This window comes from Pedobacter sp. GSP4, assembly GCF_051857575.1.
Taxonomy (GTDB): domain Bacteria; phylum Bacteroidota; class Bacteroidia; order Sphingobacteriales; family Sphingobacteriaceae; genus Pedobacter.
This window is the reverse complement of the sequence record NZ_JBPZIR010000004.1, coordinates 461,374-692,059: the sequence shown is the minus strand read 5'-3', so window position 1 is coordinate 692,059 and position 230,686 is coordinate 461,374. Positions and strand designations below refer to the sequence as shown.

Here is a 230,686-nt window from a genome sequence, read left to right as displayed (position 1 = left end):
ATTTATCTAAAATATCTAAATATTCTTCTTCTGTTAAGAAGTCCATATAGTTGATACCTTCCTCAGCCATTAAGCCTGATTGGATAACTACGTAGCGCTCGTAATAGATAATTAAATCTAATTTTTTAGTAGGTAAACCTAATAAATAACCGATTTTGTTTGGTAAAGAACGGAAATACCAGATGTGCGCAACAGGAACCACCAAAGCGATGTGTCCCATACGCTCACGACGTACTTTCTTTTCAGTTACTTCAACACCACAACGGTCGCAAACAATACCCTTATAACGGATACGTTTGTATTTACCGCAATGACATTCGTAATCTTTTACCGGACCAAAAATACGCTCACAGAACAAACCATCACGCTCAGGTTTGTAAGTACGGTAGTTAATGGTTTCTGGTTTCAACACCTCACCGCTTGAACGTTCCAAAATAATTTCCGGAGACGATAAGCTAATCGTGATTGATGTGAAATTGCTTTTTAATTTATTATCCTTTTTGTAAGACATATCTCTTGTATAAGGTTAAAGGCGGAGGGTGGAAAGGTGGAAGGTTTGGGCGCTTAAACCCTCAACCTTCTACCTTTTTTACCTTCTACCTTAGTTAATCTAACGTAATATCTAAACCTAAACCGCGTAACTCATGTACCAATACGTTAAACGATTCTGGTACACCCGGAGTTGGTAGGTTTTCACCTTTAACAATGGCTTCGTAAGTTTTGGCCCTTCCGATCACATCATCCGACTTAACGGTTAAGATCTCCTGAAGGATATTAGCTGCACCGAATGCCTCTAATGCCCAAACCTCCATCTCACCAAAACGCTGACCACCAAACTGGGCTTTACCACCTAATGGTTGCTGTGTAATTAGTGAGTATGGTCCGATTGAACGGGCGTGCATCTTATCATCAACCATGTGACCTAGTTTCAGCATGTAGATAATACCTACTGTGGTAGTCTGATCGAAACGCTCACCTGTTAAACCATTGTATAAGTAGGTTTTTCCTGAAGCAGGAACTCCTGCTTTAGCGATCCACTCTTCAACCTCATCATGCGTAGCACCATCAAAAATCGGAGTTGCAAATTTAACACCCAATTCTTTACCGGCCCATGCCAATACGGTTTCGTAAATCTGACCAAGGTTCATACGAGAAGGTACACCCAGTGGGTTCAACACGATATCAACCGGGCTACCATCAGCTAAGAACGGCATATCTTCATCACGTACAATACGTGCAACAATACCTTTGTTACCGTGGCGACCCGCCATTTTATCACCTACTTTTAATTTACGTTTTTTAGCAACATAAACTTTTGCCATCTGTACAATTCCCGATGGAAGCTCATCACCTACACTGATCGCAAATTTATCGCGTTTGTAAGCTCCAAGTTCTTCGTTAACACGGATACCGTAGTTGTGAAGCAACATTTTAATCATCTCGTTCTTATCATCATCAGTAGTCCATTTGTTAGGGCTAATGTGATTATAATCAAGTTCTGCTAAAATTTTCTGAGTAAATTTAGCGCCTTTAGCTACCAATAGTTCTTTGTAGATGTTAAATACACCTTGCGATGTTTTGCCATTTACAATGGTGAACAATTTGTCTACTAATTCTGCTTTTAATTTCTCAGTGATACTGTTATATCCTTTGTCTAATTTCTCAATTGCCGATTTCTCTTCAGCTTTTGTAGTTTTCTTAGCACGGCTGAATAATTTGGTATCAATTACCACACCTTGGATTGAAGGAGGAGTTTTTAAAGAGGCATCTTTAACATCACCTGCCTTATCACCGAAGATAGCACGCAGTAATTTCTCTTCAGGCGAAGGATCAGATTCACCTTTAGGGGTAATCTTACCAATTAAAATATCGCCTTCTTTAACTTCAGCACCGATACGGATAATACCATTTTCGTCAAGGTCTTTTGTAGCCTCTTCAGAAACGTTAGGGATATCTGGTGTTAATTCCTCTTCTCCACGTTTAGTATCACGTACCTCTAATTCAAACTCTTCAATATGCAATGAAGTGAAAACGTCATCACGAACAATACGTTCGTTGATTACAATCGCATCCTCAAAGTTGAAACCTTGCCAAGGCATGAATGCCACTTTAAGGTTTCTACCCAATGCCAATTCACCGTCTTCAGTTGCATAACCTTCGCAAAGTACTTGTCCTTTAGTAACTTTTTGACCTTTCTTAACAATCGGTTTTAAGTTGATACAAGTATTCTGGTTGGTTTTTTTGAACTTAATTAAACGGTAAGTTTTGCTATCACCTTCAAATGAAACTAAACGATCATCTTCGTTACGCTCATATTTAATGGTGATTTCGTTTGCATCTACATATTCTACAACACCGTTACCTTCTGCATTGATCAACGTTCTTGAATCGCGGGCTACGCGACCTTCCAAACCTGTACCAACGATTGGTGCTTCAGGACGTAACAATGGTACGGCCTGACGTTGCATGTTCGATCCCATCAAAGCCCTGTTCGCATCATCATGTTCTAAGAACGGAATTAACGAAGCAGCAATTGAAGTAATCTGGTTAGGGGCAACGTCCATCAAGTCTAATTTCTCAGGCTCAATAATCGGGAAGTCACCTTCATAACGTGCTTTAACACGTGGCGTTGTAAATACACCTTTATCATCGTACTCTGCATTGGCCTGAGCGATGGTTTTTCCATCTTCATCCTCAGCAGATAAATAGATAACATCTGAATCTACCACTACCTTACCATCTTCAACACGTTTGTATGGTGTTTCGATGAAACCTAAATTGTTGATTTTTGCGTGCACACAAAGTGACGAAATCAAACCAATGTTCGGTCCCTCAGGAGTTTCAATTGTACATAAACGACCGTAGTGGGTATAGTGAACGTCACGTACCTCGAAACCAGCTCTCTCACGTGATAAACCACCTGGACCTAAAGCTGATAAACGGCGTTTGTGTGTAATCTCTGCTAATGGATTGGTTTGATCCATGAACTGAGACAACTGGTTTGTACCAAAGAACGAGTTGATTACTGATGATAACGTACGGGCGTTAATCAGATCAGTTGGTGTAAACACCTCATTATCGCGGATGTTCATACGCTCACGGATTGTTCTGGCCATACGGGCTAAACCAACACCGAACTGTGCATATAACTGCTCACCTACCGTACGTACACGACGGTTTGATAAGTGGTCAATATCATCCACCTCTTCTTTAGAGTTGATCAATTTGATCAGGTATTTAACAATCGCAATAATATCTGCTTTTGTTAATACTTTTACATCATCAGGGGTATTCATTTTCAACTTACGGTTGATGCGGTAACGACCTACATCTCCTAAATCGTAACGTTTATCCGAGAAGAATAAACGGTCAATGATACCACGGGCAGTTTCCTCATCAGGTGGTTCTGCGTTACGCAAAGCACGGTAGATGTTTTCAACAGCTTCTTTTTCTGAGTTTGATGTATCTTTTTGTAATGTATTATATATAATGGTATAATCGGCCTGGCTAGCACCATCTTCCTTAGAAAGGATAATGGTTTTAACACCTGCTTCGATAACCATATCGATGTGTTCGTCTTCTAAAACGGTTTCTCTTTCAAGAATCACTTCATTACGGTCGATAGAAACTACCTCACCAGTATCTTCATCAACAAAATCTTCAACCCATTTCTTCAATACCCTTGCTGCCAGCTTACGACCGATGTATTTCTTCAAACCTGATTTACTAACTTTTACTTCGTCAGCAAGATCAAAAAGTTCCAAGATATCTTTATCAGAATCGTAACCGATAGCACGTAATAAAGTGGTAACCGGGAATTTTTTCTTACGATCGATATAAGCATACATTACGTTATTAACGTCTGTAGCGAACTCGATCCATGAACCTTTGAAAGGAATAACACGTGCAGAGTACAATTTGGTTCCGTTAGTGTGACGGCTTTGGCCGAAGAACACCCCTGGAGAACGGTGTAATTGCGAAACGATAACACGTTCTGCACCGTTGATAACAAATGTACCTTTTGGTGTCATATACGGGATAGTACCTAAGTACACATCCTGGATAATGGTTTCAAAATCTTCATGTTCTACGTCATTACAAGAAAGCTTCAGCTTTGCTTTTAATGGAACATTGTAGGTTAATCCACGCTCAATACACTCGTGTATATCGTAACGTGGCGGATCAACAAAATAATCAAGAAACTCTAATACGAAGATATTTCTTGAATCTGTTATTGGAAAGTTTTCAGCAAACACTTTGAACAAACCCTCGCTAGAGCGATCGTCTGATGTGGTATCTATCTGGAAAAATTCTCTGAATGATTGCAATTGCACATCCAGAAAATCCGGATAGTCTATAATGTGCTTACTAGTTGCAAAATTTACTCTTTGTTCGACTGTCTTTGCCAATGGACTAAAAGATTTTAGTTTAAGAATAAACTATTTGTTTGGTTTGGATTTCAAACACACTCATTAACCAAACAAAATGAGGTGTTTATAAACAGGTAAAGACACCGACATTTTCAGTCGGTGTCTAATACATTTTTAGCTTAGCTAAGTTAAGTGATTACTTAATCTCAACTACTGCTCCAGCTTCTTCTAATTGTTTTTTAAGAGCTTCTGCTTCGTCTTTAGCAACACCAGCTTTTAATTCTTTTGGTGCTCCGTCTACTAAGTCTTTAGCTTCTTTCAAACCTAAACCAGTTAAGTCTTTAACAAGTTTTACAACTGCTAATTTCTGACCACCAGCTTCTTTTAAGATTACATCAAAAGATGTTTTTTCTGCAGCAGCAGCAGGTGCATCACCACCAGCAGCAGGACCAGCAACTACAGCAGCAGCTGCAGGCTCAATACCATACTCATCTTTTAAGATTTGAGCTAATTCATTAACTTCTTTTACTGTTAAGTTTACTAATTGCTCAGCAAACGCTTTTAAATCTGCCATTTTATTAAGATTTTAAAAATTTACGTGTAATAATTTTGTTTAATTTGCGAACTTAAGGTGTTCGTTAACCTTCTCTTTCTTGTAGAGTTTTAACAATTCCTGCAATTTTGCTACCGCCTGATTGAAGTGCAGATAGAACATTTTTAGCTGGTGACTGTAATAATCCAACGATATCTCCGATAAGCTCTTCTCTTGATTTCAAGCTTACTAAGTTATTCAATTGGTCATCGCCAACGTATACTGATGAATCTATAAATGCTGCTTTAAGCACTGGTTTATCAGAGGTTTTTCTCAAAGCTTTAATCAACTTAGCCGGAGCGTTTGCTGTTTTTGAGAATAATAATGATGATGAACCTTTAAGTGCTTCGTATATCTCAGAAGCATCGCCTTCTAAACCTTCAATCGCTTTGCGGATTAAAGAGTTTTTAGCAACCTTCATTACGATATCGCCTTCAAAACATTTGCGACGGATGTTATTAATCTGCTCAACAGAAAGGCTAGATGTATCAGCAATATAAAAATTGCCATACTCTTGCATTTGTCCTTGTAGTTCTAAAACTACTTCGTTTTTTTCTTCTCTGTTCATGATTAAATCCCCGCTACTGATTTGGTTTCAATTGCAATCCCAGGACTCATTGTAGAAGACACGTGAATGCTTTTAAAATAAGTTCCTTTAGCAGCAGATGGTTTTAATTTTGAAATAACCTGAATAATTTCAAGTGCATTCTCATAAATTTTATCTGCCGGGAATGATACTTTTCCTATCGAGGCGTGTATGATACCCGTTTTGTCTACTTTAAAATCAATCTTACCTGCTTTAACCTCAGTTACAGCTTTACCAACTTCGTTAGTTACTGTACCTGATTTTGGGTTAGGCATTAAGTTCCTTGGACCTAAAACACGGCCTAATTTACCTACCTTAGCCATACAAGCTGGTGTAGTGATAATAATGTCTACATCGGTCCAACCACCTTCAATTTTAGCTACATACTCGTCTAAACCTACGAAGTCTGCGCCAGCTGCTTTTGCTTCTTCTTCCTTATCAGGAGTTACTAAAGCTAAAACACGTACAGTCTTACCTGTTCCGTGTGGTAAAGTAGCAATACCACGTACCATTTGATTGGCTTTACGCGGATCTACACCTAAAGATACATCAATATCAACTGAAGCATCGAATTTAGTAGTAGTGATTTCTTTTACCAAAGCAGCAGCATCCTTCAAAGTATAAGCTTTGCCAGCTTCTATTTTAGCATGTGCCTTTTTTTGATTTTTAGTTAATTTCGCCACTGTTGTAAACTGTTTTTTAATTAATTGTTCCAGGGTGCGTCACCAGAAACGGTGATTCCCATACTGCGTGCTGTTCCAGCAACCATACTCATTGCTGATTCGATTGTAAATGCATTTAAATCAGGCATTTTATCCTCAGCAATAACTTTAATCTGGTCCCAGGTCACCGACCCAACTTTCTTACGGTTAGGCTCAGCAGAACCACTCTGTAATTTAGTAGCATCTTTTAACTGGATAGCTACCGGAGGGGTTTTGATGATGAAATCGAATGACTTATCAGCATAAACAGTAATTACAACTGGCAATACTTTACCTGCTTTATCTTGGGTACGAGCGTTGTACTGTTTGCAAAACTCCATAATGTTCACCCCTTTAGCACCTAATGCAGGTCCTACTGGTGGCGATGGATTTGCCGCTCCGCCTTTGATCTGTAATTTGATCATTGCACTGACTTCTTTTGCCATTTTGTGTTTTTTGTTTATTTAAAACTCAATGTTAAATATTGGAAGCATGTAACATTTAAATTCCTTAGGGCTCCTATAAAGCTTAAAGGACTGCAAAGATATGGATTAACTTGCAGTAAAACAATAGTAGCGAGAAAAATTAATTATTAATTCTTGGAGATCCTGTTAAACCGTGTGTTTTTTAAAAGAAGTATTCAAAACCTAATGATATTTAACGCCTAAAAAAGGAAAGTTATTGCCTCTTCCTTATTTATAAAGACACAAAAAAGCCCCGAATTAATCGAGGCTTATAAATATTTTAAATTTCTTATTCTTTTTCTACCTGCATGTAGTTAAGTTCAAGCGGAGTTTTACGGCCGAAAATCTTAACCATAACTTTCAGTTTTTTCTTCTCTTCGTTTACCTCTTCGATAATACCTGAGAAACCATTGAAAGGACCATCCATAACCTTGATGTTTTCACCTACATAGTAAGGCACATTCATGGTTTCGCCCTGCTCACTCATTTCATCAACCACACCTAAAATACGGTTAACTTCTGCCTGGCGCATCGGGATTGGATTACCGGCTTTATCGCCTAAGAAACCAATAACGCTATTAATGCCTTTAATGATATGCTCTAACTCACCATCTAATGTAGCTTCGATTAAAACATAACCAGGATAAAAGTTACGCTCTTTGGCAATTTTTTTACCATCTTTCATTTGGTAGTATTTTTCCATCGGTATTAAAACCTGGGGAACCAAATGAGAGAAACCTAAACGGCTGATCTCAGCATCAATGTACTGTTTTACTTTCTTTTCTTTTCCGCTAACAGCCCTTACAACGTACCACTTTAGATCGCTCATTAGTAAATATTAATTAGAAAGTGATTTATAAAAAGTATCTAACACAAATGTAGATCCTTTATCCATTGCAAAAATTACCAATGCAATAATCAAAGAAGCTACCAATACAAGAATTGCAGAACTTTGCAGTTCGCCCCAAGTAGGCCATGTAACCTTCTGGGTCATTTCATCGTACGATTCTTTTATAAACTCAACTACTTTAGCCATATTTATTATAATGATTAAATGATTGAGTTAGTGAGTGAGAGAATATTAACATATTCAATCATTGAAACATTCACTAATTCAATCATTATATTTTGCACGGGAACAAGGATTCGAACCCTGATCAAAGGTTTTGGAGACCTCTATTCTACCGTTGAACTATTCCCGTGTATTTAAAAAAGAGCTAGCCTAAACCAGCTCTTTTTATATTATTGTAGCTTAAAATTAAGCTAAGATTTCAGTTACCTGACCAGCACCTACTGTTCTACCACCTTCACGGATAGCGAAACGTAGACCTTTTTCCATTGCAATCGCGTTAATTAATTTAACTGTGATTGTAACGTTATCACCTGGCATTACCATTTCAGTCCCTTCAGCTAGTGAGATCTCACCAGTTACGTCTGTGGTACGGAAATAGAATTGAGGACGATATTTGTTGAAGAATGGAGTGTGACGACCACCTTCTGCTTTTGATAATACATAGATCTCAGCTTTGAAATCAGTGTGAGGAGTTACTGAACCTGGTTTACAGATTACCATACCACGACGGATATCAGTTTTCTCAATACCACGTAACAATAAACCTACGTTATCACCAGCCTCACCGTAATCTAAGATTTTACGGAACATCTCAACACCAGTTACTGTAGATTTTAAGTTCTCAGCACCCATACCTAAGATCTCAACTGGATCTCCAGAGTTGATTACACCACGCTCAATACGACCAGTAGCAACAGTACCACGGCCAGTGATTGAGAATACGTCTTCAACAGGCATTAAGAAAGGAAGATCAGTTAAACGTGGAGGAATTGGAATGTAGCTATCTACAGCATCCATTAATTCCATGATTTTACCAACCCATTTAGCATCACCGTTTAATCCACCTAATGCAGAACCTTGGATTACAGGAATATCATCACCTGGGAATTCATAGAATGATAATAATTCACGAACTTCCATTTCTACTAATTCTAATAATTCAGGATCATCAACCATATCCACTTTGTTCATGAATACAACTAATGAAGGTACACCAACCTGACGAGCCAATAAGATGTGCTCGCGAGTTTGTGGCATTGGACCATCAGTAGCAGCAACAACGATAATTGCACCGTCCATTTGAGCAGCACCAGTAACCATGTTTTTCACGTAATCCGCGTGACCTGGACAGTCAACGTGTGCATAGTGACGGTTAGCTGTTGAATACTCAACGTGAGCTGTATTGATTGTAATACCTCTTTCTTTTTCCTCTGGAGCAGAGTCAATTGAATCGAATGAACGTGCCTCAGTTAAACCAGCATCAGCCAAAACTTTTGTAATAGCTGCTGTTAAAGTTGTTTTACCGTGATCGACGTGACCGATTGTACCGATGTTTAAGTGCGGTTTACTGCGGTCAAATTTTTCTTTTGCCATTTTATTTATAACTAATTAGTAGGTTAACTTTTTTATTATTTTTATTTATTGTTTTTTCAACACAAAAAACCTTGTCTACTCTGTTTATTAAACAGATTTAACAAAGCTTTATTATACCTGAGCCAAAGATGGGACTTGAACCCACGACCTCTTCCTTACCAAGGAAGTGCTCTACCGCTGAGCTACTTCGGCTTTTTATTAAAGCTCACAAGTTCAATTGTTCATTAGCACATTTCCTTATGAACCAATTTACTAATAAACTTTTAAGAGCGGAAGACGAGGTTCGAACTCGCGACCTATAGCTTGGAAGGCTATCGCTCTACCAACTGAGCTACTTCCGCTTTTTTAAAATTAGTGATTGATTGAATGAAAGAATGAGAGATTTATGCTATCATTAAAACATTTGGTCATTCATTTAAAGTGTGGGGAGAGAAGGATTCGAACCTTCGAAGTCTTACGACAACAGAGTTACAGTCTGTCCCATTTGGCCGCTCTGGTATCTCCCCAACTTTATCTTAAAATGCTAACACTTTAAAATAAAAAGAGCCTCCTATCGGAATCGAACCAATGACCTACTGATTACAAGTCAGTTGCTCTACCAGCTGAGCTAAGGAGGCTTTAAATTTTCTGCAATGATACGAAAAATCTTCATTTTTCATACTATTAACGTGTTTTTTTAAAACTTTTATCTTTTCACAGAACTAATCCTTTCTTCTCGGCGTAACGCCCTTTCCGAAAGGGAATGCAAATATACACACTTATATTTCAGTTCAAAATAAATTTGAAAAAAAATAGCAAAGTTATTTGGCTAACGGGGCCGATATTATCGAAGGAGCTTAATAATCAATCGCTTAAATTTGAATATTTTTTTCACTTTTTTCGGCGTTCTTTTAGAAAAAGTATCATTAAGAATCCCTACCCCAACCTGATCTATAAAATAAGCACCTAACAAACTTCCATAAAAATCAAAAATTGATCTGTTTCCATCTCTTTTTTTTAGGCGTTCACCATAAATATTTTTTTTTGTCCTTAAAAAAGCGCTGTTTTTATGTCAAAGAACATCAGTTTGGAGCTTAATTTATTGGTAAGATTATATTTTGACAAGAAATAGAGCAGGCCTAAAAGTAAAAGAGCGGTACAATTTAAATTGCATCGCTCTTTTATAGCTATAAATATATGCGTATCCTAATAATCCGCAGCTTCGCTTTCGCTTAAAATAGCCTTATGCTCACTTAATTTAGCACGTGTTTTATCCTTATGTTTAGTAATCTGCTTTCTTAACGATTCGATGGCCAGGTCGGTGGCCTCTTCAAATGATTTACATTGTTCTTTAGCGAATAGGGTTCCACCCGGAACAATCAGTTTTATTTCACTGATCTTATTGGCCTCATCCTCTACGTTCTCTAATTTTAAATACACTTCGCCGCTAATGATCTGGTCAAAAAACTGATCGAGCTTGTTTGCTTTCTTCTGTATAAAGTCTAACAACTTACTATCTGCACTGAAGTGGATTGATTGAACTCCGATTTTCATTTTTCCTCCTTTTTTTATGCCTTTGGATGGGCTTGTTTATAAATTGTTTTTAATCTTTCGATTGAGTTGTGCGTATAAACCTGGGTGGCAGCTAAACTGGCGTGGCCCAAAAGTTCTTTAATCGCATTTAAATCTGCTCCTGCATTTAACAGGCTGGTTGCATAACTGTGCCGAAGCACGTGGGGACTTTTCTTGTCATGGGTTGATATATGGTTTAGGTATGAGGTAACTATACGGTATATCAGTTTTGGATATGCTGCTGTACCTGTATTGGTAACGATTAAGTTAAGCAAATTGTTATTAAAGTTTTGCAACTTTTTTAGCTCAATGTAGTTATTTACCTGATTGATAAGCTGTTTATTTATTGGAATAATCCGTTCTTTATTTCTTTTACCCAGCACCTTTATTGTTGCCGAATATCCATCCACATCAGTATCTTTTAACTGCAACAGTTCGGTTAAACGCATTCCTGTTCCAAAAAGCAGTTCTATTACCAAATGATCGCGCATGGAGGCAAAGCTGGCATCAAAATACTGTTCCGAATCGAGCAGGTGATCCATTTTTTGCGCATCAACAAACACAGGAAGTCTTTTGGGTATTTTCGGTGCCTTGATTAAAACAGTAGGGTTTTGTTCGGCCTTACCTTCCCGCAGCAAAAACTTATAGAAACTCCTTAAAGCCGAAATTTTTCGGTTAATGGTATTTTCAGCGGTTTCCTTTTCCATCAGCTCAACCATATAGCTGCGCAGATGTGTGTGTTTAACGCCCAGAAAATCTAAATCGAATGCAGTATGGATATATTCTTCAAACTGATCCAGATCGGTTTGATAAGAAGTAATGGTATGCTGAGAATAGCGCTTCTCGTGAGTTAAATAAGTAATAAAGCTTTTTAGCAACATTCAATATCTTTTTGCGTGGCATTGATATGAAGTTACAAATAGTTTTGGTATAAAGAAATCATTAATTAATTGTTTATTGTAAAGTTTTCGATTCCTCTTAAAGCAAGAAAGTCCTCCCGAAATTAAATCAGGAGGACTTTAACGTATTTATATCTTATAACAACTATGCAGTTGTATCTTGATTCATGTTCTGAATGTAAACAGCATGCTTAATTTCAGTACGACGAGCAACGGATTTTTTCTCGTATGCTTGGCGACTACGTAGTTCTCTCAATACACCAGTTTTTTCAAACTTTTTCTTGAAACGTTTAAGGGCTTTATCTAATGATTCGCCGTCTTTAATGTTGATAATGATCATAACGCTGAAATACCTCCTCTCGTGGTTTTTAAAATTTCCCGTTCTATCGGGGCTGCAAATGTAAGCAAAATATTGAAAATGAGAAAGATTTTTAAAAGAAATTTTATTTGTTCCTTTACTTAAATTACAGGGTTCTTTGTTTAATTTAGATAAACTATTTACAACTATGACAACAGGCAAAAAAGTAACCTCAATTATTGCAGTTATTATTGTACTAATCCTTATGGCCATCTGTTATTACCGGTATTTCTTTGTTTTTGGCGAAGGCGTTAAAGCAGGCGAATTAAATTATGTGGTAAAAAAAGGCTACATATTTAAAACCTATGAAGGGAAACTGATTCAGAGCGGCATAAAATCGCGGCAGGCTGGCACTTTACAGAATAATGAGTTCGAATTTTCTATTGCGAGTAAAGAAATTGCCGAGAAAATGATGGCCAACAGCGGAAAATTTTATGAGCTACATTATAAGGAATACAAAAATACATTACCATGGCGCGGATTTAGCGTGTATGTGGTAGATAGTATTTTAACTTCGAAAGATATCCCTCAATAGAATGAATGAGTGATTTAATTTTGAATGAGTGAATATTTGGCCCATGCTCTCTAACTCTATCATTCAAAATTTAATCATTCTTCTTCGGTACCTTTGCTCCTGCTTTCCGGGCTTCTGATAATCCGATTGCTATTGCCTGCTTTTTAGAAGTTACTTTTTTGCCCGATCCGCTCTTAAGCTTACCTTCTTTCATTTCGTGAATGGTTTTTTCTACTTTTTCACCAGCTTTTTCTGAATACTTTGCCATTTTTTGTCCGTTAATTAAAGGTTCATTAGTTCATTAGTCATTCGTGCATTGGTAACTGTCAATTGCCAACTGCAAACTGTTTATCAATCATTCTTTCACTGGTAACTGCTAATTGCCAACCCTTTACCTTTTACCTTTTACCTTTTACCTTTTACCTTTTACCTTTTACTAAAAACATCAGATCTGGATCAGTGGTTTTCAAATTTTTAAAATAAAAAAATCCGGAGGTGGTTAAACCGTCCGGATTACTCATAATATATTTGGTTTTTAATAAGGCTAAAGGTGAAAGGTTTAGGGTATAAGGTTCAATGCATATAGCCTTAAACCTTATACCTTCAAGCCCTCTACCTTGATAATATTTCTCTGGCAATTACAATCTTCTGTATTTCGGAAGTACCCTCGCCTATTGTACATAATTTACTATCGCGATAAAATTTCTCTACCGGAAAATCTTTGGTATATCCATAGCCGCCAAAAATCTGAACGGCATCGGTAGCTACCCTCACCGAAACTTCTGAAGCAAAATATTTTGCCATGGCCGATTCTTTTGTCATAGGTAAATGCCTGTTCTTTAAATCTGCCGCCTGGCGGATCAATAATTCTGCTGCTTCAATCTCGGTAGCCATATCTGCAAGCTTAAAGCTAATGGCCTGGAAGCTCGAAATCGGCTGACCAAATTGCTGTCTTTGTTTTGAATACGCCACGGCTGCATCAAATGCACCTTTTGCAATTCCTAAAGCTAATGCTGCAATAGAGATACGTCCACCATCTAAAACTTTCATGGCCTGTTTAAAGCCTTCTCCAACATTGCCAAGCAGGTTTGCTTTTGGTACACGGCAATTGTCAAAAATCATTTCGGTGGTTTCTGATGCGCGCATCCCTAATTTATTCTCTTTTTTTCCCGCTGAAAAACCGGGTGTACCCCGTTCAACAACAATGGCCGATATCCCCTTGGCACTTCCCTGCTCACCTGTTCTTACCATTACTACGGCAATATCGCCGCTCTTGCCATGAGTAATCCAGTTTTTCGAACCATTTATAATATAATCATCGCCATCTTCAACGGCGGTAGTCATCATCCTTAAAGCATCAGATCCTGTATTGGCTTCGGTTAGTCCCCAAGCACCGATCCATTCGGCTGTTGCCAGTTTGGGCAGCCACTTTAGTTTTTGCTCTTCGGTTGCAAAGGCTAAAATATGGCCAGTACATAATGAATTGTGCGCGGCCAACGATAAACCAATTGAACCGCAAACGCGCGACACTTCTACAATTACATCAACATACTCTTGATAACCTAGGCCAGAGCCTCCATACGCTTCCGGGACCAATACCCCCATTAAGCCCAATTCTCCAAGTTGTTTAAACAGTTCTATTGGGAAATGCTGTGCCTCATCCCATTCCATAATGTTTGGACGAATGTTTTTCTCAGCAAAATCGCGGACCATGGCCTTAACACTTTGCTGAGTTTCTGTTTCTGAAAAATCGAAGCTTACGCTCATTAAATTTATATTTTATAGTTAGTTAAGGCAATTATAAACAATTATTTGATAGTTAGTTACCATCTAATATTTGCGCAATTGCAGAATGAAATGGTATTCGGTTCAATAAGTTTATGCGTTAATTTTAAAGCATGAAAATGACCGGAAAAGATTTTTTTATTTTTTTTATAAAAATCAACCGAGAATTAGGATGATGAAGGGTTTAGATTAAAATCGGCCAACAGATAGACAATACCCACGAAACGTAACACAAATTACCAATGGTTATTTGCTACCTAGGAGTCGTCCCTAGCGGGACGATCTAGCTTAGCAGCAACTAAAAAGAAATATAAGGCGCTATCTTATCGATAACCTGCTGGTTCAGAATAACAACCTTTTTCAAATCGGCTAGGTCTGCAAAATTACCGTGCTGTTTCCGGTACTGGAGAATGGCATTGATCTGTTTGTATGATAAATATGGATTTGCTTTTAAATCGTTAAAATTAGCTGTGTTCACGTTTACGGTTTTTAATGTTACCGCTCCAACAGCAATCTGGCTTTCTATTTCTGAATACTTGGCAGAATCTAAGCCATAAACTTCCAAAAGCTGTTCTTTCTTATAAAAACCGCCCAAGCGTTCGCGGTATTTAATAATCCGTTTAGCAAAAGTGCCACCAATGCCTTTTATTTCATCCAACTGTGCCGAATCGGCGGTATTAATATCAACCATTACCGTTTTCGCGGTATAAGCCTTTTTTTCGAAAACTTTAAAATTCTTTGCGATATCGGCAGGCTGTTCGTTGATATTAACATAGGGCAATATCTTTTTGTACACTGTAGGAGAAATGGTATACATTTTCTGCAGGTCTTCCGGTTTACGGAACCTGCCCCCTTTGCCGGTATAATTTACAATTGCTGCAGCTTGTTTTGGCGATAGGCCAAGCTGTTGCCAACCTGTAGCATCTAAAGTATTGGGATCAAATTTAAAAAGTTTGACCGTTTTTTCGGTAGCTGCATTTTCAATCCGGTCGCGGCTATAGTCGGCATATTCCTGGTCGGCCACTTCCAGTTTCTGTATCTGCGCTAAAAGATTAGGATCATCTTTTTCTAGAGGTTTATAGTAACCATATATAATAGGTATAGCCTTTATTACGATAATGATTAAAATTAGAAAAAGCAGCCCATTAAATTCACCTTTGCTGAAACCAAAATGTTTATTGAGCCAAATTCTCATTGATGTGATATGACATGTGTATTATAAATATAAATCTTATTTTTGGGATTGCAAAACAGAACAGGTTTTGCAGATCAACACCCTAAGAATTTTATATGAAAATCATAACTACATCTGAGTTTGCGAAGGCGACAAAGATTGATAAACTAGGTGTACCCGGTTTGGCAGGTTTGATGATGGAAATCATGAAGCTTAACGACATTAATGACGTATTTGCTCAAAATCAACACTTTAAAGGTTTAGAATTTGTAGACAAGATATTGGAAACCATTGGTGTTTCTATCGAATTTGATGAAGATGACCTGAACAGCATCCCTAAAACAGGACCTTTTATTGCCATTGCAAACCACCCTTACGGCGGTGTAGAAGGCCTGGCCCTAGTAAAACTTTTATGCACCGTTAGGCCCGATGCCAAGGTGATGGTAAACTTCATCCTGAAAAAAATACCCAACCTTGACGAATTTTTTGTTGCGGTTAATCCATTCGAAAATGTACAGCACTCTTCGAGCATCAGCGGATTAAAAACAACATTCGATCTGCTAAGGAACGGAACACCCATCGGTATTTTCCCGGCAGGAGAAGTTTCTACCTTTAAACTCGATGCACAACAGGTAACCGACAGGATGTGGCACCCGGTTGTTGGAAAACTGATTGCAAAGGCAAAAGTTCCGGTGGTTCCTATTTACTTCCACGGCAACAATGGCGTTTTCTTTAACATATTAAGCTTTATACACCCTACCCTGCGTACTGCTAAATTGCCATCTGAGTTTTTAAACAAACATGGCCGTACCATTAAGGTTAGGATTGGCAAACCGATTGCGGTTTCGGAAATCTCGCACATGAACAGCAGCAATAAGCTGATGGACTTTTTAAGGGCCCGTACTTATGCACTTGGTGTTGGACTGGATACCGAGAAAAAACTTTTTAACCCTTTAAATTTATTCAAGATTAAAAAGAAACCGGTTGAAGTGATTGAAGAAACTTCGAGGGTTTTGATTAAGAGCGAGGTAGAAAACCTTGAGGATTTTAAGGTTTGGACCGAAAAAAACTACGAGGTTTATATTGTACCCACGTTAAAAATCCCGAATATTTTAAGGGAAATTGGCCGCTTGCGCGAAATCACTTTCCGTGAAGTTGGCGAAGGGACCAACAAAAAAATCGACCTTGATAATTACGATATTTATTACAACCATTTGTTTATATGGGATAAAGACCTGGAAAACATTGTAGGGGCTTACCGCATTGGTAAAGGCGACGAGATTTTGGAAAGCATGGGCCGCAGGGGTTTCTACTTATCTGAGCTATTTAAAATGAAGGATCAGTTTTACCCGATGTTGAGACAGGGCATTGAACTGGGCCGATCATGGATCAGAAAGGAATACCAGGGCAAGCCGCTTCCGTTGTTTTTGTTATGGAAGGGAATATTAAAGTACCTGATCGATAACCCGCAATACCGCTACATGTTTGGTCCGGTAAGCATCAGCAACAACTTTTCTAAATTTAGTAAAGCGTTGATTGTTGATTATATCACCAAAAACCATTTCGACTATGAGATGGCCAAATATGTAAAACCGAGAAATAAATTTAAAGCAGATCTTTTGCCAATTGCCACAGATACCCTGGTTGATAGCAGTGAATCTTTTAAGGATCTGGACAGCATTATTGGCGATATTGAAAACTCGCACATCAAAATACCTGTGCTGTTAAGACAGTACATGAACCTTAATGCCAAAATTATTTCCTTTAATATCGATCCGAAGTTTTCTGATTGTTTGGACGGTTTCTTGGTGGTAGATACCCACAACATTCCACCAGAAATGTTGGAAAAACTTGGCAAAAACCTATAATTTGATTAAATAAAAAAACCCAGACATCCATCTGGGTTTTTTATTATCAACTAACCTAAACTTTATAAATACTAACCAAATATTTATGCCACAAAAGTAAAGGCAGCTTGTTAAATTGATATTAATGAAATGTTATTTATAGAATTTTTAAAACAGGTTATTTTTATCTGCTTAAGTCTCAGGCAAAAATAATTTCAAAACTTTTTTACCACTGTAAAAATTCAAACAGGTTAAATTTGATTAAACACAATTAAAATACTTAACATAAAGAAATTGTTGCTTTTATGTTAATTATGTGTAAATTCAATGTAACCAAATAGGTGCGGTTTGAAACGGAGGATTTATACATATTTATTGCGGGCATTTTTGTGCTGCTGCCTAATGATGAATTTCATTACGGCAAAGGGACAGAACTATTCTTTCGATTTTTACAATGGCACCTTCAATTTCAGCATCGATTCTTCGCTCATATTTAAGCCCGCCAAAACCGCAACGGCTACCGAAACACTTAAATTTTCGAATTTTGTTACGGCAGGCAATTACACCCAGCTTATTGCTTCGCTACAAGCATATCAGGAAAAATATGGCTTAAACGATTGGATCTATTATCAACTGATCCGTAAAACAGCAGAACAGATCAGTCCGAAAGCAGACAATTACTTCCGTTATACCTTATATAAATGGTTTCTGCTGAGCAAATGCGGTTACGATGCCAGGGTTGCTGTTGGCAACAACCAGATTATTCTCTACGTGAGAAATGATGAAGACATTAGCGATATCCCCTTCTTCATGATTGACAATAAAAAGTATATGTGCTTGAACTATCACGATTATGGAAAGTTGTTTAAACAGGCCGATGCTTATAAACCTGTTAAAATCTCTGTCACTGAAGCGAAAAATTCATTTTCGTATAAGGTTACGCGCATGCCCGATTTTAAGCCAGAAAACTATGAAGAGAAAGATCTGGCATTTAGTTATCGCCAAAAAACCTATCATTTTAAATTAAAGGTAAATGAAGATGTACAGACCATCTTTAAAAATTATCCGGTTGTAGATTTTGAAACCTATTTTAATATTCCGCTGAGTAAAGAAACCTACAGTTCTCTGATCCCTGCATTAAAAGAAAATTTAAAAGGCATGGACCAGAAAAAAGGTGTTGATTATTTAATGCGTTTTACGCGCTATGCCTTTTTATATGAAGATGACAGCGAGAACTTTGGCAAAGAAAAACGCAATTCGCCCGAGCAAACACTATTAAACAAATACAGCGACTGCGATGACCGCGCGGCACTGTTCTTCTATCTGGTAAAAGAAATTTACAATCTGCCCATGGTAGCCCTGTTATACCCCGAACATTTAACCATGGCGGTTCAGTTTGATAAACCTGTTGGAGATTTTATTACCTATAACGGCAAAAAATATTCTTTTTGCGAGCCTACTCCACAAAAACAGAATTTAAAAATAGGACAGCTTTCTACCAACCTCAAAAACATTAAATATGAGGTGGTTTATGCTTACGAGCCCCTAAAAAAGTAGTTCCAGTACATTAAATTCAAATTAATTTAATGTTAACAAAATATTATCTTATCAATAAGAGGCAGAATAATGGGCGATTAAGCGTATTTTTAATTTCTAAATTTAGCGTCGAACCTTAAAAACCCATCGTATGTCGGCTATTATATATACTGTTTTAAAAGAGTTCTTTGTTGAAATCCACGGTCATCCGGTTAAAGCGCGGATTATGTCGCCTATAAACGATGAAAATACCTTTACCTTTCAGGTGAGTTCGTATTTCAAAAACAGCAGCGAAAAGGATGCCAATATACCAGCATCTACATTTACCTCTTACGCCAATGCCGAAAGGCACTTACTGGGCTATCTGGAAGCTTTTCAAAATACGCTTGATTTAGGTGGCGATGTGGCCCAAGGTGTTAATTTTTAAACATTCTCTTTATCATCTTTTTCTGGAGGCAATTCTGATTCTATCGTATCCTCCTCAAATTTCTTTTTGTCCTTTTGATTTTTCCAGATCAGGAAAACAATCAGGATTAGTGCAAGCAAGATAACACCGGCTAATATTGGATAGTTCATATTCCTTTATTTTTACGTGTACAATCAATCCTTACCCTAATTTACAGATAAATATTTTATATGTTAACTCGCGCTTAATCAGTTAACAAAATAATAATATGGATTTAACTTTACTATAATATATCTTTGAGGATATCCATTATATTTCGATGAAAAAAAGCAAATCAAAATCAAGAAACCATTCAACAGGCAAGAAAGTAAGAAAAGAACTAGAATCTAAATTAGCAGCTGCATTCGGCGGTGTTGTTGCAGAATTTGGCAAAGCGAAAAAAGCGGATAAAGTGATCGGGAAATTTGCTAAACAACTGGCCAAAAAAGTAACTATTGCTGCAAAAGACGATTCCATTGAGCCATTTATCAAAACGGAAGAAACAGCTCCGGCTGCTCCTAAAGAAAAAACCGTTAAACCTGTAGTAACGAAAAAAGCAAAAGCACCTGTAAAGGAAGAGCTTGAATCAAAATAAAAAGAAAAGGCCCTGCTGGTTATCCAACAGGGCTTTTTTAATGTATTTTTAAAAAGTTAGAAGCTATACCTTAATCCTAACTGCATCTGGTAGCGCGATGCAAAGAAATCTTTTGAATAAGAGGTTACATCTTTCTGTGCAAAGGTATAAACCGGATAGGTTGTTGGCGTTCCGGCTGTACCTACCTTAATACCCACACTGGCCATAGAGTTATAGGTATTTGGCGAGAAGTACTGGATACCCCAATCTTTATTCACCAAATTGGTTAAGTTAATGATATCGTAAGTTAAGGTTAGTACGTGCGGGTGTTTACCTTTTGCCACCTGGATATCCTGTGCAAAACGAAAATCGGCCTGAACATTCCAAGGGGTACGGGCGCCATTACGCTCGGTAAAGTTTCCACGGCGGGTACTTAAATATTTATCTCCATTGATATAAGCGTCGAATGCTGCTGCCTGAGCAATTCCATCGGCTGTATTGGCAAAGAATTTGGTTGTTTCGCCAGCTGCTGGTATGTACAATAAACTTACGGTTTGTCCTGTTCCGTTAATCCTGGTGTTAACTAAGCCAAGCGAATATGGAGAGCCTGATTGTCCGCTGAAGAATAAAGAGAAGTTAGAAACATACTTGCCATTTTTTGCCCAATCCAATCGGTAGTTAATGGTAGAAATAATCCTGTTGCGGATATCGAAGTTCGAATAGGCTAAACCTGGGTTGTTCGGGCTTAAAGCCTGGTTTAACTGCCAGTTCGATTCCATAGAGTTACGGATACCGTTTGCAATATCTTTCGATCTGCCATACGTGTACGCCACCATCATATCCAGTCCGATAGGCAGCGATTTGCTCACCTGCGCCGTTAAGCTGTATTTATATCCTTTATCAGTATTCGATAATAGATAGGCATTGGTATACAATGGATTAATTTTGGTACCTGAATAAATTGGCTGTTGTTTCTGCGTATCGTAGACCATGTATTTAGGGTTATCTACGTAGTTGATCTGCTGAAACTGCACGTCTTTGATTACCTGGCTAAAAATACCTTCGACCGTAAATTTCCACTGATCGTCTGTTTTATAATCGAACGCTAAATTACTTCTCCAAGCTTTAGGCATTTTAAAGTTGTTATCAACTAAATCTACCTGTGTTGCACCACTTGCATCTTTAACATTTACACCTTGTTTGGTTACATAACCTGCTTCGCCATTACCTGTTAAGGCATCCCTGATCGGATCTGAACCTGGTGCAGGCGTTACAATTTTGGTTGGATCGGAATTGGCATACACATACGATTTATCGAAAGCACCGTAGTTCACACCGTTGTTGTAGTAGGCATAACCAATCCATGCGAAAGGAATGCGGCTGGTAAACAAACCTGTTCCACCGCGTACAATTAGGTGCTGATTACCCAATGCATCAAAATTGAAACCTAAGCGTGGTGAGATCTGAATTTTGTTTAAAAATTTACCGGTTATGGCCGAAGGCTGTGTGTAGGTATAAGTGGTACCGTAGTTTACATCAACCGGAGAGTTTGTGGTTTTGCTGCTCAATGTTGGCATATCAGGCAGATTGGCCATATCAAAACGTAATCCCGGGGTTAATTTCAAACGGTCGCCCAACCTAATTTCATCCTGACCATAAACACTGTACATATTTACGTTAAACTGTGCGGTTGGGTTTGCAATAATATTATCGCGGCTGTTATCGTCGTAATTGTAACTGGTACGTACCCTATTTGGCTGGTTGTTTAAGAAATCGGCTATGCTGCTGTAAGCTACACGGCCGTTCCATGAGTTTACAAAACCATAGTTGATGTTGTAAAATTCGTTGTGTGTACCAAAGGTAAAGGTGTGGATACCCTTACTGTAGGTATAGTTATCGGTAAACTCAAAGGTATTCTGCTTCATATTGAAAATACTGGCTTCACGGTCAGTACCCAAAAATAAGGTGCCACCATTAGAAGCAATCTCGATCTGCGGTAAAGCCGGATTAGAAAGCGGATCGCGGAAATCGTGAACCGTAGAATAGCCGATAATCAGGTTATTTGTGGCTGAATTACCAAAACGTGTTTTTAAATCGGCCACGGTTGAGGTTTGATTGTTGTTCTGCCTAAAATCGATACCACCGAAGCGGAAGTTAGATTGGTCTCTTTCCAAGTTTGTTGCTTTAGAAAAGATGGTATTGTTCCTGATGGTGAGCTGGTTGTTTTCGTTAATGTTCCAATCTAAACGGTTAAAGAATTTGTTAGATTGAGAATAGATGTTGTAATTGCCAAATGCACCTGCATCAACACCATAGGCTGTTTTCATACGGTCGCTGATCTGCTGAGCTTCTGTAGCGGTAAGGAGTTTCATATCCGATGAGCCTGCACCCAAAATTACCGGGTCCTGGCGGCGGGTAATCTCCTCATTGGTAAAGAAAAACAGTTTATCTTTTATAATTGGAAAGCCTACGCGGAAACCAGTCTGATAATCGTGGAAAGCAGATGGCTCTTTGGAATTATCGCCGATTTTATTTCTGCCGATCAATGATGCATTACGGCCATACCCGTAAACCGATCCGGTTACATCGTTTGTACCGCCACGTGTTACCGCGTTGATACTTCCGCCCAAAAAGTTACCCACTTTAACATCGTAAGGCGACAATAGCACGGTTACATCCTGAATGGCATCTAACGATACCGGATTGGTACGTGTACTGCTGCCCGGCATGCCCGAACTACCGCTTTGGCCACCTAGCGATGGACTGAAACCAATGGCATCGTTGTTTATGGCACCATCGATGGTTACGTTGTTGTACCTAAAATTGGTACCGCCAAAGGTATTGTCTTTACTGCCCTGAGGGGTAACTCGGGTAACATCCTGCAAACTGCGGTTCATGGTAGGCAGGGTTTTAATCTGCGCTTCGCCAATACTGGTACCAGCACCTGCTTTTGTTGGCCCTCTTTGTCCACGAACACTTACCTCAGCAAGCTGGCTGCCCTGTTCCTGGATGTCGATATCCAATTTTTGATCGTTACCTAAGGTTAGGTAGATATTTTCTTTAACTACCGGACTGTAACCCACATAGGTTACGGTAATTTTGTAAGGTCCGCCCGGGTTTAAATTCCCAATGCGGTAAAAACCTGTTTCGTTTGATGAACCTTTAGAGATTGTACCTGTAGGAATATGCACCACTGCAATAGTGGCTCCCGGAATAATTCCTTTGTCATCCTTTATTTTTCCATTTATACTGGCTGTTGTTACCTGTGCATTTGCAGCAGTAACTAACAAAAATAGAATACTAAATAAGGTTAGTATGCGTAATTTCATTTTCTGTTGTTTTTATTTGGTACAAAACAACAGCAACAACATTAACTTAATGTTAACCAAAAATTAAATCATCCTAATTTGTTAACGTTAAATAAACTATATGGAAATGTTGAGCAAATACTGTTTTAACACCCTTTGCGGATGGCCTGGAACATGGCTTAATGGAGTTATAAAGCTACTTTTGAAAGATGAAGATTTGGTGAAGATTGTTTCATAAAGATGGATACCCGCATTTTTGCCCCTTATTAATGTTAAGATGGGAACAAACCTGTACGAAAAGGCATTTGTTTCAAATAAAAAAATAAGTACATTAGCTTTGTTAACAGATTAAATTAACCGTTAACGCAAACCATATAATCCGCCCGGATAAACTTTGGTTATCCTTAAGGGCAATAAAACTCATCCCATTTATTTTATTGGTAATACACGGTTTGATTGGGTAAATCAAGGTTGTGGCCCTTTGCTGTGCTACCGCCCTTATTCTACCGGCATTTTCAGATGGTGTACAGATTGAAATTATTTTTTTACTTAAATAACCTATATCTATGAGTTTAAACAACAAAATCTCAACAGAAATTACTGCCGAGCAAATGGCAAAAGTTATCGCACAATTACAGGAAGCAAAAGCAACGCTTAAAGAAGTACTGATTTTTAACCTTACGGCAAATGAGCGCCAAAACATGTTAAAAATGGGCGATAAAACGTTGGCCTTTGTAGGCAGAACCATCTCGCACGCCAAACAGTCGCCAGATCTGGTCCCTTCTTTTTTAGATGTGACCGAAGCACAGAAAGATTACAAACTTGCAGCTGATCTTTATGAGGTTTACCTCGAAACGAGTAAATTATTGCGATCGGTAGAAGACAGCATGATGGTAGCTGGCGGCGAAGCCTACGAGGCGGCTCTTGTTTTTTATAATGCCGTAAAGGGTGCTCACCGATCGAATATTGCAGGCACGCAAGACATTTACGAAGACTTGAAGCAGCAATTCCCCAGAAACAGAAGGAATACCGAAACAAAAATTTAAGAAAAATGATATTGGCTGTGAATTTTCTTTTACAGCCAATACTTTTTTTTTTGCAGGAGTTAATTCAAAAGCCTTAAAAAAGATATTAATTAAGCAAAAGCCTGTAACAATAAGCTCGGAGTGCATATTAATTAAACAAAAACCTATAATTATAGGTTCCGAGCATATATCGATTAAGCAAAAACCTATAATTATAGGCTCCGAGCATATATCGATTAAGCAAAAACCTATAATTATAGCCTCCGAGCATATATTGATTAAGCAAAAACCTATAATTATAGGCTCCGAGCATATATCGATTAAACAAAAACCTATAATTATAGGCTCCGAGCATATATCGATTAAGCAAAAACCTATAATTATAGCCTCCGAGCATATATTGATTAAGCAAAAACCTATAATTATAGGCTCCGAGCATATATTGATTAAGCAAAAACCTATAATTATAGCCTCCGAGCATATATTGATTAAGCAAAAACCTATAATTATAGGCTCCGAGCATATATCGATTAAGCAAAAACAGATAATTATCAGTTCTTCCGCCATGGTTCGTGTCTCCACGAACCATTTTATCTTAATCAAATTTTTTTTTTGGAGTGGCCGGCGAGCAGCTTATAGAGAGCCGGATTTAAATTATCGTTTCGTGGAGACACGAACCAGGGCGTATAGGAAATAAAAAAGACCGGATAAAATCCAGCCTTTTTTAGATTCTTTTTAAAATCTTAATGCCTTATTAAGTACGGTATAATTTATACCAGCACCTTAATACTAATAAAAAGTAACGGTTTGTCTGCCCCACTCGCCTGTACATTCTAAGCCCACTAACCTACATTCTAAATAATAAGTACCTGCGGTACCGTGGCTCCATTCCTGCTGAGGCGAATTACTGAAACTGCTTACCGGCAATACCACATTTAAGCTTTGATCCAACATTCTCCATTCGTAATAACCACTATCATACATGGCGCCAGCAGTGCTAATTACGGTACTGTTGGTTGAAATGGATGACGGGCCATTGATTACGGTTTTAAAAGTACTTACAAATGGTGTTGTTACCGGAGGATATAAGTTCTGGGCAGCAATTACATCATAAGCGGAGAAGCTCGACCAAGTTTTAGCAGTGCCTAAACGCCCTGAATTCATTACTGAACTAGGATCATCCCATGCATTGCCATTAGATGGTGTACCTGCTATAGGGTTGGCACCATCACCTACACCTTCTGCTGCCCAATCTGTATGCCTAAAACCAAGGCAATGGCCTATTTCATGCACTAGCATATAAACATCTTGCTCATGGCTTCTAGGTATGCCATTATCATATCCATTAGTTGTATTATTGGTAAATGGGTTTACATACACAATGGCTCCAGCGCTACCTGATCCAGTTGGAGGTTGACCTAATCCGAAACCGCCAGTACCTAAATTAGCTTTTTTTATGGTAATGGTTGGGGTAACCGAATTCGAATAAGGCGGGTAAAACTGACTGTATGAATGGATCAGATTAATACGGCAGTTGCTTATCGCATTCCAGGCCGCTACAGCTTCCCTAATTGCATAATGCCACCTGGTATCGTAATCTTCAGTGGCAATAATGATATTGGTTAAATTTCCAAGCACTACATTGTCTGTATTTACCTGTGCTATCTTACCACCACCGTTTAACAGTTTATGTTGCGCTTTAGGTGTCGATAAAGATTCTTTTGTAATAAGGATATCACCCTCTACAATGTAGGATTCGCCAAATACCCTAATACTATCGGTACGGAAACCCATTTCTTTAATTTTAGCAATAGTTGTGGCATCAATTTCCACCTTGGCCTGAGGCGCAGCAACCGGTGTTTCTGATTTTTTACAGGATGAGATGGCTAAGGTTAGCAATAGCCCGAAGCACATTATCCTTGAGAATGCGCTTAAAATAGATGTTTTTTTCATAGAGTATTTTTGATTATACTACAAGATAAGACTCTCATTATTAAGCTATCAATAATAAAACATTAAGCTTTATAGTTTAAAAACTACAAAATTGAAACGCACATAACAGTCATAAAAATCATTAATAAACTACATAGCAAAAAGCATTAGTAGACAAAGGCAATAGAGCCGATTTATTTTGCTTAGCAATCTGATATTGATTGATAACTAAAAAGGGATCTACCTATTGGTAGATCCCTTTTTAGTAACATTATCACTCTAAAACTTAGATAATTTCTTTATTAAATTGATAATAACAGTTAGCAAGTTAAATTCATAACTGTACATTAATCCCAATATGTATACAATTCATAATATACTAGGTAATAATTTACAAACAATTGTAATTGCATCTTAGCTTTCACAAGGACAGTTTTAAGTAAATTCTATTGTTGGCTTGAGCGTTTTTATAATTGTAATAGGTTGAGAACCATTACCAGGAGTGATTAAAATTGTGTAACGAATGCGAACGCCATCCAAATCTGTAGCATTATAGTATGCCGATCCAATACTGTAATCTTGTCGGTGTTGAACCTTAAATAAAATACTCTTAGCAGTCGCAACATTTGAGCTACTTCCATAAGCATAAATTTCATCTCCAATGATTTCTTTCCCATAACTTTCTGGCATTGGATAATTAGGATCATTTCTATCCAAATACTTTTCTATTGTTGTTTTTTCAGAAGGACGACCATAATTTGCATATTTCTGCCTATAAGGAACAAGCACATCAATTTTGGTAACTTTAATTGTTGTACCATCATTTGTAACCTCCGGATTTGTTAGTAGTGAAATATCATTAAGAAGGCCATGATGATAAGCGAAACTATAATCATCTATATACCTTACCTCTGTACCAGGAGTTTCGTAAATTAATAATTTTTGATTCGCTACAAACAGAATTGGAGCTACTGAAAAATCAAAAACACCTAAAATTTTGTTATAACTTGGAATATATCCAACTGAATTAGCATTGGCTGATCCTGGCATGGCTAAAGTAGTACTTAGGATACCGCTATTATCTGCTATCGAGCCAGTTAAATTAGTTTCTACTTTTAATTTTAAATCAACAACCTGAGGACTGGTAGCAGCTCCTCCTAGTATGGCACTAAAGAAACCTTTAACCGCCCCACTTAGTCCACCTTTTATACCATCTTCAATAGATTTTGTAACATCTGTTCCAAAGACTTTTGATTTTGGCAGATTTAACGCTTTTATCCCCTGAAAACCAGCAACATGAATAGCTGTATTACCTAAATTCCCCAATAAACTACCAAGATTAAAGCCTCCAGTACCTGCAGTGCCAACAGTACCTGTTAAAGTCCCACTTGATGTACCGTTTAGTATAACTTGCGACAAATTCGTTGAAGATACATTCCAAACAAAGTTTAGATTTTGATGATTGCTGTTTGCAATATAGCTATCATAAGCTAGCTCATATTGACATGCATACCATGCACCAGTTGATAATATTTGATAATTTTGAATTTTTGTTATGGATGTTTGAACATTTTCTGGATCAATAATTTCTTTAGAAAAATTCATTATCGAAGACGGATATCCGCCAGATATCCCCAATCCATCACTAAAATATGAAGACGCGTATGGGTTACCTGGAGGCAGGTATAGATAAAATCTTATTATCCCCCTATATTTGTTGTATAGAGCAAAGAAATACGGAGATGTTAATTGCGTAGGACTAAAAGTATTGTAGATCAGATTCCAACCATCAGCCTTTTTGAAATCAAAGGCAATTTCATGTGGGAATAGTTGATTGCTCCCAGATGCCCATGGTACTAAAATAGGCGTTGAACCTGCTGGTGTAGGCATATAATCAGCGGTTTCCCAATCGAAGACATGGGTGGGAATACTTGCAAGTTTATTGCTAATTTTCAATTTTTTAGGATCAGGTACCGGAGCTGTATCTTTTCTACAGCCGCAGAATAACATACCAATTAAAGCAGCAACCATTACGGCTTTAAGAGATGTTAAATAGATGTTTTTCATAACTAAAAATACAGTTGTAAAATTAACAAATAGTTAACTACTTATTAAATTCTCAATTATGAATTATTATAGCTACATATATAATTAAAATAATTAGTCAAAAAAAAGGGTATCCATCATCATGATGAATACCCTTTTTAATATCCTGTTTTACAGGAAAAGCGTAATGCTTATAGGTTAGCTAATAAATCTACACCATCAACAGTAGCCCATTTGCCTTTTGTTAAAGCAGCACCTGTAGCAGTTGTTGAAGTTGTCCAGTTAGTACCAAAGCTCGCAGCAGATACAGTAAATCCTGTTGCACCAGTAATAAACAAAGTTGGCGTATTGGTAACTTTAACGTTGGTTAATTTAATTTTTCCAGTTAATACCTGATCGTTATAAGTAACTAAATCACGGATCTGAACAGCACCACCAGCAAAAGCAGTAGGCGTAGTTTGGCTACCATATCCATCAATTACGATGTTGCTGTAATCACCGTTACCCTGTGCTTTAAATTGGAAAGCATCTAATTGGATTTCACTTTGCGCTTCAGTTGTTGTACCTGCAGCTCTTTTTAAAGTAATGTTGGTTACTTTTGGCCAGAATGCATTGTTTACACCTTTTGATTCTACTTCCATACCATAGTTACCCACACCAGTTTGGTAAGCATACCAGTTGGTATTGTCTTGACCTCTCCAGCCATCTTGCCAATCGAAAGAATCATCAGCATTACCATAAGAGATTAAGTTTTTAGCACTTACAGTACCACCATAAAATTCGAAACCATCATCATTTCCTTTGTAAGAAACCAGGTTTTCTAAAACTGTTCCGCTACCTACTGAGTAGAAAGAGAAACCATTTTGCTCTTTAGAGTTGGTCGTAATTACGCGACCTGCATATTCTACCCTAACATATTTTAATGAACCACCATTGTGAGCAGCATTAGTACCACCATATGGCAATAATAAGCCATCTTCAGAGTTTGAAGTTTGCGTACCAGTAGCAGTTGATGAGTTTACAATTGGCGCATCGCCATACATGATGATACCGTTCCAAGAACCACCTACTTTTGATTTTTCGGTTAATACGATTGGGTTATCGGCAGTACCGTTAGCAATTAATTTACCACCGTTTAATACCACTAAACCATCATCACCATCAGCCTTATCAGCAGTAAAAGTAGAACCAGCTTCGATAGTTAAGGTAACACCTGATTGAATTTTAACAATACCTTTTAACGTATAATTACCAAAAGCCAATGTTCTGTTAGCTGTAATATCGCCTGTGATTTCGCCTACTACAGGAACTTTTGTAGGGATTTCCTCATCCTCATCTTTTGAACAGCCAGTAAAAATTGTAGCTGACACAGCAATTGCATAAAGTAATTTTTTCATTTTGAATTCTTTTTAATTTTCCTTTTGAATTGTAAATTTAGTTTTCCTATGTTTTGAATACATTAACCCAGGTTTAACATTACATCAACCAAAGATTAAGAAATTGTAACCTATACTAGAATGTGTAACCAAGGCCAAGTGATACACCAACACCTCTTTTGTAATCTTTAACCGTTAGGTCGTTTTCGTATATCTTTACTAAGCTCTTATCGCCCAGATCAATTCTGTAAGTTGGGTTTAAGATATTTTCTACACCAAACTTCAAATCCCATTTGCTAGAGATCTTGTTGTTCCAGATCAGATCCAGTTTTCCAAAAGGTTTTTCGTAGTAGTTATCTAAACCATTTGTACCTACCGCGTAAATACGTTCGCCATAAATATTGTAAGCTAAAGTGATGGTACTTTTCCAGTTTTTGCTGAAGTTGGTTTCGTGTTTAATATCAGCATTGATCAACCATGGCGATGCACCCTGTAACCTGCGGGTATTATCGTTACCGATGGCTGCAGTTTCTGCACTGTTTTTTACTTTATCGATGGTTGTTTTTGTATACATTAATGAGGTGTTGAAACCAACCGAGAAATTAGAAAGCGATTCGCTGAACCTTGAAAGCTGCAATAAGAACTCTAATTCAGCACCAAATAAAATTGCTTTTTTAGAGTTATCGTAAGTTATGGCCAAGCCCCCGCTTCCCGCTGTTGGCGTAAATAAACGCTCGATAGGGCTTTTCAAATATTTTGCAAAACCGGTAATGGCCAACATTTCCGTATTAGAAGGGAAAAACTCATATTTCAGATCTGCATTGTAGTTTTGGCTGTTAATCACATTTTCATTACCATTCTCAATAGTTCCATCAGGGTTTACAAACTCTAAAGGGAAAGCTTCCATAATAACCGGTTTGGTTAAGGTTTTTGAAAGCGATAACCTTAAGTTGGTTTTATCAGATACTGCATATTTAAAGTTTACAGCCGGTAAAACATCGGTTCTGTTTTTGGTCACCTTTACAAAAGGATCATCAATAGTTCCCGGATTTCTGAATCTGGTTATCCTTTCCGATTGCTCTACCCTTACGCCACCGTTGATGTTGATTTTATCACCGATAACAAGAGATAAATCGGCATAACCTGCGTTAACACTTTCCTGCATACGGGCCAGGTAAGTTGCACCTGTACCTTCGTTATAGGTAAAACCACCATTGGCAATCTGGCCGGCTAAGGTAGCATCGGGCTGATTGGTATTAAAAGTAGCACTATTAGAAGCCAGGTTCTGCGAAACTAAAAACCTGAAATTAGATTCGATCTTATTGAAAGAGCCGTTATAACCTACCGTAAGTTTATGAGCTTTTGCCAGATCTGCGTTTCCAAACTTCCAGTTGTATTCTAACAAACCAGATCCGAAGAAATCGCCGTTAAAATCCATATACTGTCTGGTGATACTGTTACCCGTATAACTGATTGATGTGGTATTGTTATCAAGCATTGCACCTTTAAACGATTTTCTGTCAGGAAGTTCGTAGCCTGTTTTCGAATAAGATGCTCCTGCCCTTACGCTATGCCTGTCATCTTCGGTTATTTTGTAATTTGCAAATACCTGTCCGGTAAAGAAATCGGTTTTTTGCAATTGGTTTAAGCGGATAAATGAGTTATTGGCAGTAGCCTGGCTATTGGTATAACCCAACTGATCTTGGATCATCGTCTCGGTACCTTTTAAATAAAAAGCATTTAAATTCAAGTTTAACCTGTTACTACCGTAATTTACCGCTCCCAATAAAGATGAGTTGGTAGAAAACCTATATTTAGTGGTATATAAGTTGTTATCGTAAATACCTTGTACTGTATTAAAGAAACGGTCTACACCTTCTCTGATCTGAAAATTATTATCTGTGTTTACAGAAACCAGGTACTGGAAATAGCGGTTGTTTTCGAACCTGATCTTCCTTGTATGTAGTATACCAATATTTGTATTTAAAGGAGCATTTCCTTCTTCAACATCGAATCCCGATCCAAACTTCGAATTGGCTTCGCTTCCAGTCATCGTATAAGCTGATGGTTTCGTTCCGAAAACCTTTGGCAGGTCGCGGCCGTTTCCGGTAAAACCAAAATAATCACCTATAGAAGTCTCACCTTCAGGCCTTAAGAATTTCTTAAAACTGCTGTTAGAAAGAAAGCTGGTTCCTATATTAATTTTAGTTACTGCTTTTTCGCCTTTTGCGGTTACGATATTAAATGTTCCGCCCGCAAAATCGCCATATAAACCTGCGTTAAAAGTTTTGTAGGTTTCTAAAACACTTACAATATCCGTTGGAAAAAGATCTAAAGGGATAATTTTTTTGAAAGGATTGTTAGAAGGAACGGCCAAACCGTTAATCAATAAGTTGTTGTACCTATCTTCTAATCCCCTAACAAATAATCCACGGCCATCAACTTTGGTAATACCGGTTATCTTCGTTAAACCTTCTTCAACATCACTAACACCTTTTCTGGATAATTCCTGTATACCTATACCCTGTTTAATTTCTACTGCATTTTTTTGAAGCGAAAGTAAAGCCGTTTCAGTTTCTCTGCTGGCTTGGCCTTTAACCTGCACATCGGCCAATTTCTGAGAATTTGACTCATCAAGCGCCAGGTTTAAGGTTGTTGTAGCACCACCGCTTACTTCAACAGCTGGCACTTCTTTAGTAGCATAACCCACGTATGAAGCTTCTACAATAAATTTACCATCCTGTAAGGCAGCAATAGTATATTTACCATCGGCACCTGTTGATGTTCCTTTAGTTGTACCTTTAATTTTAACGGTTACACCGATTAAGGTTTCGCCCGTTTTTTTATCGGTAACTGTTCCGGAAATTTTTCCTGTTTGTGCATACGCAAGTATGCTGATCGTTAAAGCGAACGCCGTTAGCGCTGCTCTTTTAAAAGAGTTTAGTAAGTCCAATTTGCCTTTATTTGATAAGGGCAAAAGTATTACCACAGTGTTAACTTCAAGTTAGGTGTTAATTAACTTTCCTTTACCTTAAGGTTAATTCAAAGTTAACAGTTTTTTGATCAGTACCGGATACCCGTTTTCTTGCAGATGAAGTGCAATAACCATATCGGACCGATTAACAGGAATTTAACATCATCCAAAAATGAAGGCTTTTTTCCTTCAATTTTATGCCCGATAAACTGGCCGATCCAGGCCGCAACAAAAATAGCAGCATAAATGCCATAGGCGGTTCCGCTTCCTAAACCAACAGCCTGTTCAATTTTAACGATGAAATAGCTCATTAAGCCAACAACCCATATCATTAAAAAGAACAATACCGGCGATAGGGTAAAATAATAGTACAAGCTAAAGGCCAAAAGGAAAGAGGCCCAGTTAAAGAAACCATTGTAACTGCCTAAAAAACCAATGTGCGGAAAAGGGATCTGCCAAACCAGTCCCAATAAACTAAAAACAATTAAGGGCACACAAATCCAATGTACCAGTTTGTTGGTAGGGTTTTGATGGCTTTCGGCATATTTATCAAAAAGTATATCGACTGCACGTTTGGGTTCGGTGGTTATAGTCTGCTTGCTCATTATGTAAAAATAAAAAAAAGCGACGGAATATCCATCGCTTTAAATATTGTTTCGCCTGTTTCGATTCGTGAGGAAACGAACCGGGTGCCATTAGCCCGTCATGCTGAATTCATTTCAGCGTCCAATCTGCCCAGAAGACCCTAAAATAAATCCGATAGCTATCGGATCAGGGAGACGTATGACTATTTATTTAGCAAACGCTACAGAACGCGTTTCTCTGATTACGGTAACTTTAATCTGACCAGGGTAAGTCATTTCGGTTTGGATACGTGTAGAAATATCTGCTGCCAGCAATTCTGCCTGTGCATCGGTAATTCTTTCACTTTCTACAATTACACGCAACTCTCTACCTGCCTGTATGGCGAAAGTTTTTTCTACACCAGGGTAAGACAAAGCTAATTCTTCTAAATCTTTTAAACGTTTGATGTAACTTTCTACCACTTCTCTACGTGCACCGGGGCGCGCGCCAGAAATGGCATCGCAGGCCTGGATAATCGGAGAAATCATTGAAGTCATTTCAATTTCATCGTGGTGGGCACCAATTGCATTACAGATTTCTGGATGCTCTTTATATTTTTCGGCCAGTTGCATACCCAAAATTGCGTGCGGTAATTCTGGGTTATCATCAGGCACTTTACCAATATCGTGCAGTAAACCTGCGCGTTTGGCCATCTTAGCGTTTAAGCCCAGTTCTGCAGCCATCGTAGCACAGAAATTAGCTACCTCACGCGAGTGGTGCAACAAATTCTGACCGTAAGAAGAACGGTAACGCATACGTCCAACCATTCTGATCAATTCAGGGTGCAGACCATGGATACCCAAATCGATTACCGTACGTTCGCCAATCTCTACAATCTCATCTTCAATCTGTTTTTTTGTTTTGGCTACAATTTCTTCAATACGAGCCGGGTGGATACGGCCATCGGTTACCAAACGGTGTAAGGCTAAACGGGCTATTTCTCTTCTTACCGGATCGAAGCCAGAAAGGATAATGGCTTCAGGGGTATCATCAACAATAATCTCAATTCCGGTAGCGGCTTCTAAAGCACGGATATTTCTACCTTCCCTACCAATAACGCGGCCTTTAATTTCATCACTTTCGATGTGGAAAATAGATACCGAATTTTCAATTGCTGCTTCGGTGGCGGTACGCTGAATGGTTTGGATTACCACCTTTTTCGCTTCCTTACTTGCTGTTAGTTTCGCTTCATCAACAATATCTTTAACCTGCATCATGGCCTGTGTACGGGCTTCCTGTTTTAGGTTTTCTACCAATTGTTCTTTGGCTTCTTCTGCCGAAAGGCCTGCAATGGTTTCGAGCTGTTTAAGGTGCTGATTTTTTAAAACCTCAACTTCATCCTGTTTTTTAACGGCCAGTTCGGTCTGTTTTTCGAGATTGATTTTTTGTTTATCAAGCTCTTGTTCTTTTTTATTAAAATTCTCCATGCGCTGGTTCACCGATTGCTCTTTCTGCTTAATGGTGTTTTCGCGCTGGTTAATGGTGTTGTTCTTTGCATTTACTTCTTGCTCATGCTCAGCTTTAAGTTGCAAAAACTTCTCTTTTGCTTCTAAAAGTTTGTTCTTTTTTAAAATCTCTGCATTGTTTTCTGCATCCTTTAAAATCTTTTTCACCTTGTTCTGTGCAGCAACTTCCTGCTGCTTCAGTAAATTACGCAGCAGGAATCTTCCCACTACTACTCCGATAGCCAAACCTGCTATAACGGCAAATACATATCCTAATATTTCAACTATTTCCATCTTGTTTTTTATGTAAAAAAAAACCGCAACTAATTTTTAAAGTCTCATACATTTTAAACCTCAACTAAGCATAATTAGGGTTTAAGCCATTTTCAGGTGCCATAGCAAATGAAATACGCCCTCTTAACCCTATAGATATTGAAGTGTTAAGTTTTATAAAATTTGAAACTCAAAAACTAGCCGCGGCTATGTTTTTATGCTAATGTATATAACGTTGCGTCATCCTGTGCCGATAGCTATCGGAGTTATTTCAGGATCTCTTTTTAAAGATGCTGAAACAAGTTCAGTATGACGAAATGTTTAAAGAACGAACCTTATTTTGAAAAGAAACCGTTGAGTAAAACATCCAATTCTTCAACTTTATCGGCAACGGCAGTATCCTGGTTTTGTACTTTGTTTTCCGTTCTCAATACAGCTGTTGCATAATGCAGTACAGCCATAGAAAGAAGATCCTGCTTATCTCTAACCGCATAATTATCCTGATAATCTTTTATGCGCTCATTGATCATTTTTGCCGCCCGTCTCACAATTTCTTCCTCTTCCATATTTACCTTTAATGGATAAATACGGTCGGAAATGGTTATTTTAATCGAGATTTCTCCCATTTGTTTAGCTTAGTTTCTGATTTTTTTGCACCATTATTTTTTTAACAATGCAATACTTTTATCAATCTCCCGCACAAAATCGTTAATTTTTTGCTTAATATCAAGCGACTTTTCGCTTGTTCCCTCTATACTTTTGGCCAATTTTGTAACCCTTAATTTTTCTTCAAGTTCTACATTTTTGCCTTTCGCCGTATCGAACGCAACTTTTAACGATTGATTTTCAAGCTTTAATAAATCATTTTCTTCCTGTAGCGCATTACATAACTCGATTAACCGGGCTGTTTTTTGTAATACTTTATCTAATTGATCTGCAACAGAAGTCATGAATTTATTTCTAAAAATACGAATTTATATTTTATTTCCTAATTTCTGCGCCAGCTTGTGCCGTTAAATTTGCAATCAGTTTCTGCATCGTATTTTCAATCTGCTTATCGGTTAAGGTTTGTTCCTCATCCTGCAAAATGAAATTCAGGGCATAAGATTTTTTCCCTTCTGGCAATTTATCCCCAACGTACACATCAAATACGCCTACTTCTTTGATCAGCTTTTTATCGGTTTTGAATGCAATTCCCTTTAAAGTATCGAAAGTAACGGCCTGATCGATCAGCAATGAAAGATCGCGGCGTACCTGAGGATATTTCGAAACCTCTCTGTTTACGATTTTGTTTTTCCTTACAATATCCAACAAAGTGGCCCAGTCAAAATCAGCGTAAAAAACTTCGGCGTTCACATCGGCAACTTTACGGTCGGCTTTCGAAACTGCACCGAAACTTACCAGGGTTTTATCTCCACGGAAATATTTAATCCCGTAAGCGAAATTCTCGTCGTTCAGGGTATCGGTTTGGTAACCTGAAATACCCAATCGGTTGATAATGGCATCAACTGCCGATTTTAGGTTATAAAAACCAACAGATTTAGCATTCTGGTTCCACTGTTCGCTCTGCTTAGCACCCGAAATCAACAATAACAGCCTTGGGCGTTCTACGTATTTCTCGTTAATTAAATGATAGGTTTTACCGAATTCGTAAAACTTAACATCTGCATTTTTACGGTTCTGGTTATAGGCCACACTTTCTAAAGCAGGCATCAATAAATTTTGGCGCATTACATTTAAATCGCTGCTCAGCGGATTCAAAATAAACACAGCCTCATCTAGGTTTTTCGAATAGGCTGATTTGGTTAACGAATTGCACATAATCTCTGCGTAACCATTGGCCGTAAGCATATCGGCAATTACATTGTGCGTATTTTCTTTCTCGGGCTTAATGCTGTACGATAAAGATGCATTTACCTTTGAAGGGATTTCAATGTTATTATATCCATAAATGCGGAGTACCTCTTCGGTAATATCGCACTCGCGGGTTACATCTACCTTAAACGATGGCACTCTTAAAGCCAGGGTATCATCGGATGTACTGGTAGCAGCAATACCCAATGCCGTAATAATGTGTTTAATTTCTGCAGCCGGAATGTTAGCACCGATCAGCTTATTGATATTGGCATAACTCACTTCAAACTCAAATGGCCTGATGTGGTTTGGATAAATATCAGAAACTGACGAAGAAATTTCGCCACCTGCCAGTTCTTTAATTAATAAAGCCGCATATTTTAAAGCAGTAACTGTAATTTCAGGATCGGTACCACGTTCGAAACGGAAAGAGGCATCTGTTTTTAAGCCATGTCTTTTGGCTGTTTTACGCACCGAAACTGAATTAAAATAAGCACTTTCCAAAAAGATGTTTTTGGTTGCGCTATCAACACCTGAAGATTTGCCACCGAAAACCCCGGCAATACACATTGGCACCTCGGCATTGCAGATCATCAAATCATCTGCACTTAATTTGCGTTCTACGTCGTCAAGGGTAACAAATGGCGTTCCTTCTGCCACTTTTTTAACAAGTACTTTTCCGCCGGCAATTTTATCGGCATCGAAAGCATGTAATGGCTGACCAAAACCATGGAGCACATAGTTTGTGATATCTACCACATTATTGATCGGACGTAAACCGATCACTTTTAATTTATCTTTTAACCACTCAGGAGATTCGGTTACGGTTACGCCAGAAATGGTAACACTGCTATAACGTGGGCAGGCCGCTAAATCTTCAACCTCTACCGGTATCACCAGGTTTTCGTTGTCGGTTTTGAAAGCAGAAAGATCCGGCATTTCGTATTCGCTTCTGAAATAAGCAGCCAAATCCCTTGCCACGCCCAAATGCGAAGCCGCATCGGCACGGTTGGGTGTTAAGCCAATTTCGAACACGAAATCATCGTCCATTTTAAAATGGTCTTTTGCACGGATACCCACTTCGGTATCTGCGGCAAGGATCATAATTCCATCGTGCGATTTGCCCAAGCCAATTTCATCTTCAGCGCAGATCATCCCCTGCGAAAGTTCGCCCCTTATTTTCGATTCTTTAATTTTAAAAGGTTCGCCCTCTAATGGATAAACCGTTGTACCAACCGTGGCTACGACAACTTTTTGCCCTGCACCAACATTGGGTGCCCCACAAACAATCTGAAGGTTTTCGCTGCCGCCAACATTAACGGTGGTAATCCGTAAACGGTCGGCATTTGGGTGCTGAACACAGGTTAATACTTCGCCAATAACCAAACCTTCCAAACCGCCAACAACAGGCTGCACTTTATCTACACTCTCTACTTCCAAACCAATATTGGTTAAGATTAAAGAAAGCTCTTGAGGGGTTTTATCAATTTGTACGAATTGTTTTAACCAGTTATATGATATTTTCATTTATTGAGATTTGAGATTCTAGATATGAGATTTGAGACTTCAAAAGCAACAAAACCATTTAAAGAATTATAAAACGCAAAGATATTATTTAAAGGCCAAAGGAGAAAGCCAAACGCGTAATCTTGACACAATAAAAATGACTAATGTCCAATATTCAGATTGGAAAGAATTACCGCGCATGCGCCTGCGCCGATTACCACCATGATAACGGATGCGATAACCAATTTGAGCCCGGGTTTAACCGGCTGGTTTCTTGCTGCTTTTACGATGACCTGAATGATACCAATCGCAAACAGCAGCGCGGCAGCTATCCAATATAGAATAAAAATTTCCATAAACTTAAACTATCATTAACCATTGACCAACAGCACCGCACAGGCCCCAAAACCGATTACCACCATAATTACCGAAATAATAATCAATTTAAGCCCAGGTTTTACAGGCTCGTTCCTTGATGATTTAACAATAACCTGAATAATCCCCACAATAAAAAGCACAACTACGGCAAGGCAGTAAATAACCAATAAGATGAATAAACCTCCCATATTAGTTCATATTTAATTTTTCCCTGATCTGATCTATTTTATTGTCACGATAAAAAATATTCATCGTTTCAAAAGGAACCATTTTGTATTTATCGCTTACAATGTGTACACAGGATTTTTTTACTGCACGCACATCAAAATCAAGCGGATCCATGAAATTCATGATGATGATCCGGAATAGATTATCATAACTTAAATTATCCGATTTTACCCTCGGCAGGCAGCACATCAGTTCGCCAAAGGTATCTTCGGCGCAATCTACCGAAACCCCTGTACTGAACAGGTTGAGCATGTGTTCTTTCAGTTTTTCATCGTGTTCGAACACAATGGTATTTTTAGAATTGTTCAGTAAATCTTCCGGATTGATGAGATGGGTCATGGGGATCACCTCATCTCCGATTTTTAGCGCATAGGCCATACACAGTGCATCGGGATTGCAGGGTACAGGGATTAAATCCTGTGGTGTAAAAATGGGATATTGCTCATAAATTTTCCTGCGCACTTCGGTTAGCGTAATCCTTCCCTGCTGATCGTTGTAATCATCATTTCTACCAGCCACCTGTGTAGGCTGGAAAGTAACCCCACGCACACATTTCTGCTTTAGTGCGTAATCCAAAATATCGCCAATTTCATGATCGTTTAAACCGTTCTGCAAGGTAACTACCAAAGTGGTAGATACATTAAACTGGTTAAGATGATCAATAGCCTTTCTTCTTACTTCGGTAAGATCTTCTCCTCTTAGCTTGGTTAATACCTCGGGACTAAAACTATCAAACTGCAAATAGATTTCAAAATCGGGCATATAGCTTGCCAGTTTCTCTACAAAGCCGATATCTTTTGCAATCCTTATCCCATTGGTATTTACCATTAAATGTTTAATGGGCTTTGTTTTGGCAAGATCCAATATCTTGAAAAAATCGGGATGTACCGTTGGTTCGCCGCCTGAAAGCTGAACCACATCGGGCTCGCCCTCGTTTGCCACCACAACATCCATCATCCGTTCTATCTCTGCCAAGGTGCGATGCCTCCCATAGTTTGGCGACGACATGGCATAACAGGTAGGACAAGCGAGGTTGCAACGGTCGGTAACTTCAATAACGGTTAAGCACGAGTGCTGTTCGTGATCGGTGCATAGGCCACAATCGTACGGGCAGCCGTAATGCACTTTTGTATTGAACTTAAGTGGCATTTCCGACTGCTTGTTATAATGCCTGATCTGCTTGTAATATTCCACATCATCAGCAATCATTATTTTACTATCGCCGTGGGTCCTGCAGTTTTTCAGCATAAATACCTTGGCATCCTGAAATACAATTTTAGCATCGCAAAGCTGTAAGCATTCCGGACAAAGGCTTTTCGTATAATCGTAGTATATATAATCTCTGGTATTGGCCATAATATTTACTGTTTATGTAAAACCCGCTTCGAAATCCGGATGATGAATGTATAATAATAAATAAAAATAAACAATGCAGACCAATGAATACTGCTTAAGTTCAAAAATAAAGCTTGATAGGGCTTAATGAACTCGATTAAAAAGCGGAACAGGAAATATAATACCATAAACAGCTTGAAGCGATCGCCATTGATCAGCTCTTTATGCTTTAGGCCATTGAAAACAAAAATCAAAAATATGAGGTAAAGTATTTCATAAAGCATAATCGGATGCCTAGGTATGCCATCGCCCAGATCCATACCTGTAAAAAGATGGGTAGGAATGCCATAGGTTGGCTCATCAATCCCCATAGAAAAGCAGCCTATACGGCCAATGATCAGGGCAACTAAAATGGGAAGAACGTAAATATCGCCCGAGGCAATATGCACACCTATTATTTTCTTCATCAACTCAACCCCGAACAAACCTCCCAACAGGCCACCAACAATGGTTTTACTCTGATACAGGAAAGAGAAAGTTAGGTGACCAATGATTTCTGGTGTTTCCAATACGGCCACCACCCGCGATCCGATCAAAGCGCCCAGCATGGCCCCCAACATAATCCATAACCTGCCATCGTCAGAAATTGGATCTGCAATATCTTTTTTAAGGTAATAATACACCCTTACACCGATAATAAAGGCGAGTGTTTCGAAAATATAGTGGTAATGGTACTGGTTACCAAAAAGTTCGAACTGAAAAGGAAAGGGCGATGGCGTTTTTAGCTGCATGTACTAAAACCAAAGCCTGCAAAATACCGGAAGGTGGTCGGAATAGTATCTTTTATCTTTGCTATCGGTTAAAACTGCAAATTTCTGCACTTTAAAACCTTTGTTTACAAAAATGTAATCAATCCGGTCTTTTAAATCACTGTCGAAATGGAAACCGTTAAAGGTACCCACCGGACCATAAGGCGGCTCTGCAGAAACTTCTTTCGCATCGGTAAGGAAAGATTTTATTGTTGCTATTGCTTCAGTTTCTGGTGTCACGTTTAAATCGCCAGTAAAAACAACAGGTAAAGTTGGGGCAATTTGTTGTATTTTTTGTTTCAACAATTTAGCCGATTCAATTCTGGCTTTAACACCAATGTGATCGTAATGGGTATTAAAAACCAGAAATTCCTTTTTATTCTGCTTATCATACAGTCTCACCCAGCTGCACACGCGGTTAAGCGCTGCGTCCCAACCTTTTGATGGTACATCAGGCGTTTCCGACAGCCAAAAAGTACCACCGTCTTTTTTCGTGAACCTATTTTTATCAAAGTAAACAGCCGAAAACTCTCCTTTTCTTTTACCATCATCGCGCCCTACACCAACCACATCAAAGTCCGATCCTTCCAGTAAGGCATCAAATTGTTCGGGCAAGGCTTCTTGTACACATAGAATATCTGCATCATGGAATTTAACCAATGCCTTTACATTTTCTTTACGGTTGGGCCAGGCATTCACCCCATCAGAGGCAACATTTAGCCTGATATTATAGGTAATAATATTAACAGGAACACCTTTTTTCTGGGCAAACGCAGAAAAGGCAAACATCAAAACAATAGGGATGATTAGTTTTTTCATAAGTAATGCAATTTTACGGATTTTTGCCGTACCAAGTCTTTATAAATTTAGCCGCGATGATAACAATTTACCGTTAATTCTATTTAAAGCATTCAATATTTTTCAAATTAAATCTTCATCCTTATAGCTGTAATACCGGTTATTTGCAAAAATGAGATGATCAACCACATAAAGGCCCAATAAATTACCTGATGCAACAAGGTCCTGCGTGAGTTTATCGTCGCTATCACTGGGCCTTAAATTCCCGGAAGGATGGTTGTGTGCAAGCACAATATTTGCGGCATTGTTCTCCAGCGCAATTTTAAAGATAATCTTCGGATCGGCCACTGTTCCGGCCTGCCCGCCCCTACTGATCAGAAATTTGCCAATGATATGGTTAGACCGGTTTAACAACAAAATCCAGAATTCTTCGTAATGCAGGTTGGCAAAGGTTTGGTTCAGGTATTTATACACATCATTTGAGGTGGTAATCTGGGTAATTACTTCTTCTACAGTTTCTTTACGCCTCAGGCCCAGCTCCAAGGCTGCAATAACCGTTAGGGCCTTGGCTTCGCCTATCCCCTTAAATTTAGCCAGATCCTGAATGGAAGCACTGCCCAGTTTCATTAAATTATTTCCGTAAAAGGCCAAAATCCTTTTGCTGAGGTCGACAGCTGTTTCACTTTTATTGCCCGAACCTATTAAAATTGCAATCAGTTCGGCATCGGTTAAATGCCGCCGGCCATGCAGCAAAAGCTTTTCTCTTGGGCGGTCTTCTTCTGCCCATAATTTTATCCGTAGTTTGTGTTTAAAGTTTTCCATTTTTTTGGCAAAAAAAAAGGCATCCCCACTTTTGGTTGGGATGCCTTCCACTAATATCGTAAAATATTTGAAGAAATTAAGCTTTAAATTATTTCTCTGCCGCTTTTGAAAAAATTTCCTGAAGTTTTTTATTTAAATCATCTCCCCTTAAACCACGGGCCAAAACTTTGCCCTCCCTATCAATTAAAATATTATCGGGAATAGACCGGATATTAAACATTTTTGCCACCTCGTTATTCCATCCATTTAAATCTGAAACCTGTAACCAGGGCAATTTATCATCTTTTATTGCTTTTAACCACCGCTCTTTTTTATCATCCAGCGATACTCCAAAAACTTCAAATCCTTTATCCCGATATTGCTGATATGCTTTCACAACAATGGGATTTTCCTGCCTACAGGGAATACACCACGATGCCCAAAAATCTACCATAACATATTTACCGCGTAACGATTGGATCGAAATCAATTTACCATTTACGTCTTTTTGGGCAAAATCAGCAATCTTTTCACCTATGGTTATGGGCATTTTGGTAATCGTAGCGCCAAGAATACTCAGCCCTGACTGGGATTGTTTTATTTCAGGACTTAATTGCTGATAAATTTCTCTTAATTTTTCAGGATTAAAGATTCTTATATTCCTTTCCAAAATAACTGTTGAGGCTATAGTATTGGGTTCTGAGTATAAAAAATTCAAAACTATTTTTCGAATTGCTATATTTTTCAACTCAGCATCCTGAACGTCTTTAATGCTTGCAGTTATCATCTTCGACACAGAATCTATCAACTGATCGGTTTTACTCTGTTTATCTGGTTTTGCATTGACCTGCAGACTTTTTCGCTCTCCCCGGCTTGTAAACACAGCTGTAGTTAGCGTATCTATTTCAAGATAAATATTTCCTCCTTCAATATAAAAAGGCGTAAGGCCCTGCTGCAATTTACTCTCTATATTAATAAAACTATTTTCGGGAAGGCCAACCTTACCTTTAAAAACAAATCTGCCATCCTTTGAATAAACAGAATCCACTTCTATCCCATGGCGCAAATAAACTTTGCCTTGATACTTCGATTTAAAAAAGCCACTTACGGTGTAAGGCTTTTGCGCAACGGCCACTATCGTGAATAAAGAAAATAATGAGATTAGAAAGGAGCGTTTCATCTTCGAAAATTTAGGGCATAAAAAAACGGTATCGAATTGCTTCAATACCGTCCCTAATATCGTAAAAATTAGCTTATTTTAAACCGTTAACGAATTTCGTTAATTTTGATTTATTGTTAGCCGCTTTGTTTTTGTGGATAATGTTCTTTTTAGCTAAACGATCTAACATAGAGATTACTTTAGGCAATAAATCAGATGCAGATTTTTTATCTTCTGCAGCACGTAATCTTTTAATAAAGGTACGTGTAGTTTTTGCCTGATATCTGTTACGTAAACGTTTTGTTGCGTTTGCTCTAATTCTTTTTAATGAAGATTTATGATTTGCCATTTCTATTTAGCCTTTTATTTTTCTTAATCGTTTCCTATAATTCGGGTTGCAAATATAGGATTAATGTTTTTAAATTACAAAAGACTTTTAATTTTTTTATTCATTAAATTTTAACCCGTTTTGCAAAGCACAAATGTAAGGCAAAATTATTCATTAATAATACTTTAAGGAGTAAGAATAAAATTTAACTTCGATTGAGAAAACAGGCTTAAAAATACTATTTTTGGGCAAAACGATTTTTGAGTGAAAAAACGAATAGCCATCTTTGCTTCAGGTTCTGGCTCTAATGCCCAAAAACTGATGGAGCATTTCAAACGGAGCAACGATATAGAAATTTCTTTGGTATTAACCAATAATGCCGATGCCTATGTGTTACAGAGGGCTGATAATTTTGAAATCCCCACCCATATTTTTGACAGGAATGAGTTTTACCACACCGATGAGGTAATAGATCTTTTAAAAAACCTGGAGATAGATTTTGTGGTGCTGGCCGGTTTCTTATGGCTGATCCCCAAAAACCTGATACACGCCTACCCTGGCAGAATTGTGAACATCCACCCGGCTATTTTGCCTAAGTTTGGGGGCAAGGGCATGTATGGCGACCATGTGCATAATGCTGTAATCGCTGCCGGCGAAGCAGAGGGCGGAATAACCATCCATTACGTTAACGAAAATTACGATGAGGGCGAGTACATTTACCAGGCCAGGTATAAAATCGATAAAAACGACAACCTGGAAATGGTTAAATTTAAAGGCCAGCAACTGGAGCACCAGCACTACCCCCGGATTGTAGAAACCATTGTAAAAAAAATCAGTAAATAGCGCAATTAAATATATGGCATAGCTATTTTAAACCAGCTTTATATCCCTGATTTCAATTCAAAAAAACAGCTTATTATATATAGTAGAATAAAATTTAATATTGATGGGTAATTCTCATTAAAAAACAATCCTGTTTTACTACCTTTGCGGCTCAAAATTTACAGTAAAATGAGTCAGCCAATTAAGATTAAAAACGCTTTAATTTCAGTATATTATAAAGATGGTTTAGAACCATTGGTAAAATTGTTAGCCGCACAGGGAGTTCAGTTATTCTCTACCGGCGGAACAGAACAATTTATCAAAGATTTAAATCTTCCGGTTACAGCGGTTGAGGATTTAACAGGTTATCCATCTATCTTAGGCGGACGTGTAAAAACCCTGCACCCGAAAGTTTTTGGCGGCATTTTAAACCGTAGGGCATTAGCTGGCGACCAAGAGCAGATTGCAGAATACGAAATTCCAGAAATCGACCTGGTAATTGTTGATTTATATCCTTTTGAAGAAACCGTAAAAGCAGGTGGCACACCTGAAGAAATTATCGAAAAAATCGATATCGGTGGTATTTCACTTATCCGCGCAGCGGCAAAAAACTTTAACGATGTAGTTATCATTGCATCTAAAAACGACTACCCTACCTTACAGGCACAATTAGAGGAACAAAATGGTGAAACCACTTTAGCACAGCGCAAAGCATTTGCTAAAAAAGCTTTCCATACTTCTTCTCACTACGATACAGCTATTTTCAATTACTTCAATCAAGAAGAACCGCTTGATGTATTTAAACAGAGCGTAACCGAAGCTAAAACTTTGCGTTATGGCGAAAACCCACATCAAGGTGCTGTATTTTACGGCAATTTAGATGCGATGTTTACCAAACTGAACGGCAAAGAACTTTCTTATAACAACCTGGTTGATGTGGATGCAGCAGTTGCGCTGATTGATGAATTTGAGGAGCCAACTTTTGCCATTTTGAAACACACCAATGCTTGTGGTATTGCTTCGCGTGCAACGGTTAAACAAGCTTGGATTGATGCTCTGGCATGCGATCCGGTTTCGGCTTTTGGTGGTGTTTTAATTACCAATGTTGAGGTTGATTTAGCAACAGCAGAAGAAATTAACAACCTATTTTTCGAAGTGTTAATTGCACCTTCTTACCAGCCAGAGGCTATTGAGCTGTTCAGCAAAAAGAAAAACCGCGTTATTTTACAGCGCAATGAAGTAGAACTGAGCAAAAAACAGTTTAAAACTTTATTGAACGGTGTAATCGAGCAGGATAAGGATTTAATTATCGAAGGTCCTGAGCAAATGACAGCTGTTACCGAAAAAGCACCAACTGCACAAGAGTTAAAAGATTTATACTTCGCCAACAAAATTGTAAAACACACCAAATCGAACACGATTGTTCTGGTTAAGGATGATGTTTTAATTGCAAGTGGTGTAGGCCAGACCTCGCGTGTTGATGCTTTAAGACAGGCTATTGAAAAAGCGGCTTCTTTCGGTTTCAGTGTTAAAGGTGCTGCAATGGCTTCTGATGCCTTCTTCCCTTTCCCTGACTGTGTAGAAATTGCTGCTGATGCAGGCATTACTGCAGTTTTACAACCAGGTGGATCGATCAAAGACGCAGATTCTGTAGCTAAAGCCAACGAAAAAGGTATTGCAATGGTAACTACCGGCGTAAGACACTTTAAACACTAGTTAAGGTGGAAGGTTGAGGGCTTAAAGGCGGAAGGTTTTAGCTGCCTACTAACCTATACGCTCATAGAGAGGTGGAAGGTTGAGGGCTTAAAGGCGGAAGGTTTTAGCTGCCTCCTAACCTATACGCTGATAGCAAAGTGGAAGGTTTAAGGCTTAAAGGCGGAAGGTTTTAGCTGCCTACAGCGTTACAAAACCAGACTTGAAACTTTGAGGGGTTTCCCCCTTTGGAGGGGGCAGGGGGAGGAAATTTGAAAAACCGAACCCATGTGTAATAAACCCGATACCAGTGGATCCGATTTTTCATCGAATAGAACGGATAGCGGGACTGCTTTAAGCCAAGAATTACGGGTTTTTATTTTCTCGTCATTTTAATTGCCTTAAAAACAATTTAATAAAGAAAGAAAATAAAACTTAAAACAATAAAAAGACTATTTTTACATTAGGAATAGTATAGATTTGATAAAATAAAGAAAACATACCTTATACATGGGATTATTTAACTGGTTTACGCAAGAAGTTGCCATTGATTTGGGCACTGCGAATACCCTTATTATACATAACGACAAAGTAGTTGTAGATGAACCATCTATCGTAGCTTTTGATCGTACTACAAACAAAGTTATTGCCATTGGCCGCCAGGCCATGCAGATGGAGGGTAAAACCCACGATAATATTAAAACTGTCCGCCCATTAAAAGATGGTGTAATTGCCGATTTCAACGCTGCTGAAGCCATGATTAAAGGCATGATCCGCATGTTAAACGGCGGTAAAGGCTGGATGTTCCCTTCTTTACGTATGGTAATCTGTATTCCATCGGGTATTACCGAGGTAGAAAAACGTGCCGTACGCGACTCTGCCGAAATTGCAGGTGCAAAAGAAGTATACCTGATACACGAACCAATGGCTGCTGCTGTGGGTATTGGTATTGATGTGGAAGAACCGATGGGTAATATGATTATCGATATCGGTGGTGGTACTACCGAAATTGCCGTTATCGCTTTATCGGGTATTGTTTGCGATCAATCTATCCGTGTTGCCGGAGATAACTTCGACTCTGATATTGTAAACTACATCCGCCGTCAGCATAACATCATGATCGGTGACCGTACAGCTGAAAAAATTAAAATTGAAGTGGGTGCAGCTTTACCTGAATTACAGGATGCGCCTGCTGATTTTGCTGTTCAGGGCCGTGATTTAATGACCGGTGTACCGAAACAGATTACAGTTTCTTATACTGAAATTGCACACTGCTTGGATAAATCGATCTCTAAAATTGAAGAAGCGATTTTAAAGGCTTTAGAGATCACTCCTCCAGAACTTTCGGCAGATATTTACCAAACCGGTATTTATTTAACCGGTGGTGGCGCCTTGCTAAGAGGTTTAGATAAGCGCGTTGCAGCTAAAACCAAATTACCTGTTCACGTTGCTGAAGATCCACTTCGTGCGGTAGTTCGTGGAACCGGTATTGCGCTAAAAAATATTGGTGGCTATAAATTCTTAATGCAATAACATTTAGTTTGGAGTTTGGGGTTGTGAGTCTGGAGTTTCCACTCATATACCAAACTTTTAACTTTAAACTCCAAACTTTTAACTCCAAACTCAAATGCGTAACCTTTGGATTTTCATCAGCAGATACAACGCATTTTTTTTATTTATCATCTTTTTTACGGTTGGTATTTACCTAACGGTGAAAAACAACGCCTACCAGCGCAGCGTAACCTTAAACTCTACCAATGAAGTTGTAGGTACGGCCTACGAAAGGCTTAATGTTTTTAAAAGATACCTGAATTTGGGCATGGTAAACGATAGCCTCGCGGCAGAAAATGCGAAGTTAAAAACCCAACTGCTTGGATTAACCACCATTGATACGGCCAAAGAGGTGAAGGTAATTGATACGGTTACCAATCAGCAATATTCCTATCTGGCAGCCAAAGTGGTTAAAAACTCCATTACCTTACGCAATAACGTAATGACGATTAATAAAGGTACTGTTGACGGCATAAAAAGCGGAATGGCTGTTATCGCCCCTCAAAAGGGAGTGGTAGGCTTTATACGTGATGTTTCTGCGCATCTGGCTACTATCCAATCGCTATTGCATAAAGACACCAGGATTAGTGTTACCTTAAAAAAGAATAACGCTTTAGGATCTTTGGTTTGGGGAGATGGAAATTTCGACATCAGAAAAGCTTTTGTGAAGGAAGTTCCCAACCACATTAAAATGAACGTGGGCGATACTGTTGTTACTTCGGGTTTTGGTTCATTCCCGGCAGGTATTTTGGTAGGCCGGATTACAAAGCCCAATGTGGCCACCAATGATAATTTCTTATCAGGAGAGTTGAATTTATTTACAGATTTTAGCACATTGCAATATGTATATGTGGTTAAAGATAAAAAAGCTGAAGAGCAGAAAGCTTTAGAAAGCATCGTTAAGCCGAATGAATAGTAGAATCATAATTGTTAATGTGATCAGGTGGTTTTTACTGCTTTTTGTGCAGATATTCCTGCTCAAGAACATGGGCTTCTACGACCTTTCTACTCCATTTATCTACGTACTGTTTTTGTTGCTGCTGCCTTTTGGCATGCCCAATATCCTGTTGTACCTTTTGGCTTTTGGAACTGGCCTAACACTCGATGCTTTTTACGATACCATGGGCGTGCATGCTACCGCATGTGTGGTGCTCGCCTTTGTTAGGATATCGTTTATTTCTATAAGTTTAAACCGCGACGCAATTGACGACCCAGAACCATCGTTAAGTTATATGGGTTTCCAATGGTTTTCTCTTTATGCTTTTCTTTGCGTTGCTGCACACCATTTGGTGCTGTTCTTTCTAGAAACATTTAGGTTAACCGAAATTGGCTATACCCTAATGAGATGCGGCCTAAGCTGTATCTTTACACTGCTTATTATTTTATTGGTAGAGTTTATATTCTATAGAAGAACGCCACGCTAATGGATCAATTATTTAACAGGAAATATATCGTTCAAGGGTTGTTTATTGCAATTGCGCTGATTTTATTGGCCAAATTGTTCTACATCCAGATTATTAGTGATAAGGCGTTTATTTCTGCAGAAAGTAATGTATTAAAGAAAAAATACAAATACCCTGCACGTGGTGCCATATTAGACCGAAACATGAAGGTTATTGTGCAGAACGAACCTGTTTACGATCTGATGGTAATTCCGAACGAGGTAAAAGAATTTGATACGGTTGCACTTGCTTCTGCACTCGAAATTTCGGTGGCAGATGCCCGTAAATTTATGCGCAAGGCAAAGGCAAAATCCAATTACCAGGCCACTCCTTTTGTAAAACAGATTTCGGTTCAAAGTTATGCGCGTTTACAGGAAATTATGTACCGTTTTCCAGGCTTTTCTACACAAGACCGCACCATAAGACATTATCCAGATAGTGTTGGCGGGCAGCTTTTTGGCTATGTAAAAGAGGTAGATAGTGCCGATATTGCCAAATCGGAAGGCTTTTATAAACCAAGTGATTATAAAGGCAAAAGCGGACTGGAAAGATCGTACGAAGAGGTTTTAAGGGGCGAAAAAGGTGTTGTAAATACCATTTATGATGTGCACAATACACCTCAGGGAAGTTATGCCGATGGAAAGTACGATATCAATGCGGTTTCTGGCGAACGCCTGATTTCGGGTATCGATATCAGGATACAGAAACTGGGCGAACAGCTTATGGCCAATAAGGTTGGTGCCATAGTGGCCATTGAGCCTTCAACAGGCGAAGTGCTTGCCTTTGTGAGCAGCCCGGGTTACGACCCAAATTTACTGGTTGGCAGAAGTCAGGGAAATAATTACATGAGCATCATCAGTAATCCCTATAAACCCTCAATTGTACGCCCTATTCAAGGTAAATACCCTCCAGGTTCTTCATTTAAACCTATTGATGCGCTACTTGGTTTGCAAGAAGGCGTAATAGACGAAAATACAACCTTTAATTGCCCTGGCTACTATATGGCCGGAAACCATAAGGTAAAGTGCGAACACGTTGATGGCAATATCAGTATGCGCCGCGGAATTGCTAGGTCGTGTAACACCTATTTTTGTCATGTATTTCAAAAACTGATTACTAAAAACGGCATGAAAAATCAACGCGAGACTTATCAGGACTGGCGTGATAAAATTGCCAAATTTGGTTTCGGGCAAACACTTGGCATCGATTTACCTTTTGAAAAAAAAGGGTATTTTTATAACTCCGATCATTACGATAAAATTTATGGTAAACGATGGGGGTATACTACTGTTATTTCTCAGGCCATTGGCCAGGGAGAAATAACTGCAACGCCTCTGCAGATTGCCAATGCCATGGCCATTATTGCCAACAGAGGTTATTACATTAAGCCCCATCTGATTAGGGCAATGGGCGATAAAATTAAAAAGGAGTACGTAAATAAAAATTATGTAGGTATTGATGCCAAGTATTTCCAACCCGTTATTGATGGCATGCAAGATTGCGTAAACAGCGGTTGGGGAACGGCAACACTCTCGCGTATTCCTGATATTTTAATGTGTGGCAAAACCGGAACGGTGCAAAATCCACATGGAAAAAACCACTCGGTTTTTATCGGTTTTGCCCCGCGCGATAATCCGAAAATTGCAATTGCTGTGATTGTAGAAAACGCCGGTTATGGAAGTACCTATGCCGCTCCTATTGCCAGTTACATGGTAGAAAAATATATTAAAGGAAATGTTTCGGGTGCAAGGGCCGCACAGGTTGAGTGGATGAAAAACCAAAATCTGTTGCCTTTATTAATCGATAAATCGAAGAAAATAAAGCTGAGCAAAACAGATAGCTTAAACCTTAAAAAAGCCGACTCTGTTAAAAAAGTTAGCGATAGCTTAAGGATAAAGGCCGCGAGTACAAAAAGACAGCAATCAGTAAAACGAATAGAAAAGCAAAACCCAATTACCGGTAAAAGATAATGCAGCAACAACAGGGAAACCGCTTCTTTTTTAATGTAGATTGGATCACCGTGCTAATCTATATCGCTTTATGCGCAGTTGGTTTTACCAATATCTTTGCATCGGTACCACCAGAAAAATCGGCTGCATTCGATTTCGGCGCCCTTTACGGCAAACAGCTGATCTATATTGTGACAGGTTTAGTACTCGGTCTTTCCATCCTGTTATTTGATGGACGGCTATTTAACGTATTTGCCCCATTTATTTACGGCATAACACTCTTATTGCTGGTAATTGTATTATTTGTAGGGCGAAACGTTGGTGGTAACCAGGCCTGGATCCCAATTGGTTCTTTTAGGCTGCAGCCATCAGAGTTTGCCAAATTTGGTACGGCATTGCTTTTGGCCAGGTACGTAAGCACCTTCAACCCTAAGTTTAGGGATATTAAATCGATTGTAATAGCGGGTTTAATTGTACTGGCACCCCTGTTACTGATTATGCTACAGCCCGATACGGGTTCTGCACTTGTTTTCCTGGCTTTTATGTTCCCTTTATACCGTGAAGGTTTATCGGGCTATTTCCTATTGATTTTTTTGGGCATGATTGTACTGTTTGTAGCCGATTTCTTAGTGCCAACCTATGTACTGATCTTGATTCTGACCACAATTGGAGGCCTGTTTATTTATAACAACAGAAGAAAACAGAAAATTATTATTTCTACAGTTTTGGTTACCCTTGTAGCCATTGCCTATTTATTTGTGGTTAAAATTGCCTACGAAAAAGTTCTGGCGCCACACCAACGCAGCCGTATTGAATTGATGCTGGGTTTAAAAACCGATAATAAAGGCGCTGGTTATAATGTAATTCAATCGCAGATTGCCATTGGCTCCGGTCAGGCAACTGGGCGTGGCTTTTTGCAGGGTACACAAACCAAATATGGCTATGTACCCGAGCAGAGTACTGATTTTATTTTCTCTACCATTGGCGAAGAATGGGGATTTTTAGGCTGCTCGGTGGTAATTGGCCTTTACATATTCTTATTACTCAGATTGATTAACCTGGCAGAGCGGCAAAGATCTACCTTTTCGAGGGTGTATGGTTATAGTGTGGCCTGCATTCTTTTTTTCCACGTATTTATCAATATCGGTATGACGATCGGTATTATCCCGGTTATCGGGATTCCACTGCCTTTGATCAGCTATGGAGGCTCATCGTTATGGAGCTTTACCATTCTCCTTTTTATCTTTTTGAAACTGGATTCGAATAGAATGGGTTTTATTTAGTCTTTAGTCAGTAGTCGTAGCATTTGACATAAGACAATGTAACGCTATTAAACTGGGCATTACAAATGCCAGCCTCGTACATCCTCGTTACAAACGAAGACGATGTCGCATGAAGGATTCTGGAAATCGTAATGACTACATGAAGATTCCCGCATGCGCGAGAATGACGCTTGATTTGAAACCTTCAGAACACTACAGACAGATTGTAACGTCAACGCTTTGCGCTATCCGCCTATCGCTACGCCCTTACTTGCTAAATCTCCTGTTCAACAGTTCATAAAACTGATCAACTGTGGCCTGTTTGTTCGCCCAGTTATTCTTGGCGGCATAATTGTTCTGTAGAAAAGCATCTGCTGCCTCAAAGCTGTTCATCTTGTTTACAATATCAATAGCTTCGGAATAGGCCAGGTTATAACCGTTAAAGAGATCTTTGATAAACAGTAATTTTTCATTTAAACTAATGCCCTGTTTTAAATCGGCAATGGGCGCTTTAACCGCTTCTTCGAGTTTACCATTAGTTTTGGCCAATAAATCATTTAAACTTGGTGCCGGCTTAGTAACCGATGGTTGCGGCGTTGGTTTTACCGGAACGGCTTCGGGCCTAAACAAAGGGCGTTCTTGCTCAACTGGTGGCGAGATAATAGGCTCATCAAATTTTACATCTTTAAGTGCTTCAATTGGCTGAGTTGGAGCTGGGATCGGCTCAACTGGTGTTACAACAGCAACAGGCTCTTCCTTAACTGGTTGCTGGGCTTCCTCTTCTTCTTTCGAAATCAAGAATGGTTCAGGACCAATTTCATCATCTTCTGCCTGTAGCGCTTCATCCTGTATAGGTAATGCGCTCTCCTTTTCGTGTATTTTTTTCTTTTGTGCTAAAATCTCTGCTTCTTCTTTGCTTAAAGGGCGGTCGAAAATTTCATCAACTGATCCGATAGCTACCGGATTTGCTTCGTAATCGAACTGGTCATTTCCATCATGGTTACCCAGTACAAATTCAAAACTGTGGTCATCCTGATCAGGCTTAAAAAAGTCTTTGTTCAATAACGATTCGGCCTTTTCTTCTTCAATGGCCTCATCATCCAAAACCTCTTGTTCGGGCTTAACATCTACGCGTTCTTCCTCCTCTTCTGCTGTAGCCACCTCTTCCAGCTCCTGTGGGTCGAAACAATCATCATCCTCCACGTAATTTTTGGTTACTTCTGGCAAAATAATGGTATTCTGTTCTTCCAAAAGCACATGGTTACCTGCTTCTGGCGCCTTGTCTTCAACAAGATCATTTAATCTTTTAATGATGTTCACATGATCGGAAAGAAAGTGTGCGTTTGCCAGAAAAAGCTCGAGCTCCAGATCGTTAAACTGCTGGGGGTTTTTAGCCAGAAACTGGTATTGCTCATTTAATTCTGTTAAAATGCTGCCTATCTTTTTGAAAATATCTTGCTGGTTCATCATAAAATTAAAACGAATTTTTGGTCGATTTATGTTGGTAACTATGTGTTCAAAAATAACACATAATTCTCATATTTGTTCGGTTTAAAAATTATAGAACGAACATAGGGGAATAAAAAATCGGGCATGTTATTTAGTGAACAAAATTTTAGAAGAAGAGGCGAATTTTCGGGAAGTATAGAAGTAGTATGTGGTTCTATGTTTTCTGGTAAAACCGAAGAGCTGATCCGCAGGTTAAAAAGAGCTCAGATTGCTAAATTAAATGTCGAAATTTTTAAACCCCGTAACGATACCCGTTACCACGAAACTGCAGTGGTATCGCACGATCTAAATTCGATCAACTCTACCCCTGTTGATAGCGCATCGGCAATTTTACTGCTTGGCACCAACACCCAGGTTGTGGGTATAGATGAAGCTCAGTTTTTTGATGATGAGCTGCCCGATGTTTGCAATAAACTGGCCCTTAAAGGTATACGCGTTATTGTTGCAGGCTTGGATATGGATTTTACGGGCAAACCTTTTGGTCCTATGCCTGCTTTAATGGCCATTGCCGAACACGTTACCAAAGTAAATGCCGTTTGTGTTTGTTGTGGCAACCCCGCCTTGTACAGCTACCGCACAGCCGCAGATGAAGCTACCGTTTTATTGGGCGAAAAAGAAAGTTACGAACCCAGGTGCAGGGCCTGTTATAATTTGGGGAAAGGGTAAGGTAGTTAATTGATCATTGGTTCATTGGTCATTGGTTATTGGTTCATTTGTTATTGGGTTACCAATACCGCTAAATACATATCATGGAAACAAAAAACATCTCGATACTGGGTTGTGGTTGGTTTGGATTGGCTTTAGCCAAAAAATTAATCAGTCTAAATTATACAGTTAAAGGCTCTACAACCACTCCAGAGAAATTAACAGCGCTCCGGGCAGAAAATATAGATTCCTACCTGGTTAATTTTACCGCTGATGCTATTTCGGCAGATGCTGCTTTTTTTGAAGCTGATGCATTGTTTATCTGCATCCCTCCCAAAAGGAATTCAACAGAACTTCAGGATTATCCACAAAAGATAAAATCGATTCTACAGGCCGCAAAAGATAAATCAAAACAGGTGGTACTCATTAGCTCAACAAGTGTATATGCTGATGAAAACGAAATTGTTAATGAGGAAACGCCAACCAATCCCGATACCGGTTCGGGGAAAGTAGTAGCCGCAGCGGAAGAAATTTTACATCAGGAAATCCAAAATGCTACTGTTATCAGGTTTGCAGGACTGATTGGCCCTGAACGCAACCCCGGAAGGTTTTTCGCCGGAAAGACCAATGTTCCAAATGGCTTGGCTTCTGTAAATTTAATACACCAGGTGGATGCGGTAGGTGTTGCCCTTAAGGTATTAGAAAAACAGGCCTTTGGCCGGATATATCATGCCTGTGCCCCAAGCCACCCTCCCAAAATGGATTTTTATGTTGCCGCAGCAAAATCTGCTGGATTGGCTGAACCTCAGTTTATAGCTGAAAAAAAGAACTGGAAAATTGTAGAAAGCATAAATGTTGCGAAGTATTTAGCTTATGATTTTGAGGTAGAGATTTAAATAGGAGGAGCTTATATATGTGGTTCGTGGGGACACGAACCATGGCTATGGAAAGAACTGGAAAATTGTAGAAAGTATAAATGTTCCGAAGTATTTAGCTTATGATTTTGAAGTAGGCATTTAAATACGATGAACTTATATATGTGGTTCGTGGGGACACGAACCATGGCTGCGGAAAAAAGAACTGGAAAATTATAGAGAGTATTAATGTTCCGAAGTATTTGGATTATGTGTTTGAAGTAGAGATTTAAACTACAATGGGCTTATATACATGGTCGGCTCTATTTTCGAGAAAGATGCTGAAATAAATCCGATAGCTATCGGATCAGTATGACGATGATTGTACAATGGGGATTTTTTAAAGAAATGACGGGTAGTATAATTAACTCAACAATCCTAATAGCTCTTTCTTGGTTAGGTTCTTAAACAGGTTGCCATCTGTTTGTACCAAATTCTTAACGAGGTCTTTTTTAACCGCCTGAAGTTTCATAATCTTCTCTTCAATGGTACCGGGACAGATCAACCGTACGGCCATTACGTTTTTATGCTGCCCTATCCGGTATGCCCTATCTATCGCCTGGTTTTCTACAGCAGGGTTCCACCATGGATCGACCAGGTAAACATAATCGGCTTCGGTTAAATTTAAACCAACCCCACCGGCCTTTAAACTGATCAGAAAAACCGGAATATCTGCATTTTGCTGAAAAGAGCCAACTACTTCTTCCCGCTTTCGGGTTTTACCGGTCAAATATTCGTACTTAATGCCCCGGTTCTCCAGCTGCTTTTTAATCAGATCGAGCATGGTTACAAACTGGGAGAAAACCAGAATTTTGTGGTTACCGGCTTTACTTTCGATCTGCTCCATCAAAACATCAATTTTTGAAGAAGCCTGCAGGTAAGATTTGCCGTCGGCAAGCAGTGCAGCAGAATTACAGATCTGCCTCAACGTAGTAATGCTCTTTAATACATGCATGGCACTTTTGGGCAGTTCGTCTTCCTGTTTACCTAGAATAAAATCCTGGATTTCTTTTTTATTTGCTTCGTAAACTTCGCGCTGTTCTTCGCCCATTTCGCAATACAGCACAATTTCAGTTTTATCTGGCAGTTCTTTGGCCACCTGTTCTTTGGTACGGCGGAGTATAAACGGCCTTATTTTTCTTTGAAGCTCTTCTGATCTTTTGCTATCCTTAAACTGATCAATCGGTGTGGAATATAAATCAGCAAACTGCTGTTTACTGCCAAACAGTCCGGGGCAGGCAAAAGACAGCTGTCCGTAAAGGTCGAACGTGTTGTTTTCAACCGGGGTACCGGTAATGGCTACCTTATTTCTGGATTGCAGCATTCGAACGGCTTTATAACGCTGCGATTCGGGATTTTTGATCAGCTGCGATTCATCCAAAAAGATGTAATTGAAACGGTAATCTTTTAAGAAGCGGATATCGGAAAGCAAAGTTCCGTAGGAAGTTAAAATAATTTCATAATCACCGAACTTCTCGGTTGTTTTTGTCCGCTCGCCGGCGTAAATTGTTTTCACTTTTATCGAGGGGGCAAATTTATCTACCTCGGCTTTCCAGTTAAATATTAAGGATGCGGGCACCACAACCAGATTGGTATTGTGCTTTACCTTTTCGCGCTGCGATAAAATAAAGGCAATAATCTGTATGGTTTTGCCCAAACCCATGTCATCTGCCAAACAGGCCCCAAAATTAAAATCATCCAAAAAGTTGAGCCAGTTTAACCCGTCTTTTTGGTAATGCCTTAAGCTTGTTTTTAAACCTTTTGGTATTTCAACTTCTTCTATCGCGCCGTTCCCTTCAAATTTTTGGCGGTAAAGTCTCAGTTCATTTTTAACATCGCCATCCAAGAGTGCATCCTCGTAAAGTTCGTTTATGGAAGCAAATTTAATCTTTGGCGTAAGTATGGCTTCGTCGGTTACTTCTCCGGCATTAAAATAGGCAGTAAATTTTTCTATCCACTCCTGCGGTAAAATACCCTGGGTGCCATCATCAAGGGTTACAAATTTACTTTTGTTCCTGATGGATTTATGCAGCAGCTTTAAACCCACCTCTTGCTTACCAAATTTCACCTTTACCTTGGTTTCGAACCAATCGGTTCCACTTAAAACCTCTATATTGATTTTAGCCTGATACTCGCTGAGCTTATTGTTTTTGAGCTGGTTGAAACCATAAATATGGATGCCTTTGTTGCGCCAGGTTTCGAAAGCCTCCAAAAACCAGGCTTCTTCTAAAAAGCGTTTGCGGTGCAGGTAAAAGGAATCGTAGCTATTTTGTTCGAATAGAAAATCGTTTTCCATCTGCTCGTAAAAGTATGGGTGCGATCTGATCACATTCGAAATAAACTGAAGCTCGGCCTTTTCATCGCGCTGCAAAGTAAACCGGTTACCCAGCTTATCCTGCGCCTGTATCTGTTTTTTGGATAAAACCGGAATTTCCAGGTTTCCATAACGCATAACCGGGGTAATCAGGATAAAATCTTCAGATTCGGACAGATAAATGAGCTGTTCGTTTTCCAGGTCAAAACCTTTTTCTTCAATCTGGCTTTTGCTTGCAGGTTTTAAATAGGAATAATCTACATGGATACTACCTTCCAGTTGGATTAGAATTGCCTTTTGAAACTCAGGATATTTTGTTTTATGCAGGATTAAACGGTTACTCTGTTTCATAAAAAAACCAATAACCCTTAAAAAATCAAGCCTGCCGATTAAATACAACTGGTTTTTGAGCTTTACAAAATATTGATGCACCAATTGGAGGTTATCCATTTCGTACGATTTTCCCTCAATAACCAAACGGCCTGTAATTTCATAATATTCATCGCGCTGGTTAACGGAGAGCCGCAAATCTACATGCAGCAGGTGAACATCAACAGCTGTAATAGAGGCAGCTTGGATTGCGGAAGATTGTTTGGTATCCTGCAGGTAAAAAGGAAACTGCTGTGGATTTTTAACAATGGCTTTTAAAGCTTCTATCTCTTCCTCGCTCTGCCCCGGATCGTAATTTTGCTGAAATGCGGCAATGCCACTAAAAAACTTTAACAGATCGCTGTTATCGGTTCTAAAAAGCAGTTCTTTTGGGTTAACCTCTTTTAAGGGATTTTTAACCTTACCGTTTTTGGCTACTGAGGCTTCGAATAAACTGACCGTTAAGTTATTGTAATAGCGGTGCTGGCCCAGTACCACAATCATTTTGTCGGGCGCGCTTTTAGCTGTTCTTTTGATTTTGGATTTTGGGCTGGGCAATAAAATTTCTTCCAGGTTTTGCTGGGCCTCTTTGCTAAAAGGCTGCAGCGAATCCATTTTCGGTTTAATGCTTACCTCGTTATTTTCGTAATGGAGGTTAAATAAAAGATCGGGGTTTTCTTCTTTTTCCAGGCCATAATCCCGGGCAATTTTAATAATATTTTCTCTGCGCAGATTAATATCAAAAAAAATAAGCAGTGCTTTGCGCTGTAGGATATTGTACAAAACCTGCGCCTGGTGTTCGCAAAGTTTATTTTTTGGTGTGGTACAACGGCAAGAAAGCTTAACGGAATGCTCGCTCTGCTGCACCTGAACAATCGGGAAAGGCCCATCGGCTGTGTAATGGCTAAAAGCCGCAAAATCGATCTCAATCTGTTCGGGAAAAAGCTGAAAGAAACCTTTAGTACCGGTATCAACAGGGCCGCTTAAATGCTTGAGAATGGTGATGAGGCTAAGATCTTTCAGATTAAAATCACGTAAGATATAATCGTAAGGATTTGTTTCTGAAATTTGATTACTTAATGCCTGTTCGCTCATTTAAACCCCGATAGCTTGAGCAATAAAAGTAACAATTATTCAGTTTTAGCCATGATTAGTTCCGCAGATTTTTACAAACAAAATTTATAATATTAAATTAACATTATTATAACACCCTGAAAGATAATTTAACGAAGTTTAATTTTGAATAATCTATTTTTAAATTAAGTTTGTTCAGATTTTACTAAAATTAACCTCAACAAATTATATATGAAAAACATTACCGACAGGCACGAGTTCATTTTAAAGAAATTAAAGGAAGATGGAAAGGTTAGCATTATTGAACTAACCGATTTAATGGAGGTATCTGGCGTTACCATACGCAAAGATTTAAAGCTTTTGGAAGATAAAAGCCTGCTGTTCAGAACACGTGGCGGCGGCTCTATACATAATCCTTATGCAAACGAAAGAACGATAAATGAAAAGGCGTTTATCAATTCGGACGAAAAACAGAAAATTGCAAAAGCAGCACTTTCGCTGATCGAAAAAAGCGATTCGATTAGCATAGGCTCTGGAACTACTGTATTTGAACTGGCCAAATGCCTATATCCAAATAAACATTTAACCGTTATTACGCCAGCTTTAAAGGTTGGACTGGAATTGAGTACACGTCCAAATGTAGAGGTACTACAACTTGGCGGATTGATCCGCTCCAACTCTTCTTCTGTAGCCGGATCGTATGCAGAAAGGGTTTTGGGCGAAATTTCGTGCGGGGTTTTATTTTTGGGTGTAGATGGTATTGATCTCGACTTTGGTTTCTCTATTACCAACCTGGCAGAAGCTACTTTAAACCAAAAAATGATTGAAACTGCCCAAACTGTCGTAATTATGGCCGATAGTACCAAATTTGATAAGCGCGGACTTGGAAAAATATGTGGTTTTGAACAGGTTCAATATGTAATTACGGATGATGGGGTTTCGGATGTAATTGTAAACCAGATTGAAGAAAAAGGGGTTAAAGTTATTATTGCTTCTTAAGGGATATAACAAGTGTAATAATTAATATAACCACAGATACACACAGATGGTTAATGCGTTAAATGTTACCGAAGCGTAGTTGAAGGGCCAGCTAAACGGTTAAAATCTGCGCGAATCTGCACTTTTTATCCATTTAGATCTGCGGGAAGTTTATAATTATATTTCCCGCAGAAGGTGCAGAAAAGGAACACAGATGTACGCTGATGTATGCAAGCGTAACCTATCAACCGAAATAATCAAATTAGCCACGGAAACACGGAAAACACGGAGAGTATATACCGATAAACACCGTTGATACTATTCCGAACACCGCTGCCCTCGTTCAGAACCCCGTTGATGCCGTTCCGAACACCGCTGTCCCAGTTCCGAACACCGTTGATGCCGTTCCGAACCCCGCTGTCCTCGTTCTGAACCCCGTTGATGCCATTCCGAACACCGCTGTCCTTGTTCTGAACCCCGTCGACCTCGCCATTTCGAGCGGACCCAATAGCGCTATCGGGTGTAATGCAGTCGAGAACCACGAAAGTACTCAGCGAAGCTAAATCTGCCTTTATAGATTTCTCCATTTCGCTGCCGGTGAAAAACCAGCTAGCTCCATCCGATAGCTATCGGATCGAAATGACGATTCTTCTACTGAGTACCCGAACGATTAAAATCTGCGCGAATCTGCGCTTTTATCCATTTAAATCTGCGGGAAATAATTAGTTTCCCCGCAGATGGCGCAGAAAAGGAACACAGATGTACGCTGATGTATGCAAGCGTAACCTATCAACCGAAATAATAAAATTAGCCACGGAAACACGGAAAACACGGAGAATTTACAGAAAATGCACAAGCGGGACGCGTGCGCCAGCAATTGTAGATACTTACACCGGCGTTTGAGGATTAGTCAATAAAACCAATATCGGCGCTTACAAAGTAGTGGTCGCTTGGATAAACGCCATTTACCTCATCGTAAACAATTGCTGCATTTTGCACTTCTATTTTGCCCCGGGTAAAAATAAAATCTATTTTACCTGTTTGTTTTTCTTTGGTTTTAAGGTACGCTGGTCCTAAAAAGTTATGAAAGGTTGCTCCGGGCTCGTTAGGTCCGTGGGCGGTTAAATAACTTTCTTTCCAGCCACCTTCGGTAATAATGTTAAAAACCGGATTTTTCATATCCACATTAAAATCGCCAATCAGCAACTGAGGAAAATCGGCTATATACTGGGCACTTTCTTTCACAATCATTTGTCCCTGTTTATTCCGGGCTTCTTGATCTTTATGATCCAAATGGGTGGCCAGCACCCTAAATTCTTTGCCCGAATCTTTATCCAATAAGCGTACCCAGTTAACGTGTCTTGCCCTTGCTGTGTTCCAAGCTAAACTTCCTCCAATTTCTGGTGTTTCCGATAGCCAATAACAGCCAGCCGATACCATTGCGTAGCGCTTTTTGGAGAAAATAACCAGATTTTTAGCGATCCCGTTATAGGTTTCTTTGTTTACATCCATTTCAGGTCCATCAAAGCCGAATGAAAAGTAATTGGGCATTGCTTTCTGGATGTCTTCTGCCTGGATTCTCAGCACTTCCTGCAAACCGATAATATCGGGTTTCTGTGCCTTAATGGTCTGGATGCAGATTTCTTTTCTGGCTTTCCAACCTCTGCCAAGGGCATCATCTTCGGGCAGCGCCACCCTGATATTACAGCCCAATATGCGGTGGCTGCTCTTTTTTACATATGCCTTATCCATTAGCGCATTGGCCGATACAGGCAACACGCTAGCGCTCGCAGCAATGCCTAAACCTTTTATAAAATTTCTTCTCGAAAATGTTGTCATCAGATTAAGATTGAGCCAATTCCATTGGATTTAAAAATGCACCTTTTTCACTCAGCTCTTTGCGCAGGATATTAACATCTAACTGAGATGGCAACACGCCTAAACGGACCGATAATTTAGCGGCCCTGCCAGCTGCTTCGCCCATAGCCATACAGGGTGCCATTACACGGATAGCCGACATGGCCTCGTGCGTGGTGGATATACACCGGCCGGCCACAATTAGGTTTTCTATTTTTTCGGGGATTAGCGAACGGTATGGAATATCGTAACAATCGCCGCACCACTCTAAAGTACAGCCACCACCCTGCGGATGATGTAGGTCTAAAGGATAACTGGCCACAGCAATGGCATCCTCAAACCTACCACAGTTTAGAATATCAGCAGCAGTCATTACATATTTACCTACAATTCTACGCGTTTCCCTGATGCCGATAAAAGGAGCCATTTTTGTAAAATATGCTTTTTCAAAACCCGGCACATAATTGATCAGGTATTTCTGGATATCTTCAATCTGTTTTCTTCCTTCGGCCTCACCATAAGAAAGGCTTGCCGGATCTGTTCCATCTACACCGTTAACGCGGGTCATGTTTACCCAAACTTCGCCCTCGCGCAGCCCTGTAATTACAATGGTACGTTCGGTTGGTAAATGCAGGCCATCTTCTTGTGCCTTTTGAATCAAAGAACGCAAGCCAACTACAATAAACTGGTTATTCTGTCCGAAATACTCGTTTGGAATAAAATCAGTAAGGTAAGTACGCGGTTCTTCGGCAATACTTAAGCGCAGCTTTTCGGTATCAACATTTGCCAGGCAGAACATCAGCGTTGGTGGCTGCACACCGCCATTGTCGTTGCCCTGTTCGCAGGCTACGCCAGCTTTAAAGGCCACATCGGCATCGCCGGTACAATCGATTATTGTTTTGGCCAGAATTACTTCCCTACCCGATTTACTCTCGATGATGATCCCTTTAAGTTCGTTCTCTTCTTTGATTACGCCTACGCAAAATGCATATAGCAAAACATCAACTCCGCTCTCCAAAAGCATTTCGAGGCCCACGTTTTTAACTGCTTCGGGCTCTACCAGGGTTAAGCTCATGTGCAAAGGACATGGACGGTGCTCGCTTGCTGCGTTTTTTTCTTTTAAGCGGTCGATAAACCGTTGCGGCAAACCATTGATAATCTGGTTTCCCTTTTGGCCCAAAAAGCCTAAAATAGGCAGGCCAATAGTCATATTTCCGCCAACAAAACTTCTATTTTCAATCAGCATTACCTTTAAACCATCGTCGGCAGCGGCCTGGGCTGCAATTAAACCCGAGGGACCTCCACCAACCACTAAAACATCTACACTGGTTCTTACAGGAAGCTCTTTTGCAGGCTCGGTTACGGTTAAAACTTTGTTTTCCATTTTAAAAATATAATCTATTTAAGAATTGGTTCGGTTAATATCAATTTTGGTTTTTCAGGTTTGATCATTGTCCATAAAATGACAACTCCGATAGGGTGCAGGAAAGCCATGACGAAAAAAATCTGTTCGGCCCCTATTTTCCCCATTAACTGCCCTACGAAATAATTAAAAAGTACGGCCCCACAAGCACCAAAGCCTCCTGCTATACCCAAAACACTTGCAACATTCTTAGTGGGAAAGGCTTCAGCAACAACTACGCTAATGGTGAAAAGCCAGCTTAAACAGGCTACGGCTACGGTACTGAAAATTAAAAGTGTGGCAAATGGACTGGGCAAATAAGGTGTAAGGATGCAAAATGGGGTTAAAATGGCCACACAGCTCAACATAATTTTACGGGCCTTTAAAGGCTTATTGCCTTTACGCACCATATAATCAGACCAGGCCGAGGTACCAATTGCACCCAAATCTGCAACCAGGAAGGGTATCCAGCCGTATAAGCCCATTTCTTTTAGGCTGAGTCCTGATTGTTCCTGAAGATAGCCAGGCAACCAGAACAGGCAGAAATACCATACGGGATCGGTTACGAAGCGGATAAGCAATACGCCCCACAAGCTTTTGGTTTTCCATAACTGAGGCCATTTAAAGCCTTCATCTTCAACAAGTGAGGCACTTCCGGTAGCTTCGGCCAGTACGTTGGCGGGCGGGTCTTTATAAATCAGTATCCATAACAAAGCAATGATAAGGCCTACCACACCAGCAATAACAAAAACAATATGCCAGTTGTAGGTAATGGCCAGCCAGGCTACCAGCGGTGGGGCAATAATGGCACCGATAGAACTGCCCGCAACACAAAGGCTGTTGGCGGTAGCCCTAAACTTGCCCGGAAACCAAATGGTAACCACACGCAACTGCGCCGGAAAATTTGTCGGCTCTGCCATGCCCAAAAGCCCCCTAAAAAAAGTAAACTGCCCAACCGTACGCGAAATACCTCCACCTATACAGGCTACTGACCAACCGATAATACCAAAAAACATGGTTAATTTTGCCCCAAAACGGTCAACCAGCCAACCGGTAACAGGATACATGAGTGCGTAGCAGATGGTAAAAATGTTTAGGATAAGTGCATAACCATCATCAGCCAGTTGAAATTCTTTTTTAATTACCGGTTTCAGTATAGATACAATCTGCCTATCGAAATAATTAAACACAATGGCCAAGAAAATCACAAAAATGATAAACCAGCGCCTGCGCTCGGGTTTGATAGAAATTGCCATAATTATACGGTTTACCGGTTTTTGAAACTATTTAGCCTTTGCCAAGTTTACCTTACCGATAAACTTGCTTTTAGGGTTGTTTTTAGGGATTAGCGAAGGAATGGCCTCTGCCACTTCAATGGGCAGATCGGATTCTAAAATATCGGCACCCTGCTCAAATGTTTCCCTGTAATTTTTCGCCCTTTCTGATACAGTGGTCAGCTTATCGTAAGTTGGCGCAGCAGAAATCATACACATTACGCCCCTGGCATGCAGCATATCAAAAAGTTCTTTGTTTTCGGGTTTATTGGTAGGGCCGATATAGGCGATCATACTTTTCCAGGGAATGCCTGCAGCTTCATATTCCAACAGTGCCTTTTTGGTTTTTACAAAAGCAGAAAACATGCGCTCGGGATTTTTATCGTAATAAAATTTTGCATGCTGTGCATCGTGCACGGTAATCATAATAACCTTGTTCGGGTTTTCCCTTAAAATACGTTCCTGCAATTCCAATGGAACATCTTTGCGGTCGAGATTGACAACTGTTTTTCCGGCACTCCAATCGATTACCGATTTCAACGTTGGGATTTTATAGTCTGTTACATTTCCTTCAGGATCTTTCAGCCTAAATTGCTGCAATTCTTCAAAGGTATAATCGGCTACTTTTCCGGTACCGTTTGTGGTGCGTTCCAAAGTGGCATCGTGCATTAAAACCACCACACTATCTTTGGTTAAGCGCGGGTCGATTTCGAAGAAAGCAGGCGTATATTTTAAGGTATTTTCGAAAGTTGCTACACAGTTTTCGGGGTATCCCTTTACTGTTCCACCCCTGTGTCCGCTAATAATGGGTGTATTTTTCCCTGTGTATTTAAAAAATTCGCGCAGCTCGCCAACGTTTTTAATTTTCAGGGCATTTAGCTCCTGGCTATAGCCGTTGGTGTGCAACAAACCAACAAACAGGCTTAGTAAGGCTGCATTTTTTAGCATCGTTTTCATCTGGCCAATTATATTTTACTGTTTAAAAGTTTAAGTGTCATGGTGCCCACCTCATCAAATTCGATTAAGGTAATGGCTGAGTTTTCTTGAACCAGTTGCCGGTAATTTTTAAGCGGCATGCCCAATTTATGCGCCATAAACAACCTGTTAATCCCGTTGTGCCCAACCACCATAATGGTTTTCCCATTATATTTACTGATCAGGTCATCATAAAAGCTATTCAGCCGGGCTATAATCTCTGTGCCCGATTCTCCCGTTCCGCCAGCTTTAAAATTTTCTGGTGCATTTGTCCAGTTATCCCAAAGCGGGGCATCTTCGGCAATAAATTCTTCTTTGGTTTTGCCTTCCCACTTACCAAAATCAATTTCTATCAGGCGCTCGTCTGTTATTACCTTTCTTTCGCCCGAAGCAATCTCAGCAGTTCTTTTTGCCCTGAACAGGGGCGATGAAAACACTTCGTCTATTTTGGTATCGCGCAGCTGTTCGAAAACGAATTTTGCCTGCCGCAATCCCTTGGTGGTGAGTTCAGCGTCGGTTCTTCCGCAGTAACGGTTACCATCGGCGTTATAGGTGGTTTCGCCGTGGCGTAATAAGTATACTTTAAGCATAAATTTCTTCTCTGTTTAAAAAGCCTTTTTCAATGAGCGTTTCTAAAAACACCTTATAATAAATATCGTATGTATCGGCCAGTTTGTTATCGGGCAAAACCTGTTTTTCTACAATAGTTAGTGCCTGAACCGCTTCAATCAGGTTTTTGAAATATATGGATGATGAAGCCAAAATAGCGGCCCCAACTGCTCCTGATACATATTTCATTTTGATGATGGGGCAGCGGAGTACATTGGCCCTTATTTTTAACCAAACATTGCTCTTACTTCCGCCCCCTGCAGTGTATACCGCATTTATACGTTCGCCAGCCAAGTGGCCAATGAGCTCAAAAGCATAGCGTTCCAAATAAGCTACGCCTTCCATATTGGCCGTAAACTTTTCTGCATGCGAAGCATTTTCGGCATCAAAACCATAAGCATTTGGTGCCATGATCGGAAAACGTTCGCCTTTTTGTTTTAAGGGATAGGCCATTTTACCGGTTGGGATCAAATTTTCAGCGGCTTGGTTAAGCTCCTCTAGGCCGGTGCTAAAATCGGCTGAAACCCAATCGGCACCGGTATTGCTGGCACCGCCCGGCATCCAGTAACCCAAGGGGTGCCTGTGACTGTATATCCGGCCTTCAGGATCCAGGACTTCGTTTTTGGTTACCCCTTTAATGACCAAAGTTGTTCCAATGGTGGTATTCCAATCGCCAGGCTGCACCGCCCCCGAAGCAATTTGCGAGGCACAGCCATCGGTAATCCCTGCGGTAACGGCGATGGTGTTAATTCCCCATTCAGCAGCCAGGGTTTGCGTTAAATTTCCGATAACAGTTCCCGAAGGGACAACCTTGGGCAAGCATTTTTCATCAATACCCAACTCGGTTGAAATGTAACCGGGCCAAAAATACCCGCTTACATCATAACCTGATTTAAAGGCATTGGTATAATCGGTTACGCCCCAAACACCGCTCAACTTTCCGGTTATGAAATCGGCTGCATGGATCCATTTATTTATTTTTTTGGCTTTTTGAGGGTAAGTTTGCGCAAACCAAAGCATTTTAGCCAGTCCGCTGGACGAGTTGAAAGCCGTAAAGCCCCTATTGTGAAATTTTAACGCTGCTGCCGTACAGGTTTCGCCCTGCGCTGCCGAACGTTTATCGCTGTACATGATGGCCGGGTGCAAGGGGTTATTGTGCGCATCCAAAGGGATAACCGTACCCGATGTTGAGGTAACCGAAACGGCCAGCACCTTCGTTTTATCAATAGTTGTTTGAGCGAAGAGTTTTTGCAGGGATTTATGGCAGGAAAGCCACCAACCTTCGGGCGATTGTTCTGTTCGGGAAAGGTTGTTCAGCGGGAAAACCTCTTCTACTTCATCTACCACTTCCCCCCTATTATCCAACAGCAATACGCGTGCGCCCTGGGTACCGATATCTATCCCTAAAAAATAAGCTTCCATTAACTGTTTAATAAGGCCCTAAATGAAGAACGGGTTTTCTTCCATTCCTTATAGTTGTTTTCATCCTGCTGCGATTTTTGGGGGATGACTGTTTCCAGAACCTGCAATTCAGGCTGCTTGATACCCAAGGCATCGTTGCAGATTAAAACACCTCCAATTACCGACGATTGACGGTAGCTATCGCAGATGACCACCTTTTTATCTAATAAATTGGCGATAAACTGTCTCAGTATTTTGCTTTGCACGCCTCCGCCGCAGGCCCAGATATAATCCTGTCCGTGGCTAGAAACCTGGCATAAGGTATTGTAGTTTTCTTTTATACTGCAGGCAATATCCCAAAGGGTTGCCCATACAAAACTGCCACGGCTAAGCTGATGCGAAACTGGTGCATCGAACAAAAAACCGCCGCGTGTGAGGGGTGTTTTTTCATCGGCCAGCAATGAGCCAAGCGAGGCTACACATTGGTTACCGGCCAAATTATTTACTTCCTCCTCAATTACTTCGTAACCCTCATTGGGGTAAAAAATTTCTTTTAGCCTTTGGTAATTCAAACCTGTTACACCTGCATTGGCCTCGAGCATAAAACTATCTTGATCGATGTGCCTGCCTGTCCAGCTGCGCTGTTGTGCATCAAGCTCGTAACTTTTGGTTATCTTGATGATGGGCGTGGTTGTGCCCGATACAATTACCACATCATCGGCCGCTGGCTGCGTGCTCCTAACGGCAAGCTGGGTATCGGCACCGCCTACAATTACAACCGCATTTGGCGATATATTAAAAAGCGCGGCAACATCGGCCTTAATTTTGCCTAAAACGGTACCCGAACTGGTTAAATCTGGTAACCTGTTTATTGATAAACTGAAGATGCTGCATAAAGCTGCTGACCATTTTTTTTGGGCTACATCATACAACAAAGTTTCTGAAGCCTGAGAATGTTCGTAATGCAGCACGCCCGAAAACATATATTCTACCCAATCGCTAATACTCATAAAAGTGGCAAAATCAGCCCAGATGGCTGCACGTTTGTTTCGGATACCAACAACTTTTAGTGCCGAGAACAAGGATGTTGGATATCTACCGGTTAAGCGGTAAACCTCGTTCTTATCTTCAATTAAATCTTCCCATTCGCGCCCGCGGTGATCTATATTGGGCAGACCGATAAGCGAATGGCCTGTTTTACCGATAAGCACAATCCCTTCGCGCTGACTGGTTGCAGTTACAGCTACCACCTCGTATTGATGCGTATCGGTTAACACTACTTTGGCCAGCCGCTGCACCTGCTGCCAAAGTGCCTCAGGTTCGAAAAACAAGGCTTCGGGATAAAGTTCATCGCGGTGGTACTGTATATTTTCGCGTGCAATGTTTATAATTTGGCCATCGGGTTTGGCCAGGGCAACGCGTACATTGCCCGTGCCGATATCAACTACCAAATAAGCTTGTTCTGCTATTGCCATTTAAATCTGATTGTTTAATTTTTGATAAGACACTTTACTCTCCTTTAGCCAGCTTAACAGTTTGGCATTTAATATTTTTACATGGTGATCTTCTACTTCGTGCGTAGCCCCAGCAGTATGCGGGGTGGCTAAAACATTTGGCGAATGGATCAGCATATAATCCTTTTCATCTGGTGGTTCGTGATCAAAAACATCTAATACGGCTCCTCTAATCTTATTATTTTGAATGGCATCCAACAGTGCGTCGCGGTTTACCACGCTGGCCCTGGCTGTGTTTACAAAAATAGCATCAGCTTTCATTCTGGATATTAAGTTAGTGTTAATCATGCCAACGGTATGGCTATTTACAGGTAAATGTATTGATACAATATCACTGCTTTCGAAAATATCCTCGATGGTGGTTTTCCGGTAAATGGGATCGGATGTTTCTACAAAGGGATCGTAAAACTGGATATTGCAGGGAAAATAGCGCAGCATTTCGGCAATACGCTTCCCAACGGCACCAAAACCCACCATCCCCACGGTTTTTCCGGCAAGTTCATTGCCTTTAAACTGTAGGTAAGAAGTATGGGCACCGGCTTCCCAATTTTCGCCGGTAAGCCATTCCCAGCTTGGAATGGTCATGCGTAAAATATTGATTACGTTGGCTACAAACATTTCTGCTACGGCCTGTGCATTTCGGGCCGGGGTATGAAAAACAGGTATATTGTGTTTTTCTGCCGTTTCTACCGCAACGTTTGATGGCGTACCCCGGCAAACCCCAATAAATTTTAAATCAGGATGTGTATCAATTACTTTTTCAGTAACATGGTCGTGCTCTGTTATCAGGGCATCGGCATTGTGTTCATCCAGCAAGGCGATAAGCTCATCTTCATTAAACGATCGGCCCTGATCTTTCCAGGTTTTATAAATAACCTCCCCAAAATTTTCCTCCAGTACAGTTCTTCCCTGTTCATTATACGGAGCGGTAACTAAAATCCTCATCTATAATTTATTTATGTTATCTAATCAACCTGCAGGTGTGGCCTGCATTTCTAATTCGTTAATATGTGCTGTTTTTGCGTTATCGGGCAAAGTGATAAACCTGGTTAATATGGCACTTGCAAAGTATAGTCCGGCCAAAATCCACACTACCCCTTCGTTACCCAAGCTGCCGATAAAGATGCCCACTATAGCTGGCCCAACAAATACGGCAAGTCCGGCGCCCAGGTTTAAAATGGCCATTGCTGCTCCTTTGTCTTTATTTACCAATGAAGGTACAAGTGCCGAAAGCGGAACGTAACCCGCCAGCAGTGCACCCCAAAGCACTCCACAGCACATTACGCCCCAAAAATTTCCATCGAATATTACTGGCGAATAAAAAAACAGCAGGGTGGTAATTCCGCAGCCAAAACCGCCAAACCACATGATGGTATTCCGCCAGCCGAAGCCATCGCCCACAAAACCGAATAGGAGGTTAAAGGCAATATTGGCGGTAAAAATGGTTCCCCAGATCTGCAGCCACTCGGTGGTATTAAAACCATGTGCAGCCATATAAGTGGGTATAAACACCGGAAAGGCAAATTGAGCGGTGGTATTGATAACTCTAACAATGCCACCCAAGAGCACTTTTGGCTCTTCTTTGATAATGGTTAATCCTTTAGCCAGTTCAGTAGATCTGCTGGTGCTGCCTTTTAAAGTGCTGGTTTTAAATTTATCCTTATTTAGCACCAGAGCGAAAAAAGCACCGATCAATACCCAGAAAATAGAGCTCCACAAGGTGTTGAGGTAGCCCAAGTTTTGAATGGCCCAGCTAGAGTAGTATGCACCAAAAACATTTAAACCACCTGTAAAAACAAACCAGAACCAACCCACCGCTGTACCAAGTTTTTTTTGCGGACTTCTGTAGGTAATCCACACCAAGAAAGAATAAGCAAATAATGGATAACCAAAACCGCGTAGCGCATAGGTTACAAGCATAATGGGATAATTTAAACCGGGCATGCCATAACCTACAAAACCGTCGGTACCCAAAATGTAAAGCACTACACCCATAAACATAGTTTTTTTTGGTCCAAACCCTTCAGCCAGCACACCCGAGAACCATGATGATATCGCAATGGTTATCCCATAGGCCGTAAATAATGATGCCGACTGTTGTATACTCATTCCTCTGTTTATTAAATAAGGGCTTAACCAGCCGCCTTCTAACCCATCGCCCATCATAAATATTAAAATACCCAAATAGCCCCAGGCTAGGTTTTTTGGCAATCCACCCCGATCAAAGATGGAGGTGTTTAAGTTCTTCTCTGTGCTCATAATTGGTTTAGCGTTATCCAATACCCAGTTGGTTAATGCCGGGCTTGAAAAATTTGGTTAGGTTTAAAATCTTATTATCAAATTAAGCAAATTAAACTTTATAAAACAAAATTAAAGTAAAAAAGAAATGTAATGAAAGATAAATTTTAAAGTGAGGCTTTTGAATGATATATTTTTATTTATTATCGGCTGATGTATTCATTTTTAGGGTATCTAAAAAGATTTTCACAGGCTGATTTCAACTTTTAATTATAGATAATGGTCATTTTTAGTCTCTTTTCCCTAGTTCGATCGTCATGCTGAACTTGTTTCAGCATCTTTCATGTTAGACAGACCCTGAAATAAATCCGATAGTTATCGGATCAGGACGAAAGTGAATAAAAAATATCTACAGAAAAGCATAAATATATGTTACTAATCGAACTCAGGTTAGTAAATCTTTATAAACACCTCAGGAAAAGCATCAATTTTGAATACAAACTAAGATACCTGGGGTGATAAAAAAAGAATGGCTTAAGCCCAATGCATTAAGATTTTCGCCTGCGCGGAAATGACGGCAAGGGGTTAAAATTTATCACTCATGGGAATAGAACGATGGGATACTCCCTTCTTTTCGCATTTAAGGATGCGCTGTAAACGGCTAAAGCGATTTGCGCAGTTTAAGGTAAAAAGGGATTTCGATCTTTTCGGTTCTGCCGCTCAGAATAAATTCGGCTGCCTGGATGCCCAGCTCGCTAAAATCGGTAGAAATGGTGGTAATACCGTCTAAAATAATCCGTTTTAACGGAGTTTCGTTGTAAGAGATTACACCAACATCTTTCCCAATTTTAAGTTTCTGTGCAATTAAACGTTCAATCAGCATAACCAGGTCATCTTCCATCAGGTTGATGTACACTTCACCGGGATTGATTTCCTCGTCTTTGATGTTGTGGATCACCTTATGGTCAAAGGCATACTGCTGGCAGAACCTGTAAAAACCTGTTAATATTTCGTGCGGAAAGTAACTGTTTTTAGGAAAAATGATTTTTAAGGTCCGGTAGTGGGAAAGCCTGTCTAAGGCCTGCTCCAATGCGGCATAAATATCCTGTGCAAAATTTTCGTAAGCTGCTGCATAATTACCGGTTACCCCTGGCAAAAGTTTATCCAAAATCACCAATTTCTCTTTCGGGATGGTATTGATAATTTCGTGGGCGTTTTCGCCACCCTCTAAAAAATGGGGAATGATTACAAAGTGCGAATAATCATCGCGTTTGCTCACAATCATTTTTTTAAACAGGGCAAAATCGTTGTTGTAGATATAAAAATCGATTGCTGCACGCTCGCCAATGGCTTTGGTAAAGGAATCGTAAATGATTTTTTTATGTGTACTCAGCTTGTTAAAAAGCAAACAGATTTTAAGCTTTCGGGAAAAATCGGTATTGATGATGAAATAGCCCTTGCCCGGCACTGAATCTACAACACCAAGCTTCCGCAGGTTGCGGTAGCCTTTCTCGGCGGTATCGCGCGACATTTCCAAACTGAAACTCAGCTCGTTGATAGATGGCAGCAAACTGTTTTTAAGCAGTTTACCGCTTTCAATCGCCGCCAAAATTGCATTGGTTAACTGCTTGTATTTTGGCGTTGAAGAATATTCATCAACATTAATATAAGGTATTAAATCTTCTGGTTTCAAAATGGCTAGGGTCTAGGATTTCGAATATAAGGAAATTCCTAAAAATCTAAGGTACGTTGTATGGCTGAATAATATTTTAACTGGATCATATCTGTTGGTGCAGGGTTTTCATTCCAGGCATCGTTAATGGCCAAAGCGGTGCCAATAGCCGTAGCCTGCGAAACAGAAGAGGCATACACTTCTATATCCGGAATGGAGGTTGCCAGCAAATGCATGTAAATGGCATTTTTGCCGAAGCCGCCATCTACGAAAATCCTTTTAACGCCTGAGTTTAAAATCAGTTTCAGCGAATAAAGCTGCTGTTTGATCAGATCAAAAATAAGCTGATGATAGGCTTCTTCTGCAGTTTGAAAAATATTGAGGTCGCGCTCAGGGAAAGCAGAACTTGCCGAAAACCCAACCTGTTCGTCTTTATTTTCGGGGATTTTATTGGCCAGTTTTAAAATCATCGAAGGATTAAACTTTAAATGCTTAAAGAGGTAAGCGGCACGGTCAAAATGTTCGGCAATACGTTTTAGCTGCACCTCGTGCTCATAGCCTGCAAAAATACGCGAAGCCTTAACCGCCTTGCCCTTAAAGTGCATGTAGCAAAGGCAATCCTGCTTCAGTTCTTCGGCAGTTAAAGGTTCTTGATTGAAAGGGTTTAAACTGATACACCAGGTACCGGTAGAAATGAGTACAAATGGGGTATTAAAATTGGCCAGATAAGGTATCAATGCGGCCGAGCTATCGTGCAGCCCAACACCAACATTTAGGCTGTTGCCTTCAAAATCAGTTTTCAAGCTCGAATCGGCTGGGGTAAACACACCAAACTTCTCTTCAATTTTTTCGCTCGAAACCCAATTGTGGTACTGGCTTTTGTTGAAATCCCAAAGCTGGGTGTGGCAGCCAATGCTGGTAATATCGGCAACTGCTTTTCCGGTAATTAAATAACTTAAATACTGCGGCAGGTGCAAGGCCCATTTCACTTTACCGAATATTTCGGGTTTTTCGTGTTTAAGGCGGTATAGCTGCATGCCCGAGTTTAAGCTGCCCAAAATTGGTGAGGCCGTTTCTAACGAAATCTTTTCCTCACCACCGTATTTGGAATAAAATTCTTTTTTCAGCGCTTCAGGATATTCTTTTAAGTAATTATAGAGTGGTGTTAAAGGCTCTCCCTTTTCATCCAGGTACACAAAACTGGCACCATAGGTAGAAAAATTAATGGCTTTAACATCAAACTCTTTTAACTGCAAAACCTGATGCAGGGAATCGTATACGGATGAGCGGAGGCTTTCCAGGTTTTCGCAGGGTTCGCCATCCTCATCCACTGTTTCTACAAAACGTGCCGACCGTTCGTAAACAATCTGGTAGTTTTCATCAATCAGAAACAGTTTTTTATTCGTTTTCCCAACATCAAATATGGCAATAACAGGTTTAGGCATTTCTATTTCTCTATTTATAAACCTGTAGCTACAGTTTTTCCACGGTGATTAACTAAACTATTTCTTACGGCTAAATCGCGGTACAGGCCAATAGGCGATAATGCAGCACCAGCCCTTAACCTTGCTTCGGCCACTAAAGCCCTTAAATCGCTACGGAAAGTATTTTGCAGAATTTCCTGTGCTTTGGCCACATCGTTATTGTTCTGAGCATCATTCAGTGCTTTTCTATCTACCAATAAAGCTTGGGCGTAAGCAATCATAATGGCTTCTACCGATTGCAATAAATCCTCTAAAGGATCTTTTACATTGTGAGAGGCATCAATCATCCAGCCCAGATCTTTAGCATGGTTCATGCCTTTGGCATCCATACCTTCTACCAGTTCGTTAAAAATTAAAAAGAGCTGGTAAGGCTTAATGCTTCCTGCGGTTAAATCATCATCACCATATTTAGAATCGTTGAAGTGGAAACCGCCCAACTTCCCTTCCATTAACAATAAAGCAACAATCTGCTCGATATTGGCATTAGGCAAATGGTGACCTAAATCTACCAAGGTATAGGCTTTTTTGCCCAACTTGCTGGCGTAAAGCAACGATTGGCCCCAATCGCCCACGGTTGTTGAATAGAAATTAGGCTCGAAAGCTTTATACTCTACAAACATTTTCCAATCATCGGGCAGTGCCGAATAAATTTCTTCTAAACTCTCTAAAGTATTTTCGAAAGCTTTACGGAAATTAAGCTGACCAGGGAAACAAGATCCATCGGCAAGCCAAACGGTTAAAGCATCTGATCCGAGTGCAACACCGTGTTTAATTACTTCGATATTGTGCTCAATAGCCTGTTTACGAATGGCTTTATTTACATTTTGAAGTGAACCGAACTTATAGCTATGTGCAGAGCCGGCCTGATCTTGAAAAGTATTCGAGTTCATGGCATCGAACTTTAAGCCATAACCAGCGGCCAAAGTTTTTAATGCTTCTGCATTTTGAGGGATATCCCAAGGAATATGGAGCGAAATTGCCCCGCTTGCTCCGTTAAGGGCATGCAGCAAACCAACATCTTCAATTTTTTCTTCGATGGTGCGTGGTTCGCCTCCGGTAATGGCAAAACGGCCAAAACGTGTTCCTCCGGTACCTAAAGCCCAGCTTGGAATGGCAATCTGAAAATCGACCAGTTTCTGGATTACGTTTTCCAGATCAACGTGTGCCCAATCTTCTTTTAAGAAAGCTAGTTTACGCTGGTGTGAAGTTATTAAGGAGTCGATATGTTTTTCTATTTGGTTCTGCTCAATATTCATGAGGGTATTTGGTTTTGTTAGGTTAATTATTGTGGCGATACAATCGCCATTTTAGTCTACTCCGCTACAAATTGTGACGATTAAAGCGGATACAATCGCCTTTCTCGCTCATCCTCGTTATAAACGAGGACGATAAAAATTAAAGTCATTTTCGGTCTATGCCAGGCACAGACCGATGAAACAACTTACTAAAACTGAATTTAAAGAATCGTTGTGGTTTGCATCTCCAACACACCACTATTAATATTTTTGGTTGGTGAGGACACCAACCAATAGATCAAAAACTATCGCCGTGGTTTGTGTCCCCACACACCACTTGTTTTACCCACAGATGCACACAGATAAACACAGATTTGTATTCCTAAATCCTGCTGCATTTATTTCTATTCCATGGTTTGTGTCTTTACAGACCATTTATATTTTTTTTCGGTTACTGAGAACACCAGTTTCAAATTTCACCTGTGTTCAACCTTTTTACTTGTGGTTACCTTTTACTATCGTACAAATGCCATGGCTACACCGCCATCAACATTTAAAACATTGCCTGTCGATTTTTGCAGCAAGCCACCTACAAAGGCGAAGCAGGCATTTGCAATATCATCTGGCAATATAATCTGGTTAAGCAGGGTACGTTTGGCATAATAAGCCGGTAGCTCTGCAACAGTAATTCCGTATGCTTTCGCGCGGCCTTCAGCCCAGCCACCTGCCCAGATATTGCTATCGCTGATTACGGCATCTGGATTAACCACATTTACACGGATATTATCGGCACCAAGTTCGGCAGCGTTTAACCTGCTCAAATGTAACTGAGCTGCTTTAGCACTACCGTAGCCGGCATTGTTAGGTCCGCTAACCAAGGCATTCTTACTTACAATATTAATGATATCGCCACCAATATTTTGCTTTTGCATCGTATTTGTTGCAGCTTGGGTAATAAAGAACTGGCCTTTTACCAAAACATCGTACAATAAATCCCAATCCTTTTCGGTATGGTCTGCAATGGTTTTCGAAATCGATAATCCGGCATTGTTTACAATAATATCTACCCCACCAAAGGCCAATGCAGCCGAATCGAAGGCATTTTTAATATCTTCTTCGCTGGTTACATTTAAAATCGCTGTACTGTATGAATCTTTGCCAAACTGGCCTTCAAACTCTTTTCCAGCTTCTGCCAAACGTTCAGCATTCATATCGTTTAAAATCACTACACCACCTTCGGCCACAAACTTTTTGGCAATTGCTTTACCAATTCCACCGGCGCTACCGGTAATCAGGGCAATTTTACCTGTTAAAGGTTTTGGCTTAGGCATGCGCTGTAACTTTGCTTCTTCCAACAACCAATATTCGATGTTAAATGCTTCTTGATGCGGTAATGAAGTATATTCAGAAACTGCTTCAGCACCTTTCATTACGTTAATGGCGTTGATATAAAACTCTGCGGCCACCCTTGCGGTCTGTTTATCTTTTGAGAAAGTGAACATTCCGATACCCGGGTATAAAATTACCACCGGGTTGGTATCGCGGATGGCCGGGCTGTTCGGGTGTTTGCAGGCTTCGTAATAAGCGGTATACATTGCCCTGTAAGCTTCGAAAGCAGGTTCGAGGGATTCTTTTAATGCTTTTACATCCGATAAATCGGCATCGCTGTTCAAATCTAAAACCAGCGGACTGATCTTTGTTCTTAAAAAGTGATCAGGGCAGCTTGTTCCCATTGGTGCAAGGCGGGCCAGATCATTCGAGTTAATGAATTCGAGTACACGAGCATCATCAGTAAAATGACCAATCATGTGCTGTTTTGAAGAACATAAACCTCTTAAAACAGGTGCAAGCGCGGCTGCTTGTTTTTTACGTAGGTCTGCCGCAGCACTTTCTATTTTCTGTCCGCCGAAAACCGGGCCTTTTTTACCATAGTTTTGGTTAAGGTAATCAGAACAAATTTCGATCACCTCTAAGGTATTCAGGTAACTTTCGTAAGCGGTATCGCCCCAGGTAAATAACCCGTGCGAACCCAACATGATACCACGGATGCCCGGATTTTCATCTAAACACTGTTTTAACTGAAGGCCAAGTTCGAAACCTGGTTTTTTCCATTCAACCCAGCCAATGGTGCCGTTAAATAACTCTTGGGTAATGCGCTTACCATCTTTTGCCGCAGCAATAGCAATGGCTGCATCGGGATGTAAGTGGTCGATGTGTTTAAATGGCAGGAAACCATGCAAAGGTGTATCAATTGATGGTGCTTTAGAGCTTAAATCGAAAATGCAGTGGTTAAACAGTTCCACCATCTCATCTTCATGCGCTACGCCACGGTAAATATTTTTCAGGCTACGCAAGCGGTCAACATAAAGGGCGGCCAAACCGCTTTTCTTTAAGGTACCTAAATCGCCACCTGAACCTTTTACCCACATTACCTCGGTTTCTAAACCTGTTAGTGGATCTTTTTCCAATACTTTGCAAGAGGTATTACCACCTCCATAATTGGTTAAGCGTAAATCTGCACCCAATAAATTAGAGCGATAAATTAACAGGGCAACTTCATCTCCAGCCAGTTTTGCGGCTTCCTCTTCATCCCACAGATAGCTTACATGCTTATAACTTTTCGTATCGATTGACATTATAATATTCTATTTAAATTTTTTATTTGATTAACCTTTTATTGAATTACCATAGCCCACAATGAGTACCGAAATAATGATGGTTAAAATGCCCATCAAAACGGTAACGAGTGTTTTTTTGGATACACCTTTCCATTCTTTTAAAACCAAGCCCCAAACATTTGCAATTAAAATGATAAAGGCCATGTGCAATATCCACGAACTGGCGCCATTGCCCATTTTGCTTTCGCCCATGCCATAGAAGAAGAACTGTAAGAACCAGGTGGTACCTGCAAGTGCCGAAAAAATATAATTTTTTAACAGTGGTGTTTTGGCGTTGGTATAATCGCCGAATGTTTTGTTGCGGGCGTTAAGCACCATACACCAGATAAAATTGGTGGTTAGGCCGCCCCAAAGCACAATTACATAGGTAACGTTGTTCTGATACAAGAAATTTCCGGTTTCGGCAGGGTTTGCGGCCTTCCAGATGGCGTTGGCCGCATCGGCCATTGGTTTTCCGGCTTCGATACCGAAGTTGAAACAGGCACTCAGTACACCCGAAACTATACCTACAAATAAACCAAGGCCAAATTTGTATTCTGTTTTAACCTCCATACCATGTGGATCGGTTATCCCAGATTTCATTTCCTTCTCTTTCATCATACCTGCCTTGCCGCAGATAATGATACCGAGTACACACACTAAAAGCCCCAATAGCACCATACGGCCCCAATCGGTATGCAAAAACATGGTAAAAGTATCTTTACCTGCTTGTGGAAAGAAATCGAAATAGATAGATGGCAGAATAGAACCCAAAACCATACAGAGCCCCAGAATAATACTGCTGCCCAGCGATACGCCCAGATAACGGACACCCAAACCATAAGTTAAACCGCCAATGCCCCACAGCACACCAAAGAAATAGGTGAGCCATAAAATACTGCCATTGGTGCCGGTAATGATATCGGTGAAATTCGGAATGGTTAAAAATGCAGCTAGCGGTGGTACAATAAGCCACGAGAATATGCCCCCAACAATCCAATAACTCTCCCAGGCCCAGCCTTTAACTTTTTTGTACGGAATATAAAAACTTCCGGAGGCAAAGCCACCGAAGAAATGAAAAATAACGCCTAGAATTGCCTGCATGTGAATTAATAATATTTGGTTGTGCTAAAAATATAAATCGTAATGTGCTTAACTGTTATGCACTGTTATGTTTACTGATGGGATGCTAAAATTTTTACCGGCCCAAATAGTCCCGAAGGCATTAAGGGATCGGTTTTTTTGAATAGGATATTGGTATTGGTCAAGCGTTTTTCTGGAGGAAGTGCTGCATCACCGATCAGGCGGTTTGGCCACTGGTTAATGATTTCAATTTCGAGCTTATTATCAGCCTGCTTTAGACATCCAGAAATATTTAGCCGCCAAGGGCTTGTCCACACTGTTCCCAAATCTTTGCCATTCAGTTTTACGCCCGCAATATCTTTAACTGCACCTAAATCCAAATAAAAAACTTCATTAGCCAAAGGTTTATCCAAGCTGAAAGTTTTACGGTAAATGGCCTTTCCCGAGTAGTATTTAACCCCCTCATCGGTATGTGTACTCCAATCGGTAAGCTCATCAAAAACAATATTTTCTGGCCCTCCCCATTTAGGATCGAAACTTACCTTCCAGGCACCGCTCAACAAATGTTTTTCGGACAATGCCCGGAAAGGATTGTTTTTTGTAAAGGTAATGCCCGGAACAGTTTTTGGGAAAACGACAAAGTACGATTGAAAAGCGGCAAGCTCGAAATTTACGACTAGCCTATTGCCTAAAATTTTATAGGGAATATTGCGGATAATTTCTCCGGTTACGGCATTCCAAAGCTGTGGCTGCTTGTTCGGCACCCGAAAGGTACAATTGGATTTTACGGTTTTGTTTAGGCGGTTGGTAATGAAATAAATATCTTCGTGATCAGTTCTCCGGTGAATAAAATCAATAAAATTACCTTCACCATCAAATTCAAAATCAGGTTTGATACCGTCTGTCAAAAGTACCTGTCTGATACTTTCGCCCTGGTAAACCCTTCCTTTTCCGTAGTTATTACGTTTAATTGTTTTACCGTTAATTTTACCCCAAACCATGTCGGCCAGTTTTTTCACTTTCACATCGCAGGTGGGATAATTGCTAAGGCCCGGTGCTTTTACCGGCCGGCTGCCCATAACAGTTGCACCTGCCTTAACCAACTGTGCTATCTTTTCCATTACCTTTTCGGGCATCCGCTGTTCATCGGGCAGCACCAAAATGCGGTACCGCATGCCATCTGGCAGTACTATAAAGTTATTTTTAACCGATAGCCTGTTTAAAAGCACTTCTTCGTTGCAAACATCATAATCGTACCCTCTGCCTAAACCAGGTGGAACATGTTTGGGCAATACAATATTCGGGGCAGCATCTCCATTGTAAAAAAGCACATCAGCCACAAATTTGCCTTGCCTTAACAGATGCTGGCACCTTGATACATAGGTAAGAAAAGCGCCCGATTTTTCCCACCAGGTAACATTGGGATTAAAGTGGGTTCCTGCTCCATATTCGTATCCCGGTAAACCATCTTCAGGTCTCGATGCGGTGGTGGTATGGATAACAATCCGGTTTATACCCTCGCAAAAAGCCCTGTCCAAAGCTTGTTTCAAATGACCGGGAGCATCTTTCCAATTCCTGAAAGAGGTAAAGGCCTCGGCCGATGCGGTAGCTTTACCGTAAATATGTGAGGCAGAAGCAACCATTTTGGTTACCTTATTCTGCCCATATTCCAGTCTGGAAACGCTATAGGGTTTATCATCGTCTAAATTTCCGGGTTCATCATGTTTGGGGCCGAGCCAAAACTCGCCCATGGGGTTATCGCTTTTGCCCAGGTTTTTCAGTGCATCCATACACATGGTGCCCGAGCGGCTTGGCCCTGCCGATTCGTTCTGCACCTGTAAACCATTTTCATGGCAGAGTTCGGCAAAGCGGCGGTAATGCCCATTAGCCATACAATCGGCAATGGTTTTTCGGTAATCATGTAAAAACCGGTCTGAAATTTCGGCACTTTCTATAATGTAACCAGCCAGAACAGGCAGGTATGGCGCGGGATCGTAACCACAAAAGGCTTTAAATTTTTCCAATATCTTGGGTGTCCAGTTTGGAAAACCATCTTCAAAACTGTCGTCGCAAAAATATTTTAACGCATTTGAATCTGCCTTGGCCGTTTCTTCGAGCAGTACCTTACCTAAACGGTCAAACTGGATTTCTACACCACGGCTGTCAAACCAATCGATAGATAAACCATCTGCTTCGGGCTGGGCAATCATCAGTTTAGATCCCGTCATCCGGTGGCCGGTACGCACAATTGTCCAGTTGCCTTCGGGTACATCCCAATCCAGTGAACCATCTGCACCGACCAAATGGGTCAAGTTTACCACTGCAGAAACCGGAACCGGCTTATCAGTAGCTTCATTTTGCCATGGGTACAGTGTTGGCCCCATTACATCGTTGGCCTTGGCAAAATTGCTAGCATCTTTACGGTTTGTTTTGGCAGGGAAAACAGCTTTTCTTGTGCCAGATATTTTCGATTGATCGCCATTTGGGTTTAGCATGGCAACGATGGAAGTATCGCGGTAATCGAGCTCATTTAAAGGCAGATCTATATATTCTTTATATCCCGGTGGATTAAAAACATGGTCGTAACCATCCCTGGCTCCCGGAAGTGGGAGTTTTGCCGAAAATTTTTGTGGCCCTTTAACATTTAACGTGGCCTGGAGGAACCATCGTCCTGCATTTTCAGGTTTAATCCATGGGCCGCCCATACACCAGCCCGAGCTTAAGTTTACCCCAACCTCAATACCCAGGCGGTCGGCCTCTTTCATTGCATGCCTAAACAGGGCTTTCCAGCCTGCCGATAAAAATTTTTCGCCCTGTGGATAGGGAACCCCAGCAAGGCCGCCTGCCGAATTAACCAAAAGCACATTGCCAATGCCTTTTGATTTAAATTCTTCCAGATCGCGGGTAATTCCGCTTTTATTTACCAAACCGTTAAACCACCACCAGTATCCACCTGCCCTGGTACTTTCGGGAGGCGAAAGAAATGCATCCTGCAATAATTTTAATGTTGCCGCCGGATCGGTTGAGGGATGATTGACCAACTGTGCCATACCATCGGAATTGAGTATAGCCAGGCCTGCAGTGGTTAACGAACCAATCTGAATAAATTTGCGTCTGTTAATGCCTTCCATATATTGGGGTAAACGTAGGGTTCATTGAATTCTTTAAGAGAAAGAGGTTATTATCAGTCTATCTCACACCATCTGGTGAGTATAAAGTTAAATTGAGCCAGCCCACTAACTGTCCTGTACTGTTATGGTTTTTAAATAAAATTAAATTATTTTTAAGTTATTTTAACCTATAAAAAAATACTATTAAACCACAAAAATCAGTTCAGGAATAAAAATTAACATACTTTAATGGCGTCTATATTCAAAAGCGCCGCAAGCTTGGATAATTTATTGGCAATATGGCCTACACCTACCGCACAGTGGTGGGCAGGTCCGTAGCTGTTCCAACTTTCCATAAATTTTACCGCTCCTACCGGAAAACGGTAACGGCTGTTTGTATTGCCGATTTCGAGTACAGGTCCTGCAACAGATTCGCCCTCGGCAATTAAAAGAAATATTTTACCCTTACTTTCTACCACCGAAAGCATTGTAACGGGACCGTATTTGACAGACATTTCTACTGATAAGCCACTTCCAACCTTACCATGGTAAACCTGCAAAGGCTTCACTTTAATTTTGCCTTCTGCAATTGCCAGATGTCCGGGGCCATCGTGCCCCATTAATACCACATCATCTTCAAAATCCATGGCATAGTATTCGGTAAAAGAGCCACCGGCACCAAAACTGTCGATAATTTTCATGGCCTGGGCATTTTTCACTTCATATTCGCCGGCAACAGGTATCCCTTTTGCGGTTAAAATAGAGTTTCCCAATATAATTGAACTCATGGTATCGCCATTTGAATTAGTGCTTCCCTTGTGGTAATAGGCCATGGCGCCCAGATTATAGCGGTTAACCAGCTTATCTAAGGCTACAGCAGTTTTGGCCGCCCTGTTCAGTTCAAATTCCCCGCAGGCCACATCAATCTCAAAAGTACTTTCAAATTCGCTACGTTTTGTGTCCAGTTCATCATTAGTCACTTCCTGTTTTAAAGCAGTTAGTTCATCTGGTTCAATAATCTCGATGTGGTTGCCAAAAACAGCACATTGGAGGGTCAGGTCGGAATATATATCCAGCATACCACTGTAATAACCGCCCATTAAGCCTAATGTATTGTGGCTTAAAATATGTGCAACTTTTGCGGCCTCAACCCACTCTGCAATTTCTTTCCAGGTTTGGTTATCGTTCAGTACTCCCGTTACCTGATGAAACTGGATATCTGCTCTTTTAAAAACATTGGCAATTTCTGGTACAGGGCAGGCCGAGCAGAAGGCCAGCCAATCGCCTGTCATTTGTGTTCTATCCTCTAAGCTATTAAACTGCTTATAATCAATAGCTTTTTCGGGAGCCAGGTTTAAAATAATTACCGGAACTTTTGCCCGCCGCACTACAGGTAAAACCGTTGCCGAAAGCGCATAGGTAGTTACATAAAGAAATATAATGTCTACGTCGCCTTTTCTAAAATCGTGCCCTGCCGTAAAGGCCTTCTCAGCATTGTCTATCAGGCCTAAGTTTAACACCTCTGCACCAAAAGTGCTTATATGGGTTTCTACCTGCAATAAATAACCAGTTAAGCGCTGTTCAAGTCCTTCGAACTGTGGCCAGTAAGTATCTAAACCAATACCGAACAAGCCTATTTTTAAGTTATGTTTAGCCATTATTTTGCAGTTTGTAAAATTCGTTTCTATATTTTGATGGGGAGAGTTGCATTTTGCTTTTAAAAAGCCTGCTGAAATAATGCTCTGATTCGAAACCATTCTGGTAAGCCACTTCGGCTACACTTAAATCGGTCTCGGTTAACATTCTGCAGGCTTTTTGCAGTTTAAGGGCTAATTGGTACTGCCCTGGCGATTGACCTGTAATTTCTTTAAAAGCTTTTCTGAACCAGGCATAACTTACATTGTGCTTCGCGGCCAAAAGTTCAGGAGAAATGGCACTATTTAAATTTTCGTGGATACTGTATTTAATGTTATTGATTACCTGAAGTTTGCGGCTGTTCGATTGCGCTTTCAGCAGAACTGAGGCATATACCAGTCCGAGAAGCTGAATAGTTAAGCATGCGCCCAATTGGTTACTGCCTAAGCCACCGAATTTAATGGTATCGATCAACTGGATAAAAATGTTGATAAATTCGGCATTAAAACCCATGTGGATTAATGGCCGTTCGGGGTTAAAACAATCCTGTTTCATTAAATGATTGGCATAACTACCTTTAAAACCGACCCAATATTCGGTCCAGCCTGTTTTAATATTGGGTTTAAACCGATGCCAAACGCCTGGATAGAGAAAAAACAATGTACCGGGCTGCACTTCTACCGTTCCTATTTTTTCGGCCTCGAAAACACCTGAACCTGAAGCAATGTAAACCAACTGATATTCGGACAACTGCCTGCCTTTGGTCCATTCAAAATAATAACCATTTGGATGCGCGGCGTCGGGATAGGGCTTTCCACCAGGATGAACATCGTGGCCAACATTTAAAACATTTATGCCCCAATCTGGCTGTACCGGCTCTGTTTCATCTTCTGTTTTTAGGTATTTCCTGAAGGCATCCATCATTTGGTTAGTTAAGTAATGATAATCCAAATTAAGAAATGCCAGACACAGTTCGACACAAAATGCCAAAAAATAGCAAAAAGTGCATTCAATATCACAAAACGTATAATGCTATTAAAGTGAGCTACTTAAATAATGCAGCAATTTTAAATTGGATATCTTGTACCAAATCAGACGATTTAAGGATTTTATAATGTCCTACACCTTCAAATGACTTTGCATTTACCGCAGGGTTTTTATCCAGAAATTCTCTTAAATACGGATATGGGGAAATGTGATCCTCGGGATCGAAGGCCAGAAAATGGTTAAGTTCGGTGCTTAACTGGTAAAGGTTAACAAGATTAAAATAACTGGCCTGAACCGGAAACTCTTTTGCAAAATTATCGAAAAAGATATCCTGATCTTTAGCGCTGATATTTACCGAATCTAAACTTTGCTCAAAGTTCTCCTTCAAACGGATGAGTGGCGCAATGCTGATGAGCAGCTGAGGGGATAATCCCAGTTCCTGTAACGCAATTACATTGGCCATGCCACCCAATGAGTGACCGATCAGCACATCAGGTGCCGAATAGTTGAGCGCAATGGCTTTTACCGAATCGGCATAGAGCATCAGGTTGGAAAACTCTGAAACGGAGCTGCCGTTCCCTGGTGCATCAAAAGCGATAATTTCGAGATCTTCAATTTGCTGCAGTGCTACAATCAGTTCATAAAAATCTAAGGCTTTCGAAGCCCAGCCGTGGGTGAGCAGCACCTTATGCTTACCACTGCCCCAACTAAAGCAATTGATATTTAGCTCGCCTTTGGTAAAATAAGTATCAAAAACCTTAACACTGAACTGTGTCGCTGCTGCTATAAGCTGCTCTTGATATAAGCGCAAAGGCATTTTCGGCGAGTAAAAAATAAACTCGCGCATTAAAGCAGCATCAGGGTTGTTCTGCTGCTGCTTCAAATCACCAATAAGTTGCTTTAGCCTCTTCAACGGTTAATAAATTAAATGTGATTTTAAATCGGCGGGAGAATAATTGATCGATTTTAAGGTTTTATCGTCAGATTTTCTGAAAACCAAAAACAGTCCGTCTATTTCTTTGTAGTACGATTCTGTTTGGTCTTTATCAAAATAGTGCTGTATGGTTTGTTCGGCTTCTTCTACCGTTTTACAGGCTTTGCTCATGTTAGAGCGGTGTACCTCATCAAACAGGATTTTAAATTTACCGCCCAATCCAAATTCGTGGATAGCGCCTGCCAAAACATACTGCAAATCGCAAAGTGCATCAGCAACTTCTACCAGATCATCATTTTCTACAGCTTCCTGCAGTTCTTTCAATTCTTCTGCCAACAGGGAAATGCGGAGGTTAGCCCTTTGTTTTGAAGGAATAACCGGTGTTTCTAAAATTGGGTGTTTAAAGGTGGTATGAAATTCTGCAACCTGGTTTAGCGAATTGGTTTCTTGCATGGCAATGTTTGGTTTAATCTTTACGCTGCAAACTTAAAAAAAACACAATAAATAATGGGGAGAATTTATGCACACAAGGTTAACTGGTTAACTGGTTAATTGTTTGAACTGGTTAACTGTTTTGTCAATTGCTAAATTGTTGGATTGCTTTATTGCTGGTTAATTGGTTAAATCCTCCTAACGCTCAACTCCGAACTGTAAATAGAGCTTAACTGTTCAAACTGGTTAATTGACTGATAACCAATAACTCTTAATGTTCTTAACTTCTTAATGGTCATTAAATTATTTGGTTAACTGGTTAAGCCCTCCTAACACTCAACTCCAAACTGTAAATAAAGGTTAATCGGTTAACTGTTTAAACTGGTTAATTGACTGATAACCGCTAAATCTTAATGTTCTTAACTTCTTAATGGTCATTTAATTATTTGGTTAACTGGTTAAGTCCTCCCAACTCCCAACACTCAACTCCAAACTGTAAAGAAAGGTTAATCGGTTAACTGGTTAATTGACTGATAACCACTAAATCTTAACGTTCTTAACTTCTTAATGGTCATTGAATTATTTGGTTAACTGGTTAAAGCTTCCAAACTTTAAAGATAGACTAACCGCCCTTCTTCCCTTCCCTTACCACTTTAAAAAACTCCTCCTTGTAGGTTTCGCCGATTGGGATAGCCTGATCGTTGATGTAAACTGTATTGCCATCAATCATTTTTATTTTTTCGATAGAAATGATGTAAGATTTATGGATACGGTAAAAAGGTGGCTGTGGCAGTTGTGTTTCCAGCTCGCGCAGGGCCTGATAGGTTATAATGCGCTGTGAGGCTGTGTAAACGGAAACGTAGTTTTTTAAGCCCTCGATGTATAAAATATCTTCGTAGTTAACTTTGATGAATTTGTTCTTGGTATCGCCCTTGATAAAAATAAAATCGTTGCCTTGGGCCGTTTGTTGTACTGTTATTTCTTGCTGTACAGCTGCTACAGGTGCCAAAATCTGCTGTGCTTTGGATGCCGCTTTGTAAAAACGTTCGTAAGAAATCGGTTTAAGCAGGTAATCTACCACATCGAGGTCAAAACCTTCTAAAGCATATTCGGGATAGGCGGTGGTTAAAATCACCTTACATTTGCCGCCGCAGATTTTCAAAAACTGGATACCAGTGAGTTCGGGCATCTGAATATCCAGAAATACCAGATCAACCTTTCCCTCCTGCACCATATTAAGCGCTTCAAAAGCATTAGTAGTGGTGCCTACCAGTTCTAAAAAAGGCGTTTTGGTAATAAATGCAGCAATAATATCTGAGGCATAAGATTCATCATCAACAGCAAGGCAACGGATCATAGGAAAAGGGGTTAGTACAAATGGTTATTTAATATATTTGTTAATCTGGGCTTGTCGAAGACCTTTAAATACTCGAAAATAAAAATATTCATCCTTCAACAGGCTCAGGATGACAATGTTTTTATTTCGCCTTAAGTTTATGATAAAAATAAAACAAGAGAACGGTTTTTCACCATAAACGATCAAAATTTAGAGATTTAAAATCAAAGTACTTTTATAGGTATTGCCATTGTTCGAAATCAGCAGTTCGTGCTTTTCTGGATAAATCAGATCTAAGCGGCGGTGGATATTGACCATACCTACACCACTGGAATGATCTTTCTGTGCATGGCTGATCTTATTGCTCACCTCAAAACTTAAACGTTTGTGCTGCACTTTTAATTTAATGCGTACGGGTTGAGTTTCATCATTTACCACACCATGTTTAAATGCGTTTTCTACAAAAGGGATCAGGATCAGTGAAGCAATTTTTTGATCGGCAATGCCTTCGGTAATAAAATCGACATAAAATTTGGGTTCGAACCGCATTTTAAACAGGGCTACATAACTCTCCAGGTATTCTACTTCTTTATCCAAAGCCACTTTCCCATCCGGACTATCATTTAAAGTATAGCGCATCAGATCCGAAAGGCGTAAAACAGCATTGGCCAGTTTATCCGACACAGGAATGGCCAACGAATACACATAATTTAAGGTATTGTACAAAAAGTGTGGATTGATCTGAGATTTTAAGAAAGAAAGCTCTGCTTTTACTACTTCTTCTTTCAATTTACGGTTAACCTGTTCGGATTTAAAGCTCTGCTGAATACCATAAACCGCAGCTGGCACAACAATATAGGCAATACTCCAGTAAATGTTATCCGAAACGTAGCCCCAAAGGGTTACTCCATCGCTATAATTATGAATACCAAGCCATTTTAAATAAATAACCTCTTCTATTACATAACGGAGTGAAATAAAAACGGCCATGGTTAGTAAAATACCCCCTATTAACTGTGGGACTTTATTTTTCTTCAAAAATTTAGGGTACACCCATAGGTAACAGATATAAAACTCTATCAATTGGATAAAATTCATCGAGATGCTAAAGGCAATCCGGTTAAAAGTTGTTCCGTTTATTAAAACTCCACCATAAAAATAGCCCAGCACAAGTACCCAGCAAATGATATGAATAGAAATGGTTTTTATCGCTTTCATGGCCTAAAACTATACAAAGCTTTTTTAACTGCCTATTTTCTTATGCCAAACCTGTAAAAATTTATCCCAAACAATGCTTTTGCAGGATTAACCCTGATTTTACATCAAAACTGTATTGGGATAATATTTCAAGGCATTGGGATTAAATAATTTTTAAGCTGCTGGCAGCCTTCCATCTTTGAGGCATCAATTATTAAAACAGACAATGAAAAACCTATTTTTTACTTTAGCTACCGTTACCCTATTTGTACTAAGCTTTAACCGCGCCAATGCACAGGGCATTAAAGTATCCGGAACTGTTACCGATAAAAGCAGTCAGCCTTTGGATTATGCTTCGGTTGCTTTGATCCAGCTGCCCGATTCGGTATCTGTTTCGCTACAGGCCACCAACCAAAAAGGCCTATATGAGTTTAATGCGGTTAAACCGGGCAAATATTTAATCAAGGCACTGATGATGGGCTACGCCAAAGCACAATCTGCAGTTTTCGAAGTGAAAGGCAACGCTGTACAGGTTACCACAATTTTACTGGCCGACCAGGCCCAGCATTTAAAGGAAGTAAATGTAATTTCTAAAATGCCGGTGATTGATCAGAAAGCCGACCGTGTGGTAGTTAATGTAGAACAAATGAATACTGCCGGCGATAATGCGCTGGAAGTCATCAGCAGATCGCCTGGGGTAAAGCTCGATAAGGATGACAACATAATACTGAAGGGTAAAAAAGGCATTAATGTAATGATTGATGGAAAAATGAGCTACATGAGCGGCTTGGAGCTTACCACTTATTTAAAATCGCTGCCGGGTTCAGTTTTGAGTAAAATCGAACTGATATCCAATCCACCATCTTCTTTTGATGCTGCCGGAACAGCAGGCATTATCAACATTAAATTAAAGCGGAACAAAATGCAGGGCTTTAACGGAAACATGAACCTGGGTGGTGGCTACGGCCGCTACGAAAAAGCTTTCGGCGGGGTTAACCTTAATTACAATATTGGCAAGGTAAGCACCTACTTGCGCTTAAACGGGGGGCATTACAATTCGTACAACAGATTAACCCTAAACCGAACCATTGGCGAAGAGCAATATAACCAGCTTAATTTCTGGCATCCGGTTACCAACAGCTTAAATTACTCAACAGGTGCCGATTACTTTATCGATAAAAAGAATACACTGGGCATTATGGTAAAGGGTTACACCGCACCCGAAGAAACTAAAGTGAACAGCAATTCGGTAAACTACGGGGCCAATGGCGCTAAAATGGGCGGAACGGAAATGTTCAATCCACAGCGCAATACCGAAAAAAACCATGCCCTTAACTTAAACTATCGCCTTAAAACAGATACATTGGGCGGCGAACTGGGCTTCGATGCAGATTATGTGCGCTATGACAACAGCAAGGATGAAACTTTTACCAATAACTATCTTGATGCCAACGATCTGCCTCTGGGCAACCCTGTCGACCTGCGCAATAAGGGTATGGGCCAGGTATCTATTTACTCGCTGAAGGCCGATTATACCTTAAATTTTACTAAAACCCTAAAAATGGAAACCGGCTGGAAAAGTAGTTGGGTAAATTCGCAGAGCGATGTACGTTTCGATTCGTTAAAAACGGCCGGCTGGATCAATGATCCGCGCAGAACAAACGAATTTTTATACCACGAAAACATTAATGCGGGTTACCTTTCTTTGGATCAGAGCTTTAAAAACCTGCAGATCAAAGCTGGCCTGCGTGCAGAGCAAACATTGGGCAATGGCCGTTCATCAGGAACCAATACCCTGATCGACAGAAAGTACTGGAAGCTTTTTCCAACGGTTTTTGTTTCTTTAAAGATCGATTCGAACAATCTGGTAACCGCAGCTTACCGCAAAAGCATTAACCGTCCATCGTACAGCAGCTTAAATCCATTTACCTTTTATACCGATCCGTATACGGCATTACAGGGAAACCCTTTGCTGCAGCCATCATATGGCAATAGTTTCGAATTTAACTATTCAATAAAAAACTTCAGGGTGCTTACCTTAAGCTATTCGGTTAGCGATGGTTCGATATGGGAAGTGGTTTACCAGAACGATGCCACAAAGGAAAGTATATCCAGACCTGAAAATCTAAACCGCACCACAAACTTTTATGTGGCTACAGGAAGTCCTTTCGATATAACCAAATGGTGGAACAACAGTACCGAATTTTCAGCTGGCTTTAACCGCACCAACTCAGCTGTACAGGGCAATGGTTACAACGCATTTTCATGGAACTGGTCGGTAATGATGGATAATACCTTTACGCTGCCTAAAAACTATAGCTTAACAACTTACGCTTATTACGATTCGCCTTCTGTTTCGGGCCTGTTTCGCAGTTTGGGCAGTTACCAGCTTAATGTTGGTGCAAAAAAAACATTCTGGAAAAAGAACGCCACTTTAGCTTTAAAGGTAAACGATGTATTTAACACCAGCAGGTTCAGGGCCAATTTGGAGTACAATAACATTAAAACCTTTTGGCAGAACGAATGGGAAAGCCGTAGGGTAAACTTAAGTTTTACTTACAAATTCGGGAATATGAAGATTAAAACTGCCCGTAGCCGTAGAACCGGAACCAGCGACGAAGAGAACAGGGTTGGGAAGAATTAGGTGCTCACCTAACAATAAAGGCTTTCAACTTCGTTCGGCATGGCAAATAATTAACCATGTAAGAAATTTAAGGTCATATGAGCTTACTTGGCCTTATATTTCTTACATGGTGAAAGCACTTATGCATGGCAGCTGATGATTTATTTCTAAAAGACCCTGAAATAAATTTACTGCGTAGCTTTCCGCTGCGCTACAGGTCAGGGTGACGCCTTCTTTTGGGAAACTACCAACTCAATAATTCACATATTTTTCCTCAAAACTACCGTCATCGTATAAATCGATCAGGCCGTAACCTGGGGCAGTTTCCCTCCGGTTGCCTTCCCACCAGGCGCCAGATACAGCACCGTTACACAAATAGGTTACACCATTATACACCACTTTATCGCGCATGTGCAGGTGGCCGCTTACGCAAAGCTTTACGTTGGGATATTTGTAAAAAAGGTTGATGATCTTCGCCGTATCGGTATGCATATCGCCACCCAACATGGTCCATTTGTTTACAATATCATCCTCTATCATTAAAAGCGCGGTAAGGATAGGAATATGCGACATTACCATAACAGGCATATCGGCACTGGTGTTTTCGAGTTCGGTTTTCAGCCAGGCCAACTGCGCTTCGCCCAATTTACCGATGTACCAGGTATTATCAATATCCAGGTGGGTGCTATCCAACACCATAATTTTCCAGCCATTCTGCACCATACTGTAATAAGGTTTAACCAGCTGCAATTTATCCATTGCATATTTTTTACCGTAAAAAACATCGCCTTTGGTGTTTTCATTCCACCAGATATCGTGATTGCCCAGGCAATAGCGCACCGGAATATTGCACTCACTCTTCATGGTATCGTTTACCAGTTTCCATTGATCGTTAATGGTACTGATATTTTCTTTGTTCATGTCGAAAACAATGTCGCCACCGTTTAAAATTAGATCTACTTTAGGCGATTGCGATTGCAGATGGTGCAGGCATTTAACAAACCTGGCTGGGGCATTAAATTGATTTTTAAGGTGTACATCGGTAATGTGTGCAACCCGCAATACAGCTTTTTTATCAGTTGCAACAGCGATTGCCGGTAAGGTTGGCAGTAAAAATAAACCACCGATATTTTTTAGTGCAGCTCTTCTTTCCATCTCATTTTCTTGATTGGGTTCAAAATTAATGATGCAATGTTGCCTTAACATTAAGAAAAAGCGGCGCAGGTAATTATTACTTGCGCCGCTGACTTAAGTTTTTGTTTAATTTACTTGCTTAACTGGTAAACCTGGATAATCTTTTCGAAAATCTGATTATTGGGATACACGCCCATAAAAGCAGCTGAACCAGGCCCATAGGCAAATACAGGCACCATAATATTGGTATGATCGTCGGTGCTGAAGTGCCCGCGGACCATTCCTTTTTTATAAGCAGCATCTAAAAGCGATAGTCCGCCAGTTTCATGATCGGCAGTTACCACAACCAATGTTTCGCCATCCTGATCGGCAAATTTTAAAGCTTCGCCAACCAAGCGGTCGAAATCCTGCTGTTCGGTTACTGCAAAAGGCAGATCGTTGGCATGCCCGCCATGATCAATCTGTGCACCTTCGGCCATAATGAAAAATCCTTTTTTGTTTTTAGAAAGCAATTCAACTGTTTTTAAGAATGATGTTTTAAGCATCTCTCCTCTTCCTTCCAATATTTTACGTGTTACCGAATCATCAAGCAGCACAAGCTGTTTAGCCGCATTTGATTCCGTAAAACTTTTTAGGTTTTGCTGAAAAACATAACCTTTAGCCAAGATTTTGTCCATCAGTTTTTGATCTGGATTTTCGGTAAAACTTTTACGTTTAGACCCTACCAGGACATCAACATGGCCGTTTAAAAAATCGGCTGCAATTTCGTGCGTCATGCTACGCTCAACCTGATGGGCGTAAAATGCTGCCGGAGTGGCATCGGTAATATCTCCACTGCTGATGATCCCACTCTTGATGCCATAGCTAGCTAAAACATCTGGAATAGCCGCTAACGATTTACCGTTAGAATCGACACTGATGTACCGGTTATTGGTTTTATGACCTGTGGCCATGGCCGTTGCCCCAGCTGCCGAATCAGTAAAATCTGAATTGGAAGCCTCTGTACGTGAAAAACCGATATGCCTGATCTTGATCATATTGGATTGACCGAAATTGGCACTTAACCCGGCCTGGATCTGGGCCAATCCCATTCCATCGCCAATTAAAAGGATAACATTTTTAACTTTAGTTTTTAATCCATCGTTTTTATAGCTTGGCTGGTAAGGTGTATAGCCTTTATTGCTGCTGTACTCCAGTTTGGCCCTGTTCTGATAAAAATCTTTTAACAATGCCGGATGATCGGTACCAACCCAATCCACGCCAATATGTTCCAACTCTTTCCAGCTGTTCGGACTATCTTTGGTTGCCCAAAAGCGGAAAGGTTTACCCAGGGCATGTACCTTGGCAATTACGGCTTTCATTTTTTGCAGATCGGTTGGGGTTGGTGTTCCTTTTCCGTTCCATACCGAGTAATGCGAAATATCATCACTGATCATACCGATGTGCTGCAGCTGGCCGCTGGTATAATTATTCTCCGGACGGCCATCAAAACTGATGATGGATGGATAGTCGGTAAACTTTTCGGCAGGCGGAACATCTCCGCTCAGTACAATTTTAATGGCCGATGGATTGATCTGTTGATCGAAAACAGGCTCAAGACCTTTCAGGTCAGTCAATAATTTTGCAATTACATGGTTATAATCGGCTTTGATATCGATTACCAGTTGCAGCTTCTGCTTTGGATCGGGGTAAGGATGGTTGGCATTTTCCTTAAAAAAAGCCACCAGAGGATCGATATATAACTTTTTTAATGTTTTACCGGGCCTAATCTCGCTGCTTTCGTGGGCAACAAACAATTCGCCGTCGCGGTAAAACACATCGGCCTCTATCGAACCCATACCGGCATAATAAGCTTCCAGCAAGGGAATCTGCTGTTTGTAATCGTTGTGGCTATGGCCATTGCCAACATTCAGTTTCTGCTGTGCAGAAACCGAATGTATGCTCAAAGCCAACAGTAAAAAGCAGATCAGTCTGTTCACTTTTACCATCCTGCATTTTGTTTAATCACCCCCGCACTGTTATCAATCTCTCTTTGTGGCACGGCCCAAACATCGTGTACCTGTGGGTTAAATGCCCTTGCAGGCCAGATTACGCTGCCATCAAAATCGTGCAAAGGTTTTGCATAGGCAGTTTGCGCATCTCCCCATCTTACCAAATCGCGGTGACGGTCGGCCCATTCGCCGGCCAGTTCGTTACGGCGTTCGCGTTTCAGGTCGGTAATGGTCATACCGGTTTTAGCACCTAAGCCTGCACGAAGCCTGATTTTATTCAGTTCTGTATCGCCTGCACCAGCTCCGCTCAAATTAATGGCAGCTTCTGCTTTAATCAGCAATACTTCTGCGTAACGCATCAGCGGCACATTTAAATCGGTGGTACCGTTATCCCCATTGGGATTAACATGTGTTGGTATTGGGTTTGCGTAAGAGAAAGGCTCCATATACTTTTTAAACTGGTAGTTAGAAGTTGCCCCTGCATCTTTTGTAAAGCTGCGTTCGCTACCGAAGAACATAAATTTATCGCCAGGTTTTAAAATGGTTGCTTCCCTGCGCTGATCGCCAGCTTCATACGAATCGTAAAGTTCTTTGGTGGGCAGGTAGTATCCCCATCCATTGTAAATACCCCAGGCTTTGTTGGTTAACATTACGCCCGGAAGTTTGCTTCCCCAGCCTGTACCACCACCACTTGGTGTACAAACCACCGACCAGATATATTCTTTAGACCAGTTATTTGAGGCTTTAAATACATCTGCAAAGCCGGTATTTACCAAATCGTGCTGACCTGAACTGATTACCATATCGGCATATTTTGCAGCGTTGGCATAATCTTTTTTGTACAGGTACACTTTAGATAGATAGGCCCAGGCGGCAGTTTTATGTGCTTTACCGTAATCAGCAGGTTTCATTGCCGAAAACATTGGAAGGTTATCGGCCGCTTTTAATAAAAGTGAAATGATGTAATCGTAATTTTGATTCACATTACCTGCACGGGCAATAGGCAACGATGGATCGCTCTCGGGGGTAACAATAGGCACCCCTGCTTTATCGTTTCCGTAGTTGGCTGCCAATTGGAAATAAACCAGACCGGCGTTAAAGTAAGCATCGCCAATAATCTGTTTCTTTAAGTTTTCATCCATTGGGATAGCCGGAACATTGATAATAATATCGTTAGCCCTTTTAATAATTGCATAGCGCATGCTCCATTGCGATTCGGTATAGCCGCCACCAATGTAAGTACGGTTAAAATTTTTAATGTTATCGGCCTCTGGCTTGTTACGGCCGGTAACCATATCATCGCTGGCATTGATAAACCAGAACATTCCACGTCCGTAAAAATCTTCGGCATTGTAGTTTTCATACATCCCTGCCTCGGCTTTTATGGCGTCTTCTTTTGTTTTCCAGAAATTCTGTGCCGAAGGAGATCCTTCGGGCATAATATCCAGCTGTTTGGTACACGAAGAGAGAACAGCCAGGGCGGCAATTGCCATATATTTAAAATTCGTTTTCATTGTTGTAATTGGTGATTATAGATTTACACTTAAACCAAGGATAAAGCTTCTGGCCTGTGGATAACGGCCAACATCAAGACCATTGTTGTCCATTCCGATTTCGGGATCAAAGCCTGAATAATCTGTTATCGTAAAGAGATTATTTGCAGTGGCATAAAGGCGTACTGCTCCGGTTTTTAATTTGTTGGTAAGCGATTTTGGCAATGTGTAGCCCAAGGTTACATTGCGGATGCGCAGGTAAGAACCATCTTCGATGTAAAAATCAGAAGCAGCAAAGTTTCCATTGGCGTCGCTTGTTGAAATAATCGGCACTTTTCCGTTAGGGTTTTCAGGCGACCAGGCATCCAGTATACCCAGCAATTTGTTGTACGATGGTCCGCTGGCACTGTAGGTGGTACGTTTAACGGCATTAAAAAGCTTGTTGCCCTGTACACCCTGTGCAAAAATGTTGATGTCGAAATTTTTATAGCTGGCATTAAAGCTCAATCCGTAAGAAAAATCCGGGTAGGCACTGCCTGCAAAATAACGGTCGTTACCATCAATAGCACCATCACCATTAATATCAACAAATTTAAAATCGCCGGCTTTTGCATTTGGCTGTACTTTCTGCCCCTTTGCATTTTTATAGTTATCAGCTTCTGCCTGGCTCTGGAAAATACCGTCTGTTTTTAAAACGTAATAGGTGTATAATGGCTGTCCAACCCTAATGGTAAGCGGGGCAAGCTCATTACGGAAATTGGTACCAACGGCAATGTTTTCTAAACCAGGCGCCAGCTCCTGTACTTTATTGTTAATTTTGGTCAGCGTTGCATTTACCGAATAAGTGAAGGCTGCATTTTTATCGCTGTTATAGGTTAGGCCCAGCTCAATACCTTTATCTTTTACAATACCGGCATTAATGGTCTGCGTGTTTAAGCCTGCAGTTCCAGGCAATGATCGGGTTAAGATCATTTTATTGGTTTCTTTGATAAAGTAATCGGCATTAAGGCTTAATCTGCCCAATACAGTTACATCGGCACCAAAGTTTGTTTGCTTAGATTCAGCCCACTTTAGGTCCTTATTGGCCAATACCGTTTGTACATAACCATTTTGTAGGGTTGGCGTTTGCCCGAAATAACTTTGTGTTGGCACTAACAAAGGGTTAACGGCATCGGTACCCAGTGCGCCCAAATTACCCAGAAAGCCATAACTGCCCCTAAGTTTCAGTTCGTTTAACCAGCTTACTTCTTTAAGAAAATCTTCTTTGCTGATTACCCATCCCAACGAAGCTGAACCATAATATCTGGTACGGTTTTTTTTGTCCAGCAACGAAACTCCATCCTGGCGGCCAATTAATGAGAGCAGGTATTTTTCGTTGTAGTTATAGTTTGCCCTTAAAAACAAAGATGACAGTGCGCGTGCACCATAACTGCTAGAAGATGGCTGAATTACCGTAGCATTCATTAAATACCTGTACTGATAAGCTTCATCATCAAAGCCAGCACCTGATGCAGATAATCCCCTGCTTTGTGTTTTCTGGAATGAATAGCCTCCGGTAAGATCAAGCTGGTGCTTGCCAAAAGTATTTTTATAATTTAAAACCTGCTCGGCAAGGAAATCGTTGCTTCGGCTGCTGCTTTCTTGCAAACTGTTGCTCAAAACGGGTTTACCAACCTCTGGTCTTTTAGGGGTAAAGCTTTTAAAGGCTGCATCTGTTTTAGTGATGCTTAAGTTAGACCTGAAAGTTAAACCTTTAGCCAGTTTTAGGTTAGCATAAGGGTTAACCACCAAAACATTTACGGGGTTGTTGATATCGATACGGTTTAGCTCGGCAACCGGATTAATGATATCGCCATAATCGCCTGCATACTGCCCGCCGGGTAAGCCCGCAAAATTGCCATCAGAGTTGTAAGGCGTTCCGTTTGTTGGGTAATAAATAGCCGAAAGTAAAGCTCCGGTATAATCGCTACTGGTATTGGCCCCGTTTCCGTTCGTACTGCTGTATGATAGGTTTTCGCCAATTTTTAACCAATTGGTTATTTCATGTTCGGTATTGATCCTAAAATTATAGCGTTTGGTTTTGGTATTTAACACAATACCTTCGGCGTTGCGGTAGTTAAAGCTCAAATAATAGTTAGATTTTTCGCTTCCACCGTTTATTGCGGCATTATAATCCTGTAATAAGCCATCTCTAAAAACTTCGTCCATCCAGTTGGTACGGGTAACCTGCCCATCCGGATATTTCGAGGCATCGAAAGCTGGCAATATGGTTGTGCCACCATTTTTGGCTGCTGTTGCTGCAACCTGTGCACGCTGCGTTGCGTTTAGGGGCTCTAGTTTTCTCCAGGCGCTCTGCTGTCCAACTTTGGCATCAAAACTGATCTGCATTTTACCGCTTTTCCCTTTTTTTGTGGTAATCAGTACCACACCACCCGATGCCCTTGCACCATAAATAGCAGCCGATCCATCTTTAAGTACCGATATAGATTCGATATCGTTAGGATTAAGCTGTGGTGTACCCGAAAAAATAGAACCATCAATTACATAAAGTACGCTTTCTCCGTTAATACCACCGGCACCGCGGATATTGATACGTGGAGGAGAAGTTGGATCGCCACCTTCGTTGGTTACCATTACACCGGGAGATTTTCCGGCCAATACCTCGCCCACACTGTTTACAGAGCGTGATGAAAGTTTATCCAATCCAACAATAGTGATTGCACCGGTGAGGGTTTCTTTCTTTTGGGTACCATAACCTACCACTACCACATCGGCAAGTGTAGAATGCTCTTCGCTCAGCATAAGGTTAATTACCTGATTTTCGGCCACTTTCACTTCTTTGGTACGGTAACCGATCATAGAAAAAGAAAGTACTGCATCTGCACCAACTTCTATGCGGTAAGCGCCGTTGCTATCGGTTATGGTACCGCTTTGGGTACCCAATACTTTTACCGAAACGCCTGGCAACACCTGCCCGGTCGAATCGCGTACTACGCCGGTTACAATGCGGTCTGGTTTATTTAAAACAATGTTATTGAGGATTACGTATCCTCCCTTTTCTAAAACCTGTAAACCAAGCCTATCCAGCATGGAGCGTACAGGTTCTGTTCTAAAATCGCCACTTAAAATTGTATTTTTTTGTTGTAGCAGGTCGGGGTTGTATACAAAGCTGAGTCCGGTACGCAACTCAATTTCTTTGATAATCTCGGTCATTTTTCGGCCCTTGTTTATCGTTATACTTACCGTGGTTTTCTCTAGTCTTTGCGCCATTCCGGCCGAGGCCAGAATTGAACTGCAAAATATGCAGAGTACCGAAAATGTTAAACATGCGTATTTCATGATCTTATAAAGCGCTGGTGTCCGCTTAGCGGAGATTGTTTTCATTAATAATTTGTTTGATTTTATTTTTGTAAAGCTTTAATTATGCAGGCCTAATGGCCAGAAAGAAATTACGGTGGCCGATCTGATCGGTACCGCCAGGGATCTCAATATTATATGCTCATCTTATCTGTAAATTTTAAATGTTTTATGATTTTTTGATCCATTGAACCTGATGTGGTGAAGGCTGCAGATAATATCCAGAATCTCTTCTGGCGATTGGCCACTGTTAAAAGTTGCCGTGCTTTTTAGCTTGCCCAATGCCGCATCGCCAAGCAGAATTTTAATGTTGTATAAATATTCCAGCTTCTTGATAACCTGATCCAAAGTGGCGCCTTCAAAAGCAATTGCTACCACTGCCACAGGATTGGTTTTACCTATTGCAGCCTTACCATCGCTTTTATTGTAGGTTAAAAACTCATTTTTAACCAGCGTAGCTAAGTTTTTGTGCTTCATGCTTACAGCGACCTTTCCTGTAACCACCGCCACCTCGAGCTGTTTACTGGCGCGGTAAGATTTAACTTTGAACGAGGTACCCAAAACTTTGATGTTTATACCATCGGCAGTATGCACCGTAAATGCTCTTTTTTCCTGATGCGCGACATCAAAAAAGGCTTCGCCCTCGCTAAGTACCAACTGGCGGCTGTTGGATGCAAATACCTTTGGATAACTGAGTTTTGCCGCTGGTCCCAAAAACACCACCGACCCATCCGGCAGGGTAATGCGTTTATGCTCGGCTGCTTTGGTGTTTACCGTAACCAGATTTGCAGAAGACTGTACCGGGGCCTGAAGTTTCCAGATTACTAAAGCCGAGCCAATAATAAGCAATATGGCAGCTGCTGCCAGGATAAAAGTTTGTAGCTTTAGCACTTTGCCGTATTTGGGCTTTTTATACATGGCTGCCTTAAGGTTAGCCAGCATCTGCTCGCCAATGGCCGCTTTTTTGCTTGCCACCAATGGAGCATCCTCCCGGTTAAGCGAAGCATACCATTCCTCAACCTTTTTTTGTTCGTGGGGGCTGGCCTGTTGATTTAAGTATTTTTGCAGCAGCTCCTTTGCCTGTTCTTCTGTCATCTAAATACATGTCAGTTAAAAAGCAAGAGGGTACTAACCAAAAATGTTATCTATAAATTAACTTTATGTTAAGCCGATCAGCGCTGCGATGAGCAAGATATAGGAAAGGCTTTTTTTAAGCAGTTTTAAGCCCGCAGAAATCTGGTTTTTAACGGTTTGGGCCGAAAGACCCAACTCTGAAGCAATTTCCTTGATCGATTTTTCCTGCTTCCGACTCATCGAAAATACCTGTTTCATTTTTTCGGGCATGAGAGCAATGGCCGCATCCAGCTCCTGGTGGAGTTCCTTTAAAATTACTTTATCATCGGCCGCAGCAGTATCCTGCCCATCCATTAGTATAGTAAGCGCGCTATGGTGCTGTGCTTTAAGCGTTCCCGAACGGAAATAATTAATCACCTTATATTTTACGGCACCATGCAGGTATGCGCCAAGGCTTCCGGATAGCTGGAGTGTTTTGCGGTTTTCCCAAAGTGAAATGAAAATTTCCTGTGTAATATCCTGTGCCAGCTCTTCATCCCTGATTTTTTTAAAGGCAGTATCAAAAACATCTTCCCAATAAATTTGGTAGATTTCTTCCATTGCACGGTGATTGCCGCGCTGCAAAGATGAAAGTAATGTCTTATCCAATAGTTGCTGCTTTATAATGCGCAAAGCTAGCAGCCTAATATTCCCTTAGTATTAATAAATCTTAAAGGTATGATGGAGGAGGGAGAGGTAAGATGGAAGATGTGAGAGGGAAGATGGGTGGATTCTGCGTTTATCAGCGATATTTGCGGGAGCAATTAGGCAATTGGTTTCCCGCAGATTTAAGAAGATTACCGCAGAGCCTAGATGTGAACAACAGTATAGTTTCGTCATCTCGACTGAAACGCAGTGGAATGGAGAGATCTATCTCGAGAAAGATTTAGCTTCGCTGAGCCTTCGGGTTCTCCACTTCGTTGCACTCCGGTCGAAATGACGGACAATCTTTTACCCAAACAACCCTGCAAAAATTTTATTCGAATGCAACTTTGCCTCATGATCATAAATATGCGAAGTGCCCATTAGCTCATTCACACCATATTTCTCCACAAAAGCACTTAGGTTTTCTTTAATGGTTTCGGCACTACCGATAAAAGAATAGTACAACATCTGTTCTACAGCTTCTTTCTCCATGCGGTCCCAGTATATATTAATGTCATCAACAGCTGGTTTCAACAATTCTCTTTTGCCTGTAATTACGCCCAAGAACATCCGCTTTACCGAACTCGATAAGCGTTCTGCTTCAGCATCAGTATCTGCTGCAACTACGTTTACACAGGCCATTACGTAAGGTTCTTTCAAAATGGCAGAAGGCTTAAAGTTGCTTCTGTAAATGGCTATTGCCTGTTCGAAATAGGTAGGTGCAAAATGGCTTGCAAAAGCATAAGGTAAACCTTTTTCAGCCGCTAAACGGGCACTATCTGTGCTCGATCCCAGTATCCATATCGGAATATCCAATCCTTCGCCTGGGATAGCCCTTACGCTGGCGCGGTTATTCCCAGCAGAAAAAAACTGCTGCAGCTTTTCAATATCCCTCGGAAAATTGTGAACGGCGTTAAAATTTTCGCCACGTATAGCCATTGCGGTTACCTGATCCGTTCCAGGTGCCCTGCCCAAACCCAAATCAATCCGGTTTGGATAAAGTGAAGCCAGCGTTCCAAACTGTTCGGCAACAATTAAAGGGGCGTGGTTGGGCAGCATGATCCCTCCCGAGCCTACACGTATACGTGGTGTGCCACCAGCTATATACCCAATTAGTATTGCGGTTGCCGAACTGGCCACGCCAGCCATGTTATGATGTTCTGCAAACCAATAACGGGTATAACCCAGATCATCGGCCTGTTTAGCCAGCTCAAGACTGGTTTTAAAGGTATCTGCTGCGGTGTAACCATCTAAAACGGTTGCCAGATCGAGAACAGAATAAGGTATATTTTTTAAAATGTGATCAGCCATAAATCAATAGGGAAAAATTTATGGTGTAAAAATATCTTTAATAAAAAACATTAAGCTTATGCTAAACTTATAATGACGTTTAGCCCACACTAAAACATTAAGATGATAATTGCCGACTAAAAACCTTCTATTTGGAACATTAAAGTACCAGTAGCATCCAAACGTTGCAGGCAAAATGGCCTGAGTTGCCCAATGGTGCCGAAAGCTTTTTAAAGCCTGCCTTTTCGTACATGTAAATTGCGGTACTCAGCTCAGGGAACGATTCTAAATAAACCTCATTGTAACCAAAGTGCTGTGCCGATTCGATACTTTTCTCCATCAGCAGTTTGCCTATTCCTTTTCCACGCGATGAGGCGGCAGTATAGAGTTTTACCAGTTCAACACAACCTTCTGGCAAACCTGCCGTAGGGTAAATGCCGCAACCACCAATAATTACCCCATCTTCTTCTGCCAGCCAATAAGCCGAGCCAGATTGCTCGAAAAGTGCAGCAAGGTCATCAGTAGTTGGGTCGGTATAAACAGTACCAGGCTTATCAATTTTAAACTCCCTCAAAATTGTTCTGATCATTTCTGCGGTTGCTTTATTATCTGCTGCTTCTATCTTTCTAATGCTAACGGCCATGTTGATTTGTTTTTTGGCAAAGATAAGTATTAAGATTAATTGAATAATTTATATTGTTTAACCCTCTTAACAGTTTGGAGTTCGGGGTTTGGGCTTTGGAGACAGTAAACCAGTTCAAACAATTAACCGGGCTTCGCAGTTTTCAGTTGGCGGTTTTCAGTTAACAATATAGCAATCAAACAGTTTAGCAATTAACACGAACAGTTAACCGGGCTTCGCAGTTTTCAGTTGACGGTTTTCAGTTAACAATATAGCAATCAAACAATTTAGCATTTGATACAAACAGTTAACCAGTTCAAACAATTAACCGATTAACCCATCCCAATTACCCCCATCTGAAATAGTTTTAGTATTTTGGCGTTATGATTAACATGAAAAACACACTAATGATCTGCCTGCTTAGCATCACGATGTTTGGCTGCGGTATTAACCGACAGGCACAGCAAATAAAAGCTCTTGAAGATTGCACCTATAAAATTACTGGTGTACAAAATGTATCCATAGCCGGTACCGATGTAAAAAAATTAATGGAGCAGCAAAGTTTCAGCTTAACCAGTTTACCGGGGGTTGCCCTTGGCCTATTGCGTAAAGATATTCCGTTAAGTGCCAACCTGAATTTAGAAATCACCAATCCATCTAACAATTTAGCCGCCATTAACCAATTTGAGTATAAAATATTGGTTAACAATACCGATTTGGCTGAAGGCACTATAAACCAGAATGTAAGCATTGCCCAAGGACAGAAAGTTATTGTTCCGGTACAATTGGTAAGCAATATTTATGGTTTGGTATCAAAAGGAAATGTATTTAACGATATTATCAAAGCCGCTCAGAAAGGTTCATCGGCCAAAGATGAAAAACTGGGTTTGTTAACCATTAAAATTAAACCAACTTTTATGTTAGGTAATACGCCATTTAAGTACCCAGGCTACATTACCATTAATAAGGATATCAGCAGTAAAATATTATTGTAAGCTGCTGACTAAGAAATCAGATTAAAGAAATGCCCAACACGAAGGGAGTCAAGTTTCAAAAACTTGACTCCCTTTTTTATTGCCAGGCAATCTATTAGGCAATGGATAAGCGTCTCTGACCCGCGTTTAGCGTGAGTCTTGTTAGCCACAGATCTCACAGATCAATAATGATAGCGAATAACCTCAATATGTCTTGATCCTACAGCTATCGGATGCAGTAGAAGGGCTATCTAAACGGATAAAATCTGCTTGAATCTGCGCTTTTTATCTTTTTAAATCTGCGGGAATGTTTGTAATTCTTTTTCCCGCAGATGCAATGGAAAAGGAACGCTGATTTACGCTGATCCTATGAAATATCTAAAATCGACAAACTGCTTAAAAATAGCCACGGAAACACAGAAAACACGGAGTACCGTCGACGGTTTAACCACAGCCCGCTCACATAGCTCTGAGCACCGTCCACATACTCAAGAGCTTCGCCTACCCTGTTGAAACAAGATATCTTTAATAAAAAAAGCCTGGCTAATCAATGATTAGCCAGACCTCCTGCTCAATATAAGTATTAGAATTTTTTATCAGGGGTCATTACCATGCCTTTAAACCCTTTTGGATCTAAGCGTTCGCCGATATCTTTAATTTCGGCAGCAGATAATTTTGCCGATAGCGGCACTGTTTGTGTATTTAGGCTTGAGGTTTTTGCTGCAGGAACCACAAAAGTACCTGTTTTGGCATAGGCCAATGCGTAGGATAGTAAAACTTCTGATTCATCGCCCCAGGCCCTTTTAAAGTCATCGGCCACAGCTTTATCAACGGTTAAGCCCGAATAATACCCGCCTTCGCCAGCTTGGTTTTTGGTTTCAAATTCGGGGATGTACATATCCAGTTTATCAATCCTGATCGGAAAAAAGCCCACAGGCTTACCATAAGTGGTTTCGCCAATCAGTTTCACCTCCATTACAGGCTTTAAGCTATTAATGGTTAGCTCGCTTGCCGAAGCGGTATTACCGCTTACAATAAAATAAACACGGTTTAAGGCCAAAGCACCCGATTTAGCGAATTTCTCGATGTTATCAGAAGAAGTAGGCGAATAATTTAAATCAGCATAGGTAGCATATTTACCATTAACACCTGTTGTAAAATCCTGTAGTTTACCCGCATCATCCAACAAAGGCTGATGGGCCAAAACCGAAGCTTTACGCTGTGCTGTTGTTAATGTTTGCAGATAACTGTTATAGTAATAGGTAAACATGGTATTGCCAGTTTGCGCAGCTGGAGCAGCCAGGTTAATAATCTGGGCAGCAGTAGATACATATCCACCACCGTTGTAGCGCAAATCTATAATCAATTCGCTCACTCCCTGCGTAGCAAAACCCGAAAAAGTGCTGTTTAAAGCAGCAGTAGCATTATTGGTAAAGCTGTTAAAAACAATGTATCCGACTTTTTTGGTACCCACCGTATAAACATTAGTGTACAAAATCGGGTTAACGGTATAAGTCGAACTGGTAATCACGGCTGTTTTTACGGCTTGGTTCAAATCGGTATAAACCAGCGTTACACTGGCATTCGAGCCAAAAATAGCATCGTTAATAAAATTGATATTGGTTGAGCTGGTAGAGCTTAAATTTGTGCGGCCATTAATGCTGGTGATGCGGCAGCCCCTGGTTAAGCCCTGTTGTGCAGCAGGTGAATTCGGATATACATATTTAACCCTTAAATCATCAACAGCGCTGTAATTTACAGAAAAGCCATAATCATTGGCCGAGCCATTTACGTCGGCTTTTAATGCGCCTGTTTTACCTGTGGCTGCCGTATAATCAAAAAAGGAATATTTAGGTTCCGACGAATTGCTTACATACTCATAAGGTTTATTGGTTAATGGATCTTTAGAATATTGGGTCAGGGCATAAAGCTCGGCTTCGTTTGAACTATAACCCCGTGGATTAAATACCGCATAGGTAGGCAATGTGGTGTTCCAGTAATACAGTTCCTTGCTGTACAAAAAGATCGAATCTTTGGTCAGTTCGGCACGGGTGCCTGTTGGGGTTGTTGTAGGCGGATCAGGTGTTGGTATTACATCGGGAGCGTTGCTGCTCTTTTTACAGGCACCAAGTGTACCCAAAATTAAAAGGCCAGACACTAAGAGGCAGCTCAATTTATTGTTTTTCATGTATTTGGATAATATTATACTTTATATACGTACCAGGTGTATGTTCAGTTGTTTGCTGGCACCTACCAACAACTAAATTTAATTCAAAATATTGTGCAACTGTAACAATGTATCGTTAAATTAGGTAAATCTACCGATTAAATTACTTAATGCTGAGATAATTAATGATGATAACAAATAAATAATATACGGGTAGCAACTGATAAATATACAAAATTTCAGCCTTAAAGTTAAACCCTTCTGCCCCCTTAAATTGTCGCCTTTGCACCGCTAAAATCAACCAGATCTTCAACAACTTTGTTTTATAAATTGTGAGTTATGAGCATTTCAGCAGTTAAGGCATTTATGGATGCGTTAGATCATCCCTTGAAAAAGGAAATGGAAAAGGTGATAGAAATTATAACTGCCGCCAGTCCGAAAATAGAAAGCAGTATAAAATGGGGAGGACCGAGCTTTAAGTTTAAAGAAGATATGGCCACCATAAACCCCAAAATTAAAAACTACGTAGTGGTTGTTTTTCATAAAGCCTCGCTACTGAATGATGATTTTGGCTTTTTAGAACCACAAACTAAGGGAAAGGCCTATGCTAAATTTTATACAATGGCCGATGTAGAACAACATGCCGCGGCCCTAACCAAATCGGTAAAGGCTTGGATAAAACTAATGGAGAACCAATAAATAAACAAAACCATGGAAAAAATCGAATTTAAATCCACCATTAACGCCAGTGCAAAAAAAGTTTGGGATGTTCTTTTTGGCGTAGAAAGCTATCCGAAGTGGACAGCTGCTTTTGCCGAGGGATCTTCGGTAGAAACCGATTGGAAAAAAGGAAGCCGGGCCGTGTTCGGAGATGGCAGCGGAAATGGAATGGTAGCAGTGATTGAAGAAAATATACCCAACCAGTACCTATCCATCAAACACCTGGGCGAATTAAAGGATGGTAAGGAAAATTTGAACCAAGACTGGAACGGGTCATTGGAAAATTATACCCTTCAGGAAAAAAATGGACAAACCGAACTTACCATAGATATGGACATTAGCGATGAATGGAAAGCATATTTTGAAGAAACGTGGCCAAAAGCATTGAATAAAGTTAAAGAACTGGCAGAAAACGAATACCATGTTGAAACGTAAAAAAGCGCATCATAAACCTAAAATTATCATTATGAACCTCCCGACGAAGAATCGTGACAGCTAGCTGAAGGACCTGATTAATGCCTTGACATTTCGACAACTTGTCCAATTTATCGGGAGGCTCGATAAAACAATCCGGAGCAAATTCTTACTTATGATATAGCGCTAGCATCTCTATACATCCAATTGCTGCACGAATTTAGTGCTGATGCATACCCCTTAAAATTTGATCTGCAATTTTTCAGAAACCAGCAGATTATTTTTATAATATTCGAAAAACCAGTCGCCGTTCTTTTTTAAAACAACCCCGTTAGTGCTTCCTGCATTGGCAATAAAGCAATCGGCTACTGAGGTTTTAAGCAAGGTCATCACAATTTTGGGTTCTGTATCTACCAATTTAAATCCATTGTTAATGGGCTGTGCATATAATAAAGTCTCTGATGGTCTTTCTTGTACAGCTGCGGGCTGGCTTGCAACCGCTGCAGCCGCTTTAACCTCTTGTGTTGGTACTCCAGCACTTTGTTCAGCAACCGCCGGTGCATTTCCGGCAGCATAACGAAAATCGCCGAACGAATCAAAAGCATCCCTCAGTGCAGCGGTATAAGCAGGCTGATATTCTTTTTCCCTGCTCTTGCCTTCCTTGCTTTTTAGTACCACCGTACCCTTACAATCTTTGAGTAAAAGCGTAAGGCTGGTTACAAACATGGTATTTTTCTCCTGCATATCAACAGTCAAAGCTTTGCACCTATCTGTGGCAATTTCGGTCGGCAGTTCATCATTATCGAAATATACAGTAAATCCCTTTCCTTCAAACAGGGCTTTGGTAAGGCCGTTCAGGTTATATTGATTGGCTTTTTTGAAAAAGCTGAATTTCTCGGGAACGATTAAATATTTGTAATTGTTGCTGAGGGTTTGTGCCTGTGCAGCAGCAGAACATGCCAAAAGTATAATAAAGAGATATTTTTTCATAACGTGGATTTAGGATCATGGAGATTCTGGTTCAATTTATACAATGGAATGGAAAAAATCAAATCAATTCTCCGCACAATTAAGGTTCTAGATCAGAATTGGGATGATTGCACAGCATTGGTAAAAAGGAATGGTAAAAAACCAAAAAAGTCCCGATGAAACATCGAGACTTTAAGGAGTGGTGCCACCTGGATTCGAACCAGGGACACAAGGATTTTCAGTCCTTTGCTCTACCGACTGAGCTATGGCACCCCGTTTGGGATTGCAAATGTAGTATTCTTTTTATTAAATGCAAAAAAGGTTTTCAAATTTTAAGCTAAAAATAGTTGAGCCAGCCCACCAAAAACAGCCATCTTTTTGATAAGCAATAAGATGCGGGCAAATATTTTTTTTTTCAAAAACACATTATAGGCTTAACCAATACAGCTTTCAAATATTCAATATGCAAACCCGTAAATTTTTATTGGCTTAGGCAAACGTACCCACATCGATTTGATCCGAACCAGAAAGCTAGAAAGAAAAAGCTATAAAACCAAAAAAGCCTCTCATTTCTGAAAGGCTTTTGGAAGTGGTGCCACCTGGATTCGAACCAGGGACACAAGGATTTTCAGTCCTTTGCTCTACCGACTGAGCTATGGCACCATCCGTTTGGGATTGCAAATGTAGTGTTCTTTTTCCAAAAGCAAAACTTTTTTTCAATTATTCCAGTGTTGCACTGATTATCAATTAATTAATTTTCATCCCATCCAAAAACCATCACTCAATCGTGCTTAGAATGAATACAAACAAAAAATTTTATTATATTTTTTATGCATGCATAGTAATTTATTTAGATTAATATCCTAATTTAGCGTAAACAATCTAATATTGCATGGTGGCACAGATCCTCTTTCTAGTACTTACACTTGCAGCAATTGCGCTGTTTACAGTTAACCTGCGTAAAATAATTCGCAATATCCGATTAGGAAAACCGGCCGACCGCACCGATCAGCCCCAAAAAAGGTTAATCACAATGCTGTGTGTGGCATTTGGTCAATCTAAAATGGTGGTCCGCCCCATTCCTGCATTTCTTCACTTCTTTGTTTACATCGGTTTTGTCATCATCAATATCGAAGTATTGGAAATCATGATTGATGGCTTATTCGGAACCCACCGTATTTTTAATGGCCTGGGTGGCTTATATAACTTTTTGATCGGATCTTTTGAAATATTGGCTTTCACCGTTTGGGTTTCGTGTGCCATTTTTCTTGTACGCAGAAATATTCTTAAAATTAAGCGTTTCAGCGGCGTAGAAATGAAAAGCTGGCCAAAATCGGATGCCAATTATATCCTCATTACCGAGATTTTACTCATGAGCGCTTTCCTGCTGATGAATGCTGCCGATGCGAAACTGCAACTTTTAGGTGCCAGCCACTATGTTAATGCAGGTGCTTTTCCGGTAAGCCAGTATTTGATCAATCTTTTACCATCAAGCGAGGGTGCTTTGGTCATGATCGAACGCAGCTGCTGGTGGTTCCACATTATCGGTATCTTGGCCTTTTTAAATTACCTGCCTTATTCCAAACATTTCCATATCCTGTTCGCCTTTCCGAATACTTATTTTTCAAACCTCGATCCTAAGGGCAAATTTACCAATATGGCTTCTGTTACCAATGAGGTTAAGGCCATGCTCGATCCCTCGTTTGTACCTGCTGAAACAGCACCGGGAAAATTTGGCGCTAAAGATGTAACCGATTTAAGTTGGGTAAACCTGATGAATGCCTATACCTGTACCGAGTGCGGACGCTGTACCTCAGTATGTCCGGCAAATATTACCGGTAAATTGTTATCGCCGCGCAAAATTATGATGGATACCCGCGATCGGATTACCGAAGTTGGGCAGGGCATTGATAAACATGGTGCCGAACATCAGGATGGCAAGTCGCTGCTGGACGATTACATCAGCCGCGAAGAAATCTGGGCCTGTACCAGCTGTAATGCCTGCGTAGAAGCCTGCCCGGTTAATATCGACCCATTACAGATTATTACAGAACTGCGCCGTTTTGCAGTAATGGAAGAATCGCAGGCGCCAGGAAGCATTAATGCCATGATGGGCAATATCGAAAATAACCAGGCCCCTTGGAAATATTCGCCTGCCGATCGTTTCAATTGGGCAGAGGGCTCTTAGTCTTGAGTCCAAACTCATTAGTCTTAAGTCGTGGAACAATCAAAACGATTGAGCAATTTAACAATACAATTAAACAGTTAACCAATTTAAACGGTTAACCTTTAAAATACGAGTAAACATGGAATTTAAAGTACCTACAATGGCCGAATTAATGGCCGCAGGTGAAGAACCAGAAATATTATTTTGGGTTGGCTGTGCCGGAAGTTACGACGAGCGGGCGCAAAAAATTACCCGCGATATCTGCAAGATCTTACATCATGTAGGCATAAAATATGCCGTGTTGGGAACCGAAGAAAGCTGTACCGGCGACCCTGCAAAACGTGCTGGCAACGAATTTTTATTCCAGATGCAGGCCATGACCAATATTGAGGTATTAAATGCGTACAACATTAAAAAAATTGTAACCGGTTGCCCACACTGTTTTAATACGATTAAAAACGAATATCCGGGCTTAGGCGGCACATACGAAGTAATTCACCACACCCAGCTGATCCAAGACCTGATTAACGAAGGAAAACTGAAAGCAGAAGGTGGTGAGAGTTTTAAAGGTAAAAAAATAACCTATCACGATCCATGCTATTTAGGCCGTGGAAATGGCATTTACGAAGCACCCCGGAAAGCTCTAGAGGTACTTGATGCACAACTGGTAGAAATGAAACGCTGCAAAAGTAATGGCCTTTGCTGTGGTGCTGGCGGTGCGCAGATGTTCAAGGAACCTGAAAAAGGAAATAAAGACATCAATGTAGAGCGCATTGATGAGGCTTTGGAAACAAATCCGCAAGTTATTGCAGCTGGCTGCCCCTTCTGTATGACCATGCTAAGCGATGGCGTGAAACTAAAAGATAAAGAGCAGGAAGTTAAGGTATTGGATATTGCCGAGATCACGGCAAGAGCGAATGGGTTATAGTTATTAGATTAACCACATAAGTAATCGAAGAAAATATAAGTCTTGGCCATGTGCCGAGACTTTTTTATTAGCAGTCTTCACTCATCCAAATAATAGATTAGTCACCAGATTTCACTTCTACTTTGGGTGCTTCGGCTGGCGGCAGTTTAACAATCCTCTCTAAATTTTCCCTGATCTGATTTAAATCTTCTGCCTCTATATTTTTAAGCGGAATAATAATCTGTGTAGCCATCGAATCAACATCGCCTCCCTTATCCTTATACGTCTGTACAATTACATCGTCGCCTTTGGTATGGATGTACAACTTGCCAGTGGCAGTAGAACCATAATAATCCATATCCTTAAATTTCGACAGCTTAAATGCGAAATACTCTGTTTTACCTTTATTAAAATAACGTTTGTAACGGCAAAAGCCACTGTTGGTAACATTTAGTTCGTAACGCTTGATCAGGCCGCTTTCCTGTGCAGAATCATAGTGATCGGTAAATGTTTTTTGCAAAGAACCTACATACTGTTCGAGCGGTTCGGGATCGGAAAAAGCATAAAAAAACACACATAAAGCCGAAAGAACGCATATTTTCAAGCAGAGTGTAAACTTTTTCATAAGGTTAGCGTTTTAAACACAGCAAATTAATTAAAATCATAAATTTGTATATGAGTTTTTCTCCACAATCAAGAGTTTGGATATACCAAAGCGACCGTCCTTTTACTGCTTCAGAAGAGGCTGGAATCTTAAATAAATTAGCTGCTTTTACGCAACAGTGGAAAGCGCACGGCAATGAACTGCTGGCAAAGGCCGAAATCCGCTATGGCTTTTTCATTATCCTTACCGTTGATGAAAGCCAGGCAGGCGTTACAGGCTGCTCCATTGATAGCTCAGTTAGGTTGATCAAAGAGATTGAACAGGAATATCATGTTGATCTTTTTAACCGTTTTAATATTGCCTACAAAATCGATAATGAAGTAAAGGTTCAGGGCAAGGAAGATTTCGAAACCCTGGTAAACATTAAACAGGTAACTCCAGAAACAATCGTTTTTAACAATATGGTGCAAACTTTGGCCGAACTGGATAGTAAATGGGAAGTTCCATTTAAAAATAGCTGGCACGCTTCGGTTTTTGCACATTTGCTTTAACACGAAAAACTACCAAACACTTTTTAAATTGATTTCTGTACAGCGCTAGCAGTCAGTTATTGCCGGTGATTGATTTTGAGAAAGGCTGGTAATTGTTTTTAACAGCGCTGATGGCTCAATCATTCTTAAAACTTTTAACTCTATTTGCAACTAATTTTCATTATCGCTCAAACAATTAGCGATCAAAAAACATTATATTGGTTAAATCAAAATAATGTGTATGAAACGCTGGCTCAAAATCTCTTTAAAAATATTAGGTGTTTTTGTTATCCTTATTATATTAACGTGGTTGGCCGGAGCGTTCTACATCAGCCGCAATAAAAAAGAAGTATTAACCTCTATTTTGGGGCAACTGAACAAAAACCTAAATGGCGAAATTACTGCCGCCAGCATGGAGCCTACGCTGCTTAAAAGCTTTCCCGGCGTATCGGTTTCCCTTAACAATGTGCTCTTAAGAGATAGCTTATGGGCAAAACACAAACACAATCTTTTAAAGGCGCAGGATATTGATGTATCGCTGAATGTACTCTCACTTATTGTTGGCAGTGTAAACATCAGGCAGATTGCAATTAATAACGCGGCCATCTATATCTATACCGATTCTGCCGGTTATAGTAATACCAGTATTTTTAAAAGCAAACCTTCAACCGAGAAAAAAACATCATCAAAGTCTTCTGCATTAGAGGTTAAAAAGATTGATTTCAATAAGGTAAGCCTAGTTATCGACAACCAAAAAAGACATAAACTATTCAATTTCAATATCGATCAGATCCAGGGCCGGATGGAATATCCGGATAGCGGCTGGACAGGTAAAATCAAATTAAAAACCCAGGTAAACAGTTTTGCCTTTAATACGCGAAAGGGAAGTTTTTTAAAGGATAAGAGTTTGGCCGGAACCTTATCTGCACACTATAGCAAAAAATTAGATGCCGTGATATTAAATCCTGAGATATTGAATATCGGCGGGCACCCCTTTAAAATCGGGGCTAAAATAGACCTGGATAAATCGGCTTTCGCTATCAGCATTGCTGTTGATGATATCTTATTTAGGGATGTTGCCCTGCTCCTATCGCCGAATATCTCATCCAAGCTGTTAAAATTCGGCATAGAAAAACCGATTAACATCCGCGGTAATATTATGGATGATGGATCGGGCAAGTATGGAGATCCTTTAATCAAGGTAGGCATAACGGTTAGGGATAATGTGGTTTCTATCCCCGCTGGTAAATTAACAGCCTGTAATTTTGATGGCTCTTTTACCAACCAAGATACCGTTGGCGGCATTATTGGCGACGAAAATTCTTCAATTAAATTCCATAAGCTTACCGCAAAATACTTTAATGCCCCTTTAAAGATCGATACTTTCACGGTAAATAATTTAGCCAGACCAATTGCAACAGGACTGGTAACCTCGCAGTTTCCGCTATCAAACCTAAACAACTCTTTAGGTACGCAGGATTTTGATTTTAAAAACGGCACCGCCAATCTAAGGCTTTACTGCCAGGCCGATATTGATAATTTCCGTTTTACCAAACCTGTAGTTTCGGGCAGTATCAAAATTGCAGATGCAGATATTCTTTATGTGCCCAGAAAACTGCACCTGGTAAAAAGTGCCCTGAACATTAATTTCGATCAGAACGATCTTTCGATCCAGAACGGACATTTCCAATTGGGCAAAAGCGAGCTGAACGTAAACTGTAGCATTGCCAATTTCGCTAACCTGTACTACACCGATCCGGATAAAATTATCGTAAACCTGAATATGCACAGTCCGCAGTTATACCTGAACGAATTTTTACCATTTCTTGGTCCACGCAGTACAAAGAAAAAAGCTTCTTCTGTCAACTCAATGAAAACCGCTTCTAAAGAATTGAGCAATGTTTTGGAAGTATCCAAAATGAATATCAAACTTACCGTTGGCAAAGCTATTTACGATAAATTTGTAGCCAAAAACCTTCTCGCCGATATTTCTTTACGCGGTGAAGGGATTTATCTCAACAAAATAAATGTTTCTCATGCAGGTGGTACACTTGCGCTCGATGGCAATATTATTCAGGAGCCAAGTTCCAATAGCTTTAAAATCAATTCGAAAATCAGCCATGTAAGCGTTAAAGATTTCTTTTACTCTTTTGATAACTTCGGACAGAATACCATCACCAATAAAAATTTAAAGGGTTATTTGTCTTCATTGGTCAATATTTCGGGCCGCATATCCCATACCGGTAAAATACTTCCGCGTTCTATTAATGGCAAGGTTGTTTTTAACCTCAACAATGCAGCATTGGTTAATTTTGACCCCATGGTTAAAGTCGGAAAATTTGCCTTCGCCAACCGAAATCTATCTAATGTAGAAATTAAAAACCTCGATGGCACCTTGAATATCCGTGGCGATAAGGTCGAAATCAGTCCGATGCAGGTTAACTCCAGCGCACTGAATTTTAATGTAAAAGGAATTTATGCACTTGGAACCGGTACAAATGTAGCGATGGATATTCCGCTCAGAAACCCTAAAGGCGATGAAAACCTAACCAAGCAGGAAAAAAGAGAAGCCCGTATGCGCGGTATTGTACTCCACTTAAAAGCTGTAGATGATGAAAAGGGCGGAATAAAAATCAGGTGGAACAAAGATCACGACTAATCGTTATTGAATGATTGAGTTTTGAATGATTGAATGTATTTTCACTGTTCGGAATCAATTATCTGTAAGCAGTTATGCAATATTTACCCATTTCATCATTCACTAATTCTATTATTCACTCACGCAATCATTCACTCATTCTATCATTCACTCATTCTGTCATTCTATAATTCTACCATTAAAAATCAAGCGGCCCTAACCTATTCATATTCCGTAAAATAAGGTATTGCCTATGGCGGATATAGGGTGTAGCATTATTTGGGGTCCAACGTAAAGGATTTGGGAAACATGCTGCAATTAAAGCGGCCTGGCGTTTGGTTAATTTGGTGCAAGATTTACCGTAGTATTCTTGCGCAGCTGCTTCAGCGCCATAAATACCATCGCCCATTTCTATAATATTGAGGTAAACCTCCAATATCCGTTCCTTGCTCCAAAACAGTTCTATCAACAGGGTAAAATAAGCTTCAAAACCCTTTCTGATCCACGATCTGCCCGGCCACAGGAAAACGTTTTTAGCGGTTTGCTGCGAAATGGTACTACCCCCTTTTACCTTTTTCCCCTTTGCATTGCTGGCAAATGCCTTTTCAATGGCTTTCATATCAAAACCAATGTGTTTTAAAAACAGCTGATCTTCGGCAGATACAGCAGCCCGTTTCATATTATCGGACATATCCTCAAACTTAACCCACTTTTTCTCTGTTTTAAAGGGCTTTCCATCTGCCTTACGCTCAATGTTGCGCAAAACCATTAAAAGTGTTAAAGGTGGATTGATAAAACGCAGTGCAATTACCCAGAATACAGAAACCAGTAGAAAATATAAAAATACCTTGGTAGCGATATCGGTAATCTTTTTTAAAAGCGGGTGTTTTGCCTTGCTTTTTGCACTTGCTCTACGGGTTTTTGCCATGGCGCAAAGGTAATTAAAGGGATGGAAGATGTAAAATGGAAGATGTGAGATTGTGATTTTTTAATAATTGAATTAAAAAGAACAATGCTATAAGCTATAAAATGCCTTTGTTTATGTATTTTGGGTTCAAAATTTACACAGATGAAAAAACTTGCATACCTTTTTATCATTGCAATAATATGCAGTTGCAGCACCACAAAAAACATCAGCAACAAATCCGAAAAATGGATTACACTTTTTAATGGCAAAGATATTAAAGACTGGAATGTAAAAATCCACCACCACGATTATAATGTAAACTATGGAAATACTTTCCGCGTAGAAGATGGGATGATTAAAGTGCGTTACGATCAATATGGCGATTTTAACGATCAATTTGGTCACCTTTATTACAAAACACCTTTTTCTTACTATCACCTTAAATTAAAATACCGCTTTGTTGGTGAACTCCAAAAAGGCGCACCAAGCTACACTTTGCGCAACAGCGGCGTAATGTTCCATTCCCAAGATCCGAAAACCATGCCCAAAGAACAAGATTGGCCAATTTCGATTGAAATGCAGTTCTTAGGTGGCTTAAGCGATGGTAAACCACGTCCAACAGGCAACATGTGCTCGCCAGGCACTGAAATTTTTTATAACGGCAAAATTTATCCCGATCACTGCCTGGATTCTAGATCGAAAACATACGATGGCGACCAATGGGTTTCTGCCGAACTTATTGTACTCGGCGATTCGCTGGTTAAACACATTATCAACGGAGATACCGTGCTCCAATACAGCAAACCGCAAATTGGCGGCGGCGTAGCCAACCGTTACGATCCTAAAATCAAAATAGACGGCAAGGCACTTAAAGCAGGTTTTATTGCATTGCAAAGTGAAGGACAGCCTGTAGATTTTAAAGACATCCAGATTATGGAGCTTCCGCACAGTGCTCAAATAAAATCTAATTAAACATTTTTCACTATCATACGTTAAAGCTACATGAAAGTTGCACTAATTACAGGAGGAAGTAAAGGAATAGGATTTGGTATTGCCGAATCGCTTTTAAAAGAAGGCTACAAAGTGGCCATAACCAGCAGAACAATAGCCAGCGCGAATCAGGCGGCATCGCAACTGGTGGCACATGGCGATATACTGGCCATTGAAGCCGATGTTGCTGATTACCATTCGCAACAGGATGCCATAAAACTGATTTTAGAGAAGTGGGGACAATTGGATGTGCTGATTGCCAATGCAGGTATTGGACACTTTGCACCTATTGATGAACTGGATATTAATTTATGGAAAGAAACCATTGATACCAATTTAACAGGCGTATTTTACAGCATTAAGGCAAGTGTAGATGAAATTAAAAGGACAAAAGGCCACATTTTTACCATATCGAGCTTAGCAGGCACAAACTTTTTTGCAGGTGGTTCGGCCTACAATGCAAGTAAATTCGGCTTAACCGGATTTACCCAATCGGTAATGCTCGATTTAAGAAAGTATGGAGTAAAGGTAAGTACCATTATGCCAGGCTCGGTAGCCAGCCATTTTAATGATCATCAGCCCAACAGCGAAGATGATGCCTGGAAAATCCAACCAGAAGATATGGGTAAACTGATTGTAGATCTGTTGGCCATGCCAGCCAGAACTTTACCAAGTAAGGTAGAAATAAGGCCGACAACGCCGAAGGGATAAGGTAGAGGAAAATGTGAGATGGATAATGGACGATGGGGAAACCAATTTTCCATTATCATCTATATATGCAGATTTAAGGATTTAATAAGCATTTTCAGCTACTACAATATCATCAACAAAACAAAATGCCCTGACTCTGTTACAAAAACCCAGTAAATCTGGGTTGACTTGGCTACAAAATCATTAAAAATGGCTTTTAAACAATCTATTGAAGATAATTTAATTCAATGGAAAAGCGATTACCCGTTTTAGTGATTTTAACATCTCCACTATCCTTTTAAAATCTGAATAAGATCATCATTAATGTAAAATACTTCTTTCCCTTCTTTAATATTACTTAATATTTTGGCATCCATTAGTTCATTAAAATATTTGGTAAGGGTTGTTCTTGAGCTAATTCCTAATAAATTGCCAATAAGTTTTGGCTTTATATATGGCTGACTAAAGATAGCTTCATTAACTTCTTTACTGTACCACTTCATTTTTGATTTACCGTGAACCAAAGTGGCTTCCATCTGACTAAGAATACTTAAAATCAATTGGTTGGTAAGCACAGCGGTCTTCTCTATTGCATCCAGCATATATAATACCCACGGTTTCCACAAACCTCTTTGTGTTACCGCGCCTAAATGATAATAATAATCATCTTTGTTAAGGATAATGTATTTAGAAAGATATAGTGTGGGCTGATCCAATAAATGTTTACTTACCAGGTACAACAAGTTTAAAATCCTTCCTGTTCTACCATTCCCATCAAAAAACGGATGTATTGCCTCAAACTGATAGTGCGCGATACACATTTTGATAAGCGGATCGGTTGGGTACTTAATATCGTTGTTTAGGTAATCTATTAAATTCTCTATTTTTTCTTCAATTATACCTGTCCCCCTTGGAGGTGTGTATATAACTTCTCCTGATCTAAATTCGCTTTGCCCTCTTTTGATTACAGTTAAGCTTTGCGGAGGTCTAAAACCTGCGGTTGAATTTTTAACCTGCCTGAATGTATTAATAACACAATCTGTATCTATTTTTCCATTTGAACGAATTAGTTTATACCCTTCCCAAAGCGCTTCCCTGTAGCGTAATACTTCCTTAGTTGCGGGCTTAATATTTTCTTCATTTAAGGTTTCAGATACTGCTTTGTATAATTCATCTTCAGTTGTAAATATATTTTCGATCGCGGTTGAGGTTTGTGCTTCCTGCAACGCAATGGTATTTACCAGCATAGTAGGGTTAGGTAAACGCTGAAAGCTGCTGTTGGTTGCTGCTAATGCTCTTGAAGCCGTTACTAATTTTTTAAGGATATCAATATCCTGCTCCACATCATTTAGCGGAGGCAGATTTCGCAGCTGGTTGTAAGGTTGTAATCTATCGTATGCCATAAGCGTTCATTTTTGCATATTATTTGGACACGTTTTGTAATCAGATTGAAATAATGGACACACTACTATAATATGTTCATTATTATCTAAAAATTGGACATATAACAAACTTACAAACAATAACTGGACATACAAAACAATTATGTTCATTTTTAATATAAAAATGAACATGTAAATACAATTTTTAAATTTTCAGAGCATAAAAAAAGTCCCGATTCTTATCGGGACTTTTTTTGATTCTTTAAAAGAATGCTTATTCAGCAATTACTTCGAAAGGAACCTGAACTTTCACTTCTTTGTGTAAGTTTAAGTTAGCAACATATTCGCCAACAAATTTAGGTTCAGTTTCGAAAGTAATACGACGGCGATCTACATCAAAACCTTGCGCTTTCAATGCTTCAGCAATCTGGATGGTGTTAACCGCTCCGAAGATTTTTCCGCTTTCGCCAGCTTTAGCACCGATTGAAAGTTTAACCGAAGTTAAACGCTCAGCAACACCTTCAGCATCTTTCTTAATTTTATCTTGTTTAAAAGCAGCTTGCTTTAAGTTTTCAGCCAATACTTTTTTAGCTGAAGAAGTAGCCAATGCGCCAAATCCTTGAGGGATTAAATAGTTACGGCCATAACCTGGCTTTACTGTAACTACATCATCTTTCTCACCAAGGCCTTTAATATCTTGTTTTAAAATAATTTCCATATCTCTAGCCTCCTATTTTAATTGATCAGCAACGAAAGGTAACAAACCGATGTGACGGGCACGTTTTACCGCTTGAGCCACTTTACGTTGGAATTTTAACGAAGTACCAGTTAAACGGCGTGGTAATAATTTACCTTGATCGTTAATAAATTTCAACAAGAAATTTGCATCCTTGTAATCGATGTATTTAATTCCGTTTTTCTTGAAACGGCAATATTTTTTACGGTTATCCTCTACTTTAGGGGCAGTTACGTATTGTATTTGTTCTCTTGCCATTACGCTGCAACCTCCTTAGTTTTTTTGTTAAAAGCACCACTACGCTTTTTCTCATTGTAAGCAACAGCGTGTTTGTCTAAACGGATAGTTAAGAAACGTAACACACGCTCATCGCGTTTTAATTGAAGCTCTAATTTTGCGATCAAATCACCTGAAGCTTTGTATTCAGTTAAGTTGAAGAAACCATTCGACTTTTTGTCAATTGGATACGCTAATTTTCTCAAACCCCAATTATCCTCTTGGATAATTTCGGCTCCGTTATCAGTAAGAACTGCTTTGAATTTAGCTAATGCCTCTTTCGCAGCCTCTTCAGATAACAACGGGGTTAGAACGATAACAGTTTCGTACTGATTCATTGTTATAAATTATGTTTTTAATTTTTTAATCCCGAGGTATATTACGGGGATGCAAAAGTAACAATATATTTCTTAAAATCAAATGATTAATTAGAATATATTATATGGCAGATGGAAAATCTTCAATGGTAAATGTTGTGCAATGACAAAAAACTACCTCATCCATCATACACTTTCCATTTTACATCCTCCATCTTACGTTTTCCACCTACCCTTTAACATAAAAAAAGGAGATCATCTGTACGACAATCTCCTTAATCAATTAGCTGGATGTTATTAGTAAGTTTCTATCGTTTTAACAAAACTCTCATCTTTAAACTTTACCACAAAAGTTAAAGATCTTGAATCTGTTTTGCTGATATTGAATTTTTTGGTCAGCTGCGCTTTATCTTTAAATTCTTCAGCGTAAACTTCATCATTGTATTCGTTGTAAACCGTAACTCCGATTGGGCTTTTATCCAAATTGCTCAGGTTTAGGGTAATTACATCATCTTTTTTAGTATAAACCGGCTTAAATACATTTGATACTTTTGGCTCAGAAACAATAGCTTCGCCATTTTCGATTACCACATTATATTTTGCCAATTTAGTTTCAGATTCAACTTTAAGCACATATTTTCCATTAGGAAGCGCATTTAAATCATATACTTTGCTTGTAGTAGCAGAAGCATGGATATTTTCTTCAAATAAAATTTCATCGTCGGCACCAACCAGCGATAAATTCACATCTTCTGCCTTATCTGCAGAAAAACGGATAAACTTTTCTTTTTCGCCTTTTACTTTTAAGGTAAAATCATCATCGTTAGCGTGAACACCCGTAGCAGTAAAAAACAAAGCTGCTATTAAACCGATTTTTAAGAACTTTTTCATAACCAATATTTTAAAGAGTTAATAATTATATGACACCACTAAGGTAGGTATAGCCTCATTATCCAGACGATTGCATATTGGCCAATTTCTATGCTATATTACCCCTAAATCAGTCATATTTTTGTAATACACATAATAAAGCATATTTTCAACGTATATTAGCTTATCAATTTGAATCAAAATGAAACCAAGTTTTGAAGTTGTTGAACCTTCTTTTGGAAGTTCGTTCTACTATTCTAAATATGTAGAAAACGAAAATAACATGGCCCATTTATGGCACTATCATCCAGAAATTGAGATGGTATTTGTAAATGGCGGTGCAGGAAAAAGACAGATTGGAAGCCATGTATCCTATTATACCGACGGAGACCTGATCCTAATTGGGAGCAACCTGCCCCATTGCGGCTTTACCGACACCAATACCGGGAATAAAAACGAAACCGTTATACAGGTTAAACCTGGCTTTTTGGGCGATACCTTTTTAAATTTACAGGAAATAAAGGGAATACAGGAACTGTTTGATAAGGCAAAGGCAGGCATCGCTTTTGGGAACCAAACCAAAGCCCTAGTTGGCGATAGGATCGAAATGATGGACGATCAACAGCCTTTTGAAAGGCTTTTAACACTACTGAGTGTTTTTAAGGCGCTTGAACATGCCAAAGATTACAAAATCCTGAATGCGGCAGGCTTTTCTATGGAGATGCAGGTGCAGGACAACGACCGCATTAATATGATATTCAACTATGTGAAAGATCACTTTCAGGAACAGATCAGCCTGCATGATATTGCAGAAATGTCGAGCATGACGGTGCCTTCGTTCTGCCGTTACTTTAAAAAAATAACCAAAAAAACCTTTACGCATTTTGTTAATGAGTACCGTGTGGTGCATGCCTCCAAACTATTGGCCGAAAAACCGGTAAGCATTGCCAATATTGCCTACGAGAGCGGTTTCAATAATTTTAGCCATTTTAACAAGCTGTTTAAAGAGTTTACCGGCAAAAGCGCATCCGAATATAGGCACGAGCTTAAATCGGTGATTAAGTAAAAACCTCTATTTTAGATCAACCAAATACACATCTATTTAATCCGAAATATGAATAAGCTGCTCTTGTTATTATTGGTGAACCTTATCAGCTTTCCGCTTTACGCACAATATGTCGAACTCAATTTAATCGGCTGTAAGATAAGCGACACTGAACAAAAGAAAATAGAAAAGCTTATTGCCTACGAGCGCATGTTCTGCAACGAAATTTTTGAAACAAAAAATAACATTTCACTGCCGGTAAAAATAAATCTCTTCGGAAAAAGTAAAGATTTCCGCTTGGCGAAACGCGAATACAATGCCCCTGCAAAGTCGGATGGGTTTTATGTTCCTGCCTTAAACCAGGCCTTTGTATATAAAGGAAGTGATTTCATATCGGTAGCCACGCATGAAGCCAGTCATAGCATTTTCGAATCTAATTTTAAAAAATCGCCCAAATGGATTAACGAAGGTTTGGCAGAATTTTTTGAAACACTGGATTTTGATGGCGACGGAAATTTATATGCCTACCCGCAAAGTGCGCGGATAAAAAATATAAAAACGGGCATCGCTTTAAACGGAACCGGCCACATCAACCAGTTTCTTAAAATTTACGACGGTTCATTTTATGGCCACGATATAAACGACAATTACAATACGGCCTATGGGATTATTTATTTTTTTATTAAAAGTAAATCAGCAAACACCTTAAAAAAAATAATTAAGCTCACCAACCAAGGTTATGATACTGAAAAAGCAATAGAAATTACCTTCGGTAGCTTTGCTGCGTTTGAAAAAAGTTATACCATATTTTGCAACTACCATAAATAATGGACGTGTATTTTATAGTTAGAGAGTCTAAACATACCAAATACTACTTTTCAACATTCCAAGCTTACACATTCCAACTCCGTAAAAAATTCCTATTTTCGTGCCGATGGAAAATTTTATTGTTTCTGCCCGTAAATACCGCCCAGCTACGTTCGAAACCGTAGTTGGTCAGCAGCATATTACCGGCACGCTAAAAAACGCCATCAAAAACAATCAGCTTGCCCAGGCATTTTTATTTTGCGGGCCACGTGGGGTAGGTAAAACCACTTGTGCACGTATTCTTGCCAAAACCATTAACTGTACCAATCCTACAGCAGAAATGGAAGCCTGTGGAACCTGCGACAATTGCCAATCTTTCCAAAACGGTCATTCTTTTAATGTTCACGAATTGGATGCGGCTTCAAACAACTCTGTTGATGATATCCGTAGTTTAATTGAACAGGTACGCATACCGCCACAAGCCGGAAAATATAAAATTTATATCATTGATGAGGTTCACATGTTATCTCAAAGTGCATTCAATGCCTTTCTGAAAACACTGGAAGAACCACCTTCTTATGCTATTTTTATATTGGCCACTACCGAGAAACATAAAATTTTGCCAACCATTTTATCACGTTGCCAGATTTTTGATTTCAACCGTATCCAGGTAGAAGATATTGCCAACCACTTATCAACCATTGCGCAGCGCGAGAACATTGCTTTTGAAAGTGATGGATTGCACATTATTGCCCAAAAAGCAGATGGAGGTTTACGCGATGCTTTATCGATGTTCGATCAAATTGCCAGTTATGCCAACAAGAACATTACCTATAAAGCTGTAATCGATAACTTAAATATTTTAGATTACGATTACTTTTTTAAACTTACCGGCTATTTAACCGCAGCCGAAGTTAGCCAGACACTACTCTTGTTTGATGAAATTTTGAACAACGGTTTTGATGGCAACAACTTTATTAATGGTTTAGCTACCCACTTCCGCAATTTATTGGTGGGTAAAGATGCAGCAACCATTAAACTGCTTGAGGTTAGCGAAAACATTAAACAAAAATATTTAGATCAATGCAGGCAAACAGAATTATCGTTTCTTTTAACGGCTTTAAATTTGGCCAATACCTGCGATCTGAATTATAAAAACTCTAAAAACCAGCGTTTACAGGTAGAATTGGCACTGATCAAAATGTGCCACATCCGGTCGGTCGTCAATTTAGCCCAACAGCCTTTAAGCCCTAATCAAACAGCAACTGACTCAGATCAGGATAAAAAAAAAACTAATGTCGTAGCTGAAAAAGCGGTACAAGCCGAAAGCTTACAGCCGAAAACTGAAAGTGAAAACACTGCTCCTGCTGCTAAAACGCCGGTTATCCCCAATAATCCGGTAGATAAGCCCAAGGAAACACCACGAACAACCAGTATTCCTACGGCAACATCAATCAGCATCAGCATTCCAAAAGCAAATCCTGCCAGTACCTTAATTCCATCGTTAAACGATCTGGAACGTGTAGCAGATGGCGAAGATGATGGCAAGCCGAAAACCGTTACTGGCGAAGCACGGGAAGTATTTAGTTACGACCGTTTGTTGGAGGTGTGGAGCAACTATGTCCAGATTCTTAAAGCAGCCGATAAGATTAACCTCTTTACCATCCTGAATAATTTTGCCCCGGTACTTTTAAAGCCCGAATTAATAGAAATCTCTGTAGAAAGCAAAACGCAGGAACACCTTATTCAGCAAGAATCTGTTGAGTTGTTAAACTACTTACGGAACGAGCTCCGCAATTTCGGCATATTGGTTACCTACAAATTAATGGAGCGTAAAATAGAAAACAGGCTTTACGGTAACCGCGAAAAGTACGATTACCTGGTTAATAAAAATCCGAAACTGGATGAGTTGCGCAGAAGGTTTAATTTAGATATTAATCCATAAAAATTAATGCGTACTGATCAAAAATCTACTTTTAAAAACACAGCCATCGGCGCTTTAATCTTTACCCTCATTTTTGGAACCATACAGGCATTTACCTCAGGCATTGCGTACGCTTTTATTGCCGCACCAATTGCAGGTGTAATTTTCTGGATATTGATATACCTCTTCTTAAATTCAAAAAAGGTTAAGCAACAAACTTCGCTTGCAGAGGAAGATCAGGAAGGGGTTATTCATTCGGGAGCCGCAAACCATTTCAAAAATGCAGAGGCCGTTGGCGGTAAACTATACCTGTTAACAGATAGGTTAACGTTTAAATCGCATGGCTTTAACATTCAAAACCACGCCTTTAGCATCTATTTAAGCGAAATTGAAGCCTTATCTTTTTACAATACACTCGGCCTTTTGCCAAATGGTTTAAAAATATTGCTGAGTAATGGCGAAACGGAAAAATTCGTTGTAACCGACAGAAATATCTGGCAAGCAGAGCTAGAAAAACTCAAAAAAGCATGATAAAAAAAAGCAGGGCCATCGTAAATAACCCTGCTTTTCCATTTATGATTGTTTCGTCAAATAACCATCTTCCCGACGGTGATCTCTTGACTATTTTTGGGGCGTATCATTAATCGGATAACCTTCTTCGTCTAAATCATCGCGGTTATCTTCGGGCGTACGGGCCAGAATTTCATCTTCAGGGCTCAGTTTAACGCTTTCTCCATTATCTACATGCATGCCTAATTCTTCTAGTTCATCGTTGGCAATATCTTCATCGCGGGCGTACTCATCACCAACATAGGGGTTTGCCTCATCGTAGGTAGAATCATCATCCTTTGCACCGGCAGCAACAGTCTGGTAACCCATTGGGTGATCGTAATCTTTATCAATACCTTTAACATCAAGTTCGTAACTCTGCTTATTTTCATCATAAGAGAGGTTCTCTTTATTGATTTCGCTATTTTCTGTGGTACTATGTATTTTATCCTGCGATCCTTTATTTTCGTTAATTGCCATGGTATGGGTCTCCTTTAATTTTATATAAATATAACAAAAGGATGCTGATAAGGTTTTTCTGTAAGTATAGAATCTTTTTATTTGGGCCTGCCCTTAAGCTGTGCAAGGGCCGCGGGTAAATTGCCGGTAAATTTCTTTATTTCGGTCTGTAGGGATACAGACCGCGGAATTAGGCATAAGAAAAGCGCCCCAATTTACATTGGGACGCTGATATATAAATTTTGACAACTCAATAAGCTTACAAAGAAGCTAAAGCTGTATTTAATGTTCCGCTCGGACGCATTGCCTGGCTTGCCAAATCATCATTAGGATTGTAGTAGCCACCGATATTTTGCGGTTTACCCTGAGATCCGATCAACTCTTCGTTAATTTTTGCTTCATTCTCCAATAATGTTTTAGCCAACGGTGCAAACCTAGCCTGCAGATCAGCATCATTAGTTTGTGCAGCTAAAGCCTCAGCCCAATATAAAGCCAAATAGAAATGAGAACCACGGTTATCAATTGTTCCCAGTTTTCTACCAGGAGATTTATCCGTTGCCAGGAATTTAGCATTTGCCTCATCAAGTGCATCGGCCAATACCTGTGCTTTCGCATTATTTTGGGTTTGCGATAAATGCTCTAAAGAAGCTTGAAGTGCCAAAAACTCACCCAATGAATCCCAACGCAGATAACCTTCTTCGATAAATTGTTCGATGTGTTTTGGAGCAGAACCACCAGCACCTGTTTCAAATAAACCACCACCATTCATTAAAGGAACAATAGATAACATTTTTGCAGATGTACCCAGTTCTAAAATCGGGAATAAATCTGTTAAATAATCACGCAGTACGTTACCTGTAACCGAAATGGTATCTAAACCTTTACGGATACGCTCCAAAGTAAATTTAGTAGCTTCAATTGGTGCCAAGATGCGGATATCCAAACCAGTAGTATCGTGGTCTTTTAAATAGGTATTTACTTTAGCAATAATTTCCCTGTCGTGCGCCCTATTTTCATCCAACCAGAAAACCGCAGGGGTTTCCGATAAACGTGATCTGTTTACAGCCAATTTTACCCAATCCTGAATTGGGGCATCTTTCGTTTGGCACATGCGGAAAATATCGCCTTTTTCTACTTTCTGATCGAAAAATACTTTTCCTTCAGCATCAGTAACGCGGATTGTTCCCGGCGCTGCTGCTTGGAAAGTTTTATCGTGAGAACCATATTCTTCAGCTTTTTGAGCCATTAAACCCACATTTGGTACCGAACCAATTGTAGTTACATCAAAAGCACCATGAGCTTTACAATCATCAATAGTTGCAGTGTAAACACCAGCGTAAGAACGGTCAGGGATTAAAGCAATCGTATCCTGTGCCTTACCTTCTTTGTTCCACATCTGCCCAGAAGTACGGATCATTGCTGGCATCGAAGCATCAACAATCACATCCGAAGGAACATGCAGGTTGGTAATTCCTTTATCAGAATTCACCATAGCCAAAGCTGGTCCATCGGCAATAGCCTGGGCCAAAGCCGCTTCAACTTCTGCCTGTTTAGCATTTCCGGCTATTTTAGCATAAATGTCGCCCAAACCATTTCTGGTGTCGATATTCAGTTCTTTAAAAAGATCAGCATATTTGGCAAACACATCCGCAAAATAAACTTCTACAATTGCACCAAAAATAATCGGATCAGAAACTTTCATCATCGTTGCTTTTAAATGCGCCGATAATAAAACACCTTCAGCCTTAGCTTCAGCAATTTCTTTTGCTACAAAAGTTTTTAAAGCCGATAAACTTAATGCAGAACTATCAATTACTTCGCCTGCTTTTAAAGGCGATAAACCTTTTAATTCAGTTACGCTACCATCTGCAGCCACAAATTCTATTTTAAACTGGCTGGCTTCGGCAACAGTTGTAGATTTTTCAGAACCGTAAAAATCGCCCTCCGTCATGCTCGCAACCCTGGTTTTAGAATCTGAAGACCATTTACCCATTGAATGCGGGTTTTGTTTTGCATAGTTTTTAACGGCTTTGGGTGCTCTACGATCAGAGTTACCTTCACGTAAAACCGGATTTACCGCCGAACCTAAAACTTTTGCATATTTAGCTTTAATTGCTTTTTCTTCTTCGCTCTGCGCATTATCCGGATAGTTTGGAATGGCAAAACCCTGCGCTTGAAGCTCAGTAATTGCGCCCACCAATTGTGGAATTGAGGCAGAAATATTCGGTAATTTAATGATGTTTGCTTCTGGAGTGGTTGCCAAGGCACCAAGCTCTGCTAAAGCATCACCAATTTTTTGGTCGTCTTTTAAATACTCAGGAAAGTTTGCCAAAATTCTTCCTGCTAAAGAAATATCTCTGGTTTCTACATCAATACCTGCTGATGCGGTAAAAGCTTGTACAATAGGTAAAAGTGAGTAAGTAGCCAACATTGGCGCCTCATCGGTTTTGGTGTAGATAATTTTTGATGTATTTGACATGTTTATATTGATTTTGCTTATTAAGGTTAAATATCAGACCGGTTTTAAGGTTTCAAAACCGATCTTTTAAAATCGCCTAAAGATAAAATAATCGGATGAATTAAGGAACATTGTAATGTTATTTATGGTGTTGATGTTAAAAGGTCGAAAAAAATAATCGATATTGTAAAAATTTGAGGAGATAGTCAACGCTAAATGTTTTAGTGATAAATTTAAGCTATCAACATTTCTGCTTGCTTATAAATCATGCGGATCAATTTTAGATTAACACTCACACAAATGAAAAAAATTAGACTGTTCAAGGCACCTTTATTTATCCTATCTGTTCTTTCAATCGCAATTTACAGTTGTTCGCCAAAGCTCTATATTGATGAAGAAAAGCGCTACCAGGCCGGCTCATTAACCGATGCACAGGTCGATTCGCTTCATCTATACCTAAAAGAAAACCAAAGGGTTGCTTTAAAGGATACCATCATTATTAAATACGATTTCAATAACGATGGCTGTTGGAATGATTTAACGTATCAAAATGCAGAATTTTTAAATAATGTAAGGTGGACTTTCCAAAAAAATATCCTGGAAAAAGCAGAGGCAAGACCAAAAGTCGCCATATACCAGTACCGCCAAACCGGCAATAATTTCAGCCAGATTAAATCAAAAGGACTGGAAATAGAAACGGATTCTGGTTTTCTTAAAAAACTCCTCTTCAAAGAAATTACCACTTGCGGTACTTCGGCCATTATACTCCCTACCGGAAAATTCCTGTTGGTAAAATCAGATGCCCAGTTTTCGGCACTCTTGCTAAATGCCAATCAGATTGAAAAAAAACTCCAGGAAAATTTAGTAAAATAGATCGAAAGGACAATAATCGGCGCATTAAAAAATTTAACACTTATTTAACTAAATGCTTCGTTACAAAGCTGTAATTTAGTTTTGACTAATGATTATCAACCTTATATCGATTATTCGAAATGTTCAGGCATGCGTTTTTTTTATATTTAAAATGCATGTTAAAAGCTGCATATAGCATTTTACAAATGCTGCCAGAACATATTACCTATTAAAGGCAAACCATATTACGCTCTTAAAGGAAGGCACTTAACCGTGCTTTCCTTTTTTTTATTTCTGGTTGTGGCAATTGTTGCTTATCTAAAAACATCTTCAACATTTCGATGTTATATTTTTGAAATCCCACAGATCAAAATTATTAAGATGAAAAATAAGTTCTTTTATACGGCAATAATGGCTTCGGCAGTTCTTTTTGGCTGCCAGTCTAATTCAAATCAGCAAAAGCAAACAGAAGATTCGACAGTAATTACCAAAACTGGAGCAATTGATTTACCTGCCCCAGATACCAATGCAGCCAAAAGCAAATTTAGTAAGGTTATTGGCTGGCCAGAAGGAAAAACGCCTATTGCACCCGAAGGATTCGTAGTAAGCAAATTTGCTTCGAATATTAAAAGCCCCCGCAATACCTACATCGCGCCAAATGGAGATGTATTGGTAGCCCTTTCCAATTCGGAGCGGAGCACAGTAGAGGCTGTGGCGAATGCAGTAACCGGCAAGGCAAAATCAGAAGTACCGGGTAAAAGCGCTAACACCATTCTGCTATACCGTGATGAAAATAAAGATGGCAGGCCCGAAACCGTAACCACATTCTTAAACGGGTTGAACCAGCCATTCGGCATGTTGATTATCGGAAATTCATTTTATGTGGCCAACACCGATGGACTTTGGCAGTACCCATATAAAACCGGCGACACCAAAATAACCGCTACAGGTAAAAAGATTTTAAGTCTGCCCGCTGGAGGTTATAACAACCACTGGACCAGAAACCTAATCAGCAATACTAATAAAAGCAAAATTTACATCACCATTGGATCGGGAAGTAATGTTGGTGAAAATGGTATGGAAAATGAGGTACGCAGAGCAAACATACTCGAAATAAACCCCGATGGAACGGGCGAAAAAATTTATGCCAGCGGTTTACGCAATCCCGTTGGGATAGACTGGGCACCATCAACCAATGTATTGTGGACGGCAGTTAATGAGCGCGATGGATTAGGCGATGATCTTGTTCCCGATTATATTACAAGCGTAAAACCGGGCGCTTTTTATGGCTGGCCCTACTCTTATTATGGACAAAACGAAGATCCACGTTTAAAAGGTAAAAATCCTGAAATGGTTAAAAAAGCAATTGCCCCAGATGTTGCAGTTGGTGCACATACAGCTTCTTTAGGCCTAGCTTTTTACAAGGGAACAAAATTCCCGGCAAAATATCAGGGAGGTGCATTTATTGGTCAGCACGGATCGTGGAACCGCTCAACAATTTCGGGTTATAAAGTTGCTTTTGTACCTTTTAAAGACGGAAAGCCAACAGGAAAACTTGAAGATTTTTTAACCGGTTTTGTAGCTGATACAGAAAAGGCCGAGGTTTATGGCCGTCCGGTTGGTGTAACATTAACCCCAGACGGTGCCTTACTGGTAGCGGATGATGTTAGCGGCATTGTTTGGCGGGTAACTGCGAAATAGTTTGTAAAATAGCCATAGATTTATCGGATATGCTTAAATTTAGCCGATTAATCTGTGGCTAACCATTCAATCCCGACCTCCTTTGAAAGCAAACCTTACCCTACTATTAACCTTCGTTTCATTTATCAGCTTAGCGCAAACCATTAAAACAGATTCGACCAAGCGGTTAAATGAAGTAACGGTGAAAGGCTATTATAACAAACAGCCATTGCTCAGGTCAGTATCCTCGGTAAGTTTGGTGGATAGCAGTTTAATTAGAAACCAACAAAGCAACTCGTTGGTGAGCACCTTAAATACAGTACCCGGGGTTAGAATGGAAGAGCGTTCTCCAGGAAGTTACCGCTTATCGCTACGTGGTAGCCTGCTCCGCTCGCCTTTTGGGATCAGGAACATTAAAATTTATGTTGATGATTTCCCTTTAACCGATGCTGGTGGCAATACCTATTTGAATGCGCTTGATGTAGCAGCAGTTGGCAACCTGGAAATTTACAAAGGGCCTGAAGCCAGCATATTTGGAGCCAACACAGGTGGTGCGATACTGATCAACCCAATAGTAATAAACTTAAACGAAATCAATGCTTCTGCCCAAGCTGGTTCGTATGGATTGTTTCATCAAACGGCCGCAGTCAAACACCAATTTAAAAACTACAGCTTCAGCTTTAGTGAAGGTTATCAAAAAAGTAGCGGTTTTAGGCAAAACAGCGCCATGGACAGGAAATATTTCCAAACCATGCACCAATGGAACTATGCTCCAGCAGGCACCTTAAAAGCCTTTATTTTTTATAGCGATCTCAGTTACAAAACCCCTGGTGGACTCACCGCCACTCAACTGGAACAAGACCCTAAACTCGCGAGGCCTGCAACCCCAACCTTGCCTGGCGCCATAGCACAACAGGCTGCCATTTACAACAAAACAATTTTTGCGGGTTTATCCAATGCCTATCAGATCAATAAGCACCTGAAACACGTTTTGGCGTTATTTACAACTTACACTGATTTCAAGAATCCATTTATTACCAATTACGAGCAGCGCTACGAAAGCACATTGGGATTAAGAACCTTTTTAGCTTACGATGAAGTAAAAGAAGATTTTAAATTCAATGCACAGCTTGGAGTAGAAAGTGCTGCAACAAAAAGCCAGATCAAAAATTTCAACAACAATGCAGGGGAAGCTACCACGATGCAGGCCTCAGATCGGTTAAAAGCCAATCAGGATTTTGCCTACCTGAAGTTAAACTTTGATATCAATAACAAATTCCTTGTCGAAATCGCTTCGAGCTTGAATTTCTTCAGTTACAATTATCAAAGTTATTTCCCCATAGTAACTGATTCAAAAAAACGTAGATTTAATACCCAGTTTATGCCGAAAGCGGCTATCTCCTATCTTATTACATCAAACCTCTCAGCCCGGGCTTCTGTTAGTAAAGGTTATTCACCGCCAACAATTGCCGAAGTAAGGTCGTCAGATAATAACATCAACAATAACCTGCAGGCGGAGTTGGGCTGGAATTATGAATTGGGTCTTCGTTACCAATCAGCCAATAATCGTTTTTATGCTAATGGGACTATATTCAGGTATAATTTAAAGGATGCCATTGTGCGGAGGTTAAACCAAAATGATACAGAATACTTTATCAATGCTGGTGGAACCAAACAGGAGGGCATTGAACTAGAAGCTTCTCTTTGGCTCATCAGAAACAGCACTGTTTTTTTAACAGGTTTACAGCTTAGAAGCAACTATACCTTAAGCCAATTCAGGTTTGAAAATTTTGTAAGTGGCACTTCTTCTTATAGCGGCAATAAACTTACCGGCGTTCCGGAGCATATTTTAGTAAACAGCTTGGAGTTTAACTTCAAAAAAGAATTCTACCTGTTTGTTCAGCACAATTATACTTCTGGTATTCCGCTAAATGATGCAAATACGGTTTTCGCAAAAAGATATCACCTTGTTGAAGCTAAAGCTGGCATACGCAACCTGCGCTTAAGCAAAACCCACGTAGAACTATTTGCTGGAGTAAACAACTTACTTAATGCCAATTATAGCCTAGGCAATGATTTAAACGCTGCTAATGGGCGGTATTTCAATCCTGCAGCAGGTATCAATTTTTACACCGGTTTATCCATAAAATTATAGTAAACTATAAAAATAGCATCATGCAGATGAATGCATGATGCTATTGGGTCATCACTAAAATGCCGTTGCTGCAGCAGTTTCTTTTACAAGTAATTCGTTCACTACAATCTCGGTAAAGGAACGTTTGCCTCCACTTTTCGCTTCGTAACTGCCCGATTGTAAACGCCCTTCAATTGACAGTTTTGCACCTTTCTTAACTTGCGATTCAGCAATGTCTGCTTTCGCATTCCAGAAAATTAAAGTAAACCAATTCGTTTTTTTAATGTCCTCTCCTACACTATTCCTGTAGGATTCATGTACGGCGAGGTTAACTTTTGCCAATTTTTGATTACCAAATGATTTAACGTCTACATCAGTACCTGCAAATCCACTTAATACAACTTTGTTAATTACATTTTCCATGATCTTCTAATTTATAAGTTTCTAATTCTTTAACGACCAGCCATCACCTCGATAACCGACAGAACAAAATTGCGATCAGAAGCAAAAATTATTCGGTTAATAAATATTTATAGTCGTTTATAAACGTTTAATACCGGATAATCAACCTTTATTGCCAATAAAACGCATTAATTTTTTTCTTCCACAAATTAATTTTTATACTTTAGGGCATCATCCCATAATAAAAAAACTAAAAATTATTATGGACCGTTTATGTCTTGATTGCGGAAACTCAGTAAAAGGGAGAGCCGATAAAAAATTTTGCGATGATTCTTGCCGCAACAACTACAACAATCGCTTAAAGATTGAAGATAACCTTATACTTAAAAGGATAAATGGTATCTTAAAAAAGAACCGTGCTATATTGGCCAGCTTAAATCCTTCAGGAAAAGCTAAAGTTAGTCGCAAAAAGTTGATTGCAGCCGGTTTCAATTTTGAATACCATACCTACACCTACAAAACCCAAAACGGGAACGCCTACATTTTCTGCTATGAATACGGGTATTTAATTTTAGATAATGAACGCTTTCTATTGGTAAAAAGGGAGGAGAGTTTGTGGTTATCTTAATTGGTGAATTTAACAGGGATTATTGATCGATTGACTGTTTTAAATCGATCCTATTTTTTATTCACAATGGAGATTGCTAGCTTTATCACCCGATGATAAACTACAACAATAAAGTTTTCAGACCAATTAGCAACACTGAAAACGGAGAAACTACAGATGAAACTGTTTTCACCTATAAACAGCATGGAAATTTGCTTAGTGCTGAATATAGCGGCGGAAAGATCAGATTTGGCCATTTAATAGGCCTTGTAGATGAAAATGGCAATATTGAAATGCGCTATCATCAGGTCAACCGACAGGGAGAATTAATGACGGGGATATGCCATTCTAAACCAGAACGCCTGGCCAGTGGTAAAATCAGACTTCATGAAACCTGGGAGTGGACATCAGGAGACAGATCAAAAGGTGAATCGATTATCGAAGAGCAATAGGTTGAACAACATTATGTTAGAAAAAGAAACATTGCTTAACCAATTGCCTGAAGTTTTAGTAACCGCATCGAAGTTAATTTATCAGCCATTGGGATACAAAATCAGCAATTACCAAACAGAAAGTGAGAGTCAGGAATATAATGCCTGTACTTTTCAGCTCAACCACCTCAAAATTATGCACCGGCTTTCTAAAATTACACCCAAAAAAACTGGGCAGTTTGTTACCATCTGGAAAAGAAACAATCTTGGCATTACCATTCCATTTGATGATCTCGACGATTTTGATCTCCTGATTATTTCATCAGAAACCGATAAACACTTTGGGCAGTTCATTTTCCCTAAAGCAATACTCGCACAGCATAAAATTATCACTAACAATGGAGTAGAAGGTAAAAGAGGTATCCGTGTTTACCCTCCTTGGACCATTGCAGCAAATAAACAGGCCGCAAAAACACAGCAATGGCAAATAGAGTTTTTTTCTTCAGAGGCTTCCAATACTTCAAACCTCTAAACTTAGCAAGTTTCGGGTAGTTTAGCCCCTGTTTTCAAACTACTTTTGGATATCAATTTTTCAGACCATGAAACCACAAGAGGAAATTAATTTTAATAGGATAGCCGAAGCCATTAACTATATACAAGCTAATTTTAAAAGGCAGCCCAATTTAGAGGAAATTGCCGAAAAGGTCAATTTAAGCCCTTTCCACTTTCAAAGGTTGTTTAGCGAATGGGCGGGTACCACACCAAAACGTTTCTTACAGTATATCAGCATCGGCTACGCGAAAGAATTATTAAAGGAAAACCAGAGTTTATTCGCTACAGCTTTAGAAACAGGCCTTTCGGGCACAGGAAGACTGCATGATCTTTTTGTGAACATTGAAGGGATGACACCAGGTGAATATAAAAATGGCGGAGAAAACCTCCATATCAATTATAGTTTCGCTGAAAGTCCGTTCGGAAATATTCTTGTAGCCAGTACCCCAAAAGGGATTTGTCATATCGCTTTCTACGAGGTGGAAAGTAAAGCATTGGCCGATCTTATGCACAAATTTCCATCTGCCCAATACCAGCAGATACTGGATAAAGAACAACAGAACGCGTTATACATATTTAGTCACGATTGGAGCAAACTACACCAGATTAAACTGCACCTTAAAGGAACAGATTTTCAGTTAAAGGTTTGGGAAGCCCTGTTAAAAATCCCAATGGGAAAGCTGGCCACTTACGGAAACATAGCCAAACAGCTGCAAAATCCAAATGCCTCAAGAGCAGTTGGCACAGCCATAGGCGATAACCCAGTCGCTTTTCTGATCCCGTGCCACCGGGTAATACAATCGAGCGGTGCTTTAGGCGGATACCACTGGGGAGTAAACCGAAAAACAGCGATTATTGGTTGGGAAGCTGCGAAGGCCAATCCGATCATACCATGATCAGGCATACTGACATTTCGGTAACAACATTTAAAAAGCTTTTCAGAAATGATGAAATTTGTTTCGGCGGAAACGCCAGATTAAAAATTTATGGCCTGTTGAACTGCAAATCAGGAAAACGCATGAAAAAACAAAACCGCGTATTTTTCAGTTCAGCAAAGGAGGCAATTCAATATGGTTACCGCCCATGCGGGCATTGCTTAAAAAAAGAATATAAACAATGGATTTATTCAACTCAGAAATAGATATTAACCAAAACCTGCTGCCTTATGGTGGAACAGTAAATTATTATGGAAAGTTATTTTCTCCCTTAGCAGCTAATCATTATTTCGATGTGCTGATGGATACCATTGAATGGAAAAACGACGAGGCTTTTATTATGGGAAAGCACATTATTACCAAGCGAAAAGTAGCCTGGTATGGCGATGAAGCTTATTCTTATACGTATTCAAACAAATCAAAACTGGCCCTACCCTGGACTAAAGCACTAATTGATTTAAAAAACGTGGCAGAGGTGCAAACAGGTACGAGCTTTAATTCGTGCCTGCTAAATTTATACCACAACGGCGACGAGGGAATGGCTTACCATAGTGATGACGAAAAGGCTTTGGCAAAAGATTCGGCCATTGCATCGTTAAGCTTTGGTGCCGAGCGGCGGTTCCTTTTTAAGCATAAGCAAACTAAAGAAACAGTAACCTTATTATTAGAACATGGAAGTTTACTGGTAATGAAAGATGAAACGCAGACCAATTGGTTACACCGCCTCCCGCCTACTAAAAAGGTAAATAGGCCAAGGGTAAACCTCACTTTCCGAACAATGGTTGTTTAAGCCGATGCATTACAAAACCTGGCAGGTAAAATGCAAAAAAGCCACTACGAATAAATGTAGTGGCTTTTTAAATGGGTTAGATACTGTTAATGTTTAAACTCTTTTATATCAACAATGCGGTCATCATCAGCATTTTTCTTTAAAAACGGTGTACCGTTTGCACTTGGCACCCAGGTATAATCGCGTTGAATATTGCTTACCAGGGTTTCAGGTTGGCTGGTTAATGATGCTGGCAAAGGCAGTGTAAAGGTTTCGCCATTGGCCACATTGGTTTGGTATAGCGAATTTGCCGTTAAAAACACAAGTGTTGTTTTATCACTCGAGTACATAAAAAACTTACCCTGAATACGTTCATCCTCTTTTTGTCTTTTAACCGGATACACCTTTGAATTAACCGTATTGATAAAATAATCATTATTTATCAAAATACTGGTACGGGTTAACTCTTCAAGGCCGTTTGTATATTTTTTATCTTCGGCACCTTTTGATGCTTTATTTAAGCTAACCACTTCGGTTTTACCATCGTTTAAGTAAATGATGTAAAAAGGAGCTTTTTTACCACTTCCATCCGATACCTGAACCAATACGGCAGTTTTTTGTGTATTGATAAAAGAAGCACTCAAAAATTTTTTAGCAGCAGGTTTAGGTACATCATCGATAGTAATGGTTGTATCTTTATAGTTGATGGCAAAACGGTCGGCATAAGCCAATGCACCCGAATCTGTTTTAACAATGGTAAGGATCTCTTTTTTCGATTTAGGAAAAACGTTAAAATCTTCGTTGGCAGCAATAGGTCTGGCTTTGTAAGTCTTTTCCGAACTTGAGCCACAGCCAAACAGTACGATAGAAATAATGAATGCGTAAAGCGTAATTTTCATGAGAATAGCTATTTATTTTTTCCGCTAATTTATAATCTTTCTGGCTTTTAATTTATTAAAGTCACCATAAAATTACTGCAATTGAATAAAATTTGTGGTGACCTAAAAGTATGAGCAGTTTGAACAACATGGCAAGCTAAGCAACTGCCGTTTTTTTTCCGCAGAGTAAACAAAGGAAAGCGCCAAGAAAAAGAAGTGAGCCCAGCTTGGAGCTGTCCGTGCAATTTGTGGTAAATAAATCGTAAAATGCACAAAGGCTGCGATCTTTGCGTTTCTCTCTCCGCGAAATTGCGCTAAAAAAGCCCGCAACCATTTAAAACAAAATTCCTTATTTTTGACTAAAGCAGAACCCATGGCAAGCGCTCCAAATTTTCTAACTAAAAACAAAAGCATCATTCTTTATGGGGTTTTTCTTGCTGCACTGCTTTTTTTATTGAAATGGCTCGAACTCCGCTTCATCATTATTAACCATGCTTTCGAAATTTACGCAGGCTCAATAGCTGTTATTTTTACAGGTTTGGGCATTTGGTTGGCCCTTAAATTAACAAAACCCAAAACCATACTCATTGAAAAGAAAGTTTTTGCAGAAAAACCAGAAAGCTTTATCCTTAACGAAAAAGCCTTATCCGAGCGAAACATCAGTAAAAGAGAATTAGAAGTTTTGCAACTGCTTTCGGCAGGATTGAGCAATCAAGAAATTGCCTCACGGTTATTTGTTTCACTCAATACCATCAAAACACACAACGCCCGATTATTTGAAAAACTGGATGTAAAACGTAGAACACAGGCCATAGAGACTGCTAAACGACTCAACCTTATTCCTTAATACTTTAGCATGAAAATAGGCTGAATCTAAAAAATCACCCTAAAGTATGAGGCTTTACAACAATATTCAGCACAATTTTGTAAGGTAAACTTTATAAAAAACCACAAAGGCATCAATACTTCTCGAGGGCTAAAAAGAGATTATGATGGCTTATTAAAAAACAAACAGATGAAAAAGAACGTAATTGTATTCGGATTAATTGCTGGTTTAATCGTATCAATCTTAATGGTGCTTTCTATGGCTAGGTGCTATAGCGACCCAAACCTTGAGCACAGCATGCTGATAGGCTATGCCTCCATGGTTTTGGCTTTCTCTTTTATTTTTGTAGGCATTGTAAACTACCGGGATAAATATAATAATGGATCGATAACCTTTGGCAAGGCCTTTAGAATAGGCTTACTGATCAGCTTAATCGCTTCTACCCTTTATGTTATTACCTGGCTGATTGATTACTATTTCTTTATGCCCGATTTTATGGACAGATACGTGGCTCAGGCACTGAGAGAAGCAAAAGCAGGAGGCGCATCAGCAGCCGAAATTGCGAAACAGGCCAAAGAACTTGCCGTTAACCAAGAGCTTTATAAAAACCCCATTATGGTGGTGCTTTTTACCTACCTGGAAATTTTACCGGTAGGTTTGATTATCTCTTTGGTTGCAGCTCTTATTTTAAAAAGGAAAGCCAAAGACCCGTTAACTGCACAAGTTGCCTAATGTAACTGCCAAGTTCAAATCTTCCTGAAGCATTCATTTTCAGGAAGATTTTTCTTAAAAAACCAAAAGCAGCCAAAGAATATTTATTAATTGGAACCATATCTGATCAATAAGGAATTAAATAGATTTTATAAATTAGCTTCACCTTAACGCTTTTTTAGTAACTATTGATGAAGATTTACGCCGAAACCAAGCGCTTGATTTTAAGAGCGCTGCTGGCTACAGATGCCCCAGGAATGTTTGAAATGGACAGCGATCCTGAAGTTCACCTTTACCTGGGCAACAAACCGGTAAAATCGATCGCACAGAGTGAAGCCGATATTGAATTTATACACACGCAATACCGCGAAAATGGAATTGGCCGCTGGGCGGTTATAGAGAAAGAAACCGGTAATTTTGTGGGCTGGTCTGGATTAAAATTGATTAAAGAAACCCATAACAACCACAGTAATTATTACGATCTGGGCTATAGGTTTAGCAAAAGATATTGGGGAAAGGGCTATGCTACTGAAACGGCTATTGCCGCAAGAGATTATGGCTTTAACATATTGCAGCTCAATGAAATTATTGGAATAGCCGATGTAAATAACCTGGGATCGATCCACGTATTGGAAAAAACCGGGCTAAAGCGGATTTCGGTGTTCGATTACCAGGGCATTAAACACCATTGGATGCGTATTGAAAAACAATCTGCAATTATCCGATTATAAATTCTAATTTCGCCGCAAAGAGCAATGATATGGAATTTAAAGATAGCAACGGCAATATTTTAAGCGAAGGCGATTCGGTTACGGTAATTAAAACCTTAAAGGTTAAAGGTATGGCCGCTGATATAAAGCAGGGCACAGCGGTAAAAAACATCCGCTTAACCAACGATCCCAAAGCGATTGAAGGCAAGGTTAATGGAACAGTTATCGTGCTGAAAACAGAATTCCTGAAAAAGAAAAACTAGCGAAATTTCTACACGGCGTTTTATGGTTTAGTTTTTGATGGTAAAAAGGAACCATAAAACCTTTTATTATGAAAAATTTTATTGTATGCGGACTGATGATCTTACTATTTGCATCCTGTAAAGAAAAATTAGATCCGGCGAGTTTTACCAATACCAAATGGGAATTAACCGAACTGCCAGGTTTAAGCCTGCCCCAATCGGCAAAAGCTACCTTAAACTTCGCCGATAGCCTTAAAATAAGCGGAAAATCTTTCTGTAACAACTACGGCGGCCGTGCAGAAATTGCCGACAATAAAATAAGTGTAAAAGATGTTTTCGGCACCAGGATGTTCTGCCAGGAAACAGATGCGGCAGAGCGTTCGTATTTACATGCCCTAAATCAGGTTAACGGTGCGAAACTGGCTGATAATAAACTGTATCTTTTAAATGGCGATAAAACATTACTGGTTTTCACTAAAACCAATTAGAATCTTTACATTTATGAAAAGGCCTGAACGAAGTATTTTTACTATTTTCGGGCTTTTTAGTTTAACGCAGGAGCGATGCCATCGATAAAAGAAGATCTGAAGTTTTTTTTCTCTACCGTAAGAAAAGCATTTAATTTATTTCAGCAGAATGACCCCTTACGATTGGCCGGAGCTACCGCTTTTTTCACCAATTTTGCCCTGCCGCCAATCCTGATTATCCTCATCAGGCTTTTCGGCATGTTTACCGATAGGAGGTTATTTGTAACCCGTTTGTTTGAACGCTTATCCAATATTCTGGATAACGATAGTATTGTACAGATTAGAACCACTTTAAGGAACATCCGTGGGATAGATCAGGCCTGGTATGTTACCCTTTTTAGTTTTATATTTTTCCTTTTTGTAGCCACCACCCTTTTTAATGTCATTAAAAATTCTTTAGAACAGATATGGAACATCGGTCAGAAAGATAAAAAAGGGATTATTTACACACTTCAATCGAGGGCTATTTCAGTTACCATCATCCTATTGGCCGGAATATTGTTTTTTATAGGCTTATTGGCCGATAGCGTACAGGCTTACATTGGTGCTTATTTAAAAAGTGGTTCACCATCATTTGGGCTCATTTTAACCTCGATAATTAACCAGATTGTTTTTGTTGTGATTGTAACCACCTGGTTTACCCTATTGTTCAGGTATTTAACCAACGGGCGCCCTACTTGGCGCGCGGCAATTTCTGGCGGATTATTAACCGGATGCCTTTTCACCGTAGGGAAATACATTTTAAGAATTTTATTGCCCTTAAGCAATATCAGCAATATTTATGGTTCGGCCGGTTCCATTATCGTAATTATGCTATTTGTATTTTATTCTTCATTGATATTTTACTTTGGCGCATCGTTTATCAAAGCACTAAGTGTTGGAAGGGCAACGCCGATTGTACCAAAAAATGGATCGTTTGCTTACGAGCTTACAGAAGTTGAACTGGAAAAATAGGGCTTAATCAATTAGAGCTTATTGTTAGTATTGGCTTAAGTTAGCTGGAAACATCCGACAGCACAGACAGGAAGCAACACCACAACATAAAAAATCGTCATCCAGATCGGATAGCTATCGGATCGAGATGACGATTTTTGGAAAAAATTAGATTTAATTTTATAAAATCCTGTAACCTAAACCAACTGTAAATAAGTTTAGCTTAGTACCAGGATAACCGGCTTTATTGATTTTGGATAAACCAAGTTCGTAACGGGCATCGAAACTCAGTTTTTTCAGGTCTAAACCTGCACCAAACTGCCATGCCAAAGCCTGATTTTTAAAATCGGCCCTAAACACATTCCCTGCTGCCTGGCCAAAGTTTTGATTTTCATCCAATATCAACGAAAACATCGGTCCTGTATTTAAACGTACACCAATACCAGCTGCACCAAATTTGGTACCCACCAATAAAGGCACATCCAAACTCGTAAAACGTACCTTATTCACCTCTCCTGTACTCTCACTAACCAAATCAGCCTTTTTTCCTGAAACATAAAGTTCCGGTTGGAAATAAACGCCTGCAGCACCTACTCTGGCCCAAAGGCCACCGTAAAAGCCTGCGCGGTTATCGCTGCTGAAAGTGTTTTCGCTATCAAATTTCGAAAAATTTGCACCAGCCTTAATGCCAAGCTGGAAAGATGGTAATACCTGTGCACTGGCAAATAAGCCAACAAGCAGAAAGGCGAGGGTTAAAGATAAAAATTTCATGTTTTAAGTTTTTAGCTGGTGGCATTGTTAATGGCTTCTTGTTCTTTCAAAGCATCAACATTGTTTTTATCACCAAAATTTTGTGTTTTACCTGCAAAGTAATCTAAAATTCCTGAAATAGTATCTAAGTTATCTGCTAAATTTTGATGAACATCAGGTAAATCTTTTTCCAAACGGCTATCACCCAGTTCTATGTTATCGACCTCTATTTTAGCAATTTTTTGAATAAGTGCCTGCTGAGAATTTTGTAGATCTTCCAATTCACGCACAATCTTTTCCATTAATTCAAATTTCTTTAAAGTATTCATAGGTTCTTATTTTTAGTTAAACTATTTGTATAACGCCTCTACCTGTTATTTTGTTTTTAATTTATAATGCTTTGCCAGCTGATTTGGAATTATCAAAAACAACTAATAAATTAGTTTAAAATTACGGATCATGAAAAAGCTAGCACTGTCTTTATTTTTATTGGGTTTTGGTTTAATAGCATACAGTCAGAGTACTGCCGCTGTTGATAAAGAAAAGCTGTTCGATTTTTATCAAACACAGCGTTTTGCAGATGCCGCGCAATACCTTAAAAATATTTATGGAGAAGAGGTAAACGATTTTAAAACACTCAGCCAAATGGGCTACTGTTTTTTAATGGCCGGCAACAACGCTGAAGCCGAAAAATATTATGCCAAGGCCTATACCCTGCAGCCACAAAACCTGCCTATTCTTTTTAGTCTGGGCAACATCAATACCAAAAGGGGCAACACGGCAAAGGCAAAACAGTACTACGCCGAAGTGGTAAAAATAGATAGCAATAACTTTAATGTATACAAGCTGCTGGCCAACCTGTACAGTACGCCTAATGATTCGATAAAAATGATCTACCTGTTAAAAGCCAATAAAATTAATCCTTTGGAGGGTGATGTAGCTACCGATCTGGCAGAAGTACATAGCAAGTATCAACAATATGAAAAAGCTTACAATGTGCTCGATATAGCTATTAAGGGCGATAGCGATAACCTGATCCTACAGCGGGCAAAACTCCCCATAGCCAACCAGCTAAAAAAATATACTGAAGTAATTGCCTCAGGCGAAAAGTTATTAAAAGATGCTGCCGATGCAGGTGTGATAAAAGATGTAGCCAAAGCTTACTATTACGCCAAAAAATACCAGCAGGCTATTAATCTTTTTAAGCTTTTGGAAGCCGCCGCGATGCAGAATGAAGCAACCTTATACTATACTTCGCTGAGTTATCGGGCCTTGAAAAATTATCCACAGGCTGCAGCATACACCAAAAAAACGATAGATGAAGCCATTTCATCCAATACCGCCAGCTACTATGCCTTATTGGGATTGGTTTACGAAGAAAACAACCAGTTAACACTCGCTAACGCAGCCTATAAAAAGGGACTCCAGTTTAAAATTGTTCCGGCACTGTATTACCGGATGGCTGTATTTTACGATACCAAGTTAAAACAATCGGGCAATGCCCTGAAATATTATAACCTCTATTTAAAAAGTAAGCCGAGTACAACTGGAGATAAGGAAGAAATTAAATTTACGAAAGATAGAATTGCGCAGCTCAACCTGGCCGATTAAACCAGGTTTTCGAAAACAGGTTTTACATTGTCCCAAAATTCATCGAGGGCGATTATCCTTGGCTTAAAAAAGGAAATTAGCTCTGGCCAATGCTGCTGGTTAAATATGCTAACCCCACCAATGCTGATGGAAATTAAGGAAACCGTTTTGCCAAAATCATCGGTTGCATCTTTGATCCAGTCCCATTCTTCGTTTAAGGTATTGGTAAACATGAGCTTAAATTCTTCAAACTGCTCAAATATAAGGTGCCTGATATCGGGATCGGGATGCGAAAGCTGAATGGCGACAAAGGCCTTTTTCTTATCCACATCCATTTTAAAGAAGATGTTTTTAACCCCGGTTTTATAGTTGGTCCAGTTTACGGTCGAACCACTGGCTGAGGGTACAGGTTTCATGTATTGCCCAAAACTGATCCAAAACTGTTGGCGTAACCTGGCTGATTCTTCTTTACTGTACATTTATTTTTGGGGCATTTGGTTGAAACTGTATCGCAATCTGATATCTGTCACGTTGAGCCTGTCGAAACGCCTGTTAATGCATTTACTGGTCCTTCGACAAGCTCAGGATGACAAATTGTTAATACAGTTTTTTAGTGATGCTGCAATTATAAGCGATTAATATTTATATTCAAAATGGTAGCTTCCAGAGCCTATTTCTTCTTTTTTATCCGTTTTTGGCAAAATTACCGTAGCCGTCGAATTTGCCGGAACGGTTACATCCAGTTTAAAAATACCGTCAGCAATTGTCCATGACGACTTTATGGTACCATAAACAGTTTCGAGCTCTGCCGATGCGCTGCTTAAATTACCGCCCGGTTTAGGTGCAATTACAAATGCTTTGTAACCTGGCTGCTCGGTTGTAGGGTTAATGCCCGAAATATTTTTGTACATCCAATCGCCAATGGCACCGTAGGCATAGTGATTAAAAGAATTCATATCGGCTGTTTGGAAAGAACCATCCTGTTTAATTCCATCCCAACGCTCCCAAATGGTAGTGGCCCCTCTTTTAACCGGATATAACCATGATGGATAACTTTCTTGCATCAATAAATCGTAAGCTACATTTTCGTGCCCAAAACGGCTCAAAACATGGCAAAGGTAAGGTGTACCCAAAAAGCCTGTGGTAAGGTGGTTACCGTAATCCCTCACATTATCTACAAGCCGTTGAGCGGCCTGTGCGCGTAAATTTTCGGGCAGCATATCAAACTGTAGGGCCAATACGTAAGCTGTTTGCGTGTTCGAAATCAGTTTACCGCTCGGGGTCATGTTTTCTTTAATGTAGGCCGATTTTATTTTCTCCAACAGATCGCTGTATTTGGCCACATCGTCGGTTTTACCCAGAACCTTTGCGGCATTAATCAGCAATTGTGTAGAATGTGCATAAAATGTTTGTGCAATCATGTATTTATCGGTAACGGCTGCACGCCCATCATTATCATCGTTGGGGCGGTAAAACAACCAGTCGCCAAAGTGAAAGCCTGTATTCCATAGGTTGTTTTTTGATACAGATGAAATATAATCGACCCATTTTTTCATGCTGTCATACTGCGCTTCCAATATCCCCTTATCGCCATAAGAGATGTACATATCCCAGGGAATAATGGTAGCCACATCGGCCCAGCCCGCAGAGCCTGCATCGTTACTGTTTAACACATTGGGCACTACAAAAGGCACACTTCCGTTCGGAAGCTGATCGGCCGATACATCTTTTAACCATTTGGTAAAAAAGCCCGATACATCCATGTTGTAGGCAGCTGTTAAAGCAAATGCCTGTGCATCACCGGTCCAGCCCAAACGCTCATCCCTTTGCGGACAATCCGTTGGCACATCTACAAAGTTACCACGCTGGCCCCAGGCAATGTTGTGCTGCAACTGGTTTAAAAGTGCATTCGAAGTGGTAAATTTACCGGTGGTGTTCATATCCGAATACACGGCAACTGCAGTTAAATCGGCCAATTTGAGTTCGCCAGGGTAACCGTCTATTTTTACGTACCTAAAACCCTGGAAAGAGAAATGAGGCTCAAAAGTCTGTTCCTCGCCTCCCTTTAAGGTATAATTATTCTGCTGCTTGGCTGTACGCAGGTTGGTGGTATAAAAATTCCCCTCTTTGGTTAACACTTCTGCATGGCTGATCGTAATTTTAGTACCTGCAGGTCCTTTTGCCTTAAGCATTACCCAGCCCACCAGGTTTTGGCCAAAATCTACAACAGTTTCTCCCAAAGGTGTTTTAAATATTTTTAAAGCTTTAAATTCTTCGTGCTTGGTTACCTGCGGACCGCTCATGCCCACCAGTTTTTCAGGGCCATTAGGCAATAGCTGTACGGGTTTCCACGAAGCTGTTTCCTTAAAACCACTATTGTTCCAACCTTTAATTTCTAATCTGGCATCATAGTTTTCACCATCATAAATGTTCGATGCCAATATTGGGCCATAAGCTGTTTTCCAGCTGTTATCGGTTGTAATGGTTTCTTGGGTGCCATCGGTATATACAATTTCAAGCTGCAACAACAATGCCCGCGTATCGCCATAAAAGTGTTTCTGGTTGCTAAAACCGATACGCCCTTTATACCAGCCATCGCCAAGTGCAACACCAATGGCATTGGCTCCTTTTTTTAACGATTTATCCAGTTGATAAACCTGATATTGAATGTGGTTTTTATAACTGGTCCAGCCTGGAGCGAAATAAGACCGACTGATGCGCTTGCCGTTTATGGCAGCCTCATACAATCCTTTTGCCGTAATATAAGCTGTTGCCGAACGTACTTCTTTTTTAAGGTTAAATTCCTTTCTAAACAATGGACTTGCCATTGAGGTATCTTTCCCTTCAACAGCAATCCACTTTGCCGACCAATCTTCAGGTTTTAAACCAGTTTGAAAATATTGCACCGGCGACCATGCCGAGCGGTTACCATGGTTATCTTTTATCCTTACCTGCCAGTAGTATTTGGTTTTCGACGCTAGTTGAGGGCCATCGTAAGTAACCAGTACCGATTGATCCTTATTTACTGCCGCTTTCCACACAACTTTATTGATATTGGCTGTGGTGCCCAACCTGATTTCGTAACTGTTCTGCTTGGTATTTTTTGCATCAGAAACCAGTTTCCAACTAAACCTTGGTTTGGGATTATCTATACTAAAAGGATTTACTAAATGCTCAACAGTTAAATCTTTTACCGAGATTTTTTGCGCATAGCTATTGGTAAAAAAAGAAAACAACAGCGCTAGGGTAATTACTGCGCCCGGCATGCGGAAGATCTTGTTCATAAGTGGTTAGTGTTAGGTTTTTTGTGTTTCACAGTAATAATCAGCAATATTATCCGCTCAACTATCCTGCACTGTCATGAAAAATTAAGCGTTACAACAACGCTAAAAACCACATAAACAATTCAACAACAACAACTTAAAAAGAAAATAAACCAACTATTTATTCATTAAGCGGGCTACGTATTTTCCGATAATATCGAACTCTAAGTTTACAGTATCGCCAACATTTACTTCCTGGAGATTGGTGTGTTCGAAAGTATAAGGGATAATAAATACCGAAAATTCATCAGTAGCAGAATTTACAACCGTTAAACTAATCCCGTTAACACAGGCCGAACCCTTTTCTACAGTTACATTTCCGGCAGAAGCATCGTATTTAAAGCGGTATTCCCAGCTTCCGTCCAACTCTTCGCGTTTAATACATACCGCGGTTTGATCTACATGCCCCTGCACAATGTGTCCGTCCAAACGGGCATTCATCTGCATGCAGCGCTCCAAGTTTACTTTACTGCCAACTTTTAGTGCATCCAGATTGGTCTTATTCAGCGTTTCATCTATTGCGGTAACGGTATGTGTACCATCATTTAAAGCCACAACCGTTAAACACACGCCGTTGTGCGCAACGCTTTGATCTATTTTCAGCTCATGGCTAATGGCCGATGAAATGGTAAAATGAATGTTGGTATGATCGTTTTTGATGGCGGTAACTTCGCCAAGGGTTTCTATAATTCCTGTGAACATTGGTGTTTATTTTATTTCTTCGAACCGTCATTCCCGCGCAGGCGGGAATGACGGTCCACGCAATAGTAAAATGTACTAATATTTCAATCTATTCTTTCTCCAGTCCGAGGTATTTTTAACAACCACATCTGCCACTTTCAGCTCCTTTTTCTGGAAAATCTGGGTGGCTATTACTGCGGCAATCAGTGCTTCTGTTTCATCCTGTACCTTTAAACTTTCCGGTGTAAAGTATTTACCTACAAAATGCGTATCAAAATTACCGCTTTTAAAAGCCTCGTGCTGCATTACAAATTTACCAAAAGCCAAGGTAGTTTCTATCCCCGTAATATCATATTCTTCAATAGCCCTTACCATGCGCTCAATAGCTTCTTCCCTATCTTTGCCGTAAGTTATCAGTTTGGCAATCATCGGGTCATAATAAATCGGGATCTCCATGCCTTGTTCAAAGCCGTCATCAACCCTAACACCATTACCCTTTGGGGTATTGTAGGTTTTTAAAACACCGATATCCGGAAGGAAGTTATTGGCCGGATCTTCCGCGTAAACCCTCAGCTCGATGGCATGTCCACTGATTTTTAAATCTTCCTGGCTAAAACTCAATTTTTCGCCCGAAGCAATTTTAATCTGCTCTTTTACGAGATCGATCCCTGTGATCAGTTCAGTTACCGGATGCTCTACCTGCAAACGGGTATTCATTTCGAGAAAAAAGAAATCGAGGTTTTCATCCAGGATAAATTCCACAGTTCCTGCTCCAGTATAATTTACCGAACGGGCCACATCCACTGCACATTTACCCATCTGCTGCCTAATTTTTTCAGTTAAAACCGAAGAAGGAGCTTCTTCTACCACTTTTTGGTGGCGGCGCTGCACAGAACATTCACGTTCAAAGAGATGCACAATATTGCCATGCGTATCGCCCAGCACCTGAATTTCGATATGCCTTGGTGAAGTAACATAACGTTCGATAAAAACGGCCCCATCACCAAATGCCGAGGTGGCCTCGCTTACCGCCAACTGCATCTGCTCTTCAAAATCGGCTACCTGCTCTACTATGCGCATGCCTTTTCCACCACCACCTGCCGCAGCCTTGATTAAAATCGGGAAGCCCACTTCAATGGCCCTTTGCTTTGCCTGTTCCACATCCTGTATAGCTTCTTCGGTGCCAGGCACCATTGGGATATTATATTTTAATGCCGCAGCTTTTGCCGATAGTTTATTGCCCATGGTTTCCATGGCCTGTGGCGAAGGACCAACCAAGATTAAACCCGCATCGGCAACCATTTGTGCAAAACCCGCATTTTCTGATAGGAAACCGTAACCCGGATGGATGGCTTCGGCCCCTGTTAATTTACAGGCATCGATAATTTTCTCTCCTACCAGATAACTTTGGTTGGAAGGTGCAGGACCAATAAAAACCGCTTCATCGGCATAGCGCACATGCAATGCATTGCGATCGGCTTCCGAAAAAACCGCAACCGTTTTAATGCCCATTTCTTTGGCAGAGCGCATAATGCGCAAAGCTATTTCGCCACGGTTAGCGATTAAAAGTTTGGAGATTGGAACTTGGCGTTTGGAGTTATTGGGCATATTGGTTAGACTTTGTGTGTATGCAGATTGTAAATGAACTACCTGACTATTTGACCATGAACTATATTATTGACTTCGGCCTTCCGTCTTCGGACCTCTGACTACTACAAATGTAATATTATTTCAATTGCCTTATCGATCATTTCGGCACTAAGATCTAAGTGGGTAACCAGCCTGATGGTGCTGCTGCTGGTGGTATTGCAGAGCAGGCCTTTTTCTTTTAACTGGTTCACAATTTTATCTGCAGCACCCTTTTCTACCTCAAAAATAACAATATTGGTTTCTACAGGCATTACCGATTTTACGTAGGAAGCACGGGCAAGTGCACTGGCCAATGCCCGGGCATGGGCATGGTCATCCTTTAAACGTAGTACATGATGATCGAGCGCATAAATACCCGCCGCGGCCAAAAAACCTGCCTGGCGCATGCCACCACCAAAAGCTTTCCTTATTTTACGTGCTTTATGGATCATTTGTTTGGTACCGAGTAGAACAGAGCCCACCGGTGCGCCCAAACCTTTGGATAAGCACACCGAAATACCATCGAAATATTTACCATAGGCACTGGCCTCATCGCCGGTGGCGGTAAGTGCATTAAAAATACGTGCACCATCCAAATGCAGTTTCAATCCTTTTATATTACAAAGGTGATGAATGGGCGCAATCTGCGATAATGTATAGCAGCTTCCACCCCCTTTATTTACGGTATTTTCTAACACCACCAAACTGGAGTTGGGGTAGTGGATGTTATCTTCATTAATTTCTGGTTCTATTAACTCCGGGGTTAAAATACCACGTTCGCCATGCAGTAAGCGTACCGATGCACCCGAGTGGAAAGCAATACCACCTATTTCGTAGCGGTAAACGTGCGCGGTCTGATCGCAGATCACCTCATCCATGGGCTGGGTAAAACACTTAATGGCGATCTGGTTGGTCATTGTTCCCGATGGGCAGAACAAGCCCGCTTCCATATTAAAGGTAGCGGCCAGTTTTGTTTCCAGCTGATGCACCGTTTCGTCTTCACCAAAAACATCATCCCCTACTTTTGCACTCATCATGGCATCCAACATTCCGGCTGTTGGCCTGGTTACGGTATCACTTCTAAAATCTAAAAATCTGCTGTTCATTTCGCTAACGGATTGTAAAATATTGTTGATGTTAAAAAAAAAGACCAATGCCCTTTCTGGTATAATTTTAAGGTTTTTCGGCGATTAAACGCCGTATATAGTGTATTTTTTACACACTTAATTTTCGACAACAACAAATTGTTAAAAAATTATTAAAAAAAAGGATACAAAATATAAGAGTTTTTATACTTTTATCGTGCTAAAACCAAAAATAAATAAAATGATAGTAATTGCAGACGGCGGATCTACCAAAACAAATTGGTGTTTGATTAACGAGGCCGGCAGAAAAATTTACTTTAACACTGAAGGTTACAACCCATACTTTTCAAAGGGAGAGTACATTGTAAAATCTTTAAATGAGACTCTACCAGACCACTTGGAAAGAGAAAAATTAACAGCAGTTTACTACTATGGCGCCGGCTGTTCTACACCTGCAAATGTAAAGATTGTGGCCGATGCCATGAAACAGATTTTTACCAATGCAAGTATTTTTGTAGGTCATGATTTACTTGCCTCTTGCAGGGCACTTCTTGGAAACGAGCCAGGATTTGCTGCTATTTTAGGTACAGGCACAAACTCATGTCTTTACGATGGAACTGAAATTACCATGAATATCGATTCTTTGGGCTATTTCTTAGGCGATGAAGGTAGCGGATCATACATTGGTAAACGTATTTTGAGCGATTACATGAAAGGTTATATGCCAAAAGGCTTACGCGAAGCTTTTTACGATAACTATGCTTTAACCAACGAAGATATTTTCGATAACATTTACAACAAACCATTGCCAAACCGTTTCTGCGCAAGTTTCAGTAAATTTTTATACGATTTCAAAGATAATTACGAAGATTATGCCTTTGCTACCATTGATTATGCTTTTACCGCATTTTTCGAAGCATTGGTTATCCACTACCCTAACTATAAAGACCACAAGTTAAACTGTGTGGGTTCTGTAGGTTACAGTTTCCGCGATATATTAAGTATTGTGGCCGACCGTTACGAAATGGGTGTAGGTAAAATTATCCGTTCGCCTATAGATGACCTGGTACATTACCACCTTGAACTGGCACCTAAAGGCTAGTTTGGAGCTTGGGTTCTCAGTTTGGAGTGCTACGGCTCGAACCATAATTGTTGGTACTAAGGCTAGTCTTTAGTCCAGAGTTAGGCAACATATAATAATACAGCATAAAAAATCCCAGCTTGCAAAACTGGGATTTTTTCGTTTTATGATAACTTCAGAATCGATTAATATTATTGTATGTTTATTTTAGCCCCTTTTTCTGATGCGATCGTCATGCTGTCCCGATTTTCACATCGGGATCAGCATCTTTCCTGTTAGATAGACCCTGAAATAAATCCGATAGCTATCGGATCAGGGTGACCGCTGTAGTTTAGAAGTCGATCCACGCCAAACGCTATCCGCTCAGCACCAAACGCTCAGCACACTCCACTAGAACGAAATCTCCTTACCAAAAAGCTTGGCATATTTACGTTTATCAAAGCGGTACAGGGTGGCTGCACGGTATGAAACGCCTTTTTGTTTTTCATCAAGCTCTTTAAGCACGCCAAAGCTTACAATTTTCTTTCTAAAATTTCTTTTATCCAGTTTTTTGCCCAGCACCAGTTCATAAACATGCTGCAGCTGTGTTAGTGTAAATTTTTCGGGCAACAGCTCAAATGCAATCGGCTGGTGTTTGATCCGGCGTTTTATTTTTTCTAAACCCTTATCGTAAATCTTCTGGTGATCGAAAGCCAGTTTAGGCAGATCGGTAATCGGCAGCCAATTGGCGCGTTTAGCATAAGTACTAATAGGCCTCAGTTCTTTATCGCCGCCCAAACGGATCAGGGCATAATAGGCCAAGGTAATTACCCTACCCTGCGGGTGCCTGTTCGGATCGCCAAAAGCATAGTATTGCTCCATGTAAATGCCGCGCAAACCGGTAAGTTCGTATAAAATGCGGGAAGCAGACTGATCTAAACTTTCATCAGGGCCAACAATGTTACCGGGCAAGGCCCACCAATCTTTAAATGGTTCTTCATTCCTTTCAATGAGCAGGATTTTTAGTTCCTTACCATCAAATCCAAACAAAACGCAATCTATCGAGAATACAGAATCTAAATGAGGTAAAATTTGTTCCAAAGTAAAATTTAGTTATTTTAAGCAGATAAAGGTATGACTTTCAATATTAAGTAAAAAAAATAAAAAAAATTACTTAGTGTAAAAATTACACACTATATTCGTATAATAAAGATGGAGCCAAATATTAAAAATATAGCAGTATTAACTTCGGGTGGCGATGCCCCTGGAATGAATGCCGCGATCAGAGCTGTTGTTCGTACCGGAATATACCATGGCATAAATATGTACGGTGTAATGCAAGGATACCAAGGTTTAATTACCGACAACATAAAACCAATGGACGCCCGTTCGGTAAGTAATATTTTACACCTGGGCGGAACCATATTAAAAACAGCACGCTGTTTAGAATTTAAAACTGATGAAGGCCAGCAGATTGCCTACAACAATTTAAAGAAAAACGATATAGATGCCCTAGTTGTTATTGGTGGCGACGGAACTTTTACCGGAGCGAAACGTTTTTCGGAAAACTTTGGCGTTAAAGTAATCGGTATTCCAGGCACGATTGATAACGATCTTGTTGGATCTGATTTTACGCTGGGTTACGATACAGCCATTAATACGGTTATTGAAGCGATTGATAAAATCAGAGATACTGCCGATGCGCACGACCGTTTGTTCTTTATAGAGGTAATGGGCCGAGATTCTGGCTGTATTGCCCTAAGAAGTTCAATTGCAAGCGGTGCAGAAGCGGTGCTGTTGCCAGAAAGAGAAACCAGTGTAACCGAACTGATCGATAAACTGGCCCTAGGTGCAGCTACCAAAAAATCATCGAGTATTGTAATTGTTGCGGAAGGACATAAACAAGGCGGCGCTTACGATATTGCCAAACGTGTAAAAGAAACTTTTGATCATTACGATACGAAAGTAACCATACTCGGACACCTGCAGCGTGGTGGTAGCCCAAGCAGTTTTGACCGTATTTTGGGCAGCCGTTTAGGTTTTGCCGCAGTAAATGCGTTAATTGCGGGCAAAACAGAACAAATGGTAGGTTTAAAGGGAAATGAAATACAATTAACGAGCATTACGGAAGCTTTAACGGCACATTCCTTTAAGTTAGAGCCCGATTTAATGGAGATGACCGAAGTGCTTTCTATATAATATGGTAGCGGTTGTTTACAGCGGATCGAAAACGGCATTTTGGAAAATAACCCAAAATGGACAGGTAGTAGCACACTGCAACACTACGGGCCTAAACCCCTGCTTTGTTGACCCGAAAACGATCTTACAGATTTTAAACAAAAAGGTTGCACTGGTTAACAATGCAGAAAATATAAAGAAAATTTATTTCTTTGCAGCCGGAGCATCCTCGCCAGATAGGAAAGAGGAATTGGCAAAAACCCTCTCATCATTTTTTAAATACAGCAAAATTGTAGTAGAAAATGATCTGTTCGGAGCTGCCAAGGCCGCCTGTTACGATAAGCCGGGTATAGTGGGCATGTTGGGCAGCGGTGCACATTGTGCTTATTTTGACGGAAAGAAGCCAATAAACAATAACTTTGGATTAGGTTATATATTAGGTGATGAAGGTTCTTCCAATTATTTCGGGAAAATTCTCCTGAAAGAGTTTTTGAGCCTTAAACTCCCTAAGGATATTGAAACCAAGTTTATGTTAACCTATAATCTAGACCGCCCTCAAATTTTAGAACGTATTTACAACAAGCCGCAGGCGAATATATTTTTAACCTCTTTTTTCGATTTCTTTACCCAGAACAGCAAACACGAGTACATCCGTAGTCTGATTGATGAAGGATTTGAAAAATACATTAAAACCTACGTGCTGCCTACAGTTGAAAAACACGGCGGACATGATTTACATATTGTTGGCAAAGTAGCCGCCGAGCTGGAAGACCGCTTGAGGGTGGTAGCCGCTAAATACGATTTAGAAATAAAAAGCATTATTAAAGAACCAATACAAAATTTATTAAAACATTACACTAATTAACAAAAACAATGAGCAAAATTGGAATAAACGGCTTTGGCCGTATTGGCAGACTGGTTTTCAGAGCCGCATTAAAAAGAGGATTGGATATTGTAGCTATCAACGACTTAATTGAGCCGGATTACATGGCATACATGTTAAAATATGATACTACCCATGGCAAATTTGATGGTACCATTGAAGTTGTTGACGGTAACTTAGTGGTTAATGGTAAAACAATCCGTGTTACAGCAGAAAGAAACCCTGCTGATTTAAAATGGGATGCTGTAGGTGTTGATGTAGTAATCGAATCGACAGGTATATTCTTAACCCGCGTTGATGCTGAAAAACACATCGCTGCCGGCGCTAAAAAAGTAGTTTTCTCTGCTCCTGCTAAAGATAGCGACATCCCTACGTACGTAATGGGTGTTAACCACGATAAATTAACTGCAGATCAAACTATCGTTTCTAATGCATCATGTACTACAAACTGTTTAGCACCAATTGCTAAGGTTTTAAACGATAACTTCGGTATTGTTGAAGGTTTAATGAGCACCATCCACGCGGTAACTGCAACTCAAAAAACAGTTGATAGTCCATCAGCTAAAGATTGGAGAGGTGGCCGTGGCGGTTTCTCTAACATCATCCCTTCATCAACAGGTGCTGCTAAGGCAGTAGGTATGGTTTTACCTGAATTAAAAGGTAAATTAACAGGTATGTCGTTCCGCGTTCCTGTTGCCGATGTTTCTGTAGTAGATTTAACTGCACGTTTAGAAAAACCTGCAACTTACGAGCAGATCAAAGCAGCTATGAAAGCAGCTTCTGAAGGTGATTTAAAAGGTGTACTGGGTTATACTGAAGATGAAGTTGTTTCTTCTGACTTTATTGGTGATGACCACGCTTCTATTTTTGATGCAAAAGCAGGCATCTCTTTGAATGATAATTTCGTTAAAGTGGTATCTTGGTACGATAACGAATGGGGATATTCTTCTGCATTAGCTAAATTTGTAGAATATTACGCTAGTTTATAATAAAAAATAGCGCCTAGCGCAATATTATACTACCAAAAAGGTAGCATTATTAATTTAATGCTACCTTTTTATTTTAAACAGCATTTTCACCTGTAAATTATATTTTAAAATTGACCATAAAAACAATTTTATTTAAATTTTAAATAATAAATTCACTTAATAAAACTAAAATCATCAAAAATTAGCTGAAATTTTATGTAAAAAGCGTTTTTAACCCCAAACAGAACAAACGTTTGACTAAATCGTACCATAAATTGACAATATTTAACAATTAGTTAACAAATTTTTGCTTTATCTTTGCCATACGATCATTTTAAATCCTAAAAACTTACAGAAAAAGAACAGGAAATAAAAAATGACAAAAAAAATACTTAAAATTTTCTTAGTGTATTTTTTACACTATCAAATTTTTTACTATATTTGTATCATAATAAACGGAACGAAGTTTGTTATCAATTAAAAAGATAAAATCACTTACTTGAAAAACCTTGGTTTGGATAGCAAGTTTAAGACAAAGCCTGGCTCATAACAGGTTTATATTTGGTTAGAAAAAAGAGATACGTCTGGATGGAGTATCTCTTTTCTTTTATACAGGATTTTTTTCTTGAAGCATTACAGCGCTACTCCCCTGCATCCCAAAATCCATTAGCCAAAAGCCATTTAAAAAAGGTTAATCAAGAAATAGCACCACACTTGCAGTTAACAGGTTCATACCCGCAGTGAACAGTTTGATGTTTGCAGTGAACAAATTTATGCCGGCAGTTAACAACATTATACTTTCAGTTCATAGTTATATCGCGGCAGTTAACAACTTTATCGGAGAAGTAGATTACTTTATCGGTGCAGTAGGCAATATTAAGTTGGCAGTTGAAAGGTTTATTGGAGCAGGCGGCGGTAAGAACAATAACTGGATAAGTTTTTCACATGTGGCGACTGTGTAGAGCGACAGGACAGACTTCATGCCTAAACTTGAGAAATAATTACTTCTCTTCAATTAACTTAGTCATATACAATCTGCAACATAACTGAAAGTCATTAATTAATGGGTGTAATTTTCTATGCGCTTCAATCATTCGATCGCTTGTCTCCTTTCTTAAAAAATCCCTTTGCTCATAATTACGATCAACTATCTTTCTTTTTTCATCATCAGCCAAAACCTTATCGGATAACTCAAGATCAATATTCAATTTTAAAAGCCCGTAAGTATATTCTCTAAGATAAGACCCCATTTCATGCAGGACTTCAGATTTTAGGTTGTAAAACTTATTTATGAGTTCTGGATCTTCAACAAATAACTTAAACTTTACATCTGAATCTGAAAATTCATCATATGCCATATTTCGCTTCCTTTGAAATTCTCTAATCTCATCTGAACTGCTCTCATCTGCTCCCCCCAAACTTATGCTTGAGATTATGTTATACCATTTAAAAAATGACTGATTTAGCAAAATAATTGCATTTCGTTCTTCGTTTGCTATACCCAGCTGAATTGAAGTCAATACATTTAGATTTGCTTTCAACTTTTCTGTTTGAGCTGCGAATGTTATTTTAACCTCTTCAACCAAAGTGGTTATACTTTTAATATCGTCCTTTGTAGCTAAATTCTTGCCTTTTTCATTGAAATAGCTCGGAAGCATATTCTTTATAAAATAATAAGTAATTAAAAATCCAAACAATGATAATATTGGCATGAGCCAATTAGAGATAATATGTTCCATACTTTGGCTATATTAAGGTTAATTTAGTTGCAATTGTAATCTCCTCTAAATGTATGAGAATTACCTCAATACCCCTCATACCATTCTGATTTACAACAAAATAAATAAGATTCATGATTGCTTTATATACATTACAAAGGTATACCTCTTTCATCCTTGTTACAAATGAGGACGATTGAGCTGATTAAGATTTTTCACACACTGCAAGCATGCGATAGCGAAGGGTTAAATTTCAATAATCAATTCTTTATGGTAACCATTATATTTTTCGCTGATATAACCATGGGGATTACAAATAATTTCCGTTTGATTGATCATATACCGAGATGGTGTATGGATATGCCCATGAATCCAATACAAGGGTTGATACTTTCGAATAACATCTTCAAGATTTGAGGCGTAGGCAGAAGTTATTGGATCGCTTTCATATAGCTGAGGCACTGATTTTATACTTGGCGCATGGTGTGTAATAACCACATTTTTATAGTCCTTTGATTCTTCAAGACTTTCTATCAACCAGTTTTTCGAAAATTGATGGATTTTATATGTGTCGATGCTACGCAACTTAGAATAAGTCGGATCTCTTCTGATTAACCTGTAATCGTTCATTTTACCCTGGCAGATTATACCATATTCTATTGGACTACCAAAAAGCGAAAAATCAGTCCATAACGTAGCGCCATGAAATCTTATCCCATCAATTTCAATACGGTTATTCTCTAGTACAGATACATTTGAACCTTTGGCCAGTTCGGCTATTTTATGGAGCGTATGTGGATAAGCTCCCTTGTAATATTCATGGTTGCCTAAAACATAAATTACTGGTTTATTGAAAATATTTTGTTTAATCCACTCAATTCCTTTTACACCAAGATTAATGTCGCCTGCCAAAATAACCAGATCGGCATTTTTAAAGCTCAGCTCCGAAATTCCAAACTCTTGGTGCAAGTCACTTATAATCTGTATTTTCATTTAATATTTCTTCTCAAAAAACTAACCTCACCGTTTGATAATTTCTAGCCTATTTTTATTATTAGATCATACTTTTTTTACATTAGCTATTTACATTCGGCATCGATTCTTTTCTGCGCGTATTTGTCACCAAGTGATTTGGCCTTTTCCCAATCTGCACAGGCACCCTGCTTATCGTTCAGATTAAACTTGGTATTCCCCCTATTGTAATAAGCCAGGCTATTGGCAGGCTCAAGTTCAATAACACGGTTATAATCTTTCATTGCTTCATTATACTCACCTGCATCATCCTTATTTGTTGCTCTGATTAATAGCGCTTCGATATAATCAGGGTCTATTTGCAGCGCTTCATCATAGTCTCTGCGGGCTGCTGTATAACTATATAGTTCATCTTTACAATAACCCCGAGCCTGCCAGGCTTCTTTCATTTTTGGCGAATAATTAATCGCAGTAGAAAAATAGATAATCGCTTTCCCAAAGTTTCTTTGATTAATTTCCCTTAAACCTTTTTCATAAAAACCAACAGACATTTCCGTTTCCATATCTAGGTAAGTTAAATTTTTGGGATCTGTTAATGCACCATAACCGTCTAATTTACAATCAAACTCATAACCTTTACAGTAGAGATCTATCACCCAGAAAATTAAATTTTCTTCGGTATAAGGTAGGGTTTCAGCATTACCTCTTAAAATCCAAGAACCATCTTCCTGCTCTGGTTTTTCGAGCTTGAAACCATAATTATCACGCAAAAAACCACTTAGTTTATCCAGTTTTTCAGGCCGGTCCGAAATAAAGTCGAAATCAAATTTAGCCAAGGCATTATCCTTAAAACCATCTTGAAGCATGCTTTTATAAACGGTCTGTGCAGTCTGTTTTTCTTTGCTATAGTTACTGTTAAATTCTTTTTTCGTAAAAAACCGAATATCCATATTGTCTTTTGATTGGCTGTAGCCTGCTAAAAATAAAAATGTTAATAAAATAAGTACTATTAGCTTCTTCATACTTTGATTTTTTTTACGCTAGTGGTGACCTCACAAAAAAAGCCAGTTCACATGATATTATCATTAAGCTAACAAAACTTAATTGTTCTTTTTCGTAATGATAAAAGAGTGAGGCCTCCATTGTCCTCGTTTGTAAAGAGGATAAACGAGAACCGCGATTGTATCGCGCAATACCACCAATTCTTCTTCTAACCTAGTAACCCAATAATGACGATTACAAATTAAGGTAACCGATCACTATTATTTTTTTAACCGATTATAAAGCTCCATAACTACCCAGTTTAATTCGCTTTGATTACAGCGATATTCTTTAATCTTACCGTATTCCTCATAAGGTGAAATGTTAAAACCACCCTCAATGTCATTAAAGTATATTACCTCATTACCAAATATAGCTACAACCCAAAATCCGCCGCCCATTTCACCATATTCTTTTTCCTGCCATTTCTGAGGTTCTACTTTGATCAGATTCCACAAGTTTAACGCCTCACTATCGAGTTCTTGTTCTCCCCGCAAAATCCAATCTTCCAATTTGTTTCTTGAAATAGGTGTCCACATTATATCTATACCTGATAATACTGTCTGTTAAATGATGTTTGTATCAATCTGTTTTTCCCTGATTATAAAGTACATTATCCCAATTGTTACACAAAAGAAAATAATTGATTCAAGATGCAAAAAAGGAGCTTGATAACGCATCGCCCAGCTAGAAGGAATATAATCTCTCTGAAAACTCAGCATCCAAACCATGATTTGATCTGTAAGCCCCAATAGCAATATTATGAGACAAAACAATAAACGCCAATATTTTGCCTTACGAAAATAACCCCACCAAAGACCCTGTGTAGCCATTAAATAAATCAACATTGGAAGTACTGCAGTAAACCAATATGGCCCGGTATAACGGTTTATTATTGCGTAACGCAGCTCATTGGAACTAAGCCAATCGATTAATACAGTTACTGGAAACTGCAAGAAATATGCAATACCTACAATTCTTGTTAACCAAACTATCACCTTATCCAGTTCGCCGATGAATTTGGTTTTAACTAAAAAGCAAATCCCTATGCTCCAGCAAGCATAAATAAGCATTTGCTCTTGCAAAAGATTGGACAGGCTAACAGTACTATACATAAATGAGGGTTAAATTTAGTTAACCCAAATTAAGTTATTTTTTTGGCATCAAAGCAGTTTGAACTTAATTTATACAACCTCAATCCCCAAATGCCTGTAAGCAGCTAAAGCAGTATTTTCAGGCTCGGTTTCGGTAATAATTACATCTACATCGGTAACCGGACAAACATAATAAGATTCTACGGTATTTATTTTTTCGAGGGCCGAGAGCGCAATGGTTTTCTGTGCCTGATTGATCATGATGCTGTTCAACTGTGCATCTTCGTATATAATAGAGGTAATGCCCATGCTGTGGTGCAGACTACATATACCAAGCATACAGATATCGGCCCTTACTTTCCGAAAGGTATCGATCGTTTCCTGTCCCATGGTGGTAAATGCAGTTTTATGCAATCTTCCGCCAGCAAATATCACATCCACACTAGGGTGATCTTCCAAAATATTGGCCACCGGAAAGCTATTGGTAATAACGGTAATCATCAAATCTTTGGGCAATGCTGCAGCCAGCGCTACTACTGAAGTACCTCCATCAAAAAACACCACCTGCCCATCTTTCAAAAACCGCAGCGCCTTATTGGCAATGACCTGTTTATGCTGTTGGTTATGTTTTTCCCTTTCACGGTAATGTTTTGGAACGGGAGAATGCGAAATGGCACCTCCCCTAACCGCCCGCAGCAGCCCCTGCATATCAAGCTCCTTGATGTCGCGGCGCACAGTATCTTCTGATACATTCAATAAAGTGCTCAATTGATCCAGCCTTACTTTGCTGTCTTTTTTGAGGGTATCAATAATAATCTGTAGGCGCTCTTCCTTTACCATAACAATGCAATATGTTGCAAATATAAACATTTTTAGAACTTATTAATTGCAATATATTGCAATATTTAATATTTTTGTTGCAAAATACAGCAAATCATGAAAAGAACAATTGGCATTGACATGGACGGCGTTCTGGCCGACATTGAAGATCATATATTACAGACATACTATCAAGAAACAGGCATTTTGCTTACACGCGATGATATTAAGGGGAAACAGGAAGAAGAACTTTTCACGGATAGGGCCATCGTGATGAATATCTGCAACCGGGTAGGTTTTTTCAGGAATTTACCGGTTATGGATGGCGCAATTGAAACCGTGAAACAGCTAATGGAAGATTATGAGATCTTTATCGTTTCGGCGGCCATGGAATTTCCGTTATCGCTTTTTGAAAAACACGAATGGTTGGCAGAACATTTCCCTTTTATAAGCTGGAAGAATATAATCTTTTGCGGAGACAAGCGCATCATAGATACCGATTACCTGATAGACGACCATTGCAAAAACCTCGATTTCTGCAAAGGGAAAGCTTTAATGTTTACGGCATTCCACAATGTGGATAAGGATCACCATCAAAGGATCGATCACTGGAATGAGGTACCGGGTTTATTGAAAAAACTGGAAGCGAAAAACCTAGAACTGGCTTAAACCAAAGGTACCAACAAAAAAGGATGTAACCACTGGCTACATCCTCTATCTAAATTAACGCTCTCAACTTATGAAGTTGATATAAGGCTCTCACCCCTTATGCCTACAATATTACGGCAGAAAGATTAAGATTTGATGAAGAAATGAGTAAAACTTAAAATTAGACTTTTATTTTTTGGGTTGTCAGAATACGATTTAACAACATAGCTCGCTTTAGTGATTTTTAACTAAGCCATGGCCCATGAGAACTTGCCATTCTGAAAGATAGTCCATTTCATAAAATCAATAATAATTTCTTAATAAGATAATCAATTTCAAAAGAAATCGTCATTGCGAGAAGGCTTTTTTAGCCGACGAAGCAATCTTTCTAGCAAGGATAGCAAGCATAAAAGATTGCTTCGTCGTTCCTCCTCGCAATGACGAACCTTCTATCTAGCTCTGTCAATGGCAGCAACTGTAAAATAGTTAGGAAGCATGTGAGTGTTTTGTAAAAAAAAATCTAAAGAATAGATCTTTCTTACAACTTAATGTCTGCAATCTGTTGTAGTAGAGATAATGATTGGATCGAGAAGCTTTCCGTGGGAATCCTATTAAAACAAAATAAGCCTCCCTTAACAGAGAGGCTTACGAGTGTAATCTAAATCGTCCCGTTGATTTAATTTTTACTTAACCAAATGTAACTACAAATTTTACGGATAGTACGACCGATTTAATGTTGTACATCAATATGTAAAAAGTGTATAATGTTATGTAAACATAAGGTTTTAAGCAACATAGAAGTTCATTTTCACCAATAGAAACCGGTCAAATTTGTTTTAAACCATTTCTTTAACCAGTTTACTCCGGATGCGGCTTAGGGTTTCGAGCCTCATGCCCAGATAACTGGCCACGCACCTTAACGGCACCCGCGTAACATCGAAAGGATTTAGTTCCAGAAATTTTTCATAACGTCTTTCTGCCGATGGTATACGGGCAAGTATTGCACGCTCGGCGGCAGCATGGTATTGAAGCGCTAAAATTTTCCGTCCAATTACATTGGTTTCCTGGTGGCTTTCGTACAGTTTATTAATAAGCGCATTGGGCAAGGCTACAAGCTCTGTATTTTCTAAGGCCTGCAGATATTCAATAGAAGGCTGCTCAATAGTTTCTGCCGGATGCTGGATAGCACCGATAAATTCGTTACCTAAACTGATCCAGGTGGTAATTTCTTTATGATCATCTTTCACAAAACCCCTTACCAAACCTGTTACCACAAAATAAACACATTTGTTACTATCAATGGGGGATAGGATATATTTGTTTTTTTTGATTAATACCGCTTGCGACTCTTTCTCTATTTCATGAATAAAACCGGCACTGATCGGAATTAAACCGCTGAAATAATTAAGCATGGCATTAATTAAGAATACTTTTTGGGATTCGAGCATATACAAAAAAAGGAATAGACTTTAGACGCTTAATTATAGCAATTTGAATCGAAATGATAAAATAAAGTAGATTATTTGACAGTATAATCAGATAAAAAGCCTTATCTAAGCCATTAACTTTATATTTCGAAGTGTAATTTGATTGATCCAGGTAAATATGCTCATTTTCCTTTCGTCATATCCGGAAAATGAATCCCATAAATGACAAAACGTTTGCTCCAGCACCAATTTCGATTTCGGCTCATCATTTAAACTGCGAATAATGTTGCCATACACCGCAGCGGCATATTTTTGATAAAGAATTTTAAATGCATCTGCATCCTTAGCCCGAAGTCTTTTAATAAAAACCTCCTGATCAGACAATTGAACCTTTAAGTCTGCACCTTGGCTTTTATTAGAAATGGGATTGACAAACACCTGCATAATAGATTTAATATTAATGCTTTAACACATGCATTGTTTCAATTGTTTAAGCAGCAGGTATTATTCAAACAACTGAGTAGAGTACTCCTAAAAGTAATAAAATTAAAAATAGCATTTTGGCCTTCGGCTTTTCTTGGTAACCAGGTAATAGCCTACCGAAAGCTCGTGCGAACCATATTCATAATTCCCCAGTTTGTTCAAACTGTAATCGTAGCCATAACCGATGCGCAGGTTTTGGTGTATAAACAGCTCTGCAATAAAACCAACCGCGGCACGGCTTTGCAGGTTTTTCTGCAGGTTGGGCTTTGGGTAAAGTTTAACCGAGGTGCGGTATACTGCACCCAGCCAAAAACGTTCTTTTATCAGCAAAAAGGCATTAAGGTCGAGTGAGGTCGGCCCGTGCAGATCATCCTTGATCAGAAAGGTGGGTTTGAACACAAACTCATCGTTTAAGGGCAGTGCCATTCCAGAGCTTAAATAAAAATGTGGCTGCACCTTGATATTGAGCAGGTTGTAATCGGTAAAAACCGACAGGCTCTTCGACAGCAGGTTATCGGCAGAGAAACCGATGAAGAACTTTTCGTTCGAATAATGCACCCCTGCGCGGATGTTGGGCATGATCTGGCTTACATTACCGGTGGGTATGCGGTTATCGCCCTGCTCTATCGGATCGAGCAGGCTGCCGTTCAGCCCAACCTGCATTAGCCCTGCCCCAAGGCCAAAAGCCAGGATATTGGTTTCGGTACGGTCGAGCTTGATGCGGTAGGCAAAGTTTGCCGAAAAATTCAGCGCACTCTGCGCCCCGATCTTATCTTTGGTAATTATCGCGCCTATGCCCAGGCTCTCCTCATTGATCGCCTCATCGGCCGAGATGGAAAGTGTCTGCGGGGCACCCTTAATGCCCGTCCACTGTGCCCGTGCAAAGGCCTGCAGGTAAAGCTCCTCTTTGTAGCCCGTGTAGGCCGGGTTGATGTACATCCCGTTAAAAACATACTGCCCAAACTGCGCATTCTGCTGGGCGTAGCCCCCTATCCATGCCGAACAGGCGGCCAAAACAAAAACAAGCTTCTTCAACCCTTTCATATCTTATCTGATTATGGTAACATAGCCCTTGTACTCCAGCCAGTTTGCAGTACCATTCTTAACCTTAACCACGTAGAAATAGGTGCCATCGCTCAGGCCCGGCGCGGTCCAGTCGTTCAGGTAGCGGTTGCTCTGGTATACGGTACTTCCCCAACGGTTGATCACCGTTACCTCGTTAAACTCGAAAGAGCCCAGGTTTTCCAGATAAAACGTATCGTTTTTCCCATCCCCATTGGGCGTAAATACATTCGGTATCCGTAAACCCGAAATTTCTTTCAAATCGGTAGAGGTATTGTTCGATGGCACCGGATCGTTCTCGCTACCGGTTACCGTGGCGGTATTGCTCACCATTCCCGGCTGTTTTGCCTGCACATAAACCACCAGCTCAGCAAACTTCCCGTTGGCCAAAAGGTCTATCCCCCATTTGATAGTCCTTGTGGCCGAATCGTAAACGGCATTACCGTCGGTCGGCTGCGCCAGGCTTTCGAAAACCAGGTTATCGGGCAGCACATCCCTTACATTTACCATTGTTGCATCGTCAGTACCGTTGTTGCGCACATCGAGGTAATAACTGAATACCTGGTTGCTGAGCACATTCTTGGCTTCGGAGCGCTTGGTGATGGCCAGATCGGCCACCGGCACGGCCTGCACTTCTACCACTATCTCTACGGAGAGATCGGAGGTACAGCCAAAACTGTTGATAGCGGCTACCCTATAAACTCCTGCCGTGGCGGTAATGAGCTGCTCTTTCTGCTGACCGGGGATGAGCACACCATCCTTGAACCAGATGTACGTGCTGGCCCCTCCCGAATTTGCGCGCAGCAAAACCGACGATCCTTTCTTGATCGTGATCTTCTGCCGTCCATTGGGTACGGTCTGGCTAAATACCATTGTAAAAGAAAACAACAGCATAGCCGTAAACAGGAAGGTGTAGAACCTATGCCTCATTTATAACTTTGCAAGCAGAAAAAAGGTTAATTAGTCCTAAAAAGTTACTGCAGTGGCCGTACCCTGCGCGGTTCCAATAGTAACCGTTGGTTTAGTCGGCTTGGCTGTTATGGTAATGGTCTGATCGGCCGATTGTGGACAATATTTATTACCATTTATCTCATAGCCTACTTTAAACCTATACGTAGTATTTCCCACACTTGGCGCAGTTGGTGTGTAATCTTTATTTGTTGCACCAGAAATTGCAGTTTCAGTAGTACCCACTACGGTATACCATTGGTAAGCTAAAGGCGCCTTAGCCGGATCTTCGGGATTGGTAATGTTACCGATCTGCGCCAATGGACTTTCCACACAAAAAGGTGCTGGTGTAACCGTTGGCATAAGTGGCTTAAATACATAAACCGGAATTTCCTGCATTTCGGATTCGCATGATCCGGCAGCTGTTGCTTTCGAACTCAGGTAATAATATCCAGTTTTAAGATCGGCATTGGCTATTTTATTTCCACCACTTAAATTTATACCAAGACTAGGGGAGGTGGTAGAAGTAGCACTGTACTTTACAATCCAGTCTGAGCCGATAGGCGCAGTGGGCAAGGTAAGATCGGCGTCAGCGCAGAAAAGGTTTACTCCAGGCGTATTGGGCGCCAAGGTTTGAGCCGATAAATTTAAGAAGCTACATAACATAACTGTAGCGATTGTTAAAACTGTTTGGTAAAGGATTTTTTTCATGGGGGACAAATTTTAGATTGTTTAATATTGTGAGTTAGGATTAAGCAGCACATGCGGTGCTGATGGTTTTGGTTTTATTTTAATATTGAAATTGATCTCTGTAGTGCATCCTCCTGCATTTTTTATTTTCAATACACCGGGATGATTTCCAACTGCTGCATCTGAGGGTACATTAATAGCAATACTGCCAATAGGCAAAGGCATATTATTTACTGCTACGAACCCAGCAGTAGCCCAACTGATGCTGTAAGTGATAGGGCTATTTAATGGACTGGTATAATTCAGTTGTGCAGTATTAAAACCCTGACAAATCTCTGGGTCGGCATCCAAAGTCAATGCTGGTGGCAAACTTACCGTTACCACAAAGTCTTGCTGCTTCTCCTCACAGCCTTTTGCGGTGGCGGTAATGGTAGCAGGGCCATTAAATCCCGCAGACCAGGTAACCTGACCTGTTGCAGCGTCTATCAGTCCGGCAGAAAGTGGCAACAAACTGTAAACAATTGCAGTAGTATTAGTGGCTGTTGCGGTGTAGGTGTCTGTTCCCGCTCCAATACAGCGTTTATCTGTTAACCCTCCACCAAAAACGGGTGTACCAACATTTCCATTTACGGTAATGGTACCTGTTGCATTAAATGCAGTGCCCGAAATTGAAGAAACGGTATAGGTAGCTGGCGTGCCGGCAATGGTTGGCGTACCGCTAATGGTTAATTTTTGGGTAGAACTGTTGTAATTAAATGTAACACCGGCCGGCAAACCCCCAACGGTAACATTTGATGTAGATGGTGGTATGCTATAGATGATTGGATCCATTGCAGTGTTAAGGCAAACTATGCGGTCGCCCGAGCCTGTAGATGTTGATACACTGCTCTGGTCATTAACGGTTACCTGATCTGGTTGGCTCCCCGTTATTGTTGCGGTATTGGTAAGCACACCTGTTTGAACCACTTTAGCCGTAATTTTGAGTACCACACTGCCAGAGGCTGCTAAATCGCCAATGGTCCAGATACCGCTTAACGCATCGTACAATGTTCCGGGTGATGGGGCACTGGAAACATAGGTATAACCAGCGGGGAGTTTATCATTAACCGAAACACCTACAGCATTTCCATTGCCCAGATTTTCGGCCTTTAAGGTAAATACCACATCTGTATTTAGCTCAGGATAAGCTACATCAACAGTTTTGGTTATAGCCCTGTCTATATTGCAGAGCGTGAGGTTTACAGGCAATGATGGCGCGCTGGTACCACATTCAAGCTGATAGCTTACACTGTAATTGCCAGAAGTACTGGCTTCGAAAGTATTGCTGGTGGCGCCGTTAATAGCTGTCCCATTAAGATACCATTGATATGGTGCCGCATTTTCGACTGCTGTTAATGTGGCAGATGCACAGTTAACCTGACTAACATTGGGCTGCTCTGCCTTTTCAGGGAAACGTGAGATAAAATTCGACATTGAGAAACCGCTACTCTGTTGTACCATTGAAACGGTTAGCCGGCTTAAACTGCTAATAGAGATGACCCGGGGCTGCCCGATAGCGGTATGGGTAAAGCTGATTAGGGAAAGGCCGCTGCTGCCAAGGGGTTTACGGGCACCAATGCCCGATATGGTTTCGATATTGGTATTGGTATAAGCGGGTGAACCACCAATTGTGCTCAGCACTATCGGATCGGCACTTTTAGTTAAGATATAACCAAAATAAGAAAGATTGTTTGTAGCAACATAACCTGTAAATTTCGTTGTTTCTACGCTTTTCGAACCAGAGCAACCTGTAATGGGCACCAAAGTCGCTATATCCACTTCGCAGCCTCCTCCTCCTGATACCCCTCCAGTACCAGAGAACACTTCTATATTTTTATCCGAAACAATAAGTGAGGAAGAATATCGTCCGGTATTACTTGTGGTATTATAGGCTCCATTGATATAACCGTGGTTAAAAGTTTGTTTATCGCCTGGTTGGGCAAGCAAAAAGGTTTGGGTAGTTTTTTGTACGCCATTGGCATCAAAGCTCACGATATTAACTACAGTATTGGCCTCAGTTGCAATAACAGTAGTTTGTTCGGCAATGGCATTTCCTTCTCCTTTAACAATTACGTATTCTTTTCCAAGAGAAGAAATGGGTGGGATTGGATTAAATGCACCGTCTCCGCAGCCTCCCGGGGCATCAAGCGCAGCAGAGGTATTCATAACAGCTGATGCCGAAGACTCTACCAAAGTTCCGATTACTGCTTTAAAAAGATAACTTTGACCCGCATTTAAGGTTGCGGTTGCCACGCCACCAATTTTAACAATAGTATTATTTTCGGTAGCCATAATGCTGTAAATGGGTTTATGGGCTGAGCCGGCCAAATCTCCATCACGGTAATAGCCTACGCGGAAAGATGTTCCAATTGCCGCATCACCAAAACTGAAAAGGGAGGCATTACCTTTAATGTCCGAATCAGATCCATCAGATCCTAAATTATCAGAAGCTACATTTCTTAAATTTACGCTGATAGAAGCCGTAGCCTCTACAATAATTCCGGCAGCAGAAATAACTGTATTTAAACTGTGGGCTGGAACATCTTTAGGCAGACCCGAAAAACGGTAGGTGAATGGATTGCCCTGCGCGCAGCTGAAGGCAGTAATTACCGTTCCATCACTTTTTTTAATGGTTCCCGATACAGTAGTGGGATTATCAGTGGTAATTACGATTTCATTTGCCTTACTCCAATATTGCCAAGGTGCAGGAGCAATATAATGTTTGGCATAACTTGGAGGCATAAAACCAGTTGAAACACCACTTGCATTAATAAATCTGGTTTTAGGAGCATCTTTAACCCAAGCCAGATTTGACGCATAGCCTAATCCGCTTACCGTGCATAGTAAACCGGTCATTAACAGTAAAAGTGACAATCTGGCTAGCGCGTTAACCATTTTCAATTTTTTAGCCAAACGCAATTATATACCCATTTACTCACTAAGTTAAACCCAGTAGATTAAAGACAGTTAAAAACTACCAATTTGTAAGATTAATAATTGCATTAAAAGCGTTAAATATTATTAGTTGAGGATTTCTTCAGCTCTAAAATAAGCCTAAAACTGCAAAATAAAGTCATTTACGCGATTTATTTACACAAAAAGGGAATATTTATGTAATATAATTTTCAAACAATAACGTAAACGTATCAGTAATCATACAGGAAAAAATATTTTAAAAATGAGGAGCTGAAATCTTAAAAGCATATCCATATTTACAAAATACTCATCAATAAGTAGTTTGTACTTCCAGCATGACTTTTAACACAAAAACATAGAGACAAGGATATTTTTCACTTAAGGGATAAGTTTAAATTTCCTTTTTTTTGACGAAATGGTATACCCAAGAGATGAAATCAGCAGTGTGGTAGGTTGGTTTTACTCATTGAAGAAATGCTCCGCGCTTAAAAGTAGCATTTTGGCCTTCGGCTTTTCTTGGTAACCAGGTAATAGCCTACCGAAAGCTCGTGCGAACCATAATCATAATTCCCCAGTTTGTTCAAACTGTAATCGTAGCCATAACCGATGCGCAGGTTCTGATGCACGAACAGCTCTGCGATAAACCCAAGGGCCGCAGGACTTCTGAGGTTGTTTTCCAAGTTCTGTTTAGGATACAGTTTAACCGAGGTGCGGTATACTGCACCCAGCCAAAAACGTTCTTTTATCAGCAAAAAGGCATTTAGGTCGAGCGAGGTCGGCCCGTGCAGATCATCCTTGATCAGAAAGGTGGGTTTGAACACAAACTCATCGTTTAAGGGCAGTGCCATTCCAGAGCTTAAATAAAAATGTGGCTGCACCTTGATATTGAGCAGGTTGTAATCGGTAAAAACCGACAGGCTCTTCGACAGCAGGTTATCGGCAGAGAAACCGATGAAGAACTTTTCGTTCGAATAATGCACCCCTGCGCGGATGTTGGGCATGATCTGGCTTACATTACCGGTGGGTATGCGGTTATCGCCCTGCTCTATCGGATCGAGCAGGCTGCCGTTCAGCCCAACCTGCATTAGCCCTGCCCCAAGGCCAAAAGCCAGGATATTGGTTTCGGAACGGTCGAGCTTGATGCGGTAGGCAAAGTTTGCCGAAAAATTCAGCGCACTCTGCGCCCCGATCTTATCTTTGGTAATTATCGCGCCTATGCCCAGGCTCTCCTCATTGATCGCCTCATCGGCCGAGATGGAAAGTGTCTGCGGGGCACCCTTAATGCCCGTCCACTGTGCCCGTGCAAAGGCCTGCAGGTAAAGCTCCTCTTTGTAGCCTGTGTAGGCCGGGTTAATATACATCCCGTTAAAAACATACTGCCCAAACTGCGCATTCTGCTGGGCATAGCTCCCTATCCATGCCGAACAGATGGCCAAAACAAAAACAAGTTTCTTTAACCTTCTCATATCATTTATCTTATTATGGTAACATAGCCCTTATATTCCAGCCAGTTTGCAGTACCATTCTTAACCTTAACCACATAGAAATAGGTACCATCGCTCAAGCCGGGTGCAGTCCAGTCGTTCAGGTAGCGGTTGCTCTGGTATACGGTACTTCCCCAACGGTTAATTACCGTTACCTCGTTAAACTCAAATGAACTCAGGTTTTCCAGATAAAACGTATCGTTTTTCCCATCCCCATTGGGCGTAAATACATTTGGTATCCGTAAACCGGAAATTTCTTTCAAATCGGTTGAGGTATTGTTCGATAATACCGGATCGCTCTCTGTGCCCGTTACCGTAGCCGTATTGCTCACCATCCCCGGCTGGGTAGCCCGCACATAAACCACCAGTTCTGCAAATTTCCCATTGGCCAACTGGTCTATCCCCCATTTGATGGTCCTTGTGGCCGGGTCGTATACGGCATTTCCATCGGTTGGCTGTGCTAGCCTTTCAAAAACCAGGTTATCGGGCAGTACATCCCTAACATTTACCAGGGTTGCGTCGTCGGTACCGTTGTTGCGCACATCCAGATAATAGCTGAATACCTGGTTGCTGAGTACATTTCTGGTTTCGGAGCGCTTGGTGATGGCCAGATCGGCCACCGGCACGGCCTGCACTTCTACCTCTATCTCTTCGGAGAGATCGGAGGTACAGCCAAAACTGTTGATAGCGGCTACCCTGTAAACTCCTGCCGTGGCGGTAATGAGCTGCTCTTTCTGCTGACCGGGAATGAGCACACCATCCTTGAACCAGATGTACGTGCTGGCCCCTCCCGAATTTGCGCGCAGCAAGGCCGACGATCCTTTCTTGATCGTGATCTTCTGCCGCACATTGGGTACGGTCTGGCTAAATACTGTTGTAAAAGAAAACAACAGCATAGCCGTAAACAGGAAGGTGTAGAACCTATGCCTCATTTATAGCTTTACAAGCAGGAAAAAATATTGATTGTGCTTAAAAAGTAACTGCGCCAGCTGTTCCCTGTGCGGTTCCAATAGTAACCGTTGGTTTGGTTGGCTTAGCCGTTACAGTTACATCATGATCTACAGTTTGTGCACAATATTTATTGCCACCAATTAAATAACCCACTTTTAGTCGGTATTTTGTGGTACCCACACTTGGCGAAGCAGGCGTATAATCTTTATTTGTTGCACCAGAAATTGCAGTTTCAGTAGTACCCACTACGGTATACCATTGGTAAGCCAGGGTGGTAACAGTAGGATCTTCAGGATTGGTTACTGTGCCAACTTGGGTAAGTGGGCTTTCCACGCAGAAATTAGCTGCCGCAAAATCGGGTACCAATGGCCTAAGCACATAAACGGGTATTTCCTGCATTTCCGACTCACATGATCCGGCAGCTGTTGCTTTAGAACTCAGGTAATAGTAGCCGTTCTGTAAATCTGCAGCAGCTATTTTGTTTCCGCCAACTAAGGTAATTGCGGTTGATGGTGTGGTTGTAGGTGTAGCGCTATACCTTACTATCCAGTTTTCGCCACTTGCAGGGGCAGGTAAAGTAAGGTCTGATCCTTTACAAAATAAGTTAACACCTGTAGTGGTGGGTGTAATTTGTGCAGAAACACGTAAAATGTTGCTGATTAACAAGAAAGTAAGAAGGAATAAGCCTTTTTTAATTGTACTGTTCATGGGGATGGGATTTAAATTTGTTTAATTAATATTGAGAAGTTATGGGCACCAGCACATGCGGCGCCATTGGTTTGGGTTTTATTTTGATTGTGAAATTGATCTGACTACTGCATCCATCGGCATTTTTGATGGTTAGGATGCCTGAATGTGTGCCTACCGCGGCGTTAAATGGCACATCAAAAGGAATATTGCCCGGTGGCAGTGGCTGGTTGTTTATTGGCATAAATCCGGAAGTGCCCCAACTGATGCTGTAAGTTATTGGGCTGTTTACCGGATTGCTATAACTTATTGATGAGCTAGTAAAACCTGAGCAGATTTCTGGTTCTGGCCCTAGCGATAAACCCGGAGGCGCGGCTACGGTTAAATTAAAATCGGCAAAGTTTGTACAAACTGTAGCGTCAGCCGCAACCGTATACCTAATTACAGTTGTACCAGCAGCAACTCCTGTTACTTCGCCTGTTGTGGCGTTTACAATAGCAATTAACAGATTGGCGCTTGACCACGTTCCCCCAGCATTTGGGTTGCTTAAGGTAGTTGCGGTACCGATGCAGATCTTATTTACGCCGCTTATCGCCCCAACAACTGCAATTGGCTTTACCTGCACGGCCAGTACTGCACGGCTACTGCTGATACAGCCAGTAGTTTGATTGACCGCTTCTACATAATATGTTGTATTTGCAGTAAGTACAGGCGTGGTGTAAGTGCTGCCGCTATGTTGCAAATTACCGCCTGTAGCTGCATCGTACCAGTTATAGCTTATGCCTGCCAACGGACTATCTACCGAAAGATTTACCGTAAAACCACTGCATGAAATGACATTTGTAACAGCAACTGTGGGCAGGGGATTAACTTTAATGGTTACTTTAACCCTTTCTGAGATGGATGAAATACAGTTATTGCGCCTCGATTCTACATAATAACCGTAATCGCCAACGGGCAGTACGCCAAGGCTATAGGTGCTACCGGTAAATAATGGTGTAGTGGTTGTTTTATCTGCATACCAAGTATAGGTAGTACAAGATTGGATATTGTTGATAGATAAGGTAGTGGCATGGCCTAAACATACATTCTTGGCGGTTAGCGGCACACCATCAATTAATGGATCGGGTTTGGGGATAGCTTTGGTTACATTATAAATGTGCAATTCTGTGCCAATGGCCAAAATGCCGCCCCACGATATTTTTACCCTGTCGAAAACAGAGGATACAGGAAATGAAACTTCGAACCTGGTGGTGTTGGGAATAGCCTTAACCGTTACATTTCCATTATTAAATGCACCACCGGCTACTGCATCGCCCAAATAAGGCTGAATGGTAAATCCACTGAGCAGACTAAGGCCGCCGCCACCATCGTACACAATTTTGATCGAATCGAGCGGCTGACCTTCTTTGGCAAAAATAGCAGTAAGGTAAGCTTCGTTAGCTGCCTGCAGACCTGTATTAATGGTAGCAAAGGTGCTATAGGCCGGATCGGTATCAATCGCAGCGTATGGATTGGTAACCGATGCAGTAGCATTTAATAAGCCTGCCCCATTTACACCAGTCAGTACATCAATCCCTTTATCGCACTCAATATCCAAAGGGTTATCTTCTAAAATATAGGCGCCATATATTTCTGCAGCTACGCCGACAGAGAGTGAAGCAGAAAGTTTAACATAAACACCGTGATAGGCCTGTGCAGGGGTTAAAGGAATTTCGATAGCGCCAGCACCACTTAATAAACCAACGGTAGAAGCTGTATAAAGCGGTGTTCTCGTAGCTATATTGGTGCTGGTATTCAGATCAACAAAGCTTCCAACTTCAATGGTTCCGGCCAGGCTTAAAGCAGATGCCGGGATAGATACTTTTAGGATAAAGGTTTTGCCCGCGGCAATTAACCGTCTTCCAGCGTCGGTACCGTTGCTGCTAAATTCTAAATATTGGGTAACAGATGATGAGCCCAACAAACTGTTGATGGAAAGTGTTGAAGCTGTTGAAGGATCGGTATCTACAGCCCGGCCATTATTGGTAACCGAAACCGACGACCCGATGCCACCTGGAGCATACTGATAATCCTGAAAACTAGCGTATACGCGGCTTTGATTCGTACACAACTGTGCACACAAATATCCTGGTAGGGCAAAAAACAGCCCCATTAATAAGAATAGACGAAAAAACCGCTTCAATTTGTTTGGGAGAGCAAAAATTCAGGGGTTATTCTTTGGCTTACGTAAAAATGGGATGAATAGATTTTTAAACATTCATTTTATTCATTTCTTAGCGCAGCAAAACTAATTAAAGCGCATGTAATCCATGTTAAGAAACCCTAAAGCCCTAAAGAAAAAGCAAACAAATTAGGAATACCGATACGATAAGAAACAAAATACCGTTAGAAGTAGCATTTTGGCCTGCGGCTCTTAGCAGTTTGCAGGTAATAACCAATTGATATTTCGTGCGAGCCATAGTCATAACTCCCCAGCTTATTTAAACTGTAATCGTAACCATAACCAATCCTTAAATTTTCGCGCACAAAAAATTCTGTTATCAGTCCGATAGCGCTTCTGGCCCGTAAATCGCGCTGCAAGTCAGACTTTGGATAAAGTTTTACAGATGTACGGTATACACCACCCAACCATAGCTTTTCTTTAATCATCAAAAAAGCATTCAAATCCAACGAGGTTGGACCGTTAAGATCATCTTTAAGCAAGAAGCTTGGCTTAAACATAAAATCGTTATTCATCGGAAATACCATACCAGCCGATAAATAGAAATGCGGTTTGGAGGTAATGCTCAATAAGCTATTGTCTTTAAAAACAGAAAGATATTGCGAGAGCAGGTTATTGGCCGAAAAGCCAAAATAGAATTTTTCGTTGGAATAATGTACACCGGCCCTGATATCAGGTACAATCCTACTTTCGTAACCGGTCGGAATCCTGTTATCGCCAGCCTCAGTTGGATCGAGCAGACTGCCGTTTAAGCCCATCTGCATTACACCAACCCCAACACCAAATGCCAGTACATTAGTTTCGGTACGGTCGAGTTTTATGCGGTAGGCAAAGTTTCCTGATAGGTTTAAAGAGCTTTGGGCACCAATTTTATCTTTTGATACCAATAGCCCGAGCCCGAGGCTTTCTTCGTTAACAGCCTCATCAACCGAAAGCGACAGTGTTTGGGGAGCTCCTTGGATACCGGTCCACTGTGCACGTACAAAAGCCTGCATGTACAGCTCCTCTTTATAACCCGCATAGGCAGGATTTACATAAAGACCGTTAAATACATATTGCCCGAACTGTGCATTTTGCTGAGCAAAGAGACACAGGCCGATAAAATTTAACAATACCGTTAAAATTACCTTTTTCATATCCTCACATTTTAACTTATACTTTATCTCATCACCGTAACATAACCCTTAAATTCTTGCCATTGCCCGCTTGCCGTTTTAACCTTTAAAACATAGAAATAAGTTCCATCTACCAATCCATTAGCTGTCCAATCGTTCAGATAGCCATTTTTTTCATAAACCGTACTTCCCCAGCGGTTAATAATGGTGAGCTGGTTTTCTGTATAACGGTCTAACTTTTCGATAAAAAAGGTTTCGTTTTTACCATCACCGTTCGGTGTAAATACGTTTGGTATTTTTATTCCTGTAATCTCTTTTATATCGGTTGAGGTGTTGTTTGATGGATCGGGATCTAATTCATTTAGGGTAACAGTTGCACTATTAATTACATTGCCGGGCTTTATTGCCCTAACATTGATGACCAGCTCTACAAAACTGCCATTGGCAAGCAGCGGTATAGTCCACAAAACTGTTTTGCCCGCTTCGTTGTAGCTCGCTGTACCTGTTGTTACGGGATCAAGGCTCACAAATAAAAGGTTTTCGGGAAGTTCGTCCTTTACCTGGATATTGGTTGCATCGCCAAGACCGTTATTGCGCACCAGTAAATTATATTTAAACAGCTCGGTGTTGATTACCTGCCGGCTTTCTGATCTTTTTACAATGGAAACATCTGCCGATATGGTGCTGAGCATAACCACTTCCATTTCTTCAGAAATATCTGAACTGCAGCCACCCAAACTAAAGGTGATTACGGTGTATTTACCTGCGGTATTTACCACATAATCCTGAGCAATGGCATTTGGTATCGGGTCTCCATTCCTGAACCATTGATAAGAAGAGGCGCCAACGGCATTTGCCCTTAGTTTAACTGATGTACCCGGTTTAAGGCTTAAAGCATTTGGATTAGCAGATTGCGCAAAGCATGCTGCCGCAGGAAGCAGCAGCACACCGAACACAATTATCCCTAATCTATTAAAATTCATGATTGCTAAACCTTATCAACAGCAACACCTTATGGTGCTACAGCAATAGTGGCTTTACCTGGTTTAACGGTAACAGTAATGGCTTTAGATGCAGTTGCGGTACAGGTGGTTGCCGGTACTATCGGAACACCGCCTGTAGCATAACTTCCAACAGCTGTAAAAACGTAAGCGCCCGGCGATACTCCAGCTTTAAGTGTAAAAGTATCTCCTGATGCCGATGCAGTACCTAATGTAGTAATATCAGCTACTGCGGTACCTCCAAGCGTAGCAGACCATGCATAGGCCATGGTTACGCCGGTTGGTAATGTTATTGAAGCATCTTTTGAAGCCGTGAATACGGTAGATGCAGTTTGATCGGTACAGTAAACACTACCAGGTGCGGCTACAGCAATAAGCGGTGTTGGCAGTTTCTCTACCACAGTATTATCAGAGGCATCACTAGGACACAGATTCGCATCTGCAGGCTGAACCTGAACGGAATAAGTATGTGTACCAGCGGCTAAGCCTGCGGCAATCTGATAAAAAGCATTGGTTCCATCGTATACAACCGGAGTTTGTGCAACGTTATCAACTGTCCACACAATTTTATCGCCGTTAACAGGGGTGTAACCTGTAAAAGTTGGATTTAACTTTACCGTACCTGTTCCGCACAGGTATACATTTGGCGTTTGCGCAAAGGCGCCTAATGGCAATAAGAACAGTAAGAATGCGAAAATCCTTAAATTACGTTTAGTAGAATTTTTTCTCATGATTTTAATTGTTTGGGTTTAATAATTTATTTTCTTCTTTTAATTAATAGATACTGTAGGTTTATGTGGCACAAGCTTAACCCTAAAACTAAAAGGGATATTTCGCGAGCAGCCAAAAGCATTTTTTATGGTCAAAACTCCCTGATACACGGCAACTGGTGTAGAGGATGGAATGGTGATGCTGATTTCGTTTGGTGGCAGTGGTTGGTTTGAAACCGCAGGCAACAGGTTTCCTGTCCACGATATGCTATAGGTAATAGGATCGGCAATAGGATTTGAATAGCCAAGTTTGGTTGTACTTAAACCTTCGCAGATACTTGGATCAGGCGCTAAGGTCAAATCTGGCTGTGGATTTACCGTTAAGTTAAAATCTACCTTTTTCCCACAGTACGTGGCATCATCTGCAACCGTATAGCTGATCGTTGCACTCCCTTGTGCAGTTGCAGTTACCTTACCTGTAGCATCAACAGTGGCAATGGCTGCATCGCTACTGCTCCACACACCTCCCGCATAGGCATTTGTAAATGTTGAACTGCTGCCACCGCACATGGCAGTGCTGCCAGCAATAGCCGGAACAGGCGCATATTGTTTTACCTTAACCTCTACCGCTTTTGCACAGCCTGCATTTTTACATCCTGTTAAAGTGTTTACAGCTTCTATATAGTAAGTTGTAGTGGCTGATAAATTCGGAGTGGTGTAATTTGCCCCTACATAAATGGGTGTACCGCCAGAGGCTGAAGTATACCAGTTATAGGTAAAGCCGGCATCGGGTGTGGTAACGGCAAGAATGGTAGAAGAACCTGCGCAGATAACTGCCCCAGGTACAGCAACCGTTGGCAAGGGGTTTACTTTCAGTTTAACCCTTAATCTTTCTGATATGGCCGTAACGCAGTAAGTTCTGCTGGCCTGCACATAATAATTGTAATCGCCAGCAACAAGGCCTGTTGGTGTATAAGTTAAGCCTGTATGCAACAAGGTGCCACCCGTCTCGGCATCGTACCATTTGTACTCGGTACAATCTTGTGGATTATTAACTGCAAAAGTGGTGCTCTCGCCCTCGCAAATGGTCCTGGTATCTTCAGCAATAGGATCAATCAGCGTACGTGGCTTGGCCAGTTTTCTTTTAATATCGTAAACCTTAAGCGATCCGAGCACGCCTGCCAATCCACCAGTGGTAATTTCTAAGCGGTCGTAAACATCGGTTATCGGAAAGGTTAGTACATATTTATCTGTTGAGCCCGGAAAAAGCCTTAGGTTCAGAAAAGTACCCGTGTTATCGAAGGCATTACCAGCTTTTGCACCATTTAAATAAGGCTGGATAATAAAGCCGGTAAGCAGGTTTAAATCGAGCAGGCCACCACCCGGTTTACCGAGGATAATGCTAACCGAATCTTTAGGCTGGGAGGGTTTGTTAAATATTGCGGTAAGGTATATTTTGTTCAGCACAGATGCTCCTACATCCATCAGGGCGTAGCTGTCTTTATCATTATCAATGGAGTTGAAAGGATCGGTTACCTTGCCGGTAGCATTTAAAACCCCGCCAATAACGGTTGGCTGTACACCCGATAAAACGTCGATTACCTCATCGCAGTCAATCTGATCAGTAGTGGTCTCCATAATATAGGCATGAAAAAGTTTGGTAGAAAGTGCCACTGAAAGCAAATTACCCGAAACCTTAACGTAGATACCATTGTAGATCTGGCTGGGCGTAAGCGTAATTTCCATCTCGCCCGAACCGCTGATTACCCCGGCAATATTGGCTGAAGTGTAAATGGGATTTATATTGGTGGCGGTATAACCGGCATCGTTACCCGGACCAAGCAGACCAAAAAGTGGCCAATCGGCAGGTATAGTGTGCAGACCTGTAAATGTACCGATTTCGACCCCGCTCAAAACACTTAAAACCTCGGTAGGGAGTGAAATTTTAATGGTAACCGGTGTATTGGCCGGAATAGAGCGGGCTAAACCACCAGCATCGTTAAACTGTAAAAACTGGGTTGAAGATGCTAATCCTGCCAAGCCTAAGCCTACCCCCAAGGTAGAGGCATACTTAACCTGTCCGTTTACCGCATTCCCCGCATCCGAAATGGTGCCCATAATCAACGAACCGCCCAATACTTTAAACCCGTATTGGATCGAACCCTGAAAGTTTGCATATGTACGCTTTGTATTTTCACATTGCGCATGCAAAAAGGCAGGCACAATACAAAGCACAAACACCAAGAATGATAGACAAGAGCGCCTTTTCAATGTTAGTTTGGGATGACGTAAAAATTATTTTTGTTTGTTTGCTCGTTTGCTACAAAAGTACTGTTGTGGGCATGGAGTTTATCCGTTCACTTTATTCATTAAGCCCTTCCTGATACTGTAAAGCCCTGTTTTGTTGATATTTATCAACAAAGCCAAAATCATTCGAACACGATTTGTACATTTGTTTCCAAGAATGAAAATTTTAGTCTACCTGTTAAGCATCGGCATGTTGCTCATCTCTTGCATCACCTGCGAAGATGTGTCCGACTTTGGCTATAACAGCCAGGCAAAAATTTCGTTGGCCAAGCTTAATAAAACGGAGCATACCGCTGAGAAGGACAACTGCTCTCCGATGTGTACCTGCAACTGCTGCGGGCAACCTACAGTAAACAACCTTGGCCAATCTGTTTATGTGTTTCCAAAACACGAAGTGGTGGTTAAGCTTAAAACGCCTTACCACAATCAGTTCCTTTCATCTTACGCCCCGAGTATCTGGCAACCGCCAAAATTGAATAATACAGTAATCGGTTAACCGATCATTCAACAACTGCAATGACTGCGGTTTATTATTCAATCATTTACAAATAAATACATGCAAAAAATAATAGTATTGCTGTGCGCCATAATGTGTACGGTAAGTGCATACGCACAGGATAATTTTAAAATTACAGTTAAAGACAAAGAGAGCAGGGCCGCGCTGGAAGGAGTTACCGTGCTCATTAAAGGCACAAACACAATAGCCAAAACAGCAGCAAATGGAACTGCGGTTTTCAGCAGTATGCCAACCGGCAGTCAAACGTTAATTATACGGAACGTAGGTTATCAAGAACAAGTGGTTACCTTAAATTTTCCGTTGAAACAAACTGCCCCGCTCGAAATTTTATTGGCTGCATCAGAAGATGAGCTTGAAGAGGTAATAGTTTCATCAACCCGTACAAGCCGCTCTATACAGAACACACCAACCAGGGTTGAAACCATTGAACTGGAAGAAATTGATGAGAAAAGCAATATGCGCCCTGCAAATGTATCGATGATACTGCACGAAAGCACAGGCATAGCGGTACAGCAAACCTCGGCAACAAGCGCCAATGCCAGCATTAGGATACAGGGATTGGATGGCCGCTATACCCAACTCCTTAAAGATGGTTACGCCAGTTTTGGCAATTTTGCCAGCGGACTGAGCATCCTCGAAATACCACCTCTGGATTTAAGTCAGGTAGAAATTATAAAAGGCCCCTCTTCTACCCTTTACGGTGCAGGAGCCATTGCTGGGGTGGTTAATTTTATTTCCAGAACGCCAAAAGAAAAACCGGAGTTCAATTTTATCCTCAACCAGTCGAACGTGGGCCAAACCAATATTGGTGGCTTCGGTATGCAACGGAACAAAAAATTTGGTTATAGCCTTTTAGCAATCGCAAATTTTCAGAAACCTTATGATGTAGACGGTGATGATTTTACAGAGCTGCCCAAAACCAAGGATTTCACCATCCACCCCAAGCTGTTCTTCTATCCAAACGAAAAGACAACCCTAATTATAGGTAATGCTTTTACCAAGAGCGACCGTACAGGCGGGGATATATTTGTGGTAAAAGATAATGTTGACGCAAACCACCGCTATTTCGAAACAAATAATAGCATCCGCAATACTTCTACAGTTGATTTTAGTTACAAAACCAATGAGCTGGACCTTTTGCGGATTAAAACCAGTTTCAACTATTTTAAGCGCGGCATTGCTATTCCGGATTACCGTTTCGATGGCATTAATTACAATGCTTATACGGATATCAGTTATTTGAAGAACATAAAAAGCCAAAGTTTAATTTTTGGTGCAAACCTGGTGTACGATGATTTTAAAGAACAAAACCAGTTACCAAACCTTGCTAAAAACTTCACCACCCGAACAGCCGGCCTATATGCCCAGCAAACTTGGGACATTACCGAAAAATTTAAGCTAGAAAGTGGCATGCGTGTAGATTTTGTAAACTATTTTAATACAAACTACCGCAAAACCGAAGCTTTTGCATTACCGAGGGTTTCGGCACTTTACAAATTTAATGATAAATGGAGCTCGAGGATTGGCGGAGGACTGGGTTACAAAACCCCAACGCTATTTACTGAACAAACAGAAACCTTTCAATACCAAAACCTGCTCCCCTTAAACCAGGTAAAGGCAGAAAGAAGCTATGGCGGTACTGCTGATGTTAATTATAAAACAGCCATTGGCGAGGATTGGATAATTAGCATGAACCAAATGTTCTTTTATACCCAGATTAGCAACTCGACCATTTTACTTCAGGATGCAAGCGGGTTTTTCCATTTCGGTAACACCAGCCAGCCGGTGCGCAGCTTAGGTTTTGAAACCAATGCCAAAATCATTTTTAAAACATTTTTTAAACTTTTTGCGGGCTATACTTTTACTTCTGCCAAAGCAGATTATCTGCCCCTTATCCGCGATATAAGGCTTTTACCCAAAAATAAATTGAACCTCGCTTTGCTTTACGAAAAGGAAAGAAACTTTAAAATGGGATTGGAAGGCTATTTTACTGATAGGCAATACCTTTACAACAACCTGCAAACCAATCCATTCTGGGAATTTGGTTTTATGGCAGAAAAGGTATTCGGAAAAATTTCTGTTTTTATCAATGCCGAGAACTTTACCGATACCAGGCAAAGCAAGTATAAAAGTGTAGTTAATGGCTCGCACCTTAACCCAACTTTTGATGATATATGGACACATACCGAAGGAAGAACTTTTAATGCCGGTATTAAGCTTAAACTTTAAAATAAAAAATAATAATTGCAAAAGCACAATATTATTGTACCTTTGCACCTCTCTGGAAGCTTCCACTCCAGAGTTTAAGAAAGCCTTTCAGCAATGAGAGGCTTTTCTTATTTAAGGGCTTTTTGATCCAAACTGAAACTATATCCAAAACACAAAGCGTTTTATCAGCTTATAATTATTGCCAGTTTTGGCGCAATATAAAATCAAAATAAGCTAAAAAACACCACTATTTGCTTTTAAACACCACTACCGCTAAAGGTGGCAGATTAATATCAATAGCATATTGCTGATTGTTATAGCCGTCTGCATTTGGAACAATATCTCCTCTATTGTTTATTCCACTACCGTAGTAAACAATATCATCCGTATTAAAAATTTCTGTCCAGCTGGTTTTAAAAGGCACACCAATCCGGTAATTCTCGCGTACAACCGGAGTTAAATTTATGGCAATTACCAAGGTATCTTTGGCTTTAGGGCCTTTGCGCATGTAAACAAATACCGATTCGTTTGCATTATCCGCATCAAGCCACTCAAAACCTTCGTAGCTAAAATTAAAATGATATAGGGCCGGTTCTGCGCGGTAAAGAAAATTCAGCGCCTTAACCGTTTCCTGCATCCCTTTGTGCGGTGGGTACTGCAATAAATGCCAATCTAGCGATTGTGTAAAGTTCCACTCATTGGTTTGGCCAAATTCGTTGCCCATAAATAGCAGCTTAGCGCCCGGATGGGTAAACATATAGCCATAAAGCGCCCTCAGATTGGCAAATTTCTGCCAATCATCGCCTGGCATTTTGTACAACATAGGCGATTTACCATGAACCACTTCATCATGTGAAAAAGGAAGCATAAAATTTTCGGTAAAAGCATAAGTCATGCTAAAGCTCAACTGGTTATGATGATGCTTACGGCCAAGCGTATCCACCTTAAAGTACTTCAACGTATCATTCATCCAGCCCATCATCCATTTCATTCCAAAACCCAAGCCTCCGTTATGCACCGGATGGGTAACCCCTGGATAGGTGCTGCTTTCTTCGGCGATGGTGTGTACGCCCTCGAAATTTCCGTAAATGGCAACATTCAGATCCTGAAGAAACTGTATTGCGCCAATGTTTTCGCTGCCGCCATATTCATTTGTGGCAGCATCTGCATCTTCGCGCGAAAAATTAAAGTACAGCATCGATGCTACGGCATCTACCCTTAATCCATCAGCATGATACTGATCTAACCAAAACATGGCATTGCTGATCAGGAATGAGCGCACTTCATTTCTATCGTAGTTAAATATATATGATTTCCAATCGGGGTGAAATCCCTTTCGCATATCGGCATGTTCGTACAGGTGCGTGCCATCAAATTCATATAAACCATGCCTATCGCCCGGGAAATGAGACGGAACCCAATCCAGTATGACAGCAATATTGGCTTTATGCAGTTCATCAATCAGGTACATTAAATCCTGTGGAGTACCGTAACGCGAACTTGCCCCAAAATAACCCGTAATCTGATAACCCCAGCTCGGAAAATACGGAAACTCCATCACCGGCATCAGCTCAACATGTGTAAAACCCATTTCTTTTACGTACGGCACCAATCTGGCCGCAACTTCCCTACAGGTAAGTACACGTTCGGGGTCGGAAGGATCGCGCTCCCAAGAGCCCAAGTGGATTTCGTAAACCGATATCGGTTGATCTAAGGCATTTAACTTCGGCCTTTTTTTCAGCCAGGTTTTATCTTTCCAGGTATAATCGGTATCCCAAACAATGGAGGCGGTTTGCGGCGGATGTTCCCACCTTCTGGCATAGGGATCGCCCTTTAAATGTTCTGATTCATCAAAACCCTTAACAAAATATTTGTACACTTCTCCTTTTGCTATCCCCGGAATAAAACCTTCCCAGATACCCGATTTATCCCAGCGCTTGTTCAATGGATGGGATGCGTTGTTCCAGCCGTTAAAATCACCCGTAACATTTACCTGTATGGCGTTGGGGGCCCACACCGAAAAATAAGTGCCCTTTACCTCATCAACTGTAATTAAATGGGAGCCCATTTTCTCGTAAAGCCTAAAGTGCTTTCCAACCAGGAAAAGATCTATGTCGTAATCGGTAAATAAACTGTGTACCCAAACGGTTTTGTTCTTATCGGTTTTAGGTAAAGCTGCTTTTTTTGCAGGAACTTTTTTTGCTGACATAGGTTATTCTGGCTAGATAGGTTAAGCCCCAAATACTAAACAGCATTTGGGGCTAAAAGTTACAGACTTAATATCTGTATTTCAGAGAAGTTTTTATTGCACTTGAAATGCAATATATTTTGATCGTCGGTATAAAAATCTTTTACCTCTTTATTATCGATAAAAATCTTTTTAACCTGGAATTTAACACCGATTACATTACAAACATACAGTTCATAATTAGGTGTATACAGCCCTTCGTTACGCTGGTTCACCTTAATCATCTGCGTATCGCCCTTAACTGTAAATTTCTTCTCCAGGTAAATATCCTGTTCGTAGGCAAAGGTATCGCCATGATCTTCGTACATGTAAGAATTTACCTCATAATCGCTGTGGTAAATGTTCAGTACCACTTCGGTAATCGATTTTTCATCTACATACTGCATTACAGGATATTCTGGCAAAACTGTACCGGCACGCACAAACATTGGCATGCTATCTATTTTGGCATCAACAGTATATTCGTTTCCACCTTCCAAAATTTCGTTGGTCCAGAAATTATACCACGTTCCTTTCGGAAGGTAAACTTTTCTGGAAATTGCGCCCTGCTCTAAAACCGGACAGATTAAAAGTTTGTCGCCATAACAAAACTCATCCTGACGGAAGCTGTTGCTGATATTTTCCTGCTCAAGCATAACCAAGGGCCTTAAAATAGGAAAACCATAACGGTGATGCTCCCAAAACACAGAATATAGGTATGGCATTAAACGGTAACGCAGCTCGATAAACTTCCGGTTAATATCTTCAAAAAACTCGCCAAAGCTCCATGGCTCACGCTCGGCAGTATCGCCGGCAGAGTGCGCACGCATAAAAGGCGAGAAAGTGCCCAGCTGTATCCAACGGGTAAACAATTCGCCATCTGGCTCGCCGCTAAAACCACCTATATCTGTTCCACAGAAAGGAACACCAGAAACTGATAAACGCTGGCATTGGATATTACCGATTTTTAAGTGCTCCCAAGTTGCAATATTATCACCCGTCCAAACACTGGCATAGCGCTGCATGCCCGAATAACCGGCCCTGGTAATGGTAAAAGGACGTTTATTGCGCATCAGTTTTTTCAGTCCTTCATAAGTAGAACGTACCATCTGCATGCCATAAACATTGTGGGCTTTACGGTGCGAGCCACGGTAACCATCGTAATTATGGCGGACATCGTTAGGGAAAGTACCTGAACCGAACACAGCTGGTTCATTCATGTCGTTCCAGAAACCGGCCACACCCATATCAACCAGTTCCTTATAGAGGTTGCCCCACCAGGTACGAACTTTTGGGTTGGTAAAATCGGGGAACTGGCAACGCCCAGGCCAAACATGCCCTTCCATATAATAATCGTCGCTACGGCGACAGAAAAATCTTTTTTCCTTACCTTCTTTAAATACCCAGTAATCATCATCAACCTTAATCCCCGGATCGATCATCACAACCGTTTTAAAACCGTCATCAGAAAGTTCTTTGATCATCCGCCTTGGATCTGGAAAATATTTTTTGTTCCAGGTAAAGCAGCGGTAACCATCCATATAATCGATATCCAGATAAATGGCATCGCAAGGGATTTTGCGTTCCCTGAACTGCTTGGCTATTTCTTTAACTTTGGTTTCGGGATAATAACTCCAACGGCACTGCTGGTAGCCCAGTGTCCACTTTGGCGGCATGGGGTGCGTTCCGGTTAAGGTTGCATAACGCTTAACCACATCCATAATGTGCGGACCGTGGATATAGTAGTACTGCAGTTCGCCTCCATCGGCCCAGAAACTGGTTTTATTTACATCTTCTGCACCAAAATCAAAATACGATTTGAAGGTATTATCGAAAAAGATACCATAAGCGGCCTGGTTATGCAGACCTATATAAAATGGAATGGTACGGTACAGTGGGTCTTGGTTCCAACCGAAAGAATAGGCATCGGTATTCCAGTTTTCGAAACGGCGGCCACGGAGGTTAAAATTACCCGATTTATCGCCCAAACCGAAGAAATTCTCTTCTGGGTGGCACTTTTTAGTGGCATAAATGTAATAGCCACCAAAATCTACATTTTCTTCCCAGTGCATCGAGTTGGCCTCATCAACCATCACCAGGTTGGTAATATTATCAGAAAAAGAAACATGAAAATTTGCCTTTTCTATTTTACAGGTTACCGCATGGGTAGAAATGGTATAATGATCGTCGTGTTCCTGCATTTTAAAAACAGAAACCTTTTGGTCTACTTCTGGTACAGCATAAGAAAAATCATCAAGAAAAACACCGTGAGGTGCCAAACGTACCCTGATAATATCATCACTTACCACACGTACTTCTACACGGGCATCACCATCAGAAAAATAAAAACGATTGCCTTCTTTCTTTACTTTTTTAACCGAACCAAGGTATTGCTTTACAATTGGCTTTACCGATATATCTACTGGATTGTTAAGATGCTGTATTTCCTGCTCCTTTTCAATCAGATCACTTACCTCATTAGGTTTGTCGTTTTGCGCTTCCATCCTTATTTATTCAAAATTTAAATTAATAGCCCTTAAACTGGGATGTGCTTAAGAAAGTACTATAATACAAATATTTTATTAAAAGGGGTGCAGCTTTTTTTCAAGGCTTGTTGATTAAAGTGTATTTTTTACACTAACTACTGACAAACAAGACCTTAAAATAAACATTTTTGTTTATAAAAATTTGTTTATTTTTGTATATGGAAAAATTGATTGAAAAATTTAAAGGCATCCATCCTGGACTTATACTTGATCGCGAACTTAAAAAAAAGGGGATCAAAAAAGGTCCTTTGGCACTTTCTTTAAGTGAATATCCGCAAACCATAAATGATATTACAAAAGCCAAAAGAGGAATAACGGCAGCCCTTTCCATCAAGCTCGATAAAACACTAGGTTTAGAAGAAGGAACAATGCTTATACTCCAGGCGTATTACGAAATACAAAGACAAAAAGATAAAAACATCGTATTAGACAAACCTAATTTATCGGTTATAAGAAAGATTCTATTCTGGGATACCGATTTTGATAAAATAAACTGGCAAAGGCAGTATCCATCAATTATCCGCAGGGTTTTAGAAAGAGGGAATGATGAAGAGAAAAATGAAATGGCCAGGTTTTATGGGCAGGATAAAGTGGAGGAGATAAAAAATAATCAGATTGTGCAAACTGTTAAAAAGTAATTGCAATTAGCCCATGTACTGGAATACGGTAAATCAAACACTAAAAAAGTGTCTGCTCGAACTTATGCAGGCACCTGAACTCTCTGACTTCAGATTGGTTGGCGGAACAGCCCTTAGCCTTTACCTTGGCCATCGCTTATCAATTGATATCGATCTTTTTACAGATGCCGAGTATGGATCTATAGATTTTAACCGCATCGAAAAATTTCTTAAGAACAAATTTCCTTATGTACAGGGTAATTTCGGTGAGTTTGCAGGACTAGGAAAATCCTATCTCATAGGAGCTAAAAAAGATGAGGTTGTTAAACTGGATCTTTTTTATAGTATGGATCCATTTTTCGAAGGTTTTATAGATCATGATGGGGTAAGAATGGCTTCAATACCAGAAATTACCGCAATGAAAGTAGATATTGTACAGCGAGGCGGGAGAAAAAAGGACTTTTGGGACCTGCACGAATTATTGAGCAGCTACAGTTTAGCGGAGATGATTAATCTGCACCAAAAACGTTTCGAATGGACGCATGATCCAACGCTGATCAGAAAAAACTTTTCCAACTTCAGCATGGCAGATGATGATTTTGATCCGATATGCCTTAAAGGGAAAATCTGGGAATTTATTAAAGAAGACTTATCAGAAGCTATTAAAAGCAGCACATAAATTTAAGCCACAAAAAAGCCCACTGTACTAAAATACAGCGGGCCACTTAAACTCAATAACTTATTTTATGGGTTAAAGGTCAATCCTAAATAATAGATTGCGCCAGCCATAGGGTTACCATAAGAGGTAAGGTAATATTTATTCAATACGTTCGAACCGCCCAATCTGATTACCGACATTACTGAAGGGATCTTCAAACTAACCTGTGCATCCAGCGAGCTGTATGCAGGTACTTGGCCCGAGGCAAAAGATGAATTCCAGTAAAACTGATCCTGCCAGCGGTAAGCAACATTGAAACCAAAGTTTTTAATAATTTCTTTATTGCCCAATCCAAGGTTATAGCGGATTTTAGGTGTATTGAAATCGTTGATATAATTTGCAGGTAAATCGCCGATCTGGTTATAAGAAACGTTACCGCTGATATTCCATTTGCCTACTAGATAATCTAAGCCCAATGCCGCACCATAAGAGGTAACTTCGCCTTCTGCATTAACCGGAACACCGTATTTCACAAAACTTCCGTTAACGTTTTGATAAACATCAACAGCAGTAATAAAATCTTTGTACTGATTGTAATAACCATATGCATCTACCAATAAATTAGGCATTACCAAACCCTTGTAACCTAGTTCGTATGATTGGACACTTTCTGGGCGCACACCTCTAGGATCAAAGGTGTATTGTTGCAAAAGTGCTGGGTTAGGCGTTCCGGTAGCTGCTGCCGATGCTAAAAATGCACGGTAACTTACATCAGTGTAAGCTTTGTTTCCATCCAGTTTATATTTACCGAACATAATTTCTGGCAAACCACCGATTAAACGCTGAGAACCACCACCCACTGAAAGATCGATATACTGGTTCTGTGTGGTTGGGTTACGGTAACCCGTTTGGTAAGATACCCTGATATTGTTGTTTTTAGCCACGGTAAACACACCGGTAATCCTTGGTGTAAACCTACCTTCAAAGTTCTGGCTCTTATCATAACGGCCTGCAAAAGTTAATTTAACCTTATCGTTAAAAAACTTTTTACCAATCTGCCCAAATGCACCATACTCTTTAATATCGATAGAATTGGTTAAATCGTTAAAAATTGTTCCTGCCGAATTCAAATCATAAAGACGGTAAGATGCACCTACCTGAAACTCTACCACCTTATTAAAAAGATTGGTAAAGTTGTACATACCTTCATAATGGTAAAGGTTCGATTTATCATCGAATTTGGCACCGTAAATACCTTTACTAGGATCAGAAGCACTGATGGTAGTATTCATGATGTTGTTTTTTGCCACTTCGAACTGAGGGCTTCCAGGCTCAAAACGGCCTTGGTTAGCAGCATTTCTAGCCAAAACATGGGCAGCGGCATCAGTCTGTCCGGCTGCTCTTGCACCAACATAATTTCCGATATACTGCGGGAACCAAGTGGTTGATGGTTTAGACACTTCATTAATGTAACTACCTAATATTGAAGAGATATAAGAATCGCCAGAGCGCTCTTGCGTAGTATAAGCCTTCACAAAAAAGTCTTCTCCTTTTACTTCCAGTTTGTACTGGCCAATATTAAAATTACGCAAAGAATAGCGGTCAGAACCGGTGTAAACTGAAGTTCCGGTACCCCAGTTGGCCTGCCCTACAGCTTGTATAGTATTAGTTATATTGTAGTATAATGCACCCGATGCTTTTAACGATTTGGTATCATAATCAACCAGGTTTTCTTCGTTATATCCTGTTCTCGATACATTCTGATCTGGGATTAAATTTGCCTTTAAGCCCACATAAAAAGGAAAATAATTTTGTACTGCCGGTCTTAGTGCTGCAGGTAAACCAGCTAAAAACCCCGCCTGTTGTGCTGTATTTGGAATGGCCGCACCAAAAGCACCGTCCATAAGCGCCTTAATGTTCGGAATAAGTCCGCCTGAGCCCGCATTGATGCCCGAAATAGTTGCATTTTGAACGCTCAAAGCCACATTCCTCATATTTTGGCTTACCTCGTCACCGTAGGTGTTTATCCCATCATAATTGGTATCGCTATTTCTATCGCCAGGTTTTGCTGTGCGCGAAACGCGGTCGAAATTTGAATAATTGTTACCGAACCAATCTTTTGCCTGTATAAACGAGAAGGCAGCTTTTACCCCAAATTTATTGTTCCACGATTTGGCCAAACGCACATCAAGTTGGTTAAATGGCTCAGCACTGCTATTGTTATCATTTACATGGTTTACCCCTGTTTTATACTGGAAACTTGCTCCTGGATATTTGAAAGGATCTTTTGAGGTCATCAATAAAGTACCATTAATACCTCCAGCACCGTAAAGGGCCGATGATGCGCCTGGCAAAAGTTCAACGTTATCTACATCAAGCTCGGTTATACCCACAATATTACCTACAGAAAAATTTAGTCCAGGGGCCTGGTTATCCATTCCATCAATATATTGGTTAAAACGGGTATTCCCATTGGAGTTAAACCCACGTGTGTTGATAGATTTGAAGGTTAAGCTCTGCATGCTGCTTTCTACCCCTTTCATATTGTTCAAAGCATCGTAAAACGATGGCGCTGCCACTTCCCTGATGGAGGCTGCACTCATGCGCTCAATAGAAACAGGAGATTCCAAAATGCGCTCAGGCGTTCTGGATGCAGAAACTACCACATCGCCACCCAGCACCACAGCCGTTTCCAATTCTATATTAATTCCGGTAGTATTACCTGTTATCTGTTGCTCAACAGTACCATAGCCCACGTAAGAAGCAACTAGAGTAAAAGGTACCTTTGCTGTTGTAGTGAACGTAAAACCACCTGTACTGGTAGAAGCTGTACCTCCAGACTGGCCTTTAATGGTTAAACTTACTCCAGCTAGTCCTTCTTTTGTCTGCTTATCTTTAACGGTTCCACTTACCGTAATACTCTGTGCCTGTGCCGCAATATTACCTGCTAACACAATTAATAACACATAGAAGATCTGTGTAAAAATTCTGCTCATAAACGATTGTTAATTTGGTTGTTTGTATTATTAGTTACATAAACTTAAATGCTTTTTTTGAATTAAACAAATTATGTAAGCATAATAATTTGAAATCAAATTATAATTTTGATTGATTTACAGTTTGTTGTATTTTGCATAGAACATAAATAGTCATTTTCACTTATCTTAGTAAACTGACTTGTTAGCTAACCATTATGAATAAAATTAAAGCCCTTATCTGTATCATAATCCCAATAGCATTAGCTTTTTTATTTAATACCAAATTAGGAAGTACGCCTCCTGTGCTAAAATTCCTAAATCCTTTTATGGGTTTTTGGCAAAATGCAGAGAACAATCACTTTATGTTTAACCACAAAGCGAAGATTAAAGGGGCAATTGATAAGATCGAAATTGTTTTTGACGACCGGATGATCCCGCATGTTTTTGCACAGAACGATCACGACCTTTACCTAGCGCAAGGCTACGTAACCGCTATGCACCGCCTTTGGCAGATGGATTTTCAAACACGCTTTGCTGCTGGCCGAATAAGTGAGGTGGTTGGCAATAAGGCCATTGAAGTAGACCGGTATCAACGCAGAATGGGTATGGTTTACGGTGCAGAAAATTCGCTTAAGGGAATGATGGCCGATCCAAAAGCCAAAGAAATGATACTCGCGTACACCGAGGGGATAAATGCTTATATCCAAACCCTTTCCAAAGCCAATTACCCCTTAGAATATAAAATACTGGATTTTAAACCCGAAAACTGGACACCTGTTAAATGTGCGCTGTTGCTCAAGCAGATGTCGGCCGTATTGGCCATGGGATCAGACGAATTTTACATGACCAATATCCTTAAAAAATTCGGTCCTGAAGTTACCAAAGATCTTTTCCCAGATTATCCTTTCCGCGAAGACCCGATTATCCCGGTAGGAACCAAATGGGATTTTGCACCCCTGCCTACACCAAAAACACCTGAAAGTTTTACCCAGGCCCAAACTGGTGAGGTAAAAACGACCGAAAAAAGAGAAGGTATCGGCAGCAATAATTGGGCATTATCTGGCGCAAAAACTGCTTCAGGCTACCCTATTTTGGCTAACGACCCGCACCTTGACTTAACCTTGCCATCTATCTGGTATCAAATACAGCTGCATGCACCCGGCGTAAATACTTACGGCGTTTCTTTGCCAGGGGCTCCGGGCGTAATTATCGGCTTTAACCAAAAAATTGCCTGGGGAGTAACCAATGTAGCTGCCGATGTACTGGATTTTTACCAGATTAAGTTTAAAGATTCTTCCCATAACGAATATTGGTACAACAACCAGTGGAAAGCGACTACCAAGCGCTTAGAAACCATCAAAATCCGTGGTGGTAAAGATGAAATAGATACCGTTTACTATACGCACCATGGCCCTGTTGTTTATTTTCAAAAACCCAAATATGGCAGGGCCGACAATGTACCTGTGGGCGATGCGCTGCGTTGGATTGCGCACGAGCAATCTAATGAACTGATGACTTTTTATTACCTTAACCGGGGCAAAAACTATAATGATTACCGCAAAGCCTTAACTTTTTACACCGCCCCTGCGCAAAATTTTATTTTTGCCAGTGTAGATAACGATATTGCCATTACACCAAACGGTAAATTTCCTTTAAAATGGAAAGATCAGGGCAAATTTATCCTGGATGGTACTGATCCGGCATACGATTGGCAGGGATGGATACCAAATGCCCAAAACCCAACGGTAAAAAACCCACCGCGCGGTTTTGTGAGTTCGGCTAACCAATCTTCTACAGATAAGACTTATCCTTATTATATCAATTGGGAATTTGCCCCTTACGAGCGTGGTAAAAGAATTAACGATCGCTTATCGGCCATGAACAAGGCTACAATGGACAGTATCCGCCTGATGCAAACCGACAACTACAGTATTTTAGCGCAAAACCTGGTTCCAGCTTTATTGCCATTACTAAATACCGAACAATTAAATGCTACGCAGAAAGAGGCCCTAAGCTACCTCAACAAATGGAATAAACGTTATGATGCCCATGAAATAGCGGCAAGCGTATTTGAAATATGGAGCAAAAGATTATCTACCGATATCTGGGCCGACGAATTTGAAGTTAAGGGCATCCCGATGCGGTACCCATCAAGAGACCGCACTGTTGAAATGATCTTGAAAGAACCAAATGCACCATGGTATGATAATATCCATACCAGTAAAAAAGAAACCTTATCCGATCTGGTAAATGAAGCTTTTAGATACAGCTGCGATAGTTTAGAGAGAAGATTTGGTCCTATAAATAAAGATTGGAACTGGGCCAATGTAAAACAGACCAATGTGCCTCATTTAGCAAAAATACCTGGCTTTGGGTCTAAAGTACTGCAAATTGGCGGAGCAAAAACAACCATTAATGCACTGAGTGAAACCAATGGTCCATCGTGGCGCATGGTGATAGAACTTGGCAAAAGTCCTAAGGGGCACGGTGTTTATCCGGGCGGACAATCCGGCAATCCTGGAAGCAAATTCTATGATAACATGATCGATACCTGGGCCAATGGGAAACTTTACGATCTGTTTTATATGCAAAGCCCTGAAGATAAATCAGGAACAGTTATCTCTCGTTTAAAAATTTCTAAATAATTAAAAATGGTTTTTATTGTAATACTAATTATCTGTTTTTTGCTGCAAATGATTGCTCCTTGGTGGATAATTATTGTAATTTCTTTTGCCACCTGCGGTATTATTGGCAAAACCGGAAAAATTGCTTTCTGGCAGTCTTTCATAGCCATCTTCCTACTCTGGATCGGTTATGCGCTGTTTAAAAGCCTCCCGAATGATAATGTGCTGGCAGGCCGCGTAGCGGTAATGACGGGGATTAAACTGTGGTGGGCACTGCTATTGGTTACCGGTATTTTGAGTGGTTTAGTGGCAGGCATAAGCGGTTATTGCGGGTATCAGTTCCGTATGGCCATGCTGGCTAAAAAAACTGACGAGAAAATAGCATAACGCTTTGTACTTTTGCAGTGTGAACACAACAGCTGAAGATATATTTTCCTTAAAGAACGACCAAGAGTTTAAATCGCTCGCTTTAACCATTTTTAAACTACAGGCCGAAAACTGTAATGTATACCAGGAATATATCTCGCATTTACGGATTGATGTAGCACAGGTAAAAGAAATAGCAGAAATTCCCTTCCTGCCGATCAGTTTTTTTAAAACCCATAGTATTTTAAGCAATAGCGATCCGGTTGAGGTTACCTTTAGCAGTTCGGGCACTACAGGCATGGTACAGAGCAGCCATCATGTTACCACTGCAAAACTTTACGAACAAAGTTACCTACAGGCTTTCACCGAATTTTATGGCGATGTGACCGATTATTGCTTCTTAGCACTGTTACCCTCTTATCAACAACGCTCAGGTTCATCATTAATCTACATGGTTAACGATCTGATTGAAAAAAGCCAGCACCCGCAAAGTGGTTACTTCTTGTATAACCATGGCGACCTTTTGCAAACCTTACTCGATTTAAAAGCGAAGCAGCAAAAAACCGTATTAATTGGTGTTACGTACGCCCTGCTCGATTTTATCGAAAAGTACGACATTGATTTTCCAGAGTTAATTGTGATGGAAACAGGAGGCATGAAAGGCAAACGCAAAGAAATGGTGCGCGAAGAATTACACGAACAACTTGCGGCAGGTTTTGGGGTAAAACATATCCATAGCGAATACGGTATGACGGAACTGCTTTCGCAGGCTTACTCGCTTGGTGAAGGCATTTTTAACTGTCCTAAATGGATGCAGGTACTGATACGCGATACCAACGATCCTTTAACCTTAGTTGATCAGGGAAGAACGGGCGGGATTAATGTAATCGACCTGGCCAATATCAACTCCTGTTCTTTTATTGCCACACAGGATCTGGGCAGAATAAACCCTGATAATAGTTTTGAGGTACTGGGCAGGTTTGATAATGCCGATATCAGAGGCTGTAACCTTCTGGTGCAATAAGCTTAATTTACCTTATCTGCACAGTTGGCGCAGGTACCTGTAGCAATTAAGTTAAGGTGTTCTACCTTAAATCCGGCAGGAACTTTTAATGCCGGGATTTTAACAGTATCCAAACAATAAATTTTATGGCAGTTATCGCAATTAAAATGAACATGTTCGTCATGGTGCTCGTGCGCGCTGCAGCCTTCCGAACAGATGGCGTAATTGGCCGTGCCCTGTTGATCTAAAACTTTATGGATAATCCCCTTCTCTTCAAAAGCCTGTAAAACACGATAAAGGGTAACACGGTCAGCATCTTTGCCCATTACCTGTTCTAAATAAGGCTGTGAGGTTGCCGAATCGCGTCCACTCAAAATTTCGAGCACCTGAAGCCTTGCCCCTGTTCTTTTTAAACCGTTTTTAACCAAAAGTTGTTCGAAACGTGCTGTTTTATTCTCCATAGCAGTACAAAAATAAACAATTAAACCATGAGTTTGGCATTTTTAATTGTGATGGGAGGTGCATAACTGGCATCCTTTTGTTCGAGTTTTAAAATGCCCTTTATGTGGATAGGCTTATCGCTGTACGGTATGGCATGCTCCATTTCGATCATAATCATTACCGGGATACCGTTTTGCCCGCAAAAATAACATTGGTTTATGGGCAATGTAGCCAAAAGAAACTGCTGCTGTTTTTGGCCGCTCTTAATCGGGATCAGATATCCTGTTAAATCGAACTCCCTGTTCTCGAAACGTTTAATCGATTCGGAAAACAAGGGCAAAAGCTGATTTTTTTCGGTCAGCTCAAATTTCACCGAAGCGATCACATCCCAGTTCAAAGAGCGTAACTGATCGCTAGCGTTGTGTTTCTGTGTTTGCGCCATTACCGGGAAAGTAACCAATAGCGGAAAAATCAAGAATAAATATTTCATTGTTGTACTGCATCTATTAAAAAAAACGTCGATTTGCTATCATCAGCCTCATTAATGATAAACTTACCTTTCATCACTACTGGCTTTTCCGTCCAGTTAACCGCTTTTACTGCTTTAACTTCTATCATTTCAGGGATATCACCCGATCCACAGTACGGGCAGGAAGCTATAGGCACAATAGAAAACATGAATGAGGTAAAACTATTGCCCACTTTTATGGGGATAATATAACCCGGTAGTTCAATTATCTTATTGTTTATTGCCCTTAATGCTGCCGGAAAAACTGCCTGCCATACCAAAGGCTTTACCTGTTTATCATATTTTAACCCGATTAAATTCCAACTGGCCGTTCGCAACTCGGCATGTACCTTAACTTGTGCAAATATGCCTGAAGTGGCACACAACAGTAAAATCAATAAATAGTATTTGAGTAATTTAGAACTAAAAACCATATTACAACTGTTTCGCGTTTAAAAGAAAAAATTCGCTCCTGTCATCACCCGTGCTGTTGATGATAAATATGCCCCTAAGTTTAACCGGCTTTTCGGTAATGGGAATAGCTGTCGACATTTTTACCTCTACCATAGCCGGAATATCGCCCGAGCCACAATAAGGGCATGAGGCAATGGGCACAATAGAGAACATAAATTCAGTAAACCTTGTACCAACTTTAGTGGGGATAATATAACCTGGCAACTCGATAATCTTATTGTTTAATGCCTTTAATGCCGGCGGAAATACACTTCCCCATTTACCTGGTGCAATTTCGGCATCGTACCTCAAACCGATCAGGTTCCAGGTAGGCGTGCGCATGTCGGTATGTACCCTAACCTGCGCCACTACCATCTGGAAAACTAAAAATGAAACCAACACTAAAACCAATTTCTTCATAACCTCAACCTTTTCAACCTACCTGTCCTTCGTTAGCGTTTCGGCAATATCAACCTTATAAATCTGCATGGCCGGTATCAGTGAGGCCAAAGCCCCTATAAACAAACCCGTGCAGATTAAATACATTTCTTGTGGAACCACAGCAAGCCCGGTAAGCCTCGCCTGCGAAGATTCTTGATAACTGCCAACTACCTCGAGCGCAATATGCCCAATCAATATACCGATACAGGCGCCGATTAGGGTAACCAACATCCCCTCCAGCATAACCAAAAAGAAGAGTTTAGATTTAGATGCACCAAGGCAGCGCATAATCGCCAAATCGTATTTACGCTCCTTCATGGCATTATAAAGTCCGATAAAAATACTAAGGCCCGCTACTGCCATAATAAAAACAGCAAACCACTGTAAGGTGTCAATCCCAACACCGATCAGCGAAAACAGCCTCGCACTTTCCATAGCCGGTGAAGCCGCCTGCATATTGGTCTGCTGGTTTACCATCCTCGGAAAGGCAATTACCGACATCGGCGACTTATATTGGATCAGCAAAGCGGTAATCTGTTTGTCGTTAATTTCTTTGGCATCATCTCCATGATGCGCATGAGCCGTATTTTCGGCCTTTTCTTCATGCATTTTATATACACTGCCAATATTGGTTAAAATCAGGTTATCGGTAATATTTCCCTGTGGTTTTAATATTCCCTTTACTATATAGGCATGCTGTTTATGGATATCGCCATTGCCGGTTAATCCGTGCGCACCGAAAAATGAATCCCCAATTTTTAGTTTTGCGGCCAAAGCAACCGTACTGCCAATGGTTACTTCCAAATCCCGGTGCCAGAAAGCGCCTTTATGCACAGATAGGCCATACAACTGGGTAAAAGTACTGTCCGTACCCACAATGCGGAAACCATTATAATTATCGCCCAAAGCTAGTGGTACAGCTTTTTTTATCATTGGATGATGCATCAGTTTATAGGCATCTTGAGCGGCAATATTTCCAGTTGGATAATCGATGTGGTAAATGCTGCTCAGTACAAGCTGTAAGGGGCTTCCCTTTGCGCCTACCACCACGTCAATATCCTTGGCATTGTTTTCCAGTTTATGGCTAATCTGGCTACCGGCTAAAAAAAGAACAGCCAAAATGGCGATGCCAAAAGCAACTAAAACAATATTCAAAATGGCTGTAAGCTGGTTCCTAAAAAGATTTCTGCTGCTTATTTTAACGATATTCATTAGAGTAGGTAAGTTTTTGAAATGTGGTTCCGGACTCTTTGATCATGTGTGGCAATAACCAATGCAGCGCCATTATCTTTGGCTTGCGAAGTAAGCATCTGTATCACCTGGTTGGCATTTTCATCATCCAAGCTTGATGTAGGCTCATCAGCAATTAGCAGATCGGGCCTGTTTACCAATGCGCGCGCTACCGATACCCGCTGCAATTGCCCCTGGCTCAATTCATCAGGAAAGGCATGAGCTAAATCAGCAATATGGAGGTTATCTAACAACGAAAGGTTATGCGCTTCATCTACCGGTAAGCCAGCCATAACCGCCGCTAAATCCAGGTTATCGAGCACATTGAGCGAGCGGATGAGGTGTGGCCTTTGAAAAACAATGCCAATATGCCTGCCCCTAAACTGGTCCATTTTTCTTGCCGATAAAGTATATAAATCGGTATGGTTAATTAAAACCTCGCCTTTGCTTGGTTTCAAGAGGCCTGAAATGATATTCAACAAGGTACTCTTGCCACTGCCCGATGCCCCTAACAACAGCCATTGCTCCATCTCTGCAATTTCCCAATCCGGAAAGCTTATTCTTCTACCCTTATCGTATAAATGGGCCAGCGATTTGATACTAATCATGATGCAGCACTTTTTGTGTTTTATGGATCACCAGATTTTTGATGGCATAGCGGCGGTAAAGCTCCATAGCATTATCGGTACCGTGCTTACAGGCAGGATTTAACACCGAGATAAACAATAGCGCGGGGATAAACAGTATTTTATAATTCTTTATCATATTGTCAATTCGGTTAAACTTCATTGTGGTGATTTACAGGGCATGTTTTAAGCAGCCTTAAATTGATATAATGTGCAGCGGCAATGGTAAATCCGCCCAATGGGATCAAAACCGGTTCAAGAAAGCCGATTCCCGAAAAGTGGCCAAATGCAATGCAGGCGAAACCGGCAACCAGTACAAGAATAGGTACAATACGCCGGTGCTGCTTTCGGTAAGCAGAACTGAGGCTCCACACCCCTAAAATCAAGGAAAGCGCAATCATCGAAATTTCTACGGCCTCATTGGCCAGAAAACCCATTCCCCACATCGGCAATACCGTAATAAAAAATGGTAATGCAGCGCAATGCAAAGCACAAAGGGTTGATGCAGTGATACCGATCCGATCGAGATTGATTTTATAGCTCCTTGTTTTCATCTGTATAAATTTAGGCTGCAAATATAAAAGCAATATAGTTGCATTTAAAATATTCTCCATTATATTTGCAACATAATTGCATTAACATGATAAAAAAACTTCCGGTAACTGTATTAAGCGGTTTCCTTGGCAGCGGCAAAACCACACTGCTCAATTCGGTATTAAAAAATAGGCAGAACTTAAAGGTTGCCGTAATTGTGAACGATATGAGTGAGGTAAATATTGATGCCTCGATGGTTAAAAGCCAGCATACCTTATCTAAAACTGAAGAAAAACTGGTAGAGATGAGCAATGGCTGTATTTGCTGTACCCTGCGCGAAGATTTGATGGTGGAGGTAGAGAAACTGGCCAAAGAAAACCGTTTTGATTACCTACTGATTGAAAGCACCGGTATTTCAGAACCCATACCTGTGGCACAAACCTTTTCATTTATTGATGAGGCCTCGGGAATTGACCTGAGCAGGTTCAGTAAGCTCGATACCATGGTAACGGTTGTAGATGCCTACAATTTTTACAAAGATTTTGGTTCGGCCGAAAAACTGGCCGACCGCAATATGGTTGATGATGTAGCTGATAAACGGACCATCGTAAACCTGCTTACCGATCAGATTGAGTTTGCCAATGTAATTTTATTGAATAAAATAGACCTGGTTAGCGAAAACGACCTTAAAGTATTGAAGGCTGTTATTGAAAAGTTAAATCCAAATGCCAAAATTTATCACACACTTTTTGGAGAAATAGAACCCAATTTGATTTTAAACACCGGGTTATTCGATTTTGAATCGGCAGCTGAAGGTGCAGGCTGGAAAAAGGAACTCGAAGAAATACATCAGACTGAAACAGAGGAATATGGCATCAGCTCTACGGTATTCCGATCTAAACGGCCTTTTCATCCGGAAAGATTATGGAATTACATCAATCAGGAATTTCCGCAGAACGTTATCCGCTCAAAAGGTATCTTCTATTTGGCGGCAATGCCAGATCAGGCCATTAACTTTTCGCAGGCTGGAGGTTCATTGCGTATCGACCCGGCTGGGGTATGGTGGGCCAGTATGAGCCTGCAGGAAAGGGAACAATATGATGATTACTTAGAAAACAGCGCCGAAATTTATGCCGATTGGGATGATGAGTTTGGCGACCGTAAAAATGAGCTGGTATTTATTGGTCAGGAAATGGACCCAGTGGCCTTAAAGAAATCGCTCGAAACCTGCTTACTCAGCACTGCTGAACTGGAAGATTATAAGGCAAAAGCTGTTTTTAAAAATCCCTTCAGCTCAGTAATCAACTAAAAAGCAATGCTTTAAAATAAAAAAAAGTAAATAATGAATAAAATGACTGTTTGGGAGTGGCATGCTTAGCAATTTTATTGCGTAGGTTTGATATCCCAAACAAACTATACTTATTATGAGATCGCCTGAGGAGTTAACTGTAGTAACAGTCTGTCCCCCCTGTCCAAAATGCAAAAATTTTGAAACCTATAGGGTACCGAGGGGCTTTATCTTTAAAACTTTATTTTCGTGGTTATCGGCAAAGCGGTATAAATGCTATAAGTGCTTTAATAAGTTTTACGTTTTTAAATAGCGCTAAGCAAGGATTTTGATTATGACATTAAGCTTTAATCTCTAACGGTTTGATTTTTGGTAATCGATAGATAAAGAAATCAATTCTGGTTCTTATGCGTAATTGCATCTAGAAGTTCGTGCATTTTATTTCGCTTATCAATCCAACTTTGTATAGACAGAATTGCAAAGAGCAATATCATGGCAAAAAAGAGATATACACCTGTAACAGCTATAAGGACAATAAATACGGTTAAGAACACGATGCCAAATATGGATACAGAAAACAAAAGTCTTATTTTTCGTTTTTCGCCTGTCCTGATTATTTCTAAGCTTCCTCCGTTTACCCTGTCCCAATAATGGGTATTCAACACAATTTGTCCGTGGGTTTCTTCAAAAAATATACTATCGGCTGATTTTTTAACCACCTCATAATTCTCGTGTTCCAATTGCCAGATAATACGTTTCAACAGAACATCATCCTGGATATCAACATCCCGTTCTATTTTAAATTCGAGCCCAATGAAAAGTTCTTTAATTTTTAATTTCATTGGGCCCGAAAATATTATTCAGCAATCAATAAGAAATAATTTTTCTTTCCTTTTTGTACCACGATAAATTTATCATTGATCAAGTGGTCGGCATTAAAGATCTGTGCCATTTCCGCTACTTTTTCTTTGTTAACCGAAACACCACCACCCTGGATGGTTTTCTTAGCTTCTCCTTTTGATGGGAAAATAGCCGATTTTTCGGCCAGTAAACTTGCAGCATCTATGCCGGCACCAAGTTCTTCTATCAAAATTTTATATTGTGGAATCCCATCAAATATATCCAATACTTCTTTATCCGATAAACCTTTTAAAAATTCTAAAGATCCATTTCCGAACAAAAACTCTGAGGTTTTAATGGCAGTTTCCAAGGCCTCGGCCGAGTGGGTTTTCACTGTAATATCTTCTGCCAAAGCTTTTTGGAGAATACGCAGATGCGGAGCGGCATCATGTTCTTTTTCTAAAGCTTCTATTTCTTCTTTATTTTTTAGGGTAAAAATGCGGATCCATTTTTTTACATCATCATCCGATGCGTTTAACCAAAATTGGTAGAATTTATATGGAGAAGTTTTTTCTGGATCTAACCAAACCGCACCGCTCTCGGTTTTACCGAATTTAGTGCCATCGGCTTTCTTAATCAACTGGGTGGTAATGGCATAAGCTGTACCGGCATCTTTCCTTCTGATCAGTTCAGTTCCGGTAACAATATTTCCCCATTGATCGGAGCCGCCCATCTGTACCAAACAGTTTTCGTTTTTCCATAAATGGTAAAAATCATAACCTTGAATCAGCTGGTAACAAAATTCGGTAAAAGACAGGCCAGAATCGCCTTCCAAACGTCTTTTAACACTATCTTTGGCCATCATGTAGTTTACGGTAATGTGCTTACCCACATCTCTGATAAAGGTAAAAAGGTTCATATCCTTAAACCAATCGGCATTGTTAACCATTACCGCACCGTTGCCGCCTTCTTCAAATTTCAAGAATTTAGCCAACTGGGTTTTCATCCCTTTTAGGTTATGTTCAATCATTTCGGGCGTTTGCAGGTTACGCTCATCCGATTTTCCTGATGGATCGCCTACCATTCCGGTAGCACCGCCCACTAAAGCAAAGGGTTTGTGACCTGCATTTTGAAAATGAATTAAAGTCATGATCTGCGTGAGGTGGCCAACGTGCAGCGAATCTGCAGTAGGGTCGAAACCGATATAACCAGAAGTCATACCTTCTTTTAACTTTTCTTCAGTATTCGGCATAATATCATGCAGCATGCCACGCCATCTTAACTCTTCAACAAAATTCGTCATTGTACAAACACTTTAATAATTGTGCGTGCAAAGATAAAATTTTAGCTTAGTTTAAAGCAAATTAGTTGGTTTTGTAAAGCAGCTTTTCAACAATATAAATTTGGCCCCCTATTTTCGGGTTTTACAAGAATAAAGAAAACATTACCTTGCAATATGAACTTCTTATCCCATTATTATTTCGACAGGTTAACCAAAGATGCCAATGTAGTAATGGGAACTGTTTTGCCCGATCTGATCAAAAATGCAGCTAAGGAAGCAAATTTATATCCACAGAAAAATGAATTTCTGTTTAAGGGGAATCCAGATGAAGAACAGTTGTTGGCAGGATGGAAAAGGCATTTGGCTGTTGACCTGTTTTTTCATTCGTCTGATTTCTTTTTGGAGAAAACCACCGAGCTTAAGCAGCTGATTAAACCCATTGTAGAAAATACGCCTGTACGCCCCTCGTTCCTTGCGCACATTGGCTTAGAACTTTTATTAGATCATTTATTGGTAGAGCACAATTTAATTCAGGTTAACCACTTTTATGATAAGCTTATAGCCGTAAAAAAAGAATCGATGGCCGATTTTTTGGCACATTGCGGCCTCCATAACCAAACAGTTTTTTTTAAGTTTCTGGAAGGTTTTATCAGCAGCAAATATTTATTGAGCTACCAAAAGCTGGAAAATATCAGTTACGCGCTTAACCGCATATGCATGCGCCTTTGGCCCGAAACATTAAATGAAAAGCAGTTGCAGCAGCTTACCTATGAACTTGGGATTTTTAAATCCGTTTTGGAAAAGGATTTTATGGATATTTTCAAGGAGATTGAGGAGAAGCTATAATTTAAAGATAAATACATCATTTTATTTCATTAATTACCAAACTGCTAAAATAAGCATGCCAATAAAGCATTAGAGTTGGGCATTCAATTACATGCGCTGGATGATTTAAGTATTTTGCTTTCTACAGAAAGCAAAATTTAACAGAAATTGCTTTTTTAATTTAACAAAAAACAGGTACAACATCTTACCCATGAGCCTAGGGTTTTCAAATCGATTTTAAGGAGATTAATGATAAACTGTTTTAATCTTCCAAAAAATCATTAAGGTATCGTCGAATAATTGACTCTAAAGGGTGTAAAACAATACTTTTTATAAATATGTCCAATTAAAAAAGAAGTATTTTCTCTAAGTTTGTCTTATGCCCTTATCTGCAATACAAAAAGAAATGGATGCCCTTGTGGCCGAATTAAACCAGCATAATTACAATTATTATGTGCTGGCCATGCCCACCATTGGCGATTATGAATTTGATAAAAAATTAAAACATTTAGCTGAGCTTGAAAAAGCAAACCCGGATTTTGCCGACCCCAATTCGCCAACCCAGCGTGTAGGTGGCGATATTACCAAAAACTTTGTAACCGTAAACCACAAATACCCCATGCTCTCTTTGGGCAACACCTATAATGAGCAGGATTTACGTGACTTTGATGAGCGTATCCGCAAAGCTATTGGCGATAATTTCGACTATGTTTGCGAGCTTAAATTTGATGGCCTATCCATTAGTTTAACCTACGAAAATGGTAAACTTTTAAGGGCAGTTACGCGTGGCGATGGTACAAAAGGCGATGATGTAACCAATAATGTTAAAACCATACACACCATTCCGCACCAGCTAAAAACCAATGCAGCCCCCGAGCATTTTGAAATCCGTGGTGAAATTTTTATGCATAAAGCAGCGTTTTTGCGCCTCAATGCCGCCCGCGAAGAGCTTGGAGAAATTCCTTATGCCAATCCGCGGAATTTTGCCTCGGGTACCATCAAAATGCAGGATAGCAAAGAAGTGGCCAAACGCCCTCTAGATGGCTTTATTTATTTCTTATACACCGACAAAAATGAATTTAAAAACCACTGGGACAGCTTAAATGCGGTAAAAGATTGGGGCTTTCATGTTTGCGAACACAACCGCCTGGTACCGAACATAGATGCCGTACTGGAGTTTATACACCATTGGGAAGAAGAGCGCTTTAAACTCAGTTATGATATCGACGGGATTGTGATTAAAGTAAACAGTTACGCACAGCAGCAAGAACTTGGCTTTACTTCCAAATCGCCGCGTTGGGCCATTTCGTACAAATACAAAGCAGCAGAGGTTGAAACCGTACTGGAAAAAGTGACCTACCAGGTAGGCAGAACCGGTGCTGTTACCCCTGTAGCCAACCTTAAACCTGTTTTATTGGCCGGAACTACTGTTAAACGTGCCACCCTGCACAATGCAAACGAAATAGACCGTTTGGACCTGCACGAAGGAGATACTGTTTATGTAGAAAAGGGCGGCGAGATTATCCCTAAAATTATCAAAGTAAACCTGGATAAACGTTTACCGGGCTCGGCCAAGGTGCATTATCTGCACAACTGCCCTGAGTGCGGTACCGAACTGATTAGAAAAGAAGGTGAAGCGGTACATTATTGTCCGAATGATGAAGGCTGCCCGCCGCAGATTGTAGGAAAAATACAGCATTTTATTTCGCGCAAAGCGATGAATATAGATGGGCTGGGCGATGAAACCATCGAAACTTTTTACAGGCAGGGCTTGGTAAACCACATCAGCGATTTATATACTCTATACCAAAAATCAGATCAGCTTAAAACCCTCGACCGTTTTGGCGAAAAATCTATCGAGAATATGCTCGCCGGTATTGAAAAATCAAAAGAAATGCCTTTCGAAAAGGTTCTTTTTGGTTTAGGTATCCGCTATGTTGGCGAAACAGTTGCCAAGAAAACAGCGGCAGGTGTGAAGAATATCGACAATCTGGCTAAGGCTACTGTAGAAGAATTAATTGCCATAGATGAGATTGGGCAGCGAATTGCCGAGAGTATTGTTGAGTATTTTGGAAAATCTGAGCACATACAGCAGGTAGAATTATTAAAATTAGCCGGATTGCAGTTTGAAATTGAAGAAAAAGTAATTACGCTTGATAGTGACAAACTTATTGGAAAAACATTCGTAATTTCGGGCGTTTTTGAAAACTTTAGCCGCGACGAGCTTAAAGATATGATTGAAGCGAACGGAGGCAAGATACTGAGTGGTATTTCGGGCAAATTGAACTACCTGGTTGCGGGCGATAATATGGGCCCATCCAAACTGGAAAAAGCAAATAAGCTGAATGTACCGATTATCAGTGATGCCGAGCTGTTGGAAATGATAGGATAATGTGAGTAAATGATTGATTTTTGAATGATGGAATGTTAAGCATCCATCCTAAAATCAAAGCAATAAAAGTGAGGAAATTTTTAATGATGAATGATAGGATGTGCTTAACATTCATTCAATCGCTCATTCAAAATTCAATAATTATAAATTTAAAATGAACAAATTTCAGGGTACTGGTGTAGCATTGGTTACGCCTTTCAACACAGATGGATCAGTTGATTATAATGGCTTAAAAAACTTGATTAATCATTTGGTAGACGGAGGGATAGATTACCTCGTTTCTTTAGGTACAACCGGCGAAACCGCTACAATGACCAAGGACGAGAAGAAGAAGGTGTGGGCCTATACTGCTGAAATAAACAATAACAGATTGCCTTTGGTTGCCGGTATTGGCGGTAACAACACGCTTGCTGTAGCCGAAGATATTAAAGCTTTTGATACCACTGGTTATAGTGCAATATTATCTGTTAGTCCATATTATAACAAACCAACACAGGAAGGCATTTATCAGCATTATAAATATTTGGCCGAGGTATCTCCTTTGGATCTGATTTTGTACAATGTACCTGGACGTACCATGAGCAACATGAGTCCGGAAACAACCTGCAGATTGGCGCACGATTTTAAAAATATCATTGCAACCAAAGAAGCTTCTGGAAGTTTTGATCAGTTTAACCAGATTATGCGTGATAAACCAGAAGATTTTCTTTTAATCTCTGGCGATGATCCGATAACATTGCCTATGATTGCTTTAGGTGCATCGGGGATTATTTCGGTAATTGGCAATGCCTTACCAAAACAACTTTCTGATATGGTTAAACAATGTTTAGCCGGCGATTTTAAAGGTGCTACACCAGCACATTTAAACCTGATTGAGTTTACCCGCCTGGCATTTGCTGAAGGAAACCCTGCGGGAATAAAAGCTGCGCTTAAACATATCGGAATATGTGGCGACACCGTTAGGTTACCTTTGACTAAAGCTTCTTCATCTTTAGAAAAAGCAATCGTTGCAGAAATAGAAAAATTAAGCGAGGTGGCTTAAAGCTAAATCAACAACGTTAATAAAATATAGAACAGATTGCACTGATTCTGCCCTTAAAGCAGCTGATAGCAATCTGTTTTTTTGTGGAGAAGATAAGTTAATCCAAATAACATAGTGTTTACAGGATAAGGCCAACTTAAGAGCTCTTGTAGTGCTTAGTCTGCGCGACAATGGCGTTTTTATCAACATGCTTACCTGGGCAGGGCTTGTTGAACGTTCGCGGGTCTTCGCTATGCAATTTGATCGAATCCAAAGAAAGATGATATTTTCTCCCTAGCAGCGCCATAGCAGCTACTGTATTGTTTTGCACCAATTTTCCACGACCGCCATCAAAGCTTTCATTATTATAATCGCCCAGCATATCAATACCTACTGAAATTTTATTCCAGCTAGGACTGTGTATACCAGGTTTGGTCAGCGGATTAATTACCCAGATCTTTTTATCATCGATAAACAAATGCGGGGCACCATTCCAATGTTGAACTTCGGTAAAAAATTTAAGGAACCCCGCAATGTTCGCCTGTGTAAACCCATTAGGAAGTGTTTGCAGATTTGGCACTGCTGTATGGTGCAATACCATAAATGAGGGCCGCCATTGCTGCAAGTTTAACGTATCTAAGTAATGTGCAAATTCCTTGGGAGTAAATCCGATGCCAAGTAATGGTGAGTTTGGCGATTTTCTGACTTGATCAAGTGCTAAAATAGCGCTATCAACCACTTTCCTGTTAACTTTTTTATTGTCTGCAAGCTGAACAATATTATTATATGCTCCAACCCTTTTAGGGAAAGGCTGAGTTGGATCGGTAGCAATTTTCTTATCTGCGTTGATTTGATTAAGTATTGTAGCAAGGTTACCAAAAGCTGAATGAGCTGAGTTTACCTTGTGCCCTAATGGTTGTTTCTCAGGATTGATATTTTCTTCAAAACTTGCTTGCTTGCCCAATGTTGGAAACGAGGAAGTAGAATCAATTGATCGAAGAATAGCAAAAGCTACCTTCTTTGTTTCAGCATCTTTACTGGCTAAGTACGGAACAAGCTGTGTCATGGCCTGCACCTGAGCAGTTTGCAATTGAACCTGTTGAAGCTGGGCCTGAACAGCTGCCTGACTAACCTGCGTTAATAACCGCAAGCTGTCGAGCTTGTATTGTCCCGCCTGTTGGATTTGTGTCTGCTTTAATTGCCGTTGATTATAAGAGTAAGTGAAATATACACCAGCAAGCCCGATTAAGACAGTAGAAACAAACGTGGTTCCCAATTGCATCTTATCCCAAAAGTCTTTGGGTTTATCTTTTTCAGGCATAGTGGCTTTTTAGATGGTTAGCTAAAAATAAGCATATCTACCCATAAAACCCAATGGTTCAGCACATTAAATTTAAAGTGTTATCTCTAAATTGATATATGCTCTATGCACGCAATGCTTAAGCAATCAGTTTATTCCTTCTTTCCAACAATAGGTTATCCTGCCAGATGCCATTTGCCTTCCCTATCTTTTCCCTATAGCCTACTACCCTAAAGCCTGCCTTTTCATGAATTCTTAACACGGCAGAATTTTGTAAAAAAATACCTGCCTGCAACATCCATATCCCAGCAGCTTCGCTCTCTTTAACCAGTTTATCCATCAAGGAAGACCCAATGCCTTTGCACTTGTGGCTATGCTTTACATAGACTTCAACCTCTGCAACCCCTACCATATCATATTTAACCGATACCGGCAACAGGGCAATCCAGCCAATAATTTCTTTTCCTTGGCAGGCCACAAACCTACAGGCCTTAATGTGCGATGAGTCCCAGTCTTTCCAGTTCATTTCAGGAGATCTGAAACTTGCTGTTCCTGTTTCGATTCCTTCTTGATAGATTATACTTACTTCATCCCAATCAGCCGCGCGCATATTCCTTATCATAGCTTTAATCAAATGTTCTTTAAATTATAAATAACCTAAAAAATTAATGGTCTATAGTAATCAGTGCTACTAATTTACCCAAACCTATCTGTACGGATGCTGTTTGCAAAAGGAAGTTTGTCCTGTATTATAAATCAATACAATTATGTAATGAAAAACATCCTAAAAGTGTATTTCTGTAACAAAAACGTTAACTTAACGCTTTTCTCCGAACATGTTTTTCGAATACTCAACAGGACTCATCCCTACGAGCTTTTTAAAAGCGCTGTAAAAAGCACTACGGGAAGAAAAGCCTGCACTGTAAGCCAAGGCTTCAAGGGTGAAATTTTGCATAATCTCCGGATTGCGGATGCTTTCTTTTATCCAGTTTACGCGGTATTGGTTAATGTAATCGATAAAGCTCTTGTTGATGTAGCTGTTGAGCACAATGGAAAGTTTGTGGCTGCTTAAGCCTATCTCCTCTGCCAAAGAATAGAGCCTAATGCCCTTATCCCTGTAAGATTGATTGGTAGCCATATGTTTTTCCAGCTTTTCACTCCAACCTGCAAGTTCCTTGTTACGGCATTCCTGCACTGCAAAATTTTTCTTTACACTCACCAGTGTCGATGCTTTCACATTCAATAAAGAGGCGATCAGCTCTAACGGCAAACGATCAAGGTAACCTGGATTGGTTTGCGCAAAGTATAAGTACAGTTCCTTGGCATTGCCTACGCGGATGATATGCGAGCGCTGCTGGGCATCTTTATAATATTTTTCAAGGATAACCCTAAATATATAATTGAGCTCGGCATGATGAAGAAAAAGCCTGTTAAGCTCATGGTTGTGTATCGCCAGCAGGTCGGTATCCTCCACGGCAACCACATGCTCTTGCGATTGTGCAGATCCATGTAAGCCCGATATGGAACTTACAAATTCATTTTCAACTGAGATATAAGTGGTTATTTTTCGTTTTTTATGGGTGGTACATCCCATAAGTGCGCCCTTTTTAATAAAATACATGTATTGGCACACTTCATTTTCTTTAAAAAGGATCTGGTCTTTTTTTATGCTTAAGGCTTTAATATGATTTTCAAGTTCTTCGGCCAATACCGGATTGATAGGATGCACGCCGGCCATGAGATCCAGAACATACCTGATATCTTTTTTATTTGAGCTAACATATTCTATTTCTGCCGACATCTTAAACCATTATCTACCTGTAAACACCACGCCTTCACCAACGTTATTCGCAACAAAAAATATTGATTAGATTGATAAGATTGATTTAAAAACCTTATCTGTTACTTTCTATAATTAACACCCAGTATTTATGAAAAACAAGATCGGTAGTTTTATACTATTGATGGGCAGCCCGACCAGAAAGTAACTGGGCAAAAATAGAAAACTAAAAAGACAATTGCAGAGAATAACATAAGGCTTAGCTATACGTCTTATTATTTTTACAATAAGCTATACAAGTGTTCCGTAATTGTGCAAAACCCAAAAAATAAAAAAGGCCCCAGAAATTTTGGAGCCCGGTTTTAAATATCTTGATGGCTTAAGCTTTGTTTTTGGTATCTTGTACTTCCAAACGGATGGCCTGAGCTAAATTTTTCAAATCCTGCATACCTTTACGCACGCGTGTTCCAGCTGCGCTGTTGCCTTTGTTATAAAATTTGTCTGCGTCAGCTTCTAAAGCTGCTACTAAACTCTTTACTTCTTCAAATTTTTTCATTTTTAATTACTCCTATGGTTCTTTTAGGTTTGTGTTTTAATTATCTACTCTAATTTAAAGTGTTTGATGAAATAAAAAAATTTTTACCACAATAAAAAAAGGCCTTAAATACGCTTTTTTTCCACACAGAGGGCATTTATAAACATTTTTAAGCCAAAATTACAAGCCAAGTTATTGTAAATCAATTTTTTACCAAAAATGTTAACAAAAAAAAGCCCTTTAAACTGATTTAAAGGGCTTTGTAAAATTTTAATGGCACCTAAACGGTTGCGAATAAATTTTCTTTATAATATCCATTTTCCAACTTTTCGGCTACTTCGCTAAAAGCATCTAAGGTGCGCTGTACATCTTCTAAAGTATGTACTGCAGTTGGAATCAAACGCAATTCAATCATTCCTTTCGGGATTACCGGATATACCACGATCGAACAGAATATACCATAGTTCTCACGTAAGTCGTAGGTAATTGCAGTAGCGTCTGATAATTCTCCTTTTAAGAAAACCGGTGTTACTACAGAATCGGTTACCCCTAAATCAAAACCACGTTCGCGCAGGCCTTTTTGCAAGGTCATGGCTATTTCCCAAAGCTTATCTTTTAGTTCGGGCTGGCTTTTTAACAGTTCTAAACGTTTCAATAAACCGATTACCATTGGCATAGGTAATGCCTTGGCAAAAGTTTGCGAACGCATGTTATACCTTAAAAAGTTGGTTATTTCTTCTGTAGAGGCCACAAATGCACCAATACCGGCCATCGATTTGGCAAATGTACCGAAGTAAACATCTATCCCTTCAATACAATCCTGTGCTTCGTGGGTACCGGCTCCGGTTTTACCCATGGTACCAAAACCATGTGCATCATCAACCAGGATACGGAAATCGAAGTCTTTTTTAAGATCGACAATTTCTTTTAGTTTTCCCTGCGCACCGCTCATTCCAAAAACGCCTTCGGTAATCAATAAAATACCACCGCCAGATTCTTGGGTTAATTTGGTAGCACGCTCTAATTGTTTACGGGCACTTTCGATATCGTTGTGCTTGTAAACGAAACGCTTACCCATGTGCAATCGCAAACCATCGATAATACAGGCATGCGATTCGGCATCATAAACAATTACATCATTGCGATCAACCAAGGTATCGATAATAGATACCATGCCCTGATAACCATAGTTCAATAAAAATGCATCAGGTTTACCTACAAACGCAGCCAGTTCTTGTTCTAACTGTTCGTGATAGTTTGAGTTACCGCTCATCATACGGGCACCCATTGGGTAGGCCATACCAAATTTTGCAGCAGCTTCTTCGTCAGCTTTTCTAACTTCGGGGTGATTGGCTAAACCTAAATAGTTGTTTAAACTCCAAACCAAATGCTCTTTTCCACGGAACTGCATGTGAGGTGCAATTTCTCCCTCTAATTTTGGAAATGAGAAATACCCATGAGACCATTTTTGGTGTTGACCAAGCGGCCCCATGTGTTTTGCTATTTTATCAAATATATCCAATGTATTATCTGTTTTTTTATAATAAAAATTTTGCGAATTTAAGCTTTATTCATCTTAAAATCAACCGGATTCATCTTTTAGGTGTCAATTAAGATTATTTAACAATCTAATTTTATGCCAAAAAAGCCCCCGGTGTAAAATCGGGGGCTTTATCATTATATTTGGTTGGTTTTAATCAACATTATCGTGCAAGAAAGAGTTGTTCGGTCTGATTTCAGTACCGCCATCCTGATCGTTGCTTAGCGTAAAACGGCTAACCTGCGACTCTGAAGAATGCTGCACCTGCTGTAACTGCATCTGCTTACGTTTGTAGGCCGGTTCGTTTTCCAGCTCCTGTAAACCGTTTGTAGTGCGCAATTTCATGCTAAGATCTTTTAAGCGTAAAATACGCTCTTTAGATTTTCTCAATTGCTCTTCCATCGATTCGTCGCTTTTATCGTCATCCAAACCTACCACCGGCATTTCGATTTCTGGCTTTGGTTCGTAAACGGGTGCAGCTTCGGCAACTGGTGTTTCGAATACAAAATTGGTTTCGGCCAATTTTACTTCAAATTCAAAACCTGTTTCTTTCGGCTCTTCAATCTGCGGCTCTTCTTCAATCAAAGTATGGCGAACAATATTGTTTTCGGGCTCTTGTACTTTTTGAGCTTCAGCTTTATTGAACATTCCACCAAAAAGATCCACTTGTGAAACCTCTTCCTTCGTTTTTAATACCGGTTCGTATGAAGGAACTGGTTTAGGCTGGATGAAAGAGTTCACGGGTTCAACGGGACGAACTAGTGGAGCTTCTTCTGGTGTTAACAGTGATATTTTCTTTTTATTTTTTTCTTCGTTTACGCGTTCTTCTGAAGTTTGGAAACCTGTGGCAATAATTGTAACCGAAAGTTTATCGCTTAATGATTCGTCGGTACAGTTACCCCAGATCAGATCAGCAGATAAACCAGCTTTTTCCTGGATATAATCTGTGATGATCGAAACCTCATCCATGGTTACTTCACGCAGCCCTGAGCTAATGTTCAGTAAAATGTAACGGGCACCTTCAATTTCGTTATCCTTTAAAAGTGGAGAAGCTAAAGCACCTTCTACAGCCTGTAAAGCGCGGTCTTCGCCTTCGGCAGCAAAGCTACCCATAATGGCTACGCCGCTATCTTTCATTACGGTACGCACATCTTTAAAATCCACGTTGATGTAACCAGGAACGGTGATGATTTCGGCGATGCCTTTTGCAGCAGTGGTCAAAATATCATCCGCCTGACCAAATGCAGAGCCTAAAGTTAAGTTGCCAAAGATTTCGCGCAGGCGATCATTAGAAATTACAAGATAAGAATCTACGTATTTCTTCAGTTCTTCCATCCCCTCGTCTGCCTGCAACCTACGCCTTTTACCTTCGAAAGAAAATGGTGTAGTAATAATGGCGACAGTTAAAATATCAAGTTCTTTTGCGGCTTTGGCTATAATAGGCGAAGCTCCTGTACCGGTACCACCACCCATTCCTGCTGTAATAAAAAGCATTTTGGTTGTGCTGCCCAGCATGGCTTTAATATCATCTATATTTTCTATAGCTGAGTTTTTACCCACTTCAGGAATAGAACCAGCACCCATACCTTCGGTTAAGCTTGCACCTAACTGCACCTTATTAGGGATAGGGCTAGACTCCAAAGCTTGAGCATCTGTATTACAAATAATAAAATCCACACCAGTAATACCAGAAAGGTACATATGGTTCACTGCGTTGCCGCCACCGCCTCCAACACCAATTACCTTGATGATTGAAGACTTATCTTTTAACATTTCGAACTGCATATCTTTATGAATCAGTTGTTTAAAAATTTTTAAATTCTGTTCATTACTCAATGTAATATTAACACTTTTTCAACAGACGTTTTCCACAAGTGTTAAGAATGTGGAAAACTCATGTTTTGTTGAAAAATAGTTTAGCTTTTCAAGTAATCTTCATCGCTCACATTCATATCATCCTGAATGAATGTTCTTGTTTTTGCCAATAATTTATCGAACAAACCTGGTCCGCGTTTCTCTTTTTCTTTGGCTGTTTTTGGCTTTTCAACAAAAACACCTGGCTGTTTCATCTCTTCAATCAGCTCTTCAGCTTTCTGGATTCCTTTAATCAACAAGCCCACACTGGTTGCATACATCGGGCTTTTCAGGTCATCGTAGATGGTTTTAGGCATATCTTCATATTTAGATAAATGCTCGTTCGGATAACCGATACGGCAATCTAAACCTGTTACATACTCAACCGCCTGCGATAAATGTTTTAACAGCGCACCACCACCGGTAATTACGATACCACCAATCAGTTTCTTTTCGTAACCAGATGATTTGATCTCGTAGTACACATGCTCTATGATCTCTTCCATACGTGCCTGAATAACATAAGCGAGGTTTTTAACCGAAATTTCTTTTGGCTCTCGGCCACGCAATCCTGGAACACAGATAATTTCGTTTTCTTTGTTCTCCTCAGCAAGTGCAGAACCGAAACGGGTTTTTAACAGCTCAGCCTGGTTGCGCATTACTGAACAACCTTCTCTGATATCTTCGGTTACACTATTGCCGCCAAAAGGGATAACTGCCGTGTGGCGGATAATACCTTCGTGGAAAATAGCGATATCCGTAGTACCACCACCAATATCAACCAATGCAATGCCGGCTTCTTTTTCTTCCTCGCTCAACACCGATTCAGAAGAAGCCAATGGCTCGAGGATCAGATCCTGAGTTTGCAGCCCTGCATTGTTAACACATTTGATGATGTTTTTTACCGCCGTAACTTGGCCCGAAATGATATGGAAGTTGGCTTCAAGGCGAACACCTGCCATACCGATCGGATCTTTTATTCCCGGTTCGTTATCGATGGTAAATTCTTGTGGCAACACATGGATGATCTCCTCACCCGGCGGCATTACCAGTTTAAACATATCATCAATCAACTTATCGATATCTTTTTTACCGATTTCGTTATTTAATTCTCTTCTTGTTAGAATTCCCCTGTGCTGTAAGCTCTTGATGTGCTGACCAGCAATACCCACATTTACCACCTGTATTTCTACATTGGATTGTCCGCTTGCTACTTCAACTGCTTGAGCAATGCCCTGTACGGTTTTTTGGATATTAGAAACCACTCCACGCGTTACCCCCGCCGATTCTGCCTTTCCTATTCCTAAAATTTCTATCTTACCGTGCTGTGTTCTACGGCCAACGATAACACAAATTTTTGTAGTACCGATATCCAATCCTACTACAATGGGCGACTGACTGGTAAATTTTGCCTTGTCCATATTCGTTAATTTTGCTGAGTTTTATACTGTTTTTCTAGGGCCCTGATTTCTTTTTCTCTTGCCTCTCTCTGTTTTTTTAAATCTGCCTCAGATTTTGCCGGCTTTGGCTGTGCTGCTACCGTTTGCTTCGGTTTTTCTTTTTTATCCGCAGGTTTTGTTTCCTTTGGTTTGGTGGCCTGTGCAACTGCGGGCTTTTTTACTTCTGTTTTAATTGGTGCTGTTTTTTGAGGTACCGCTTTTTTAGGCTCTTCTTTTTTTGCTGCTGCCGGCTTTACCTCTACCTTTTTCACTTCTATTTTTTTAGGCTCTGGCTTTTTTGCCACTTCTTTTTTCGGTTCATCCTCCACCGGCCGATCATCCATTGCCGCTACAATTGCACTCTTGATCAATGAATCGGAAACACTTCGCTGTATCCTCAAACTATCTGCTGCTGAAATTGTTTTGGTCTTTTTATCTAAACCTGTCGAATCTCTTTTTACGCAAACAACCTGATTGGTATACTTGATATTTATTGTTTTATAAGTTTCCCAACCAACCTGTGGCATAGCTTTCTTATAAAACAGCAACAGGTTTCTCATTTTCTTCTCAAGCGAATCGGCATTACCAAGTATAATCCGCTGGCTTCCAACCCTTGGTATCAGTTCGATATCGTTTTTCTGATCTACCACCACCTGCTCAATCTGCGCATCCCAGAGCGTATCTTTTTTAATAAACTGCGCTGTTTTATACAGGTCTCTGGCCAATTGCGTGTGCAGGGTATCTACCCTACTGCCAAATACTTCAGAGATATGACCTGTTGCCACCAGTACGTTCGCCGTAAAGTTGGATGATATCGGCATTTTTAAACCGTCGTTATCAATATAAAAATCCTGCCCGTTTTCATTCAAAATCCTTAGGATGGGCTGCCTTTGCTTAATTTCAATGTGCAAAACCCCATCCATATCTACATATACTTTTGCAAAACCGATATACGGGTTAGATTGCAGTTTCTGTTCTATTTTATGGATATTGATATTTTCCAAATTACGGCCAAGCAGCACACCCTGATCTTCTTTTAAAATGTCATCAATTTCTTCGCGCTCGATAAAATTATCCGCCCCAGGGATAATGATTTTAACATCAGTACATTTAACCGTTTGCTTTTTTACATTGATAAAACCCAATAGCACCACTACCCCTGCAAGGCTGATGAGCCAGGCAAAGCCAGTAAATATTGCGCCCCAGTTTATCCGCTTAAGCATTGTTCAAAGTATTTTTTAAAGGTTCGATAATGGTATCAATATCACCGGCACCTACAGTTAAAATTAATTCAGGTTTTGTGTCCTTAACGTACTGAACCACAAAATCTTTTCCACATATTTTCTTATCACTTAAAGTTATTTTATCAAGCAAAAACTGAGCATTAATGCCCTCAAGCGGCAATTCTCTGGCCGGATAAATCTCTAGCAGCAACAGTTCATCTGCCGTACTTAAAACTTTCGCAAATTCATCTGCAAAATCCCTTGTACGGGTAAACAGGTGTGGTTGAAAAATTACAGTCAGCTTTTTACCTGGATACAATTGCCTTACGGCGTCAAAACAGGCCCTCAGTTCTTCAGGATGATGTGCATAATCATCAATGTAAATCTGCTGACCATTGTTCACAATATATTCAAAACGGCGTTTTACCCCTTTAAAGTTGGCCACAGCCTGTTTTACTTTTTCGGCATCTATACCCAAAGCCAGGGCTATGGCAATGGCAACCGTTGTGTTTTCTACGTTGTGTTTACCCGGCAGCATTAAACTGATATCGTTTATGCGCTGCGAACCGTTTTCGTAATCGAAAACAAATTTTGCGCCCTCAACCCTAAGGTTTAAGGCCTTTGCTGTTGCAGTTGAACTTGCTGCATAGCTGATACTATTTGCCAAAGGCAAACCTTCGTGTGCATAGAGCGTACCATCTGCTTTAAGCTGACTGGCAAATAACCTGAAAGATTCTTCCAGATGGCCTTTATCACCGTAGATATCCAAATGATCGGCATCCATCGAGGTAACCACCGCTACATCGGGATGCAGGGTTAAGAAAGAACGGTCGTACTCATCGGCCTCTACCACTACTACATTATTCTGTCCGAACAGTACATTGCTGTTGTAATTGCTGGTAATACCGCCTAAAAACGCTGTACAATCGTAACCTGTATCTTTTAAAATATGTGCAACAATTGATGATGTTGTGGTTTTACCATGCGTACCTGCAACTGCAATGCAGAACATCCCTTTACTGATAATGCCTAAAACTTCTGAACGCTTTTTAAGTGAAAAACCTTTATTGATAAAGTGGTTCAAAATCTTCGAATCTTTTGGAATTGCCGGAGTGTACACAATCAGCGTATCTTCATGGTGATCTAAAAATGCACATGGCAAAGATGAATCTTCATCGAGATAGGTGATCAGGATACCTTCCTGCTCAAGGGTTTCGGTTAGCTTTGTCCTTGTTTTATCGTAGCCACAAACCACCTGTCCGCGTTTAGCAAAATAACGGGCAAGTGCGCTCATACCGATACCACCGATACCCACAAAGAAAACCCTATTTATTTTACTTAATTCCATTTTTATTCAAGTTAAAAGCAGAAAGACCAAAGCTTAAAGCCGACTTCCTACTGTATTATTTTTCTATTTTCTGCCGCTTTAAGAATGCTTCGTACCTCGCAATTATGACCTGTTTTATCTTTTCGCTTCCCACTTTAGTCTTCAACTTTGCGTTTCGAGCTTTCTGCTATCGGCTTTAATCTTTCTCCTTATTTAATCAATTTCAATACTTCGTTCGCAATAATTTCATCTGCCTCGGGCAATGCCATCTTACCCAGATTGGCCGCTAGTTTTTCGCATTGTTCTTTGTTGTTCAACAGAGCCAAAGCTTCTTTTACCAAGGTATCCTCTGCCGAACGGTCGTTTATTAATACTGCAGCGCCATTTTTAACCAATGCCATTGCGTTTTTGGTTTGATGATCTTCTGCAACATTTGGCGAAGGCACCAGAATAACCGGTTTTTTAATCAAACAAAGCTCAGCTATTGTTCCAGCTCCAGCCCTACTGATAATTACATCTGCGGCGGCATAGGCCAAATCCATTTTATTTAAAAACTCAAGGATCCGCACGTTGGGATGATATGCTAAACCCAGCCTTTCGATAATCCCTTTGTAATAATATTTACCAGTTTGCCATATTACCTGAACATCCTGGGCAATAATTTCTGGCAGGTGTTTTTCAATTGCTTTATTCAATGTACCTGCACCCAAACTTCCTCCGGTAACCATAATTGTCTTTTTTAGAGGATCAAGTTTTAAAAGTTCGGCACCGGCATGGTGTTTTCCTTTTATATCTACCACCTCCTGACGAACAGGATTACCGGTTTTCAAAATCCGATCAGCCGGAAAAAACTGCCCCATATCATCAAAGGCCACACAAATTTTAGCAGCCTTTTTGCCCAACCATTTATTGGTTACGCCTGCATACGAGTTCTGCTCCTGAATAAGGTACGGAACTCCTTTTAATGATGCTGCATAGAGCAAAGGTCCGGATGCATAACCGCCAACGCCCACAACCGCATCTGGTTTAAAATCGCGGATAATATGCAATGCTTTACGAACACTGCCGATTACCTTGAAGGGAAGCGCCAGATTTTTAACAATCGAGCCGCGTTGCATTCCGCTAATGTTTAATCCGATAATTTTATATCCTGCCGCCGGAACTTTTTCCATTTCCATGCGGCCTTCGGCTCCCACAAATAGAATTTCACAGGAAGGCACCATACGCTTTAGCGCATTGGCTATGGCTACGGCGGGAAAAATGTGCCCGCCGGTGCCACCACCTGATATGATAATTTTTGGGGAATTATTCATTTTTTATATTTAGTTATTGAATGATAGAATTTTGAATGAGTGATTGCTTACCAGCTACCGTTTCATTCTCCAACTCAATCACTCCTCCTTAATCATTACTTATTTACATTAAATGATAGAATTTTCATTCTCCAACTCAATCCTTCAATCATTATTTACCAACATAAAGGATAGAATTTTGAATGAGTGATTGCTTACCAGCTACCGTTTCATTCTCCAACTCAATCACTCCTCCTTAATCATTACTTATTTACATTAAATGATAGAATTTTCATTCTCCAACTCAATCCTTCAATCATTATTTACCAACATAAAAGATAGAATTTTGAATGATTGATTGCCTGATAGCAACCTTCATTCTCAAATTCAATCCTTCAATCATTATTTATTATTACTTACCGTTTTTCTTGCCCTGGCCATTATTGCCAAAATTTCATTTGCTTCATTTAATAATGGTTGAGCTTTCGTTAAATCTGTAATTCCAGATTCAGTTAAAATTTCAATCCAAAAAGCTGTTTCATCAGCCTCTTCCACCACAATACTAAGTTTTGCAAAAAACTCAGCTTTTGATCTACTTCTGCAAGCAGCTCTATAGTTTGCCCCAACCGAAGAAGATGACCTGATAAATTGCCTACCCAATATCTTTGCCTCTTCTGTTTTTGGCAACTCCTGATAGAATCTGATCGAATCCAACACAAACTTTTTAGTCCTTGCTTTGATTGCGGTTACAAAATCAACTTTATTTACATGCTCCATTGTTATTAATTTAATTTCAACTTAAAAACTTTGGGATGTTTTATTCAACAATGCAATTCAATCATTCTCTCACTTAATCAAACTCACATTCAATCATTCTATCATTCAATCATTCAATCAATCTATCATTCAAAAATTCTATTACGCTATCGCCGGAATCTCTCCAACGATTACTTTATTTCTTATTTTCTCTTTATCTTCTTTTGTTACTGCACTTGCATTCTCTTCTACATCACGGCTTACGCTAAGTATGATGCCAAAGGCTACACTGGTAAAGATCATCGATGTACCTCCCATGCTTACCAGAGGCAGTGGAACACCCGTTACCGGTCCTAATCCTACTGCTACCGCCATGTTAGCAAAAGCCTGAATGGTGAGGCTAAAACTTAAACCGGCGGCCAGTAATGCCCCAAATGCCTTGGGCGCCCGGGTTACAATCTTGATACATCGGTATAAAAGCACCAGGTATAGTATCATGATTACAATTCCTCCCAGTGTCCCCCATTCTTCAATAATAATGGCGAAAATAAAATCCGAATACGGGTGTGGTAGGAAATTGCGCTGTGTACTATTACCTGGTCCTTTACCAAAAACACCACCAGTAGCCAAGGCAATTTTAGCCTGATCTGCCTGGAAAGTTTTATCTGAATGCTGCATTTCGGGGTGCATAAACGTATTGATACGCGACATGTACGTTTTCCGTCTTGGCCCTAAGAAGAACACAAACAACAGGAGCACAAAACCTCCTGCACACACAATCGCGATCTGCTTAATACTGATCCTACCGATAATTAACAGCAAAATACTTACACCGAACAGCATCAAAGCTGTAGATAGGTTAGCCAGTGCAATTAAAACAAACACCACACAAACCGAACCCATAATCGGTATAAATGATTCTTTAACATTTTTAATATTTTCTTGCTTTTTGGTCAGCATCCGCGCCAAAAATGTAATCAATGCCAGTTTAGCCAAATCGGATGTTTGAAACGTTAATCCGATTACAGGTATTTTAACCCACCTCGAGGCATCGTTTAAATTGGTACCGAATATCAGCGTATAAAACAGCAAGGGAATGGTTACAATCATAAGCACCTTCGAAATACCTGCATAGTACCGGTAATCCAGAAGATGGGCGATATAGATCATTCCAATACCCATCAGCACAAAAATTAAGTGCTTGGTAAGCAAAAGTTTTTCTACTGCTTCTCCCTTTTTATAGGCCAAAGTTCCTGTTGCACTGTACACCGCCATTACTGATATAAGCGAAAGCAGGATGATGATCAACCAGATCCACCTATCGCCTTTTGTTTTATTAAGTAGTGCTTGCAACATCATTGTGCCTCCTATTATAATTCTCTAACTGCCGCCTTAAACTGGTTACCGCGGTCTTCGTAATTTTTAAACAGATCGAAACTTGCGCAGGCCGGCGAAAGTAAAACCGCATCGCCACGTTTAGCCAAGTGGAACGCTATCTGCGCTGCTTCATCAGCTGAAAAAGTATTTACAATTACCTCTACATCATCCTCAAAAGCATCGTGTATACGCTTATTGTCTTTACCCAAACAAACTATTGCCTTAACCTTGCTCTTAACCAGATCCTTAAGCATGGTGTAATCATTCCCTTTATCTACACCGCCCATAATGAGTACTACATCACTGGTCATACTTTCTAATGCATACCAGGTAGAATTCACATTTGTAGCTTTACTATCGTTGATGAAATCAATTCCAGAAATTTTGGCCACATGCTCCAGGCGGTGTTCAATATTTTTGAAATTGCCCATGCTTTCGCGGATAGACTCATTTCTTAATTCTAAAACTTTAGAGACAATGCCTGAGGCCATAGAATTGTAAATGTTGTGCTTGCCCTGTAAGGCTAAATCTGAAATAGACATGGTTAGTTGGTTATTAGGTTCTGTAAGGATATGTATAGTACTTTCTTCTAAATAGGCTCCTGTTTCAACTTTTTTAACGATTGAAAAGGGGTAAGTTTTAGCCAAAGGTTTGGCAATTGCTATAGCTTTTAAGCTTTCTTCATCATCGGCGCAGTAAATAAAAACATCTTCAGCTGTTTGGTTCTGGACAATACGCATTTTTGAAGCGGCGTAATTTTCCATTTTATAACCGTAACGGTCTAAATGATCGGGAGTAATGTTTAACAGCACAGCGATATCGGCCTTAAACTCAAACATATCATCAAGCATAAAGCTCGAGATCTCCAATACATAATACTCGTAATCACCGGTAGCTACCTGAGCGGCAAAACTTTGCCCGATGTTACCGGCCAAACCCACATTTAACCCTGCATTTTTGAGAATATGGTAGGTTAATAAACTTGTGGTCGATTTACCGTTTGAACCTGTAATACAGATGGTTTTTGCTGAAGTGTATCTTTTTGCAAACTCAATTTCTGATATCACTGGAATGCCCTTCTCAACCAGTTTTACAATAATTGGCGCCGTTGGCGGTATACCAGGGCTTTTTATCACTTCGCTTGCATTTAAGATCAATTCTTCTGTATGCTTTTCCGATTCGAATGGGATAGAAAGTTTTTCTAAAGCTGAGCGGTATTTATCGGTAATTACACCAAAATCTGATACAAAAACTTCGAAACCTTTTGCCTGTGCCAATTTTGCAGCGCCGACCCCACTTTCGCCAGCACCTAAAATAACCACACGGCCATGCCCTGTCATTGCTGACTTAGTATTGCTTGATGTAGTATTATTTGTGCTCATTGTTCTTATTTTTTTAGTATCAAGTAGTTAGTATCGAGTATTAAGACACTACTTCATTACACTTTTACTTATTTTTTTTACCGCTAAGGATATTTTAATTTTCTCTATTTTATTCTTCAGCTTTAGTCTATCAGCTTTAATCTTTCAACTTTAGCTCTTCAGCTCTCTGCTTTAGCCTTTCTTCTTCCTACCTCAACTTCAGTGTTACTATCGTCATAATTGCCAGCATGATTCCGATAATCCAGAAACGGGTAACAATTTTTGCTTCGTGATAGCCTTTCTTTTGGTAATGGTGGTGCAATGGCGACATCAGGAAAATTCTCCTTCCTTCGCCAAATTTCTTCTTGGTGTATTTAAAGTAAGAAACCTGCATAATTACCGATACCAGCTCTACCAGGAACACCCCACATAAAATCGGGATCAAAAGTTCTTTGCGGATCATTAACGCGAATGAAGCGATGATACCACCAATGGCCAAACTTCCGGTATCGCCCATGAAAATCTGGGCCGGATAAGAATTATACCAAAGAAAGCCTACACACGACCCCACAAAAGCGCCCGCAAAAATCATCAACTCTGCCGAATTGGGGATGTACATAATATTCAGGTAATCGGCCATAATGGTGTTACCTGATACGTAGGCCAAAATGCCCAGCGTAATTCCGATTACTGCAGAGGTACCTGTTGCCAGGCCATCTATCCCATCGGTAATATTTGCACCGTTTGATACCGCAGTAATAATAAAAACCGTAAAGGCCAGAAATATGATAAAGGCATATTTCTGATAATCGCCTCCAAGAAACTTTAATACCTTAGCATAATCGAACTCATTGTTCTTATAAAAAGGCATATTGGTTTTGCTCGATTTTACATCTTGTGTATAATAAAAGGTTTCTCCTTTTTGGCGCAGCACCATCGGTACCGAAGAAGTATTTTTAACATTATCCTGAACAGTTTCCCTTACCACAATGTTGGGATGGAAATACATGGTAGTACCTACAATTAAACCTAAACCAACCTGACCAACAACTTTAAAACGGCCTGCTAAACCCTCCTTGTTTTTTTTGAAAACCTTGATATAATCATCCAAGAAACCTACCACACCCATCCAAACGGTTGTGATAATCATTAAGATTACATAGATGTTGGTAATATTGGCAAAGAGTAAAGTTGGAATAAGAATACCGAGCAAAATGATAATACCACCCATAGTTGGGGTACCCTGCTTTTGCATCTGACCTTCTAAACCTAAATTACGAACGGTTTCGCCAACCTGTTTTTTATGCAGGTAATCAATTAACCTACGGCCATATACTGTGGTGATAATTAACGAAAGGATAATGGAAACCGAAGCACGGAAAGTAATATACTGGAACAACCTTAATCCAGGAATATCATAATGCTTATGCAAGTATTCGAATAATAAATATAACATTAGCTGATTGGGTTTAATTGTTCAAGTAAAATTTCTTTATCATCAAAATGGTTCCTTACACCATTAATTTCCTGGTATTTTTCGTGTCCTTTTCCGGCAACAAGGATAATATCTCCCGGCTGTGCCAAATGGCAGGCTGTTTTAATGGCCTCTCTTCTATCCAAAATCGACAATGTTTTACGCTTGTTGCTTGGCGATACACCAGCTTCCATTTCATTTATAATGGTCTGCGGATCTTCGGTTCTCGGGTTATCAGAGGTTAGGATTACCTTATCGCTCCAATCGCAGGCCACCTGTGCCATAACCGGACGTTTTGTTTTATCGCGATCGCCGCCACAGCCAATTACAGTAATTACCTGCTCGGTTCCTTTGCGGATGTTGGCTATTGTACTGAGCACATTCTGAACAGCATCAGGTGTATGTGCATAATCAACAATCCCAATAATCTTATCGGCCGACGTAATGTAATCGAACCGGCCTTCGGCACCAGATAGGCGGCTCAACAAGGTTAACACCTTAAGTTTATCCTGCTCCAGTAAAATCGCCGTTCCGTATACAGCCAGTAGATTATAGGCATTAAATGAACCTACCAGCTTAAAGTAAACATCTTCGTTATCGATATCCAGATGCAAGCCACTAAACTGATTTTCGATAATTTTAGCTTTAAAATCGGCCAGTTGCTTAAGTGCATAGGTTTTTTTATGCGCTTTTGTATTCTGCAGCATTACCATACCGTTTTTATCGTCGATATTGGTTAATGCAAATGCTGATTTTGGCAATACATCAAAAAATGCCTTTTTGGCCTTTAAGTAGGCATCGAAAGTTTTATGAAAGTCTAAATGATCGTGGGTGATGTTTGAAAAAACGCCACCAGCAAAACTTAAACCTTCTATACGGTGCTGCGAAACTGCATGCGAGCTTACTTCCATAAAACAATAATCGCAGCCCGCCTCAACCATATCCCTTAAAAGCTGGTTCAGCGCAATCGGATTTGGCGTAGTGTGCGTTGCGGCAACCACCGTATCGTTGATGTAGTTTTCTACAGTTGATAAAAGACCTGTTTTGTAACCTAAATCTTTAAATAACTTAAATAGGATGGTTGCAATAGTGGTTTTACCATTTGTTCCGGTAATCCCGATCAGCTTTAAATCAGATGAAGGGTTCCCAAAATAATTACCGGCCATAATTCCCAATGCCACCGAAGTGTTTTCTACTTTAACGTAGGTTACGGTAAAATCCTGGATCTCTGGAAGATTCTCGCAGATAATTACACCTGCTCCCTGTTTAACCGTTTGTTCGATAAACTGGTGCCCATCTGCTACCGTTCCAACTACGGCAAAGAAAACATCATCTTTAGCTATCTTACGCGAATCGAAATTAAGCGCATTGATTTCCCTATCGGTTTTTCCAACCAATTCTTTAATCGTTACGCCGTAAAGTAAATCCTGTAATTGCATCTTTTTATTCTTTTTAGTATCAAGTATTTAGAATCCAGTATCAAGACCTTAAGCCTTACACCCCTTCTACCTTTTACCTTAATTCAATTCTATCTGTACACCTAAGCCTTTGCCTACTTTTGTACCCGCAGCAATGGATTGGCTGATCACCTTACCCGAGCCCTGTACTTTTGTTTTTAAACCTGCATTTCCCAAAAGGTACAGTGCATCTTTTAGCCCCATACCTGCAACGTTTGGCATTACCCCTTTTTGTTCGTTGTTCTCTTGAAAAATGGTTCCGGCACTTGTATCTATAATGTTGTAATATTCAGATTTTGAGGCAAAAAGCGGTTTAAAACCAAATGCTTTGTATACTTTTTGCGTAGCCTTGCTCTGGCCTGCTTTTGTTGGTGGCGTACCTGTATTGCCCACCAAACGTGTTGGCACATCGTTATACATCTGCATATCGCTGGCATAAATACGGTCGGCAATTTCCCTGAAAACCGGTCCAGAAACCAAGGCTCCGTAATAAGCGCCTTTAGGGTCGTTGATTACCACGATCATGGAATATTTTGGTTTCTCTGCCGGGAAATAACCCACAAAGGATGCTTGATATTGCTTGTTCGCCTTATATCCTTTATTCGCATCGGCAACCTGTGCCGTTCCGGTTTTACCTGCAATTTTATAAAGCGGGTTATATACAATCTGCTTACCACTGCCCTCTGTTACCACACCTTCGAGCATTTTTTTGATTTTGCTCAACGTAACATCTGAACATATTTTATCATTGATCACGCGTGCCTTAAACTGCTCGATCGGATTGCCTAACCTTCTGATTTCTTTTACAAAAATTGGGGCAACATATCGGCCGTTGTTGGCCACAGCATTATAGAAAGAAAGCATTTTTAATGGTGTAAGCTGCATTTCGTAGCCGTAGGCCATTTGCGGCAAAGTCATTTTACCCCAACTTTTGTTGGATGGGTTTTTAACTACCGGCTGGGCCTCACCCGGAATCTGCAATTCCAGTTTCTGGTTAAGGTGCCAGTTATACAGGTGATCGGTAAATCTTTTAGGGTTTTCGCCATATTTACTGTTGATCAAGTACGCAATAGCCGCGTTAGATGATTGCTCAAACGCTTTTTTCACCGTAACCACACCAATACTTCCGTGCGAATCTTTAATCATGTGGCCAGGAATTTTGTAATTTCCTGTTCCCACCATTGTATTGGTATCTACCAGCTCATCTTCTAAAAGCGCCATGTAAGAGGCTAGTTTAAAGGTCGAGCCCGGATCTTGGTTACCTGCAATTGCATAGTTAAACTGTTCTTTATAAACTCCTTCCTCTACCTTCGAAAAATTGGCTACTGCACGGATTTCACCTGTTGCCACTTCCATTACAATCACCGCACCATGGTCGGCCTGCGATTTGATCAGCTGCTTCTCTAATGCACTTTGCGCCAGATCCTGCATGTTCACATCAATGGTCGAAATAATATCGGCCCCATCTTTTGGCGCAACCTCAGCCTCTTCATTTACCGGAATGTAAACCCCTCCGGCAATGCGCTGCATCAATCTTTTTCCGGTTTCACCGTTGATATATTCTTTATACGCCCCCTCTAAACCAACACCATTTTTAACGTTTTCATTTTTATAACCGATGGTACGGGCGGCCAGCGCCTGAAAAGGCCTGATCCGTTTATTTTGCTGAACCGCAATTAAGCCGCCGCTAAACTTGCCTATGTTGTAAAGTGGAAAAGTTCTGATGGTTTTAAGATCGGCATAACCAACTTTACGGTGGATCAACAGATAACGCGCACTATCCTGACGGCCCAAACGCAGGTAACGGGCATACTCTTTAGGCGTTTTATCCTGAAAAAGCTGCGATAGTTTATAACCCAGCGAATCTACCTTCTCGTTAAATACTTTATCATCGGCAATACCACCCGCAAACATATCCATGCGCAACTCATACTCAGGCACCGAAGTAGCCAGTAAGCTGCCATCGTTAGAGTAAATATTACCCCTGGTAGCCTCAACATTTACATAACGTGTAGAAAGACTATCGGCCATAGCCTTCCATTTCTTTCCCTGTACAAACTGCACCTGACCGAGGCGTAAAAACACCGCGAAAGCAAAAAGCACAATTAAGCCAAATGCCAGATATACACGAAGCAAGATGTTTGCCCTAATATTCATCGCTTTTAACAATTATTTTTTTTGGTGGTTCAATCAGTTCTTTTATTCCAAGAGTATCTACTTTTTTGGCTACCTCGGTGAGTTTACTTTTAAACATCAGGTCGGCCTTAAGCGATTTATACTCCCATCTTAATTCTTTTACTTCTTTATTTAATTTATCAATACGGCGAACGTTGTTAACCGCAAAGTGACTGTTAGCAATGTACACCATCCCCAAAAAGGCCAGAAAACACAAATAAGGCAGCGCGTCTGTTGCGGCTTCCTTACTTACCAACCCATCATTAAAAAGCTTACTGATAAATGAATTACTATCCATTTTCTCTTCAGCGGTTTTTGGCCTTTTGGGCGCAGCCTTTAATTCTGGCTCAGGCCCAACTTCCTCTTCTTCTATCTCCTCCCTGAACCTGTTCATATCTTTTCTGCAATTCTTAGTTTAGCACTTCTTGCCCGGTTATTCTGCGCAATTTCTTCATCAGTAGCCACTATTGCTTTGCGCGTAATTACGTTAAACGGTTTCTGCTGGTTACCAAAAAAATCTTTCTCTACCTCGCCCTGAAATTTTCCTTTTGCCATGAAATTTTTAACCGGCCGATCTTCCAGCGAGTGGTAAGACATCACCACTAAATGCCCACCTGGTTTTAACACCTCAGCCGCCTGCTGTAAAAAATCTTCCAGCACCTGTATCTCTGCGTTAACCTCTATGCGCAAGGCCTGAAAAACCTGCGCCAGGTATTTATTTTCTTTACCTCTTGGAATGTATTCGGAAATTGCCGTTTTTAAACTATCGATATCGGTAAAAGGCTTTTCCAAACGTGCAGTAACAATGGCACGAGCCAATGATTTAGCATTTTTCACTTCACCATAAATTCCAAAAATCCTGTGCAGTTTATCTTCAGTATAGGTATTCAACACCTGTGCAGCAGTGAGGTCGCGGTGCTGATCCATACGCATATCGAGATCAGCGTTATGACGGATAGAAAAACCACGTTGCGGGACATCAAACTGATGGGAAGAAACACCAAGATCGGCAAGAATACCGTCTACCTGCCTAAAACCTTTTAAGCGGAGGTTATTTTTCAAAAACCCAAAGTTCTGATCGATAAAAACCAAACGCTCATCAGCAGGAATATTGGCCTGCGCATCGGGATCCTGATC

The 230,686-nt window shown here is 40.2% G+C and carries 200 protein-coding genes and 7 tRNA genes (2 of these 207 running past the window's edge); 63 read left to right on the top strand and 144 right to left on the bottom strand.

Annotated elements, in window-relative coordinates:
- The 17 genes from rpoC to rpsU all read right to left on the bottom strand — a co-directional run.
- Positions 1 to 511, bottom strand: partial view of a DNA-directed RNA polymerase subunit beta' gene (rpoC, locus tag ACS5PU_RS13880; protein WP_439459757.1) — the 5' portion only. 3,776 nt of this gene lie to the left of the window's left edge; 511 of the gene's 4,287 nt are visible here — the first part of the coding sequence; the start codon lies at positions 509 to 511; its stop codon lies beyond the left edge, outside the window.
- Between the two features lie 94 nt (positions 512 to 605).
- Positions 606 to 4,409 carry a DNA-directed RNA polymerase subunit beta gene (gene rpoB / locus ACS5PU_RS13875; RefSeq protein ID WP_439459756.1) on the bottom strand — a complete coding sequence of 1,268 codons (3,804 nt, stop codon included), beginning with the start codon at positions 4,407 to 4,409 and terminating at the stop codon, positions 606 to 608.
- 157 nt (positions 4,410 to 4,566) lie between these two features.
- Positions 4,567 to 4,944: a 50S ribosomal protein L7/L12 gene (rplL, locus tag ACS5PU_RS13870; protein ID WP_010601097.1), complete on the bottom strand. Its 378-nt coding sequence runs from the start codon at positions 4,942 to 4,944 to the stop codon at positions 4,567 to 4,569.
- A gap of 64 nt (positions 4,945 to 5,008) precedes the next feature.
- A complete protein-coding gene (rplJ, locus tag ACS5PU_RS13865; RefSeq protein WP_439459755.1) occupies positions 5,009 to 5,530 on the bottom strand; it encodes a 50S ribosomal protein L10 in 522 nt (173 codons plus the stop codon).
- 2 nt (positions 5,531 to 5,532) lie between these two features.
- On the bottom strand, positions 5,533 to 6,231 hold the full coding sequence (gene rplA, locus ACS5PU_RS13860) for a 50S ribosomal protein L1 (protein ID WP_025143259.1): 699 nt from the start codon (positions 6,229 to 6,231) through the stop codon (positions 5,533 to 5,535).
- A 20-nt stretch (positions 6,232 to 6,251) separates the two neighbouring features.
- Positions 6,252 to 6,695 (bottom strand): 50S ribosomal protein L11, encoded by a 444-nt coding sequence (gene rplK / locus ACS5PU_RS13855; RefSeq protein WP_010601094.1) that lies wholly within the window; start codon positions 6,693 to 6,695, stop codon positions 6,252 to 6,254.
- Positions 6,696 to 7,002: 307 nt separating this feature from the next.
- Positions 7,003 to 7,542 carry a transcription termination/antitermination protein NusG gene (nusG, locus tag ACS5PU_RS13850; protein ID WP_010601093.1) on the bottom strand — a complete coding sequence of 180 codons (540 nt, stop codon included), beginning with the start codon at positions 7,540 to 7,542 and terminating at the stop codon, positions 7,003 to 7,005.
- A gap of 9 nt (positions 7,543 to 7,551) precedes the next feature.
- Positions 7,552 to 7,749 carry a preprotein translocase subunit SecE gene (gene secE / locus ACS5PU_RS13845; protein WP_029279332.1) on the bottom strand — a complete coding sequence of 66 codons (198 nt, stop codon included), beginning with the start codon at positions 7,747 to 7,749 and terminating at the stop codon, positions 7,552 to 7,554.
- Positions 7,750 to 7,844: 95 nt separating this feature from the next.
- Positions 7,845 to 7,915: transfer RNA gene (locus tag ACS5PU_RS13840), tRNA-Trp, on the bottom strand.
- A gap of 56 nt (positions 7,916 to 7,971) precedes the next feature.
- Positions 7,972 to 9,159, bottom strand: coding sequence for an elongation factor Tu (gene tuf, locus ACS5PU_RS13835; protein ID WP_010601091.1), 1,188 nt, complete (start codon positions 9,157 to 9,159; stop codon positions 7,972 to 7,974).
- Positions 9,160 to 9,279: 120 nt separating this feature from the next.
- A tRNA-Thr gene (locus ACS5PU_RS13830) sits at positions 9,280 to 9,351 on the bottom strand.
- 76 nt (positions 9,352 to 9,427) lie between these two features.
- Positions 9,428 to 9,500: transfer RNA gene (locus tag ACS5PU_RS13825), tRNA-Gly, on the bottom strand.
- Positions 9,501 to 9,582: 82 nt separating this feature from the next.
- A tRNA-Tyr gene (locus tag ACS5PU_RS13820) sits at positions 9,583 to 9,665 on the bottom strand.
- 38 nt (positions 9,666 to 9,703) lie between these two features.
- A tRNA-Thr gene (locus ACS5PU_RS13815) sits at positions 9,704 to 9,776 on the bottom strand.
- A gap of 568 nt (positions 9,777 to 10,344) precedes the next feature.
- Complete coding sequence (gene hpf, locus ACS5PU_RS13810) at positions 10,345 to 10,692, bottom strand: ribosome hibernation-promoting factor, HPF/YfiA family (RefSeq protein ID WP_025143266.1); 348 nt, start codon at positions 10,690 to 10,692, stop codon at positions 10,345 to 10,347.
- 14 nt (positions 10,693 to 10,706) lie between these two features.
- A complete protein-coding gene (locus ACS5PU_RS13805; RefSeq protein ID WP_439459754.1) occupies positions 10,707 to 11,591 on the bottom strand; it encodes a tyrosine-type recombinase/integrase in 885 nt (294 codons plus the stop codon).
- A gap of 163 nt (positions 11,592 to 11,754) precedes the next feature.
- A complete protein-coding gene (gene rpsU, locus ACS5PU_RS13800; RefSeq protein ID WP_086549247.1) occupies positions 11,755 to 11,949 on the bottom strand; it encodes a 30S ribosomal protein S21 in 195 nt (64 codons plus the stop codon).
- Between the two features lie 223 nt (positions 11,950 to 12,172).
- Here rpsU and ACS5PU_RS13795 point away from each other — a divergent pair, with 223 nt between their 5' ends.
- A complete protein-coding gene (locus tag ACS5PU_RS13795; RefSeq protein WP_439459753.1) occupies positions 12,173 to 12,502 on the top strand; it encodes a hypothetical protein in 330 nt (109 codons plus the stop codon).
- Positions 12,503 to 12,572: 70 nt separating this feature from the next.
- Here the strand turns inward: ACS5PU_RS13795 and ACS5PU_RS13790 are convergent, their stop codons facing one another.
- The 3 genes from ACS5PU_RS13790 to ACS5PU_RS13780 all read right to left on the bottom strand — a co-directional run bounded on the left by ACS5PU_RS13790 (position 12,573) and on the right by ACS5PU_RS13780 (position 15,461).
- Positions 12,573 to 12,749: a DUF6496 domain-containing protein gene (locus ACS5PU_RS13790; protein WP_439459752.1), complete on the bottom strand. Its 177-nt coding sequence runs from the start codon at positions 12,747 to 12,749 to the stop codon at positions 12,573 to 12,575.
- A 344-nt stretch (positions 12,750 to 13,093) separates the two neighbouring features.
- Complete coding sequence (locus ACS5PU_RS13785; RefSeq protein WP_439459751.1) at positions 13,094 to 14,248, bottom strand: acyl-CoA dehydrogenase family protein; 1,155 nt, start codon at positions 14,246 to 14,248, stop codon at positions 13,094 to 13,096.
- 316 nt (positions 14,249 to 14,564) lie between these two features.
- Entirely contained in the window at positions 14,565 to 15,461 is an 897-nt protein-coding gene (locus tag ACS5PU_RS13780) for a ComEA family DNA-binding protein (RefSeq protein WP_439459750.1), read from the bottom strand.
- 95 nt (positions 15,462 to 15,556) lie between these two features.
- On the opposite strand from ACS5PU_RS13780, the gene ACS5PU_RS13775 reads away from it, so the two are divergent.
- The 3 genes from ACS5PU_RS13775 (at position 15,557) to ACS5PU_RS13765 (ending at position 19,250) form a co-directional block, all read left to right on the top strand.
- Positions 15,557 to 17,308, top strand: coding sequence for a lysophospholipid acyltransferase family protein (locus ACS5PU_RS13775; protein WP_439459749.1), 1,752 nt, complete (start codon positions 15,557 to 15,559; stop codon positions 17,306 to 17,308).
- A 381-nt stretch (positions 17,309 to 17,689) separates the two neighbouring features.
- Positions 17,690 to 18,844 (top strand): hypothetical protein, encoded by a 1,155-nt coding sequence (locus tag ACS5PU_RS13770; RefSeq protein ID WP_439459748.1) that lies wholly within the window; start codon positions 17,690 to 17,692, stop codon positions 18,842 to 18,844.
- Positions 18,845 to 18,974: 130 nt separating this feature from the next.
- Complete coding sequence (locus tag ACS5PU_RS13765; RefSeq protein WP_439459747.1) at positions 18,975 to 19,250, top strand: hypothetical protein; 276 nt, start codon at positions 18,975 to 18,977, stop codon at positions 19,248 to 19,250.
- On the opposite strand, the gene ACS5PU_RS13760 is transcribed toward ACS5PU_RS13765, so the two are convergent.
- Complete coding sequence (locus ACS5PU_RS13760) at positions 19,247 to 19,399, bottom strand: hypothetical protein (RefSeq protein WP_439459746.1); 153 nt, start codon at positions 19,397 to 19,399, stop codon at positions 19,247 to 19,249. The two genes, ACS5PU_RS13765 and ACS5PU_RS13760, sit on opposite strands and share 4 nt — an antisense overlap.
- Positions 19,400 to 19,548: 149 nt before the next feature.
- On the opposite strand from ACS5PU_RS13760, the gene ACS5PU_RS13755 reads away from it, so the two are divergent.
- The gene (locus ACS5PU_RS13755; protein WP_439459745.1) at positions 19,549 to 19,863 is read left to right on the top strand and encodes a hypothetical protein; all 315 of its coding nucleotides are present in this window, start codon (positions 19,549 to 19,551) and stop codon (positions 19,861 to 19,863) included.
- Between the two features lie 56 nt (positions 19,864 to 19,919).
- On the opposite strand, the gene ACS5PU_RS13750 is transcribed toward ACS5PU_RS13755, so the two are convergent.
- Positions 19,920 to 23,171, bottom strand: a complete 3,252-nt coding sequence (locus ACS5PU_RS13750; protein WP_439459744.1) for a carboxypeptidase regulatory-like domain-containing protein — start codon at positions 23,169 to 23,171, stop codon at positions 19,920 to 19,922.
- 545 nt (positions 23,172 to 23,716) lie between these two features.
- Between ACS5PU_RS13750 and ACS5PU_RS13745 the strand changes: the two genes are divergently transcribed.
- Positions 23,717 to 24,196 carry a hypothetical protein gene (locus ACS5PU_RS13745; RefSeq protein ID WP_439459743.1) on the top strand — a complete coding sequence of 160 codons (480 nt, stop codon included), beginning with the start codon at positions 23,717 to 23,719 and terminating at the stop codon, positions 24,194 to 24,196.
- 768 nt (positions 24,197 to 24,964) lie between these two features.
- Here the strand turns inward: ACS5PU_RS13745 and ACS5PU_RS13740 are convergent.
- The 17 genes from ACS5PU_RS13740 to rpsT all read right to left on the bottom strand — a co-directional run bounded on the left by ACS5PU_RS13740 (position 24,965) and on the right by rpsT (position 44,062).
- Positions 24,965 to 26,128, bottom strand: a complete 1,164-nt coding sequence (locus ACS5PU_RS13740; RefSeq protein WP_439459742.1) for a M57 family metalloprotease — start codon at positions 26,126 to 26,128, stop codon at positions 24,965 to 24,967.
- Positions 26,129 to 26,542: 414 nt separating this feature from the next.
- Complete coding sequence (locus ACS5PU_RS13735) at positions 26,543 to 28,174, bottom strand: hypothetical protein (protein WP_439459741.1); 1,632 nt, start codon at positions 28,172 to 28,174, stop codon at positions 26,543 to 26,545.
- 170 nt (positions 28,175 to 28,344) lie between these two features.
- Positions 28,345 to 29,550, bottom strand: coding sequence for a hypothetical protein (locus ACS5PU_RS13730; RefSeq protein ID WP_439459740.1), 1,206 nt, complete (start codon positions 29,548 to 29,550; stop codon positions 28,345 to 28,347).
- Between the two features lie 115 nt (positions 29,551 to 29,665).
- Positions 29,666 to 32,482: a TonB-dependent receptor domain-containing protein gene (locus ACS5PU_RS13725; protein ID WP_439459739.1), complete on the bottom strand. Its 2,817-nt coding sequence runs from the start codon at positions 32,480 to 32,482 to the stop codon at positions 29,666 to 29,668.
- Between the two features lie 110 nt (positions 32,483 to 32,592).
- Complete coding sequence (locus ACS5PU_RS13720; RefSeq protein WP_439459738.1) at positions 32,593 to 33,108, bottom strand: DUF962 domain-containing protein; 516 nt, start codon at positions 33,106 to 33,108, stop codon at positions 32,593 to 32,595.
- A gap of 186 nt (positions 33,109 to 33,294) precedes the next feature.
- The gene (rny, locus tag ACS5PU_RS13715; RefSeq protein WP_439459737.1) at positions 33,295 to 34,866 is read right to left on the bottom strand and encodes a ribonuclease Y; all 1,572 of its coding nucleotides are present in this window, start codon (positions 34,864 to 34,866) and stop codon (positions 33,295 to 33,297) included.
- Between the two features lie 314 nt (positions 34,867 to 35,180).
- A complete protein-coding gene (locus tag ACS5PU_RS13710; protein WP_439459736.1) occupies positions 35,181 to 35,471 on the bottom strand; it encodes a cell division protein ZapA in 291 nt (96 codons plus the stop codon).
- Positions 35,472 to 35,504: 33 nt separating this feature from the next.
- Positions 35,505 to 35,795 carry a hypothetical protein gene (locus ACS5PU_RS13705; protein WP_439459735.1) on the bottom strand — a complete coding sequence of 97 codons (291 nt, stop codon included), beginning with the start codon at positions 35,793 to 35,795 and terminating at the stop codon, positions 35,505 to 35,507.
- A gap of 31 nt (positions 35,796 to 35,826) precedes the next feature.
- Positions 35,827 to 38,226, bottom strand: a complete 2,400-nt coding sequence (gene pheT / locus ACS5PU_RS13700; protein ID WP_439459734.1) for a phenylalanine--tRNA ligase subunit beta — start codon at positions 38,224 to 38,226, stop codon at positions 35,827 to 35,829.
- A 140-nt stretch (positions 38,227 to 38,366) separates the two neighbouring features.
- Positions 38,367 to 38,561 (bottom strand): hypothetical protein, encoded by a 195-nt coding sequence (locus ACS5PU_RS13695; protein WP_439459733.1) that lies wholly within the window; start codon positions 38,559 to 38,561, stop codon positions 38,367 to 38,369.
- 15 nt (positions 38,562 to 38,576) lie between these two features.
- Positions 38,577 to 38,771, bottom strand: a complete 195-nt coding sequence (locus tag ACS5PU_RS13690) for a hypothetical protein (protein WP_439459732.1) — start codon at positions 38,769 to 38,771, stop codon at positions 38,577 to 38,579.
- Position 38,772: 1 nt separating this feature from the next.
- Complete coding sequence (locus ACS5PU_RS13685; RefSeq protein WP_439459731.1) at positions 38,773 to 40,167, bottom strand: radical SAM protein; 1,395 nt, start codon at positions 40,165 to 40,167, stop codon at positions 38,773 to 38,775.
- Positions 40,168 to 40,172: 5 nt separating this feature from the next.
- The gene (locus ACS5PU_RS13680; RefSeq protein ID WP_439459730.1) at positions 40,173 to 40,937 is read right to left on the bottom strand and encodes a prolipoprotein diacylglyceryl transferase; all 765 of its coding nucleotides are present in this window, start codon (positions 40,935 to 40,937) and stop codon (positions 40,173 to 40,175) included.
- Positions 40,938 to 40,940: 3 nt separating this feature from the next.
- Positions 40,941 to 41,774 (bottom strand): endonuclease/exonuclease/phosphatase family protein, encoded by an 834-nt coding sequence (locus tag ACS5PU_RS13675; protein WP_439459729.1) that lies wholly within the window; start codon positions 41,772 to 41,774, stop codon positions 40,941 to 40,943.
- A gap of 102 nt (positions 41,775 to 41,876) precedes the next feature.
- Positions 41,877 to 42,575, bottom strand: coding sequence for a RadC family protein (gene radC, locus ACS5PU_RS13670; RefSeq protein ID WP_439459728.1), 699 nt, complete (start codon positions 42,573 to 42,575; stop codon positions 41,877 to 41,879).
- Between the two features lie 88 nt (positions 42,576 to 42,663).
- Positions 42,664 to 43,734 (bottom strand): thioredoxin-like domain-containing protein, encoded by a 1,071-nt coding sequence (locus ACS5PU_RS13665; protein WP_439459727.1) that lies wholly within the window; start codon positions 43,732 to 43,734, stop codon positions 42,664 to 42,666.
- A gap of 73 nt (positions 43,735 to 43,807) precedes the next feature.
- Positions 43,808 to 44,062 (bottom strand): 30S ribosomal protein S20, encoded by a 255-nt coding sequence (rpsT, locus tag ACS5PU_RS13660; protein WP_029277289.1) that lies wholly within the window; start codon positions 44,060 to 44,062, stop codon positions 43,808 to 43,810.
- A 243-nt stretch (positions 44,063 to 44,305) separates the two neighbouring features.
- On the opposite strand from rpsT, the gene purN reads away from it, so the two are divergent.
- The 7 genes from purN (at position 44,306) to rodA (ending at position 52,780) form a co-directional block, all read left to right on the top strand.
- Complete coding sequence (gene purN, locus ACS5PU_RS13655) at positions 44,306 to 44,884, top strand: phosphoribosylglycinamide formyltransferase (protein WP_439459726.1); 579 nt, start codon at positions 44,306 to 44,308, stop codon at positions 44,882 to 44,884.
- Between the two features lie 168 nt (positions 44,885 to 45,052).
- Positions 45,053 to 46,579 carry a bifunctional phosphoribosylaminoimidazolecarboxamide formyltransferase/IMP cyclohydrolase gene (gene purH / locus ACS5PU_RS13650; protein WP_439459725.1) on the top strand — a complete coding sequence of 509 codons (1,527 nt, stop codon included), beginning with the start codon at positions 45,053 to 45,055 and terminating at the stop codon, positions 46,577 to 46,579.
- 486 nt (positions 46,580 to 47,065) lie between these two features.
- A complete protein-coding gene (locus tag ACS5PU_RS13645; protein WP_010601761.1) occupies positions 47,066 to 48,088 on the top strand; it encodes a rod shape-determining protein in 1,023 nt (340 codons plus the stop codon).
- Between the two features lie 94 nt (positions 48,089 to 48,182).
- A complete protein-coding gene (gene mreC, locus ACS5PU_RS13640; RefSeq protein ID WP_439459724.1) occupies positions 48,183 to 49,022 on the top strand; it encodes a rod shape-determining protein MreC in 840 nt (279 codons plus the stop codon).
- Complete coding sequence (locus ACS5PU_RS13635; RefSeq protein WP_439459723.1) at positions 49,015 to 49,530, top strand: rod shape-determining protein MreD; 516 nt, start codon at positions 49,015 to 49,017, stop codon at positions 49,528 to 49,530. The genes mreC and ACS5PU_RS13635 overlap by 8 nt, the downstream gene beginning before the upstream one ends.
- Positions 49,530 to 51,518 carry a penicillin-binding protein 2 gene (gene mrdA, locus ACS5PU_RS13630; protein WP_439459722.1) on the top strand — a complete coding sequence of 663 codons (1,989 nt, stop codon included), beginning with the start codon at positions 49,530 to 49,532 and terminating at the stop codon, positions 51,516 to 51,518. The genes ACS5PU_RS13635 and mrdA overlap by 1 nt, the downstream gene beginning before the upstream one ends.
- Positions 51,518 to 52,780: a rod shape-determining protein RodA gene (gene rodA, locus ACS5PU_RS13625; RefSeq protein WP_439459721.1), complete on the top strand. Its 1,263-nt coding sequence runs from the start codon at positions 51,518 to 51,520 to the stop codon at positions 52,778 to 52,780. The genes mrdA and rodA overlap by 1 nt, the downstream gene beginning before the upstream one ends.
- Before the next feature lie 246 nt (positions 52,781 to 53,026).
- Here rodA and ACS5PU_RS13620 read toward each other — a convergent pair whose 3' ends face one another.
- Entirely contained in the window at positions 53,027 to 54,229 is a 1,203-nt protein-coding gene (locus ACS5PU_RS13620; protein ID WP_439459720.1) for a hypothetical protein, read from the bottom strand.
- Between the two features lie 123 nt (positions 54,230 to 54,352).
- On the opposite strand from ACS5PU_RS13620, the gene ACS5PU_RS13615 reads away from it, so the two are divergent.
- Both ACS5PU_RS13615 and ACS5PU_RS13610 read left to right on the top strand, forming a co-directional pair.
- Positions 54,353 to 54,934, top strand: coding sequence for a thymidine kinase (locus tag ACS5PU_RS13615; RefSeq protein WP_439459719.1), 582 nt, complete (start codon positions 54,353 to 54,355; stop codon positions 54,932 to 54,934).
- A gap of 83 nt (positions 54,935 to 55,017) precedes the next feature.
- Positions 55,018 to 55,809 (top strand): SDR family oxidoreductase, encoded by a 792-nt coding sequence (locus tag ACS5PU_RS13610; RefSeq protein ID WP_439459718.1) that lies wholly within the window; start codon positions 55,018 to 55,020, stop codon positions 55,807 to 55,809.
- A 382-nt stretch (positions 55,810 to 56,191) separates the two neighbouring features.
- On the opposite strand, the gene ACS5PU_RS13605 is transcribed toward ACS5PU_RS13610, so the two are convergent.
- A complete protein-coding gene (locus ACS5PU_RS13605) occupies positions 56,192 to 59,605 on the bottom strand; it encodes a DEAD/DEAH box helicase (protein WP_439459717.1) in 3,414 nt (1,137 codons plus the stop codon).
- A 210-nt stretch (positions 59,606 to 59,815) separates the two neighbouring features.
- On the opposite strand from ACS5PU_RS13605, the gene ACS5PU_RS13600 reads away from it, so the two are divergent.
- The gene (locus tag ACS5PU_RS13600; protein ID WP_439459716.1) at positions 59,816 to 60,583 is read left to right on the top strand and encodes a DeoR/GlpR family DNA-binding transcription regulator; all 768 of its coding nucleotides are present in this window, start codon (positions 59,816 to 59,818) and stop codon (positions 60,581 to 60,583) included.
- Between the two features lie 885 nt (positions 60,584 to 61,468).
- Here ACS5PU_RS13600 and ACS5PU_RS13595 read toward each other — a convergent pair.
- The 21 genes from ACS5PU_RS13595 to ACS5PU_RS13495 all read right to left on the bottom strand — a co-directional run bounded on the left by ACS5PU_RS13595 (position 61,469) and on the right by ACS5PU_RS13495 (position 89,615).
- Positions 61,469 to 62,401, bottom strand: coding sequence for an endonuclease/exonuclease/phosphatase family protein (locus tag ACS5PU_RS13595; protein ID WP_439459715.1), 933 nt, complete (start codon positions 62,399 to 62,401; stop codon positions 61,469 to 61,471).
- Between the two features lie 4 nt (positions 62,402 to 62,405).
- Positions 62,406 to 63,803, bottom strand: coding sequence for an FAD-dependent oxidoreductase (locus ACS5PU_RS13590; protein WP_439459714.1), 1,398 nt, complete (start codon positions 63,801 to 63,803; stop codon positions 62,406 to 62,408).
- A gap of 14 nt (positions 63,804 to 63,817) precedes the next feature.
- Positions 63,818 to 65,077: an MFS transporter gene (locus ACS5PU_RS13585; RefSeq protein WP_439459713.1), complete on the bottom strand. Its 1,260-nt coding sequence runs from the start codon at positions 65,075 to 65,077 to the stop codon at positions 63,818 to 63,820.
- Positions 65,078 to 65,104: 27 nt separating this feature from the next.
- The gene (locus tag ACS5PU_RS13580) at positions 65,105 to 66,052 is read right to left on the bottom strand and encodes a glycerophosphodiester phosphodiesterase family protein (protein WP_439459712.1); all 948 of its coding nucleotides are present in this window, start codon (positions 66,050 to 66,052) and stop codon (positions 65,105 to 65,107) included.
- Between the two features lie 8 nt (positions 66,053 to 66,060).
- Positions 66,061 to 66,660, bottom strand: coding sequence for a histidine phosphatase family protein (locus ACS5PU_RS13575; protein WP_439459711.1), 600 nt, complete (start codon positions 66,658 to 66,660; stop codon positions 66,061 to 66,063).
- Entirely contained in the window at positions 66,653 to 68,101 is a 1,449-nt protein-coding gene (locus ACS5PU_RS13570) for an FGGY-family carbohydrate kinase (RefSeq protein ID WP_439459710.1), read from the bottom strand. Before ACS5PU_RS13570 ends, ACS5PU_RS13575 begins: the two co-directional genes overlap by 8 nt.
- A complete protein-coding gene (locus ACS5PU_RS13565) occupies positions 68,101 to 69,555 on the bottom strand; it encodes an FGGY-family carbohydrate kinase (protein ID WP_439459709.1) in 1,455 nt (484 codons plus the stop codon). The genes ACS5PU_RS13570 and ACS5PU_RS13565 overlap by 1 nt, the downstream gene beginning before the upstream one ends.
- Complete coding sequence (locus ACS5PU_RS13560; RefSeq protein ID WP_439459708.1) at positions 69,556 to 70,539, bottom strand: 2-hydroxyacid dehydrogenase; 984 nt, start codon at positions 70,537 to 70,539, stop codon at positions 69,556 to 69,558.
- A 24-nt stretch (positions 70,540 to 70,563) separates the two neighbouring features.
- On the bottom strand, positions 70,564 to 71,853 hold the full coding sequence (locus ACS5PU_RS13555; protein ID WP_439459707.1) for an MFS transporter: 1,290 nt from the start codon (positions 71,851 to 71,853) through the stop codon (positions 70,564 to 70,566).
- Between the two features lie 640 nt (positions 71,854 to 72,493).
- A complete protein-coding gene (locus tag ACS5PU_RS13550; protein WP_439459706.1) occupies positions 72,494 to 73,525 on the bottom strand; it encodes a GntR family transcriptional regulator in 1,032 nt (343 codons plus the stop codon).
- Positions 73,526 to 73,563: 38 nt separating this feature from the next.
- Entirely contained in the window at positions 73,564 to 74,949 is a 1,386-nt protein-coding gene (locus ACS5PU_RS13545; RefSeq protein ID WP_439459705.1) for an FGGY-family carbohydrate kinase, read from the bottom strand.
- Between the two features lie 14 nt (positions 74,950 to 74,963).
- Positions 74,964 to 76,244 carry a sugar isomerase gene (locus ACS5PU_RS13540; protein ID WP_439459704.1) on the bottom strand — a complete coding sequence of 427 codons (1,281 nt, stop codon included), beginning with the start codon at positions 76,242 to 76,244 and terminating at the stop codon, positions 74,964 to 74,966.
- Positions 76,245 to 76,738: 494 nt separating this feature from the next.
- Complete coding sequence (locus ACS5PU_RS13535) at positions 76,739 to 78,859, bottom strand: bifunctional aldolase/short-chain dehydrogenase (RefSeq protein WP_439459703.1); 2,121 nt, start codon at positions 78,857 to 78,859, stop codon at positions 76,739 to 76,741.
- Positions 78,860 to 78,889: 30 nt separating this feature from the next.
- Positions 78,890 to 79,984 carry an L-rhamnose/proton symporter RhaT gene (rhaT, locus tag ACS5PU_RS13530; RefSeq protein ID WP_439459702.1) on the bottom strand — a complete coding sequence of 365 codons (1,095 nt, stop codon included), beginning with the start codon at positions 79,982 to 79,984 and terminating at the stop codon, positions 78,890 to 78,892.
- 71 nt (positions 79,985 to 80,055) lie between these two features.
- Positions 80,056 to 83,094, bottom strand: a complete 3,039-nt coding sequence (locus ACS5PU_RS13525) for a glycosyl hydrolase (protein WP_439459701.1) — start codon at positions 83,092 to 83,094, stop codon at positions 80,056 to 80,058.
- Between the two features lie 215 nt (positions 83,095 to 83,309).
- On the bottom strand, positions 83,310 to 84,731 hold the full coding sequence (locus ACS5PU_RS13520) for an arabinose isomerase (protein ID WP_439459700.1): 1,422 nt from the start codon (positions 84,729 to 84,731) through the stop codon (positions 83,310 to 83,312).
- Complete coding sequence (locus ACS5PU_RS13515) at positions 84,724 to 85,632, bottom strand: helix-turn-helix domain-containing protein (protein ID WP_439459699.1); 909 nt, start codon at positions 85,630 to 85,632, stop codon at positions 84,724 to 84,726. Before ACS5PU_RS13515 ends, ACS5PU_RS13520 begins: the two co-directional genes overlap by 8 nt.
- 121 nt (positions 85,633 to 85,753) lie before the next feature.
- Positions 85,754 to 86,608, bottom strand: coding sequence for an alpha/beta fold hydrolase (locus tag ACS5PU_RS13510; RefSeq protein WP_439459698.1), 855 nt, complete (start codon positions 86,606 to 86,608; stop codon positions 85,754 to 85,756).
- Positions 86,609 to 86,611: 3 nt separating this feature from the next.
- Positions 86,612 to 87,082: a hypothetical protein gene (locus tag ACS5PU_RS13505; RefSeq protein WP_439459697.1), complete on the bottom strand. Its 471-nt coding sequence runs from the start codon at positions 87,080 to 87,082 to the stop codon at positions 86,612 to 86,614.
- Between the two features lie 601 nt (positions 87,083 to 87,683).
- The gene (locus ACS5PU_RS13500; protein ID WP_439459696.1) at positions 87,684 to 88,418 is read right to left on the bottom strand and encodes a LytR/AlgR family response regulator transcription factor; all 735 of its coding nucleotides are present in this window, start codon (positions 88,416 to 88,418) and stop codon (positions 87,684 to 87,686) included.
- A 189-nt stretch (positions 88,419 to 88,607) separates the two neighbouring features.
- On the bottom strand, positions 88,608 to 89,615 hold the full coding sequence (locus ACS5PU_RS13495) for a sensor histidine kinase (RefSeq protein ID WP_439459695.1): 1,008 nt from the start codon (positions 89,613 to 89,615) through the stop codon (positions 88,608 to 88,610).
- Positions 89,616 to 89,820: 205 nt separating this feature from the next.
- On the opposite strand from ACS5PU_RS13495, the gene ACS5PU_RS13490 reads away from it, so the two are divergent.
- A complete protein-coding gene (locus tag ACS5PU_RS13490; protein WP_439459694.1) occupies positions 89,821 to 92,238 on the top strand; it encodes an outer membrane beta-barrel family protein in 2,418 nt (805 codons plus the stop codon).
- Positions 92,239 to 92,469: 231 nt separating this feature from the next.
- Here the strand turns inward: ACS5PU_RS13490 and ACS5PU_RS13485 are convergent, their stop codons facing one another.
- The 8 genes from ACS5PU_RS13485 to ACS5PU_RS13450 form a co-directional block, all read right to left on the bottom strand.
- A complete protein-coding gene (locus ACS5PU_RS13485) occupies positions 92,470 to 93,372 on the bottom strand; it encodes a metallophosphoesterase family protein (RefSeq protein WP_439459693.1) in 903 nt (300 codons plus the stop codon).
- Between the two features lie 110 nt (positions 93,373 to 93,482).
- Positions 93,483 to 95,339, bottom strand: coding sequence for an alkaline phosphatase (locus tag ACS5PU_RS13480; protein WP_439459692.1), 1,857 nt, complete (start codon positions 95,337 to 95,339; stop codon positions 93,483 to 93,485).
- Positions 95,333 to 96,856 (bottom strand): RagB/SusD family nutrient uptake outer membrane protein, encoded by a 1,524-nt coding sequence (locus ACS5PU_RS13475; protein WP_439459691.1) that lies wholly within the window; start codon positions 96,854 to 96,856, stop codon positions 95,333 to 95,335. Before ACS5PU_RS13475 ends, ACS5PU_RS13480 begins: the two co-directional genes overlap by 7 nt.
- Positions 96,857 to 96,871: 15 nt before the next feature.
- Positions 96,872 to 100,219: a SusC/RagA family TonB-linked outer membrane protein gene (locus ACS5PU_RS13470; protein WP_439459690.1), complete on the bottom strand. Its 3,348-nt coding sequence runs from the start codon at positions 100,217 to 100,219 to the stop codon at positions 96,872 to 96,874.
- A 120-nt stretch (positions 100,220 to 100,339) separates the two neighbouring features.
- Positions 100,340 to 101,287: a FecR family protein gene (locus ACS5PU_RS13465; RefSeq protein ID WP_439459689.1), complete on the bottom strand. Its 948-nt coding sequence runs from the start codon at positions 101,285 to 101,287 to the stop codon at positions 100,340 to 100,342.
- A gap of 63 nt (positions 101,288 to 101,350) precedes the next feature.
- A complete protein-coding gene (locus ACS5PU_RS13460; RefSeq protein ID WP_439459688.1) occupies positions 101,351 to 101,914 on the bottom strand; it encodes an RNA polymerase sigma factor in 564 nt (187 codons plus the stop codon).
- A 342-nt stretch (positions 101,915 to 102,256) separates the two neighbouring features.
- Positions 102,257 to 103,261, bottom strand: a complete 1,005-nt coding sequence (locus ACS5PU_RS13455; protein ID WP_439459687.1) for an LLM class flavin-dependent oxidoreductase — start codon at positions 103,259 to 103,261, stop codon at positions 102,257 to 102,259.
- A gap of 139 nt (positions 103,262 to 103,400) precedes the next feature.
- The gene (locus ACS5PU_RS13450; protein WP_439459686.1) at positions 103,401 to 103,883 is read right to left on the bottom strand and encodes a GNAT family N-acetyltransferase; all 483 of its coding nucleotides are present in this window, start codon (positions 103,881 to 103,883) and stop codon (positions 103,401 to 103,403) included.
- A 371-nt stretch (positions 103,884 to 104,254) separates the two neighbouring features.
- Between ACS5PU_RS13450 and ACS5PU_RS13445 the strand changes: the two genes are divergently transcribed.
- On the top strand, positions 104,255 to 104,857 hold the full coding sequence (locus ACS5PU_RS13445; protein ID WP_439459685.1) for a hypothetical protein: 603 nt from the start codon (positions 104,255 to 104,257) through the stop codon (positions 104,855 to 104,857).
- Positions 104,858 to 105,419: 562 nt separating this feature from the next.
- Here the strand turns inward: ACS5PU_RS13445 and ACS5PU_RS13440 are convergent.
- Complete coding sequence (locus ACS5PU_RS13440) at positions 105,420 to 107,024, bottom strand: S41 family peptidase (protein WP_439459684.1); 1,605 nt, start codon at positions 107,022 to 107,024, stop codon at positions 105,420 to 105,422.
- A 318-nt stretch (positions 107,025 to 107,342) separates the two neighbouring features.
- On the opposite strand from ACS5PU_RS13440, the gene ACS5PU_RS13435 reads away from it, so the two are divergent.
- Both ACS5PU_RS13435 and ACS5PU_RS13430 read left to right on the top strand, forming a co-directional pair.
- On the top strand, positions 107,343 to 107,702 hold the full coding sequence (locus ACS5PU_RS13435) for a DUF1801 domain-containing protein (protein ID WP_439459683.1): 360 nt from the start codon (positions 107,343 to 107,345) through the stop codon (positions 107,700 to 107,702).
- A 12-nt stretch (positions 107,703 to 107,714) separates the two neighbouring features.
- Positions 107,715 to 108,158, top strand: a complete 444-nt coding sequence (locus tag ACS5PU_RS13430; protein ID WP_439459682.1) for an SRPBCC family protein — start codon at positions 107,715 to 107,717, stop codon at positions 108,156 to 108,158.
- A 219-nt stretch (positions 108,159 to 108,377) separates the two neighbouring features.
- On the opposite strand, the gene ACS5PU_RS13425 is transcribed toward ACS5PU_RS13430, so the two are convergent.
- The 3 genes from ACS5PU_RS13425 to ACS5PU_RS13415 form a co-directional block, all read right to left on the bottom strand.
- Positions 108,378 to 109,127: a hypothetical protein gene (locus tag ACS5PU_RS13425; RefSeq protein ID WP_439459681.1), complete on the bottom strand. Its 750-nt coding sequence runs from the start codon at positions 109,125 to 109,127 to the stop codon at positions 108,378 to 108,380.
- Between the two features lie 179 nt (positions 109,128 to 109,306).
- A tRNA-Phe gene (locus ACS5PU_RS13420) sits at positions 109,307 to 109,379 on the bottom strand.
- 317 nt (positions 109,380 to 109,696) lie between these two features.
- Positions 109,697 to 109,769: transfer RNA gene (locus tag ACS5PU_RS13415), tRNA-Phe, on the bottom strand.
- Between the two features lie 229 nt (positions 109,770 to 109,998).
- Between ACS5PU_RS13415 and ACS5PU_RS13410 the strand changes: the two genes are divergently transcribed.
- Together ACS5PU_RS13410 and ACS5PU_RS13405 are read left to right on the top strand one after the other, a co-directional pair.
- Complete coding sequence (locus ACS5PU_RS13410) at positions 109,999 to 111,294, top strand: 4Fe-4S dicluster domain-containing protein (protein ID WP_439459680.1); 1,296 nt, start codon at positions 109,999 to 110,001, stop codon at positions 111,292 to 111,294.
- A gap of 118 nt (positions 111,295 to 111,412) precedes the next feature.
- A complete protein-coding gene (locus tag ACS5PU_RS13405) occupies positions 111,413 to 112,201 on the top strand; it encodes a (Fe-S)-binding protein (protein WP_439459679.1) in 789 nt (262 codons plus the stop codon).
- Between the two features lie 97 nt (positions 112,202 to 112,298).
- Here ACS5PU_RS13405 and ACS5PU_RS13400 read toward each other — a convergent pair whose 3' ends face one another.
- Positions 112,299 to 112,805 carry a hypothetical protein gene (locus ACS5PU_RS13400; RefSeq protein ID WP_439459678.1) on the bottom strand — a complete coding sequence of 169 codons (507 nt, stop codon included), beginning with the start codon at positions 112,803 to 112,805 and terminating at the stop codon, positions 112,299 to 112,301.
- Between the two features lie 50 nt (positions 112,806 to 112,855).
- On the opposite strand from ACS5PU_RS13400, the gene ACS5PU_RS13395 reads away from it, so the two are divergent.
- Together ACS5PU_RS13395 and ACS5PU_RS13390 are read left to right on the top strand one after the other, a co-directional pair.
- The gene (locus tag ACS5PU_RS13395) at positions 112,856 to 113,335 is read left to right on the top strand and encodes an ABC transporter ATPase (protein WP_439459677.1); all 480 of its coding nucleotides are present in this window, start codon (positions 112,856 to 112,858) and stop codon (positions 113,333 to 113,335) included.
- A 220-nt stretch (positions 113,336 to 113,555) separates the two neighbouring features.
- A complete protein-coding gene (locus tag ACS5PU_RS13390; protein WP_439459676.1) occupies positions 113,556 to 115,973 on the top strand; it encodes an AsmA family protein in 2,418 nt (805 codons plus the stop codon).
- A 178-nt stretch (positions 115,974 to 116,151) separates the two neighbouring features.
- Here the strand turns inward: ACS5PU_RS13390 and mtgA are convergent, their stop codons facing one another.
- On the bottom strand, positions 116,152 to 116,880 hold the full coding sequence (gene mtgA, locus ACS5PU_RS13385) for a monofunctional biosynthetic peptidoglycan transglycosylase (RefSeq protein ID WP_439459675.1): 729 nt from the start codon (positions 116,878 to 116,880) through the stop codon (positions 116,152 to 116,154).
- 141 nt (positions 116,881 to 117,021) lie between these two features.
- Here mtgA and ACS5PU_RS13380 point away from each other — a divergent pair, with 141 nt between their 5' ends.
- Both ACS5PU_RS13380 and ACS5PU_RS13375 read left to right on the top strand, forming a co-directional pair.
- Positions 117,022 to 117,831: a 3-keto-disaccharide hydrolase gene (locus ACS5PU_RS13380; protein ID WP_439459674.1), complete on the top strand. Its 810-nt coding sequence runs from the start codon at positions 117,022 to 117,024 to the stop codon at positions 117,829 to 117,831.
- Between the two features lie 30 nt (positions 117,832 to 117,861).
- On the top strand, positions 117,862 to 118,560 hold the full coding sequence (locus ACS5PU_RS13375) for an SDR family oxidoreductase (RefSeq protein WP_439459673.1): 699 nt from the start codon (positions 117,862 to 117,864) through the stop codon (positions 118,558 to 118,560).
- Positions 118,561 to 118,829: 269 nt separating this feature from the next.
- On the opposite strand, the gene ACS5PU_RS13370 is transcribed toward ACS5PU_RS13375, so the two are convergent.
- From ACS5PU_RS13370 to ACS5PU_RS13350, 5 genes are all read right to left on the bottom strand, one after another.
- The gene (locus ACS5PU_RS13370) at positions 118,830 to 119,942 is read right to left on the bottom strand and encodes a Fic family protein (protein ID WP_439459672.1); all 1,113 of its coding nucleotides are present in this window, start codon (positions 119,940 to 119,942) and stop codon (positions 118,830 to 118,832) included.
- A 253-nt stretch (positions 119,943 to 120,195) separates the two neighbouring features.
- A complete protein-coding gene (rplI, locus tag ACS5PU_RS13365; RefSeq protein ID WP_439459671.1) occupies positions 120,196 to 120,639 on the bottom strand; it encodes a 50S ribosomal protein L9 in 444 nt (147 codons plus the stop codon).
- Between the two features lie 12 nt (positions 120,640 to 120,651).
- Positions 120,652 to 120,915 carry a 30S ribosomal protein S18 gene (gene rpsR, locus ACS5PU_RS13360; protein WP_010599582.1) on the bottom strand — a complete coding sequence of 88 codons (264 nt, stop codon included), beginning with the start codon at positions 120,913 to 120,915 and terminating at the stop codon, positions 120,652 to 120,654.
- Positions 120,915 to 121,271: a 30S ribosomal protein S6 gene (rpsF, locus tag ACS5PU_RS13355; protein ID WP_175632175.1), complete on the bottom strand. Its 357-nt coding sequence runs from the start codon at positions 121,269 to 121,271 to the stop codon at positions 120,915 to 120,917. The genes rpsR and rpsF overlap by 1 nt, the downstream gene beginning before the upstream one ends.
- Before the next feature lie 276 nt (positions 121,272 to 121,547).
- On the bottom strand, positions 121,548 to 122,141 hold the full coding sequence (locus ACS5PU_RS13350; RefSeq protein ID WP_439459670.1) for a hypothetical protein: 594 nt from the start codon (positions 122,139 to 122,141) through the stop codon (positions 121,548 to 121,550).
- A gap of 181 nt (positions 122,142 to 122,322) precedes the next feature.
- On the opposite strand from ACS5PU_RS13350, the gene ACS5PU_RS13345 reads away from it, so the two are divergent.
- The 4 genes from ACS5PU_RS13345 to ACS5PU_RS13330 all read left to right on the top strand — a co-directional run bounded on the left by ACS5PU_RS13345 (position 122,323) and on the right by ACS5PU_RS13330 (position 126,427).
- Entirely contained in the window at positions 122,323 to 123,186 is an 864-nt protein-coding gene (locus ACS5PU_RS13345) for an AraC family transcriptional regulator (protein WP_439459669.1), read from the top strand.
- Between the two features lie 48 nt (positions 123,187 to 123,234).
- A complete protein-coding gene (locus ACS5PU_RS13340) occupies positions 123,235 to 123,993 on the top strand; it encodes a DUF1570 domain-containing protein (protein WP_439459668.1) in 759 nt (252 codons plus the stop codon).
- A 106-nt stretch (positions 123,994 to 124,099) separates the two neighbouring features.
- Positions 124,100 to 125,917 (top strand): DNA polymerase III subunit gamma/tau, encoded by a 1,818-nt coding sequence (locus ACS5PU_RS13335; RefSeq protein WP_439459667.1) that lies wholly within the window; start codon positions 124,100 to 124,102, stop codon positions 125,915 to 125,917.
- A 6-nt stretch (positions 125,918 to 125,923) separates the two neighbouring features.
- Positions 125,924 to 126,427 carry a hypothetical protein gene (locus tag ACS5PU_RS13330; RefSeq protein WP_439459666.1) on the top strand — a complete coding sequence of 168 codons (504 nt, stop codon included), beginning with the start codon at positions 125,924 to 125,926 and terminating at the stop codon, positions 126,425 to 126,427.
- Between the two features lie 90 nt (positions 126,428 to 126,517).
- Here the strand turns inward: ACS5PU_RS13330 and ACS5PU_RS13325 are convergent, their stop codons facing one another.
- Both ACS5PU_RS13325 and ACS5PU_RS13320 read right to left on the bottom strand, forming a co-directional pair.
- On the bottom strand, positions 126,518 to 126,925 hold the full coding sequence (locus ACS5PU_RS13325) for a hypothetical protein (RefSeq protein WP_439459665.1): 408 nt from the start codon (positions 126,923 to 126,925) through the stop codon (positions 126,518 to 126,520).
- Between the two features lie 238 nt (positions 126,926 to 127,163).
- Complete coding sequence (locus ACS5PU_RS13320; protein ID WP_439459664.1) at positions 127,164 to 129,383, bottom strand: NADP-dependent isocitrate dehydrogenase; 2,220 nt, start codon at positions 129,381 to 129,383, stop codon at positions 127,164 to 127,166.
- Positions 129,384 to 129,662: 279 nt separating this feature from the next.
- Here ACS5PU_RS13320 and ACS5PU_RS13315 point away from each other — a divergent pair, with 279 nt between their 5' ends.
- The 3 genes from ACS5PU_RS13315 (at position 129,663) to ACS5PU_RS13305 (ending at position 134,049) form a co-directional block, all read left to right on the top strand.
- Positions 129,663 to 130,235 (top strand): hypothetical protein, encoded by a 573-nt coding sequence (locus ACS5PU_RS13315; RefSeq protein ID WP_439459663.1) that lies wholly within the window; start codon positions 129,663 to 129,665, stop codon positions 130,233 to 130,235.
- Positions 130,236 to 130,595: 360 nt separating this feature from the next.
- A complete protein-coding gene (locus tag ACS5PU_RS13310) occupies positions 130,596 to 131,915 on the top strand; it encodes a PQQ-dependent sugar dehydrogenase (RefSeq protein WP_439459662.1) in 1,320 nt (439 codons plus the stop codon).
- Between the two features lie 82 nt (positions 131,916 to 131,997).
- Complete coding sequence (locus ACS5PU_RS13305) at positions 131,998 to 134,049, top strand: TonB-dependent receptor (RefSeq protein ID WP_439459661.1); 2,052 nt, start codon at positions 131,998 to 132,000, stop codon at positions 134,047 to 134,049.
- A gap of 54 nt (positions 134,050 to 134,103) precedes the next feature.
- Here the strand turns inward: ACS5PU_RS13305 and ACS5PU_RS13300 are convergent, their stop codons facing one another.
- Complete coding sequence (locus ACS5PU_RS13300; RefSeq protein ID WP_439459660.1) at positions 134,104 to 134,451, bottom strand: single-stranded DNA-binding protein; 348 nt, start codon at positions 134,449 to 134,451, stop codon at positions 134,104 to 134,106.
- Positions 134,452 to 134,692: 241 nt separating this feature from the next.
- Here ACS5PU_RS13300 and ACS5PU_RS13295 point away from each other — a divergent pair, with 241 nt between their 5' ends.
- The 6 genes from ACS5PU_RS13295 (at position 134,693) to ACS5PU_RS13270 (ending at position 137,745) form a co-directional block, all read left to right on the top strand.
- Positions 134,693 to 135,058: a hypothetical protein gene (locus ACS5PU_RS13295; protein ID WP_439459659.1), complete on the top strand. Its 366-nt coding sequence runs from the start codon at positions 134,693 to 134,695 to the stop codon at positions 135,056 to 135,058.
- A gap of 92 nt (positions 135,059 to 135,150) precedes the next feature.
- Positions 135,151 to 135,489, top strand: coding sequence for a n-acetylglutamate synthase (locus ACS5PU_RS13290; RefSeq protein ID WP_439459658.1), 339 nt, complete (start codon positions 135,151 to 135,153; stop codon positions 135,487 to 135,489).
- A gap of 13 nt (positions 135,490 to 135,502) precedes the next feature.
- A complete protein-coding gene (locus tag ACS5PU_RS13285; RefSeq protein ID WP_439459657.1) occupies positions 135,503 to 136,000 on the top strand; it encodes a MepB family protein in 498 nt (165 codons plus the stop codon).
- A gap of 67 nt (positions 136,001 to 136,067) precedes the next feature.
- Entirely contained in the window at positions 136,068 to 136,916 is an 849-nt protein-coding gene (locus ACS5PU_RS13280) for a methylated-DNA--[protein]-cysteine S-methyltransferase (RefSeq protein ID WP_439459656.1), read from the top strand.
- A complete protein-coding gene (locus tag ACS5PU_RS13275; protein WP_439459655.1) occupies positions 136,913 to 137,161 on the top strand; it encodes an Ada metal-binding domain-containing protein in 249 nt (82 codons plus the stop codon). The genes ACS5PU_RS13280 and ACS5PU_RS13275 overlap by 4 nt, the downstream gene beginning before the upstream one ends.
- A complete protein-coding gene (locus ACS5PU_RS13270) occupies positions 137,137 to 137,745 on the top strand; it encodes an alpha-ketoglutarate-dependent dioxygenase AlkB family protein (RefSeq protein ID WP_439459654.1) in 609 nt (202 codons plus the stop codon). The genes ACS5PU_RS13275 and ACS5PU_RS13270 overlap by 25 nt, the downstream gene beginning before the upstream one ends.
- A gap of 86 nt (positions 137,746 to 137,831) precedes the next feature.
- Here the strand turns inward: ACS5PU_RS13270 and ACS5PU_RS13265 are convergent, their stop codons facing one another.
- On the bottom strand, positions 137,832 to 138,623 hold the full coding sequence (locus tag ACS5PU_RS13265) for a hypothetical protein (protein WP_439459653.1): 792 nt from the start codon (positions 138,621 to 138,623) through the stop codon (positions 137,832 to 137,834).
- A 334-nt stretch (positions 138,624 to 138,957) separates the two neighbouring features.
- On the opposite strand from ACS5PU_RS13265, the gene ACS5PU_RS13260 reads away from it, so the two are divergent.
- The 6 genes from ACS5PU_RS13260 to ACS5PU_RS13235 all read left to right on the top strand — a co-directional run bounded on the left by ACS5PU_RS13260 (position 138,958) and on the right by ACS5PU_RS13235 (position 142,572).
- Entirely contained in the window at positions 138,958 to 139,449 is a 492-nt protein-coding gene (locus tag ACS5PU_RS13260) for a response regulator transcription factor (protein ID WP_439459652.1), read from the top strand.
- 168 nt (positions 139,450 to 139,617) lie between these two features.
- Complete coding sequence (locus ACS5PU_RS13255) at positions 139,618 to 140,160, top strand: DUF4199 domain-containing protein (protein ID WP_439459651.1); 543 nt, start codon at positions 139,618 to 139,620, stop codon at positions 140,158 to 140,160.
- A 170-nt stretch (positions 140,161 to 140,330) separates the two neighbouring features.
- Positions 140,331 to 140,870, top strand: coding sequence for a GNAT family N-acetyltransferase (locus tag ACS5PU_RS13250; protein WP_439459650.1), 540 nt, complete (start codon positions 140,331 to 140,333; stop codon positions 140,868 to 140,870).
- Between the two features lie 29 nt (positions 140,871 to 140,899).
- Entirely contained in the window at positions 140,900 to 141,112 is a 213-nt protein-coding gene (locus tag ACS5PU_RS13245; protein ID WP_439459649.1) for an alkylphosphonate utilization protein, read from the top strand.
- 68 nt (positions 141,113 to 141,180) lie between these two features.
- Positions 141,181 to 141,579: an META domain-containing protein gene (locus tag ACS5PU_RS13240; protein WP_439459648.1), complete on the top strand. Its 399-nt coding sequence runs from the start codon at positions 141,181 to 141,183 to the stop codon at positions 141,577 to 141,579.
- Between the two features lie 75 nt (positions 141,580 to 141,654).
- Positions 141,655 to 142,572, top strand: coding sequence for a YihY/virulence factor BrkB family protein (locus ACS5PU_RS13235; protein WP_439459647.1), 918 nt, complete (start codon positions 141,655 to 141,657; stop codon positions 142,570 to 142,572).
- Positions 142,573 to 142,731: 159 nt separating this feature from the next.
- Here ACS5PU_RS13235 and ACS5PU_RS13230 read toward each other — a convergent pair whose 3' ends face one another.
- Both ACS5PU_RS13230 and ACS5PU_RS13225 read right to left on the bottom strand, forming a co-directional pair.
- On the bottom strand, positions 142,732 to 143,322 hold the full coding sequence (locus ACS5PU_RS13230; RefSeq protein WP_439459646.1) for a porin family protein: 591 nt from the start codon (positions 143,320 to 143,322) through the stop codon (positions 142,732 to 142,734).
- An 11-nt stretch (positions 143,323 to 143,333) separates the two neighbouring features.
- A complete protein-coding gene (locus tag ACS5PU_RS13225) occupies positions 143,334 to 143,630 on the bottom strand; it encodes a hypothetical protein (protein ID WP_439459645.1) in 297 nt (98 codons plus the stop codon).
- Positions 143,631 to 143,760: 130 nt separating this feature from the next.
- Here ACS5PU_RS13225 and ACS5PU_RS13220 point away from each other — a divergent pair, with 130 nt between their 5' ends.
- A complete protein-coding gene (locus tag ACS5PU_RS13220; RefSeq protein ID WP_439459644.1) occupies positions 143,761 to 144,912 on the top strand; it encodes a tetratricopeptide repeat protein in 1,152 nt (383 codons plus the stop codon).
- On the opposite strand, the gene ACS5PU_RS13215 is transcribed toward ACS5PU_RS13220, so the two are convergent.
- The 5 genes from ACS5PU_RS13215 to ACS5PU_RS13195 form a co-directional block, all read right to left on the bottom strand.
- Positions 144,909 to 145,370 carry a DUF4268 domain-containing protein gene (locus tag ACS5PU_RS13215; protein WP_439459643.1) on the bottom strand — a complete coding sequence of 154 codons (462 nt, stop codon included), beginning with the start codon at positions 145,368 to 145,370 and terminating at the stop codon, positions 144,909 to 144,911. The genes ACS5PU_RS13220 and ACS5PU_RS13215 overlap by 4 nt on opposite strands.
- 156 nt (positions 145,371 to 145,526) lie before the next feature.
- Entirely contained in the window at positions 145,527 to 148,175 is a 2,649-nt protein-coding gene (locus tag ACS5PU_RS13210) for a family 78 glycoside hydrolase catalytic domain (protein WP_439459642.1), read from the bottom strand.
- A gap of 156 nt (positions 148,176 to 148,331) precedes the next feature.
- Entirely contained in the window at positions 148,332 to 148,916 is a 585-nt protein-coding gene (locus tag ACS5PU_RS13205; protein ID WP_439459641.1) for a riboflavin synthase, read from the bottom strand.
- A 75-nt stretch (positions 148,917 to 148,991) separates the two neighbouring features.
- Positions 148,992 to 150,503, bottom strand: coding sequence for an acetyl-CoA carboxylase biotin carboxylase subunit (accC, locus tag ACS5PU_RS13200; RefSeq protein ID WP_439459640.1), 1,512 nt, complete (start codon positions 150,501 to 150,503; stop codon positions 148,992 to 148,994).
- A 104-nt stretch (positions 150,504 to 150,607) separates the two neighbouring features.
- Entirely contained in the window at positions 150,608 to 151,630 is a 1,023-nt protein-coding gene (locus tag ACS5PU_RS13195) for a threonine aldolase family protein (protein ID WP_439459639.1), read from the bottom strand.
- Positions 151,631 to 151,850: 220 nt separating this feature from the next.
- Here ACS5PU_RS13195 and ACS5PU_RS13190 point away from each other — a divergent pair, with 220 nt between their 5' ends.
- Positions 151,851 to 152,711, top strand: a complete 861-nt coding sequence (locus ACS5PU_RS13190) for an N-acetylglucosamine kinase (protein ID WP_439459638.1) — start codon at positions 151,851 to 151,853, stop codon at positions 152,709 to 152,711.
- Positions 152,712 to 153,080: 369 nt separating this feature from the next.
- Here ACS5PU_RS13190 and ACS5PU_RS13185 read toward each other — a convergent pair whose 3' ends face one another.
- Positions 153,081 to 153,770 carry an NUDIX hydrolase gene (locus tag ACS5PU_RS13185; RefSeq protein WP_090982558.1) on the bottom strand — a complete coding sequence of 230 codons (690 nt, stop codon included), beginning with the start codon at positions 153,768 to 153,770 and terminating at the stop codon, positions 153,081 to 153,083.
- Positions 153,771 to 153,881: 111 nt separating this feature from the next.
- On the opposite strand from ACS5PU_RS13185, the gene pfkA reads away from it, so the two are divergent.
- The 4 genes from pfkA (at position 153,882) to ACS5PU_RS13165 (ending at position 157,660) form a co-directional block, all read left to right on the top strand.
- Positions 153,882 to 154,868: a 6-phosphofructokinase gene (gene pfkA, locus ACS5PU_RS13180; RefSeq protein WP_439459637.1), complete on the top strand. Its 987-nt coding sequence runs from the start codon at positions 153,882 to 153,884 to the stop codon at positions 154,866 to 154,868.
- Position 154,869: 1 nt separating this feature from the next.
- Positions 154,870 to 155,712 carry a hypothetical protein gene (locus ACS5PU_RS13175; protein WP_439459636.1) on the top strand — a complete coding sequence of 281 codons (843 nt, stop codon included), beginning with the start codon at positions 154,870 to 154,872 and terminating at the stop codon, positions 155,710 to 155,712.
- A gap of 8 nt (positions 155,713 to 155,720) precedes the next feature.
- Positions 155,721 to 156,719, top strand: coding sequence for a type I glyceraldehyde-3-phosphate dehydrogenase (gene gap, locus ACS5PU_RS13170; protein WP_439459635.1), 999 nt, complete (start codon positions 155,721 to 155,723; stop codon positions 156,717 to 156,719).
- Positions 156,720 to 157,471: 752 nt separating this feature from the next.
- Entirely contained in the window at positions 157,472 to 157,660 is a 189-nt protein-coding gene (locus tag ACS5PU_RS13165) for a hypothetical protein (protein ID WP_439459634.1), read from the top strand.
- A 39-nt stretch (positions 157,661 to 157,699) separates the two neighbouring features.
- On the opposite strand, the gene ACS5PU_RS13160 is transcribed toward ACS5PU_RS13165, so the two are convergent.
- The 6 genes from ACS5PU_RS13160 to ACS5PU_RS13135 form a co-directional block, all read right to left on the bottom strand.
- Complete coding sequence (locus ACS5PU_RS13160) at positions 157,700 to 158,437, bottom strand: hypothetical protein (RefSeq protein ID WP_439459633.1); 738 nt, start codon at positions 158,435 to 158,437, stop codon at positions 157,700 to 157,702.
- Positions 158,438 to 158,662: 225 nt separating this feature from the next.
- Positions 158,663 to 159,409 carry a metallophosphoesterase gene (locus ACS5PU_RS13155; RefSeq protein ID WP_439459632.1) on the bottom strand — a complete coding sequence of 249 codons (747 nt, stop codon included), beginning with the start codon at positions 159,407 to 159,409 and terminating at the stop codon, positions 158,663 to 158,665.
- 86 nt (positions 159,410 to 159,495) lie between these two features.
- Positions 159,496 to 160,410, bottom strand: a complete 915-nt coding sequence (locus tag ACS5PU_RS13150; protein WP_439459631.1) for a tetratricopeptide repeat protein — start codon at positions 160,408 to 160,410, stop codon at positions 159,496 to 159,498.
- Positions 160,411 to 160,650: 240 nt separating this feature from the next.
- The gene (locus ACS5PU_RS13145; RefSeq protein ID WP_439459630.1) at positions 160,651 to 160,968 is read right to left on the bottom strand and encodes a hypothetical protein; all 318 of its coding nucleotides are present in this window, start codon (positions 160,966 to 160,968) and stop codon (positions 160,651 to 160,653) included.
- A 27-nt stretch (positions 160,969 to 160,995) separates the two neighbouring features.
- Positions 160,996 to 161,544, bottom strand: coding sequence for a hypothetical protein (locus tag ACS5PU_RS13140; protein WP_439459629.1), 549 nt, complete (start codon positions 161,542 to 161,544; stop codon positions 160,996 to 160,998).
- Positions 161,545 to 161,613: 69 nt separating this feature from the next.
- Entirely contained in the window at positions 161,614 to 162,363 is a 750-nt protein-coding gene (locus tag ACS5PU_RS13135; protein WP_439459628.1) for a DeoR/GlpR family DNA-binding transcription regulator, read from the bottom strand.
- Positions 162,364 to 162,459: 96 nt separating this feature from the next.
- Between ACS5PU_RS13135 and ACS5PU_RS13130 the strand changes: the two genes are divergently transcribed.
- On the top strand, positions 162,460 to 163,011 hold the full coding sequence (locus ACS5PU_RS13130; RefSeq protein WP_439459627.1) for a 5' nucleotidase, NT5C type: 552 nt from the start codon (positions 162,460 to 162,462) through the stop codon (positions 163,009 to 163,011).
- An 815-nt stretch (positions 163,012 to 163,826) separates the two neighbouring features.
- Here ACS5PU_RS13130 and ACS5PU_RS13125 read toward each other — a convergent pair.
- The 14 genes from ACS5PU_RS13125 to ACS5PU_RS13060 form a co-directional block, all read right to left on the bottom strand.
- Complete coding sequence (locus ACS5PU_RS13125; protein ID WP_439459626.1) at positions 163,827 to 164,402, bottom strand: Crp/Fnr family transcriptional regulator; 576 nt, start codon at positions 164,400 to 164,402, stop codon at positions 163,827 to 163,829.
- Positions 164,403 to 164,543: 141 nt separating this feature from the next.
- Complete coding sequence (locus ACS5PU_RS13120; RefSeq protein WP_439459625.1) at positions 164,544 to 164,861, bottom strand: RNA polymerase sigma factor; 318 nt, start codon at positions 164,859 to 164,861, stop codon at positions 164,544 to 164,546.
- Between the two features lie 102 nt (positions 164,862 to 164,963).
- Positions 164,964 to 165,944 (bottom strand): PorP/SprF family type IX secretion system membrane protein, encoded by a 981-nt coding sequence (locus ACS5PU_RS13115; RefSeq protein WP_439459624.1) that lies wholly within the window; start codon positions 165,942 to 165,944, stop codon positions 164,964 to 164,966.
- Between the two features lie 3 nt (positions 165,945 to 165,947).
- Complete coding sequence (locus tag ACS5PU_RS13110; protein WP_439459623.1) at positions 165,948 to 166,892, bottom strand: gliding motility-associated C-terminal domain-containing protein; 945 nt, start codon at positions 166,890 to 166,892, stop codon at positions 165,948 to 165,950.
- A gap of 36 nt (positions 166,893 to 166,928) precedes the next feature.
- The gene (locus ACS5PU_RS13105) at positions 166,929 to 167,621 is read right to left on the bottom strand and encodes a hypothetical protein (RefSeq protein ID WP_439459622.1); all 693 of its coding nucleotides are present in this window, start codon (positions 167,619 to 167,621) and stop codon (positions 166,929 to 166,931) included.
- 21 nt (positions 167,622 to 167,642) lie between these two features.
- On the bottom strand, positions 167,643 to 170,534 hold the full coding sequence (locus ACS5PU_RS13100) for a hypothetical protein (RefSeq protein ID WP_439459621.1): 2,892 nt from the start codon (positions 170,532 to 170,534) through the stop codon (positions 167,643 to 167,645).
- 506 nt (positions 170,535 to 171,040) lie between these two features.
- Positions 171,041 to 172,021, bottom strand: coding sequence for a PorP/SprF family type IX secretion system membrane protein (locus tag ACS5PU_RS13095; protein ID WP_439459620.1), 981 nt, complete (start codon positions 172,019 to 172,021; stop codon positions 171,041 to 171,043).
- Positions 172,022 to 172,026: 5 nt separating this feature from the next.
- Complete coding sequence (locus ACS5PU_RS13090) at positions 172,027 to 172,971, bottom strand: gliding motility-associated C-terminal domain-containing protein (protein WP_439459619.1); 945 nt, start codon at positions 172,969 to 172,971, stop codon at positions 172,027 to 172,029.
- Between the two features lie 37 nt (positions 172,972 to 173,008).
- Positions 173,009 to 173,698, bottom strand: a complete 690-nt coding sequence (locus ACS5PU_RS13085; RefSeq protein WP_439459618.1) for a hypothetical protein — start codon at positions 173,696 to 173,698, stop codon at positions 173,009 to 173,011.
- A 25-nt stretch (positions 173,699 to 173,723) separates the two neighbouring features.
- Positions 173,724 to 175,790, bottom strand: a complete 2,067-nt coding sequence (locus tag ACS5PU_RS13080) for an immunoglobulin domain-containing protein (RefSeq protein ID WP_439459617.1) — start codon at positions 175,788 to 175,790, stop codon at positions 173,724 to 173,726.
- Between the two features lie 275 nt (positions 175,791 to 176,065).
- The gene (locus ACS5PU_RS13075; protein WP_439459616.1) at positions 176,066 to 177,037 is read right to left on the bottom strand and encodes a PorP/SprF family type IX secretion system membrane protein; all 972 of its coding nucleotides are present in this window, start codon (positions 177,035 to 177,037) and stop codon (positions 176,066 to 176,068) included.
- Positions 177,038 to 177,060: 23 nt separating this feature from the next.
- The gene (locus tag ACS5PU_RS13070) at positions 177,061 to 177,999 is read right to left on the bottom strand and encodes a gliding motility-associated C-terminal domain-containing protein (protein WP_439459615.1); all 939 of its coding nucleotides are present in this window, start codon (positions 177,997 to 177,999) and stop codon (positions 177,061 to 177,063) included.
- Positions 178,000 to 178,028: 29 nt separating this feature from the next.
- Positions 178,029 to 178,748, bottom strand: coding sequence for a hypothetical protein (locus ACS5PU_RS13065; protein ID WP_439459614.1), 720 nt, complete (start codon positions 178,746 to 178,748; stop codon positions 178,029 to 178,031).
- Positions 178,749 to 178,787: 39 nt separating this feature from the next.
- A complete protein-coding gene (locus ACS5PU_RS13060; RefSeq protein WP_439459613.1) occupies positions 178,788 to 180,998 on the bottom strand; it encodes an Ig-like domain-containing protein in 2,211 nt (736 codons plus the stop codon).
- Between the two features lie 193 nt (positions 180,999 to 181,191).
- Here ACS5PU_RS13060 and ACS5PU_RS13055 point away from each other — a divergent pair, with 193 nt between their 5' ends.
- Positions 181,192 to 181,530 (top strand): DUF6660 family protein, encoded by a 339-nt coding sequence (locus ACS5PU_RS13055; RefSeq protein WP_439459612.1) that lies wholly within the window; start codon positions 181,192 to 181,194, stop codon positions 181,528 to 181,530.
- A gap of 60 nt (positions 181,531 to 181,590) precedes the next feature.
- Positions 181,591 to 183,780: a TonB-dependent receptor gene (locus ACS5PU_RS13050; RefSeq protein WP_439459611.1), complete on the top strand. Its 2,190-nt coding sequence runs from the start codon at positions 181,591 to 181,593 to the stop codon at positions 183,778 to 183,780.
- A gap of 226 nt (positions 183,781 to 184,006) precedes the next feature.
- Here the strand turns inward: ACS5PU_RS13050 and glgB are convergent, their stop codons facing one another.
- Together glgB and ACS5PU_RS13040 are read right to left on the bottom strand one after the other, a co-directional pair.
- Positions 184,007 to 185,968, bottom strand: coding sequence for a 1,4-alpha-glucan branching protein GlgB (gene glgB / locus ACS5PU_RS13045; protein WP_439459610.1), 1,962 nt, complete (start codon positions 185,966 to 185,968; stop codon positions 184,007 to 184,009).
- A 59-nt stretch (positions 185,969 to 186,027) separates the two neighbouring features.
- Positions 186,028 to 188,490, bottom strand: coding sequence for a glycoside hydrolase family 31 protein (locus ACS5PU_RS13040; RefSeq protein WP_439459609.1), 2,463 nt, complete (start codon positions 188,488 to 188,490; stop codon positions 186,028 to 186,030).
- A gap of 170 nt (positions 188,491 to 188,660) precedes the next feature.
- Here ACS5PU_RS13040 and ACS5PU_RS13035 point away from each other — a divergent pair, with 170 nt between their 5' ends.
- Together ACS5PU_RS13035 and ACS5PU_RS13030 are read left to right on the top strand one after the other, a co-directional pair.
- On the top strand, positions 188,661 to 189,170 hold the full coding sequence (locus tag ACS5PU_RS13035) for a helix-turn-helix transcriptional regulator (protein ID WP_439459608.1): 510 nt from the start codon (positions 188,661 to 188,663) through the stop codon (positions 189,168 to 189,170).
- A gap of 13 nt (positions 189,171 to 189,183) precedes the next feature.
- Complete coding sequence (locus ACS5PU_RS13030; RefSeq protein ID WP_439459607.1) at positions 189,184 to 189,828, top strand: nucleotidyl transferase AbiEii/AbiGii toxin family protein; 645 nt, start codon at positions 189,184 to 189,186, stop codon at positions 189,826 to 189,828.
- A gap of 65 nt (positions 189,829 to 189,893) precedes the next feature.
- Here the strand turns inward: ACS5PU_RS13030 and ACS5PU_RS13025 are convergent, their stop codons facing one another.
- Positions 189,894 to 192,803, bottom strand: coding sequence for a TonB-dependent receptor domain-containing protein (locus ACS5PU_RS13025; protein ID WP_439459606.1), 2,910 nt, complete (start codon positions 192,801 to 192,803; stop codon positions 189,894 to 189,896).
- A gap of 197 nt (positions 192,804 to 193,000) precedes the next feature.
- Here ACS5PU_RS13025 and ACS5PU_RS13020 point away from each other — a divergent pair, with 197 nt between their 5' ends.
- The 3 genes from ACS5PU_RS13020 to ACS5PU_RS13010 are packed head-to-tail and all read left to right on the top strand — an operon-like array spanning position 193,001 to position 196,799.
- Positions 193,001 to 195,430, top strand: a complete 2,430-nt coding sequence (locus ACS5PU_RS13020) for a penicillin acylase family protein (RefSeq protein ID WP_439459605.1) — start codon at positions 193,001 to 193,003, stop codon at positions 195,428 to 195,430.
- A gap of 6 nt (positions 195,431 to 195,436) precedes the next feature.
- Entirely contained in the window at positions 195,437 to 195,796 is a 360-nt protein-coding gene (locus ACS5PU_RS13015; RefSeq protein ID WP_439459604.1) for a hypothetical protein, read from the top strand.
- Positions 195,797 to 195,815: 19 nt separating this feature from the next.
- Entirely contained in the window at positions 195,816 to 196,799 is a 984-nt protein-coding gene (locus tag ACS5PU_RS13010; protein ID WP_439459603.1) for a LuxE/PaaK family acyltransferase, read from the top strand.
- 2 nt (positions 196,800 to 196,801) lie between these two features.
- Here ACS5PU_RS13010 and ACS5PU_RS13005 read toward each other — a convergent pair whose 3' ends face one another.
- From ACS5PU_RS13005 to ACS5PU_RS12970, 8 genes are read right to left on the bottom strand one after another with little or no spacing between them, the layout of a single operon-like run.
- On the bottom strand, positions 196,802 to 197,239 hold the full coding sequence (locus ACS5PU_RS13005) for a Fur family transcriptional regulator (protein WP_439459602.1): 438 nt from the start codon (positions 197,237 to 197,239) through the stop codon (positions 196,802 to 196,804).
- Positions 197,240 to 197,259: 20 nt separating this feature from the next.
- The gene (locus ACS5PU_RS13000; protein ID WP_439459601.1) at positions 197,260 to 197,709 is read right to left on the bottom strand and encodes a hypothetical protein; all 450 of its coding nucleotides are present in this window, start codon (positions 197,707 to 197,709) and stop codon (positions 197,260 to 197,262) included.
- On the bottom strand, positions 197,706 to 198,161 hold the full coding sequence (locus ACS5PU_RS12995; protein WP_439459600.1) for a hypothetical protein: 456 nt from the start codon (positions 198,159 to 198,161) through the stop codon (positions 197,706 to 197,708). The genes ACS5PU_RS13000 and ACS5PU_RS12995 overlap by 4 nt, the downstream gene beginning before the upstream one ends.
- Before the next feature lies 1 nt (position 198,162).
- On the bottom strand, positions 198,163 to 198,600 hold the full coding sequence (locus tag ACS5PU_RS12990; protein WP_439459599.1) for a hypothetical protein: 438 nt from the start codon (positions 198,598 to 198,600) through the stop codon (positions 198,163 to 198,165).
- Positions 198,601 to 198,618: 18 nt separating this feature from the next.
- Complete coding sequence (locus ACS5PU_RS12985) at positions 198,619 to 199,833, bottom strand: ABC transporter permease (RefSeq protein WP_439459598.1); 1,215 nt, start codon at positions 199,831 to 199,833, stop codon at positions 198,619 to 198,621.
- Entirely contained in the window at positions 199,833 to 200,459 is a 627-nt protein-coding gene (locus tag ACS5PU_RS12980; RefSeq protein WP_439459597.1) for an ABC transporter ATP-binding protein, read from the bottom strand. The genes ACS5PU_RS12985 and ACS5PU_RS12980 overlap by 1 nt, the downstream gene beginning before the upstream one ends.
- On the bottom strand, positions 200,452 to 200,616 hold the full coding sequence (locus ACS5PU_RS12975) for a hypothetical protein (protein WP_439459596.1): 165 nt from the start codon (positions 200,614 to 200,616) through the stop codon (positions 200,452 to 200,454). The genes ACS5PU_RS12980 and ACS5PU_RS12975 overlap by 8 nt, the downstream gene beginning before the upstream one ends.
- Before the next feature lie 13 nt (positions 200,617 to 200,629).
- A complete protein-coding gene (locus tag ACS5PU_RS12970) occupies positions 200,630 to 201,031 on the bottom strand; it encodes a MerC domain-containing protein (protein ID WP_439459595.1) in 402 nt (133 codons plus the stop codon).
- Positions 201,032 to 201,117: 86 nt separating this feature from the next.
- On the opposite strand from ACS5PU_RS12970, the gene ACS5PU_RS12965 reads away from it, so the two are divergent.
- Positions 201,118 to 202,320 carry a GTP-binding protein gene (locus ACS5PU_RS12965; protein WP_439459594.1) on the top strand — a complete coding sequence of 401 codons (1,203 nt, stop codon included), beginning with the start codon at positions 201,118 to 201,120 and terminating at the stop codon, positions 202,318 to 202,320.
- A gap of 371 nt (positions 202,321 to 202,691) precedes the next feature.
- Here ACS5PU_RS12965 and ACS5PU_RS12960 read toward each other — a convergent pair whose 3' ends face one another.
- Both ACS5PU_RS12960 and tyrS read right to left on the bottom strand, forming a co-directional pair.
- The gene (locus ACS5PU_RS12960; RefSeq protein WP_439459593.1) at positions 202,692 to 203,141 is read right to left on the bottom strand and encodes a hypothetical protein; all 450 of its coding nucleotides are present in this window, start codon (positions 203,139 to 203,141) and stop codon (positions 202,692 to 202,694) included.
- A 14-nt stretch (positions 203,142 to 203,155) separates the two neighbouring features.
- A complete protein-coding gene (gene tyrS / locus ACS5PU_RS12955; RefSeq protein ID WP_439459592.1) occupies positions 203,156 to 204,442 on the bottom strand; it encodes a tyrosine--tRNA ligase in 1,287 nt (428 codons plus the stop codon).
- 153 nt (positions 204,443 to 204,595) lie between these two features.
- Here tyrS and ACS5PU_RS12950 point away from each other — a divergent pair, with 153 nt between their 5' ends.
- The 3 genes from ACS5PU_RS12950 (at position 204,596) to dapA (ending at position 208,680) form a co-directional block, all read left to right on the top strand.
- Positions 204,596 to 205,267 carry an ACP phosphodiesterase gene (locus tag ACS5PU_RS12950; protein ID WP_439459591.1) on the top strand — a complete coding sequence of 224 codons (672 nt, stop codon included), beginning with the start codon at positions 204,596 to 204,598 and terminating at the stop codon, positions 205,265 to 205,267.
- A gap of 358 nt (positions 205,268 to 205,625) precedes the next feature.
- Complete coding sequence (gene ligA, locus ACS5PU_RS12945) at positions 205,626 to 207,638, top strand: NAD-dependent DNA ligase LigA (protein ID WP_439459590.1); 2,013 nt, start codon at positions 205,626 to 205,628, stop codon at positions 207,636 to 207,638.
- 154 nt (positions 207,639 to 207,792) lie between these two features.
- On the top strand, positions 207,793 to 208,680 hold the full coding sequence (gene dapA, locus ACS5PU_RS12940) for a 4-hydroxy-tetrahydrodipicolinate synthase (protein WP_439459589.1): 888 nt from the start codon (positions 207,793 to 207,795) through the stop codon (positions 208,678 to 208,680).
- Between the two features lie 136 nt (positions 208,681 to 208,816).
- On the opposite strand, the gene ACS5PU_RS12935 is transcribed toward dapA, so the two are convergent.
- The 18 genes from ACS5PU_RS12935 to rsmH all read right to left on the bottom strand — a co-directional run.
- A complete protein-coding gene (locus tag ACS5PU_RS12935; protein WP_439459588.1) occupies positions 208,817 to 209,980 on the bottom strand; it encodes an N-acetylmuramoyl-L-alanine amidase in 1,164 nt (387 codons plus the stop codon).
- 118 nt (positions 209,981 to 210,098) lie between these two features.
- The gene (locus ACS5PU_RS12930) at positions 210,099 to 210,581 is read right to left on the bottom strand and encodes a GNAT family N-acetyltransferase (protein ID WP_439459587.1); all 483 of its coding nucleotides are present in this window, start codon (positions 210,579 to 210,581) and stop codon (positions 210,099 to 210,101) included.
- A gap of 195 nt (positions 210,582 to 210,776) precedes the next feature.
- The gene (locus ACS5PU_RS12925) at positions 210,777 to 211,760 is read right to left on the bottom strand and encodes a helix-turn-helix domain-containing protein (RefSeq protein ID WP_439459586.1); all 984 of its coding nucleotides are present in this window, start codon (positions 211,758 to 211,760) and stop codon (positions 210,777 to 210,779) included.
- Positions 211,761 to 212,118: 358 nt separating this feature from the next.
- Entirely contained in the window at positions 212,119 to 212,295 is a 177-nt protein-coding gene (locus ACS5PU_RS12920) for a hypothetical protein (RefSeq protein ID WP_010602932.1), read from the bottom strand.
- Positions 212,296 to 212,554: 259 nt separating this feature from the next.
- Positions 212,555 to 213,796 carry an aminotransferase class I/II-fold pyridoxal phosphate-dependent enzyme gene (locus tag ACS5PU_RS12915; RefSeq protein ID WP_439459585.1) on the bottom strand — a complete coding sequence of 414 codons (1,242 nt, stop codon included), beginning with the start codon at positions 213,794 to 213,796 and terminating at the stop codon, positions 212,555 to 212,557.
- A 171-nt stretch (positions 213,797 to 213,967) separates the two neighbouring features.
- Complete coding sequence (ftsZ, locus tag ACS5PU_RS12910) at positions 213,968 to 215,599, bottom strand: cell division protein FtsZ (protein ID WP_439459584.1); 1,632 nt, start codon at positions 215,597 to 215,599, stop codon at positions 213,968 to 213,970.
- Positions 215,600 to 215,730: 131 nt separating this feature from the next.
- Entirely contained in the window at positions 215,731 to 217,089 is a 1,359-nt protein-coding gene (gene ftsA / locus ACS5PU_RS12905; protein WP_055915204.1) for a cell division protein FtsA, read from the bottom strand.
- A gap of 5 nt (positions 217,090 to 217,094) precedes the next feature.
- Positions 217,095 to 218,330 (bottom strand): cell division protein FtsQ/DivIB, encoded by a 1,236-nt coding sequence (locus ACS5PU_RS12900; RefSeq protein WP_439459583.1) that lies wholly within the window; start codon positions 218,328 to 218,330, stop codon positions 217,095 to 217,097.
- Positions 218,323 to 219,678, bottom strand: a complete 1,356-nt coding sequence (gene murC, locus ACS5PU_RS12895; RefSeq protein ID WP_439459582.1) for a UDP-N-acetylmuramate--L-alanine ligase — start codon at positions 219,676 to 219,678, stop codon at positions 218,323 to 218,325. The genes ACS5PU_RS12900 and murC overlap by 8 nt, the downstream gene beginning before the upstream one ends.
- Positions 219,679 to 219,866: 188 nt before the next feature.
- Entirely contained in the window at positions 219,867 to 220,970 is a 1,104-nt protein-coding gene (murG, locus tag ACS5PU_RS12890; protein WP_439459581.1) for an undecaprenyldiphospho-muramoylpentapeptide beta-N-acetylglucosaminyltransferase, read from the bottom strand.
- 381 nt (positions 220,971 to 221,351) lie between these two features.
- The gene (locus ACS5PU_RS12885; protein ID WP_439459580.1) at positions 221,352 to 221,726 is read right to left on the bottom strand and encodes a four helix bundle protein; all 375 of its coding nucleotides are present in this window, start codon (positions 221,724 to 221,726) and stop codon (positions 221,352 to 221,354) included.
- Between the two features lie 141 nt (positions 221,727 to 221,867).
- Entirely contained in the window at positions 221,868 to 223,061 is a 1,194-nt protein-coding gene (locus tag ACS5PU_RS12880; RefSeq protein WP_439459799.1) for an FtsW/RodA/SpoVE family cell cycle protein, read from the bottom strand.
- A 14-nt stretch (positions 223,062 to 223,075) separates the two neighbouring features.
- Complete coding sequence (murD, locus tag ACS5PU_RS12875; RefSeq protein WP_439459579.1) at positions 223,076 to 224,464, bottom strand: UDP-N-acetylmuramoyl-L-alanine--D-glutamate ligase; 1,389 nt, start codon at positions 224,462 to 224,464, stop codon at positions 223,076 to 223,078.
- A gap of 187 nt (positions 224,465 to 224,651) precedes the next feature.
- A complete protein-coding gene (gene mraY / locus ACS5PU_RS12870) occupies positions 224,652 to 225,899 on the bottom strand; it encodes a phospho-N-acetylmuramoyl-pentapeptide-transferase (protein ID WP_439459578.1) in 1,248 nt (415 codons plus the stop codon).
- The gene (locus tag ACS5PU_RS12865; RefSeq protein ID WP_439459577.1) at positions 225,899 to 227,356 is read right to left on the bottom strand and encodes a UDP-N-acetylmuramoyl-L-alanyl-D-glutamate--2,6-diaminopimelate ligase; all 1,458 of its coding nucleotides are present in this window, start codon (positions 227,354 to 227,356) and stop codon (positions 225,899 to 225,901) included. Before ACS5PU_RS12865 ends, mraY begins: the two co-directional genes overlap by 1 nt.
- A gap of 78 nt (positions 227,357 to 227,434) precedes the next feature.
- The gene (locus ACS5PU_RS12860; protein ID WP_439459576.1) at positions 227,435 to 229,531 is read right to left on the bottom strand and encodes a penicillin-binding protein; all 2,097 of its coding nucleotides are present in this window, start codon (positions 229,529 to 229,531) and stop codon (positions 227,435 to 227,437) included.
- Complete coding sequence (locus tag ACS5PU_RS12855) at positions 229,521 to 229,943, bottom strand: FtsL-like putative cell division protein (RefSeq protein WP_439459575.1); 423 nt, start codon at positions 229,941 to 229,943, stop codon at positions 229,521 to 229,523. Before ACS5PU_RS12855 ends, ACS5PU_RS12860 begins: the two co-directional genes overlap by 11 nt.
- Positions 229,940 to 230,686, bottom strand: the 3' portion of a protein-coding gene (gene rsmH / locus ACS5PU_RS12850) for a 16S rRNA (cytosine(1402)-N(4))-methyltransferase RsmH (protein ID WP_439459574.1). It continues 156 nt past the right edge of the window; 747 of the gene's 903 nt are visible here — the last part of the coding sequence; its start codon lies off the right edge, out of view — the gene reads right to left on this strand; it ends in the stop codon at positions 229,940 to 229,942. Before rsmH ends, ACS5PU_RS12855 begins: the two co-directional genes overlap by 4 nt.

Bases quoted from the DNA above. Each gene is read 5' to 3' on its own strand.
- rplL (WP_010601097.1), bottom strand. From the start codon at position 4,944: ATGGCAGATTTAAAAGCGTTTGCTGAGCAATTAGTAAACTTAACAGTA.
- rplJ (WP_439459755.1), bottom strand. From the start codon at position 5,530: ATGAACAGAGAAGAAAAAAACGAAGTAGTTTTAGAACTACAAGGACAA.
- rplK (WP_010601094.1), bottom strand. From the start codon at position 6,695: ATGGCAAAAGAAGTCAGTGCAATGATCAAATTACAGATCAAAGGCGGA.
- nusG (WP_010601093.1), bottom strand. From the start codon at position 7,542: ATGAGCGATCTAAAGTGGTACGTTGTAAGGGCTGTTAGCGGAAAAGAA.
- secE (WP_029279332.1), bottom strand. From the start codon at position 7,749: ATGGCTAAAGTAGTTGAGTTTATAAAAGAATCGTACGATGAAATGACC.
- tuf (WP_010601091.1), bottom strand. From the start codon at position 9,159: ATGGCAAAAGAAAAATTTGACCGCAGTAAACCGCACTTAAACATCGGT.
- hpf (WP_025143266.1), bottom strand. From the start codon at position 10,692: ATGAAAATCGGAGTTCAATCAATCCACTTCAGTGCAGATAGTAAGTTG.
- ACS5PU_RS13805 (WP_439459754.1), bottom strand. From the start codon at position 11,591: ATGTTGCTAAAAAGCTTTATTACTTATTTAACTCACGAGAAGCGCTAT.
- rpsU (WP_086549247.1), bottom strand. From the start codon at position 11,949: ATGATCATTATCAACATTAAAGACGGCGAATCATTAGATAAAGCCCTT.
- ACS5PU_RS13795 (WP_439459753.1), top strand. From the start codon at position 12,173: ATGGCCATCTGTTATTACCGGTATTTCTTTGTTTTTGGCGAAGGCGTT.
- ACS5PU_RS13790 (WP_439459752.1), bottom strand. From the start codon at position 12,749: ATGGCAAAGTATTCAGAAAAAGCTGGTGAAAAAGTAGAAAAAACCATT.
- ACS5PU_RS13785 (WP_439459751.1), bottom strand. From the start codon at position 14,248: ATGAGCGTAAGCTTCGATTTTTCAGAAACAGAAACTCAGCAAAGTGTT.
- ACS5PU_RS13780 (WP_439459750.1), bottom strand. From the start codon at position 15,461: ATGAGAATTTGGCTCAATAAACATTTTGGTTTCAGCAAAGGTGAATTT.
- ACS5PU_RS13775 (WP_439459749.1), top strand. From the start codon at position 15,557: ATGAAAATCATAACTACATCTGAGTTTGCGAAGGCGACAAAGATTGAT.
- ACS5PU_RS13770 (WP_439459748.1), top strand. From the start codon at position 17,690: ATGATGAATTTCATTACGGCAAAGGGACAGAACTATTCTTTCGATTTT.
- ACS5PU_RS13765 (WP_439459747.1), top strand. From the start codon at position 18,975: ATGTCGGCTATTATATATACTGTTTTAAAAGAGTTCTTTGTTGAAATC.
- ACS5PU_RS13760 (WP_439459746.1), bottom strand. From the start codon at position 19,399: ATGAACTATCCAATATTAGCCGGTGTTATCTTGCTTGCACTAATCCTG.
- ACS5PU_RS13755 (WP_439459745.1), top strand. From the start codon at position 19,549: ATGAAAAAAAGCAAATCAAAATCAAGAAACCATTCAACAGGCAAGAAA.
- ACS5PU_RS13750 (WP_439459744.1), bottom strand. From the start codon at position 23,171: ATGAAATTACGCATACTAACCTTATTTAGTATTCTATTTTTGTTAGTT.
- ACS5PU_RS13745 (WP_439459743.1), top strand. From the start codon at position 23,717: ATGAGTTTAAACAACAAAATCTCAACAGAAATTACTGCCGAGCAAATG.
- ACS5PU_RS13740 (WP_439459742.1), bottom strand. From the start codon at position 26,128: ATGAAAAAAACATCTATTTTAAGCGCATTCTCAAGGATAATGTGCTTC.
- ACS5PU_RS13735 (WP_439459741.1), bottom strand. From the start codon at position 28,174: ATGAAAAACATCTATTTAACATCTCTTAAAGCCGTAATGGTTGCTGCT.
- ACS5PU_RS13730 (WP_439459740.1), bottom strand. From the start codon at position 29,550: ATGAAAAAATTACTTTATGCAATTGCTGTGTCAGCTACAATTTTTACT.
- ACS5PU_RS13720 (WP_439459738.1), bottom strand. From the start codon at position 33,108: ATGAGCAAGCAGACTATAACCACCGAACCCAAACGTGCAGTCGATATA.
- rny (WP_439459737.1), bottom strand. From the start codon at position 34,866: ATGGAAATAGTTGAAATATTAGGATATGTATTTGCCGTTATAGCAGGT.
- ACS5PU_RS13710 (WP_439459736.1), bottom strand. From the start codon at position 35,471: ATGGGAGAAATCTCGATTAAAATAACCATTTCCGACCGTATTTATCCA.
- ACS5PU_RS13705 (WP_439459735.1), bottom strand. From the start codon at position 35,795: ATGACTTCTGTTGCAGATCAATTAGATAAAGTATTACAAAAAACAGCC.
- pheT (WP_439459734.1), bottom strand. From the start codon at position 38,226: ATGAAAATATCATATAACTGGTTAAAACAATTCGTACAAATTGATAAA.
- ACS5PU_RS13695 (WP_439459733.1), bottom strand. From the start codon at position 38,561: ATGGAAATTTTTATTCTATATTGGATAGCTGCCGCGCTGCTGTTTGCG.
- ACS5PU_RS13690 (WP_439459732.1), bottom strand. From the start codon at position 38,771: ATGGGAGGTTTATTCATCTTATTGGTTATTTACTGCCTTGCCGTAGTT.
- ACS5PU_RS13685 (WP_439459731.1), bottom strand. From the start codon at position 40,167: ATGGCCAATACCAGAGATTATATATACTACGATTATACGAAAAGCCTT.
- ACS5PU_RS13680 (WP_439459730.1), bottom strand. From the start codon at position 40,937: ATGCAGCTAAAAACGCCATCGCCCTTTCCTTTTCAGTTCGAACTTTTT.
- ACS5PU_RS13675 (WP_439459729.1), bottom strand. From the start codon at position 41,774: ATGAAAAAACTAATCATCCCTATTGTTTTGATGTTTGCCTTTTCTGCG.
- radC (WP_439459728.1), bottom strand. From the start codon at position 42,575: ATGGAAAACTTTAAACACAAACTACGGATAAAATTATGGGCAGAAGAA.
- ACS5PU_RS13665 (WP_439459727.1), bottom strand. From the start codon at position 43,734: ATGAAACGCTCCTTTCTAATCTCATTATTTTCTTTATTCACGATAGTG.
- rpsT (WP_029277289.1), bottom strand. From the start codon at position 44,062: ATGGCAAATCATAAATCTTCATTAAAAAGAATTAGAGCAAACGCAACA.
- purH (WP_439459725.1), top strand. From the start codon at position 45,053: ATGAGTCAGCCAATTAAGATTAAAAACGCTTTAATTTCAGTATATTAT.
- ACS5PU_RS13645 (WP_010601761.1), top strand. From the start codon at position 47,066: ATGGGATTATTTAACTGGTTTACGCAAGAAGTTGCCATTGATTTGGGC.
- mreC (WP_439459724.1), top strand. From the start codon at position 48,183: ATGCGTAACCTTTGGATTTTCATCAGCAGATACAACGCATTTTTTTTA.
- ACS5PU_RS13635 (WP_439459723.1), top strand. From the start codon at position 49,015: ATGAATAGTAGAATCATAATTGTTAATGTGATCAGGTGGTTTTTACTG.
- mrdA (WP_439459722.1), top strand. From the start codon at position 49,530: ATGGATCAATTATTTAACAGGAAATATATCGTTCAAGGGTTGTTTATT.
- rodA (WP_439459721.1), top strand. From the start codon at position 51,518: ATGCAGCAACAACAGGGAAACCGCTTCTTTTTTAATGTAGATTGGATC.
- ACS5PU_RS13620 (WP_439459720.1), bottom strand. From the start codon at position 54,229: ATGATGAACCAGCAAGATATTTTCAAAAAGATAGGCAGCATTTTAACA.
- ACS5PU_RS13615 (WP_439459719.1), top strand. From the start codon at position 54,353: ATGTTATTTAGTGAACAAAATTTTAGAAGAAGAGGCGAATTTTCGGGA.
- ACS5PU_RS13610 (WP_439459718.1), top strand. From the start codon at position 55,018: ATGGAAACAAAAAACATCTCGATACTGGGTTGTGGTTGGTTTGGATTG.
- ACS5PU_RS13605 (WP_439459717.1), bottom strand. From the start codon at position 59,605: ATGAGCGAACAGGCATTAAGTAATCAAATTTCAGAAACAAATCCTTAC.
- ACS5PU_RS13600 (WP_439459716.1), top strand. From the start codon at position 59,816: ATGAAAAACATTACCGACAGGCACGAGTTCATTTTAAAGAAATTAAAG.
- ACS5PU_RS13595 (WP_439459715.1), bottom strand. From the start codon at position 62,401: ATGACAACATTTTCGAGAAGAAATTTTATAAAAGGTTTAGGCATTGCT.
- ACS5PU_RS13590 (WP_439459714.1), bottom strand. From the start codon at position 63,803: ATGGAAAACAAAGTTTTAACCGTAACCGAGCCTGCAAAAGAGCTTCCT.
- ACS5PU_RS13585 (WP_439459713.1), bottom strand. From the start codon at position 65,077: ATGGCAATTTCTATCAAACCCGAGCGCAGGCGCTGGTTTATCATTTTT.
- ACS5PU_RS13580 (WP_439459712.1), bottom strand. From the start codon at position 66,052: ATGAAAACGATGCTAAAAAATGCAGCCTTACTAAGCCTGTTTGTTGGT.
- ACS5PU_RS13575 (WP_439459711.1), bottom strand. From the start codon at position 66,660: ATGCTTAAAGTATACTTATTACGCCACGGCGAAACCACCTATAACGCC.
- ACS5PU_RS13570 (WP_439459710.1), bottom strand. From the start codon at position 68,101: ATGGAAGCTTATTTTTTAGGGATAGATATCGGTACCCAGGGCGCACGC.
- ACS5PU_RS13565 (WP_439459709.1), bottom strand. From the start codon at position 69,555: ATGGCAATAGCAGAACAAGCTTATTTGGTAGTTGATATCGGCACGGGC.
- ACS5PU_RS13560 (WP_439459708.1), bottom strand. From the start codon at position 70,539: ATGAGGATTTTAGTTACCGCTCCGTATAATGAACAGGGAAGAACTGTA.
- ACS5PU_RS13555 (WP_439459707.1), bottom strand. From the start codon at position 71,853: ATGAGCACAGAGAAGAACTTAAACACCTCCATCTTTGATCGGGGTGGA.
- ACS5PU_RS13545 (WP_439459705.1), bottom strand. From the start codon at position 74,949: ATGCCTAAACCTGTTATTGCCATATTTGATGTTGGGAAAACGAATAAA.
- ACS5PU_RS13540 (WP_439459704.1), bottom strand. From the start codon at position 76,244: ATGAATATTGAGCAGAACCAAATAGAAAAACATATCGACTCCTTAATA.
- ACS5PU_RS13535 (WP_439459703.1), bottom strand. From the start codon at position 78,859: ATGTCAATCGATACGAAAAGTTATAAGCATGTAAGCTATCTGTGGGAT.
- rhaT (WP_439459702.1), bottom strand. From the start codon at position 79,984: ATGCAGGCAATTCTAGGCGTTATTTTTCATTTCTTCGGTGGCTTTGCC.
- ACS5PU_RS13525 (WP_439459701.1), bottom strand. From the start codon at position 83,094: ATGGAAGGCATTAACAGACGCAAATTTATTCAGATTGGTTCGTTAACC.
- ACS5PU_RS13520 (WP_439459700.1), bottom strand. From the start codon at position 84,731: ATGGCTAAACATAACTTAAAAATAGGCTTGTTCGGTATTGGTTTAGAT.
- ACS5PU_RS13515 (WP_439459699.1), bottom strand. From the start codon at position 85,632: ATGATGGATGCCTTCAGGAAATACCTAAAAACAGAAGATGAAACAGAG.
- ACS5PU_RS13505 (WP_439459697.1), bottom strand. From the start codon at position 87,082: ATGCAAGAAACCAATTCGCTAAACCAGGTTGCAGAATTTCATACCACC.
- ACS5PU_RS13500 (WP_439459696.1), bottom strand. From the start codon at position 88,418: ATGATCCGTTGCCTTGCTGTTGATGATGAATCTTATGCCTCAGATATT.
- ACS5PU_RS13495 (WP_439459695.1), bottom strand. From the start codon at position 89,615: ATGAAAGCGATAAAAACCATTTCTATTCATATCATTTGCTGGGTACTT.
- ACS5PU_RS13490 (WP_439459694.1), top strand. From the start codon at position 89,821: ATGAAAAACCTATTTTTTACTTTAGCTACCGTTACCCTATTTGTACTA.
- ACS5PU_RS13485 (WP_439459693.1), bottom strand. From the start codon at position 93,372: ATGGAAAGAAGAGCTGCACTAAAAAATATCGGTGGTTTATTTTTACTG.
- ACS5PU_RS13480 (WP_439459692.1), bottom strand. From the start codon at position 95,339: ATGGTAAAAGTGAACAGACTGATCTGCTTTTTACTGTTGGCTTTGAGC.
- ACS5PU_RS13475 (WP_439459691.1), bottom strand. From the start codon at position 96,856: ATGAAAACGAATTTTAAATATATGGCAATTGCCGCCCTGGCTGTTCTC.
- ACS5PU_RS13470 (WP_439459690.1), bottom strand. From the start codon at position 100,219: ATGAAAACAATCTCCGCTAAGCGGACACCAGCGCTTTATAAGATCATG.
- ACS5PU_RS13465 (WP_439459689.1), bottom strand. From the start codon at position 101,287: ATGACAGAAGAACAGGCAAAGGAGCTGCTGCAAAAATACTTAAATCAA.
- ACS5PU_RS13455 (WP_439459687.1), bottom strand. From the start codon at position 103,261: ATGGCTGATCACATTTTAAAAAATATACCTTATTCTGTTCTCGATCTG.
- ACS5PU_RS13450 (WP_439459686.1), bottom strand. From the start codon at position 103,883: ATGGCCGTTAGCATTAGAAAGATAGAAGCAGCAGATAATAAAGCAACC.
- ACS5PU_RS13445 (WP_439459685.1), top strand. From the start codon at position 104,255: ATGAAAAACACACTAATGATCTGCCTGCTTAGCATCACGATGTTTGGC.
- ACS5PU_RS13440 (WP_439459684.1), bottom strand. From the start codon at position 107,024: ATGAAAAACAATAAATTGAGCTGCCTCTTAGTGTCTGGCCTTTTAATT.
- ACS5PU_RS13435 (WP_439459683.1), top strand. From the start codon at position 107,343: ATGAGCATTTCAGCAGTTAAGGCATTTATGGATGCGTTAGATCATCCC.
- ACS5PU_RS13430 (WP_439459682.1), top strand. From the start codon at position 107,715: ATGGAAAAAATCGAATTTAAATCCACCATTAACGCCAGTGCAAAAAAA.
- ACS5PU_RS13425 (WP_439459681.1), bottom strand. From the start codon at position 109,127: ATGAAAAAATATCTCTTTATTATACTTTTGGCATGTTCTGCTGCTGCA.
- ACS5PU_RS13410 (WP_439459680.1), top strand. From the start codon at position 109,999: ATGGTGGCACAGATCCTCTTTCTAGTACTTACACTTGCAGCAATTGCG.
- ACS5PU_RS13405 (WP_439459679.1), top strand. From the start codon at position 111,413: ATGGAATTTAAAGTACCTACAATGGCCGAATTAATGGCCGCAGGTGAA.
- ACS5PU_RS13400 (WP_439459678.1), bottom strand. From the start codon at position 112,805: ATGAAAAAGTTTACACTCTGCTTGAAAATATGCGTTCTTTCGGCTTTA.
- ACS5PU_RS13395 (WP_439459677.1), top strand. From the start codon at position 112,856: ATGAGTTTTTCTCCACAATCAAGAGTTTGGATATACCAAAGCGACCGT.
- ACS5PU_RS13390 (WP_439459676.1), top strand. From the start codon at position 113,556: ATGAAACGCTGGCTCAAAATCTCTTTAAAAATATTAGGTGTTTTTGTT.
- mtgA (WP_439459675.1), bottom strand. From the start codon at position 116,880: ATGGCAAAAACCCGTAGAGCAAGTGCAAAAAGCAAGGCAAAACACCCG.
- ACS5PU_RS13380 (WP_439459674.1), top strand. From the start codon at position 117,022: ATGAAAAAACTTGCATACCTTTTTATCATTGCAATAATATGCAGTTGC.
- ACS5PU_RS13375 (WP_439459673.1), top strand. From the start codon at position 117,862: ATGAAAGTTGCACTAATTACAGGAGGAAGTAAAGGAATAGGATTTGGT.
- ACS5PU_RS13370 (WP_439459672.1), bottom strand. From the start codon at position 119,942: ATGGCATACGATAGATTACAACCTTACAACCAGCTGCGAAATCTGCCT.
- rplI (WP_439459671.1), bottom strand. From the start codon at position 120,639: ATGGAAATTATTTTAAAACAAGATATTAAAGGCCTTGGTGAGAAAGAT.
- rpsR (WP_010599582.1), bottom strand. From the start codon at position 120,915: ATGGCAAGAGAACAAATACAATACGTAACTGCCCCTAAAGTAGAGGAT.
- rpsF (WP_175632175.1), bottom strand. From the start codon at position 121,271: ATGAATCAGTACGAAACTGTTATCGTTCTAACCCCGTTGTTATCTGAA.
- ACS5PU_RS13350 (WP_439459670.1), bottom strand. From the start codon at position 122,141: ATGAAAAAGTTCTTAAAAATCGGTTTAATAGCAGCTTTGTTTTTTACT.
- ACS5PU_RS13345 (WP_439459669.1), top strand. From the start codon at position 122,323: ATGAAACCAAGTTTTGAAGTTGTTGAACCTTCTTTTGGAAGTTCGTTC.
- ACS5PU_RS13340 (WP_439459668.1), top strand. From the start codon at position 123,235: ATGAATAAGCTGCTCTTGTTATTATTGGTGAACCTTATCAGCTTTCCG.
- ACS5PU_RS13335 (WP_439459667.1), top strand. From the start codon at position 124,100: ATGGAAAATTTTATTGTTTCTGCCCGTAAATACCGCCCAGCTACGTTC.
- ACS5PU_RS13330 (WP_439459666.1), top strand. From the start codon at position 125,924: ATGCGTACTGATCAAAAATCTACTTTTAAAAACACAGCCATCGGCGCT.
- ACS5PU_RS13325 (WP_439459665.1), bottom strand. From the start codon at position 126,925: ATGGCAATTAACGAAAATAAAGGATCGCAGGATAAAATACATAGTACC.
- ACS5PU_RS13320 (WP_439459664.1), bottom strand. From the start codon at position 129,383: ATGTCAAATACATCAAAAATTATCTACACCAAAACCGATGAGGCGCCA.
- ACS5PU_RS13315 (WP_439459663.1), top strand. From the start codon at position 129,663: ATGAAAAAAATTAGACTGTTCAAGGCACCTTTATTTATCCTATCTGTT.
- ACS5PU_RS13310 (WP_439459662.1), top strand. From the start codon at position 130,596: ATGAAAAATAAGTTCTTTTATACGGCAATAATGGCTTCGGCAGTTCTT.
- ACS5PU_RS13300 (WP_439459660.1), bottom strand. From the start codon at position 134,451: ATGGAAAATGTAATTAACAAAGTTGTATTAAGTGGATTTGCAGGTACT.
- ACS5PU_RS13295 (WP_439459659.1), top strand. From the start codon at position 134,693: ATGGACCGTTTATGTCTTGATTGCGGAAACTCAGTAAAAGGGAGAGCC.
- ACS5PU_RS13290 (WP_439459658.1), top strand. From the start codon at position 135,151: ATGATAAACTACAACAATAAAGTTTTCAGACCAATTAGCAACACTGAA.
- ACS5PU_RS13285 (WP_439459657.1), top strand. From the start codon at position 135,503: ATGTTAGAAAAAGAAACATTGCTTAACCAATTGCCTGAAGTTTTAGTA.
- ACS5PU_RS13280 (WP_439459656.1), top strand. From the start codon at position 136,068: ATGAAACCACAAGAGGAAATTAATTTTAATAGGATAGCCGAAGCCATT.
- ACS5PU_RS13275 (WP_439459655.1), top strand. From the start codon at position 136,913: ATGATCAGGCATACTGACATTTCGGTAACAACATTTAAAAAGCTTTTC.
- ACS5PU_RS13270 (WP_439459654.1), top strand. From the start codon at position 137,137: ATGGATTTATTCAACTCAGAAATAGATATTAACCAAAACCTGCTGCCT.
- ACS5PU_RS13265 (WP_439459653.1), bottom strand. From the start codon at position 138,623: ATGAAAATTACGCTTTACGCATTCATTATTTCTATCGTACTGTTTGGC.
- ACS5PU_RS13255 (WP_439459651.1), top strand. From the start codon at position 139,618: ATGAAAAAGAACGTAATTGTATTCGGATTAATTGCTGGTTTAATCGTA.
- ACS5PU_RS13250 (WP_439459650.1), top strand. From the start codon at position 140,331: ATGAAGATTTACGCCGAAACCAAGCGCTTGATTTTAAGAGCGCTGCTG.
- ACS5PU_RS13245 (WP_439459649.1), top strand. From the start codon at position 140,900: ATGGAATTTAAAGATAGCAACGGCAATATTTTAAGCGAAGGCGATTCG.
- ACS5PU_RS13240 (WP_439459648.1), top strand. From the start codon at position 141,181: ATGAAAAATTTTATTGTATGCGGACTGATGATCTTACTATTTGCATCC.
- ACS5PU_RS13235 (WP_439459647.1), top strand. From the start codon at position 141,655: ATGCCATCGATAAAAGAAGATCTGAAGTTTTTTTTCTCTACCGTAAGA.
- ACS5PU_RS13230 (WP_439459646.1), bottom strand. From the start codon at position 143,322: ATGAAATTTTTATCTTTAACCCTCGCCTTTCTGCTTGTTGGCTTATTT.
- ACS5PU_RS13225 (WP_439459645.1), bottom strand. From the start codon at position 143,630: ATGAATACTTTAAAGAAATTTGAATTAATGGAAAAGATTGTGCGTGAA.
- ACS5PU_RS13220 (WP_439459644.1), top strand. From the start codon at position 143,761: ATGAAAAAGCTAGCACTGTCTTTATTTTTATTGGGTTTTGGTTTAATA.
- ACS5PU_RS13215 (WP_439459643.1), bottom strand. From the start codon at position 145,370: ATGTACAGTAAAGAAGAATCAGCCAGGTTACGCCAACAGTTTTGGATC.
- ACS5PU_RS13210 (WP_439459642.1), bottom strand. From the start codon at position 148,175: ATGAACAAGATCTTCCGCATGCCGGGCGCAGTAATTACCCTAGCGCTG.
- ACS5PU_RS13205 (WP_439459641.1), bottom strand. From the start codon at position 148,916: ATGTTCACAGGAATTATAGAAACCCTTGGCGAAGTTACCGCCATCAAA.
- accC (WP_439459640.1), bottom strand. From the start codon at position 150,503: ATGCCCAATAACTCCAAACGCCAAGTTCCAATCTCCAAACTTTTAATC.
- ACS5PU_RS13195 (WP_439459639.1), bottom strand. From the start codon at position 151,630: ATGAACAGCAGATTTTTAGATTTTAGAAGTGATACCGTAACCAGGCCA.
- ACS5PU_RS13190 (WP_439459638.1), top strand. From the start codon at position 151,851: ATGATAGTAATTGCAGACGGCGGATCTACCAAAACAAATTGGTGTTTG.
- pfkA (WP_439459637.1), top strand. From the start codon at position 153,882: ATGGAGCCAAATATTAAAAATATAGCAGTATTAACTTCGGGTGGCGAT.
- ACS5PU_RS13175 (WP_439459636.1), top strand. From the start codon at position 154,870: ATGGTAGCGGTTGTTTACAGCGGATCGAAAACGGCATTTTGGAAAATA.
- gap (WP_439459635.1), top strand. From the start codon at position 155,721: ATGAGCAAAATTGGAATAAACGGCTTTGGCCGTATTGGCAGACTGGTT.
- ACS5PU_RS13165 (WP_439459634.1), top strand. From the start codon at position 157,472: ATGCCGGCAGTTAACAACATTATACTTTCAGTTCATAGTTATATCGCG.
- ACS5PU_RS13160 (WP_439459633.1), bottom strand. From the start codon at position 158,437: ATGGAACATATTATCTCTAATTGGCTCATGCCAATATTATCATTGTTT.
- ACS5PU_RS13155 (WP_439459632.1), bottom strand. From the start codon at position 159,409: ATGAAAATACAGATTATAAGTGACTTGCACCAAGAGTTTGGAATTTCG.
- ACS5PU_RS13150 (WP_439459631.1), bottom strand. From the start codon at position 160,410: ATGAAGAAGCTAATAGTACTTATTTTATTAACATTTTTATTTTTAGCA.
- ACS5PU_RS13145 (WP_439459630.1), bottom strand. From the start codon at position 160,968: ATGTGGACACCTATTTCAAGAAACAAATTGGAAGATTGGATTTTGCGG.
- ACS5PU_RS13140 (WP_439459629.1), bottom strand. From the start codon at position 161,544: ATGTATAGTACTGTTAGCCTGTCCAATCTTTTGCAAGAGCAAATGCTT.
- ACS5PU_RS13135 (WP_439459628.1), bottom strand. From the start codon at position 162,363: ATGGTAAAGGAAGAGCGCCTACAGATTATTATTGATACCCTCAAAAAA.
- ACS5PU_RS13130 (WP_439459627.1), top strand. From the start codon at position 162,460: ATGAAAAGAACAATTGGCATTGACATGGACGGCGTTCTGGCCGACATT.
- ACS5PU_RS13125 (WP_439459626.1), bottom strand. From the start codon at position 164,402: ATGCTTAATTATTTCAGCGGTTTAATTCCGATCAGTGCCGGTTTTATT.
- ACS5PU_RS13120 (WP_439459625.1), bottom strand. From the start codon at position 164,861: ATGCAGGTGTTTGTCAATCCCATTTCTAATAAAAGCCAAGGTGCAGAC.
- ACS5PU_RS13115 (WP_439459624.1), bottom strand. From the start codon at position 165,944: ATGAAAGGGTTGAAGAAGCTTGTTTTTGTTTTGGCCGCCTGTTCGGCA.
- ACS5PU_RS13110 (WP_439459623.1), bottom strand. From the start codon at position 166,892: ATGAGGCATAGGTTCTACACCTTCCTGTTTACGGCTATGCTGTTGTTT.
- ACS5PU_RS13105 (WP_439459622.1), bottom strand. From the start codon at position 167,621: ATGAAAAAAATCCTTTACCAAACAGTTTTAACAATCGCTACAGTTATG.
- ACS5PU_RS13100 (WP_439459621.1), bottom strand. From the start codon at position 170,534: ATGGTTAACGCGCTAGCCAGATTGTCACTTTTACTGTTAATGACCGGT.
- ACS5PU_RS13095 (WP_439459620.1), bottom strand. From the start codon at position 172,021: ATGAGAAGGTTAAAGAAACTTGTTTTTGTTTTGGCCATCTGTTCGGCA.
- ACS5PU_RS13090 (WP_439459619.1), bottom strand. From the start codon at position 172,971: ATGAGGCATAGGTTCTACACCTTCCTGTTTACGGCTATGCTGTTGTTT.
- ACS5PU_RS13085 (WP_439459618.1), bottom strand. From the start codon at position 173,698: ATGAACAGTACAATTAAAAAAGGCTTATTCCTTCTTACTTTCTTGTTA.
- ACS5PU_RS13075 (WP_439459616.1), bottom strand. From the start codon at position 177,037: ATGAAAAAGGTAATTTTAACGGTATTGTTAAATTTTATCGGCCTGTGT.
- ACS5PU_RS13070 (WP_439459615.1), bottom strand. From the start codon at position 177,999: ATGAATTTTAATAGATTAGGGATAATTGTGTTCGGTGTGCTGCTGCTT.
- ACS5PU_RS13065 (WP_439459614.1), bottom strand. From the start codon at position 178,748: ATGAGAAAAAATTCTACTAAACGTAATTTAAGGATTTTCGCATTCTTA.
- ACS5PU_RS13055 (WP_439459612.1), top strand. From the start codon at position 181,192: ATGAAAATTTTAGTCTACCTGTTAAGCATCGGCATGTTGCTCATCTCT.
- ACS5PU_RS13050 (WP_439459611.1), top strand. From the start codon at position 181,591: ATGCAAAAAATAATAGTATTGCTGTGCGCCATAATGTGTACGGTAAGT.
- glgB (WP_439459610.1), bottom strand. From the start codon at position 185,968: ATGTCAGCAAAAAAAGTTCCTGCAAAAAAAGCAGCTTTACCTAAAACC.
- ACS5PU_RS13040 (WP_439459609.1), bottom strand. From the start codon at position 188,490: ATGGAAGCGCAAAACGACAAACCTAATGAGGTAAGTGATCTGATTGAA.
- ACS5PU_RS13030 (WP_439459607.1), top strand. From the start codon at position 189,184: ATGTACTGGAATACGGTAAATCAAACACTAAAAAAGTGTCTGCTCGAA.
- ACS5PU_RS13025 (WP_439459606.1), bottom strand. From the start codon at position 192,803: ATGAGCAGAATTTTTACACAGATCTTCTATGTGTTATTAATTGTGTTA.
- ACS5PU_RS13020 (WP_439459605.1), top strand. From the start codon at position 193,001: ATGAATAAAATTAAAGCCCTTATCTGTATCATAATCCCAATAGCATTA.
- ACS5PU_RS13015 (WP_439459604.1), top strand. From the start codon at position 195,437: ATGGTTTTTATTGTAATACTAATTATCTGTTTTTTGCTGCAAATGATT.
- ACS5PU_RS13005 (WP_439459602.1), bottom strand. From the start codon at position 197,239: ATGGAGAATAAAACAGCACGTTTCGAACAACTTTTGGTTAAAAACGGT.
- ACS5PU_RS13000 (WP_439459601.1), bottom strand. From the start codon at position 197,709: ATGAAATATTTATTCTTGATTTTTCCGCTATTGGTTACTTTCCCGGTA.
- ACS5PU_RS12995 (WP_439459600.1), bottom strand. From the start codon at position 198,161: ATGGTTTTTAGTTCTAAATTACTCAAATACTATTTATTGATTTTACTG.
- ACS5PU_RS12990 (WP_439459599.1), bottom strand. From the start codon at position 198,600: ATGAAGAAATTGGTTTTAGTGTTGGTTTCATTTTTAGTTTTCCAGATG.
- ACS5PU_RS12985 (WP_439459598.1), bottom strand. From the start codon at position 199,833: ATGAATATCGTTAAAATAAGCAGCAGAAATCTTTTTAGGAACCAGCTT.
- ACS5PU_RS12980 (WP_439459597.1), bottom strand. From the start codon at position 200,459: ATGATTAGTATCAAATCGCTGGCCCATTTATACGATAAGGGTAGAAGA.
- ACS5PU_RS12975 (WP_439459596.1), bottom strand. From the start codon at position 200,616: ATGATAAAGAATTATAAAATACTGTTTATCCCCGCGCTATTGTTTATC.
- ACS5PU_RS12970 (WP_439459595.1), bottom strand. From the start codon at position 201,031: ATGAAAACAAGGAGCTATAAAATCAATCTCGATCGGATCGGTATCACT.
- ACS5PU_RS12965 (WP_439459594.1), top strand. From the start codon at position 201,118: ATGATAAAAAAACTTCCGGTAACTGTATTAAGCGGTTTCCTTGGCAGC.
- ACS5PU_RS12960 (WP_439459593.1), bottom strand. From the start codon at position 203,141: ATGAAATTAAAAATTAAAGAACTTTTCATTGGGCTCGAATTTAAAATA.
- tyrS (WP_439459592.1), bottom strand. From the start codon at position 204,442: ATGACGAATTTTGTTGAAGAGTTAAGATGGCGTGGCATGCTGCATGAT.
- ACS5PU_RS12950 (WP_439459591.1), top strand. From the start codon at position 204,596: ATGAACTTCTTATCCCATTATTATTTCGACAGGTTAACCAAAGATGCC.
- ligA (WP_439459590.1), top strand. From the start codon at position 205,626: ATGCCCTTATCTGCAATACAAAAAGAAATGGATGCCCTTGTGGCCGAA.
- dapA (WP_439459589.1), top strand. From the start codon at position 207,793: ATGAACAAATTTCAGGGTACTGGTGTAGCATTGGTTACGCCTTTCAAC.
- ACS5PU_RS12935 (WP_439459588.1), bottom strand. From the start codon at position 209,980: ATGCCTGAAAAAGATAAACCCAAAGACTTTTGGGATAAGATGCAATTG.
- ACS5PU_RS12930 (WP_439459587.1), bottom strand. From the start codon at position 210,581: ATGATAAGGAATATGCGCGCGGCTGATTGGGATGAAGTAAGTATAATC.
- ACS5PU_RS12925 (WP_439459586.1), bottom strand. From the start codon at position 211,760: ATGTCGGCAGAAATAGAATATGTTAGCTCAAATAAAAAAGATATCAGG.
- ACS5PU_RS12920 (WP_010602932.1), bottom strand. From the start codon at position 212,295: ATGAAAAAATTTGAAGAAGTAAAGAGTTTAGTAGCAGCTTTAGAAGCT.
- ftsZ (WP_439459584.1), bottom strand. From the start codon at position 215,599: ATGCAGTTCGAAATGTTAAAAGATAAGTCTTCAATCATCAAGGTAATT.
- ftsA (WP_055915204.1), bottom strand. From the start codon at position 217,089: ATGGACAAGGCAAAATTTACCAGTCAGTCGCCCATTGTAGTAGGATTG.
- ACS5PU_RS12900 (WP_439459583.1), bottom strand. From the start codon at position 218,330: ATGCTTAAGCGGATAAACTGGGGCGCAATATTTACTGGCTTTGCCTGG.
- murC (WP_439459582.1), bottom strand. From the start codon at position 219,678: ATGGAATTAAGTAAAATAAATAGGGTTTTCTTTGTGGGTATCGGTGGT.
- murG (WP_439459581.1), bottom strand. From the start codon at position 220,970: ATGAATAATTCCCCAAAAATTATCATATCAGGTGGTGGCACCGGCGGG.
- ACS5PU_RS12885 (WP_439459580.1), bottom strand. From the start codon at position 221,726: ATGGAGCATGTAAATAAAGTTGATTTTGTAACCGCAATCAAAGCAAGG.
- ACS5PU_RS12880 (WP_439459799.1), bottom strand. From the start codon at position 223,061: ATGTTGCAAGCACTACTTAATAAAACAAAAGGCGATAGGTGGATCTGG.
- murD (WP_439459579.1), bottom strand. From the start codon at position 224,464: ATGAGCACAAATAATACTACATCAAGCAATACTAAGTCAGCAATGACA.
- mraY (WP_439459578.1), bottom strand. From the start codon at position 225,899: ATGTTATATTTATTATTCGAATACTTGCATAAGCATTATGATATTCCT.
- ACS5PU_RS12865 (WP_439459577.1), bottom strand. From the start codon at position 227,356: ATGCAATTACAGGATTTACTTTACGGCGTAACGATTAAAGAATTGGTT.
- ACS5PU_RS12860 (WP_439459576.1), bottom strand. From the start codon at position 229,531: ATGAATATTAGGGCAAACATCTTGCTTCGTGTATATCTGGCATTTGGC.
- ACS5PU_RS12855 (WP_439459575.1), bottom strand. From the start codon at position 229,943: ATGAACAGGTTCAGGGAGGAGATAGAAGAAGAGGAAGTTGGGCCTGAG.